At 70.1% G+C, this 213,189-nt stretch carries 186 protein-coding genes and 3 pseudogenes; 94 read left to right on the forward strand and 95 right to left on the reverse strand.

Annotated elements, in window-relative coordinates:
- Positions 1-292: 292 nt before the first annotated feature.
- The 8 genes from ACFQ7C_RS11610 to ACFQ7C_RS11645 form a co-directional block, all read right to left on the reverse strand.
- Entirely contained in the window at positions 293-1,498 is a 1,206-nt protein-coding gene (locus ACFQ7C_RS11610; RefSeq protein WP_378900831.1) for a PLP-dependent aminotransferase family protein, read from the reverse strand.
- 15 nt (positions 1,499-1,513) lie between these two features.
- On the reverse strand, positions 1,514-3,139 hold the full coding sequence (locus ACFQ7C_RS11615; protein WP_378900834.1) for a dipeptide ABC transporter ATP-binding protein: 1,626 nt from the start codon (positions 3,137-3,139) through the stop codon (positions 1,514-1,516).
- A 20-nt stretch (positions 3,140-3,159) separates the two neighbouring features.
- Positions 3,160-4,005, reverse strand: a complete 846-nt coding sequence (locus tag ACFQ7C_RS11620) for an ABC transporter permease (protein ID WP_378900837.1) — start codon at positions 4,003-4,005, stop codon at positions 3,160-3,162.
- Positions 4,002-5,024 carry an ABC transporter permease gene (locus ACFQ7C_RS11625; protein WP_378900840.1) on the reverse strand — a complete coding sequence of 341 codons (1,023 nt, stop codon included), beginning with the start codon at positions 5,022-5,024 and terminating at the stop codon, positions 4,002-4,004. The genes ACFQ7C_RS11620 and ACFQ7C_RS11625 overlap by 4 nt, the downstream gene beginning before the upstream one ends.
- 69 nt (positions 5,025-5,093) lie before the next feature.
- The gene (locus ACFQ7C_RS11630; protein ID WP_378900843.1) at positions 5,094-6,755 is read right to left on the reverse strand and encodes an ABC transporter substrate-binding protein; all 1,662 of its coding nucleotides are present in this window, start codon (positions 6,753-6,755) and stop codon (positions 5,094-5,096) included.
- Between the two features lie 83 nt (positions 6,756-6,838).
- Positions 6,839-8,263, reverse strand: coding sequence for an FAD-binding oxidoreductase (locus tag ACFQ7C_RS11635; RefSeq protein WP_378900846.1), 1,425 nt, complete (start codon positions 8,261-8,263; stop codon positions 6,839-6,841).
- A gap of 700 nt (positions 8,264-8,963) precedes the next feature.
- Positions 8,964-9,413: a hypothetical protein gene (locus ACFQ7C_RS11640; protein ID WP_378900849.1), complete on the reverse strand. Its 450-nt coding sequence runs from the start codon at positions 9,411-9,413 to the stop codon at positions 8,964-8,966.
- Between the two features lie 100 nt (positions 9,414-9,513).
- Positions 9,514-10,047 carry a hypothetical protein gene (locus ACFQ7C_RS11645; protein ID WP_378900852.1) on the reverse strand — a complete coding sequence of 178 codons (534 nt, stop codon included), beginning with the start codon at positions 10,045-10,047 and terminating at the stop codon, positions 9,514-9,516.
- A gap of 449 nt (positions 10,048-10,496) precedes the next feature.
- On the opposite strand from ACFQ7C_RS11645, the gene ACFQ7C_RS11650 reads away from it, so the two are divergent.
- From ACFQ7C_RS11650 to ACFQ7C_RS11670, 5 genes are all read left to right on the forward strand, one after another.
- Positions 10,497-12,305 (forward strand): protein kinase, encoded by a 1,809-nt coding sequence (locus ACFQ7C_RS11650; protein ID WP_378900855.1) that lies wholly within the window; start codon positions 10,497-10,499, stop codon positions 12,303-12,305.
- Between the two features lie 52 nt (positions 12,306-12,357).
- The gene (locus ACFQ7C_RS11655) at positions 12,358-14,028 is read left to right on the forward strand and encodes an alkaline phosphatase D family protein (protein ID WP_378900858.1); all 1,671 of its coding nucleotides are present in this window, start codon (positions 12,358-12,360) and stop codon (positions 14,026-14,028) included.
- A gap of 132 nt (positions 14,029-14,160) precedes the next feature.
- Positions 14,161-14,607: a VOC family protein gene (locus ACFQ7C_RS11660; protein ID WP_378900861.1), complete on the forward strand. Its 447-nt coding sequence runs from the start codon at positions 14,161-14,163 to the stop codon at positions 14,605-14,607.
- Positions 14,608-14,823: 216 nt separating this feature from the next.
- Positions 14,824-15,201 carry a hypothetical protein gene (locus ACFQ7C_RS11665; RefSeq protein ID WP_378900864.1) on the forward strand — a complete coding sequence of 126 codons (378 nt, stop codon included), beginning with the start codon at positions 14,824-14,826 and terminating at the stop codon, positions 15,199-15,201.
- A gap of 553 nt (positions 15,202-15,754) precedes the next feature.
- Positions 15,755-16,315 (forward strand): GNAT family N-acetyltransferase, encoded by a 561-nt coding sequence (locus tag ACFQ7C_RS11670; RefSeq protein ID WP_378900867.1) that lies wholly within the window; start codon positions 15,755-15,757, stop codon positions 16,313-16,315.
- A 148-nt stretch (positions 16,316-16,463) separates the two neighbouring features.
- On the opposite strand, the gene ACFQ7C_RS11675 is transcribed toward ACFQ7C_RS11670, so the two are convergent.
- Together ACFQ7C_RS11675 and ACFQ7C_RS11680 are read right to left on the reverse strand one after the other, a co-directional pair.
- The gene (locus tag ACFQ7C_RS11675; protein ID WP_378900870.1) at positions 16,464-16,940 is read right to left on the reverse strand and encodes a CinA family protein; all 477 of its coding nucleotides are present in this window, start codon (positions 16,938-16,940) and stop codon (positions 16,464-16,466) included.
- A 3-nt stretch (positions 16,941-16,943) separates the two neighbouring features.
- Positions 16,944-17,468 carry a DUF6766 family protein gene (locus tag ACFQ7C_RS11680; RefSeq protein WP_378900873.1) on the reverse strand — a complete coding sequence of 175 codons (525 nt, stop codon included), beginning with the start codon at positions 17,466-17,468 and terminating at the stop codon, positions 16,944-16,946.
- 199 nt (positions 17,469-17,667) lie between these two features.
- On the opposite strand from ACFQ7C_RS11680, the gene ACFQ7C_RS11685 reads away from it, so the two are divergent.
- Positions 17,668-18,012, forward strand: coding sequence for a hypothetical protein (locus tag ACFQ7C_RS11685; RefSeq protein WP_378900876.1), 345 nt, complete (start codon positions 17,668-17,670; stop codon positions 18,010-18,012).
- 14 nt (positions 18,013-18,026) lie between these two features.
- On the opposite strand, the gene ACFQ7C_RS11690 is transcribed toward ACFQ7C_RS11685, so the two are convergent.
- Positions 18,027-18,470, reverse strand: a complete 444-nt coding sequence (locus ACFQ7C_RS11690; RefSeq protein WP_378900879.1) for a MarR family winged helix-turn-helix transcriptional regulator — start codon at positions 18,468-18,470, stop codon at positions 18,027-18,029.
- A 329-nt stretch (positions 18,471-18,799) separates the two neighbouring features.
- Here ACFQ7C_RS11690 and ACFQ7C_RS11695 point away from each other — a divergent pair, with 329 nt between their 5' ends.
- Entirely contained in the window at positions 18,800-19,147 is a 348-nt protein-coding gene (locus tag ACFQ7C_RS11695; protein ID WP_378900882.1) for an ATP-dependent DNA ligase, read from the forward strand.
- Positions 19,148-19,279: 132 nt separating this feature from the next.
- Here the strand turns inward: ACFQ7C_RS11695 and ACFQ7C_RS11700 are convergent, their stop codons facing one another.
- The 4 genes from ACFQ7C_RS11700 to ACFQ7C_RS11715 form a co-directional block, all read right to left on the reverse strand.
- On the reverse strand, positions 19,280-19,591 hold the full coding sequence (locus tag ACFQ7C_RS11700; protein ID WP_378900885.1) for a hypothetical protein: 312 nt from the start codon (positions 19,589-19,591) through the stop codon (positions 19,280-19,282).
- The gene (locus ACFQ7C_RS11705; RefSeq protein WP_378900888.1) at positions 19,585-19,767 is read right to left on the reverse strand and encodes a hypothetical protein; all 183 of its coding nucleotides are present in this window, start codon (positions 19,765-19,767) and stop codon (positions 19,585-19,587) included. The genes ACFQ7C_RS11700 and ACFQ7C_RS11705 overlap by 7 nt, the downstream gene beginning before the upstream one ends.
- A gap of 77 nt (positions 19,768-19,844) precedes the next feature.
- Positions 19,845-20,243 (reverse strand): hypothetical protein, encoded by a 399-nt coding sequence (locus ACFQ7C_RS11710; protein WP_378900891.1) that lies wholly within the window; start codon positions 20,241-20,243, stop codon positions 19,845-19,847.
- 567 nt (positions 20,244-20,810) lie between these two features.
- Positions 20,811-21,233, reverse strand: a complete 423-nt coding sequence (locus ACFQ7C_RS11715; protein WP_378901319.1) for an Hsp20/alpha crystallin family protein — start codon at positions 21,231-21,233, stop codon at positions 20,811-20,813.
- 94 nt (positions 21,234-21,327) lie between these two features.
- On the opposite strand from ACFQ7C_RS11715, the gene ACFQ7C_RS11720 reads away from it, so the two are divergent.
- Both ACFQ7C_RS11720 and ACFQ7C_RS11725 read left to right on the forward strand, forming a co-directional pair.
- Entirely contained in the window at positions 21,328-21,681 is a 354-nt protein-coding gene (locus tag ACFQ7C_RS11720; RefSeq protein WP_378900894.1) for a MerR family transcriptional regulator, read from the forward strand.
- A 288-nt stretch (positions 21,682-21,969) separates the two neighbouring features.
- Positions 21,970-23,058, forward strand: a complete 1,089-nt coding sequence (locus tag ACFQ7C_RS11725) for a YihY/virulence factor BrkB family protein (protein WP_378900897.1) — start codon at positions 21,970-21,972, stop codon at positions 23,056-23,058.
- A gap of 586 nt (positions 23,059-23,644) precedes the next feature.
- Here the strand turns inward: ACFQ7C_RS11725 and ACFQ7C_RS11730 are convergent.
- Entirely contained in the window at positions 23,645-24,217 is a 573-nt protein-coding gene (locus ACFQ7C_RS11730) for a YdeI family protein (protein ID WP_378900900.1), read from the reverse strand.
- A gap of 184 nt (positions 24,218-24,401) precedes the next feature.
- Entirely contained in the window at positions 24,402-24,656 is a 255-nt protein-coding gene (locus ACFQ7C_RS11735; RefSeq protein ID WP_378900904.1) for a helix-turn-helix domain-containing protein, read from the reverse strand.
- Between the two features lie 69 nt (positions 24,657-24,725).
- Here ACFQ7C_RS11735 and map point away from each other — a divergent pair, with 69 nt between their 5' ends.
- Entirely contained in the window at positions 24,726-25,502 is a 777-nt protein-coding gene (map, locus tag ACFQ7C_RS11740) for a type I methionyl aminopeptidase (RefSeq protein ID WP_378900907.1), read from the forward strand.
- A gap of 378 nt (positions 25,503-25,880) precedes the next feature.
- Positions 25,881-26,339 (forward strand): SRPBCC family protein, encoded by a 459-nt coding sequence (locus ACFQ7C_RS11745; RefSeq protein WP_378900910.1) that lies wholly within the window; start codon positions 25,881-25,883, stop codon positions 26,337-26,339.
- 114 nt (positions 26,340-26,453) lie between these two features.
- On the opposite strand, the gene ACFQ7C_RS11750 is transcribed toward ACFQ7C_RS11745, so the two are convergent.
- The 3 genes from ACFQ7C_RS11750 to ACFQ7C_RS11760 form a co-directional block, all read right to left on the reverse strand.
- The gene (locus ACFQ7C_RS11750) at positions 26,454-27,308 is read right to left on the reverse strand and encodes a phosphotransferase (RefSeq protein WP_378900913.1); all 855 of its coding nucleotides are present in this window, start codon (positions 27,306-27,308) and stop codon (positions 26,454-26,456) included.
- Positions 27,309-27,334: 26 nt separating this feature from the next.
- Positions 27,335-28,354, reverse strand: coding sequence for a PASTA domain-containing protein (locus tag ACFQ7C_RS11755; protein ID WP_378900916.1), 1,020 nt, complete (start codon positions 28,352-28,354; stop codon positions 27,335-27,337).
- A gap of 140 nt (positions 28,355-28,494) precedes the next feature.
- The gene (locus ACFQ7C_RS11760; protein ID WP_378900919.1) at positions 28,495-29,820 is read right to left on the reverse strand and encodes a protein kinase; all 1,326 of its coding nucleotides are present in this window, start codon (positions 29,818-29,820) and stop codon (positions 28,495-28,497) included.
- A 238-nt stretch (positions 29,821-30,058) separates the two neighbouring features.
- Between ACFQ7C_RS11760 and ACFQ7C_RS11765 the strand changes: the two genes are divergently transcribed.
- The gene (locus tag ACFQ7C_RS11765; RefSeq protein WP_378900922.1) at positions 30,059-30,739 is read left to right on the forward strand and encodes a hypothetical protein; all 681 of its coding nucleotides are present in this window, start codon (positions 30,059-30,061) and stop codon (positions 30,737-30,739) included.
- 83 nt (positions 30,740-30,822) lie between these two features.
- Here ACFQ7C_RS11765 and ACFQ7C_RS11770 read toward each other — a convergent pair whose 3' ends face one another.
- Both ACFQ7C_RS11770 and ACFQ7C_RS11775 read right to left on the reverse strand, forming a co-directional pair.
- Positions 30,823-32,028 carry a serine hydrolase domain-containing protein gene (locus ACFQ7C_RS11770; RefSeq protein WP_378900925.1) on the reverse strand — a complete coding sequence of 402 codons (1,206 nt, stop codon included), beginning with the start codon at positions 32,026-32,028 and terminating at the stop codon, positions 30,823-30,825.
- A 65-nt stretch (positions 32,029-32,093) separates the two neighbouring features.
- Positions 32,094-32,657: a helix-turn-helix domain-containing protein gene (locus ACFQ7C_RS11775; RefSeq protein WP_378900928.1), complete on the reverse strand. Its 564-nt coding sequence runs from the start codon at positions 32,655-32,657 to the stop codon at positions 32,094-32,096.
- A gap of 25 nt (positions 32,658-32,682) precedes the next feature.
- On the opposite strand from ACFQ7C_RS11775, the gene ACFQ7C_RS11780 reads away from it, so the two are divergent.
- On the forward strand, positions 32,683-33,621 hold the full coding sequence (locus ACFQ7C_RS11780; protein ID WP_378900931.1) for a DMT family transporter: 939 nt from the start codon (positions 32,683-32,685) through the stop codon (positions 33,619-33,621).
- Positions 33,622-33,660: 39 nt separating this feature from the next.
- Here the strand turns inward: ACFQ7C_RS11780 and aztD are convergent, their stop codons facing one another.
- Genes aztD through aztB form a run of 4 tightly spaced genes read right to left on the reverse strand, consistent with a single transcriptional unit; the run spans position 33,661 to position 37,952 of the window.
- The gene (gene aztD / locus ACFQ7C_RS11785; RefSeq protein WP_378900934.1) at positions 33,661-34,872 is read right to left on the reverse strand and encodes a zinc metallochaperone AztD; all 1,212 of its coding nucleotides are present in this window, start codon (positions 34,870-34,872) and stop codon (positions 33,661-33,663) included.
- A 28-nt stretch (positions 34,873-34,900) separates the two neighbouring features.
- Positions 34,901-35,824: a zinc ABC transporter substrate-binding protein AztC gene (gene aztC / locus ACFQ7C_RS11790; protein WP_378900937.1), complete on the reverse strand. Its 924-nt coding sequence runs from the start codon at positions 35,822-35,824 to the stop codon at positions 34,901-34,903.
- On the reverse strand, positions 35,821-37,113 hold the full coding sequence (locus ACFQ7C_RS11795; protein ID WP_378900940.1) for an ABC transporter: 1,293 nt from the start codon (positions 37,111-37,113) through the stop codon (positions 35,821-35,823). Before ACFQ7C_RS11795 ends, aztC begins: the two co-directional genes overlap by 4 nt.
- Positions 37,110-37,952, reverse strand: coding sequence for a zinc ABC transporter permease AztB (aztB, locus tag ACFQ7C_RS11800; RefSeq protein ID WP_378900943.1), 843 nt, complete (start codon positions 37,950-37,952; stop codon positions 37,110-37,112). The genes ACFQ7C_RS11795 and aztB overlap by 4 nt, the downstream gene beginning before the upstream one ends.
- A 56-nt stretch (positions 37,953-38,008) precedes the next feature.
- Between aztB and aztA the strand changes: the two genes are divergently transcribed.
- On the forward strand, positions 38,009-38,698 hold the full coding sequence (aztA, locus tag ACFQ7C_RS11805) for a zinc ABC transporter ATP-binding protein AztA (protein WP_378900946.1): 690 nt from the start codon (positions 38,009-38,011) through the stop codon (positions 38,696-38,698).
- Here the strand turns inward: aztA and ACFQ7C_RS11810 are convergent.
- Both ACFQ7C_RS11810 and ACFQ7C_RS11815 read right to left on the reverse strand, forming a co-directional pair.
- Positions 38,688-39,731 carry a zinc-binding dehydrogenase gene (locus ACFQ7C_RS11810; RefSeq protein ID WP_378900949.1) on the reverse strand — a complete coding sequence of 348 codons (1,044 nt, stop codon included), beginning with the start codon at positions 39,729-39,731 and terminating at the stop codon, positions 38,688-38,690. The genes aztA and ACFQ7C_RS11810 overlap by 11 nt on opposite strands.
- Before the next feature lie 24 nt (positions 39,732-39,755).
- Positions 39,756-40,988: an MFS transporter gene (locus tag ACFQ7C_RS11815; protein WP_378900952.1), complete on the reverse strand. Its 1,233-nt coding sequence runs from the start codon at positions 40,986-40,988 to the stop codon at positions 39,756-39,758.
- A 141-nt stretch (positions 40,989-41,129) separates the two neighbouring features.
- On the opposite strand from ACFQ7C_RS11815, the gene ACFQ7C_RS11820 reads away from it, so the two are divergent.
- Both ACFQ7C_RS11820 and ACFQ7C_RS11825 read left to right on the forward strand, forming a co-directional pair.
- A complete protein-coding gene (locus ACFQ7C_RS11820) occupies positions 41,130-42,038 on the forward strand; it encodes a helix-turn-helix transcriptional regulator (RefSeq protein ID WP_378900955.1) in 909 nt (302 codons plus the stop codon).
- A 115-nt stretch (positions 42,039-42,153) separates the two neighbouring features.
- A complete protein-coding gene (locus ACFQ7C_RS11825; protein WP_378900958.1) occupies positions 42,154-42,864 on the forward strand; it encodes a lysophospholipid acyltransferase family protein in 711 nt (236 codons plus the stop codon).
- 57 nt (positions 42,865-42,921) lie between these two features.
- On the opposite strand, the gene ACFQ7C_RS11830 is transcribed toward ACFQ7C_RS11825, so the two are convergent.
- The 4 genes from ACFQ7C_RS11830 to ACFQ7C_RS11845 all read right to left on the reverse strand — a co-directional run bounded on the left by ACFQ7C_RS11830 (position 42,922) and on the right by ACFQ7C_RS11845 (position 46,934).
- Positions 42,922-43,227, reverse strand: a complete 306-nt coding sequence (locus ACFQ7C_RS11830; RefSeq protein WP_378900961.1) for a hypothetical protein — start codon at positions 43,225-43,227, stop codon at positions 42,922-42,924.
- 88 nt (positions 43,228-43,315) lie between these two features.
- Positions 43,316-43,705 (reverse strand): nuclear transport factor 2 family protein, encoded by a 390-nt coding sequence (locus ACFQ7C_RS11835; protein ID WP_378900964.1) that lies wholly within the window; start codon positions 43,703-43,705, stop codon positions 43,316-43,318.
- Positions 43,706-43,777: 72 nt separating this feature from the next.
- Positions 43,778-44,446: a hypothetical protein gene (locus ACFQ7C_RS11840; protein ID WP_378900967.1), complete on the reverse strand. Its 669-nt coding sequence runs from the start codon at positions 44,444-44,446 to the stop codon at positions 43,778-43,780.
- Between the two features lie 76 nt (positions 44,447-44,522).
- Positions 44,523-46,934 (reverse strand): LuxR C-terminal-related transcriptional regulator, encoded by a 2,412-nt coding sequence (locus ACFQ7C_RS11845; RefSeq protein ID WP_378900970.1) that lies wholly within the window; start codon positions 46,932-46,934, stop codon positions 44,523-44,525.
- A 263-nt stretch (positions 46,935-47,197) separates the two neighbouring features.
- On the opposite strand from ACFQ7C_RS11845, the gene ACFQ7C_RS11850 reads away from it, so the two are divergent.
- Positions 47,198-47,368, forward strand: a complete 171-nt coding sequence (locus tag ACFQ7C_RS11850) for a hypothetical protein (RefSeq protein WP_378900972.1) — start codon at positions 47,198-47,200, stop codon at positions 47,366-47,368.
- Here the strand turns inward: ACFQ7C_RS11850 and ACFQ7C_RS11855 are convergent.
- Positions 47,334-48,923: a glycosyltransferase gene (locus ACFQ7C_RS11855; protein ID WP_378900974.1), complete on the reverse strand. Its 1,590-nt coding sequence runs from the start codon at positions 48,921-48,923 to the stop codon at positions 47,334-47,336. The genes ACFQ7C_RS11850 and ACFQ7C_RS11855 overlap by 35 nt on opposite strands.
- Before the next feature lie 109 nt (positions 48,924-49,032).
- On the opposite strand from ACFQ7C_RS11855, the gene ACFQ7C_RS11860 reads away from it, so the two are divergent.
- The 3 genes from ACFQ7C_RS11860 (at position 49,033) to ACFQ7C_RS11870 (ending at position 53,093) form a co-directional block, all read left to right on the forward strand.
- Entirely contained in the window at positions 49,033-49,887 is an 855-nt protein-coding gene (locus tag ACFQ7C_RS11860) for an ABC transporter ATP-binding protein (protein ID WP_378901322.1), read from the forward strand.
- Between the two features lie 72 nt (positions 49,888-49,959).
- Positions 49,960-50,988, forward strand: a complete 1,029-nt coding sequence (locus ACFQ7C_RS11865) for an ABC transporter substrate-binding protein (RefSeq protein ID WP_378900976.1) — start codon at positions 49,960-49,962, stop codon at positions 50,986-50,988.
- An 11-nt stretch (positions 50,989-50,999) separates the two neighbouring features.
- Positions 51,000-53,093 carry an iron ABC transporter permease gene (locus ACFQ7C_RS11870; protein ID WP_378900979.1) on the forward strand — a complete coding sequence of 698 codons (2,094 nt, stop codon included), beginning with the start codon at positions 51,000-51,002 and terminating at the stop codon, positions 53,091-53,093.
- A 32-nt stretch (positions 53,094-53,125) separates the two neighbouring features.
- On the opposite strand, the gene ACFQ7C_RS11875 is transcribed toward ACFQ7C_RS11870, so the two are convergent.
- The gene (locus tag ACFQ7C_RS11875) at positions 53,126-53,632 is read right to left on the reverse strand and encodes a MarR family winged helix-turn-helix transcriptional regulator (protein ID WP_378900982.1); all 507 of its coding nucleotides are present in this window, start codon (positions 53,630-53,632) and stop codon (positions 53,126-53,128) included.
- 135 nt (positions 53,633-53,767) lie between these two features.
- Between ACFQ7C_RS11875 and ACFQ7C_RS11880 the strand changes: the two genes are divergently transcribed.
- The 5 genes from ACFQ7C_RS11880 (at position 53,768) to ACFQ7C_RS11900 (ending at position 57,893) form a co-directional block, all read left to right on the forward strand.
- Positions 53,768-54,559, forward strand: coding sequence for an SDR family NAD(P)-dependent oxidoreductase (locus tag ACFQ7C_RS11880; protein ID WP_378900985.1), 792 nt, complete (start codon positions 53,768-53,770; stop codon positions 54,557-54,559).
- 59 nt (positions 54,560-54,618) lie between these two features.
- Positions 54,619-55,044, forward strand: coding sequence for a nitroreductase/quinone reductase family protein (locus ACFQ7C_RS11885; protein WP_378900988.1), 426 nt, complete (start codon positions 54,619-54,621; stop codon positions 55,042-55,044).
- Positions 55,041-55,799: an SDR family NAD(P)-dependent oxidoreductase gene (locus ACFQ7C_RS11890; protein WP_378900991.1), complete on the forward strand. Its 759-nt coding sequence runs from the start codon at positions 55,041-55,043 to the stop codon at positions 55,797-55,799. The genes ACFQ7C_RS11885 and ACFQ7C_RS11890 overlap by 4 nt, the downstream gene beginning before the upstream one ends.
- A gap of 175 nt (positions 55,800-55,974) precedes the next feature.
- The gene (locus ACFQ7C_RS11895) at positions 55,975-56,910 is read left to right on the forward strand and encodes a CPBP family intramembrane glutamic endopeptidase (protein ID WP_378900994.1); all 936 of its coding nucleotides are present in this window, start codon (positions 55,975-55,977) and stop codon (positions 56,908-56,910) included.
- Positions 56,907-57,893 carry a CPBP family intramembrane glutamic endopeptidase gene (locus ACFQ7C_RS11900; protein ID WP_378900997.1) on the forward strand — a complete coding sequence of 329 codons (987 nt, stop codon included), beginning with the start codon at positions 56,907-56,909 and terminating at the stop codon, positions 57,891-57,893. The genes ACFQ7C_RS11895 and ACFQ7C_RS11900 overlap by 4 nt, the downstream gene beginning before the upstream one ends.
- A gap of 67 nt (positions 57,894-57,960) precedes the next feature.
- On the opposite strand, the gene ACFQ7C_RS11905 is transcribed toward ACFQ7C_RS11900, so the two are convergent.
- Positions 57,961-58,671, reverse strand: a complete 711-nt coding sequence (locus tag ACFQ7C_RS11905; RefSeq protein ID WP_378901000.1) for a TIGR00266 family protein — start codon at positions 58,669-58,671, stop codon at positions 57,961-57,963.
- 61 nt (positions 58,672-58,732) lie between these two features.
- Positions 58,733-59,575, reverse strand: a pseudogene (locus tag ACFQ7C_RS11910) (CorA family divalent cation transporter); the annotation flags it as partial.
- Positions 59,576-59,621: 46 nt separating this feature from the next.
- Here ACFQ7C_RS11910 and ACFQ7C_RS11915 point away from each other — a divergent pair.
- The 7 genes from ACFQ7C_RS11915 to ACFQ7C_RS11945 all read left to right on the forward strand — a co-directional run bounded on the left by ACFQ7C_RS11915 (position 59,622) and on the right by ACFQ7C_RS11945 (position 66,772).
- Positions 59,622-60,629: a substrate-binding domain-containing protein gene (locus tag ACFQ7C_RS11915; protein ID WP_378901004.1), complete on the forward strand. Its 1,008-nt coding sequence runs from the start codon at positions 59,622-59,624 to the stop codon at positions 60,627-60,629.
- Positions 60,630-60,755: 126 nt separating this feature from the next.
- Entirely contained in the window at positions 60,756-62,063 is a 1,308-nt protein-coding gene (locus ACFQ7C_RS11920; protein WP_378901007.1) for an ABC transporter substrate-binding protein, read from the forward strand.
- 66 nt (positions 62,064-62,129) lie between these two features.
- On the forward strand, positions 62,130-63,044 hold the full coding sequence (locus ACFQ7C_RS11925) for a carbohydrate ABC transporter permease (protein ID WP_378901010.1): 915 nt from the start codon (positions 62,130-62,132) through the stop codon (positions 63,042-63,044).
- Complete coding sequence (locus tag ACFQ7C_RS11930; RefSeq protein WP_378901013.1) at positions 63,041-63,961, forward strand: carbohydrate ABC transporter permease; 921 nt, start codon at positions 63,041-63,043, stop codon at positions 63,959-63,961. The genes ACFQ7C_RS11925 and ACFQ7C_RS11930 overlap by 4 nt, the downstream gene beginning before the upstream one ends.
- On the forward strand, positions 63,958-64,896 hold the full coding sequence (locus tag ACFQ7C_RS11935) for a dihydrodipicolinate synthase family protein (protein ID WP_378901016.1): 939 nt from the start codon (positions 63,958-63,960) through the stop codon (positions 64,894-64,896). The genes ACFQ7C_RS11930 and ACFQ7C_RS11935 overlap by 4 nt, the downstream gene beginning before the upstream one ends.
- A gap of 20 nt (positions 64,897-64,916) precedes the next feature.
- Positions 64,917-65,819, forward strand: coding sequence for a dihydrodipicolinate synthase family protein (locus ACFQ7C_RS11940; protein WP_378901019.1), 903 nt, complete (start codon positions 64,917-64,919; stop codon positions 65,817-65,819).
- Positions 65,816-66,772: an aldo/keto reductase gene (locus tag ACFQ7C_RS11945; protein ID WP_378901022.1), complete on the forward strand. Its 957-nt coding sequence runs from the start codon at positions 65,816-65,818 to the stop codon at positions 66,770-66,772. The genes ACFQ7C_RS11940 and ACFQ7C_RS11945 overlap by 4 nt, the downstream gene beginning before the upstream one ends.
- A gap of 182 nt (positions 66,773-66,954) precedes the next feature.
- Here the strand turns inward: ACFQ7C_RS11945 and ACFQ7C_RS11950 are convergent, their stop codons facing one another.
- From ACFQ7C_RS11950 to ACFQ7C_RS11980, 7 genes are all read right to left on the reverse strand, one after another.
- On the reverse strand, positions 66,955-67,965 hold the full coding sequence (locus ACFQ7C_RS11950) for a HoxN/HupN/NixA family nickel/cobalt transporter (RefSeq protein ID WP_378901025.1): 1,011 nt from the start codon (positions 67,963-67,965) through the stop codon (positions 66,955-66,957).
- A 73-nt stretch (positions 67,966-68,038) separates the two neighbouring features.
- A complete protein-coding gene (locus ACFQ7C_RS11955; protein ID WP_378901028.1) occupies positions 68,039-68,770 on the reverse strand; it encodes an urease accessory protein UreD in 732 nt (243 codons plus the stop codon).
- Between the two features lie 4 nt (positions 68,771-68,774).
- Positions 68,775-69,566, reverse strand: a complete 792-nt coding sequence (gene ureG / locus ACFQ7C_RS11960; protein ID WP_378901031.1) for an urease accessory protein UreG — start codon at positions 69,564-69,566, stop codon at positions 68,775-68,777.
- Entirely contained in the window at positions 69,559-70,233 is a 675-nt protein-coding gene (locus tag ACFQ7C_RS11965; RefSeq protein WP_378901034.1) for an urease accessory protein UreF, read from the reverse strand. Before ACFQ7C_RS11965 ends, ureG begins: the two co-directional genes overlap by 8 nt.
- Complete coding sequence (locus ACFQ7C_RS11970; protein ID WP_378901037.1) at positions 70,233-71,936, reverse strand: urease subunit alpha; 1,704 nt, start codon at positions 71,934-71,936, stop codon at positions 70,233-70,235. Before ACFQ7C_RS11970 ends, ACFQ7C_RS11965 begins: the two co-directional genes overlap by 1 nt.
- On the reverse strand, positions 71,936-72,268 hold the full coding sequence (gene ureB / locus ACFQ7C_RS11975; RefSeq protein ID WP_378901040.1) for an urease subunit beta: 333 nt from the start codon (positions 72,266-72,268) through the stop codon (positions 71,936-71,938). The genes ACFQ7C_RS11970 and ureB overlap by 1 nt, the downstream gene beginning before the upstream one ends.
- A 9-nt stretch (positions 72,269-72,277) precedes the next feature.
- The gene (locus ACFQ7C_RS11980; RefSeq protein ID WP_378901043.1) at positions 72,278-72,580 is read right to left on the reverse strand and encodes an urease subunit gamma; all 303 of its coding nucleotides are present in this window, start codon (positions 72,578-72,580) and stop codon (positions 72,278-72,280) included.
- Positions 72,581-72,854: 274 nt separating this feature from the next.
- On the opposite strand from ACFQ7C_RS11980, the gene urtA reads away from it, so the two are divergent.
- The 8 genes from urtA (at position 72,855) to ACFQ7C_RS12020 (ending at position 80,705) form a co-directional block, all read left to right on the forward strand.
- Positions 72,855-74,156 carry an urea ABC transporter substrate-binding protein gene (gene urtA / locus ACFQ7C_RS11985; RefSeq protein ID WP_378901046.1) on the forward strand — a complete coding sequence of 434 codons (1,302 nt, stop codon included), beginning with the start codon at positions 72,855-72,857 and terminating at the stop codon, positions 74,154-74,156.
- Positions 74,157-74,260: 104 nt separating this feature from the next.
- Positions 74,261-75,145: an urea ABC transporter permease subunit UrtB gene (gene urtB / locus ACFQ7C_RS11990; RefSeq protein WP_378901049.1), complete on the forward strand. Its 885-nt coding sequence runs from the start codon at positions 74,261-74,263 to the stop codon at positions 75,143-75,145.
- The gene (gene urtC / locus ACFQ7C_RS11995; RefSeq protein ID WP_378901052.1) at positions 75,142-76,278 is read left to right on the forward strand and encodes an urea ABC transporter permease subunit UrtC; all 1,137 of its coding nucleotides are present in this window, start codon (positions 75,142-75,144) and stop codon (positions 76,276-76,278) included. The genes urtB and urtC overlap by 4 nt, the downstream gene beginning before the upstream one ends.
- Entirely contained in the window at positions 76,275-77,096 is an 822-nt protein-coding gene (locus ACFQ7C_RS12000; RefSeq protein WP_378901056.1) for an ABC transporter ATP-binding protein, read from the forward strand. Before urtC ends, ACFQ7C_RS12000 begins: the two co-directional genes overlap by 4 nt.
- Entirely contained in the window at positions 77,096-77,776 is a 681-nt protein-coding gene (urtE, locus tag ACFQ7C_RS12005; protein ID WP_378901059.1) for an urea ABC transporter ATP-binding subunit UrtE, read from the forward strand. Before ACFQ7C_RS12000 ends, urtE begins: the two co-directional genes overlap by 1 nt.
- Positions 77,777-77,836: 60 nt before the next feature.
- Positions 77,837-79,555, forward strand: a complete 1,719-nt coding sequence (locus tag ACFQ7C_RS12010; protein WP_378901062.1) for a purine-cytosine permease family protein — start codon at positions 77,837-77,839, stop codon at positions 79,553-79,555.
- The gene (locus ACFQ7C_RS12015) at positions 79,555-80,118 is read left to right on the forward strand and encodes a TetR family transcriptional regulator (protein ID WP_378901065.1); all 564 of its coding nucleotides are present in this window, start codon (positions 79,555-79,557) and stop codon (positions 80,116-80,118) included. The genes ACFQ7C_RS12010 and ACFQ7C_RS12015 overlap by 1 nt, the downstream gene beginning before the upstream one ends.
- Positions 80,118-80,705 (forward strand): helix-turn-helix domain-containing protein, encoded by a 588-nt coding sequence (locus tag ACFQ7C_RS12020; protein ID WP_378901068.1) that lies wholly within the window; start codon positions 80,118-80,120, stop codon positions 80,703-80,705. Before ACFQ7C_RS12015 ends, ACFQ7C_RS12020 begins: the two co-directional genes overlap by 1 nt.
- Positions 80,706-80,779: 74 nt before the next feature.
- Here the strand turns inward: ACFQ7C_RS12020 and ACFQ7C_RS12025 are convergent, their stop codons facing one another.
- Together ACFQ7C_RS12025 and ACFQ7C_RS12030 are read right to left on the reverse strand one after the other, a co-directional pair.
- The gene (locus tag ACFQ7C_RS12025; protein ID WP_378901071.1) at positions 80,780-81,232 is read right to left on the reverse strand and encodes a nucleoside deaminase; all 453 of its coding nucleotides are present in this window, start codon (positions 81,230-81,232) and stop codon (positions 80,780-80,782) included.
- Between the two features lie 66 nt (positions 81,233-81,298).
- Entirely contained in the window at positions 81,299-82,027 is a 729-nt protein-coding gene (locus ACFQ7C_RS12030; RefSeq protein WP_378901074.1) for a FadR/GntR family transcriptional regulator, read from the reverse strand.
- 268 nt (positions 82,028-82,295) lie between these two features.
- Between ACFQ7C_RS12030 and ACFQ7C_RS12035 the strand changes: the two genes are divergently transcribed.
- The 8 genes from ACFQ7C_RS12035 to ACFQ7C_RS12070 are packed head-to-tail and all read left to right on the forward strand — an operon-like array spanning position 82,296 to position 90,639.
- On the forward strand, positions 82,296-83,213 hold the full coding sequence (locus tag ACFQ7C_RS12035; protein ID WP_378901076.1) for an ABC transporter permease: 918 nt from the start codon (positions 82,296-82,298) through the stop codon (positions 83,211-83,213).
- The gene (locus ACFQ7C_RS12040) at positions 83,210-84,106 is read left to right on the forward strand and encodes an ABC transporter permease (RefSeq protein WP_378901079.1); all 897 of its coding nucleotides are present in this window, start codon (positions 83,210-83,212) and stop codon (positions 84,104-84,106) included. Before ACFQ7C_RS12035 ends, ACFQ7C_RS12040 begins: the two co-directional genes overlap by 4 nt.
- On the forward strand, positions 84,103-85,158 hold the full coding sequence (locus tag ACFQ7C_RS12045) for an ABC transporter ATP-binding protein (protein ID WP_378901081.1): 1,056 nt from the start codon (positions 84,103-84,105) through the stop codon (positions 85,156-85,158). The genes ACFQ7C_RS12040 and ACFQ7C_RS12045 overlap by 4 nt, the downstream gene beginning before the upstream one ends.
- The gene (locus ACFQ7C_RS12050; RefSeq protein ID WP_378901083.1) at positions 85,155-86,006 is read left to right on the forward strand and encodes an ATP-binding cassette domain-containing protein; all 852 of its coding nucleotides are present in this window, start codon (positions 85,155-85,157) and stop codon (positions 86,004-86,006) included. Before ACFQ7C_RS12045 ends, ACFQ7C_RS12050 begins: the two co-directional genes overlap by 4 nt.
- Positions 86,007-86,062: 56 nt before the next feature.
- A complete protein-coding gene (locus ACFQ7C_RS12055; RefSeq protein ID WP_378901085.1) occupies positions 86,063-87,589 on the forward strand; it encodes an ABC transporter substrate-binding protein in 1,527 nt (508 codons plus the stop codon).
- Positions 87,590-87,642: 53 nt separating this feature from the next.
- On the forward strand, positions 87,643-88,374 hold the full coding sequence (locus tag ACFQ7C_RS12060; protein WP_378901087.1) for a cysteine hydrolase family protein: 732 nt from the start codon (positions 87,643-87,645) through the stop codon (positions 88,372-88,374).
- Between the two features lie 29 nt (positions 88,375-88,403).
- Positions 88,404-89,123, forward strand: a complete 720-nt coding sequence (locus ACFQ7C_RS12065; RefSeq protein WP_378901089.1) for a cysteine hydrolase family protein — start codon at positions 88,404-88,406, stop codon at positions 89,121-89,123.
- Between the two features lie 58 nt (positions 89,124-89,181).
- Positions 89,182-90,639: an MFS transporter gene (locus ACFQ7C_RS12070; protein WP_378901092.1), complete on the forward strand. Its 1,458-nt coding sequence runs from the start codon at positions 89,182-89,184 to the stop codon at positions 90,637-90,639.
- A 94-nt stretch (positions 90,640-90,733) separates the two neighbouring features.
- Here the strand turns inward: ACFQ7C_RS12070 and ppk2 are convergent, their stop codons facing one another.
- Positions 90,734-91,639, reverse strand: a complete 906-nt coding sequence (gene ppk2, locus ACFQ7C_RS12075; protein ID WP_378901325.1) for a polyphosphate kinase 2 — start codon at positions 91,637-91,639, stop codon at positions 90,734-90,736.
- 231 nt (positions 91,640-91,870) lie between these two features.
- Here ppk2 and ACFQ7C_RS12080 point away from each other — a divergent pair, with 231 nt between their 5' ends.
- The 4 genes from ACFQ7C_RS12080 (at position 91,871) to ACFQ7C_RS12095 (ending at position 94,981) form a co-directional block, all read left to right on the forward strand.
- On the forward strand, positions 91,871-92,365 hold the full coding sequence (locus ACFQ7C_RS12080) for a hypothetical protein (protein WP_378901094.1): 495 nt from the start codon (positions 91,871-91,873) through the stop codon (positions 92,363-92,365).
- A gap of 52 nt (positions 92,366-92,417) precedes the next feature.
- Entirely contained in the window at positions 92,418-92,969 is a 552-nt protein-coding gene (locus ACFQ7C_RS12085; RefSeq protein ID WP_378901097.1) for an AAA family ATPase, read from the forward strand.
- A gap of 515 nt (positions 92,970-93,484) precedes the next feature.
- Positions 93,485-93,688 carry a cold-shock protein gene (locus ACFQ7C_RS12090; protein ID WP_159849084.1) on the forward strand — a complete coding sequence of 68 codons (204 nt, stop codon included), beginning with the start codon at positions 93,485-93,487 and terminating at the stop codon, positions 93,686-93,688.
- A gap of 186 nt (positions 93,689-93,874) precedes the next feature.
- Positions 93,875-94,981, forward strand: a complete 1,107-nt coding sequence (locus ACFQ7C_RS12095) for a fatty acid desaturase family protein (protein ID WP_378901327.1) — start codon at positions 93,875-93,877, stop codon at positions 94,979-94,981.
- Here the strand turns inward: ACFQ7C_RS12095 and ACFQ7C_RS12100 are convergent.
- The 3 genes from ACFQ7C_RS12100 to ACFQ7C_RS12110 all read right to left on the reverse strand — a co-directional run bounded on the left by ACFQ7C_RS12100 (position 94,966) and on the right by ACFQ7C_RS12110 (position 97,177).
- Positions 94,966-96,108 carry an RNA polymerase sigma factor gene (locus ACFQ7C_RS12100; protein ID WP_378901099.1) on the reverse strand — a complete coding sequence of 381 codons (1,143 nt, stop codon included), beginning with the start codon at positions 96,106-96,108 and terminating at the stop codon, positions 94,966-94,968. The two genes, ACFQ7C_RS12095 and ACFQ7C_RS12100, sit on opposite strands and share 16 nt — an antisense overlap.
- A gap of 62 nt (positions 96,109-96,170) precedes the next feature.
- Entirely contained in the window at positions 96,171-96,578 is a 408-nt protein-coding gene (locus ACFQ7C_RS12105) for a YciI family protein (RefSeq protein ID WP_378901101.1), read from the reverse strand.
- Positions 96,579-96,718: 140 nt separating this feature from the next.
- A complete protein-coding gene (locus ACFQ7C_RS12110; RefSeq protein WP_378901103.1) occupies positions 96,719-97,177 on the reverse strand; it encodes a cyclophilin-like fold protein in 459 nt (152 codons plus the stop codon).
- 100 nt (positions 97,178-97,277) lie between these two features.
- On the opposite strand from ACFQ7C_RS12110, the gene ACFQ7C_RS12115 reads away from it, so the two are divergent.
- From ACFQ7C_RS12115 to ACFQ7C_RS12125, 3 genes are all read left to right on the forward strand, one after another.
- The gene (locus tag ACFQ7C_RS12115; protein ID WP_378901106.1) at positions 97,278-98,201 is read left to right on the forward strand and encodes a helix-turn-helix transcriptional regulator; all 924 of its coding nucleotides are present in this window, start codon (positions 97,278-97,280) and stop codon (positions 98,199-98,201) included.
- Positions 98,198-99,007: an LLM class F420-dependent oxidoreductase gene (locus tag ACFQ7C_RS12120; RefSeq protein ID WP_378901108.1), complete on the forward strand. Its 810-nt coding sequence runs from the start codon at positions 98,198-98,200 to the stop codon at positions 99,005-99,007. Before ACFQ7C_RS12115 ends, ACFQ7C_RS12120 begins: the two co-directional genes overlap by 4 nt.
- A 263-nt stretch (positions 99,008-99,270) precedes the next feature.
- Entirely contained in the window at positions 99,271-99,684 is a 414-nt protein-coding gene (locus ACFQ7C_RS12125; RefSeq protein ID WP_378901110.1) for a hypothetical protein, read from the forward strand.
- Positions 99,685-99,745: 61 nt separating this feature from the next.
- Here the strand turns inward: ACFQ7C_RS12125 and ACFQ7C_RS12130 are convergent, their stop codons facing one another.
- Together ACFQ7C_RS12130 and ACFQ7C_RS12135 are read right to left on the reverse strand one after the other, a co-directional pair.
- Positions 99,746-100,960: an MFS transporter gene (locus ACFQ7C_RS12130; RefSeq protein ID WP_378901329.1), complete on the reverse strand. Its 1,215-nt coding sequence runs from the start codon at positions 100,958-100,960 to the stop codon at positions 99,746-99,748.
- A gap of 183 nt (positions 100,961-101,143) precedes the next feature.
- Positions 101,144-101,452 (reverse strand): CU044_2847 family protein, encoded by a 309-nt coding sequence (locus tag ACFQ7C_RS12135; RefSeq protein WP_378901112.1) that lies wholly within the window; start codon positions 101,450-101,452, stop codon positions 101,144-101,146.
- A 279-nt stretch (positions 101,453-101,731) separates the two neighbouring features.
- Here ACFQ7C_RS12135 and ACFQ7C_RS12140 point away from each other — a divergent pair, with 279 nt between their 5' ends.
- On the forward strand, positions 101,732-103,411 hold the full coding sequence (locus ACFQ7C_RS12140; protein WP_378901114.1) for a hypothetical protein: 1,680 nt from the start codon (positions 101,732-101,734) through the stop codon (positions 103,409-103,411).
- Positions 103,412-103,423: 12 nt separating this feature from the next.
- On the opposite strand, the gene ACFQ7C_RS12145 is transcribed toward ACFQ7C_RS12140, so the two are convergent.
- The 7 genes from ACFQ7C_RS12145 to ACFQ7C_RS12175 all read right to left on the reverse strand — a co-directional run bounded on the left by ACFQ7C_RS12145 (position 103,424) and on the right by ACFQ7C_RS12175 (position 109,184).
- Positions 103,424-105,127: a hypothetical protein gene (locus ACFQ7C_RS12145; protein WP_378901117.1), complete on the reverse strand. Its 1,704-nt coding sequence runs from the start codon at positions 105,125-105,127 to the stop codon at positions 103,424-103,426.
- A gap of 182 nt (positions 105,128-105,309) precedes the next feature.
- Complete coding sequence (locus tag ACFQ7C_RS12150) at positions 105,310-105,798, reverse strand: adenosine-specific kinase (RefSeq protein ID WP_378901120.1); 489 nt, start codon at positions 105,796-105,798, stop codon at positions 105,310-105,312.
- Between the two features lie 86 nt (positions 105,799-105,884).
- Positions 105,885-106,556: a VOC family protein gene (locus ACFQ7C_RS12155; protein WP_378901122.1), complete on the reverse strand. Its 672-nt coding sequence runs from the start codon at positions 106,554-106,556 to the stop codon at positions 105,885-105,887.
- Between the two features lie 21 nt (positions 106,557-106,577).
- Positions 106,578-107,054: a hypothetical protein gene (locus tag ACFQ7C_RS12160; protein ID WP_378901125.1), complete on the reverse strand. Its 477-nt coding sequence runs from the start codon at positions 107,052-107,054 to the stop codon at positions 106,578-106,580.
- A 145-nt stretch (positions 107,055-107,199) separates the two neighbouring features.
- A complete protein-coding gene (locus ACFQ7C_RS12165; RefSeq protein WP_378901127.1) occupies positions 107,200-107,751 on the reverse strand; it encodes a hypothetical protein in 552 nt (183 codons plus the stop codon).
- Positions 107,748-107,951, reverse strand: a complete 204-nt coding sequence (locus ACFQ7C_RS12170) for a DUF6578 domain-containing protein (protein ID WP_378901129.1) — start codon at positions 107,949-107,951, stop codon at positions 107,748-107,750. The genes ACFQ7C_RS12165 and ACFQ7C_RS12170 overlap by 4 nt, the downstream gene beginning before the upstream one ends.
- Positions 107,952-108,032: 81 nt before the next feature.
- Positions 108,033-109,184 carry a hypothetical protein gene (locus tag ACFQ7C_RS12175; protein ID WP_378901131.1) on the reverse strand — a complete coding sequence of 384 codons (1,152 nt, stop codon included), beginning with the start codon at positions 109,182-109,184 and terminating at the stop codon, positions 108,033-108,035.
- Positions 109,185-109,299: 115 nt separating this feature from the next.
- Between ACFQ7C_RS12175 and ACFQ7C_RS12180 the strand changes: the two genes are divergently transcribed.
- On the forward strand, positions 109,300-110,022 hold the full coding sequence (locus tag ACFQ7C_RS12180) for a hypothetical protein (protein WP_378901133.1): 723 nt from the start codon (positions 109,300-109,302) through the stop codon (positions 110,020-110,022).
- Positions 110,023-110,028: 6 nt separating this feature from the next.
- Here ACFQ7C_RS12180 and ACFQ7C_RS12185 read toward each other — a convergent pair whose 3' ends face one another.
- Positions 110,029-110,832 (reverse strand): MBL fold metallo-hydrolase, encoded by an 804-nt coding sequence (locus ACFQ7C_RS12185; RefSeq protein ID WP_378901135.1) that lies wholly within the window; start codon positions 110,830-110,832, stop codon positions 110,029-110,031.
- Positions 110,833-110,997: 165 nt separating this feature from the next.
- On the opposite strand from ACFQ7C_RS12185, the gene ACFQ7C_RS12190 reads away from it, so the two are divergent.
- Positions 110,998-111,810 (forward strand): hypothetical protein, encoded by an 813-nt coding sequence (locus tag ACFQ7C_RS12190; protein WP_378901138.1) that lies wholly within the window; start codon positions 110,998-111,000, stop codon positions 111,808-111,810.
- A gap of 35 nt (positions 111,811-111,845) precedes the next feature.
- On the opposite strand, the gene ACFQ7C_RS12195 is transcribed toward ACFQ7C_RS12190, so the two are convergent.
- The 3 genes and pseudogenes from ACFQ7C_RS12195 to ACFQ7C_RS12205 form a co-directional block, all read right to left on the reverse strand.
- Positions 111,846-112,931: a DUF998 domain-containing protein gene (locus tag ACFQ7C_RS12195; protein ID WP_378901141.1), complete on the reverse strand. Its 1,086-nt coding sequence runs from the start codon at positions 112,929-112,931 to the stop codon at positions 111,846-111,848.
- 91 nt (positions 112,932-113,022) lie between these two features.
- Positions 113,023-113,652 (reverse strand): antibiotic biosynthesis monooxygenase, encoded by a 630-nt coding sequence (locus ACFQ7C_RS12200; protein ID WP_378901143.1) that lies wholly within the window; start codon positions 113,650-113,652, stop codon positions 113,023-113,025.
- Positions 113,653-113,789: 137 nt separating this feature from the next.
- Positions 113,790-114,545, reverse strand: a pseudogene (locus ACFQ7C_RS12205) (hypothetical protein); the annotation flags it as partial.
- A 263-nt stretch (positions 114,546-114,808) separates the two neighbouring features.
- Between ACFQ7C_RS12205 and ACFQ7C_RS12210 the strand changes: the two are divergent.
- Entirely contained in the window at positions 114,809-116,425 is a 1,617-nt protein-coding gene (locus ACFQ7C_RS12210) for a DEAD/DEAH box helicase (RefSeq protein WP_378901146.1), read from the forward strand.
- Between the two features lie 151 nt (positions 116,426-116,576).
- Here ACFQ7C_RS12210 and ACFQ7C_RS12215 read toward each other — a convergent pair whose 3' ends face one another.
- On the reverse strand, positions 116,577-117,854 hold the full coding sequence (locus ACFQ7C_RS12215) for a glycosyltransferase (RefSeq protein ID WP_378901148.1): 1,278 nt from the start codon (positions 117,852-117,854) through the stop codon (positions 116,577-116,579).
- A 200-nt stretch (positions 117,855-118,054) separates the two neighbouring features.
- On the opposite strand from ACFQ7C_RS12215, the gene ACFQ7C_RS12220 reads away from it, so the two are divergent.
- Positions 118,055-119,866, forward strand: a complete 1,812-nt coding sequence (locus tag ACFQ7C_RS12220) for a glycosyl hydrolase family 18 protein (RefSeq protein ID WP_378901150.1) — start codon at positions 118,055-118,057, stop codon at positions 119,864-119,866.
- Positions 119,867-120,212: 346 nt separating this feature from the next.
- Here ACFQ7C_RS12220 and ACFQ7C_RS12225 read toward each other — a convergent pair whose 3' ends face one another.
- A complete protein-coding gene (locus ACFQ7C_RS12225; protein WP_378901152.1) occupies positions 120,213-120,875 on the reverse strand; it encodes a TetR/AcrR family transcriptional regulator in 663 nt (220 codons plus the stop codon).
- 71 nt (positions 120,876-120,946) lie between these two features.
- Here ACFQ7C_RS12225 and ACFQ7C_RS12230 point away from each other — a divergent pair, with 71 nt between their 5' ends.
- A complete protein-coding gene (locus ACFQ7C_RS12230) occupies positions 120,947-121,888 on the forward strand; it encodes an alpha/beta hydrolase family protein (protein WP_378901154.1) in 942 nt (313 codons plus the stop codon).
- A 162-nt stretch (positions 121,889-122,050) separates the two neighbouring features.
- Here ACFQ7C_RS12230 and ACFQ7C_RS12235 read toward each other — a convergent pair whose 3' ends face one another.
- Positions 122,051-123,175, reverse strand: coding sequence for an Rv2578c family radical SAM protein (locus tag ACFQ7C_RS12235; RefSeq protein ID WP_378901156.1), 1,125 nt, complete (start codon positions 123,173-123,175; stop codon positions 122,051-122,053).
- Between the two features lie 120 nt (positions 123,176-123,295).
- Here ACFQ7C_RS12235 and ACFQ7C_RS12240 point away from each other — a divergent pair, with 120 nt between their 5' ends.
- Both ACFQ7C_RS12240 and ACFQ7C_RS12245 read left to right on the forward strand, forming a co-directional pair.
- Complete coding sequence (locus tag ACFQ7C_RS12240; protein ID WP_378901159.1) at positions 123,296-124,618, forward strand: M15 family metallopeptidase; 1,323 nt, start codon at positions 123,296-123,298, stop codon at positions 124,616-124,618.
- A gap of 144 nt (positions 124,619-124,762) precedes the next feature.
- On the forward strand, positions 124,763-125,926 hold the full coding sequence (locus ACFQ7C_RS12245) for an acyl-CoA dehydrogenase family protein (protein ID WP_378901161.1): 1,164 nt from the start codon (positions 124,763-124,765) through the stop codon (positions 125,924-125,926).
- Between the two features lie 295 nt (positions 125,927-126,221).
- On the opposite strand, the gene ACFQ7C_RS12250 is transcribed toward ACFQ7C_RS12245, so the two are convergent.
- From ACFQ7C_RS12250 to ACFQ7C_RS12270, 5 genes are all read right to left on the reverse strand, one after another.
- Complete coding sequence (locus ACFQ7C_RS12250; protein WP_378901163.1) at positions 126,222-126,845, reverse strand: ECF transporter S component; 624 nt, start codon at positions 126,843-126,845, stop codon at positions 126,222-126,224.
- Complete coding sequence (locus ACFQ7C_RS12255) at positions 126,842-127,714, reverse strand: siderophore-interacting protein (protein ID WP_378901165.1); 873 nt, start codon at positions 127,712-127,714, stop codon at positions 126,842-126,844. Before ACFQ7C_RS12255 ends, ACFQ7C_RS12250 begins: the two co-directional genes overlap by 4 nt.
- Before the next feature lie 39 nt (positions 127,715-127,753).
- The gene (locus ACFQ7C_RS12260) at positions 127,754-128,602 is read right to left on the reverse strand and encodes an energy-coupling factor transporter transmembrane component T (protein ID WP_378901167.1); all 849 of its coding nucleotides are present in this window, start codon (positions 128,600-128,602) and stop codon (positions 127,754-127,756) included.
- On the reverse strand, positions 128,599-130,521 hold the full coding sequence (locus tag ACFQ7C_RS12265; protein WP_378901170.1) for an ABC transporter ATP-binding protein: 1,923 nt from the start codon (positions 130,519-130,521) through the stop codon (positions 128,599-128,601). The genes ACFQ7C_RS12260 and ACFQ7C_RS12265 overlap by 4 nt, the downstream gene beginning before the upstream one ends.
- A gap of 81 nt (positions 130,522-130,602) precedes the next feature.
- On the reverse strand, positions 130,603-131,154 hold the full coding sequence (locus ACFQ7C_RS12270; protein WP_378901172.1) for an ECF transporter S component: 552 nt from the start codon (positions 131,152-131,154) through the stop codon (positions 130,603-130,605).
- Between the two features lie 139 nt (positions 131,155-131,293).
- Here ACFQ7C_RS12270 and ACFQ7C_RS12275 point away from each other — a divergent pair, with 139 nt between their 5' ends.
- The gene (locus ACFQ7C_RS12275; RefSeq protein WP_378901175.1) at positions 131,294-134,314 is read left to right on the forward strand and encodes a S8 family serine peptidase; all 3,021 of its coding nucleotides are present in this window, start codon (positions 131,294-131,296) and stop codon (positions 134,312-134,314) included.
- A 113-nt stretch (positions 134,315-134,427) separates the two neighbouring features.
- Here the strand turns inward: ACFQ7C_RS12275 and ACFQ7C_RS12280 are convergent, their stop codons facing one another.
- Positions 134,428-135,417, reverse strand: coding sequence for a pirin family protein (locus tag ACFQ7C_RS12280; RefSeq protein ID WP_378901178.1), 990 nt, complete (start codon positions 135,415-135,417; stop codon positions 134,428-134,430).
- 13 nt (positions 135,418-135,430) lie between these two features.
- Positions 135,431-135,751, reverse strand: a complete 321-nt coding sequence (locus ACFQ7C_RS12285; protein WP_378901181.1) for a GNAT family N-acetyltransferase — start codon at positions 135,749-135,751, stop codon at positions 135,431-135,433.
- Positions 135,752-135,955: 204 nt separating this feature from the next.
- Here ACFQ7C_RS12285 and ACFQ7C_RS12290 point away from each other — a divergent pair, with 204 nt between their 5' ends.
- The 3 genes from ACFQ7C_RS12290 to ACFQ7C_RS12300 all read left to right on the forward strand — a co-directional run bounded on the left by ACFQ7C_RS12290 (position 135,956) and on the right by ACFQ7C_RS12300 (position 141,202).
- A complete protein-coding gene (locus ACFQ7C_RS12290) occupies positions 135,956-136,831 on the forward strand; it encodes an SGNH/GDSL hydrolase family protein (RefSeq protein ID WP_378901183.1) in 876 nt (291 codons plus the stop codon).
- Positions 136,832-136,960: 129 nt separating this feature from the next.
- Positions 136,961-139,519, forward strand: a complete 2,559-nt coding sequence (locus ACFQ7C_RS12295; protein ID WP_378901185.1) for a DEAD/DEAH box helicase — start codon at positions 136,961-136,963, stop codon at positions 139,517-139,519.
- Between the two features lie 246 nt (positions 139,520-139,765).
- The gene (locus ACFQ7C_RS12300) at positions 139,766-141,202 is read left to right on the forward strand and encodes a hypothetical protein (protein WP_378901188.1); all 1,437 of its coding nucleotides are present in this window, start codon (positions 139,766-139,768) and stop codon (positions 141,200-141,202) included.
- Between the two features lie 181 nt (positions 141,203-141,383).
- Here the strand turns inward: ACFQ7C_RS12300 and ACFQ7C_RS12305 are convergent, their stop codons facing one another.
- Entirely contained in the window at positions 141,384-142,295 is a 912-nt protein-coding gene (locus tag ACFQ7C_RS12305; protein ID WP_378901190.1) for an SDR family oxidoreductase, read from the reverse strand.
- Positions 142,296-142,415: 120 nt separating this feature from the next.
- Between ACFQ7C_RS12305 and ACFQ7C_RS12310 the strand changes: the two genes are divergently transcribed.
- Positions 142,416-142,952, forward strand: coding sequence for a DUF1697 domain-containing protein (locus ACFQ7C_RS12310; protein WP_378901193.1), 537 nt, complete (start codon positions 142,416-142,418; stop codon positions 142,950-142,952).
- 217 nt (positions 142,953-143,169) lie between these two features.
- Positions 143,170-145,158 (forward strand): DNA helicase RecQ, encoded by a 1,989-nt coding sequence (recQ, locus tag ACFQ7C_RS12315; RefSeq protein WP_378901196.1) that lies wholly within the window; start codon positions 143,170-143,172, stop codon positions 145,156-145,158.
- Positions 145,159-145,306: 148 nt separating this feature from the next.
- Here the strand turns inward: recQ and ACFQ7C_RS12320 are convergent, their stop codons facing one another.
- A complete protein-coding gene (locus ACFQ7C_RS12320) occupies positions 145,307-146,581 on the reverse strand; it encodes a TetR/AcrR family transcriptional regulator (RefSeq protein WP_378901199.1) in 1,275 nt (424 codons plus the stop codon).
- A gap of 158 nt (positions 146,582-146,739) precedes the next feature.
- Between ACFQ7C_RS12320 and ACFQ7C_RS12325 the strand changes: the two genes are divergently transcribed.
- Together ACFQ7C_RS12325 and ACFQ7C_RS12330 are read left to right on the forward strand one after the other, a co-directional pair.
- Positions 146,740-148,041, forward strand: coding sequence for an MFS transporter (locus tag ACFQ7C_RS12325; protein WP_378901202.1), 1,302 nt, complete (start codon positions 146,740-146,742; stop codon positions 148,039-148,041).
- Positions 148,041-149,837 carry a glycoside hydrolase family 3 protein gene (locus tag ACFQ7C_RS12330; protein ID WP_378901205.1) on the forward strand — a complete coding sequence of 599 codons (1,797 nt, stop codon included), beginning with the start codon at positions 148,041-148,043 and terminating at the stop codon, positions 149,835-149,837. The genes ACFQ7C_RS12325 and ACFQ7C_RS12330 overlap by 1 nt, the downstream gene beginning before the upstream one ends.
- A 148-nt stretch (positions 149,838-149,985) precedes the next feature.
- On the opposite strand, the gene ACFQ7C_RS12335 is transcribed toward ACFQ7C_RS12330, so the two are convergent.
- Both ACFQ7C_RS12335 and ACFQ7C_RS12340 read right to left on the reverse strand, forming a co-directional pair.
- On the reverse strand, positions 149,986-150,879 hold the full coding sequence (locus tag ACFQ7C_RS12335; protein WP_378901207.1) for a universal stress protein: 894 nt from the start codon (positions 150,877-150,879) through the stop codon (positions 149,986-149,988).
- The gene (locus tag ACFQ7C_RS12340) at positions 150,876-152,354 is read right to left on the reverse strand and encodes an APC family permease (protein WP_378901209.1); all 1,479 of its coding nucleotides are present in this window, start codon (positions 152,352-152,354) and stop codon (positions 150,876-150,878) included. The genes ACFQ7C_RS12335 and ACFQ7C_RS12340 overlap by 4 nt, the downstream gene beginning before the upstream one ends.
- Positions 152,355-152,579: 225 nt before the next feature.
- Here ACFQ7C_RS12340 and ACFQ7C_RS12345 point away from each other — a divergent pair, with 225 nt between their 5' ends.
- On the forward strand, positions 152,580-154,277 hold the full coding sequence (locus tag ACFQ7C_RS12345; protein WP_378901212.1) for a formate--tetrahydrofolate ligase: 1,698 nt from the start codon (positions 152,580-152,582) through the stop codon (positions 154,275-154,277).
- A gap of 21 nt (positions 154,278-154,298) precedes the next feature.
- On the opposite strand, the gene ACFQ7C_RS12350 is transcribed toward ACFQ7C_RS12345, so the two are convergent.
- Both ACFQ7C_RS12350 and ACFQ7C_RS12355 read right to left on the reverse strand, forming a co-directional pair.
- Entirely contained in the window at positions 154,299-155,573 is a 1,275-nt protein-coding gene (locus tag ACFQ7C_RS12350) for a GNAT family N-acetyltransferase (RefSeq protein ID WP_378901215.1), read from the reverse strand.
- On the reverse strand, positions 155,573-155,929 hold the full coding sequence (locus ACFQ7C_RS12355; RefSeq protein WP_378901218.1) for a VOC family protein: 357 nt from the start codon (positions 155,927-155,929) through the stop codon (positions 155,573-155,575). The genes ACFQ7C_RS12350 and ACFQ7C_RS12355 overlap by 1 nt, the downstream gene beginning before the upstream one ends.
- 220 nt (positions 155,930-156,149) lie before the next feature.
- On the opposite strand from ACFQ7C_RS12355, the gene ACFQ7C_RS12360 reads away from it, so the two are divergent.
- Positions 156,150-158,255 carry an acyl-CoA dehydrogenase gene (locus ACFQ7C_RS12360; RefSeq protein ID WP_378901221.1) on the forward strand — a complete coding sequence of 702 codons (2,106 nt, stop codon included), beginning with the start codon at positions 156,150-156,152 and terminating at the stop codon, positions 158,253-158,255.
- An 18-nt stretch (positions 158,256-158,273) separates the two neighbouring features.
- On the opposite strand, the gene ACFQ7C_RS12365 is transcribed toward ACFQ7C_RS12360, so the two are convergent.
- Positions 158,274-158,681 (reverse strand): glucose-6-phosphate dehydrogenase, encoded by a 408-nt coding sequence (locus tag ACFQ7C_RS12365; protein WP_378901224.1) that lies wholly within the window; start codon positions 158,679-158,681, stop codon positions 158,274-158,276.
- 130 nt (positions 158,682-158,811) lie between these two features.
- Entirely contained in the window at positions 158,812-160,770 is a 1,959-nt protein-coding gene (locus ACFQ7C_RS12370; protein ID WP_378901227.1) for a hypothetical protein, read from the reverse strand.
- Between the two features lie 206 nt (positions 160,771-160,976).
- On the opposite strand from ACFQ7C_RS12370, the gene ACFQ7C_RS12375 reads away from it, so the two are divergent.
- The 12 genes from ACFQ7C_RS12375 (at position 160,977) to ACFQ7C_RS12430 (ending at position 183,299) form a co-directional block, all read left to right on the forward strand.
- A complete protein-coding gene (locus ACFQ7C_RS12375) occupies positions 160,977-161,549 on the forward strand; it encodes a DNA-3-methyladenine glycosylase I (RefSeq protein WP_378901230.1) in 573 nt (190 codons plus the stop codon).
- A 40-nt stretch (positions 161,550-161,589) separates the two neighbouring features.
- Complete coding sequence (locus ACFQ7C_RS12380) at positions 161,590-163,836, forward strand: LLM class flavin-dependent oxidoreductase (protein WP_378901332.1); 2,247 nt, start codon at positions 161,590-161,592, stop codon at positions 163,834-163,836.
- A 127-nt stretch (positions 163,837-163,963) separates the two neighbouring features.
- Entirely contained in the window at positions 163,964-166,312 is a 2,349-nt protein-coding gene (locus ACFQ7C_RS12385) for an ATP-binding cassette domain-containing protein (protein WP_378901233.1), read from the forward strand.
- A gap of 216 nt (positions 166,313-166,528) precedes the next feature.
- On the forward strand, positions 166,529-172,600 hold the full coding sequence (locus tag ACFQ7C_RS12390) for an Ig-like domain-containing protein (protein ID WP_378901236.1): 6,072 nt from the start codon (positions 166,529-166,531) through the stop codon (positions 172,598-172,600).
- 47 nt (positions 172,601-172,647) lie between these two features.
- Positions 172,648-173,619 (forward strand): AAA family ATPase, encoded by a 972-nt coding sequence (locus ACFQ7C_RS12395; RefSeq protein WP_378901239.1) that lies wholly within the window; start codon positions 172,648-172,650, stop codon positions 173,617-173,619.
- The gene (locus ACFQ7C_RS12400) at positions 173,619-174,881 is read left to right on the forward strand and encodes a DUF58 domain-containing protein (RefSeq protein WP_378901242.1); all 1,263 of its coding nucleotides are present in this window, start codon (positions 173,619-173,621) and stop codon (positions 174,879-174,881) included. Before ACFQ7C_RS12395 ends, ACFQ7C_RS12400 begins: the two co-directional genes overlap by 1 nt.
- Positions 174,878-177,391: a transglutaminase family protein gene (locus tag ACFQ7C_RS12405; RefSeq protein WP_378901245.1), complete on the forward strand. Its 2,514-nt coding sequence runs from the start codon at positions 174,878-174,880 to the stop codon at positions 177,389-177,391. The genes ACFQ7C_RS12400 and ACFQ7C_RS12405 overlap by 4 nt, the downstream gene beginning before the upstream one ends.
- On the forward strand, positions 177,388-178,638 hold the full coding sequence (locus ACFQ7C_RS12410) for an RDD family protein (RefSeq protein ID WP_378901248.1): 1,251 nt from the start codon (positions 177,388-177,390) through the stop codon (positions 178,636-178,638). Before ACFQ7C_RS12405 ends, ACFQ7C_RS12410 begins: the two co-directional genes overlap by 4 nt.
- Complete coding sequence (locus ACFQ7C_RS12415; protein WP_378901251.1) at positions 178,635-179,495, forward strand: PP2C family protein-serine/threonine phosphatase; 861 nt, start codon at positions 178,635-178,637, stop codon at positions 179,493-179,495. Before ACFQ7C_RS12410 ends, ACFQ7C_RS12415 begins: the two co-directional genes overlap by 4 nt.
- Positions 179,495-180,925, forward strand: a complete 1,431-nt coding sequence (locus tag ACFQ7C_RS12420) for an FHA domain-containing protein (protein WP_378901253.1) — start codon at positions 179,495-179,497, stop codon at positions 180,923-180,925. The genes ACFQ7C_RS12415 and ACFQ7C_RS12420 overlap by 1 nt, the downstream gene beginning before the upstream one ends.
- Positions 180,922-182,550, forward strand: a complete 1,629-nt coding sequence (locus tag ACFQ7C_RS12425) for a serine/threonine-protein kinase (RefSeq protein ID WP_378901256.1) — start codon at positions 180,922-180,924, stop codon at positions 182,548-182,550. Before ACFQ7C_RS12420 ends, ACFQ7C_RS12425 begins: the two co-directional genes overlap by 4 nt.
- A complete protein-coding gene (locus ACFQ7C_RS12430; RefSeq protein ID WP_378901259.1) occupies positions 182,538-183,299 on the forward strand; it encodes a hypothetical protein in 762 nt (253 codons plus the stop codon). Before ACFQ7C_RS12425 ends, ACFQ7C_RS12430 begins: the two co-directional genes overlap by 13 nt.
- 12 nt (positions 183,300-183,311) lie before the next feature.
- On the opposite strand, the gene ACFQ7C_RS12435 is transcribed toward ACFQ7C_RS12430, so the two are convergent.
- The 3 genes from ACFQ7C_RS12435 to ACFQ7C_RS12445 all read right to left on the reverse strand — a co-directional run bounded on the left by ACFQ7C_RS12435 (position 183,312) and on the right by ACFQ7C_RS12445 (position 186,742).
- Positions 183,312-183,803 carry a recombinase family protein gene (locus ACFQ7C_RS12435; RefSeq protein ID WP_378901262.1) on the reverse strand — a complete coding sequence of 164 codons (492 nt, stop codon included), beginning with the start codon at positions 183,801-183,803 and terminating at the stop codon, positions 183,312-183,314.
- Positions 183,804-183,892: 89 nt separating this feature from the next.
- Positions 183,893-185,662, reverse strand: coding sequence for a cation:proton antiporter (locus tag ACFQ7C_RS12440; RefSeq protein ID WP_378901266.1), 1,770 nt, complete (start codon positions 185,660-185,662; stop codon positions 183,893-183,895).
- A gap of 57 nt (positions 185,663-185,719) precedes the next feature.
- Positions 185,720-186,742 carry a malate dehydrogenase gene (locus tag ACFQ7C_RS12445; RefSeq protein WP_378901269.1) on the reverse strand — a complete coding sequence of 341 codons (1,023 nt, stop codon included), beginning with the start codon at positions 186,740-186,742 and terminating at the stop codon, positions 185,720-185,722.
- 94 nt (positions 186,743-186,836) lie between these two features.
- Between ACFQ7C_RS12445 and ACFQ7C_RS12450 the strand changes: the two genes are divergently transcribed.
- The 3 genes and pseudogenes from ACFQ7C_RS12450 to ACFQ7C_RS12460 all read left to right on the forward strand — a co-directional run bounded on the left by ACFQ7C_RS12450 (position 186,837) and on the right by ACFQ7C_RS12460 (position 191,053).
- The gene (locus ACFQ7C_RS12450; RefSeq protein ID WP_378901272.1) at positions 186,837-187,706 is read left to right on the forward strand and encodes a neutral zinc metallopeptidase; all 870 of its coding nucleotides are present in this window, start codon (positions 186,837-186,839) and stop codon (positions 187,704-187,706) included.
- Positions 187,703-188,671 (forward strand): annotated as a pseudogene (gene pip / locus ACFQ7C_RS12455) (prolyl aminopeptidase); the annotation flags it as partial. The gene ACFQ7C_RS12450 and the pseudogene pip, both read left to right, overlap by 4 nt.
- A gap of 807 nt (positions 188,672-189,478) precedes the next feature.
- Positions 189,479-191,053 (forward strand): DEAD/DEAH box helicase, encoded by a 1,575-nt coding sequence (locus ACFQ7C_RS12460; RefSeq protein ID WP_378901275.1) that lies wholly within the window; start codon positions 189,479-189,481, stop codon positions 191,051-191,053.
- A 176-nt stretch (positions 191,054-191,229) separates the two neighbouring features.
- Here ACFQ7C_RS12460 and ACFQ7C_RS12465 read toward each other — a convergent pair whose 3' ends face one another.
- From ACFQ7C_RS12465 to ACFQ7C_RS12495, 7 genes are all read right to left on the reverse strand, one after another.
- Entirely contained in the window at positions 191,230-192,888 is a 1,659-nt protein-coding gene (locus ACFQ7C_RS12465) for a GMC family oxidoreductase (RefSeq protein WP_378901278.1), read from the reverse strand.
- Positions 192,885-194,654 (reverse strand): aldehyde dehydrogenase family protein, encoded by a 1,770-nt coding sequence (locus tag ACFQ7C_RS12470; protein WP_378901281.1) that lies wholly within the window; start codon positions 194,652-194,654, stop codon positions 192,885-192,887. The genes ACFQ7C_RS12465 and ACFQ7C_RS12470 overlap by 4 nt, the downstream gene beginning before the upstream one ends.
- A 227-nt stretch (positions 194,655-194,881) precedes the next feature.
- Positions 194,882-196,360, reverse strand: a complete 1,479-nt coding sequence (locus ACFQ7C_RS12475; protein WP_378901284.1) for an MFS transporter — start codon at positions 196,358-196,360, stop codon at positions 194,882-194,884.
- Positions 196,361-196,491: 131 nt separating this feature from the next.
- Positions 196,492-197,757: a kynureninase gene (locus ACFQ7C_RS12480; RefSeq protein WP_378901287.1), complete on the reverse strand. Its 1,266-nt coding sequence runs from the start codon at positions 197,755-197,757 to the stop codon at positions 196,492-196,494.
- The gene (locus tag ACFQ7C_RS12485) at positions 197,744-198,724 is read right to left on the reverse strand and encodes a hypothetical protein (protein ID WP_378901290.1); all 981 of its coding nucleotides are present in this window, start codon (positions 198,722-198,724) and stop codon (positions 197,744-197,746) included. The genes ACFQ7C_RS12480 and ACFQ7C_RS12485 overlap by 14 nt, the downstream gene beginning before the upstream one ends.
- Entirely contained in the window at positions 198,724-199,572 is an 849-nt protein-coding gene (kynA, locus tag ACFQ7C_RS12490; protein WP_378901293.1) for a tryptophan 2,3-dioxygenase, read from the reverse strand. Before kynA ends, ACFQ7C_RS12485 begins: the two co-directional genes overlap by 1 nt.
- 108 nt (positions 199,573-199,680) lie before the next feature.
- A complete protein-coding gene (locus tag ACFQ7C_RS12495; protein WP_378901335.1) occupies positions 199,681-199,914 on the reverse strand; it encodes a glutaredoxin domain-containing protein in 234 nt (77 codons plus the stop codon).
- 174 nt (positions 199,915-200,088) lie between these two features.
- On the opposite strand from ACFQ7C_RS12495, the gene ACFQ7C_RS12500 reads away from it, so the two are divergent.
- From ACFQ7C_RS12500 to ACFQ7C_RS12525, 6 genes are all read left to right on the forward strand, one after another.
- A complete protein-coding gene (locus ACFQ7C_RS12500) occupies positions 200,089-201,237 on the forward strand; it encodes a glycosyltransferase (RefSeq protein WP_378901297.1) in 1,149 nt (382 codons plus the stop codon).
- A 212-nt stretch (positions 201,238-201,449) separates the two neighbouring features.
- Positions 201,450-202,157 carry a hypothetical protein gene (locus ACFQ7C_RS12505; RefSeq protein WP_378901300.1) on the forward strand — a complete coding sequence of 236 codons (708 nt, stop codon included), beginning with the start codon at positions 201,450-201,452 and terminating at the stop codon, positions 202,155-202,157.
- A 65-nt stretch (positions 202,158-202,222) separates the two neighbouring features.
- Positions 202,223-205,870: a fibrinogen-like YCDxxxxGGGW domain-containing protein gene (locus tag ACFQ7C_RS12510; RefSeq protein WP_378901303.1), complete on the forward strand. Its 3,648-nt coding sequence runs from the start codon at positions 202,223-202,225 to the stop codon at positions 205,868-205,870.
- Complete coding sequence (locus ACFQ7C_RS12515) at positions 205,870-206,571, forward strand: CDP-alcohol phosphatidyltransferase family protein (protein WP_378901338.1); 702 nt, start codon at positions 205,870-205,872, stop codon at positions 206,569-206,571. The genes ACFQ7C_RS12510 and ACFQ7C_RS12515 overlap by 1 nt, the downstream gene beginning before the upstream one ends.
- Positions 206,568-207,911: an O-antigen ligase domain-containing protein gene (locus tag ACFQ7C_RS12520; RefSeq protein WP_378901305.1), complete on the forward strand. Its 1,344-nt coding sequence runs from the start codon at positions 206,568-206,570 to the stop codon at positions 207,909-207,911. The genes ACFQ7C_RS12515 and ACFQ7C_RS12520 overlap by 4 nt, the downstream gene beginning before the upstream one ends.
- On the forward strand, positions 207,901-209,409 hold the full coding sequence (locus ACFQ7C_RS12525; RefSeq protein WP_378901307.1) for a lipopolysaccharide biosynthesis protein: 1,509 nt from the start codon (positions 207,901-207,903) through the stop codon (positions 209,407-209,409). The genes ACFQ7C_RS12520 and ACFQ7C_RS12525 overlap by 11 nt, the downstream gene beginning before the upstream one ends.
- Here ACFQ7C_RS12525 and ACFQ7C_RS12530 read toward each other — a convergent pair.
- The 5 genes from ACFQ7C_RS12530 to ACFQ7C_RS12550 are packed head-to-tail and all read right to left on the reverse strand — an operon-like array spanning position 209,363 to position 212,741.
- Entirely contained in the window at positions 209,363-209,983 is a 621-nt protein-coding gene (locus tag ACFQ7C_RS12530) for a glycosyltransferase (protein WP_378901309.1), read from the reverse strand. The genes ACFQ7C_RS12525 and ACFQ7C_RS12530 overlap by 47 nt on opposite strands.
- The gene (locus tag ACFQ7C_RS12535) at positions 209,980-210,900 is read right to left on the reverse strand and encodes an alpha-1,2-fucosyltransferase (RefSeq protein WP_378901311.1); all 921 of its coding nucleotides are present in this window, start codon (positions 210,898-210,900) and stop codon (positions 209,980-209,982) included. The genes ACFQ7C_RS12530 and ACFQ7C_RS12535 overlap by 4 nt, the downstream gene beginning before the upstream one ends.
- Positions 210,897-211,346: a UDP-N-acetylglucosamine--LPS N-acetylglucosamine transferase gene (locus ACFQ7C_RS12540; protein WP_378901313.1), complete on the reverse strand. Its 450-nt coding sequence runs from the start codon at positions 211,344-211,346 to the stop codon at positions 210,897-210,899. The genes ACFQ7C_RS12535 and ACFQ7C_RS12540 overlap by 4 nt, the downstream gene beginning before the upstream one ends.
- A 1-nt stretch (position 211,347) precedes the next feature.
- On the reverse strand, positions 211,348-212,304 hold the full coding sequence (locus ACFQ7C_RS12545) for a glycosyltransferase family 2 protein (protein ID WP_378901315.1): 957 nt from the start codon (positions 212,302-212,304) through the stop codon (positions 211,348-211,350).
- Positions 212,301-212,741 carry an adenylyltransferase/cytidyltransferase family protein gene (locus ACFQ7C_RS12550; RefSeq protein WP_378901317.1) on the reverse strand — a complete coding sequence of 147 codons (441 nt, stop codon included), beginning with the start codon at positions 212,739-212,741 and terminating at the stop codon, positions 212,301-212,303. Before ACFQ7C_RS12550 ends, ACFQ7C_RS12545 begins: the two co-directional genes overlap by 4 nt.
- Positions 212,742-213,189 lie beyond the last annotated feature (448 nt).

Genomic DNA, 213,189 nt, shown 5'->3' on the forward strand with positions numbered 1-213,189 from the left:
CGTTCCAGACGCTCGTCGAGAACGGCATCGAGGCGGGCACCCAGAAGGAGGGCTCGATCGAGGGCCTCTTCGACCTGCGCCTGCTCAACGAACAGTTCGAGGCCGACGGCGCCGACACCGTCTCGGCAGCAGGGCTCGGCGAGGACTGAACATGAGCACCGCACCCGCCTCCGCCTAGCGAGGCTCGGGCCTGATACGCCCACACGAGAGGGAACGGCATGCCCGCCGTTCCCTCTCGTGTGTCATTCGGCTCGCATCCGCATCCACCAGTTCGAGCTCAGCTAGCCAAACGTCAGCCGCGCTGCCGCTGCAGCGCACGACCGAGCCGAGCGGCCGCTTCGGCGAGGCGATCCTCGCCGGTGTCGCCGAAGGCGAGACGCAGGTGCCGCGCGGCATCCGTTCCGGGTCCGGAGGGGAAGAACGAGCCGCGCTGGTACTCCACGCCCTCGGCGCTCGCGTCGTCGGCGAGCCGATCGGGGTCGATGTCCGCGTCGCGCAGGCGCGGCCAGAGGAACAGGCCGCCTTCCGGCACCGCGACGTCGAACGCACCGGGCGCTTCCCGTTCCATCGCCTCGGCCAGCGTCCGCGCACGGGAGGCATAGAGCGCGCGCGCCCGGTCGAGGGTCGCGTCGAACAGTGCGGGGTCGCGAGTCAGCAGGTCGGCGACGACGGCCTGTACGAAGGTCGACGAGTGCGAGTCCTGGCGGCTGCGCAGCGCGATGACGTCGGGCGCGAGCCGCTCGGGCAGAACCAGCCAGCCCAGGCGCAGTCCGGGCCCGAGGGTCTTGGTGAAGGTGTTGACGTGGATGACGTGCTCGGAGTAGTTGAACGGCTCCTCCTCGGGCGCCGCGCCGGCGAAGCGTAGCTCGCGGTAGGGGTTGTCGGCGAACACGACGAACCCGTAGTGCTCCGCGAGCCGGACCAGCTCGCGCCGGCCATCGAGCGGCAGGGATCCCTGCGTCGGGTTGTGGAAGTCCGGGACGGTGTAGAGCGCGGCCGGCCGCGCACCGTCCTGCAGGAGCCCGCCGAGCTCGTCGACGTCGATGCCGTTCGCGCCCACCCGCACCGGAAGCGTGCGTGCCGCTGAAAGCTCGAGACCACGCAGGAAGAGCGGGAAGATCGGGTTGTCGACGGCGACGAGATCGCCGCGTTCGACGGTCGTCTGGATGGCGAGAGCGAGTCCATGGAAGCCGCCGTTCGTGACCACGATGCGCGAGACCGGCACGCCCTCGCGTGCCGCGATCCACTCCCGCAGTGCCGGAATGCCTTCGGTGCGGGAGTACTGCAGTGCCGGCAGGCCCGGCTGCGCGAGCACGCGAGCGGTCGCCTCGGCCAGTTCGCGCGCGGGCAGGACCGACGGATCGGGAATGCCGCCGAGCAGCTCGATCGCGTCGGCGCGGCGCTCGCGCAGCGTCTGGTCGCCGAAGCCCTTCGGATCGGTGAGCGCCGCTACCAGGGTGGTGCGTCGGTCGAGGGTGGGTAGTGTGTCGAGGGTCATCACGGACTCCAGTTCTCAGGCGGTGCGGGCGAGTTCGGTGGGGATGTGCGATCCGGGGCGCGGGATCGCCGACAGGAGCGACTTCGTGTAGTCGTCCTGCGGATCGGAGAAGACGCTGTCGACGGGGCCGCTCTCGACGACCCTGCCGCTGCGCAGCACGGAGACGGAGTCGGCGACCTGCCGGACGAGCGCGAGGTCGTGCGACACGAACAGGTAGGTGAGCCCGCGTTGGGCTTGGAGCGTCAGCAGCACCTCGATGATGTCGGCCTGCACGCTCACGTCGAGCGCGCTCGTGGGCTCGTCGAGCACGATGACGTCGGGCTCGAGCACGAGCGCCCGCGCGATCGCGACGCGCTGTCGCTGACCGCCCGACAGCTCGGCGGGCCGGCGACGGGCATGGGCGGGCGTGAGGCCGACAGCCGCCAGGGTCTCGGCCACGCGGGCCGCGCGCTCGCGGCGCGCGCCGACCCGGTACCGTTCGAGCGGCTCGCGCACGATGGCGCCGACGCGCCACGAGGGGTCGAGCGACGTGAAGGGGTTCTGGTAAACGAGCTGCAGATGACGCCGGATGCTGCGCACCGCGTCCGCGCTGCGGCCGACGACCGTTTCGCCGTCGACGAGGAGGGTGCCGGCATCCGGATGCTCGAGACCGAGGAGCGTCCGCAGCGCCGTCGTCTTGCCCGATCCCGATTCGCCGACGAGGGCATGGGTCGTCCCGGCAGGGACGGAGAACGACACGTCGTCGAGCGCCTTCACGCCGCTACCGTCAGCGGAGAAGGTCTTCGTGAGACCCGACACCTCGATCCGCAACGGCGCGCCGACGACGGGCAGCCGGTCCGCTCGCAGTGCGGCGTAGCGCTCGGGGTTGAGCGCCGGCGCATCCGCCTGCAGTCGAACCGTGTAGTCCGATCCAGGCTGGGCGAACACGTCTGCGGTGGTCCCGGCATCCTGTACTCGTCCGTCCTTCAGGACCACGATGCGATCGGTGCGCTCACCGGCGATCGCGAGGTCGTGCGTGATGAGCAGCAGGCCGATGCCGCGCTCGATCTGCAGCTGGGTCAGGAGGTCGAGGATGCGCTTCTGGATCGTGACGTCGAGCGCGCTCGTGGGCTCGTCGGCCACGATGAGCGAGGGCGCTGGAATCAGTGCCAGGCCGATGAGCACGCGCTGGAGCATGCCGCCCGACAGCTGGTGCGGGTACGAGTCGTAGACGCGCTGCGGGTCGGAGAGCCCGACCTTCTGGAATGTGTCGAGGATGAGCAGGCGCCGGGCCTTCGCGTCGCGCGGCTCGATGAGCGCGGCGGCTTCGTGGGCCTGCGCGCCGATGCGACGGACGGGGTTGAGTGCGTTCGCGGGATCCTGCGGGACGAAGCCGATCTGCCGGCCGCGCAGCGGGCGGAACCGCCGCTCCGGCAGAGACAGCGTCTCGGTGCCCTGGAACTGCACGCGTCCCCGCGCGCGAGCGCCGTCGGGCAGCAGGCGCAGGATCGAGCGGGCGATCGTTGATTTGCCCGATCCGGACTCGCCGATGAGCGCGAGGCTCTCGCCGCGGGCGAGGCTGAAGCCCGCGTCGAAGACGACCGGGGTCGATCCGTACGAGACCGACAGGCCGTCGACGCGGAGGAGGTCGGAGGAGGTCATGAGGATCCTTCTGTCTTCGGTCAGGAGGTCTTGCGCAGCCAGCGGCTGATGCGGTTGATGGAGAGCACCGTCGCGACGGTGACGAGCGCGGGGTAGAGCACGAGCCACGGGGCACGCGGGTAGTCCTTGCCGGACGAGATGAGCAGTCCCCAGTCCGATGCGGGCGGCGGGTCGCCGTAGCCGAGGAAGGCGAGCCCGGCGATGACGAGGATCGACAGGCCGAACTGCAGCACGGCGAGGGTGAGCACCGAGCGCGACGCGTTCGGCAGCACGTGCCGGAAGAGGATGTGGCCGCGCGAGCCGCCTTGGAGCGCGGATGCCTCGACGAAGACCGCACGCCTGGTCTTGATGACCTCCGACCGCATGACGCGGGCGAACACGGCGACCGCCGAGACGCCGGTCGCGATCGCGGCGTTGATGGTCTGGAAACCCAGCGCGCTGACGATGACGACGGCGAGGAGGAAGCTGGGGATGGCGAGCAGCACGTCGACGACGCGTGCGAGCGCGATGTCCGTCCATCCGGCGAAGAAGCCGGCGACCAGCCCGATCGCGCCACCGACGACGACTCCGATCCCGACCGCGACGAGCGCGCTCAGCACGGAGGACTGGGTGCCGAACACGACGCGCGCGAACTGATCGCGGCCCAGCTGGTCGGTGCCGAAGAGGTGCTCGAGGCTCGGCGGCAGGAACTTGTCGGCCGGAACGCCGATCGCGGGGTCGTACGAGGTGAACAGCGCGGGGACGCTCGCCCAGGCGAGCACGACGGCGAGGGCGATGAATGATGCGACGACGGTGGGCGGCACGACCGCGGCGAAGGCGCGGCCGGCGGTGAGGGGGCGTCGGATCGTGAGGGCGGCGCCGGTCATATGACGCTCACCTCCTCCTGGAGCGGGGTCCGGATCGGCTGCTCGGCGACGGGCGACGCGTCGCGCGAGCGGAGGGTCCGCTCGAGGCTCACGCGCGGGTCGAGCAGGGGGTAGGCGAGGTCGGCGATGAGGTTCACGACCACGAAGACGACGGCCGCGAGCGAGACGACCGCCTGCAGCACCGGCAGATCCTGGCTGGCGACGGCGCGCTGCACGAGCGTGCCGATACCGGTGCGGCCGAAGATCGTCTCGGTGATGAGCGAGCCGCCGAGCAGCTCGCCGACGATGAGCGCCAGGACGGTGATCGTCGGCAGCGCCGAGGGTTTGACGAGGTGCCGCGCGAACAGCCGGGTGCGGCGCAGGCCCTGTGAACGGGCGACGGCGACGTACTCCTGGCGTGACTCGTGATCGAGGTTGGCGATGAGCACCTCGGCGAGCTGGGCCGACACGGGGATGCCTAGGGCGATCGCTGCGAAGAACGTGGACCAGGGACTCTCGGCGTCGATGATGCGGAAAAGTCCGAGGCCGAACGCGAAAACCTGGATGAGCAGCAGGCCGATGACGAAGTTAGGCACGGACAGGAACAGCGATGGCAGCGCGCGCAGGAGGCCCTGCCCGTACTTCGCGGGCAGCACCTGGGTGCCCCACGCGATGAGGGCGGCCAGGATGACCGCCACGACCAGCGCCGTCGACGCGAGGATGAGCGTGGACGGCAGCGCCTCGGCGATGAGCTGGCCCACCGGGAGGTTGGAGCGCAACGAGATGCCGAAGTCACCGGTGAGGAACCGCGTCAGCGAGGTCCACAGCTGAGTCAGCAGCGGCTCGTCGAGCCCGTAGTAGGCGATGATGCGGTCGATGTCTTCCTGCGTGAACCCGTTGTCGGGGTTCTTCAGGGTGCTGGACACCGGATCGCCGGGGAGCACACTGATCACGAAGAACGTGAAGACATAGGCGAGCAGCACCACGACGATCGCCTGCGCCGTGCGCGAGAGCGCGAAACGCGCGTAGGGGGATTTCATCTCGGCATCCTCGGGATCGGGACCGGATGTCGGGGCGCCGCGTTCGCGGAGGAGCGGCGCCCCGACGGGTCAGCGGTCGAGCCAGGCGGTGAAGTAGTTCGCGTAGGCGAGGCCGTTGTAGGTGACGTCCTTCACCTCGGAGGATTGGACGTAGACGCGCTGCACGATCTGGGTGATCGGCGCGAAGTAGCCCTTCTCGAGGACGTACTGCTGCAGCTCGTCGAACACTGGCTCACGAGACTCGCGGTCGGTCGCAGAGGAGAGCTGGGCGGCGAGGTCGTTCAGGGTCTCGTCGCTGGTGCCGACCTTGAACCAGTCCTCATCGCCAGGGTTGCTCGCCGTCAGCACCCCGGGGATGGTCCCGATGTCGACGAAGCTGCGCGTGATCTCCGTGGCCTGCAGGGTCTTGTTGCCGATCACCTTCTCGCCGTAGGTCACCACGTCGTACGCCTCGATGTCGACCTTGAAGCCGATCTCGGCGAGCTGCTGCGCGACGAGCTCGTCGATCGCCTTGGAGGTGGCGAGATACGGGTTCGGGTAGAGCGTCAGCGCGAGCTGCTGCCCATCCTTCTCCCGGACGCCGTCGGCGCCTTCCACCCAGCCGGCATCGTCCAGCAGCTGCTGGGCGGCGTCGGCGTCGTACGCGAACGCGTCGGTGTGGTCGGTGGCCTCCGGCACGTTGCTCTGCACGAACGACTCGGCGGCGAACCAGTCCTCGGTGTAAACGGTGGACAGAATCTCATCGCGGTCGATGCCGTGCGTGAACGCCTGGCGCACCGCCTCCTCGCCGAACGGTGCTGCCGTCGTATTGAGGGCATAGCCGTTGACGAAGCCGAGGTAGCGCGGCACCGCGACCTCGAAGCCCTCCGCCTTCAGCGCGTCGAGCTCCTGCGGCGACGCGTTGTACGCGACATCCGCCTGCCCCGACTGCACCGAGCCCGTGCGCAACGTCGGCTCGGCCACGATCTTGTACGTGATCGAGTCGAGGTAGGCCGGGCCCTCGTGCTCCAGAGCCTCAGGACCCCAGTCGTAGTCGTCGCGCTTGGTCAGGACGACGCTGTCGCCCTCTTTCCACGACTCGACCACGAACGGACCGCTGCCGATGTCGTTCGACAGATCCGCCTGCTCTTCCGCCGGAAGCGCCAGCGACTCGGGCGAGATCAGGATCGAGCCGTGATAGGCGAGCGTCGGGATGAAGCTCAGCGTCGCCTTCGAGAACGTCACCTTCACCGTCGTGTCGCCGACGGCCTCCGCGCCGACGTAGTTCGCCGACGGGAACAGCCCGATGCGGGCGATGCCCTTGTCGGGGTCGCCCTTCGCCCAGATGTCAATGTTCGCGACGACGGCCGCGGCGTCGACCGGGGTTCCGTCGGAGAAGGTGACGCCGTCCTTGAGGTGGATCGTGAACTCCGTCGCCGCGTCGTTCTGCTCCCAGCTCTCGGCGACCCACGGGCTGAGTTCACCGTCACCGTCGACGTAGATGAGCTTGTCGGTCAGATGCCCCCAGACGTGACCCTGGTAGCTCGAGATCGAGCTGGAGTTGGGAATCCAGGTGGCGCCGAGCGAGTCGATGAGGAAGGTGAGGTCGCCGCCCTCCTTTGGCTCGCCCGAGCCGGAGCTCGCCTGCGGGGCGGTGCCGCTGGCGCAGCCGGCGACGAGGGCGATGGTCGCCAATGCCGTGGTGGCGGCGAGGGCGGCTCGCCGCAGCGGGTGTCGGGTACGGGTGGTCATGGTGTTTCCTTGCGGTGTGTGAGGGGGTGAGGTTCGGCGTGGGTGCTGCCGCCGATGGTCCGGGACCGGTGAGGCCCCGAGGTTCAAAGGGCCTTGCCCGGGTTGAGCAGTTCGAACGGATCGAAGGCAGCCTTCACGGCGAGCTGCGCCTCGAGGCTGCGAGGCGAGAGCTCCAGCGCCGCGAGCTCGCGCTTGACCGTGCCGATGCCGTGCTCGCCGCTCACCGTCCCGCCGAGCGACAGCGCGAGGCGCGCGAGCTCGTCGGACGCGTCATGGAGCTCAGCCGGCGGGACGAGCGGGTCTGCGCCGTCGGGGATCGGCCTGGTGATGACGGGATGGAGGTTGCCGTCCCCCGCGTGCGCGACGGCGCCGATTTCGACCCCGAAACGCTGTTCGAGTTCCGGGAGCGCGGCGTACACGTCGGGGATGCGCGATTTGGGCACGGCGATGTCACCGCCGGCGAACCACGAGCGCTCGTCCAAGCCGCGCCCGCCCCGACGGAGTGCCCACAGCGCCTCGCCCGCAGCATCCCTCTCCTGGGTGACCCTCCCACCGACCGCCTCGAGGGCGTCGCGAAGGTCGGCGAACTGCTCGTCGATCCCGTAGCCGTCGAGCTCGATGAGCAGGAGCGAACCGCCACGGATGCTGAGATCTGTGCCGCGGTGCTGATCGATGTTGGCGAGCGTGCGGCCGTCGAGGAACTCGATGACGGCCGGGCGCACCGAGCTGCGCGTGATGGCGGAAAGTGCGGATGCCCCGGCCGCGGTCGTGTCGAAGAACGCCGACACCGTTCGACGGGCGACCGGGAGGGGGCGCACCCGGACGGTCGCACGGACGACGATGCCGAGCACTCCCTCCGAGCCGACGAACAGCGAGACGAGGTCGAAACCGGTGACACCCTTGATCGACCGGTGGCCGATCGTGATGAGCTCGCCGTCGGCGAGCACCACGTCGAGAGCGAGCACCGACTCGCGCGTCACGCCGTACTTCGCGCAGCGCAGACCCCCGGCGTTGGTGGCGACGTTGCCGCCGATCGTCGAGATCTCGTAGCTTGCGGGGTCGGGCGCATAGAACAGGCCCCACGCCGCGAGATGTTCGTTGAGCGCGGCGTTCAGCACCCCCGGTTCGACGACGGCGACCTCGTCGAGCGGGGCGACCTCGACGATGCGGTCGAGCCGCTCCGTCGAGAGGACGAGCTGGGCAGCGGTGGCCGAGGCTCCGCCAGAGAGACCCGTGCCGGCGCCGCGCGGCACGATCGTCACGCCGTGGCGGGCGGCGGCGCGGACGACCTCCTGGACCTCCTCGGTGGTGGCCGGGAGCGCGACGGCGGGACCGGATGCCGCGTCCCCGCGCGCCCGCCGCGTGGCAGCGTCGTCGAGGTAGGCGATCGTCTGGACGGACGGGGCGAGCACCGCGATGTGCGGGAAGCTCGCCGCGAGGTCGTCGATCACGTCGGCCAGCGCGCTGATGCGGGTGGTGGGTTCGCTGACGGGAGCCGTAGCAGCCATTGGGGGGCCTTTCGCAGGGAATCTCGAAGCGGAGCAGGTACCCCTCCGCGGCTTCCCCAGACCGTAGGAAACTCCCCGCGGTCGTGCGCTGCCACGTGTCACCCGGCGTCCGAGTGAGTCACGGCTCGTCGCACAGCGTCACGCGACGACATCTTCTTGGACTCGGTTCAGCTAAGCCGCGGGCCGCCCTCTGCGAGATCAGCGGGCGCGAGAGCGGCACCGTCTGCACGCACACGAAGCGCCGAGGCCGGCCGCGCGACGGCGCAGCTGCAACCAGATCCCAGCGCAGGCTCGGGCCGATCGCCCGCCGATGGCCCGCTTCCGTGCTTGACCCGCATGGGGATCGAAGCTGCACTTGCCTGCTGGCATGCTGGTCGGATGGACGTCGACGGATCGCACCCATTCCGGCGTCGAGCACCGACACCGCCGCATTCGCCCGCTGAGGGCTCCGGTGGCGGGGAGGAACCTAGGGTGGACGCATGAGTGAGCGTCCCGCAGACCCCATGGCCTGCCCGACGTGCGGCGACCGCTTGTCGTTCGAGATTCTCGACGACGAGAAGTTCCTTGTCGTCTGGTCCTGTGTTAACTGTGGCCTCGTCCGCACGACCGAACCCGCGTAACCCGGGTTCCCTCATCTGACACAGCCCGGCATCCACCTCACCCGGGCAATGCCTGCATGGGGACCCGGCGGTGGCGCCGATCAGCCCCGCCGGCGTCGGCCCGGGCGCGCGTCCTGCCGTGTCGTGTGCCGCCACGGCCCTACACTCCACAGCGCCCACGCGATAAGGATCGGCTGAAGGAACAGCCGGATGAATCGGGCGCGATCCGTGCGCAGCAGCGGCGCCGGGCGCCCGGTGCGCCAGTGGTGAACGTTCCCCGGGAAGACCGCGACGAAGAAGGCCGCCGTCAGTGCCCCGACGGTGCGGCGCTCACGCGGAAGCGCCATTAGAGCACCGCCGAGCATGATCTCGACAACCCCTGACGTCACGACAATCGCGTCCTTATCGAGTCCGGTCGCGCGGGGCGCCCAGTCGGGGACTGCGATCTGGAAGCCTCGCCGTGCCCAGAACAGGTGGGACAGCCCCATGTAGGCGAGGAATCCGCCGAGAAGCGTCCGAGTGCCGACTCGCGCAATTGCCCTCAACGTCATCGCGCCAGTCTGGCAGGCCTCCCGCGCTCCAGGCGGGATCGAGTTGCACGTGACCGCCCGGGACGCTCCTTGAGCGCGCACCGCCCGCATGCCGGTGGCCTTAGTCGGAGGGTGCGGCCTGGGTGGCCTGCCCGGTCGACGCGGCTTGGGCCTCGCCCGCGTCGTGGAGGTGCAGAGCCTGGGTCATCCCGAGCGCTCGCGAGATCCGCTGTTCGTCCGGTTCGAGGTCGCCCGCGCTCAGCGGCACGATCTGGGGGCGGTCGACACGACGCCGCGTGCCGTCGGTGCGCAGGAATCCTTCTCCGGAGGCGAGGAGATTCTGCACCCACGACGCCTCGGCGCCGTACACGAGGGCGATGCGCCAGCCATCACCCTCGGCGCGCGCTCCGACCGGGGTCTCGTAGCGCCGGCCGGTGCGGCGCCCGACGTGCTCGATGACCGAGAATTGCTCGCCCGCACCGCCCGCCGTGCGCAGCACCTCGGGGTTGATGACGTCGCGCTGGAACCGGACGAACGCCTGGAACAGGCGGCCGCGGCGGCCGCGCACGGCGAGGATGCCCACCGCGAGCGTCGCCGCCGTCGCGACGATCGCAACCACCAGCAGGGCTCCCAGGGATCTGAGCATGGTCTTCATCACGTCTCCCGCTGCGACTCGTCAGGTCGGACGGTCCGTAGGCCGGGCTCCGACGTCGGCTTACCACCATTCGTCCGCGGCCACGGTACTCGGTCTCGCCCCGGCCACGCCAGGAACCCCCGGGGAGTCGCGACACGCGGGCGCCCGATGGTCCTCGCGCCGGATACTGACTCTCGGGCTCGAACGTACGGGCGATGATCCGCTCGACGGCCGCCGGCTGGCGACGGACAGCGATGAGCGCACGCAGGGCGAGATCCACCGTTTCGCGATTGGAGGTCGTGCCGGCGAGTGCCTTCGCCTGGCGCAGCTCGTTCGGGTCGCGACGCCCGCGTGGGCATCCATTGACGTGAGCGGTGCAGCGGCCCACATTGTGGCCTCGGGTGCAAGCCCCTCGGACATTCGTGGCGGCGGCGTAGCCTTCGCGGGAGGTTCTGAGGGGCGGCACACCCATGAGTACTCCTTCCGCCCTTGTCGCCGACCGCTATCGGCTCGTGAAGCTGCTGGGTGCGGGCGGGATGGGGGTCGTCTGGCAGGCGTGGGACACACGCCTTCGGCGGTCCGTCGCGCTCAAGATGCTGCGCACGCAACCGGAGCTCACCGACGCCGAGCGCCACGTCGCCACCGAGAGGGCGATGCGTGAGGCGCGGATCACGGCAGGCCTCCACCACCTCCACGCGGTCACCGTCTTCGATGTCGTGGAGCACGATGGTCAGCCCTGCATCGTGATGCAGCTGATCGAGTCCACGCCGCTATCGGAGCTGCTGCGCGAACACGGCACTTTCACTGCGGCCGAGGCGGCGCGCATCGGCGCGCAGGTCGCGTCGGCCCTCGCGGCCGCGCACGAGCTCAAGATCGTTCACCGGGACGTGAAGCCCGGGAACATCCTGATCGGGGCCGATGGTTCGGCGTTGATCAGCGACTTCGGCATCTCGCACGCACTCGGGGACACCACCATCACCGCTACCGGGATGATCCATGGCACACCGGCCTATCTCGCACCAGAAGTGGCACGCGGCCTCCCGACGAGCTTCGCCTCGGACGTCTTCTCGCTCGGGTCGACGCTGTACGCGGTAGTCGAGGGCGCCCCACCGTTCGGCACCGACAAGAACGCGATCGCCCTGCTCCATCGAGTCGCGCGAGGTGGCTACGCTACCCCGAAGCACGCCGGGCCGCTGGCACCGCTGCTGCGGAAGATGCTCGCGTCGCACCCGAAGCGGCGTCCGACGATGGCTTCGGTCGCTGACGCGCTGGCGTCCCTGTCGATCCCGAACTCTGGCCCGATCGCCGACCCCGGGCTTGTCGCGCTCGGGTTCGGGCCTGACACCGCCGACGCGTCGGTCGAAGTCGACGCCCCGGGCGTGCCGCTGACGCCGCGCGACCCCCCGCTGACCCGCCCCATCGACGCCTCGGGCGTCGAGACCGAGCCGCTCGCGAGCACACCGCCTGCCATCCCGGCCGAGCCGGCGCAGGACGACGCTCCGGCGCCCGAGGTGGCGAAGGACACCGGACCGCGGACCGCGAGCCTCCCCACGGGAGAGACCATCTCCGTGGATCAGCCCGCCCGCTACGAGGCGCCGACAGCAGAGACGGAACCGTTGGGCCGAGCTGCATCCGCCGGCACGGTTGCAGCCGCGTCCGCGACGCTGCCTGCCTGGGTCACCCACGAACCGCCCGCGGAAGCACCTGCTGGCCGGCCGCGTCGCCGTCGGGAGATCGTCGCGGCGGTGCTGGTCGTCGTGGTCACGGTCGCCGTCGGTGTCACGCTCCTGCTCAACTCATTGCGAGCGGATCCCCGTCAAGACGCCGTGCCGACACCCGTTGAGACGCCGACGATGAGCCCCGCCGAAGAGACCCCGGTGCCCCGGCCCGCCGCTCCCTCACCCGATCCGACACCGTCGCGCGCCGATCCCACCCCGACGGCGACCTCGGTGACACCCGAGCAGCGCGTGGTCGCAGCCATCTCCGACTACTACGCGATGATGCCAGGGCGCCGCGAGGAGGCGTGGCCCCTCATGACAGCCGACTACCAGGAGAACCACGCCGGTGGGCGCAGCGGTTACGAGAGCTTCTGGTCGACGATCTCTGACGTCGCGGTGACGGATGCTGCCGCCACAGGCCCGGACAGCGGTCAGGCGACGCTCACTTACCGCTTCGTGGGCGGCCGAGTCGTCCAAGAAGTGACGGCCTACCGATTCCAGGACGAGGGCGGAGTCCTCAAGATCGCCGCGACAGAGGTTCTGAGCAGCCGGCAACTCTGACAGGACTGCCGGCTCTCTGGTCGCTGAGGCGCGATCGGGGTACAACGGGTTCATGGGATCCCCGCTGCTGTTGGGGCCGATGCTGCGCTACGTCGATGAGACGTCGGCCAGCATCTGGGTGGAGACGCGAGCCGACTGCGTGGTGAGCGTCCACAGCGAAGGACGATCGTGGCAGGCCCGCAGCTTCGCGGTGCACGACCACCATTTCGCCCTCGTTGAGGTTGAGGGGCTCGAGCCGGGGAGCGTCTCGCCATACGTGGTCGAGATCGACGGGACCTCTGTCTGGCCGGACCCAGCCTCTGAGTATCCGGCATCGGTGATCGCCACGCGCGCGCCCGGCCGACGGTCGCGACTCGCCTACGGGTCCTGCCGCACCAGCGTCAACCACGACCGGTCAGGCAACCGAACCCATGGTGTCGACTCCTTGCGCGCCTTCGCGCTCGCGGTGGCCGACGGCCGCGAGGCCCGACCGGATCTGCTGCTCTTCCTCGGCGATCAGGTGTACGCGGATTCGACCACGAAGGAGATGCAGGCATTCATCCGCGCCCGCCGCGACATCCACGAGGAACCGGGCAAGGAGCTCAAAGACTTCGAAGAATATGCCCACCTCTACCAGCTGGCATGGTCGGACGAGGCGAATCGGTGGCTGCTCTCCTGTGTGCCCAGCGCGATGATCTTCGATGACCACGACATCCGCGACGACTGGAACGCCTCGCTCGATTGGAAGAGGAAGATGGAAGCCACCACCTGGTGGCACGAACGCATCGTCGCCGGCTTGGCGTCGTACTGGGTATACCAGCACCTCGGCAACCTGTCTCCCCGCGAACGTGCGGCTGACGAGATATGGCAGCAGCTCAGTGGGCGCCACGACAATGCTTCCCGCGACCTCACCGCCGCGCTGGACGAGTTCGCCGACCGCTGCGACCAGGACCCGAACAGCTGCCGCTGGAGTTACTCCCGAGACCTGGATGAAACCCGACTGATCGTCCTCGACTCGCGCGTCGCCAGAGATCTCTCTCCCTCGGCACGGGGGTTGCTGAACGATCGAGAGCTCACGTGGTTCGACAGCCACCTGCAGGGCGGATTCCGCCACGTTCTGATCGCCACCTCGCTCCCATTCCTCTTGCCGCTCGGTTTGCACCATGTCGAGGCATGGGATGAGGCGATCGCGCAGGGCGCATGGGGTCGGCTGGCCGCGTGGGTCGGCGAGCGACTGCGGCGGGCCTTCGACCTGGAGCACTGGGCCGCGTTCCAGAACAGTTTCCAGGCGGTTGCCGCGATGGCCACGGACCTGGCAGACGGCGCCCGCGGACCGTCGCCCCTGACAGTGACCTTCCTCTCCGGTGATGTGCACTTCTCGTACTTGGCCGAGGTCGAGCGCCAGAACGGCAGCCGGATCGTGCAGGCAGTCTGCTCACCCATGCGAAACCCGTTGCCCCGGTTCCTGCGCTGGTTCTCCGTGGTGATGTCGTACGGCGCAGCGACGCCGCTGGGCGCCGCTGCCGCGCACTCTGCGAAAGTTGCCGACCCGCCTTTCCGATGGAAGACCGTGAAGGGTCCATGGTTCGACAACAACCTCGCGCTCTTGCAGGACGGACCCGATGGGCTCACCATGACATGGCACACCGGTGTGGTCGAGGATGGCGATGAACTGCATCCTCGCCTCGAAGTGGTGGCATCCATCACCGTGCCGGCGAAGCGAGACTCCGCAGTGTCATCCTGACGGCCGAGGCGGAAGCCGACGGCATCCGGCCACCGATGTCGGTTGAGATCCTCGACAACAGCCCCGGCAACGAGCTGCGAGCTTTCACCGATCCGGACACCATCTGTCCGGGAGCACCGCTACCTTCTCACCATGGCAACGACAGAGACTCCGGCGTTCCTCTACGCACAGATCCCGTACCGGAATGCACCCGCCGCCCTCCGATGGCTCGAGCGCGCATTCGGGCTGACGACCATCGCTGAATGGCCCGACGATGAGGGCGGCATCCAGCATGCCGAAATGCGGCGCGGCGACGCCGTCTTCACCGTTTTCTCCGATCGAGCGGGCTACGACCGTGCGCAACCACGCGGCGAATCGGTCGGGCTCGGCCTGGTGTTCGCCCTGGGCTCTCCGGCCGAGGTTGACGACATCTTCCGGTCTGCCGTCGCCGGCGGCGCAGAGGTCGTCTTCGAACCCACCGACACGGAGTGGGGGAATTACCGGTGCCGCGTCCGGGATCTCGAGGGCTACGAGTGGACTTTCGGGACGTACAAGCCGGGTGAGCCGCAGGAGTGGACTGGCGACGACGAGGTCGACTAAGGGGCGTCGCGCCTCGACCGAACCCTGCGCTACCGCACGAACTGGTACCGAATCTCGACTGCGCGTCGCAAGTCGGCGCGAGCCTGCTCAGCACCGGGGAGTGGGCGCCGATCCCCGGTGCCAGGCGACTCGATGCAGACTGCAGCGAAACCCTGCGTGGCGGCGCTCCGCGCCCGGGCGGCGAGGCGGGGACGCGTACGCGGATATCGTTTCGCCATGCCCTCGGTCACGGATTGGATTTCAAGCATCGGCTCGCTCGTCGGAGCGCTCACCGGCGTTGGCGCGTTGATCATCGCTTGGCTCAGCTACCGGAAATCCACCCGGGCTCTCGCCGCGGATGCTCAGACCCGCGCAGCGGTGAGCTCCACGGTGGAAGCGGTGGAAGCGGTCGGTCGCGCAGGCAGGTTTGACGCGATGCTCGACGCTGCCCTGAGGCGTCGAGCTGACGCGGAGAGTCATGAACCCGTCGTCGAAGACGGATCCATGATCAGCCGGGAGAGACCCGACAGGGAGGAGAAGCAGGACGCCTACGAGGCAGCATTGCGAGACGCTCGTCGAGCGCTTGGTCTGCCGGCGAACGGCGACGCGAGCTGACCTGTCCGGAGCGGCCGTGCACGCTCTCGGCGAATGCGGAGCTCGCGCAATCGTGAGCGCTGGTGCCCGAAGCGCGTGCCTGGGTGACTAAGCTGACTCCGCGCAACCTGGTCCCATGATCAGGCCGGCGCTCGAACAAGGCGGTCACTTTTCTGCCACGGATTCTGCGTGGCCCTCGACGGGCATCATCGAGGGGAAGACGCGCTGCTCTTCCCCGCTGCCTAAGCGTGCCCCGCCCGATTTTTTCGCGCGGGGCTTCGTCATGTCTGTGGGTCAAGCCTGCGGCGACCGTCATCGCGCGCTTGGTCCGGCCTCGATGGTCCGCACCACCCGCGCGTTCGCCCGCTCCAGCCAATCGCCAGCTGCATGTTGAAATCCGCCGGTGAGGTGGAGTTACGCCCGGGCATGAACGAACTCTGCATCACCCGTTGACCGGCTTCGCATCCCTCACCACGCCAGCTGCACGGCTTGTCAAGGGCCAGTGTCCTGAAGCCCCGACGTGCTTCGATAAGCCCCCGAAGAGCTGCGGCTGTAAGACGAATGGGTGGTCACGATGGCTGGCGACACCGAGGCAGGGAGAAGCGAGCATCACGCCGATGCATCGATACGAACCGTGGATGGCGTAATGGTTCGCCCGATCCGGCCCGAGGATGCCGGCGAGGTGCTCACGGTACAGCGAGCAGCGTTTGTGCAGGAAGCCCTGACCTACAACGACCCTCAGATGCCTGTGTTCACTCAGACGAAGGAGGAGCTGGAAGCTGAGCTCCACGACAATCTTGGGTTTGTCGCCGAGAGGGGCCAGCGCATCGTCGGTGCGATCAGGGCGGTCTCCGACAGGGATCTGCTCCTCATCGGGCGCATCGCGATCGCGCCGGATCAGCAGGGCGAGGGTATCGGCGGCATGCTGCTGGACGCCGTTGAGGGGCGTGGCTGGTCGGTCGGATGCCGAGAAGCTGAGCTCTTCACCGGATCGCACAGCGACGCGAACGTGCGCCTGTACGAGCGAGCGGGCTACCGCGAACGCGAGCGGGTCGGCCAGGGCGACGGGACCGCGCAGATCTTCATGCGCAAGCAGCTCCGCGCCGACCCGGCATCGACGTCAACGGAGGCCTAGCTCTCTTCGCACCCCGGAGAGCGCGGGAGGATGACGATCGTCGTGCCCCCCGGGTCCTCATCGCAGCCGGGCACCACGTTCCTCCCACCCGTGGTGCGGTCAAGAGCACGCAGAGGCAAGCCCTCTACCTGATGTCGACGGGGCCTGGTCACGCCTCAGCGTTCGCCATTCCGTCGACGATCTCGGCAAGAAGCGTGAGGCTCGCGTCCACCGCTTGCCTCAGCACCTCTTCCGGGCCTCCGTCGAGGTTGAGGAGGTGGGACCCGTCAGCGTCGGCGGTCGCCCAGCCGAGGTGGACGGTGCCCGGTTCATGTCCGTCCTCGGGGTCGGGTCCTCCCACTCCGGTGGTGGAAACGGTGATGTCGGTGCCGAGAAGTTCTCGTGCGCCGCGGGCGAGCTGGCGGGCACACTCCGGCGAGCATGGATCTTGGTCGACTGGGACGCCGAGCAGGTCTGCCTTCACCTCCATGCGGTACGCGACGATGCCACCGCAGAACCAGTCCTTCGCGTTCTCGCCCTTGCCCACGGTGGCCGCGAGCAGACCTGAGGTGAGCGACTCGGCGACGCCGATCTTCAAACCGTGCTCCTGGGCCAGTCGGGCAGCCCGCTCGAGAGACGTCGTCATCGGCTACTCCGCTTCCTCTGATGACACGTGGTGTGGCAGGCCGACGGGTTTGGATTCGCTCGAGCCGCGTTGTCGCAGGTAGATCGCGAACGCGACCATCGCGCCGACGGTTAGGAACTCGGACTGCCAGTTCCGCAGCGTCCGATTCCAGAAGTCGGGCGAGACGACGTATTCCGCCCACGTGATGGGCGGGGCGTCGTGCATCGCGTTGTCCTCGTTGGTCACGACGACGCCGCCCAGCGATTGCGCGAACCATGACAGGAGGAAGATCGTTCCCATCACGATCAGCAGCGGGTTCGAGTAGATCCACTGTCGAGCGCCACCGGCCCGGGCCCAGGCGGGAGAGTCGGCGCGCGCGTGGGCGCCGACGAACTGGCTCTCGTGGCGCAGGAAGCCGCGCACGATCACCGCCCCGTCAACGGTGTCGCGATCATCACCGTCAGTCCGACGATGACGATCCCCAATCCACACCCAGAACATCACACGCATGCCCGCAGTTGCGGTGCGCGCGCTCGTCTTCTCGCTCATGCGGCAAACCCTAGCGATCCGCTTCCCCGAACCCGGAGGGGCTTGTGAGCCGCGCACATCCGCCCTAGGGCTCCGTGCAGGACCGGCACCGCTGCAGGCGGGGGCGGTAGGTGACTGTGTTTCGCCGAGGACGGGTTGCCAGACGTGGGTCGGTGGCGCGGATAATGGCGGTGTCGCGGTTTCGTCGGAGGGGGCGGTGATGGCGTTTCGAAGTCGGAGCACGTTGCAGTCGTGGCTCGACGAGTTCGCCCTGCTGGGCTATGAGTTCGGTGGCGACGCGCGCGTACTGCAGCAAGACGGCGCTGAGGGCGCCGACACCGGGCTCGTGGTGGTCGAGCTTGCGGACGCGGCGACGGTGATCACCATCCAGCCCGAGACGCGGAACGCGGTGCGCTGGATGGTCACGGTCGAAGCGCGCGAGGCGGCGGTGACCGTGACTGCGCCCGCATTGCTCAACCTGGCGGCCGCGCTATCCGTGGTGGCAGCGCTGTGCGCGTTCTTGCAGGCGAAGTCGCTGGCATACGCGGGCGTTGACGTCGCCTGAGCGTCGAGCACCCCTCAGACGGATGCTGCCGAGGCGGCCTCCGTGAATCCGTCCAGGGCAGCGGCGAACTGTCGGATGTCGTCGGGGTCGCTGGCTGTGGCGGCGAGGTGGAAGGCGTCGTCGAACCGGGTGAGAGCGGACCAGGGCGCCGCGCCGAAGTCGACGGTCGCGGTGATGCGGTTGACGCGCCGGTCCGTCGGGTCGACGTCGCGGCGCACCGCCCCGCGTTCGATGAGCCGATCGATCAGTGTGGTGACGCCGGCGGAGGTAATGCCGAGGAAGCTGGAGAGGGTGCCGGGTCGGGTGCCGGGGTGCTCCACAACGAATAGCAGGGCGCGCGCGTCAACCTCATTGATGCGCAGTTCGCGTCGGGCTTGGTTCAGCGCGGCGGTGCGTGCATGCACATAGCGCAGCATCGCGCCGGTCAGCGATGAGTCATCCCAGCTCGTCCGTTCCACGCCACCTCCCGCAGCAAGCCGCCCCCACCCGGTCACGATACCAGAAAGTTAGCATCACTGACTTTTAGATTATTTATCTAAATTTGCGAGATAACGGGTAGGCTTGCAACTGTCCCGGCTCGCGGCGTGCACATCGGTGCGTCTCGACGGGGCGTTGATCGGAGGTGAGCGATGGGTGTTCTTCGCATTGCGGTTCGTCCTCGAGTCCGAGCAGACCGTGGATCTCGATCCCGTCGTCCTGATGCGGGGCTCGCCGCGCAGGCAAAGTCGGCGCGCGAGCTCACCGTTCGCCTGGATCCGGCGTCGCCCGAGCTCGTGGGAGGTTTGTGATGGGTAGGTTCATTTACGAGAACGCCGTCAAGGTTGACTTCGACGACCGGGTCCTCGCGCACCTGCAGCTCGTGATGGTCAACAAGCTGCGGCGCCGGGAGCCGTTTCATTTCACGTGGAGGGATGACGCGAGCATCGGCGACGGGCGCACCACTGTCTGGGTGCATGCGACCGCGAACCTGGTCTTCAAGTTTCACGGATCCCGGCAGCCCGAGATCAACCCCGCCTGGCTCGAAGCGCTCGCGTACACCGCCAACTCGCCCAACGGTCTCTATCTCGTCCCGGAGCCGGCCCACCCGGTGACCGCCCGCGAGACCAGCGACGAACTGAGTCCTGCCGCGACCTGAGTCCTCCTGACCTCATCAGGGCCCAGAGTCACTCCCCAATAATCCGGGCGGGTCCCTTCCGGCTCGTCGGGCTCCTCGCAGGACAGGTGATGTGCCCGACAGGCTCCGACGCGCGAGGAAGCAGCCGTGTGGTCAACGGGGGCGTCGGTTCCCCGGCGGGAGATGCGGGATGGGCACCGGTCTTGTCCGCCGCGAGTTGGAGCTGCGGCGTTGTCTTAAGGCGTCGATCACGGCGCTGGCAGACGCGAAGTAGGTGGGCAGACCGGTCGGGACGAGCCAGAGAACGTCCACGCCGCTCGCAACCCGGTCGGTGACGCATGCGACGACGTGCGCCGGATCCGTGGCAGGAATGCCGTGGTTGCGGATGATCCACGTCGCCGCATCCACCTTGTGCAGTTCGAGCTCCGAGGTGCTGGGGCCGAGCGAAGGATCGAGAATCACCATTCTTCGATCACGCCTTCGCTGATCATCTCGGCCCGCAGAGCGTCCTCGAAGTCATCCGCTTCGTCGCGCAGATCGAACCGAACCGATCCTCGCGCGCGGAGTGGCTGTGGCGTTGTATCCATCTGTGTTGCCTCCACGCTGTTGCAGCGATCCGATTCTGGCTGCTGGATGAACACCCGGCGCGGGGGTTGACATTCGGGCGAGCTGCGCCCAGGGCGTCTACGCCATCACGGCGCCGGTGGTCTGCTCGGAGTCATTGGCCGTGGATGAACTTCTCGGCATGCTCGACGGCCTTGCGGAACGAGTCGTTGCGCAGGGAGCTCGCGGCATCGTCGGCGACCGCTCTTCCCGGCGTCTCGGTGTACCCCGTCAACCCGGGCGGCCGGAGCACCCAGATGCCTCCGTATGGGGGCAGGTAGAACACGGCGAACGAACGTGCCGACTGGTCGTCCTCCCAGACCGGGACCACGGCGACGGCGGCGCCGGTGTCCACGTTGATCCACTGTGCACGTGGTCGGGGCTGGTCGGCGTCGTACACTGCCGGGTCCAGGAATGGGGCGGTGCCTTCTCCGAATCGCTGCTCGAACCGTTCGTGGAACACGGGGAAGAACGCGTAGTCGTACCGACGCCACCCACTCGGATTCGCTTCCACTTTCAACCTCCTTCCGCAGTTGCACCGGCTTGTGCGCCAGGATCAGGCTCTCGTAGGGGCTCGGTGCGGGGCGAGGTGGGGGATGGGCACCGGCTTGGTGCGCTGCGGGGTGGTGTTCAGGTCTGTGAGCACGTCGTTCGCTGTTGCGTACCTGGTGGGCCGGGCGACGTCTCGCATCCACGCCACTTCGCACTGGTTGGTATCGACTTCCCAGATCCGGGCCACGGTGGCGGGGGCGTCCTGCGTTGGGCGTTGCATATCGACGATGGCCCATTCGCCGGGGGCGACTGTCCTGAGTTCGAATCGGCTGCGGTTCCTGGTCATGGTGCTCTCCATCAGCATCGTTCGTGGTGCCGGGCGTCACGGTCGTCTCATGAGATCAGCGACGTCCGGCGTGCGTACCGATCTCGGAGGAGGGCGGCGCCCCGGCCCGCCTGTATCCGGGCACCGTAGGGGTGCAGGCGCTGCGCACGCTCATGCGGCGGCGGCCAACAAGGAACGGCGCGGGCGAGGCGCGCCGCCACCTCACGAGATCGGCGTGCTGACTGAAAGGCGCGGGTGCGGATGTCAGGCGTTGATGGCCTGCAGGTCGTCCGCAGTGCTGATCGTGATCTTGCGCGGTTTCGCGTGCTCGGCGACCGGGATCCGCAACGTCAGCACCCCGCCCTGGTAGCCGGCGGTGATGTGGTCCGTGTCGAGGCTGTCGCCTAGGAACAGTTGCCGGCTGAAGATGCCACGCGGTCGTTCGGCGGCGATCAGCGCCGCTTCGCTGGCGCGGGGTGGTCGCACGGCCTTGACGGTGACGATGTTGTGCTCGACGTCCAGGTCGATCGAGTCGGGGTCGACGCCGGGCAAGTCGAACTCCACCTGGAAGGTGTCGCCATCCCGCCAGGCATCCATCGGCATGACGGATGGGTGGGCGAGGGTGCCGTCGAACATCTGTTGGGTGAGCCGGTCCAGTTCGCGGAACGGGTCTGTGCGCATCAGCATCGTGTCCACCTCCATGTTCTGTTGATGCTCCGAACCAGCACAGCTCCACGAGGATCTGTGCCCTGCGCTATAGATTTGTTGTAGCACTGGTGACATGATCGTGCAAGAGGGAATTTCCGTGCAGGCGGATGTGGGGAGTAACGCGATGGCGGGGAGCGGCGTGGATGACGCGCGCGGCGTGTACGGCATCTCGGTGGCCGCCGAGTTGGTGGGCATGGGGGTCCAGAACCTCCGTGCGTATGAGGCGCGTGGCCTGCTCGAGCCAGGGCGCACAGAGGGCGGCACCCGCCGCTACAGCGCCAACGATCTGACCCGGCTACGCCGGATCAGCGAACTCCTCGCGGCCGGATTGAACCTCGCCGGCATTGCGATGGTGCTGCACCTGGAGGACGAGAACACCCAGCTTCGCGAGGCGCACGCCGGGCTCATCGCTGCTGAACACCCTTGACACCCCACCGAGTTTGAGACGAGGTCGAACGACTCCACGGACGTATGCCGTGTCGTCGGTGCTGTCGCCGGCTCGGTCACTACCGCGAGACTCACCGCACACGAAAAGCGATGCAGGGCCGATCCGCGGCCGAGCGCCGGCGATCCGGGGAGGAATGTGCCGTGGCGACAGGAACGAGCTGCGCTGAGGCATCGGTCTGTCAATCCCCCTGTGCGACAGCCGTCCGCGCGCGCAGGATCGTGCTCTCGTCACCCTCGCCGGGCCGGACCCCGAACCCGTGGAGAAGCAATGAGCACGATCGACCAGCGGCACGACAAGCACACCGACGGGACGCCCGACCCCGAGCATCCCGCGAAGCCGGATCGGCTGCGCGAGATCGAGAAGCGCTCGTGGAAGTACGTGTTCCGCAACACGATCCGCGAGTTCTCAGACGACGAGTGCACAGACATCGCCGCCGCCCTGACGTACTACGCGATGCTGTCGCTCTTCCCCGCGCTCATCGCGGTGTTCTCGATCTTGGGCGTCGTCGGCGAGGGCGAGAAGGCCGCGAACGCGATCGCGGGGATGATCCAGAACTTCGCCCCGGACGCGGCGGATGCCCTCAGGGACCCGCTCACCGACATGGCCACATCGCCCGCAGCGGGCTTCGCGCTGATCTCGGGCATCGTTCTCGCGATCTGGGCGGCGTCCGGCTACGTCGGCGCGTTCAGCCGCGCGATGAACCGGATCTACGAGATCCGTGAGGGGCGGCCATTCTGGAAGCTCAAGCCCGCGCAGCTGCTCGTCACCGTCGTGGGCATCGTGCTGATCACGATCGCGACCATCATCCTGGTCGTCTCCGGACCCGTCGCGAGATCGGTCGGCGAGGCGCTGGGACTCGGCGAGGCAGCGACGACCGTCTGGTCGATCGCGAAGTGGCCCGTGCTCGCGGTCATCGTCGTCGTGATGGTGGCGATCCTGTACTACGCGGCGCCCAACGCGAAACAGCCGAAGTTCCGGTGGATCAGCCTCGGCTCGCTGCTGGCGATCCTCGTGCTCGTCGTCGCGACGGTCGCCTTCGGCTTCTACGTCACGAACTTCTCGAACTATGACAAGACGTACGGATCGCTCGCCGGAGTGGTGGTCTTCCTGCTGTGGCTGTGGATCGCGAATCTCGCGCTGCTGTTCGGCGCCGAGTTCGACGCCGAGCTCGAACGCGGACGTCAGGTGCAAGGCGGTATCGTCGCGGAGGAAGAGATCCAGTTGCCGCCCCGCGACGACCGCAACGTCAAGAAGAAGGAGAAGAAGGAGGCGGAATCGGTCAGGGAGGGTCGCGCTATCCGCGAGGAAAACACCGACGAGAACGCTCCGCGCCACCCTGGCGGCACCACCAGCTGACCGGGAGCACCTTGATCTCGTGACCGCGTTCAGCCGTAGTTGTCCCGGACGCGATCCTGCGCGTTGGGAGCTTGCCCGCGGCCGTCCCAAGCTATCGGTGGCCGACGCTCCCGGCCCCCACGGCTCGTGGTCGACAGTCACCGGGAACGACGTGAACGGTCCGAGGGAGCCCGGATAGTACAGTCCGGCCGCCGAGGTCATCGTCACGCCTGCCGGGACCAGGAGCGATCCGTAGGCCGGGTATCTGGTCGGGAAGGCCGTATATCCGATCGAGCTGGAGTTCGCGAGATTGACCGTGACGTCCGACTTCATGTCTGCGGGTACCGTCGCGTCGAACAAGAACGCACACTTCTGCTGGGCTTCGATCCACACGAACTCGGCTTCGGGGCCCCATAGCCCCTTCTCGCACAAAGTGGCGTACAGGCGGGTGCCACGCAAGAGCGCGGGTTCAGGGACTTCCGGGCTGGCACGGGTTCAACCGACGCTGTCCAGACAGCACGCCACCGCTGCACTCGCGCGCAGTCGCCCTATGAGGATCCGAATCGAGTGCGGATGGGCTCCGCGCTCTCGTACCGCCGAGCGCGACTCAGTGGATCGTCTCGCCCCGCTCGAGCATGGCGACGTACTGGGCGACGCGGGCCGCGCGGGTCTCCGGCCGCTTCAGGCTGCTCACGCGGAACGTCATCGCGAAGCGGTTCTGCGCCGACTGCGCGGCGAACGCGGCGGCGATCGCCGGGTCGGCGTCGAGTGCCGCCTGAAGCTCGGGCGGGATGTCTCCGTCGCGCTGACGGTAGGCGGCATCCCATCGCCCATCTGCCTTCGCGCGGTCGATCTCGCGAAGGCCGGCCGGCCGCATCCGGCCCTCCTCGATCAGGCGGGCTGCATGCTCGATGTTGACCTTCGACCACACCCCGCGCGGCCGGCGCGGCGTGAAGACCTGCATGAAGTAGTCGGCGTCCAGCGATTGCTTCTGCCCGTCGATCCAGCCGAAGCACAGCGCGGCGTCCAACGCCTCGGCGTATGTGATCCCCGGCTTGTGCGACGCCACCTTGCGGACGCGCAGCCTCACTCCGTCGGGATCGGGATCGGACTCGAGCCAGCGCTCCCATTCCTCGACGGTGTCCACGTGCAACTCGGGCTTGGCAGAGGCGGCGACCATCCTCGAACGCTAGACCCTTGCGCCGACACGTTCCTCATCGGGGTACGGTCCGACCGGGGATCGCGACGACCGGCGCCTCGATGGTGTCGACGCGTGAGCGAACCGGCATCGTGATCGCGGCAAGGGCGTGAAAGCCCACGTCGTCCGGGCCCCTCGCAAGCGCTGCCTCCCAGCCCTCGACGCTCTACGCCACGGTGGACGCTTCGACCTCGGCCCACAACCGGTCGAGCGAGAGGCCGACCGCGTCGGCGATGGCGGCGACCGTCTGGAATGAGGGCGTTGCGATGCGTCCCGACTCGACCTTGCGCAGCGTCTCCGGCGACACCCCCGCGACCAGCGCCACCTCGAGCATGGTGCGCCGGCCGCGCGCATCGCGCAGCACCGCGCCGAGCCGGCGGCCGCGGTCGAGGTCCGCAGCGCTGAGAGGAAGCCGCACCATCACATGGCCGATACTAATACCGGGATTCTTTGACCGGTATAGTTATCCCGACACTCGAAGGAGACCGCCATGATCGAGATCCTGAGTCCGGCTCAGGTCGACCAGGCCCGCGTAACGGGCGCGCTCGTCGCCGACATCCTGCAGACGATGAGGTCGCGCGCCACCGTCGGCACGAACCTGCTCGAGATCGACGCATGGGCGAAGGAGATGATCCTCGGTGCGGGAGCCGTCTCGTGCTACGTCGACTACGCCCCCTCCTTCGGCAACGGACCCTTCGGTCACTACATCTGCACCGCCGTCAACGACGCGGTGCTGCACGGTAAGCCGCACGACTACGCACTCGCGGACGGAGACCTCCTCACGCTCGACCTCGCCGTGCTGACGGGAGGCATCGCCGCAGATGCCGCCGTCAGCTTCATCGTGGGCGAGCAGCAGCGTCCGGAAGACCTCGCGATGATCGAAACGACCGAGCGCGCGCTCGCCGCAGGCATCGCCGCTGCCCGGCCCGGCGCAAAGATCGGCGACCTCTCGCGCGCCATCGGCACGGTGCTCAAGGCCGATGGATATCTCGTCAACACCGAGTTCGGCGGACACGGTATCGGCACCACGATGCACGGCGATCCGCACGTTCCCAACACTGGCCGCCCCGGACGCGGCTACCAGCTCCGCCCCGGACTGCTCCTCGCCCTCGAGCCGTGGATCATGGCCGACACCGACAAGCTCGTCGTCGACCAAGACGGCTGGACACTCCGCAGCCTGACCGGCAGCCGCACCGCTCACACCGAGCACACGATCGCGATCACCGAGAGCGGCGCCGAGATCCTCACCCTCCCGACTTCCCTCTGACCCGCTGGCGCCATCGCCCGCGAGCCCTTACGTGACCGACCCGCCCGAGGCCCGGCCGAGGTGCGCTCGTGGGGCGCTTGCGGGGCTAGGACAGGGTGGGGCCGGCGACCTCGAGCGTGAGCAGTGTCACGACGACGAACTGCAGTCCGGTGAAGACGAGGTCCTCGATCCAGTCGGCGATCTTCGGCGATCGCTCGATCATGATCCATGGGCACGTTCCTCACGTACTCGCGTGGAGCGGGCCCACGGCTTTGCTCAAGGTGGCGGGTCAAGACCTGCGCTGGAAGCATCGCCGGACGCTGCCTGCAGAGGAATCGGCACTACAACGAAGAAGGCGGTGCACTCTACAATCGGCCTCAAGCGGAGAATGGGGATCACATGTCCGCCACTGCGCCCGACGGCGTCGCGTCGACGACCCGGACCGTGTTCAGTCGCTCGACCCGCATCATCCGGCACATCGACGCCGACGTCGCCACGGTGTGGCGACTGCTGAGCACTGCCGCGGAGTTCCGGAGGTGGAACTCGACGATCGTCTCGCTGGATGGTGAGATCGCTCTCGGCTTGCAGATCAAGCTCGTCTCGACACTCCTCCCCAACCGCACCTTCCTGCTGCGGGTCACGGAGTTCGAGCCGAACGCGCGCTTGACGTTCGCCGATGCGATGTCCACCCGCACGTACTCTCTCAGCGGCGACGCCGGCGGCACGCGAGTGGAGGTCGTCGAGCGCATCGGCAGTCCCTTCTTGCCGTTCTTCGCTCGGATGATCCCGCCGTTCGACGAGAACTTCGAGCAGTTCACTGCCGACCTGAAGAAGGCAGCGGAAGCCGCCGCGTCCTAGTAGGGGACACCGCCCTGCCACGCAGCTGCGCCAACTGGCGCTGCATCTCCACGGTCATCGCCACACCCATCGCTGTGAGCTCGTAGCTGAGGACGCCGTCGTTGTAGGTGAACATCAGGCGAGCGCGCGGTTCAGGTCGTCGCGTGCTTCGTTGAACCAGGCGACTCGCCGCCGGATGACATCGCCGACGCCTTGGTCCCACATGCGTGCCCAGCCGCCACCGAGGGTTTCTGCGGCCCACTTCATGGTGGCGTACGAGCCGGTGAAGCGAAGCTGAGCCGCCTCCAAGAGGCGACCGACGTCGAACCGATCGCGACCATACGCGTCGTACATCGCCCTGAGCCGCAACCCCGGGTCTCGCCCTGCCTGGTCAGGCTCGAGGTCCTCGTCGGCACACAGCGGCACCCAGTGCGTCGCGGTGTTCACAAAGTCGATGGAGCGAGTGGTGTGATCGCAGAGATCGAAGTCGATGACGCCCCACGCGACCCCGTCGCGAAACACGGTGTTCTGGGGAGTGAGGTCACGGTGCGCGAAGATCAGTGGTTCGCCGGCCGGGAAAACGGGGGTGGGCCAGCGACGCTCCACAGGCGGGGGCGGGGGAGTGAACGACTCGGACGCATCGTGGAGTCGTCGCAGCAGGCGAGCCACGCCGGGGAGGACGTCATCGCCGATCGCCCATTCATCGACCGGAGAGCCCGCGACGGTGCCGTCCAGGAAGGTGAGGACGTCGCGTCCGTTGTCGTCGCGGCCGAGCCAGCGCGGCGCGCCGTCGAAGCCGACGGATTCGAGGTGGAGCAGGTAAGCCTCGACCGTGTCGCTCGTCGGCTGGTGTGGGCGGCGGACGGTGTCGCCGATCCGGACGACGCCCTCCGTCACGTCCCCGCGCGGGAGTTCGATTTCGGGTCCCCCCGGAAACGCAGACATTTCCCCATCCTCGTTCTGGTACAGACGCGGCGGGGTCGTCGACACGCTGCCACTGGCATGCGCACGCGGTCCTATCGGTTGACGCTGACCTTCGCGACTTCGTCCAGGGAATCGATCACGTCCTGGGGGTTTACGTCGGCGTCGCATTGGATTTGAAGCAGGTACGCGTTGCTCATGGTGGACGTCGCGTAATCAAGGTTGCGGAAGACGCGTGCCGTCAGGAGGTATGAGCTCTGGTCATCGCTCCAGAGGAGGGTTCGGGTTGCCACGTCGCCTTGACTGGTGGGTTCGTCGAGCCCGCCGCTGAGCGCGAAGCGACCGTCGAAGGCGTACTCGGCCATCTCTTCTTCGGTCGCGCCGGACATGTCAGCGAGGAATTCGTCGGTGGCGGCCAAGTCGTCTTCGGCGGTCGTGTCGAAGGTCTGCTGCCAGTACTGCGCTGTGCACGTGCCATCCGAGTTCACGAACACCACTTCGCCTTCCCCGGCGTCGGGGCTCGACGTCCAGGACGCGTCGTCCCCGCCCAACGAGAACTGCCAGCCGACCATTGCGAGCGGGTCCAGGGCGGCACCGTCCGCAAAGCCGAGTGAGTCCCGCGCGGGTTCGGCCGTCTGCGCGACAGTCGCGGATACCTCCGTCCCGACCGTCACCTCGCGGCCCTCGGACAGCGTCTGTGTCGCGACGGTCGCGTCTTCGTCGGCGTCCTCCGGGACGACCAACGTCAGGCCGATCTCTTCGAGCTCCGAGCGCGCCTCAGCAACCGTCATGCCGACCAGATCGGGTACCACGACCAGATCGGCATCGAGTGCGCTGCTCGAGGGCGCCGACACGGCCTGCACTGCAGACCCCGAACTCATGGTGATGGCCACGGCCACGATCGCTGCGACCAGCACGACGCCGCCGGCAAGAGACCCGCCGATGATCCAGCCGACCTTGGAGCGATCCTTCGCACCGACATCAGCCGCGACGGCCTGCGTATGCTCGGACACCGGCGCAGCATCCGAAGCGCCCACGTCGCCACCCCCGAGGCGTGCGTCTACGTCGGAGCCGGTATTCGGCTCTTCGACACTCTCCGGATCGTTATCAGACATAGCGCCATCCCCCAAGAAGCACCCGTCCAAAAGGAAATCCCTCTGTACCGAGAATGATGCACCCGGCTCGAGTTGGATGCAATGGTGTATCGAACCGCGGGTGTCTCCCAGCGACTCCCGCGATGGTCCCGGTGTAGGGATCAGTCGTCTTCGTCCTCCCGCTGCTCCTTCTTGAGCCGCTTCTCCTCCTCCTGGGCCTGCTTGCGCTGCTCCTGCTCGAGTCGCTTCTGCTCCTGCTCGGCCTGCTTGCGCTCCTGCTCGGTCAGATCCGAGTCGTCGCCGGCGCCGCCGGTTCCGGTGTTCACCTCGGCGGGCGGGGCGTCGGACGGGTCTGGCGCTGCCGGGGTTGTCACCACGGGTGCCGGCGCTGGTTGCGGCTGATTGAGCGCCGCGATCCCGACGACCGCTCCGACGACGACGGCAATGGTCGCGAGCACGCCCGTAAGTGTGGCCACGACGCGCCTGCGCCCGACGCCCTGCCCGGCTGCGGTTGCGTCCGACGCGAGTGCCGCCGCGGTGGGCCGGCCGGGCTCGGCCGTGATGACGCCACCAACCGGAGCTATCAATGTCGGCCCGGTGAACGGGACAGTGGCCCCCGTCGTCGCGACAGGCGAGTCGGCGGCGGGAGTGCGCTGTGCGAGGTTGCCGGTCGCAGCCGCGACCTCGGCGGCGGTCGGTCGCTGCGAAGGGTTGGGATGCAGCATCCGTGTCAAGAGATCGATCCAGGGCTCATCCAGGGAGGCGGGGATCTCGGGTCGACTCTCCAGGCGAGCCACCGCGGCGGCCATGCCGCCGCCCTGCGGGTGGACCCTCTCGCCGGTGAGCGCCTCGAGGAACACGAGACCCAGCGAGTAGATGTCGGCCGCGGGTGTGGGCGAGTCACCGCGGAGCTGCTCGGGGGCAAGGTAAGCCATCGTTCCGATCACCAGCCCCGGCGAGGTGATCCGCGATGTGTCGAGCAAGTAGGCGATGCCGAAGTCGGCGAGCTTCGCGCGCGGGCGCGCGCCCGGGATCTGCGGGGGACTCAGCAGCACGTTGGAGGGTTTGATGTCGCGGTGCACGACACCGGCCTTATGAACGACGTGCAGGGCCTCGGCGAGCTCGGCCCCGAGGTGGCCGACGATGTCGGGTGGCAGGGGTCCGCCCGAGGCCAGGCGAGAACCGAGAGTCGGGCCGTCGACGAACTCCATTGCGAGGTACTCGGGCTGCCCGGGCACGAGGCGGGCATCGAAGAGGGTCACGAGCGACGGGTGGTTCAGCGAAGCGAGCACCGTCATCTCGCCGCGCGCGCGCTCCGACGAAGCGCCGTCGATGCCGGGCCGGATGAGCTTGATCGCCACCGTGCGGCCGAGCAGCACGTCCTCCGCGCGGTAGACGCGGGCCATGCCACCTTCGCCGACGCAGTCGCCCAGGCGATAGCGGCCGTCGAGCAGCGGCGCCGTGTCGTCGGCGTTCGCATCTGTCATGGGTTCCTCCTCGCCGCGGACCGAGCCCGCGACAGCCCCTACGACGGTAGCCGCTGCGTACGCGCCGCGGCGGGCCCTTGACGGTTCTGCGCAGCCGTGGGAGGCGGCTCGTGAGCGAACAGCAACCCTACGGGTCGGTACAACACCGATCGCCGCAGAGACTGCCCACGGACGTCCGACAGGACCCCTTGAATCACCGCCACGGCAGGCGCACAGTGTAGGAGAGAGGGAGGTCCCCATGCGCGACTGGAGGGCTCAGCCGGATGTCATGCCGATCCTCTCCCCGGGTCGGCACCGTTCGCCACGGCGCGGGGCCTGCTTCATGGAGTTCGCGTCGTACCTCGCGGGAGAGCGTTGGAGCGACCATCCCGCGTGTACGCACGGCACCCTCGCGCATCTCGCGCGGATGGTGAACGACCGCACGGGCGAAGCTGGCCGCGCCCGGCTCACGCCGCTCATCCCGTCGGTCGTCGGCCTGACGAGCGACGACCCGATGCTCGACATCCTGCTCGCCCTGCGAGCTGCCAGCGCCGCCCTGCCTATCGCCGCTGAGGAGCGCCAGCGTTCACAGGCCGTGGGGGTGCACGTCGCCGTCAGGGCGCTCGGGGAGCGCGACGCGCTCACCGCGGAGTTCCGCGAACTGGCGGAGGCTGCCCTTCGCGCCGCCCCCGCCGCCGATGCCTGGGCCATCCAGTTCATCGAGAAAGTCGGTCCCGGGCGCCCGAGCATGTCCGTGCGGCAGTGCCGCGATATCGTGACGGGCGCCGTCGATGGAATCGCGCGGGCATGCGGCGGGGACCCCGACGGACGACTCGTCGCCCTCCTCACCGCCGCCGTGTCGGACACGGCGCGCTTCGTGGGGGCGACGCGTGAGACAGCGGATGTCCGCACCGAGGCGAGAGTCCCCGTCACCGCCTAGCGGATAGAGGCGGGCTGTGCGATCTGGCGCGGACGTGGACGTGCCGGACGTTGGGCGGTCGCGTGGGCAGTGGTCGCGTCGTCCTAGTCGATCCACACTGCCGCGAGGTCCTCCAGGACGGTCGGAAGGTGCAGTCCGTCGTGATTGCAGGAGATCGCGATCGTGGTGTGCCGGTCGTCGCTGACGCCGAAGTTCGTTTCGTGCCCGGCGCCGGCTCCGTCATGCACCAGGGTGCCATCTTCGGCGACGAGCAGCCCGGGGCCGTAGCTCCACCCGTCCCCGACGGGCACGCCATCGCTCAATGCGTCGTCGAGGGTGTCGTCGCTCACAAGTGACGGGGCCCGAAGCTGGTCGCCCCAGCGCGCGAGCTCCGACGGTGTCATCGTGACGAATCCCGGCCCGACAACGTCCCACACGAACGGCTCAGCGACCAGGAAGCCCTCGCCGACGGCCTCATAGCCGATCGGGTCGGATGGGGTCTGCGGTCCGATCCTCGCCTCCAGCTCCAACGGGGTGAAGACGTTGGCCTGCATCCACTCGTCGAACTCGACACCGGTGACCTCGGCGATGATGTCGGCGAGCAGCGTGTAGTTCGTGTTCGAGTAGGACCAGGTGCCGGGCGTGCCGGGCTGAGCATTCGGGCTCGTCCGCACGAATTCCAGGATGTCGCCGTTGTTCAGTGGCGGCGGCCCGAAGTCGCTCAACGGCACCTCCAGGAACTCCGCGATCCCGGAGGTGTGATGCATGAGGTCGTTGAGGGTCAGATCCTCCGTCCACGGCGGCAACCCGTCCAGGTGATCCGCGGGCGAATCCTCCACCGACAGCGCCCCCTGCTCGGCGAGCATCAGCACGGCCATGGCGGTGAACTGCTTCCCGACCGAGGCGATGTGGATCGGTGTCGAGGTCTCGAGCGGCGCACCGGTGTCGACGTCGGCCAGACCCCGCGCTTGCGCCCACACGACATCCCCGTCGATCGCGACAGCGGCGGAGCATCCCGGCTCATCGTCGGGGACCACCGCCTCCAAGACCTCGGCGCTCGCAGACCGCTTCTGATCCAGCGGGTCCGGCGTGCACCCGGACAACACGAGTGCCAGCGCGACCGGGGTGATGAGCCAGGATCTTCCCCACACGCCGGAAGCAACCATCCGGCGTGCCTGACGTGGCGAGCCGATCACCCAGCCCGCGTCCGGCGCACTCATGCCGGGCCGACCGACACGGACACCCAGAACATGCGACCATCGTGGCCCCACACGCAAGGGCTGTCTACGCACTGCGCCGGTCAGGTCCAAGGGGACCGAGGCATGCTCGATGCGCTCGGACGCCGGGACGCCGAACAAACTCAGGTGCGCTCCGGTCAGCTCACCACGACACGCGTGAACTGGACCGGACCGTCGCCGCCGTTGACGTACGCATACGTCTGCGCGCTGGAGTAGATGGCGTGACCGCCGACGGTCAGCTCGGACGTGCCGTCTTCGCGCTCGATGTGAAGTGTTCCCTCGGTGACCAGGAGCAGCTCGTGCCAGCCGACCGGATCCGGGTCGGCGTCGTACCGGTCACCCACGCCCAGGGTCCATGTCCACAGCTGGGCCTCGCTCGTAGCGGGCGCGGACCCCAGCAGGGTTCCGACGCTGTCGGGGGTGGCGCCACGCCAGACGACCTCATCGATCGCCTCCCTGGCTGCTGTCGATGCCGCAACGAGATCGACGAACGTCGCCCCGAGAGCGGCCGCGATGTGGTCCAGCGCCGACAGGCTGACGTTCGCTTCGCCGGCCTCCAGGTTGATGATCGTGCGCCTGCTCACACCGGATGCCGCTGCGAGGGAAGCTTGGCTGAGACCGCCCGCCGTGCGCAGCCGCCGCACGTTCGCGGCGACATGCGCCAGCACACCGGTCGGCGGATCATCGGGTTTGATGTGCATGATTCTGCACTATACAATGTGCAACATGCTGCACGCTCTCCGACGCATCCGCCTGAGTCGCGCCGAATGGGCGCTCATCGGCGTGACCGCCATCTGGGGTGCGACGTTCCTGATCGTGCACGTCTCGCTCGAATACACCGGCCCGTGGTTCTTCGTGGGCATGCGGTTCCTCGCGGCCGGGCTGATCAGTGCCCTCGTTTTCCACCGCGTGCTGCGCGGAATGCGCTGGCGCGAGCTCGCCGCCGGATCAGCGATCGGCGTCACCATCTACCTCGGCTACGGCCTTCAGACCGTCGGGCTGGAAACGATCGACAGCAGCACGTCCGCGTTCATCACTGCCCTGTACGTGCCGCTCGTGCCCTTGCTGCAATGGGCGGTCTTCCGCAAGGCACCCACCAAGATGGCGCTGGTCGGCATCGCCCTCGCCTTCGGCGGCCTGATCCTCCTCGCAGACCCCGGCAGCGTCGGGCTGAACTGGGGAACCGGTGAGACGCTCACCCTGGTCAGCACGCTCCCCATCGCTGCCGAGATCGTCCTCATCGGACTGTTCGCGGGCCGCGTCGACGTCGCGCGCGTGACCGTGGTCCAACTCCTCGTCGCCGGCATCCTCGCCTTCCTCACCATGCCCGTCGTCGGCGAATCCGCTCCCGCGTTCTCCTGGGTGTGGCTGGCAGCCGCCATTGCGCTCGGTGGGGCGAGCTGCCTCATCCAGCTCACGATGAACTGGGCGCAACGCACCGTCAGCCCCACCCGCGCCACCATCATCTACGCCGGCGAACCGGTGTGGGCCGGCATCATCGGACGCCTCGCCGGCGACAGGCTCCCACCCATCGCCCTCCTCGGCGCAGCACTCATCGTCGCCGGCTCGCTCGTCAGCGAGCTCCGCCCCCGCCGCGGAGCGCAAGGCGCCGACGACGACCCCGCGGACCGCGCCCCACAGGCCGAACCCCAAGGCGCGCGCTGACCGTGAGGGGGCGGACCTTCGGCCCGCCCCCGCTCGTGATCAACCGGCGGCTGCCGCGAGTTCGTTCGGCGTGACGTCGAGGGTCGTCGAGGTCAGCACCTCGCCCGTCGTGAGGTCGACGGCGTGGATCGCGTCCGCAGCGGGCTCGGTCACATAGGCGATGTCGCCCACGACGACGATCGCGGGGTGCGCGTCCTGCCACTCGGCCGGGCCCTCCCAGGCATCGATCACGGGGTACGCGTCGGTGATCTCGCCCGCGGCGGGGTCGAAGACGTGGATGGATCCGTCGCTCGAGAGGATGTACGCGAGGTCCTCGGGCCCGCGGGCGATGTCGCGGAACGTGTACTCGACGCCCTCGGGAAGATCGACGACCTCGAGCGTGCCGGTCTCGGTGTCGATCACGGTGACCGCACCGAGGAGGTAACCCTCAGCATCCGGATCGTTCTTGTAGTCGCCGACGACGAGCGGGCTCGTTTCGCTCACGTACGCGTTGCCCATGCGGCCGTAGGGCTGGTCGGGCGCGTCGAGCTTGAGGATCTCGCCGTCGCGGTAGAGCAGGGCGCCGTCCTCGCAGCCGAAGACGACTGCCTCGTCGGCCGCGGTCCCCTCGCCGTGCACACCCGGGCAGGCGTCGCTGGTCGCGATCACCGCTCCCGCTGCGTCGGTCGCAGAGATGCCGGTGCGGCCGTCGGCGTTGCCGACCGTCGTCAGGAAGGTGCCGTCCTCGAGCACGACCGAGACGCCGTGGTGGGCCTCGACGCCGGGCACCGTCTCGGTCTCGGGCAGCTCGCCGTCGCCGGTGAGGAGGGCGCCGGTGTCGAAGATGGTGGTGTCGCTCGTGCCGTCGGCGTAGAGGATCGTCTTGCCGCCGTGGCGGACCACGTGACCCGGAGTGTCGGCCGCGAAGATCAGCTCAGTGAGCTCGGGCTCGTCGGCGCTCCCCGCGGCGGTGTCGAGCACCTGGAAGCCTTCGCTCATCGTGACCATCACGTGGCGGCCGTCGCCGGCCGGGTTGAGGCGGGTGAAAGCCTCCGAGTCGAGGTCGGCGACCGGCTCGAGGGTCTCGCCGTCGAGTACGAGGATGCCGCCCTCGTACGCGACCGCGATCCGGGGGCCGGCGAGGGTGGCCGCCGGCGTCTCGGCACCGTCGTCGACCGAGGCGGCCGGGGTGGATGAACAGGCCGCGAGAGTCGCGACAGCGCCGGTGGCGACGGCGATCAGGCCGGCGCGCCGCAGCGTGCGTGTGCGCATGGGGTGTTCCTCTTTCTGGGAGTGGGGCTCATTGCGAGAGCCCGGTGGCGATGCGCTGCGTGTTCTCGCGCATCATGGTCAGGTAGTCCTCCGCGCCGCCGCCGGAGGCGGTGAGCGACTCGGTGTACAGCTCGATCACCTCGACGCGCAGGTCGGCCTCCTCGGCGAGCACGCGCATCAGCCGGTCCGGGGACGACGACTCGGCGAACACGGCCGGCACGGCGTGCTCTTCGATCGCCGACACGAGGTCGGCGAGATCGGACGCACTGGGCGCGGCCAAGGTCGTGCCGCCGGGGATCGCGGCTCCCACGATGCGGAAGCCGAACCGCTCGGCGAGATAGCCGAAGACGTGATGGTTGGTGACCAGTGCACGGCGCTCCGCGGGAATCGCCTCGAACGCCGTCGTCATGTCGTCGTCGAGGCGCTCGAGCTGCGCGAGATAGGCATCGACGTGTGCGTCGATGTCGGCCGGATCCACGCCCGGCAGTCCGGACAGCTGCGGGGCCAGCGCCTCGACGACATCGACCATGCGGGCGGGGTCGGTCCAGAAGTGCGGGTCGGGGGTGCCGGCTGCGTCGCCGCTGGCGTAGGCGAGCGCCTCGATCGACTCGCCCGCGACGAAGCTCTCCACACCTCCGGCGACGGCGGCGTCGAGGTGCTGCTGCAGACCTTCTTCCAGGCCGAGGCCGTTCGACACGAGGAGGTCTGCGGTGCGCAGGCGCGCAGCATCCCGTGCCGAGATCTCGAACGAATGCGGATCGGCATCCGGCCGCATCAGCGTCATCACCTCGACGTCGTCGCCGACGAGCTCGTCCACGACGTCACCGAGGATGTTCGTCGACACCACGACGAGCGGGCGATCGTCGCCTTCCGGCGCGCACGCCGAGAGGACGGATGCTGCCACCCCGGCCGCCAGCAGCGCGGCGAGCACTGCGGGGCGCCGGCGGCTCATCGGCCGGTCTCCGCGAACAGGGCAGGCGATGTCGGCGTCGCGAACGTCCGTGAGATGCGGGCGGCGTCGGCGAAGTCGATCTCGTACAGGACGCGCTCGGCCGGAGCGTTGAGGTATGCCCGCTGCTGGTCGGCGATGAGTGTCGGGGTGCCGGCATCCGTCGCCAGCGACTCTGCGACCAGCGGCTCGGTCTGCGACAGCAGCGCCCCGGTCGCGCCGTCGATCACGAGCACCCGCCCGTCCGCGCCCAGCGCGAGCACGTGCTGGGCCTCATCGTCGATCGCGGTCGCCTGCACGATCGGCCGGTCGACGGGGAGCAGCGTCCACGTGCGCTCGCGGGTGTCGAGCAGCCAGATCGCGTGGTCTCCCGCCGGCGCGGCGACCGTCGGGCGGCCGTCGCGCCCCGCGAACGCGGTGGCGCGCGGAGCCGTGGTGCCCGCGGGGTAGGGAATCCGCTCGATCTCCACGGCACCGTCGACGACGGTCGCCAGCAGAGCGCCGTCGGCGCACCCGATGACCGCGCCGACGCGCGTCGTGACGGTGCCCTGCGCAGAGGCGCACTGGGCAGTGGCGCCGGGTTGCGGCATCCCATCCTCGTCAAGCACCGAGACGGATGCTGCGACCCCGTGCTCCGGCTGCGTCACGAGCGCATACGAGCCGATCGGCACCACCATGCCGTCGTGCGGGTCGACCTCCAGGCGGAATCGCTCGACGAGTTCGCCCTCGGACATCGCCGCGGTGTCGAGGAGCACCGCCTCGCCGCTCCCGGCGAAGAACACTCCGGTGCTCCCGGTCGTGGACGACGACGTCGTCGCCACAGCGGCCGCCCCTCGTCCCGGGACCTCGCCGAGCATCGCCGGCTCGGCGAGGTAGTAGTGGAAGTGGTCGACGTGGTCCCACGTCCATCGGCCGCTGTCGATGACCGAGATTCCTCCGCCGGCATCGGCGAAGACGTAGCGCCCGTCACTGCTCGCACGCGATGCCGCCGGCACGTTCCCGAGCTTCGCTTCGGACTCGTCGAGCAGGTCGAGCAGGCGCACGGCGCCATCCGGGTCGATGGTCACGAGGGCGAGCGGAGGCTCACTCAGCTCGGCCGCGCCGTCGACGGCTCCGTGACCGCCGGATGCCTCGCCCGTGGCGGGTGGCTCGGTCTCGGCGCCCGCGCAGCCGACGAGCGTGAGTGCGGCGAGCGTGAGCAGTGCGGTGAGCGTGGAAGAGCGGGGGAGCACGGGGTGGTCGTTCCTTCGGGTGGTGGAGGCGGGTGCGGCGGCAGATCCGGACAGCGTCATGCGTACGTCGCCTGCGCGGAGCTCTTGCGAGCGCGAGCGGCGTGCGCCGCCCACGAGGCCGCCGCGAGGAGCACGGCGGTGAGGGCGATCGAGGCGCCGGCGGCGGTGCCCGCGTGCCACGACAGCAGCAGGCCCAGCACGACGGCGCCGACGCCGAAGACACAGGCAAGGGCCATCGCGGAAGGCAGCCGGCGGGTCCAGTGGCCCGCGGCGACCGCCGGCGCGATGAGCAGGCCCACCACGAGCAGCGAGCCCACGGCCTGATACGACGCGACGACCGCGAGTGTGACCAGGCCCACCAGCACCGCCTGGGCGAGTCTCGGTCTGAGCCCCAGCACCGCCGCCACCCTGGCGTCGATCGCGAGGGTCACCAGCGAGCGATGCGCGACCGCAGCGACCGCGAGGCCGATCACGGTCGCCCAGGCGACCAGGACCAGATCCTCGGTCGAGATCGCGAGGATGTCGCCGAAGAGGATGGCCGTCGCATCCGTCGCGAAGCTTCCCGAGTGCGAGATGACGATCACGCCGGCGGCGAGCATGGCCGCGAACAGCAGGCCGATGCTGGTGTCGTAGGAAAGCCGGCCACGACGCTGCAGCGCCCCGATCCCGAGGGTCATCAGCGTCGCGCTGACGCCGGCGCCGAGCAGCACGGGCACTCCGAGCACCGTCGCCAGGGCGACACCCGGGAGCATTCCGTGGCCGAGCGCCTCGCCGAGGAACGCCATGCCGCGGGCGACGACCCAGGTGCCGACCACACCGCAGAGCACCGCCACCAGCGTGCCGCCGAGGAGTGCGCGCTGCACGAACTCCGGGGCGAGCGGATCGGTGAGAAAGGTCACGAGCAGCGACCGTAGCGTTAATGAGAACGATTCTCAAAATCGATTAGGCTGGGGCCGTGTCCTTCGAAACCCCGCCCACCGCCGCCCTGTCGCTGCGCGGAGTGCGCGTGGACTACGCCGGCGCGCCGGCCCTGCGCGGCGTCGACTTCGACGCGGAAGCAGGAGAGCTCACGGTGATCGCCGGACCGAACGGCGCCGGCAAATCCACCCTGCTCGAGGTGCTCGCGGGGACGATCGCCCCGTGCGCAGGGAGCGTCGCGGTCCGGGCGGGGTCGCGAGCGTTCGTGCCGCAGCGCGCGTCCATCTCGCAGACCCTGCCCGTCACCGTGCGCGACGTCGTCACCGTGGGAGCGTGGGGTCGGGTGAAACCATGGCGCCGACTCGACCGCACGTGCCGAGACGCGGTGGATGCCGCACTCGATCGTCTCGACCTCACCCCCTTGCAACGAGCGCCGTTTCGAGAGCTGTCCGGAGGCCAGCAGCAGCGGGCCCTCCTCGCTCAGGGGCTCGCACGCGGTGCCGACACGCTGCTGCTGGACGAACCCACGACCGCGCTGGACGCGGGCAGCGCGAAGCGGATCCTCGCAGAGATGCGAGCGGAGGCGGATCGCGGCGCGGCTGTGGTGTGTGTGAGCCACGATCAAGCCGTGATCGACGCCGCGGACCGTCTCGTGCGCCTCGAAGCGGGCCGGATCGGCCTCATGTCGGCCCAGCGCGTCGCTCGCGGGGTCGCGGCTACGGGGTGATGAGGACCTTGAGGGTCTTGCGGTCGTCCATGTCCTGGTAGCCGGCAGGGACCCCGTCGAGGTCGGTGGTCGCGTCGAACACCTTGCCGGGCTCGATCGTCCCGTCGAGGATGTCGGGCATGAGCTCGTCGATGTAGGCGCGGACGGGGGCAGGCCCGCCGGCGAGGCGGATGTTGTGGCGGAACAGGCTGCCGAACCCGATCGGGGCGTCTTCGTACTGGGGCACGCCGACGCGGCTGATCACGCCGCCGCGGCGGACGACGCCGACCGCCTGCTGGTACGCGGCCATGTACCCGACGGCTTCGAGCACGACGTGGGTGCCGTGTCCGCCGGTGAGGTCGCGGACCTGGGCGATGCCCTCTTCGCCGCGGGCGGAGACCACGTCGGTGGCTCCGAACTCGCGGCCGAGGTCGGTGCGGGCTTTGTGGCGACCCATCAGGATGATCTGCTCGGCGCCGAGTCGTCGTGCCGACAGCACGCCGAGCAGTCCGACGGCGCCGTCACCGATGACCGTGACGGAAGTGCCCGCCGTGACGCCGCCGGCGACGGCGGCGTGGTAGCCGGTGCCGAACACGTCCGACAGGGTGAGCAGGGAAGGGATGAGCGCCGAGTCGGCCGCGACGGGCAGCTTGACGAGCGTGCCGTCGGCGAGCGGAACACGGACGGCTTCGGCCTGGCCGCCTTCGTCGGGGATGCCGTCCCAGAAGCCTGCCTCGTGGTGGAGGCAGGAGGTCTGCAGGTTCTCCCGGCAGATCTCGCAGACGTTGTCGGAGACCGCGAACGGCGAGACGACGAGGTCGCCTTTGCGCACGGTGACGACGTCGCCCCCGACCGCTTCCACGACGCCGATGAACTCGTGGCCCATCCGTGCGGGGCCGGCCGAGGCATCCATTGAGTGATAGGGGTGGAGGTCGGAGCCGCAGATGCAGGAGGCGGTGATCCGCACGAGCGCGTCGGTGGGGTTCTTGATCCGGGAGTCTGGAACGTTCTCGATCCGGACGTCGCCGGGACCGTACATGAGGGTGGCACGCATGATGGGTTTCCTTTTCGGTGGGGTTCAGACGCGCTCAGGGCTGCGGTGGCGCAGCACGGCGAGCACGACGGTGGGAATGAGGGTGAGCGCCACGATGCACGCTCCGAAGATCGAGGGCCCGTGCAGGCCGAGCGGGGTGGACAAGGCGGCGCCGGCGATGGCGGTTCCGATCGCGGTACCGGCGTTGAAGGCGGAGACGGCGAGCGCGGAGGCGAGCGTCGCCGCAGGGCCGGCGGAGCCGACGACGAGGTGTATGAGCACCCCGTTGGCGCTCAGCCCGAACAGGCCGAGCAGCACGACCAGGCCGATCATGAGGAGCGGCGCACCGGTGGTGACGCTGAGCGCCGCGAGGATGGCTGTGGTCACGGCGGGCGTGAGGACGGTGATGAGGCCGGGGTGGCGGTCGCCGTAGCGCCCTCCCAGAACGGTGCCGATGAACGACCCGATCCCGAACCCGGTGAGAACGAGCGGGACGAAGCCCGCGTCGACACCGCCCTGATCGGTGAGGATCGGCGCGATGTAGGAGTAGGCAGCCAGCACTCCGCCGGTCGTCGTGACGCACGCCAGGAGTGCCAGCCAAAGCCGGCCCGATCGGAGTCCGCCCAGTTCACGCCGCAGCGATGTCGGGGTCTGGGCCGGGTGGTCGGCGGGAACGAGGCGGGCGACGAGCACCGTCGCGATGATCGCGGCGACGGCCAGGAACCAGAAAGTGCTGCGCCAGCCGCCCGCCTGAGCGATGAACGCGCCGATGGGCACGCCGAGGACGGTGGCCAGCGCACCGCCGGCGGTCACGACGCCGAGGGCGCGAGCGCCCGCGCTCGCACCCGCCGCACGGGTCGCCACCACGGCCGAGACCGCCCAGAACGCACCCGTCGCGACGGCGGTGACGAATCGGGCACCGAGCAGGATCGCGAAGTCGGAGCTGAGGGCGACGGCGACATGACCTGCGGCGAAGATCAGCATCGCGGTGATCAGGGTCAGACGCTTCGACATCCGCATCGTGAGCAGCGCCATCACCGGGGCGCCGACGATCATCCCCGCCGCGAACACGGTGATGAGGCTCCCCGCTTGAGCGAGTGAGATCTGCAGATCCTCGGCGACCTCGGGAAGGATGCCGGCAACCACGAACTCGGTGGTCAGCATCAGGAACGTGCCCAGCGCGAGCACGTACACGACAAGCGGCAGCCGCGTCCGCGACGAGCCGGTCGCCGCGGCGGACTCGGACGCGCGGACGGCCTCGATGCTGTCGATGGTCATCGGTGCGACTCCTTCGGACGCCGCGGATCTCGCGGCGACGTCATCCATCACATCCCGTCTTGCGGGTGCGCGGGAGGTCGGGCTTATAGGGGTACAGGCAGCACCCCCTCAGCCGCAGCACCCCGGGGTTACCGTGGGGACATGGAGAGTCCGAGCAACCGCGATGACATCCGGGACTTCCTCGTCAGCCGGCGTGGACGCATCGCCCCGGAGCAGGTCGGCCTGCCCGCCGGCAGCCGTCGACGGGTGCCAGGGCTCCGCCGTGAGGAAGTCGCCGTGCTCTCCGGTGTGAGCACGGAGTGGTACACCCGACTGGAAAAGGGCCACATCACGGGCGTCTCGGAAGAGGTCCTCGCGGCCGTTGCGCGTGCTCTCGAGCTCAACGACGACGAACGCGACTACCTCTTCGACCTCGCCAAGGCCGCGCGTCCCCCTGTGCGACGCCCGCCGCGCCCCAAGGATGGTGCTCTCGATGGTCCGGTCCGCTGGCTGATCGATTCCGTCACCCTGTCGGCTGTGTTCCTCCGCAACGGCCGGCTCGACGTGCTGGCGACCAACGCGCTCGCCCGCGCGCTCCACGCCCCGATGTTCGACAGCCCCACCACCATCGGCGACCGGGCGAACTTCGCCCGCTTCCACTTCCTCGACCCCGCCGCTCGCGACTTCTTCGTCGACTGGGAAGGCGGCGCATCCGCCACGGTGGCCCTGCTGCGTGCGGAAGCCGGACGCGAACCTGACGACCGAGCGCTGCGGGAGCTCATCGGAGAGCTCTCCACTCGCAGCCATGACTTCACCCGCCTGTGGTCCTCCCACGACGTGCGCAGTCGCCACGAAGGCCTCAAGCGCCTGAAGCACCCGGTCGTCGGGAGCATCGAACTCACGTATCAATCAGCCGAGCTCGCGAACCCGAACCGCGCGGCGCGGACCCTCAACCTCTACACCGCTGAACCAGGAACCCCACACGAAGACAGGGTCAAGCTCCTCGCCAGCTGGGCCGCGACGAACACCCCCAGCGACGCCAGGCGCCTCGCCGAAGATCTCCCCGATTAGCCTCACGACCGCAGCGGCGCGGACGGGTTGCGCTTGTCGAACGGCGGGCTCGTGGGGCGACCTCGCTCGCAGCTCTCGAGGGATCGAACGGCACGATGACGGATAGGGTGGCGAGGTGATCGCGCCTGCGCCGCCGAGCCCCGCCCCTGCACCGCGGCCCGGCGCCATCTACTTCCTCGGGCGGGTGGTCCTGCGCCCGTTGTTCTGGCTCATGTATCGCCCGCGCATCGTCGGTCGAGGGAACGTGCCCGAGCGTGGGCCGGTCCTGCTGGCGAGCAACCACCTGGCGTCGCTCGACACGGTCATCATCCCGACATCCGCGGCCCGCCCTGTGCAGTTCCTCATCAAGTCGTCGTACTTCACGGGCTCCGGGATGCTCGGCCGCGTCAAGCGCTGGTTCTTCACATCCATCGGCGGTGTCCCGGTGTACCGCGCGACCGGTCGCGATGCGCGCGCCGCCCTCGACGCCGGCAGCAGCATCCTGCGGGCCGGGAGCGTGTTCGCGGTGTTCCCCGAGGGAAGCCGCTCGCGCGACGGGAAGCTGCACGAGGGTCACGGTGGCGCGGCGTGGATGGCGCGCGACACGGGCGCCGCGGTCGTGCCTGTCGGGCTGATCGGGACCGGCACCGCCAAGCCGCTGAGCCATCTGCTGCCGGGCAGGCCGCGCCTCGAGGTGCACTTCGGCGAGCCGCTCGACCTCGCCGACCTCGAGGGCATGCCGGACGGCAAGGCTCGCCGCGAGATCACCGAGCGCATGATGGCCGCCATCGCACGCCTGAGCGGACAGGAACGCTCCGGGAACGTGAACGCGACGTCGCGCGACTGAGCGGCTTCGAGAGCAGCCCCACGGACGCGCCGATCCCGGTGATGGCCGGTCGTGTGTCTAGGGTTCGGCCTGCTGGTCTTCCTCCGGTTCGAACGTGGATTGCTCGCCGGTGTGGCCGGCGGCGACGCCGTCCGGGTCGTCGGGGATGGTGCCGTCCTGGCCGAGTCCGCCTTGCTTGGGCACGCCCTGATCGCTCTGACCGATGCGCGCGGGACTCACGTACGAGTCGGCGCTGTCGTTCAGGTCGTCCGCGGTGTCGTGGCCGATGCCTGTCGGATCGTTCACCGACTTCTCGACATCCGGGCCTTCGAAGCTGCCGTCGTCTTCATCTCGAGATTCGAAGGGAGGGTTCTGATTCGTCATGGCGGGCCTCCTGCCTTTCCCCACAGCATCGGTGTCCCGCACCGCGGAGGGGCAGGGGCTTGACGCCGCCGCACCGACCGTGAGCCGGCTACGCAGATTGCTCCTGCGCCGCGATGCGCGGCCCTGCGTGGCCGGCCAGACACTGCCATCGGTCGCCCGAGCGCACCCACGTCTGGGTCAGGGGCATCCGGAATGTGCTGCGTCCGGCATCCGTGGTGACGTCATCGGTGACGGTGCCGCGCAGCACGGCGGTGTCACCGACGACGATGACCCTGACATCCGTCAGCACCTGAGAATGCCAACGCGTCGGCCCGTCGAGATTGGCATCCAGGTAGCTGTCGCGGTCGAAGTGCTCCCCGGTGTGCGACGTCCACGCGAATTCGGGGTGCAGCAGCAACCTCAGCGCGGACTCGTCGCCGGTTGCCAGCGCGACGGCACGATGCTCCGCGGCCGCGCGAACCTCATCTTCGACAGTCACCCTTGCATTGTCGCGGACCATCGGGATGCTCCGCAGACGAGCCCGCTCAGGGGATGCCGTTGAGCCCGCCCCCTAGGAGGTCGTCTGCGTGATGCTCATCCGGCATCCGCCCTCTGTCGTCGCCCAGATCTCCCATTCGGTCACGTCGGCGCCCTCCGTCGCACGAAGCGTGAGGTGTTCGTCTCCGCTCCCGTTCAGCAGCACGCTGTGTACGGCGATGCCGGTCATCGCGACGTGGTCGATGGAGCCCGTCGAGGCTCGTTCGATCCACAGGTCGGCCGATACGCCCAGGCTGTTGGCGGTGAATTGGACGTAGTAGGCGTTCTGGCAGCCGGCCGTCAGGTAGCCGGCGGGCGTGTCCTCACCGACCTGCTGCCCGGCGACGACGGTGTGGATCTTCGGCCGCGGGGCGTCAGTGCCCGCAGGTCCCTGCGGTCCTGGAGGGCCCTGCGGCCCCGGCGTCCCTGCTGCGCCGTCCGCGCCCGGCGCTCCCTGGGCGCCGGTGGGTCCGACCTGATTCCACGTCAAGGGCTTCTCGAGCAGGAGCTTCGGCCCGCTCGTGAGGCATTGGGCGAGCTTCCCGGTCCGGCTCTGATCGAGCACGCGGACGACGCCCGTCGCCGCGTTGACACACGCCCTGATCTCGCCACCATCCGAGGCCGTCGCCGAGCTGATCCCGATTCCGGCCGACACCAGCACGACCGCGGCCGCCGTCGCCGTCCATCTCCACCACTTCGTCATTTCGGCATCCCTTCGTCGAACTCTCCGCCGGGCCGACGGTATTGAGCGCGGGCAGGGTGCGCATCGGGCAAATGCCCTATGAGACCTCGTCGGGCGGATCGAGCAGACCGCGCCGGAAGGCGAGTGCGGTCGCCTCGGCCCGGCCACGGACGTCGAGCTTTCGGTAGATCGCCATCGAGTGGTGCATGACCGTCTTGACCGAGAGCCCGAGGCGCGCCGCGATCTCCTTGTTCGTCTGCCCCGACGCGAGGAGTGCCAGCACCTGCCTCTCGCGGGGCGTGAGGGGGTCGGAGTTCTCGACAGCCGCGCTCGACGGGCCGGATGCGTGGCCCCGCAGCCAGCCCATCGCTTCGATCGCGGCGTCGCCGATCGACAGCGTCTGCCCGGCGCCGATGAGCCGCGAAGACAGGGCGCTTCCGAGCCGGGCGACGACGGTCGCCTCCGCTCGCTCGAGGGCGACACCGTGGCGCGGTGCCATCGCACGCAGGATTCGGGCCCGGTCCGCCCGCACGGCGCCCAGCATTCGAGCCGCGAACCGGAAGTCCCCGAGCCCGGTGGCGATCACGACCGCGAGTGTGAGCGAGATCTCGGACTCCAGCCACCATCCGCGCTTGCTGTCCTGCGCGAGGCGCGCGGCGCACCACCGCGCCGCCTCGCGGTAGTCCCCGGCGTCGAGAGAGGCGCTCGCCAGTGCTGCGAGGACGAATCCCTCCTGCGCGATGTCGCCGGTCGCCCGCGCGAGTTCGAGCACACTCTCCAGGGGTGGAAGGGGGACGGCGTCCGGCACCGTGCCGGGCGGGAGGGTGTGGAGGATGACCGCCGCGCCGACGATCGTGTAGGAGTCGTGGAGGCGCTGACCGTGCTCGAGCACGTCCAGGGCCAGAGCGGAGGCCCGTTCGATGTCACCCACGGCATGCGCCGCGGCGGCGAGCCACACTTCGAATCGGCCGGTCCAGACCTGCTCCGGCAGCTTGCGAGCCCGTGCGACACCGGCTTCGGCCCGGAGCGTCGCCTCGACGAGCTCGCCCGCGACGGTGGCGATCATGATCCCCAGGAATGCGGCGCGAATCGACAGCAGCGGCCATCCGCCGGCCCGGATGAGATCTGCTGCCCGTCGGTAGCGTTCGCCGGTGATCTCTGTCAGTCCCATGCCGTCCGGCGACATCGCGAGGAGGTACGCGCTCCACAGCAGCACCCGCGCCCGCGTTTCGGCGTCGAGCTGGTCGACGACACCCGACACGATGATCCGCTCCAGCAACTCGCTGACGACCGTCTGCTCGGCGAAGCCCGACAGCACATCCGCGCAGTCGGTGAGCCACCCCGCGGCGAGCGGCGCGTTTTCCTCGATGAGACGTCTCGCCTCGTTCACGAGGTCACGACGCATCACCTGCGCCACGATCAGCGCCTGCGACGGCACTGTCGACTCCGACGACGCGGCCGCGGCGCGAAGGGCATCGGAGAGCAGCACCCGACGCTGCTCTTCGTCGTCGGGGTTCGGCGTCCAGGACTCGCGCACGTACGCCCGCACGATGGGCAGCACATCGAACACCTGCTGGTCCGCGACGCCCGAGCGGGGCTCGATGAGCCTCAGGTCGACGAGTTGTTCGAGATCGTCGAGGGTATCGGCCACTCGACCGCCGCCGACCGCTACGGCGGTGTCGAACGGAAACGGGCCGGAGAAGCCGGACAGCCGGTCGAGAAGTCGGCGCTCGCGAGTCGACAGCTGCGCGCAGGTGGATGAGAGAGCATCCCGGATGCTGAGGCGCGATGCTCCTGCACGGGCTGTGAGCAGATCGAGACCGATGCCGCCCTGATCGCCGTGCATCTCACGGACCAGCTGATCCACGGGGAGAAGGCGTACGCGCGCGGCGATGAGTTCGATCGCGAGAGGGAGGCCCCCGACGAGTCGGCAGATCTCGGCGATGTCATGCGCGTTGAACGGATCGAGCCGGAAGTGCGGGTCGACGAGCGACGCACGGGCGGCGAAGAGGCGCACGCTCGGGCTCGCGACGATCTCTTCGAACGCGGCACCGTCGCCCGGCACGCCGAGCGGGCGAAGGGTGATCAGCGCGGCGGGCCGTTCCGGCGGGACCGCCCGCGCGACGATGAGCGCCAGCCGTGGGCATGCGCCGAACAGGGAGTCGACAGCATCCGTGTCGAGAGCGAGTTCGTCGGAGTGGTCCACCGAGAGGACGACGCGACGGTCGCGGACACGCGCCGCGATCGCCTCGACACCCGTCCGAGAAGTGGACCGGCTCCTGCCCAGACCGAGGCGCCGTGCTGCTTCGTCGAGCACGCCGCTCCCACCGGGTGCGCCGGCGAGATCGACGTCCCACACCTCGACGCCCGGCGGTGGGGCGGCGGCGAAGGCCGACAGCATCGCCGTCTTCCCCACGCCGGAGCGTCCTGACACGCCGATGAAACGGATGCCGCGGCCCACCTCGCGCGCGAGCTCGGCCAGCTCATCCTGCCTGCCGAGCAGTGTCACGCCGTCCCCCGTTCTCGCGCGAGACCACGGCCCCCGCGCCGACGGGCCCGCCTCCCGCTCACCCCAGGCTTGGAGGTGGAGCCCGATGCGCTTCAGCCTAGGTGAGGACGGCGCGGAGCGGGACCGTTCGGATGGGCCGCGGCACGGCTGCCGTGCTCGGTCGGACCGCGGCGCACTTGCGGATCGGCTGGGGCGGGCGGAGCGTGCGTTGAGGCCGTTGGCGGCGTCGCGTATGGCTGCGTGGTCGCCGTACTATCCGAGGTATGACCGACGCCGTTTTCAAGCCGGGGGACGATGTGCTGACGACGAACGCGCGCGGCACCGTCATCGATATGCGCGCAACTCCTTCCGGGAAGTGGGTTTTCGGAGTCGAGGATGCCGACGGAGGGGTGAGTTACTTCACCAGCCGGGCACTGCGCCCTGCGAACGGCTGACACCCCGTCGCGCAGCCGGCCGGCGCCGCCCTTCTGCTGCGGTCCGAGCGAGCAGCGCCGCTGCCCGCAGTGCGAACGCGGGTGCTCTTCGCAGGTGAGGCCAGCGCCGTAGCAGCGTGCGCGCGGCGGGGGTGCGTCGGAGCGCTCGCCGGAGGAGTGCGAGCTCGAAGGCATTCGCCCACTGGGCGCAGACGGCTTCGTCTGTGAAGTCGCGCGTCGCGGCGATCGCTCGTGCACGCAGACGTCGACGACGCCATTCCGGCTGGTCGACGACCTCGGCGATCGCGTCGGCGAGACCGTCCACATCACCCGCCTCGATGAGGTAGCCGTTGCGTCGGTGACGGATGATGTCCGCGGGACCATAGTCGATGTCGTAGGCGATCGGGACGCACCCTGCGGCCATCGCCTCGACGAGTGCCAGCGGAAACCCTTCGGAGTGGGCCGTGAAGAGCGCGAAGGATGCCTGACCGAGCCGTTCGCGAGCGCGTGGGACGTGGCCGTGCAGTCGGACGTTCGGGTCGTCGCGGGCACTGCGGGCGAGCGCGGTGCGGCTCTCCCCGTCGCCGTACACGTCGAGAGTGATCGGAGTGGTGCGTGCGACGTTCGCATCGCGCACGGCGGCGATGGCATGGGAGACGCGCTTGCGTCGGGTGAGGGCTGCGACGACGACGCCGCTCGTGGCCGCCCGCGCGGTCTGCGACGGCGGGGGACGATCGCCGTCGTGCGGATTGGAGACGACGGCGACGAACGGTGAGGGGCTGAGGTCGCGGCGCATGTCACGCGCCTGGGACCGACTCAAGACGGCGACGACGTCGAAACGATGTGCGCGTTCGAGCGCCGCCCTGCGCGACGCCTTCACCTGACCGGCGGCGTCGCGGTGCGATCCGTGAACGAGGTGCGCGGTGACGACGTGTCGTCGTCGATACTGCGCCATGAACCCCGCGACGGTCTTGCTGTCGACGATGAAGTAGCTGGACTGGCCGGCGGTGAGCGCGTCGAGCCAGTCGGCGTAGAGGTCCCAGATCCGCCGCCAGGAACGCACCGGACGCCCCTGCCTGTCGTGGAGCACGAGTCGCCGCCCACCGGGCTCGCCTCGCCGTGGCACCTCGCGCCGGTCGGTCAGCAGCAGCGAGCCGTCCTGGCGGAGGTGGTCGACCTGCAGCACGCGCCCCTGGGCGTCTTGTCGAAGACGGGACATCACGTCGCCGCCGCGCAGCCGCACTGCGCCGTCGGAGTCCGCGGGGAGAGCGGGATCCGCGGTCGGGAACTCTGGGTGGCCGTTCACGGCAGGCAGTTCGTGGTCGCGCAGCCAGTCGTAGAGATTGAGGATCCGGATGCCGCCACTCAGCGCGCCGTCGGCACGCAGGCGCTCCACCAACTCCGGGTAGTCGGGTCGCGCGTCGAACGTGAGCACGTCGACGGGGGTCGCGCACACTCGGTCGAACGCGCGGGACCGTCGGAGCATCGCCTCGGTCATTCCGCCGAAGTCGTCGGGAATCGACCAGGTCACGGCGAAGTGCCGCCCCACCGGAAGACGCGACGTGCTCGGTGCCACTCGTTCATTGTGGTGCGGCGACCATCGGGCGTCATCAGGGTTGACAGAGGCCGCGTCACGTCACGATCTTGGAGCCTGGCGCCGAGATAGCTTAGGCTTCCCTAACGTGATCACGGATGGCGGGCCCGCAGGGCCGACGGACGAGTTGCACGGCGACTCGCTGGCTCTCAGCTACGGTCGCACCCGGGTGGTCCACGAGGTGTCGCTCCATCTGCGACCCGGCATCGTGACGGCCCTGATCGGTCCCAACGGCAGCGGCAAGTCGACGGCCCTGCGGGCCCTCGCGCGCCTGCACCGGATCGACACCGGGTCGGTGCACATCGACGGCGCCGACGGGCGTCGGGACGCAGCATCCCTCTCCGCCAAGGCCTTCGCCCGAACGGTCGCGATGCTCTCGCAGTCGCGCCCTCATCCGTCGGGTCTGGAGGTGCGCGATGTCGTCGCGTACGGCCGCCACCCTCACCGCGGCCGTTTCTCGGGTGCCACCGACGCCGACCGTGAGGCCATCGATCGCGCGCTCGGCCTGACCGGGCTCGCGGCGATGGAGCATCGGCCCGTCGACCAGCTCTCGGGCGGGGAGCTGCAGCGTGTGTGGCTGGCGACCGCGCTGGCGCAGAGCACGGGCATCCTGCTGCTCGACGAACCCACCAACCACCTCGACCTGCGCTACCAGATCGAGACCCTCGACCTGGTGTGTGATCTCGCCGACCGGGGCACCGCCGTCGGTGTGGTGCTGCACGACCTCGACCACGCAGCATCCGTCGCCGACGAAGTCGTGCTCATGTGCCGCGGCCGCGTGCATGCCACGGGCGCACCCCACAACGTGCTCACGGCCGAGAACCTCACCGAGGTGTACGGCTTCCGCATCGAGACGGCGGTGGATGACGCGACCGGCCGTGTGCGCGTGATCCCGCGCGGTCGTCACCACGAGCGCCCTCGCCGCAGCGCGGCCGTCCCCGCCTGACGCGCGCGCCGCCGCGCCGGCCGCCGACGCCCTCTGTACCCCCTCCCATCCGACAGTTCTGGAGCCTGCCCCATGACCAAGCCCATCGCCGCCATCGCCGTTCTCGGCGCCCTCGCCCTCGCGCTGACCGCGTGCGGCACCACCGAGGTCCCCGCCTCGGCGGACACCGAGACCACGGTGTCGAGCAGTGCCGGCTGCGCCGACGACGCCACCACGACGTCGACGGACCCTGTCGAGCTCACCGACGCGTTCGGGCGCACGGTCACCCTCGATGAGCCGGCCGCGAAGGTCGCGGTGCTCGAGTGGCAGCAGATCGAGGACGTGCTGTCGCTGTGCCTCACGCCGGTGGCGGTGGCGGACGCCGACGGCTACCGCACGTGGGACACCGCCGAGGAGCTGCCGGCGAGCGTCGAGAGCGTCGGCACGCGCCAGGAGCCGAACCTCGACGCACTGTTCGCGACCGAGCCCGACCTGGTCATCGTCGAGGCGTACACCCGCGACGACGCGATCATCTCGCAGCTGGAGGAGTACGGCGTGCCCGTGCTCGCGACCCTCGGTGCGAACGCCGAGGACCCGATCGGGCAGATGCTCGACACCTTCGACCTGATCGCCGAGGCGACCGGCCGCACCGAGCGCGCCGGCGTCGTGAAGGACGAGTTCGAGCAGCACCTCGCCGACGCGAAGGCGGAGGTCGCCGGTGCCGCGCCCGCGGTGACCGACTTCGTCTACTTCGACGGCTGGGTCGACGGCGGCAACGTGTCGCTGCGTCCGTTCGGCCAGGGCTCGCTCGTCGGCGAGCTCGGCGAGGAGCTCGGTCTCACCAACGCCTGGACCGGCGAGGTGGACCCGGCCTACGGCCTCGGCCAGACCGACATCGAGGGCATGACCACGATCGGCGACGCCAACCTGTTCTACACCGGCACGGTCGACCCCGACTCCGAGAGCTTCGTCGACGCCGCGGCGGAGAACCCCGCGTGGGCCTCGATCCCGGCCGTCGCGGAAGACCGCATCGCCGCGTTCCCCGGTGGCATCTGGACCTTCGGCGGCCCCCGCTCGGCCGAGCAGATCATCGACGCGTACGTCGCCGCGATCACCCAGTGAGCGGTCGGTCGTTGAGCGAGCGCGCCACTCGCTCGTCGCGTGAAGCGGCGGGCGGGACGGATGCTGCGCACCCGGCGCTCGCACCGGGTGCGGGTCCGTCGCGCGGCGCTCGCTCAACGACCGGCGCCGCCGTCGGCGTCCTGCTCGCGCTCCTGGTCGCCCTGGTGCTGGCCGCGGGCTGGCATCTGACCCAGGGGACGAGCGGCGCCGTGTTCGCCGACGCCGACGTGCTGTGGGGATCCCGCGTGCCCCGGCTCGCCGCCGGCGTCGCGGTGGGGATCGCCCTGGGCGTGGCGGGCATCTTGATGCAGTCCCTGTCGCGCAATGCGCTGGCCTCGCCCGACACGCTCGGCGTCACCGCCGGCTCGTACCTGGCGGTCACCGCGGTCGCGGCCTTCGGGATCGCGGTGCCCATCTGGGCCTCGGGATTCGTCGCCTTCGCCGGTGGCCTCGCTGCCGCGGCTCTCGTACTCGGCCTGGCCGGGGGAGCGGGCACCTCGACCACGCGTCTCGTCCTCGCCGGATCGGCGCTCGCTCTCGCATTCCAGGCCGGCACGTCGGCGCTCCTCGTGCTGTTCTCGGAGGAGACGAAGGGTCTGCTCGCGTGGGGCAGCGGCAGCCTGTCGCAGCTCGGGCTCGAGAGCTTCCTGCGTGCGGCGCCCGTGGTCGTCGTCGCGGTCGTGCTCGCCCTCGTCCTGTCGCGCCGCCTCGACGTGCTCGCACTCGGCGACGACACCGCCTCGTCGCTCGGCGTGCCGATCCGGTCGACGCGGATCAGCGGCATCCTTCTCGCGGTCCTTCTCACCGCCACGGCCGTGACGCTCGCCGGACCCATCGGCTTCGTGGGCCTGTGCGCACCCGTGCTCGCCCGGCTGCTGGCGCGCGTGGTGCCGGCGCTCGGCCGCCACCTCCTGCTGATCCCGCTCTCGGGGCTCATCGGCGCGATCGTCGTGATCCTCGCCGACGCGCTGCTGCGCGCCCTCATCGGCCCCGAGGATGCCATCGCCGTGCCGACGGGGGTCGCGACGACCGTCTTCGGCGCGATCGTGCTGGTGGTGATGGCCCGCCGCCTCCGCGACTCCGGGCCCACCCGCCGCCCGCCCACCATCCGCATCGGCGTGCGCAGCGGCCGCCGGTTCGTCGTCGTGGTGGTCGTCGCCGCGATCGCGCTCGGCGCGATCGTGCTCGCTGGGATGCTGTTGGGCAGCACACGGCTCCTGACGGGAGACATCCTGCTCTGGCTGCAGGATGCTGCGCCCCCGCGCATCGCGTTCGCGCTCGACGAGCGCGCGCCACGGGTGATCGCCGCCGTGGTCGCCGGAGCGGCGCTCGGCCTGGCAGGAAGCGTCACGCAGGCGGTGAGCCGCAACCCGCTGGCCGACCCCAGCCTGCTGGGCATCACGGGCGGTGCGGGGCTCGGCGCCGTGCTGGTCGTGACGAGTGCGACGGCGACCACGTTCGGGATGCTGGTCGCCGCTGTGATCGGCGGGCTCCTCGCCTTCGCGCTCGTGTATGGACTGGCCTGGCGCGGCGGGCTCAGCGCGGACCGGTTCATCCTCATCGGGATCGGCGTCTCGTACGGCGCCGTCGCCCTGACGACCTTCGTGCTGCTGCGCGCGAACCCGTGGGACACCCCGAAGATCTACACGTGGCTGTCGGGCACGACGTACGGCCGCATCTGGGAGCAGGTGATCCCGCTCGCGATCGTGCTCGTCATCGCGCTGCCGTTCGTGTTCGCGCATCGGCGCGACCTCGACATCCTCGCGATCGACGAGGACACGCCGCGGCTCGTCGGCATCCGCCTCGAGCGGACCCGCCTGCTGCTGCTCGTCGCGGCGGCCGTGCTCGCGGCCCTCAGTGTCGTCGCGGTGGGGGTCATCGGCTTCGTCGGACTCGTCGCACCGCACGCCGCGCGGGCGCTCGTGGGCGCGAAGCACAGTCGCGTGATCCCGGTGGCCGTGCTGCTGGGCGCGGTGCTCGTGGGTGCGGCCGACACCCTCGGCCGCACGGTGATCGCGCCGGCACAGCTCCCGGCGGGGCTCGTCGTGGCGCTCATCGGCGCACCGTACTTCGTCTGGCTGCTCTGGCGCTCGCGCGACGCCTGAGCGCGAGGAACGGGCGACCGAGAGCCGCACTCCTACGGCGATGACGTGTGGCGGCTGCCCGGACTCCACGTCGCTGCGGGATCGATGGCCTCTGCGATGCGCCTGCTGATCGTGCCGAGCTGGCGTATCTGCTGTTCGGTGAGCGGTTCGAAGACGAGCCGCTCGACGAGCGCGTGGTGGGCCGGAGTCGACCGTGCGACGGCGTCATGTCCGGCGTCGGTCAGCACGGCCAGGGTGACGCGTCCGTCGGTCGGGTCGACCTCGCGGCGGACCCATCCCTTCTTCTCCAGTCGGGAGATGGCGCGCGACAGCCGTGAGAGCGTGCTGCTCGCGTAGCCGGCAAGCGTGCTCATGCGCAGTGTGCGCTCGGGCGCGGTGTCCAGCGCGAACAGCAGACCGTGCTCGAAGTGTGTGAGCCCGCTGTCGCGCTGCAACTGGGCGTCGAGGGCCGCCGGAAGACGTTCGAGCAGGGTCGCGACCGATGCCCACACCTCGAGATGGGTCGCGCTCAAGCCTGACGGCTCGGAGGACTGGGGCATGCCACGAGGCTATGCCACGGCCGTCGACGGCTTCCGTGCCACGCCGACAAACTTGCTCGGGCAAGCGAATCTGCACTAGATTTACTTGCCTAGGAAAGTGAATCGACTGCGTGGAGCAGTGGTGAGGAGAGTCGGATGGAACTGCAGCTGCACGGCAAGGCGGCATTCGTGAGCGGATCGACCCAGGGGATCGGGTTCGCCATCGCGTCGAGCCTGGCCGCCGAAGGGGCGAGAGTGATCGTGAACGGGCGGTCGGCGGATGGTGTCGACGCGGCCGTGGCGAAGCTGAGGGCCCAATACCCGGACGCCGACCACAACGGCCTGATCGCGGACTTCGCTGTGCCCGGCGAAGTGGGCCGCCTGCTCGAGGAACTCGGCGAGGTGGACATCCTCGTGAACAACGTCGGGCTCTTCGGGCTCGCCGAGTTCGAGTCCGTCTCCGACGACGAGTGGGCGCGCTATCTCGACGTCAACGTGATGAGCGGCGTGCGCCTCTCGCGTCACCTGCTGGGCGGCATGCTGCAGCGCGGGTGGGGGCGCGTGCTGTTCATCAGCAGCGAGTCCGGCGTGAACGTGCCGGCGGACATGGTGCACTACGGCGTGACCAAGGCGGCGATGATCGCGCTCGGCAACGGGCTCGCCAAGCTCACCCGCGGCACGGGCGTGACGGTCAACACGGTGCTGGGCGGCCCCACCTACTCGGATGGCGTCGCAGCGACGATCGAGTCGATCGCCGGGTCGCAGTCCGCTCCGGTCGACGCAGTCAAGGCGGCGATCATCGGCCAGAACAGCACGACGCTGCTCGAGCGGTTCATCGACCCGTCCGAGATCGCGAATCTCGCGACCTATCTCGCCAGTCCGCTCGCGTCGGCCACCAACGGGGCTGCGGTCCGCGCCGACGGCGGCGTGCTCACCGCGATGCTGTGACGGAAAGGCAGGCACGCGGCATCCGTCCGGAAAATGAACACCCACCTGCAGTGATGGCCATGAAGACGCAGATCGCACGAGCCCTCGCCATCACGCCCGACTCCAGCGCCCGCGAACGCACCATCGACATCACCACCATCGGCGCGAAGACCGGCAGATCGCGGCGCATCGAGGTGTGGTTCTACCGAGTCGACGGTGAGATCTACCTGACGACCTCGCCCGCGCGACGCAGCTGGTACGCCAACCTGCTTCGCCACCCGGACTTCACGTTCCATCTCAAGCACGGCATGCGTGTCGACCTCGACGCCCGCGCAACCCCTGTGCGCGCTCTCGAGGCCCGCGCGCACGTCCTCGCCGCGATCATCGACGACCTCAACCAGCCCCGCAATCCCGCGGGCATCCCGCAGCCCGTCGAGCCCCTCGACGAGTGGATCGCGGGGAGCCCGCTCATGCACGTCACCTTCCCGAACGGAGAGAACACATGACCGGACAGGCCACCGCCGTCGTCACCGGCGTCAACCGGGGCCTCGGGCAGAGCATCGCGCTCGCCCTCGGCCGAAGCGGTCACCGGATCATCGCGGCCCACCGGCCCAGCAGTGACGCCACCGAGACCGTGAGCCTGTTGCAGGCCGAGAACATCCCCGTCCTCCCGTGGGCTGTCGATGTGACGGATGCCGAGGGCCACCGCGATGCGGTTGCCTCGCTGCGCGTGCGGCTCGAAGCGGAATGGGGCGTCGACCGCCTCGACGTCCTGGTCAACAACGCCGGGATCGGAGCCTTCGCGCCGGTCGACGACGTCACGCCTGAGGTGTTCGACGCGCTGTTCACGACCAACCTGCGGGGGACGTTCTTCTTCACTCAAGCGATGCTGCCTCTCCTCGAAGGCGGAGGCCACGTCATCAACATCAGCACATCACTCACCCGCCACGTCAGCCCAGCGACCGCGGTTTACGCCGCGTCGAAGTCAGCCGTCGAGACGCTCTCCCGCAGCCTCGCGGCCGAACTGGGGCCTCGCGGCATCCGTGTGAACTCCGTCGCTCCCGGACCGACCGCCACCGACTTCAACGGCGGAGCCATGCGCGACGACACCGCACTGCGCGCTGAGCTGGCGGCGCACATCGCGCTCGGACGCGTCGGACACGCCGAAGAGATCGGCGATGCCGTAGCCTCCCTCGCCTCCCACGCGATGCGATGGGTCACGGGTGAGCGACTCGAAGTATCCGGAGGGTCCTTCCTCTGAGCACGCGCCCTGGGATCGAGCCGGCGTTCGCAACGGCTCCCGGCCGCACCGCTCGCGTGTCGACCGCGCGTTCGCCGGATGGCGAACGCATCGACCGAGTGTGTTCTCGCCCGTGCGATAGCGTGAGCGGACCAGCACCCCTCCCGCCTGTTGCTCGCCCCACACGAGGAGACCGATGTCTGTCCGCACCACCCCCTTCGTTCAGGATGCCGCGACCGGGAAACGGGTGACACCGTGGTGGCTCGCCTACATCCTGGTCTTCCTCGTCCTCATCCTCGGCGTCCAGGCCGGCGTGCTGGCGGTGTTCTCCCAGACGTGGCCGGTGGAGCGCGGCACGCCGGAGGCGCAGCTGCAGGAGATGATCGGGTTCGCTGCGGCGGGCCTGGTCCTCGTGCTGTGGGTGGTGCTGTTCGAGCGCCGCAAGGTCCGCACCCTCGGATTCCGTCGCCCCGGGCGCGGGCTCGTCATCCTCGTGGTGGGCTTCGTCGCGGGGTTCGCGCTGCTGTCGATCCCGACGCTGTTCCTGTGGGCGACCGGCGCGTACGTGCAGGTGGATCCGCCCGCAGGGTCGACCGCGGGGTCGACGGCGGTGTCGTTGCTGATCCTGCTGGCGCTGACGTTCGTGGTGCAGGGTGGCGTGGAGGAGCTCCTCACCCGGGGCTTCCTGCTGCAGAACGGGGGACTGAAGTTCCCGGGTTGGCTCGCTGTGCTTCTGCCTGCGCTGCTGTTCACGCTGATCCATGGGGTGCTGCTGCATCCGCTGCCGTTCGCGATGATCTTCCTGTTCGCGCTGATGGCGTCCTTCCTGGTGCTGCGCACCGGGGCGCTGTGGCTGGTGATCGGCATCCACGCCGGCTGGAACTTCACGATGGGCAACATCTACGGGGTCCCCGTGTCGGCTCTGCCGCCCCTGACCACCTCAGCGATCTTCCTGGAGCCCGCCGCCGACGCGCCGGACTGGCTCACCGGCGGTGACTTCGGCACTGAGGCCAGCCTTCCGGCCGTCATCGTGCTGCTCATCGCCGCCGCGATCGCGTTCGTCGTCTATCGACGCTGGGATGCCCGCCGATCGGCCGAGGTCCCCGCGATCCCGGTGGCGGACGTCGCATGACGGTCCCGCACTCCGCCACCGCCGCGCCTCGCACGGGGTCGATTCGCGACACTCCGTTCGTCCAGGACGCCGCCACCGGCAAGCGTGTCACCCGCTGGTGGATCGCGTACCCTCTAGTCCTCCTGGGGATGATCTTCATCGTCCAGTTCGGGATCATGGGCGTGTTCGAGCTCACCCTGCACCCCGAGCCCGGTTCTCCTGAGGCGCAATGGCTCGAGATACCCGCGGGCCTGATCCCGACCGCGCTCATCATCCTGTGGGTCGTGCTCTTCGAACGCCGGCACATCAAGACCATGGGCTTCCGTCGTCCCGGCCGGGGGTTGCTGGTGCTCCTGCTGGGCATTCCGATCGGCGCGCTGATGATCTCCGTGCCGATCCTGCTCCTCTGGGCGACCGGCAACTACCGGCTCATCGACCCACCGGCCGGAACGATGGGCGGATCGACCGCGGCGCTCCTCGTGCTCGTCCTCGTGCTGACGCACGTCGTGCAGGGCGGCAACGAGGAAGTCCTGATCCGCAGCTTCCTGATGCAGAACTCGGCGCTGCAGATGCCCGGATGGCTCGCGATCGTGCTGCCCGCCCTGCTGTTCACGCTGATGCACGGGGTGCTCACCAAGCCTCTCGGCTTCACGACGATCATGATGTACGCGATCTTCGCGGCGTTCATCGTGCTGTGGCAGAACTCGCTGTGGCTGATCATCGGCATCCACGGCGGCTGGAACTGGGCCGAAGGCAACGTGTGGGGCGTGCAGGTCGACGGCATCAACGTGCAGAAGACCGGGCTCATCTTCCTCGAACCCACCGAGGGTGCGCCGGATTGGGTCACCGGTGGAGGCTTCGGGCCCGAAGGCGGAGTCGTGGGCGCGATCTCACTCATCATCTTCGCGGGCATCGCCTACCTGCTCTACCGCCGCGGCCGCCGTCGCACCGCCGGCGCGGCGCCCGCAACCTCGCCCCCGGCCGGCGCCGTGCGCGAGTCCTGACCGCGAGCCGCAGCATCCGTCTCATCGCCACACGACTGACGGGGACGAATACTCCGGCCGCGCCGCGTCAGCTGTTGCTCGACGACGACTTGTCGGGCAGGTACGGCTCGATCGCGGCGGCCAGCTTGGCCGGAGTCATCGACTGCAGCCAGACATGCCCGGGGCCGTGCAGCTGGGCGAGGAACATCGAGTCGCCGAACAGCTTGTTCTTGATGCCCTTGATGCTCGCGAACTCCAGCTGCATGTTCGCGCGGAACAGCGCCAGGTGTCCGGGGTGGATCAGCAGCGACTGCCCCGCCTGCAGCTCGTACTCGACGATCTCGCCAGCCAGCTGCACCCACGCCGTGCCGGTGCCGGCGAGCTTCTGGAACACCACGCCGGCGCCACCGAAGATGCCCGCGCCCAGCTTCTTCTGGAGGCCTACAGACACCTCGACGTCCGGGGTGCTCGCCATGTACGAACCCGACTGAACCATGTACTCGTCGTCGGCGTCGATCGCCAGCTCTCGGATCGTCCCCGGCAGCTGCGCCGCGAACGCGACGAAGCCGCCGGAAGCGGACGCGGTGTACTGGGTGAGGAACAGCTGCCCCCCACCGACCATCCGCTTCAGTCCGCTCATGAAGCCGCCCTGGCCACCCGTCCCGAACCCGGTCGACGTCTCGATGTCGAACCCTGGCGTCAGCCACGACACGTCGCCGCCCTCCGCGATGATCCGCTCACCTCCGCCGAGGGTGATCTCGAGCACGGGCATGGTCGTACCGGCGATCTTCGTCTCCATGCCGCCAACGTAACCGGACCCGGGCGCCGCTGCCCGGCGGACGCGCGACAGGAACCGCTCGTCAGAGCCACCGCCGGCGTTTGAACAGCCTGTAGATGATCAGGTCGATGGTGACGATGCCGAGCCCGATGACGATCCAGCCGAACTGCCACTGCACGAGGGGGATGTTCTCGAAGTTCATCCCGTACAGCCCTGCGATGAGGGTGGGAACGGCGAGGAGCGCGGCGAAGGCGGAGATGGTCCGCATGTCCTGGTTCTGCCGGGCGGCCACGTTGTTCTCATGGCTCGAGAGGATCGCATCCAGGCCCTTGCTCTGGTTGTTGATCAGTGCGGCCGTGCCGGCTGCGTCGTCGAGCAGGTCATGCAGGTAGGGGAGGATCTGCTCCTTGCCGACGGTGCCGGTCTCCAGATGCCGCGTGCTCTCGTGCAGGGCCGCGGCGATGCTCGAGACGGCGCGGTCGACGCGGCCGATGTTCTTGCGGATCCGATAGATGCGGTGATGGTCTTCTCGTCCTTCTTCGCTGAACACCTGTTCCTCGAGCTCCTCGAGCGCGGTCTCGATGTCCGCTGCCGCCTTCGCGTACCCGTCCACGATCTGCGCCATGATCTGGTACGCCGCGGGCAGCGTGTCGGCGAGCGCGCCCTCCGGAGCATCGAGGAGCAGCTTCGGCAGGTCGGGCAGTTCCGCGCCGTTCCCGCGCTGTACGGTGAGCAGCCAGCCCTCGCCGATGTACAGGTAGGTCTCGCCGAGCCGCAGCGACTGGTCAGGCATGCGCAGCACGTTCCACAGCATGACGAACAGATGCTGGTCGAACTTCTGAGCCTTCGGCTGCTGCCGGCGCGAGACGACATCGGCCGCTGCGGTGGGATGGATGCCGAGCACATCGCGCGCGGCGCGTACCGCGTCCTCGTCGGGAGGTCGGGCGAGTTACCGCTAATCTGGCGGCATCATGTCCCGCGCCCGGCCCGATCGTCCCGCGACCATCTACGACGTCGCGAAGGCCGCGGGCGTCTCGCACCAGACGGTGTCGAAAGTGCTGCGCGGGCTCGGCGGGATGCGCGACGAGACACGGGAGCGTGTCGAGGAGGAGATCCGGCGCCTCAACTACCGGCCGAACGTCGGGGCGCGTGCGCTCGCCCGCTCCCAGCGGCGACGCATCGGCGTCGTCGGCTATGAGACGTTCGAATCGAGCACCAGCAAGGTGCTGCGAGGGATCTCCGAGGTCGCGGAGGGCGCCGGCTACGTCCTGGACATCGTCACCGTGGATCCGTTGGGTGCAGTGGACGAGATCGCCACCGCGCTCGAGCAGATCAACGGCACGGACGTCGCGGGCGTGCTGGCGACCTCCCCGACGAGAAACGTCCGCGAGGCCCTCGAGCGCATCCGCTTCCGGATGCCCGTGTTCCTCGACGTCAACGGCGACATGGAATCGGACTCCGCGGGTGCGCACCGCAGCATCTCGGCCGGGATGGTGATGGACCACCTCGCCGATCTCGGGCATGAGCGCGTCGCGTTCGTCGGGGGCCCACGTGGCTGGGACTCGGCCACGTCGCGCGAGGCGGTGTACGTGGAGCGCATGGCTGCTCGATCGGTCGACGCACGCATCGTCGGACACGGCGACTGGTCCGCAGCATCCGGATACGAGGTCGTCAAGGACGCGGATCTGGGGGATTCCACCGCCGTCTTCGTGGCCAACGACCGGATGGCGCTCGGTGTGCTCCGCGCCTTGAGTGAGCGCGGCCTGCGCGTTCCGGAGGATCTCAGCGTGGTCGGGATCGACGACATCCCCGAGGCCGCGTACTTCTCCCCGCCGCTGTCGACGGTGCACATCGACTTCACGCAGGCGGGTCACGTCGCCGCGAAGAGTCTGCTGACGCTCATCGAGCGTCCGGGTGACTCGATGCCGGTGTACCCGCGCAGCCGGCTCATCGCGCGCGCGTCGGCCATCCCCGCCTGATTCGCGAGCGCCGCTTGCGCTGAGCACGCATCGCGGCTAGGTTTACCGGTAATCCAATTTAGGTGAGCGGTAAACCAGCCGGTCCGCCGCTCCGCCGCTCCTTCATTCACGACAAGGAAGTTGACAATGAACAGCACTGCGTTCCGCCTCGTCGGAGGCGCGCTCGCCGCCGTCCTCGCCGCGGCAACCCTCGCCGGCTGCGCCGCCGGCGCGTCGGACACCGCGGAGGCCGAGGGGCCGATCGTCCTGAGGTACTGGTCGTGGGCGCCCAACATCGGCAAGATCGTGGATGTCTGGAACGAGACCCACCCCGACGTGCAGGTCGAGGTCAACACCTCCGTCGGCGCTGCGGACATCGTGGCCAAGCTGGCGGCGGCGAAGGAGGCGGGGAGTCTTCCCGACGTCTCCAACACGACGTACGAGAATCTGCCGAACCTGATCGTCAACGGGATCGCGTCCGACATCACCGACGCGTTCGGCGAATACGAGGACCAGATCGCGCCGGCGGCGTGGAACCTCACGACGTTCGACGACAAGAACTACGCCGTTCCTCAGGGCACCGGTCCCCAGTTCCTCTTCTACCGGGCAGACATCTTCGAGTCGCTGGGGCTCGAGGCGCCGACGACGTGGGACGAGTACGCCGAGGCGGCGCGCACGATCCACGCGGCCGACCCGTCGAAGTATCTGGCGACTTTCCCCGCCAACGACGCACAGCTGTTCGCGGCGCTGAGCGCCCAGGCCGGCGCCGAATGGTGGTCGCAGGAGGACGGGTCGTGGAGCGTCGGCATCGACAGCGAGCCGAGCCAGAAGGTCGCCGACTACTGGCAGGGCCTGGTCGACGAGGGCGTCGTGACGACCCTCAAGACGTGGACCCCCGAGTGGCAGGCCGCTCTCGCTGACGGCACGCTCGCCAGCTGGCTGAGCGCCGTGTGGGCGCCGCCGCTCATCCTGCAGAACGCGCCTGACACGGAGGGCAAGTGGGCCGCCGTCCAGATCCCGCAGTGGAACGAGGGCGACTCGGTCTCGGCAGCCCTCGGCGGCTCGGCGACGGTCGTGACGACGGGCTCGAAGCACGCGAAGGAGGCCCAGGAGTTCGCGATCTGGCTCAACAACTCCGAGGAGGCGCTCACGGCCTACATCGAGAACGCGAGCATCTGGCCCGCCAACCTCGCGGGCCGCGAACTGCCCGGCCTGAAGGACACCGTCCCCGCGGCCCTCGTGCCCTCGCAGACCGACTACTGGGATGTCGCCGCGAAGACCGATGAGGAGGCCGTGCCGGTCACGTGGGGACCGAACGTCGCCACCGCGTACAGCACCTTCGGCGACGCCTTCGGGACCGCCATCAGCTCGGACGGATCGTTCTCCGACGCCCTCACGACGGTCCAGAAGGCGGTCGTCGCCGACATGGAGAAGCTCGGCTTCACGGTCGACTGACTCTCCGCCCGCACACCCTGATCCGACGGGTGGGCCCGGTCAGCGGGCCCACCCGAAAGGAAGACCATGACTCTCCTCCGCACCACCCGCCTCCGGCCCACCGTCGCGCCCTGGCTCTTCCTGGCACCGGCCATCGTCCTGTCGGCCGGGCTCCTCTTCGCCCCGCTCGTCTACACGGTCGTCTTGAGCGTCCAGGGACGCCGGGTTCCGGCATCCGGAATCGGCGTCGCCACCGACGTCTTCGTCGGCTTCGACAACTACCTCCGCACCCTGACGAACCCCGCGCTGCTCGCGTCGTTCGGACGGATGCTCATCCTCGCCCTCATCGCGGTTCCGCTCACGATGGGCTTCGCGCTGCTCTTCGCGCTGCTGCTCGACCATCTCGCGAGCCGCTTCACGCGGTTCTCGCGCATCTCGATCTTCGTCCCCTACGCCGTGCCGGGTGTCATCGCGGCGCTCATGTGGGGCTTCATGTACCTGCCGGGCGTCAGCCCCGTCGGTGAGCTCTTCGCCGCATTCGGGCTCCCTGTGCCCGATCCGCTCGATGGCGCGTCCGCCTACTGGGCCGTCGCCAACGTCTGCATCTGGGGTGCGATCGGCTTCAACATGGTCATCCTCTATACGTCGCTGCGCGGGCTGCCGCAGGAGATCTACGACTCGGCGCGCCTCGACGGCTGCAGCGAGGCGCAGCTCGCGCTGCGGATCAAGCTGCCGCTCATCCTCCCGGGCGTGATCCTCACCGGCCTGTTCACCGTCATCGGTGCGCTCCAGATCTTCAGCGAGCCGAACATGATGATGACCCTGACGAACTCCATCACGTCGGACTGGGTGCCGATGATGCTCGTCTACCGCGACGCGTTCGTCACCAACGATCTCTACGGAGCATCCGCCACGGCCATCGTCATCACCGTCGTCACCATGGTCGCGAGCCTGGGCCTGCTGCGGCTGCTGCGCACCCGCGCCTTCGGAGGAGAGTCATGAGCGCCTCGACCGCCACCCGCCGCACCACCGTCGCACCGAACCGGCCGGACTCCGTCCCTGCCGGGGACCCCCGACCGCGCACGCCGAAGGGCGGGTTCTGGCCCACCCTGACGCTGCTCGTCGGCGCCGCCTACTCGCTCTTCCCCGTGTACTGGCTGGTCGCCGCGTCGACCAAGAGCGCGGGCGAGCTCTTCACGACCTCGACGCTCGTGCCGAGCTTCACGGGCGGCTTCTTCGAGAACCTCGGCGAGCTGCTGGCGTTCGGCGACGGCGCGTTCCTCGTGTGGAGCGGCAACAGCATCCTGTTCTCGGTGGGCGGCGGGCTCGCCGCGACCGCCGTCGCGGCGGCCGCGGGCTACGGGCTCGCGAAGTACGACTTCCGCGGCAAGAACCTCGTCTTCACGTTCCTGCTCATCGGCGTGCTCATCCCCGGTGTCGTGCTCGCGATCCCGCAGTACCTGCTCCTGGCGAAGATCGGCATCGCCGGCACCTACTGGTCGGTGCTGCTGCCGTTCGCGATCAGCCCGTTCTCGATCTACCTCGCCCGCATCTACGCCGGTGCGGCGGTGCCCAGCGAGCTGCTCGAGGCCGGCCGGCTCGACGGCGCGAGCGAGTGGCGTCTCTTCCGCTCGATCGCGCTGCCCGCCATGGTGCCCGGGCTGATCACGATCTTCCTGCTGCAGTTCGTCGCGATCTGGAACAACTTCCTGCTGCCGTTCATCATGCTGAGCCGCGAAGAGACCTTCCCCCTCACCGTCGGGTTCTACTCGATGATGAACCAGGGCAGCGACCAGCTGAACGTGTACAACCTGGTGATCATCGGCTGCCTCCTCGCGATCATCCCGCTCATCCTGCTGTTCCTCTTCCTCCAGCGCTACTGGCGCCTGGACCTCGTGAGCGGATCGCTGAAGGGATGACGCACCGACTGCCCGACGGGGGCTGGCCCGTCATGCTCACCCCCTACCGCGAGGACCTGTCGATCGACCTCGACGGCGTCGACGAGTACACCGACTGGCTCATCGAGCTCGGCGCGGCGGGACTGTTCACCGTCTCGCTCTCGAGCGAGATGTACGACCTCAGCAGCGACGAGCAGCTCATACTCGCCCGACACGTGCGAGGGCGTGCCGCGGGTCGTGTGCCGGTCGTCGCCTCGGCGACCGTGCGCGGCGACTGGCGTGCGCAGGCCGACCGGGTCGCCGAGGTCGCGGCGACAGGGGTGGACGCCGTCGTGCTGATCTCGTCGCTCGTCACGCCGCCCGACGCGACGGATTCCGCCTGGATCGACACGGTCGAGCGGATCCTTGACGCCGTCCCGGGTGTCGACTTCGGCGTGTACGAGTGCCCGCTGCCGTACAAGCGCCTGCTGCCGGTGCAGACCGTCCGCTGGCTGGCCCAGACCGGCAGGTTCACGTTCTACAAGGACACGAGCCACTCGCTCGCGACGATGACCGAGCGGCTGAACGTCATCGGCGACACCCGCATGCGTCTGTACAACGCGGCGATCGCCTCGCTGGTGGCGTCGATGCAGGCGGGCGCCGCGGGACTCTCGGGCTACGCGGCGAACGTCTACCCCGACCTCGTCTCGTGGGTGTGTCGCCACGCGAACGACACCGACCAGACCGACGTGCTGCGCGTCCAGCGCGTCCTGACGATGGTGGAGCACAGCATCAACCTGCGCTATCCGACTTCGGCCAAGTTCCTGTTGGATGCCTCGTCCCGCCTGCACTGGCGCGCTCGAAGCCGCTGGAAGCCCGAGTCGATCGGCGACCACGAAGGCGAGCCTCTCCGCCAGATCGCACAGCTCGTGCAGGAGCTCGACCTCGGACGAGCCGACCTGCACGCCACCCGATGAACACTGAAACCGGAGACAGCGTGACCGAAACCCCGGGCGTGTGGCCCGTCGTCCTGACCCCGTTCACCGAGACCGACGAGGTCGACGACGTGGCGCTCGCCGGCTACGTCGACTGGCTCATCGACCACGGCGCCGACGGGCTGTTCGCGGTCGCGCTCTCGGGCGAGATGTACCAGCTCGATCCCGCCGAGCGCGTGGAGGTCGCCCGCTGCGTGGCGCAGCGCGCCGCCGGACGGGTGCCGGTCGCAGCATCCGTCGTGGGCGGTCAGAGCCTCGGCGAGATCGTCGCCGAGGCGAACGACCTGGCCGCCGCCGGGGTCGACATCGTCGTGCTCATCGCGTCGGCGGTGCTCGCGCCCGATGACGACGAGGCGCGGATGGTCGCACTCGCGCAGGCGCTCGCGGCCGACCTCCCCGACGTCGCCCTGGGGATCTACGAGTGCCCGATCCCGTATCACCGCGTGCTGTCGGAGGACGTGGTCGCGGCGCTGGCCCGCACCGAGAGGTTCGTGTTCTTCAAGGAGACGAGCCACGACGTGTCGCGCATGGCGACGCGCGTCGCCGACGCGAAGGGCACTCCGCTCCGGGTCTTCAACGCCGGCATCGAGAATTACGCGGAGTCGCTCCAGGTCGGCGTCGCGGGCCTGTCCGGCTGGGTGGTCAACGTGGCGCCCGACCTCGTCGCACGGCTCGGCGAGCTCGCCGCCGCAGAGGGCGTCACGCCCCGGGTGCAGGGGCTGCAGCAGCTGCTCGTCGACATCGAGCAGCGGATGGGGCCGACGTATCCCGGCTCCGCGAAGGCGCTCGTGGCGCGGCGCACCGGCTTGGCGTGGTCGTCGCGATCGCGGTGGCGTGCTGCGCACGTCGACGAGGCGCTGGTGCGCGAACTCGCCGACGCGATCGCGCGCGAGGCCGCCCGGTGAGGTACACGACGCTGGGGGCCAGCCGGCTCGAGGTGTCGCGGCTGTGCCTGGGCACCATGAACTTCGGTCGCCACGCCGACACGGATGCCTCGCACTCGGTCCTCGATGCGGCCCACGAGATGGGCATCAACTACATCGACACCGCGAATCGGTACGGCACGGCAGATCGCCCGCACGCCTCCGAGGAGATCATCGGCGAGTGGTTCGCGAAAGGCGGCGGACGCCGCGAGCGCACCGTGTTGGCCACCAAGGTGTTCGAGCAGACCGATCCCTGGCCCAACAACGGCGGCCTCTCGGCACTCAACATCCGCCGCGCGTGCGACGCGTCGCTGAAGCGCCTCAAGACGGATCGCATCGACGTCTACCAGATGCACCACGTCGATCGGCTGGCGCCGTGGGACGAGATCTGGGAGGCGTTCGAGACGCTGCGCGCTCAGGGGAAGATCCTCTATGCGGGCTCGTCCAACTTCGCCGGGTGGCATCTCGCCCTCGCGCAGGCGTCCGCGCAGGACCACCGGTGGCGCCTCATCAGCGAGCAGTCGGTGTACAGCCTCGCCCGCCGCGACATCGAGCGCGAGGTCCTTCCGGCAGCGCGGGCGCTCGGAATCGGCATCGTGCCGTGGAGCCCCCTGGCGGGTGGACTGCTCGCCGGCCGCGGAGACGGCGTGCGGCGAACGGATGCCGCGACCCTCGCCGCGTCCGAGAAGCACCGTGCGTCGCTGGAAGGCACGCAGCGGCTGGCCGCGGAGCTCGAGGTCGAGCCGGCGGCACTGGCACTCGCGTGGCTGCTGGCGCAGGAGGGGGTGGTGGCGCCGATCGTCGGGCCGCGAACGGCGGACCAGCTCCGCGCCTTCGCTGGGGTTCCCGACCTCGATCTCGACGACGAGGCGCAGGCCCGGCTCGACGCGCTGTGGACGGGCCCGGGCGTCGCACCCGAAGCGTACGCCTGGTGATGTCCTGACCCCTGGAGTTGCGATCCGCTCGGATCGGCGACCTTCTCGAAGACCTGCACGTCGACCTGCTCGGCACGCAGCCCCTGCCGGGCATCCATGCTCTCATCGTCCGCCGGGGGGCGATACCGGGAAAGACCGACCTTCAACGCTCTCGCGAGCCACGTCGGGTCGGCCGCAGCGGCTCAGGGCGTGGCGGTGCGCTGCAAGCGGGCGAACGTCCAGCTGGCGAGCCATGCGACGAGGAGCGCACCGACGATGATCAGTCCGAACGAATCGAGGTCGGTCGAGGCGATGACCTGCACCGGTGCCCACCGGACTCCCGCTGAATCGACGAGGACGCCGCACAAGCCGACCGTCCCCACGATGAAAGCGACGGCGACCGAGAGGGTGAGGAGCACGGCGTTGTAGCGGGTCCGGCGCTCCGGACGGTCGGCTGACCAGCGGTAGAGCCTCGCGGTGACGATGCTGTTGATCCCGTCGCACGCCACCATTCCCGCGGTGAACAGCAGCGGCAGGACCATCGCCGCGTACCAGGGCATCACGATGCCCGCTCCGCCGGCGATGAGGAGCAGCGCGATTGTGGATGCGGTGTCGAATCCAAGGCCGAACAGGAGGCCGACGACGAACATCTTCCATGGAGCGTCGAGCGACGCCGAGGTGCGTGCGATGATCAGCGAGATGGGACCGCCCGGCAGCGGAGCCGCCAGATGGGCGGGAGTCTCCCCGCGTGCGCGACGGAGGATGCGGAGGAGGATGACGAGGTTCGCGGCCGCCATGGCGAGCAGGAACACGCTCGACACAGTCGGGCCCCACACTCCGGTGAAGATCGCCCAGGGAGAGTCATCCGTCCCGATCTGCGAGGTCAAGGCGCCCACACCGGCCGTCACGAGACCCACGGCGACCAGCACCACCGTGGAGTGGCCCAGCGCGAACCACAGGCCGACGCTCGAGGGATCCCTTCCGTCGTCGATCAGCTTGCGGGTCGTGTTGTCGATGGCGGCGATGTGGTCGGCGTCGAAGGCGTGTCGCATGCCGAGCACGAAGGCGGTGATGGCGAGTCCGATCCCGAAGGTGGAGCTGCCCGCCTGATAGTCGCCGGGCGCCACCACGATCGCGAACAGGGCCCAGCTGGTGATCAGCAGGGCGCCGGCGACGACCAGCACGCGGCGCGCGGGCGACGTGATGCGGTTCATGGATGCTCCGTCCTCAGGGGATCCGACGGGCTCCGGCCTCGCGCGCCGAGCCGCTCGTGGTTGGTTCGCCCGCTCAGGCGACATGTGCCGGCTCCAGGTGGGGTCTGGTGGCCACGGTGAGACTGCCGCTGAGTGGGCTGTCGTGGGCGGCGTCGCCGAGATAGCGGAGCACGGTGCCCGCGCGTTCGAGGTCGAGGCGGGTCGTGCCGCGGACGTCGGAGACGGCTACGTCGTCGCCGACCGCGATCAGGCTGTCGACGACGCGCGTCGGCCCGAGGATGCCGGGCACGCGTGCATCCCCCCGAGCCTCGAGGGTCTCGCGCAGAATCGGACCGATCGCATCCCGGATGTCGGTGTCGGCGGTGAGCCGCCCGCCGCGTTCGCCGACGCGGCCGAGCACGAGGGTCTCGCGCAGCATCGCCGACGAACCGCGGGCGAGCGTCATGGTCAGCGACCGCGTGAGGGAACCGGCATCCGTGATCACCGTCGGAAGACCGTCCCACGCAAGGTGTGCGCGGGCCGCCAGGTCGACGCGAGCGTGCCACTGCGACGCGGCGCCGGCCTCGCCTGGACGGCCGTACACGACCAGGCCGCCGATGTCGACGAGGCTGAGAGTGCAGTCCTCGCCGACGCGGATCCGAATGCGCACGTCGTCGCCCGGCAGGAGCATCGCGCGCCCCGCGACCAGCGCCACCTCGACGGATCTCCCGTGCCGGCGCACCAGGCGCGGCACGACGAGCTCGCCCGTGAGGGTGCACGACACACCTTCTCCGCGCGGGGAGATGTCGACGACGGAGGGGTTCACGGGTTCACGGGTGCACGTGATCGGCGTGGCTGTGCGAGGGCGCACCGGCCTCGCCGACGGAGTGCGCGTGCGGTGCTTCGCCGTCCTCGTGCGTGTGGAGGAAGCCGTTGCCGTCCTCATCCGCGTGGAAGTGGGGTGCCATCGGGCCCGGGTCCTGCGGGATGTGCGAGCCCGCTCGGTGCGCGGCCAGCATCGTGAGCACCCACGCGCGCAGCGCGACCACCGAGGGCGCGTCGGTGCGCGACAGGGCGAGCACGGGCCGGTCGTCGCGGGCGGCGGTGGCATCGGCGACCATCTGCGGGACGTCCACCCCGACATACGGCGCCAGGTCGGTCTTGTTCACGACCAGCAGATCCGCACGGCCGATGCCGGGTCCGCCCTTGCGGGCGACGTCGCCGCCGCCGGCGACGTCGAGCACGAAGATCTGCGCGTCGACCAGGGCGGGCGAGAACGTGGCGGTCAGGTTGTCGCCGCCCGACTCGATCACCACCATGTCGAGCGGGGCGAACGCGCGCTCGAGGTCCTCGGCGGCGAGCAGGTTGGCGGTGACGTCGTCGCGGATGGCCGTGTGGGGGCACGCGCCGGTCTCGACGGCGACGATGCGCTCGGGCTCGAGCACGCCCGCCGACCGGAGGAAGCGGGCATCCTCATCGGTGTAGATGTCGTTGGTGATGACGCCGATGCGGATCTCGTCTGCCAGCGCGCGGCAGATCGTCGCGATGAGCGACGACTTGCCGGTGCCGACGGGTCCGGCGACGCCGAGGCGCAGGGCGCGGGATGCGGTGGATTCAGGCACGGAAGAGCCTCCTGGTGGATCGTGCGTGGGCCTCGGCCCAGGCTTCGGACTGTGGTGCGGTGAGTGCGGGGATGTCTGCGGGGTCGGTGATCGCGGCGATCTCGGCCAGCCGGCCTTCGACCGTGCTGCACAGCTCGACGACGAGCGACACGAGCTCGAGCGGGTCGCGCGGCTCCAGCTTGAGCACTGCGGCGGCGGCGGCCTGCATGTCTTCGTAGACGACGAGCCTGGCCAGCTCCAGCGGAGGCACGTCGAGCCCGGCAGCGATGACGCCGAGCACGCACGGACGTGGCGGCGGAGTCGGGCGCTCTCGCCATGCGGCGACGACCTCGTCGCCCGGAAGCAGCGCGCCGCCCACGCGCAGGTACCCTCGCGCGAGCACCCGCGCGGCGTCCCGCTGGGCACGGCTCGGCGTCCGGGCCGCCCATGCGGCCTCGACGGCGTCGAGGTCGCCGCCCGTGATGCGGGCGTGCCGCGCGGCCACGGCGGTGCCCGCCTCGACGAGGGTGGTGGTCGAAGCCCTGCCGTGCAGGAGCGCGCCCAGGTGGGCAGCATCCACCCCCGCCGTCACCGCAGGCTCGACGCCCGCCGAGTGCGCGTGACCGCCCGAAGGCAGCCGCGCGTCGGCGAGCAGCAGAGCCGCGGTGGAGGAAGCGAGGGCCGGCATCAGAACAGCTGGTAGAGCTGGGCGAGCGGCAGCCGCGCGGCCGGTGCGGGCTCGACGCGGTCGCCGTCGATCGAGATGTCGAACGTGTCGGGACGGATGTCGATGCGGGGGAGGGTGTCGTTGTTGCGCATGTCGGCCTTGCCGACCTCGCGCGTCGAGCGCAGCGGCAGCAGACGGCGGGTGAGTCCCAGCCGGTCCTCGAGTCCGGCGTCCAGCGCCGCGGGCGCGACGAACGAGACCGAGAGCGAACCGCCGATCGCGTCCGCGAACGAGGGGCGCATCAGCACCGGCTGCGGCGTCGGGATCGACGCGTTGGGATCCCCGAGGGCCCCCCACACCAGCCCGCCGCCCTTCACGACGACGCTCGGGCGGAACCCGAAGAAGCGCGGGTCCCACAGCACCAGGTCGGCGAGCTTCCCGACCTCGACCGAGCCGACCTCGCCGTCGATCCCGTGTGCGATCGCCGGGTTGACGGTGTACTTCGCGACGTATCGGCGGGCGCGTTCGTTGTCGGCGGGGAGACTCCCCCCGAGCGAACCGCGGCGGGCCTTCATGACGTGTGCGACCTGCCAGGTGCGCGTGATCACCTCGCCGATGCGGCCCATCGCCTGGGCGTCGGACGACGTGATCGAGATCGCGCCCATGTCGTGGAGGATGTCCTCCGCGGCGATCGTCGTCGCGCGGATGCGGGATTCCGCGAACGCGAGGTCCTCCGGCACCCCGGGATTGAGGTGGTGGCACACCATGAGCATGTCGAGGTGTTCGGCCACCGTGTTCACCGTGTGGGGCAGCGTCGGGTTGGTCGACCCCGGGATGACGTACGGCAGGCTCGCGATCGAGAGGATGTCGGGGGCGTGGCCCCCGCCGGCGCCCTCGACGTGGAAGGCATGGATGCTGCGTCCCGCCATCGCCGCGATGCTCGACTCGACGAACCCTGCCTCGTTGAGGGAGTCGCTGTGCAGGGCGACCTGCAGCCCCCACTCCTCGGCGGCGCGAAGGCTGGCATCGATCGCCGCGGGCGTGGACCCCCAATCCTCGTGGACCTTGTACCCGGCCGCGCCCGCCAGCGCCTGCTCTTCGAACGCCGCTGCCGACACCGTGTTGCCCTTGCCGAGCAGCAGCACGTTCACCGGCAGACGGTCCAGGGAGCGGTGCATCTGCTCGAGGTGCCACGCACCGGGGGTGACCGTCGTCGCCTTCGAACCCTCGGACGGGCCGGTGCCGCCGCCGACGACGGTCGTGATGCCGGACGCCAGTGCCTCGTGGATCTGCGAGGGGGAGAGGAGGTGCACGTGCGAGTCGATGGCACCGGCGGTGAGGATCTTCCCCTCACCGGAGATCACATCGGTGGAAGGGCCGATGACCAGGCGCGGGTCGACCCCATCGGCGATGTCGGGGTTGCCGGCGCGCCCGATGCCCACGATGCGGCCGTCACGGATGCCGACGTCCGCGCGGACGACGCCCCACCAGTCGAGGATGACCGCGTTCGTGATCACCGAGTCGAGGGCTCCGTCGGCGCGTGAGACCGTGCTCTGCGCCATCGACTCGCGGATCGACTTCCCGCCGCCGAAGACCGCCTCCTCGCCCCCTGCCGTGAGATCGTCCTCGAGTTCGATCCACAGGTCGGTATCGCCGAGCCGGATCTGGTCGCCCGTCGTCGGGCCGTAGATCCGTGCGTATCGCTCCCGGTCGATGCGCACCATCAGCCGGCCTCCGTCGTTCTGATCTGGATACCGGGTACACGTCGACGCCCGCGCAACGAGACCGCGGCGACCCGCTTCGACACTCCGGGCTCGAACCTCTCGGACGTGCCCGAGGGGATGTCCAGGCGGAAGCCGGCGGCCACGGAGCGATCGAACTCGAGCGCCGCATTCACGTCGGGCAGATGGATGTGCGAGCCGATCTGCACCGGCCGGTCGCCCGTGTTGAGGATCACGAGCTCGAGTCGCTCGTCGTCGGCGCGGTCCGCGTTGAGCTCGATCCATCCGGGTCGCACCCGGATGGCGCCGGGTCCGGAAGCAGAACCTGATGCCATGGCAGCTCCTCAGTCGATCGGGTGGTGGAGGGTGACGAGCTTGCGTCCGTCGGGGAACGTCGCCTCGACCTGCACATCGACGAGCATGTCGGCGACGCCGTCCATGACGTCGTCGCGGCTCAGCACCGCGCGTCCTTCGGTCATCAGCTGAGCCACCTCCGCGCCGTCGCGGGCGCGCTCGATGACCCAGGTCGACAGCAGCGCGACCGCCTCCGGATGGTTCAGCTTGACGCCGCGCTCCCTGCGGTCGCGCGCCACCATGCCGGCCACGGCGAGCAGCAGCTTCTCCGTGTCTGCAGGCGACAGGTGCATGAGTGCTCCCTCCTCGTCAATGGATGTCAGAAGTCTGCCACCGCGCGAGAGCAGTGATGTTCTTCCGCGCGCGCGTGGCTTGCCTGAAACCGCGGAAAATCAACGCAAATCACGACAACCGCGGATGCACTGTTTACATGCTCGATACGTTCGAGCAATGGCAATGTAATGCCGCGGCTCCATCGTGGGACCACCTGCAGCGCCCGTGCGCTCGGTTCGCACCCACCGCATCACACCCGAAACGCACCGCCTCACCCTTGAAACGGAGCACAGCATGATCACCACCCACAGGAACCGCCTCCGGGCGATCCTGGCCGCGGGCGCACTCGTCACGAGCGCCGCCCTGGTCCTCTCCGGCTGCGGCAGCCGCGCCGGGGATGCCGCCCCGACCGCTTCGGCTGCGGCCGCCGAGAGCTGCGTCGACACGTCCGGCGACACCATCAAGCTCGGCTTCCTCAACTCCCTCACCGGCGGCATGGCGATCTCCGAGAAGACGGTGTCCAACGTCCTGCACATGGCCGCGGACGAGATCAACGCCGACGGCGGCATCCTCGGCAAGCAGATCGAGTACATCCAGGAGGACGGCGCCACGGACTGGCCGACCTTCGCGGAGAAGACCGAGAAGCTCCTCACCCAGGACTGCGTCGCGGCGATCTTCGGCGGCTGGACCTCGTCGTCCCGTAAGGCGGTCAAGCCGGTCGTCGAAGAGCACAACGGCCTGTTCTTCTACCCTGTGCAGTACGAGGGCCTCGAGTCGTCGCCCAACATCTACTACACCGGCGCCACGACCAACCAGCAGATCATCCCCGCGATGGACTTCCTCGCCTCGCAGGGCGTCGAGACCCTCTTCCTCGCGGGCTCCGACTACGTGTTCCCGCGCACCGCGAACGCGATCATCAAGCTCTACGCGGAGGAGCTCGGCATCGAGATCGTCGGCGAGGAGTACGTGCCGCTCGACAAGGACGACTGGACCACGCAGGTGGCGAAGATCGCCGCAGCGAAGCCGGACTTCATCTTCAACACCATCAACGGCTCGTCGAACGTCGGTTTCGTCAAGGCGTACTACGACGCCGGCCTCACTCCCGAGACGACCCCGATCATCTCGGTGTCGATCGCCGAGGAGGAGGCCCCCGCGATGGGCCACGAGGTCACCGGCAACTACGCCTCGTGGAACTACTTCCAGTCGCTCGACACCCCGAACAACCCGGCGTTCATCGAGGCCTGGAAGGCGTACCCCGGCTCGAGCGGTGTGACCAGCGACCCGATGGAGGCCGCGTACATCTCTCTGTACCTCTACAAGGCCCTCGTCGAGGCAGCGGGGTCCTTCGACGTCGACGCGATCAACGCCGCAGCGACCGAGAACGACATCACCGTCGATGCGCCGGAGGGTGTCGTCACGCTCGACGGCGAGAACCACCACATCTCCAAGCCCGGGCACATCGGCAAGATCAACGCCGAGAACCAGTTCGACATCGTCTGGGCGTCCGACGAGTTCATCGAGCCCGACCCGTACCTCGAGGAGTACGACTGGTTCCCCGAGGACGTCCGCAAGTCCCTCGTGGCTGCCGCCGGCTGATCTCGCAACGGATGCTGAGGCCCCGTGCCGCTCGCACGGCACGGGGCCTCAGCATCCAGCCCCCTCTCACCAGACCGCAATCGCACAGAAGGGAGTGACCGCACATGGATGCACTCATACCACCGCTGCTCAACGGCAGCGCCGTGGGTGCGCTGCTGCTGCTGGCAGCCCTCGGGCTCACGCTCATCTTCGGTCAGATGGGGGTGATCAACATGGCGCTCGGCGAGTTCATCATGGTCGGCGCCTTCGTCACCTATCTGACCCAGCTGGTCGTGCCCTCCAGCGACATCTCGATCCCGCTCGCGCTCCCCGCCGCCTTCCTCGTGGCCGGGCTCCTGGGGCTCCTGCTCGAGGTGAGCATCATCCAGTGGATGTACCGCCGGCCGCTCGACACCCTGCTCGCCACGGTCGGCGTCTCGCTGATCCTGCAGCAGGTCGCCCTGCAGATCTTCCCTGCCCAGGGCGTCCCGGTCGAGAATCCGGGGTGGCTGCAGGGTCAGATCGACATCTTCGGGTACGCGTGGCCCCTCCGCCAGGCGTTCACGATCGCGCTCGCGGGAGTGTGCGTCGCCGCGCTCGCCGCCTGGCTCAAGTACACCTCCTTCGGTCGCCGCATCCGTGCGACCGTGCAGAATCGCGACCTCGCCGAGACGGTCGGGGTGCGCACACGCAACGTCGACCGCATCACCTTCTTCGTCGGATCGGGTCTGGCCGGCGTGGCGGGAGTCGCGGCGTCTCTCATCGGCGGCACGAACTCCCAGATGGGAGTGCAGTACATCATCCCGGCCTTTCTGGTCGTGGTGGCCGGCGGGATCGGGCAGATCAAGGGCACCGTCATCGCTGCGTGGGTGATCGGCGTCGCCATGGCGTTCTTCGCCGACTGGACGAGCGGGAGCCTCGCACAGGTGCTCGCCTTCGTCCTCGTCGTGGTCTTCCTGCAGCTCCGCCCGCAAGGGCTCTTCACCGTCCGCACCAGGGGGTTGGCATGACCGAGCTGACGAAGATCGAACTCGCGAGCCCCGACCTGGCGAAGCCCGCGGCACGGAACCTCAACCCGTGGCTCTCGCTCATCGGCATCGCGGTGTTCGCAGTGCTTCTTCTGGTCGTCGCCCCTTCCGTGCTGTCGATGCACTGGATCAGCAATCTGGGCAAGTACTGCGCCTGGGCGATCGTCGCGGTGGGCATCGGGCTGGCGTGGGGGCGAGGCGGAATGCTCGTCATGGGGCAGGGCGTGTTCTTCGCGCTCGGCGCCTACTCGATGGCGATGCACATGACGCTCGAGACGGCCGGGCCCGATGCGACGCCGACCTTCATGATCCTGTACGACCCGCTGGCTGCCGTCCCCGCGTTCTGGGAGCCGTTCCGCAGCGAGTGGTTCACCGTGCTGGCCATCGTGCTGCTGCCCGTGATCGTGGCAGGGGTTCTCGGGTTCGCGCTGTTCAAGCGCCGCGTGAAAGGCGCGTACTTCGCGATCCTGACGCAGGCGCTCGCGGTCGCACTCGCCGTCCTGGTCAGTTCGACGATCCGCGAGACCGGCGGCGACACGGGACTCAGCGACTTCAAGTACTTCTTCGGCTACGTCCTGAACGACGACGCGAACAAGCTCATGATCTACATGATCACGGTGGCCCTGCTCATCGTGTGCATGCTCGTGGCCTGGCAGCTCTACCGCAGCCGCTTCGGCGAGCTCCTGCTCGCGACCCGCGACGCCGAGGATCGCGTGCGCTTCCTCGGCTACGACCCGGCGAACATCAAGCTGGTGGCGTTCGTCATCGCCGCCGTGATGGCCAGCATCGGCGGCGCGATGTTCGTGCCCCTCGTCGGCATCATCACGCCGCAGGAGATCGGCGCCTCCGCCTCGATCCTGTTCATCGCCGGTGTGGCGCTCGGCGGCCGCGCCTCGCTCTTCGGCCCGGTGCTGGGGGCGATGGCGATCGGCTGGGGCCAGTCGAGTCTCGCGTCGAGCTGGCCCGAAGGCTGGATCTACATCCTCGGTCTGCTGTTCATCCTGGTGACGCTGTTCCTCCCGAACGGGCTCGCCTCGCTCTTCGGCAGGATGTGGGGCGCGGTGCGGGCTCGGGCCGGCGGGCGGACCAAGGCAGACAAGGGGCTCGCAGCATGAGCGGGATCGAAACGACGCCTCCCGTCGCGGACGCCGGCGAGCCGCTGACTCCTGACGCCGAGACATCCGTGAAGGTGTCGAACCTCTCCGTGCGCTTCGACGAGTTCACGGCGGTGGATGACGTGAGCCTGCTGATGCTCAAGGGGCAGGTGCACTTCCTGATCGGGCCGAACGGCGCCGGCAAGACAACGCTCGTCGACGCGCTGACCGGGCTCGTCCCGGCCACGGGCACGGCGATGTACGACGGCATGAATCTGCTGTCGACGAAGACGAACAAGATCATCCGGGCGGGCGTGGGGCGAACGTTCCAGACCGCGACCGTCTTCGACGAGCTCTCGGTGCTGCAGAACCTCGACATCGCCGGTGGAGTCCATCGCAAGGCGTGGCGGCTGCCGCTCACGAGGCGCGGCGTGCCGTCGTATGTCGAGGACGCCCTCGAGACCATCGGGCTCACCGCGCAGCGAGACAAGCCGGCCGGCACCCTCGCGCACGGCCAGAAGCAGTGGCTCGAGATCGGCATGCTGCTCGTGCAGGACGCGAAGGTGATGTTCCTCGACGAGCCCGTCGCCGGCATGAACGCCGACGAGCGGGACGAGACCGGGCAGCTCCTGCGCCGCATCGGCGACGAGCGCACGATCATCGTCATCGAGCACGACATGGACTTCGTCCGCAGCTACGCCGAATGGGTCACCGTCATGCACATGGGAAAGCTCCTGACGGCGGGGACGGTCGAGCAGGTGCAGGCCGACAAGCGGGTCCAGGAGGTCTACCTCGGGTCCGCGGCGGATGCCGCCGTCGAAGGGAAGGGCGACCACTGATGCTCGAGATCAAGGGTGTCACCGCGGGATACGGGCGCACCAAGGTGCTCCACGACGTCACCGTCGAGATCCCGACCGGGCAGGCGGTGTCGGTCATGGGCCACAACGGCGCCGGCAAGACGACGCTGCTCCGCGTGGCCACGGGGCTGATTCCCGTGATGAGCGGCCAGGTGCTGCTCGACGGCGAGGACGTGACACGGATGCCTCCCTCCCGGCGGGTTCAGCGCGGTCTGGGCTATGTCCCCCAGGGGCAGCAGTCGTTCCCGCAGATGACGACGCTCGAGAATCTGCAGCTGGTGGCGAAGCGGCAGTCGGACATCGACGAGGTGTTCGACCTCTTCCCCGTCCTCAAGGAGCTGCTGGGGCGGCGCGCCGGCCTGCTGTCGGGCGGACAGCGCCAGCAGCTCGCGATCGCCCGCACCCTGCTGACGAAGCCGAGGCTCCTCGTGCTCGACGAGCCCACGGAGGGCATCCAGCCGAACATCGTCGCCGACATCGAGCGCGTCATCATCGACCTCACCCGCCGTGGCGACCTCTCGGTGCTGCTCGTCGAGCAGCACGTCGGTTTCGCGCTGCGGTCCACGAACACGTTCTACGTGCTGCAGTCCGGCCGGATCAGGATCACCGGCGAGGGAGGGGCCGGCGCCGTCGACGCGGTGCGCGACGCGATGGCGATCTGAATCAGATCGATTCCCCGCTGCAACGCGCACGAAACACCCTCGCGGCAGAATCCAGACATCGTGGATGTCCTGGAGGTGAGCGTGGTTGCGCCGGGCGTGAGGGCCGGCGTGCGAGGCGGGGATGCGCGCGCTGCGGCCGAGGACAGCCTGGAGGATTATGCCTTCCGGTACGTGCCGCGCTCGTTCCGGCGCTGGAGCGCCTTGTCCGTCGGCGGCACCGCGCTGGGATCGATCGCCTTCCTCGCCGACTTCTCGATCGGCGCGAGCGTCGGACTCGAGCACGGCACGACGAACGCCGTGCTCGGCATCCTTCTCGCCTCCGTCATCATCTTCCTGGTCGGATTCCCCGTCGCGTACTACGCGGCGCGGTACAACCTGGACCTCGATCTCATCGCCCGCGGCTCGGGCTTCGGCTACCACGGCTCGATCATCACGACCGTGGTCTTCGCCGGCTTCACATGCATCTTCTTCGCGCTCGAGGGCGCGATCATGGCCCAGGGCCTGGAGGTCGCGGTGGGGATCCCGCTGCCCGTCGGGTACGTGATCTCCACGGTGGTCGTGATCCCGATCGTGATCTACGGCATGCGGGCGCTCGAACGGCTGCAGTTCTGGACCACCCCGCTCTGGCTCGCGCTCGCGCTGCTTCCGCTCATCTGGGTCGTGTTCACCCAGCCCGACGCGGTGACCGAGTTCATCGGGTTCACCGGCGCCTCCGACGGCACCGTGAGCTTCAGCGCCATCGTCGCGAGCGCAGCGGTGTGCTTCGCCTTGACCCCGCAGCTCGCCGAGCAGATCGACTACATCCGCGTGATGCCGCCCCGCACCGCCGTGAACTCGCGGTCGTGGTGGGCCGCGTTCGTCTTCAGCGGTCCTGGCTGGGTGATCTTCAGCGGGACCAAGCAGGTGATCGGGCTCTTCCTCGCGGTCTACCTCGTGACGAAGGTGGATCCGACGATCGCGGACCGTGCTGTCGAGCCGGTGAAGCAGTTCCTCGGAATGTACCGATCGCTTCTGCCGGACTGGACCGCCCTCGCGCTCGCTCTCCTGCTCATCGTGATCGCTCAGGTCAAGATCAACGTGACGAACGCCTACTCCGGCTCACTCGCCTGGTCGAACGTGTACACACGCGTGAAGAAGCGCTACCCGGGCCGGACCGTCTTCGTGCTCTTCAATCTCGCGATCGCGCTCTCGCTCATGCTGATGGACGTGTTCAGTCTCATCTCGTTCGTCCTGAGTCTCTACGCGAACGTCGTCATGGCATGGTTCGTGACGATCTCCGCCGACATCGTGATCAACAAGCACCTGCTGCGGCTCTCCCCGCTCTTCCCGGAGTTCCGCCGCGGAATGCTCCACAACTGGAATCCCGTGGGCCCCGTCTCCGTGGGCCTGGCCTCCCTGCTCTCGTTGCTGTGCTTCGCCGGCGCGTTCGGTCCGGCGATGCAGCCTTTCTCCGTACTCGTTGCCATCGGCGTCGCCGTCGTCGTCACCCCGCTCATGGCGGTCGTGACCCGCGGCCGGTACTACCTCCGCCGCACATCGGACGGCATCCCGACGCCGATCCTCGACAGCGACGGCAATCCGTCCGGCGAGCGGCTGCGCTGCCACGTCACCGGCTACACCTTCGAGCGGCCGGATATGCTGGCCTCGGCCGAGACAGGTCCGCGAGGCGAGCTGCAGTTCGTCTCGTCCCTGGCACTGACGCTCGACGACTCCGACCGATACGTCCTCCCGGCGGAGCCGGCGACGCCCCATCGAGACGGGCGGGGAAGGATGCTGTGATGGACGAGGTCGTCGACACCCCGTCTGCGATCCTCGCGAGCGCCGCCCTGCTGCTGCGACAGCGCACCTTCGAGGATGTCTCCTACCTCGAGCTCGCCGAGGCGGCGGCCGTGTCGGAGCGCACGATCTACCGTCGCTTCCCGACGAGGTCGCACCTCCTCGAGGCACTGGCACGCTGGATCGAGGCCGAGCACTTCCCGGTCCCGGAGTTCCGCACGGCGACCGAGTTCCGTGAGGCGGTGCGCGCGCGCTTCCGCGCCTACGACGCCGAACCGGCCTTCGCCTTCGTCGCAGCCCGCGGCGGTGCACTGTCCCCGACCGGGGACGAATCCGTCGCGCCGATCACCGAGGCGATCGTGGCGATGATCGACGCCACGGCGCCCACCCTGAATCGCCGCGACGCGCGGCGTGCCGCAGCATCCCTCCGCTACTTCGCCTCACCGATGTTCTGGGCGCGGATGCGGACCGGATTCGACATGAGCGCCGAAGAGACGTTCCAGGTGTTCGATCTCGCCGTGCGCCGGGTGCTCCCCGCGGCGACCGAGGCGAATCGGGCCGCGTAGTGCCCACGCCCGTGCCCGCACCGGAGGTCTCGGGGACGCAGGCCGCGATCCTCGCCGCCTACGCCGAGCTGATCGAGGAGGTCGGTACCGATGATGTGTCGTTCCGCCTGATCGCGCTGCGCGCGGGCGTCGGGGAGCGCACGGTCTTCCGCTACTACCCGACCCGCGTCGACCTCCTTCTGGCGACGTCGGCGTGGATCGAGCGGACCATCTTCACGCGCGCGGAGTCGGACTCGATCTTCGACGTGCCGATCGCGATCCGCGAGGCGATGGAGGCGTATGACCGCCGTCCCGAGCTGGCGCACGTGGTCGCCGAGACCGCGATGCGGGGCGTGAACGGCGCGGACCCCGTTCCCCTCCGCGCCGAGTTCGATGGGATGCTGCGCCGCGAGGTGCCATCTCTGGGCGACGACGATCGCCGGGCCGTCGTGGCGGCGCTCTGCCACCTCGACTCCTCCGCGACCTGGGTGACGATGCGGCGGGAGCTGGGGATGAGCGGTCGCGACATCGCCGACGCCGCGACCTGGGCCGCCGAAGCGATCCTGGACCCGATCCGCGATCTCGGCGGCGCGAACGGCGCGGCGTAGGCGGACGGCTGCCGCGGGGCCATCGATCAGGGGTGCGACCTGCGCTCGGCGGGTCACACCCCTGACGCGCGTTGCTACTTCTTCCAGGCGGAGCGGAGTCCCTCGAGGTACTCGATCGACTCGGCGTCGTCGATGCGGTGCACCTCGTGGCCGAGCTCTTCCAGGGAGGCGGCGCCGCCCGTGCCGGTGGCAGCGCCGATGATGACGCGCGAGATGCCGAACTGGCGGATCAGGCCGGAGCAGTACCAGCAGGGCTCGGCCGTGGTCACCATCGTGGTGCCGGCGTAGGACTCGCGGTACGCAGCATCCGAGAAGGCCTGCGTCTCGGCGTGTGCGGAGACGTCTCCGAGCTGGGCGAACCGATTGCGCCCGCGCCCGAGGATCTCGCCGTCGGGGCCGACGAGCACCGAGCCGATGGGCTGGCCGCCTTCGTCCTTTCCGGCGCGGGCCTCCTCCAGCGCGATGTCCATCCAGGCCCGGGCGGTCTCAGGGGTGATCTCGACGATGTCGGTGGCGGTGTCGGTCATGGTGGTGCGTCCTTTCTTGGGGGATTCCCGATGGGGGCGGTGACCGACGACGGTGTCGGGTGGGGTTCAGTGCGAGGCGTCGTCGTACGCGGGATCGGTGATGTCGCGGACTCGGCGAAGGTGCTCGAGCGTGACCGCAGCGGCGAGGTCGGCGTCGCCGCTGCGCACCGCCTCGAGGATCCGCGCGTGGTCGCTGTTGGCGGCATCCCACGTTCCCGGCTTGGGCTGCAGCATGTTCGGACGTGAGATGGCGAGGACCGGCGCGAGCATCAGCTCCATCACCGCGTTGCCCGTTGCGCTGAGCAGCCGCAGGTGGAACTCGTGGCTGTGCTCGCCGCGAGACCAGCCCGTATGGTCGTCGCGTTCGGCATCGACGATCGCCTGGAGGTCTGCGAGATCCTGCTCGCTGCGCCGGAGCGCAGCCTGCCGCGCGCACGGGACCTCGAGCATGATGCGGGCCTCGGCGAGATCGGCGGCGGAGATGGAATCACTGCTCACCAGCAGTCCGAGGCGGGACTCGAGATAGTCGCTGACGTCCTCGGGCGCGACCTGGGCGACGAAGGTGCCCCCGTTGACGCCTCGTTCGGTGCGGACGAGGCCGGCGGAGCTCAGCATCCGCAGGGCCTCTCGCACCGTGTTGCGGGAGACGCCGAACGCGGCGCCGAGCGAGGACTCGACGGGGAGGCGCTCCCCAGGTGCGAGGGATCCGTTCAGGATCAGAAGCTTCAACTGCCCCGCGACCTGATCGTAGGCAGGTCTGATTCGGGCGACGTCGATGTCGGCGTCGAGCGGCATGCGGTCTCCTTCCCCCAGGTCGGCTCTCAGAACGATAGCCGTCGTCAGGAGCGAGGGCAAGGCAAATGTCCAATGTTTTTGGGTTCTCATGCAGCTGCGGGAAATCGCGGGTCTTGAAACGTCTTCGAGCGCCGGAGTTTACAAACGCGAAACCACCGACCGCGATGGTCTCGGTAAGAATCGAGCCACGACGCAATACGTCCAATGTTTTCACCCGGCTCGATGGGGAGCTGATCCGCAGAGATCCGACCCACTGAGAGGAGAGGCGATGCCGACCTACATCGCCCGCAAGATCGGCCAGGCGATCGTGACGGTGTTCGCCGTCCTGACCATCGGGTTCTTCCTCGGCAGGCTCTCGGGGAAGCCGGGCGCGCTGATCCTTCCCGAAGGAGCCACCCAGCAGGAGATCGACGCGTTCAACGCAGCCCTGGGCTTCGACAAGCCGCTCTGGCAGCAGTACCTGGACTTCCTCGCGGGGCTGTTCACCGGCACCGTGGGCGACTCCTACCGTCAGAAGGTCCCGGCGCTCGACCTCCTGATCGACCGGGTGCCTGCGACGTTCCAGCTGGCGATCACCTCCTTCGCCATCGGGCTCGGCGCTGCGATGCTCGTGGCCCTTCTGATCTTCGTCACCCGGTGGAACTGGCTGCGGCTGGCACTGCTGTGGCTCGGCTCGCTGCGCCAGGCGATCCCCGACTTCCTGTTCGGAGTCCTGCTCGCCTTCGTCTTCTCGGTACTCCTGGGCTGGTTGCCGTCCTTGGGGAACCAGGGTCCGCAGAGTCTCGTGCTGCCGGTGGCTTGCCTGGCGACAGCTCAGTTCGCGCTGTACCTGCGGCTGATCGGATCCGCGCTCGGCGAGCAGCAGGGCATGGACTACGTGCGGGCCAGCTATGCCAAAGGCCAGTCGCATCGCGCCGTGGTGGTGGCCCAGATGACCCCGAATGCCCTCGTGCCCGTGCTGACGATCGCGGGCCTCAACCTCGGCGGCCTGCTCGGCGGCACCGTCATCGTCGAAGCCGTCTTCGCGTGGCCGGGGATGGGCCAGGTGCTGCTGCAGGCGGTGAACGGCCGCGACTTCCCGGTGGTGCTCGCGGGACTCGCCGTCGTGGCGGTGTTCTTCGTCCTGGTGAATCTGATCGTCGACCTGATCACCGCGTCCATCGACCCGAGAGTGAGACTCGCATGACCGTCGCCGTCTCCCGCTTCGCAGTGCCGGCGCTCGGCCGGCGCAGGCGCCAACGCGCGCTTCGACCGAGCGGAACGGTCCCGATGTACATCGGCATCGCGCTCCTGTCTTCGATCGTCCTCCTCATCGTGGTCGTCCCGTTCCTGCCGATCTACGACCCCTTCGAACAGGATCTGGTCGACGCGATGATGCCTCCTTTCGTTGATGCCGACCACCCGCTCGGCACCGACTCGCTGGGACGCGACGTGCTCAGCCGGCTGTCCCTCGCCGGCTTGGTGTCGGTCGGCATCGCCGTCACGGTCGTCGTCATCAACTTCGTCATCGGCGTCACTCTGGGACTCATCGCCGGCTACCGCGGTGGCCTGCTGGACTCGGGGATCGGCGCACTGTCCGACGTGCAGCTCGCGATGCCGGTGGTCATCCTCCTCATCGCCCTGTCGGCGGTGTTCGGTCCGAGCACCCAGCTGATGGTCATCACGCTGGGGCTCACCTACTGGGTCGGATACGCCCGCGTCGCACGCGCATTGGCGATGGGGCTGCGCGACCGTGACTTCGTGGTCTCGCCGCTCACGCAGGGCGGGTCGCACGGACGCACCGTGTTCACCCATGTGCTTCCGCAGGTGCTGCCGCAGATGGCCGTCATCGCGTCGTTCGACATCGCGGTCATCGTCGGGATCGAGTCCTCGCTGGACTACCTCGGACTCGGCGTGCAGCCGCCCGTGCCGAGCTGGGGCGCCATGATCACCGAAGGCCAGAAGTACCTGCAGATCAACCCGTGGCTCGTCATCCTCCCGGGTCTGGCGCTCTTCGTCCTCGTCGCCGGCATGCAGTTCCTGAGCCAGCGCTTCACGACCGAATCGGTCGCCCCCGCTCGGAAGGGAGTGCGCCGATGAGCGCCGACCAGACGCCCGTCCTCGAGGTGGAGAACCTCGTGGTCGAGGCCGACACCGCGTACGGACCCATCGCCCTCGTGGACGACGTCAGCTTCTCGGTCGCTCCGGGGGAGGTGCTGAGCCTGGTGGGGGAGTCGGGATCGGGAAAGTCCATCACGATGCTCGCTGTGATGGGGCTGCTCCCGCCCGGCACCCGGGTCGCCTCCGGACGGATCAGGTTCCAAGGCGCGGACCTTCTCGACCTGGACGAGCGCTCGCTGAACGACTTGCGCGGCGGGAGCCTCGCGATGGTCTTCCAAGACCCGATGACCACGCTGAACCCGGTCCGTCGCGTCGGATCTCAGCTCGCCGAAGGGGTCCGCCTCCACGATCGCTCGATCGGGCGAGCGGGTGCGCGGCGCCGGGTGGTCGAGCTGCTCGAGAGCGTCGGCATCCCGGATGCGGCCGCCAAGGCGCGGGACTATCCGCACCAGTGGTCGGGCGGCATGCGACAGCGAGCGCTGATCGCCGGCGCGATGGCGCACGATCCGGCGCTGCTCATCGCCGACGAACCCACGACGGCGCTCGACGTCACGATCCAGGCCCAGGTCATGCGGGTGCTCGCCGCGTCCCGCGCGGCGTCGGGTTCGGCGATGATCCTCATCACCCACGACCTCGGGCTCGTCGCCCAGGTCGCCGACCGTGTCGCGGTCATGTACAGCGGTCGCATCGTCGAGACCCATGATGTGTACCGCATCTTCGACGGGCCGCAGCATCCGTACACCGCCGGCCTGCTCGCGAGCGTGCTCAGCCTCGAGACCGCCGGGGGTGCGGCGTACGCGATTCCCGGCCAGCCGCCCACTCCTGCCGGCCGCGGGGCAGGCTGCCCGTTCCAGCCGCGATGCGAGATCGGACGTGATCGCGACGAGTGCGGAACCCGGCCCCACCTGATCGGCGCCGAGGGCGGGTCGCTCGCCTGCCATTTCCCCCTCGTCGACGGTTCGCTGCCCGTCGGCGCACCGATACCCACCATCGCGCCCGCAGTGCTCGCCTCGGAGGTGAAGGCGTCATGACCGCCCTGCTCGAACGCCGACGACTGCGCCGCATGTCCTCCGAGTCCGAGGCGATCGCGGACCGACCGCTCGCCCTCGAGGTCATCGACGTGCACAAGCACTTCCGCAAGCGAGTCGGCTTCACGACCGAGACCTTCCAGGCCGTCGCAGGGGTGTCCCTCGCGGTCGAGCCCGGCGAGACGGTGGGGCTCGTGGGTGAGTCGGGATGCGGCAAGTCCACGCTCGTGCGCACGATCCTCGGTCTCCACGAGCCCACTTCCGGGACGGTCCGCGTGATGGGCGCCGACGTGAACGCGTGGGGCAGCCGCGAGCGAGCCAAGGCCCGTTCGAACGCGCAGGTCGTCTTCCAGGACCCCTACTCCTCACTGGACCCGCGCATGTCGGCGAAGAACATCGTGGCGGAGCCGCTGCGCCTGCACCGCCGGTACTCGGAGGCGCGCGTCAAGGAGCTGTTCGACTGGGTCGGGTTGCCCTGGGAGTACGCGCCCCGCAAGGCGGCCGCGTTCTCGGGCGGGCAGCGCCAGCGCATCGGCATCGCGCGTGCGCTCGCCCTGCGGCCTCGCCTCGTGATCCTCGACGAGCCCGTCTCCGCGCTGGACGTGTCGATCCAGGCGCAGATCATCAACCTCCTGGCGGAGCTCCAGCGCGAGCTCGGCGTCTCATATCTGTTCGTCGCGCACGACCTGTCGGTCGTCCGGCACGTGTCGCACCGCGTCGCGGTCATGCGGCGCGGCCGGATCGTCGAACAAGGACCCACCGAGGAGATCTTCCTGGCACCCCAGGACGACTACACGCGCACGCTGCTGTCCGCGATCCCGACCCCCGACCCACGACGTCGGCCGAGCTGACGAGCTCGATGCACCACCCGCTCCCTGCATCACGCCTCCACCCGAAAAGGATTCACATGTCCCGCAATCGCACCAGGTGGGCGCTCGGCGCCCTGTCTTCGATCGCAGCCGTCGCGCTGCTCACCGCATGCGCCGGAACACCCTCGCCCGGCAGCAGCAGCGAGTCCGCCACCTCGGTCACCGTGGCCATCACCCAGGACCCTGAGAACCTCAACCCCGTCGTCGGCGGGTCCTTCGGCGCGCTGAGCCTCGAGTTCAACCTGTTCGACCAGCTCGCCGAGATCAACACCGACGGAAGCGTCGGGCCCCGCGCCGCGTCCGAGTGGACCTCCAACGACGACTTCACCGTCTGGGACTTCACACTGCGCGACGACATCGTCTTCCACGACGGGTCCACGATGACCGCCGCCGACGTGGTCTTCTCCTTCGAGGAGGTGCTCGCCGACCCCGACAGCAACCGCAAACTGTGGCTGACCGACATGACGTCCGTCGAGGCGGTCGACGACACGCACGTGCGCTTCACCCTTTCCAGTCCGTTCTCCGAGTGGCCGCGCCAGACGACGCTCATCTCGATCGTCCCCCAGGCCGCTTACGAGGAGCTCGGAGCCGACGGCTTCAACGAGCAGCCCGTCGGCTCGGGGCCGTTCCAGTTCGTGAGCTGGCAGCGCGGGCAGTCCGTCGTCGTCGAGAAGTTCGACGACTACTTCGCGGGCGCGCCCGCCCTCGACACGGTCGAGTTCGTGCCGGTCCCCGCCGACGACGCCCGGGTCACCGGCGTGCAGTCGGGGACGGTCGACATCGCCTCGATCCCCACAGCCCAGATCCCCGCGGTCGAGGCCACCGGCGGTGCGGAGGTGCGTGAGATCCCCAGCCACCAGGTCGTGTACCTCGGCTTCAACACCGAGAGCGGGCCGCTCGCCGACGCCGCCCTGCGCACTGCCTTCCTCCAGGCGATCGACCGCGAGGCGATCGTGGACACGATCCTGGACGGCCGCGCCGAGCCGAACAGCCAACTCGTCGCCCCGACGGTGGTGGGCTTCTCCGACACTCTCGAGCCGGTCGAGTACGACCCTGCCGCGGCCGAGGCGGCTCTCCAAGCGGCGGGATACGCCGGCGAGGAGATCCCGTTCCAGTACGCGCTCGACGGGGTGATCCCGCTCGGCGCGGAACTGGCGCAGGCGATCGCCGGCCAGCTCAGCGAGGTCGGAGTCAACGTGAAGCTCGAGGGAACCGACAACGCCAGCTACGACATCATCAACCGCGAGCACGGTCTGACGGGCCTGTTCCTCGGCCAGTTCTCGCCGTCGATCCTCGACGCCGGCCTTCCGTTGCGGTTCCTCTTCTCTGCCGAGGCGACCAACTACTTCGACGACGCCGAGATCGAGCAGCTCGTGGTGGATCAGAAGGCGGTGGCGGATGCTGCGCGGCTGGAGGTCATCTCGCAGATCTGGGAGATCAACCAGGAGAACGGCTACGTCGCGCCCCTGTACACGCCGACCGCCGCCTATGGAGTGAACCCTGCGGTGGTCTGGGAGCCCCGCCCCGATGGCCTCTTCATCATGAAGGACGCCGAAATCCAGTGATCCACGCAGGGGGCGGCGGACGACCCGCCGCCCCTGCACCGAAAGGACAGACCATGCCACGCAAGACCTTCCAGGGATGGCTCGACGGCGAGTATTCGTCGCCCGTCGAGGTCGCAGCATCCGATGTCGCCCTCATCGTGGTCGACATGCAGAACGCCTTCCTGCGCGAGGAGTACTCGCTCGGCATCGCCGAGACGCAGGAGCCCTTCGCTGCGGCGATCCCCGGCACCGCGAACCTGATCGCGGCCGCCCGCCTGGCCGGGGTGCCCATCATCTACACGCGGTACGCATACCTGCCGGGCAATGAGGACCAGCTGAGCCCCGCCGGGCGGCTCGAGGGGACGCCGCTCGTACCCCGCCTCGTGGAGGGAACGGTCGATATCGAGATCATCGACGAGCTCGCCCCCGAGCCCGGGGACATCGTCCTCGACAAGTCGCGCCCCAGCGCCTTCTACGGCACTCGGCTCGAGCCGTTCCTCACGGCGAAGGGGATCCGCAGCGTCGTCATCTGCGGCGTGACCACCAACATCTGCGTCGAGACGACGGCCCGCGACGCGAGCCAGAAGGGCTACAACACCTTCGTCGTCGAGGACGCCGTCGGCGAGGCCGAGCTCAGCCGTCACTGGCACGCGCTCTACACCATCGAGTTCCTGTTCGGCACGGTGTGCACCGTCGCCGACGTGCAGCGCTCGTGGGGCGCGCCGGTCACGGGCGTGCCCGGGTACCCGCTCAAACGCGGCGAGAACGTCACGAACCTCGCCTGGCTCGAAAGGACCGCCTCGTGAGCGGCGAACCCATGGAGAGGAAGCGGCACTTGAAGACCTTCGACACCTGGATGAACGGCACCGACGGCGAACCCGTCGACGTCGCGGCGAAGGATGTCGCGCTCATCGTCATCGACATGCAGCGCGGTTTCATCGAGGAGGAGTACTCGTTGGGCATCGCGCCCACCCAGGAGCCGTTCGCGATGGCGGTGCCGGGCTGCGTGGCGCTGGTGGAGTCGGCACGTGAGGCCGGCGTGCCGGTCATCTTCACGCGTGCCACGAACCTCTATGACCACGCGGACGCCCTGCCTCGGCGAGGACGCGCGCTCGCGAAGCCGGAGACGGCGCGGCGCATGGGCGAGCACAGCAAGGACGTCGAGATCATCGACGAACTGACTCCGCTTCCCACCGAGTACGTCGTGGACAAGTCGCGGCCCGGCGCCATCTACGGCACACGGCTGGAACCGCTCCTGGTCGGGCTCGGCATCCGCAGCGTGGTGATCTGCGGCGTGACGACGAACATCTGCGTCGAGACGACCGCGCGCGAAGCGCACGCGCGGGGCTACGACACTTACGTTGTCGCCGATGCGACCGGCGAGGCCGAGCCGAGCCGCTACTGGCACGCGCTGTACTCGATCGAGTTCCTGTTCGGGACGGTCGCGATGGTCGAGGACGTGCAGCGTTCCTGGGGCACCGAGGCGACGGGTGTTCCCGGCTTCCCGCTCCAGCGCCCTGGTGTCGGTTCGGCGGCGTTGACGGCCGTCGTCTGAGGTGGCGATCCTCAGAACCCGGGGGCCGGGTCGTCGCGAGGCGACCCGGCCCCCGGCCGTGAAGCCCGGCCGCCGCGACACGCGGCGGCTGCGGGTGCAGATCGGCGTCCTCATGCTCGTTCAGTTCGTGGGCATGATGAGCGGCACGATCATCGCGACGGCGCTCCCCGGCATCACTCGGGAGATCGACGGGACGACGCTCCACTACACCTGGATGTTCGTCACCACGGCACTGGCGTCCACGGTGACGACGCCGCTCTGGGGCCGGCTCGGCGACGTGTTCGACGCCAAGACAGTCCTCCAGTGGTCGCTCGGCTTCTACACGGCCGGCGCGCTGCTGTGCGGCCTCGCGCCCACCGCGGACCTGCTCATCGCCGCACGGGTCATCCAGGGCGTCGGAATCGGCGGCCACATCGCACTGACGCAGACCCTCGCGGCGCGCCTGGTCGTACCTCGCGCCCGCGCGCAGGTGAATGGCGTGATGGGGCTGTCGCAGATCGTCGCCACCATCAGCGGACCGGTCGTCGGTGCGCTGCTCGTCGGAATCCCGGGCATCGGCTGGCGGCTGTGCTTCCTCATCGGTGTGCCCGTGGCGCTGGTGGCCGCCGTCATCGTCCAGATCGTCATGCCGAAGGCGCTCGCCGTCGTGAAGGGATCCGTCGACTACGTCGGCGCTGCTCTGCTCGTCATCGGCCTGACCGGATTGCTCGGGTGGATCTCGTTCGTCGGGAAGCAGCTCGCGCCCCTGTCGTTCGCATCCATCGCGCTCGTCGTGGCGTCCGCGGGCGTGCTCGCCGCCGCGGCCGCCTGGGAGTGGCGGGCGAAGGAGCCGATCATCCCGCTGCGAGCACTCGCCGGGCGAGCGTCGGCGCTGGCTGCCCTCGCCAGCTGCGCCGTCGGCGTCTCGATGTTCGGCGGCACGATCTTCGTGACCCAGTATCTCCAGCTGGGCCGAGGCGCATCCGCACTCGCGGCCGGCGTGCTCCTCATGCCGATGGCCGTCGCGACCTTCATAGCGGCGGTGCTCGTCGGCCGGATGAGCACCCGGAGCGGCCGGCTGCGGCGTTACCTCCTCCTGGGCACGGGCCTGCTGGTCGCCGGGAACGCCGGGCTCATCCCGCTCACGACGACCACGCCGTTGTGGTGGGTCGTCGCCGCGACCTGCGCCGTCGGGGCGGGCCTCGGCATGACGGTGACCAACCTGATCCTCGTCGCGCAGAATGCCACGCGTCTGCGAGATGTCGGCGCGGTGAGCGGCGCCATCATCTTCTGCCGCACGTTCGGATCGACGGCCGGCCTCGCCGTCTTCGGTGCGATCGTCGCCGCGTACGTGCCGAGCCAAGCGGCGGTGAACGTCGCGGCCGCGCCCGGCCTCTACTCGCAGGCCGCGTCAACGGTGTTCCTCGTCGCGACCGCCGTCTCGGCCATCGCCGCGACCGCCGTCGCGTGTCTCCCGCGGATCGGGCTCCGGTCGACCGCCGACCTCGAGCCGTATCGACCTGTCGATCAGGCTTAGTGCCAGCCGCGCGCGACAGGCCGATCAGGGTCGCGGCCCAGGTGCGGTGGATCATCGGCAGCGGTGACGGTTAGCGCGAAGCCGGGCCCGGGCCTTACTCGTCCGCGGTCTCGCGGATGCCGCGCATCACCAGCAGTGGGTCGGGGCGACCGATGACGGCGTCGTCGCGGCCGTCGTAGTCGAATTGGCGCAGGAAGAACCGCATCGCGTTCAGGCGGGCGCGCTTCTTGTCGTTGGAGCGCACGATGATCCACGGGCCGTGCTTCTTGTCGGTACGGCGGAACATCTCCTCCTTGGCCTTCGTGTAGTCCTCCCACCGGTCCAACGAGGCGAGGTCCATCGGCGACAGCTTCCAACGCCTGACCGGGTCGAGCTGGCGGATCGCGAACCGGGTGCGCTGCTCGGTGCGCGACACCGAGAACCAGAACTTCGTGACATGGATGCCGGAGTCCACCAGCATCCGTTCGAAATGGGGTGCCTGCACCATGAACTGCTCGTACTCGTCGTCGGTGCAGAACCCCATCACCCGTTCCACGCCGGCCCGGTTGTACCAGGACCGGTCGAACATCACGATCTCGCCCGCGGTCGGCAGGTGCTGCACGTACCGCTGGAAGTACCACTGCCCGCGCTCCCGCTCGGTGGGGGCGCTGAGCGCGACCACGCGGGCGGTGCGCGGGTTGAGGTGTTCGGTGAATCGCTTGATGGTGCCGCCCTTGCCCGCGGCATCCCGGCCCTCGAACAGGATGATCGCGCGTCTGCCGTTGTCTTCGAGCCAGTACTGGAACTTCAGCAGCTCGATCTGCAGCCGATACTTCTCGAACTCGTACGCGTCGCGGTCCATCAACTCGGCGTGAGGGTAGCCCTCCTGCCAGGTGTAGACGGGGTTCCCGTGCGGGTCGATCAGATCCGGATCCGCAGTGTGCCCGTCCCGCACCGAATAGCCCTGCTGCCGCAGATGCTCGATGTACTCCCGCAGACCTTCCACCGGCACGTCATCCATCACGGTCGGCTCCTCCCACGACGGCAATGGGGCCGCCGTCATGGACGCATTATCCTCGGCGCAGGTGACGTGTGTGGATCTCGAAGGCCGCCTCGTCCGCCTGGGCGGCCGAACCCGATGGCGGGCGCGCGCTGGAATCGTCCGCAGCAGGTCTCCCCGGCCTCACCGCGGTGCCCATCGACGGCGAGAGGCGGCGAGCGTAATCTGGCGCTCATCGGGTCGGGAGGAATCGTGAAGAGGCGTCACGCTCAACCCGCGATCACCTCGGACGAGCAGATCGCGCGATACGCGTATGTTCTGGGTAACGTGCCGGCGAGCGTCGCCGACAGGGCGTACGCGGCCGCCTTCTCCCGCCTTACGGCGGCGCAGCGCGAGGAGGTCGTCGGCCAGCTGAGTGCGGAGCTGCCGGACGCGCCGAAGGAGGCAGCATCCGTCGATCCCGCGGCGTTCGCCACGTTGATGCGCGACCTGCTGGCCCGCGACGCGCTGGTGCGGATCCGCGACGGCGCGGTGGTGGCCGCGGCGTTCGTCACGAGCCCCCCGATCGTCGCGTACTTCACGACCGGCGCGGGGTCGGTGAACGTGGACCATCAGCCGCCGTGGGTCCATCAGCTGGCCGGGCACGAGACGGCCCCCGTCGACGGAGGCAGGACGCACCACCGCCACGGCGTGCCCGGCGTCGTCAGCTACGACCACCCGAACTCGGGCGACTCGCGCGAGTGGTGAGCGGGAGCGCGCGCGGGTGCGTGCGTCTCGCTCGATGCTCTATGGTCGCGACATGCGGATCGTCGTTTCGGGGACTCATGCGAGCGGGAAGAGCACGCTCGTCTCCGACTTCGCGTTCCGCTACCCGGAGTTCGCCGTGCTGCCCGATCCGTTCGATCTCGTGGATGAGACGTGGGACACCCCGGACGCCTCGCTCTTCGCAAGGCAGCTTCGGCTCTCGGCCGACAGGCTGGATCCGGAGCAGTCCCCGGAGAACCTCATCGCCGACCGCGGCCCCATCGACTTCCTGGCATACCTGATGGCCCTCGACGAGCTGACGGGTGCGCCCGGCTCGCGCGAACTCCTGAAGCGATCGACGGAGATCACGCGGGAAGCGATGCAGCAGATCGACCTGCTGGTCGTGCTGCCACTCAACGCGATCGATCGGATCGAGCCCGACATCGACGAGCATTCAGCGCTCAGAGAGGGGATGAACGAGGCGCTCCTCGACCTCATCGACGATCCCGACGTGACCGGCGTAGGTCCAGAGGTCGTCGAGATCACCGGCGATCGGAGTCGGCGACTGGCCGCCCTCGAGGCTCTGATCATCGGATCGGCCCGGTGACGACCGCGCTTCCGGTCGCCGGCCAGAGCCGCGTCGTCATTGTCGACGTGCGAAGGATGCTAAACTCTAGGGTTCCCTGACCGGGGACCCGTGTCCTTTCCTCTGCCTCATCGTGGAGAAGCAGATCTCGGACACCTCATCCTTTTCATCAGCGGCTTCTGCACGCCGCCCGTCGCGAGAGCTCGTCGCTCCGCGCAGAGCAGAACGAACACACGATCATGCACACCCTCACACAGGCGCTCGCTTGGCGACAGGCAGACGACGACGTCTATGTCGCGACGCGCGCCGACGAATACGCTGGCTTCATCGACATGACGCCGCGCGGTTTCCGCGCGCACGGACCCCGTGGTGAAGACCTGGGGCTCCACGCGACGCCGGATGACGCGCGCGCGGCGGTCGCAGCATCCATATCCTCACCGATGTCGGCACCGGCACCGGTCCACATCCGTCCGCACCGCATTCGTCGGCGCGGCACCCCCGGTCGCTCCGGCGGCCCGAAGAATAGGAAAGACACGATGGCCACTGGCACCGTGAAATGGTTCAACTCCGAGAAGGGCTACGGCTTCATCGCACCCGATGACGGCTCGGCCGATCTCTTCGCACACTTCAGCGCGATCGCAGGCAGCGGTTTCAAGGAGCTCCGCGAAGACCAGAAGGTGGAGTTCGACGCCGAGCAGGGCCCCAAGGGCATGCAGGCGGCGAACATCCGCCCGCTCTGACGCTCCCGCGTTCACAGCGCCCGTCCCGGCTCCGGCCTGGGCGGGCGCTGCTGTTCACCTGGGCATCACCCAGGAATCAGGAGGTATTCCCTGCGGCTCATGTGGACCCACGTAGCCTGAGGGCAGCGATGGGCAACCGCCTCTGGCTTTCAACGGCCGAACGGTCCCCATCGGAACTGGTGCATCATCTCTTCCAGCACTCTCGAGTCTCGGCTCGGTCCCGTCCGTCAGACGTACGCCGGCACCGCAGAATTCCCGCCGATCGCCCGCGCGTACACCGAGGTCTCGCAGGTCGTCCGCGAGACCGGTCTCCTCCGCCGTGCCGAGTGGTTCTATGCCCTCGTCGGGGTCGGCCTTCTCCTGGGCTTCGGCGGTGTGGTCACCGGCTTCGTCCTGCTCGGCCAGACCTGGTACCAGCTGCTGATGGCCGGTGCCCTCGGAATCCTGTTCACGCAGGTCGCGTTCCTCGCGCACGAGGCCGCGCACAAGCAGATCCTCGCTTCGGGCCCCGCGAACGACCGGCTCGCCCGCTTCCTCGCCGCCGGCATCGTGGGCATCAGCCTCTCCTGGTGGAACAACAAGCACAACCGCCACCACGCGAACCCCAACCGGGTGGGCAAGGATCCCGACATCGAGATCGACACGATCTCATTTCTCGAGACGGATGCCGCGTCCGCAGGTCGATGGCGCGCTCTGGTGACGCGCAAGCAGGGGTGGCTGTTCTTCCCGCTGCTCACGCTCGAAGGCCTGAACCTGCACGCGCACGCGTTCCGGCACCTGTTCTCGCGCGACGGTGCCAAGGACCGCTGGATCGAAATCGCGCTCATCACCGCGCGTTTCGCGGTGATCTGGACGCCGGTGTTCCTCTTCCTTCCGCTGGGGATGGCGTTCGCGTTCCTCGGCGTGCAGCTGGCGGTCTTCGGCGTCTACATGGGCGCCTCGTTCGCGCCGAACCACAAGGGCATGGCGATCATCGCCGAGGACGCGAAGCTCGACTTCTTCAGCAAGCAGGTGCGCACCTCCCGCAACATCAGCGGCGGCTGGTGGGCGACCATGCTCATGGGCGGGCTCAACTACCAGATCGAGCACCACCTGTTCCCCAACATGCCGCGCCCGCACCTGGCACGCGCCCGCGAGATCGTGATCGACCAGTGCCGGGCCCGCGGCGTGCCCTACACCGAGACGACGCTGTGGCGCTCGTATGGCATCGTGATCGCCTACCTCAACCGTGTCGGTCTGGCCGCGCGTGATCCCTTCGACTGCCCCGTCGTCGGAACCTACCGCCGCGCCTGACGAAGACGCTCCGCCTGGCGCAGGAGATGCTGCTGCTCGAGGGTGCTGGTCGCGCGGCGCGCGGCCTCCGCGTATTCGGCGGTGGCAGCATCCGTCTCGCCGGCCCGTTCGTGGAGGTACGCGAGCGCGGCGTGGTACCGCGGCACATCCTCGCCGACGGGGTCGAGGGCCGCGAGCCCCGCGCGCGGGCCGTCAGCCTCGCCGATCGCGACCGCACGGTTCAGCCGGATGACGGGGGAGTCGCCGAAGGCCAGCAGCTCGTCGTACCACTCCACGATCTGCACCCAGTCGGTCTCGGCGGCGGTCGGCGCGTCCGCGTGCAGCGCCGCGATCGCCGCCTGGGCCTGGTACTGCCCCAGCCGATCCCGTGCCAGCGCAGACTGCAGGACGGCGACGCCTTCGGCGATCGCGTCCACCTCCCACAGCGTGCGGTCCTGCTCGGCGAGTGGGACGAGCCGTCCGCCGATCACTCGCGCCGGCTGCCTCGCATGGTGCAGCAGCATGAGCGCGAGCAGCCCGGCGACCTCGGGCTCGTCGGTGAGCGCAGCGAGCTGCCGCGTCACGCGGATCGCCTCGGCGGCGATGTCGATCGCGCCCGAGTAGCCCTCGTTGAACACGAGATAGAGCACGCGCATCACACGGGACAGGTCGCCCGGCTGGTCGAGCGGAATGCCGGCGAGCCGCTGCTTGGCGCGACTGATGCGCTGAGCCATCGTCGCCTCCGGCACGAGGAAGGCATCCGCGATCTGCCGCGTCGTCAGGCCGGCGACGGCACGCAACGTGAGCGCGATCGCCGACGTCGGGGTCAGGACCGGATGCGTGCACAGGAAGTAGAGCCCGAGCGTGTCGTCACGGTGCGGCACAGGGCCGGGTTCGGGCTCGCGCGCGAGCCGCTCCTCGCGTGCGACGCGCGCGGAATCGCTGCGCACCTGATCGAGGAACGCACGCCACGCGACGGTGACGAGCCACGCACGGATGTCGCGCACTCCGTCGGCGACCGGTCGCTCGAGTCCGCGCACCAGGGCGGTCTGCACGGCATCCTCGGCCGACGCGAAATCTGCGCCGCGCCGGACGAGGATGCCGACGACCTCCGGGATCGCGCGGCGCAGGGCCGCAGCCGGGCCCACGCGCCCCGAGGCTCCGGATGACGCGCCAGCGGCATCTGAAGGGGGCGTGGGGACCGTCTCCGTCATCCGGCGTCCGCAGGTGGCGCGCTCATCACCTCACGCAGCTCCAGCCACTCCCCGAGAGGCGTTCCTCCCGCCCAGGGCGCAGCCGACAGCTCGGAGGCGAGGTCGACCGCCCGCTGGTACGAGTCGACCTCGATCATCATCCAGCCGGCGATGAGGTCCTTCGTCTCGGCGAACGGGCCGTCGACGACGGGCGGGCGTCCCTCGCCGTCGAAGCGGACCCACGCGCCGCCCATCGAGAGTCCCTCAGAGGAGACCAGTTCCCCCGACGCGATGAGCCGTTCCTCCATGTCCGCCATGTACTGGACGTGCGCCGCCCACTCGTCCGGCGTGAGCTGATCCATCGGGACGGAGTTCACCGAGGGACGACCGCCCCGGTAGTGCTTGAGCATCAGGTACTTGGCCATGAGAGCCTCCTGTTCGGTGCGGCCCATTCTGGCCGCTTCACAGGAGGAGACGGAACCGACTCGGCGATCTCTACATCGGCGGGTGAAACGGATCAGTCCTCGATGAGGCATCCGGTTCCGCAGGCAGTTGCTGCCGATCCTCATTCCTTCCTGCCCGAGGCGTCGGCGAGCACGATCTCGACCGGGCAGTCCCGCCGGCAGCTCGCGAGATCGTCCAGTCCGTCCTCCACGTGGCCGAGGAGGACGAGGCCGCTCTCCGGAACGGCGGTGCCGCTGGTCAGGAAGACAACGACGCTCTGCTCCGCGGTGACGTAGGCGGCGTCCCCGGCGCGGTACCTGCTCAACGGTGCGCCGACATCGACGGGGAGCGGAGCAGTCAACGGTGCGAACACCGCCGTGCCCATCCGATCGTGGAACGTCAGCGTGAGCCGAAGCCGTGGGGCGAGCTCGGCGTGAGTGGAGTCGAGTGAGATGGTCGCCTGAGCAGGCGGTGGCATGCTGCTGTGGGCGAGAGTCGGGGTCGTCAGCAGCAGGAAGGCGGCGACGATCGTGTTCAGGGCTCGTTGCGGCGCGAGGTGGAGCAGGTGACGCGGTGGCATGATCTCAGCAAACGGGTGGCCGGGCGCGGGCGGGAGTCCCTGAGGTGACGTGCCCTGGCAGGGCATCCCGGTGCGGCGGCCGCCGACCTAGCCTGTGACCATGGACAACCGTTCCGAGGTGCGCGACTTCCTGATGTCGCGACGCGCGCGAGTGGAACCCGAGGACGTCGGCTTCGCCCGCGGCGTGGACCGCCGCGTGCCAGGCCTGCGTCGCGGTGAGGCCGCCGCGCTGGCGGGCGTGAGCGTCGAGTACTACGCCCGCCTCGAGCGGGGAGGGATCGCCGGCGCCTCCGAGGCGGTTCTGGACGGGGTCGCGAAGGCTCTACAGATGGACGACGCCGAGCGCGAGTACCTGTATCGCCTCGCGCACCAGGCCGCCGGTGCGACCACCGCCGGCCGCAGAGCAGCGAAGCCGGCGCCGGTGTGGCGGCCGTCGCCGAGCATCCAGTGGTTCCTCGACTCGATGCAGTCCGCTGTGGCGATGGTCGGCAACGGTCGCACGGATCTGCTGGCGTGGAACCGGGTCGGCGGCGCGCTGATGGATGAGATGCTCACGACCGCGACGACCACGCCCCCGAACTTCGCGCGGTTCATCTTCCTCGAACCCGTCGCTCGGCGGTTCTACCCGGACTGGGAGGCCATCGCCGGCATCAACGTCGCGCAGCTGCGCACCGAAGCGGGACGCGACCCGCACAGCAAGCCGCTGCACGACCTCGTCGGAGAGCTCTCGACGCGCAGCGACCACTTCCGCGCGCTCTGGGCTCGCCACGACGTGTGGGAGCACCAGACCGGCGTGAAGCGATTCCACCATCACGCGGTGGGCGACCTGACCCTCCACTTCAACGGTCTGGACCTGGTCGGGAATGCGGGCGTGCAACTCACGGTGCTGACCGCCGAGCCCGGCTCGCCCGACCACGATGCGCTGCAGCTTCTCGGCGGCTGGGCCTCATCGTCCGCGCCGGCGGGGCAGCGCCCCGACCGGTCCGCCCCCGAACCGAACAGGAAGGCGCGCGAAACGCCATGACGACCCGACGACCGGTGCGCATCGCCGTGCAGCTGCAACCGCAGCACGCGACGTACGAGACGATTCGCGACAGGGCCGCTGAGCTGGAGGAGCTCGGCGTGGACATCCTCTTCAACTGGGATCACTTCTTCCCGCTCAACGGTGACCCCGACGGGGCGCATTTCGAGTCCTGGACGATGCTCGCCGCGCTGGCTGAGCAGACCCGCCGCGTGGAACTGGGTGCACTGGTCAACTGCAACAGCTACCGCAACCCGAACCTGCAGGCCGACATGGCCCGGACCATCGACCGCATCAGCGCCCACGCGACCGGTCAGGGCCGCTTCATCTTCGGGACCGGCTCGGGCTGGTTCGAGCGCGACTACGACGAGTACGCGTACGAGTTCGGCACCGTCGGGCGGCGTCTGGACGCACTTGCGCGCGATCTGCCGGTCATCGAGAGCCGCTGGGCGAAGCTCAACCCGCCGCCCACGCGGAAGATCCCCATCCTCATCGGCGGTGCCGGCGAGCAGAAGACGCTGCGCATCGTCGCGACGCACGCCGACATCTGGCACAGCTACAGCGACATCCCGACTCTGGAACGAAAGCTCGCCGTCCTCGCGGCGCACGCGCGCGACATCGACCGCGACGTCTCCGAGATCGAGATCTCAGCAGGCGTCCTCGATTCGATCGCCCACCGATCCTTCGACGACGCCGACCAGCTGCACTCGATGGGGACAACACTCTTCACGGTCGGCCTCTCCGGTCCGGACTACGACCTCACGGTGGTGCCGGACTGGCTCGCCTGGCGAGACCAGAAGAACGGGTGATAGTCGCAGAGGCACAAGGACGCGGCGATGACGGTGACGGAGATCCTGGGATGGGCAGGCACGCTCACGGCGATCATCCTCGGCCTCCCGCAACTCCTCCGACGGCACGCACGCGAAACGTCGAGGGACTCTCCCTTCCTGCGTGGCAAGCGTTCCTCGCCGTCAACCTGGGGTGGACCGCGCACGGCATCGCGATCAGTCAGCCCCCGCAGGTCATAGCGAGCGCGCTCTCGCTCCTGTCGACGGTGCCCATCCTGTACCTGATGTCGAGGCGGCTGAAGCGGAACCTCCTGCTGACACTCGCGCCCGGGCTCGGGCTGGCCGCTCTCATGATCCTCATCGACCAGCTGTTCGGCTCAGGCGCCTACGGGGCGGTCGCCATCATCCCCGCAGTCCTCGCCAACGCCGGTCAGAGCGTCGCCCTCGTCCGTGACAGACACGTCGGCGGCGTGTCCGTCGTCTTCCTCATCTTCGCCGTCGTCAACCAGGTGATCTGGCTCGCATGGGCTGTCCTCGTGCCCGACACCGGCACCATCATCGCCGCGACGACGACGGGCGCCATCGCCCTCTTCAACCTTGTCTGGTACTTCGCCCGCATCCTCGGGCTGCCGCCGCGACTTCCGCGCAGGGAGCGCAAGGGCACGCCGCTTCTTCCCGTCGACGACGAACTCGATTGAACTCCCGCATCATCATGGTCCCGCGACGCGCGGGCGCGACGGCGCCGTGGGCTGGCGGCGCTCACGCATCCGTCTCGGCGGTGACTTCGCGAGCGGAATCTGCCGGGGTGTGCTGCCCCCTGCTCAACAGGACGAAGGGGATCGCGACCGCTGAGATCACGCCGCTCCAGACCAGCGAGGCGCCGTAGCCCCCGACATCCGCCACCCGCCCCAGCACAGGCTGGATCACGACGCCGCCGCCGGAACCCATGAGCGAGTCGAAGGAGAGCACTGTGGCGCGCTGCTTCGACGGGATCATGTCGTTGAGATAGGCGCGATGCACGGGGTCATCGATCGCCGAGGCGATGCCCCAGAGCGCGACGAGCACGACCGCGACCCAGAAGTTGCGCACCAGTCCGACCCCGATCAGCACCAGCGCACTGGTGGCCGTCGCCAGCAGGATCGACGAGGTGCGGCGGTGGAAGAGCTTGCGCACCCACGGGGCGAGCGCACCGCCGAGAATCGCCGTGCCCGACACCAACGCGGCCGCGAGGCCGGCGACGGTGTACGCCTCCTCGTCGCCCCACAACTCCAGCAGGTACGGCTGCAGCGCGTAGAACACGTAGATGCCGACGCCGGCGGTGAACGGGCTCGCGAGCATCAACCAGCGCACCGGCGGATCACCGAGGCCGTACCGGACCGACGCCCGCAGGACGGTGCGCGTCGCGCGCAGCGGGCTCTCGCTCCGGTCCGGGACGAAGCCCAGGTCGCGCATCAGCAGCGCCGCGACGAGGAACATCACCAGCAGGATGGCGCCCCGGATCAGGAAGGGCACGCCGAGGTTCGTCGCCTGTGCGATGACGCCGCCGAGCACCGATCCCGACAGCATCGCGATGCCGCCGACGATCTGGGCTCGGCCGAACACCGTCTCGAGGCTGCCTTTGTACGCGGTCGCCTTCAACGCATCGACGAGCCATGCGTCCACCGCGCCCGAGAAGAACGTGAAGCCGAGACCGAGCAGCACCGAGACGACCGCCCACGCCCAGAACGGCGATTGCCAGACCCACAGCATCCAGTACATGATCGTCGTCACCGCCAGCGTCACCGTGCCGAGCAGGTACGACGCTCGACGACCGACCGTGTCGGCGACGACGCCCGTCGGGATCTCGAAGATCAGCATCCCGGCGCTGAAGAAGGCGTTCGCGGCGAAGGCTTCCAGATTGGAGAGGCCGGCGTCGAGCAGGAACAGCGTGTTGACGCCCCAGATGAGCGACGCAGCGAGCGTGTTGCCGAGCATCAGCGTGTAATACGTGCCTTGCACCCTGCGCGGACTGGGCAGGGAAACCGCGGCATTGGGCCTGGAGATGGCGACACCGCCTCTTTCCGCCGGAAATCGGTCGACACCGCGACCGTATCCCTCATGCGTGCAGCCGTCCACGGGTACGGTGCTCAGCGTCGTCGCGGCGCATCCCGCTTCGTGTCAGTTCTTGCGGGTGGCTCGAACCGTCACCTCGAGGGAGGCTTCACCACCGACGCTCGACACCAGCACCCCGGCCTCGGCTGTCACCTTGATGCCGAACCCGATCGAGACCTCCGAGATCTGCCAGTCCACGGAGTCACTCGATGTCGTCGCTGCGCCGACGGCGAGCGAGATCCCTTGCTCGATCGCCGATTCGATGGTGGCGCGTGCGTCGGCGAGGCGCTCCCAGGACCGATCCACCGCCGACAGCGGACGACCGGCCACGGGAAGTGTGACGACTTCGACGAGCACATCGTTGGCATCTGCCATGGAGACCTCCTCCGCTCGGCCACAGGATAGGCGAGTCTTGCGCGGCGTGGGAACCGGCGATGTGATGTCCGTACGGATCGTGCCTTCGTCGTGCACGGGGAGTGACCGGCTGAGCAGGGAGTGTTCATGCGCAGAGTCGAGGCAGTACTCCTGACGGTGATGTCTCAAGATCCATCGGTCGTCGCCGAAAGCGGCGGAGCGATCTCGCCTGTTCAGCCGGTGGTAGCCAAGTCCAAGGGCGGATTCTGGGCCGGACCGACCTGCGATCGAGTCGCGGTCGTGGACCTTCCGCAACCGAGCGGCGCGCCCGCCACGCCGGTCGAGCTCTCCCGTCGCGGAAGCCACTACCGGGGCGTGGGGCTCTACGACGTACCGACCCCGACCATCCCGGCTGCGATGCGCGCAGCGTGGGTACGCGGCGAAACCATCCCACTTCAGGAGATCGACCAGTCCACCGGCGGTCTCGGCTTCGTCAAGGTGAGCGCGTTCGGCACGGTCATCCGGGCCATCGCGCTCGTCGAGGATCCCGTCGTCTTGGGAAAGCCGGTCAAGTGGGCGTTCGGCGACGGGCCGATTCTGGTCGTCGCAGATGCCGGCCGACTCGAGAACGCCTTCTATGACCGGGAGTCGAGAAGCCTGCAGTTCTTCTCGTACGAGCGACCGGGAGCGCCGCGGCGGTACTACACCGCGCTTTCGCAAGACATCGTCACCCACGAGACCGGCCACGCTCTTCTCGACGGCATCGCCCCCGACCTCTGCGATGCGGGATTCCCCGAGAGCCTGGCGATCCATGAGTCCGTCGCCGACCTCACGGCGGTGATGGTGAGTCTGCGGAGCAGAGATCCTTTCCAGCACAGGCCCGAGCCGGCCGCAGCGCTCGAGTCGGCTCTTGCCTCGAGCCGCTACTCCCGGGTCGCGGAGGAGTTCGGGCGCTCCCGGGGTGACGTCGACGCACTCCGTGACGCGAGCAACAGGCGGTCTCTGGACAGTCGGGTGCGCGCGCAGGCGCGCGTCGTCGATCGCCTGTCGCCGCACTCGCTGAGTCAGGTGCTGACGGGCGCCGTCTTCTCCGTGCTGCAGCGGAGTCTCGCGACGACGTTGAGCGAGCTCGAGGAGGCGGGCTCGAATCCACACATCGGCATCGGCGGTTCGGCTGCCCAGGGAGACCCCTTCCGCATTGCCGGCCTGTATGCGATCAATCGCCTCGGATCGTTGATCTACAAGGGGATGGACTGGCTCCCGCCCGGCGAGGCGACCATGGCCGATGCCGTCCGCGCGATGCTCGCCGCCGACGAATTCCACCATCCCGATCTGCCCGCCGAGCGCATCGCACTCATCGACGAATGCGCCCGGCGGCGCATCGCGACCCGCGCGCAGCTTCACGGCGGCACGCGGCACGCCGTCGTACGCGGCTCCGAGGGCGACCGCGAGGCGCTTCTCACCGACCCCGACCGTGCGCTGCAGTTCGTGTGGGACCACCGGGAGAAGTGGGGGATTCCCGAGGTCCCCCTCGAGGTGACCTCGATCGAGTCGGTGCGGCTGCAGAAGCCGCTGCTGCAGCGGCGTCACGTCGCGGAGATCGTGTCGCTCGACTTCGCGTACCCGGAACCGTCCACCCACGAGAAGGTCAACATCATCAAGGTCGCGTGGTGGGACCGCCACCCGATCAGATTGCCACGCGCGCGAGCCAGGCACTCCGAATACAAGTCGGGCACGTCGATCGCGATCGACACACAGGGACGTCTACGAGCGCTGCTTCACACGACGCGCGATGCCCGGTTCGTTTCGGATCGACAGGACTTCCTACGACAGCTGGTTGAGAGCTCGATCCTGCTCGACCCGGACGACGTGCCCGGTGACGGGCAGGGCGCCCGCCACGTCCACACGGACCTCGACCACCGCGATCTCCGAATCATGGGCGCTCTCCGAGCTCTTCATGGTGCGGGCATGGGCGAGTGACCACGCCCTGGGCTAACCGCAATTGGGGCGGCAGCCGCGCTGTGTGACGGCGTCGATGAGCACCGTGCCGATGTCGGTCGGCTGCAGCGCCTGATACGCCGCGCCGTCGGTGGCGGCCGCGATCTGCTCGAGGGCGGCCTGGTCGGTGTCGGGGCCGTAGCCGATCGCGATGACGGCGACGGGCTTCGCCGGATCGCGCAGCGTCTCGAGCTCGGCGAGCAGCGCCGGCAGGTCCAGGCCTTCGTCGTCCTCGTTGACGCCGTCCGTGTTGAGCAAGACCAGGTGGACCTGACCCGGTACGTACGTCTCGCGCATGAACTTCACGGCCGCGAGCACACTGTCGTACAGTCCCGTTCCGCCGCCGACCAGGCTGTCGAGCCCGTTCGCCGTGTCGATCGTGCGCTGCTTGTGGGCCGCATCACCCAGAGGCCCGAAGGGGACGATCTCCTGCCAGTCCTGTCCGCCGATCCGCCGGCTCGAGAACACCCAGGTGGCGAGCGACGAATCGGCCGACAGGGAGTTGACGGCGCGGACCGCTGCCTGTTCGAAGAGGTCGATGCGCCGCATGTCGGCGGTGGCCGGCTGGAGCATCGAGCCCGAGACGTCGTTGAGCGACAGCATCCGTGACGGCGCAGTGAGCACCTGCCAGGTGCGCAGCACCTCCGCCTGGTTGGTGCTGTCGGTGGGCGCCGGGGTCGCGGAGTCTCCGCCGGCGATCTCGAGGGTCGACTCCAGCGGGTTCCCTGCCGCGTCGCGCAACCCGTAGTCGGCGAGGTGGTCTCCGCCGGCTGCCACGGCGGCGGAGAGCGCCTCCACGGTGGCAAGCGTGTCGGCCGAGGCGTCTGCGAGCGTGACGAGGGGGACACTCACCGCGGGCTTCACGTCCGCCGGGTAGATCGGCATAAGGCGTGTTGTGGCATCCTCGGCCTGCGCCAGCACCGCCTGCTCCGTGGTCACGGCGATCGTCGGCGTCGTCGCAGCGGATGCCGCGGCCAGCGCATCGGCGGCGGTCGGCACGACGCCCGTGTCGAGGCCGAGCACGAGCGCGGTGAACGTTCGCGCGTCTCCGCCGACCGCGGTCTGGAGGGCGAGCAGCGCCGCGGAGCTCGCGGCGACCGTCGCCGGATCCGGCAGCACGGCGGCGACGGAGCGTCCTGCGAGGCTTGCGAACGCGGCCCCTTCCGCGGTGAGCGCAGCCGCCGTGGGCTCCGTCGCCGCGAAGACGACGGGGCTGCTGGCCACGGTTCCCCTGACCACCAGGTCCGCGGCGTCCACGCCGGCGAGCTCGGCTTGACCGGTCGCTCTCGAGGGCCACATCGCGGAGTCGGGCACCCAGACGTCGAAGCCCGGCTCCGATCCTGCCGCGAGCGCCGCGGCCGTGACCGCGCTGTCCTCGGCACGGACCGTCACGGCGGGGCAGTCCGAACGGGATTCCGTCAGGTCTGCGGCGATCGCCTTCAGCGCTCCCGCGACCGCCGGATCCGCAGTGATGCGGAGGTCCGACGGCAGGCATCCGTCCGACACCGCCGGCTCCTGGTCCGGTTCACCGGGGGTTCCGCGGAGGAAGAAGACGCCGGCCACCACGGCGAGCGCGACAACGAGGGCGATGATGACGCCCAGAAGGATCAGCGAACGCCTTCGCTGCTGCGCGGCGCGCGCGGCCGCGCGCGTGGGGGCATCGCCACTGGTGGGCGTGCTCGGCTGCACTCGAACCACATGCACTCCGATGGACGGCGGGCGGGCGGCCCGCGTACGGGGTACGACGTCGTTCCCGAGAAATACGGCATCGTACGTTGGGGGGATACTCCTGTGGAGTATAGGCGAACGCGTCGCGCGAGCAACTGGCGACGGGTTGGCTCAGACCGACGCGCCGAGGGCGCGATCGGCGCAATCGCCCGTCAGAGCTTGTAGCCAATCGCGCGGAGGAGGTCCTTGCGGTCCGCGACGTCCTGCTCGGTCTCGACGCCGACTGGCGGCTCGCCGTCGATCACGCCAGCGATCCCCCGGCCGGCACCGGTGACGGCGACGAGGACCTGCAGTGGGTTCGCCGTGGCGCAGTAGATGGAGCACACCTCCGGCACCGCCTTGATCTGGTTGAGCACGTTCACGGGGAACCCGTCCCGCAGCATGATGACGAAGCAGTGTCCGGCAGCCACGGCCGACGCGGCCGTGACCGCGAGGTCGACGAGCGAATCATCGTTGCCGGTGCGCCTGACCAGCCGAGCACCGGATGCCTCGCAGAACGCCACGCCGAACTTCAAGGGGCCGCCGATCCCGGCGAGCGCCTCGTGCAGGTCTTCGACGGTCTTGATGAAGTGGGATTGGCCGAGGATGACGTTAACGTCGTCCGGCTTCTCGAGCGGGACGACCTCGATGTCGACAGTCACGGCAGGCCTCCTTCGACGCCGCCAGGATAGCCCTGCGCGATGGGCGGCGCACCGGGTGGGGACGCTCCGTCGTGCGCCTCGCCTCGTCAGTCGTAGGTGTCGGTCCAGGACGCGATGTCGACGCCGTGGTTGTCGGGTGACGCGAGCGACCACCACGCGGGGGCATGCGAGTCATCGGCGAGTCTGCCTCCGGCGGCGAGTGCGGCATCCACGCGCGCTTGCGCCTGGTCGGCCGGGACGAAGACGTCGAAGTGCGTCCGACCCCTTGCCGGCGAGTCTCCGGTGATCGGGTTGAAGGCGAGTTGCGGTCCGCAGCGCAGCGGGTCGACAGCGTCCGTGTCGCCGAAGTCGTCATAGCCGAGAGCTGCGGTGAAGAACGGCCGCACGTCGGCCTCGGAGTGCTGGGCGACATAGATGCCGATCGACTGCGCGCGCGAGGGATCGGGGGTGAGACCCTGCTCGGCGGCCGCCCGTGACACGGTGGCCGCGAACTCGGTGGCGGCCGCGGGGATGCCCTCGGGCTCGCGGTACGGGACGCGGACGACGACTGCCTCGGGACGAAGGTCGATATCGGGCAGGATGCTGAATCTCGCGGCAGCGGCGACGATCGGGGCGATGAGACCCGCCGCGTGGGAGATGGAGGTCGCGGTGAAGACCGCCTGAGGCCCGGTGCCGGTGACGCGCCAGTCGGTGACGCCGGGTGCTCGGTGGAATTCGGCCGGGGAGATCCAGGCTGATGCTGTCGTTGCCTCACTCATTCGGACTCCTCACGTTGCGTCCTAGTCACCAGCGATGGCGATGGTCTCAGGCAGGGTGTCGCCGCTGTCCAGCGCGACGCGACGGAACTCGTCGCCGTCGCGCTCGTAGAGGCCGGCGACGGCGCCGGTGATGAAGTAATCCGACGCCGCGTCACCGGAGAGCATCGACGGGGTGAGGAACAGCATGTACTCCTCACCGAGCGTCAGGACCGGTCCCGTGTCCTGTCGCACCTCGACGACATCGCCGACCGCGACCGTGGCGTGCGTCGCATCGAGATTCGCCGCCAACTGAGGATTGGCGGGAACGTTGGTCACGTCGACGCTCGACACCGTCGTCTCTGGGCCACCGTGCTGCTCCGTCGCAGGGTCGCCGCGCTGCTCCGTCACTGTGCCGACCACGATGACCGAGCTGTCCGCGGCCAGGGCGTCAAGGCTCTCGTAAAGCGTGGCGCGACTCCCCGATGAGGAGGTCGTACACGCGGTGAGCGCCGCGATCATCACCACGATCAGCGTCATTCCACCGACGCTTCGTGTGGACCCCTTCATCCCCACCGCCTCGTTGCTCGTCGCGGACCTGCGTCCGCATTGGCGTCAGCCTATCCAGCCGATGCCCGGCCTGAGCTGGGGTTCGAGCGTGAAGTCGTCAGTTCACCGTCATCACTGAGTGCTCGTTGGTCGCGGTGTCGCACGTCGTGATCCGCCAAGCCGGCGTCCCGTCGTCCATGACACGGGCCATCTCGATGATCAGCGGACTCGGCCACTGCTCGCCGGAGAGTCGAGCCGCTGCGGTGGCGCTCGTGCCGAGCACCCGTTGTTCCGGCTCTGTCAGCTGTGTCTCCTGGGTGGCCACCACTCGCATCGTCCTGACGTCGACGATCGACTCTTTGCCGTAGCTCGGGTCGTCGACGCGCTCGCCGAGCAGGTCCTCCTTGGTGTCGACGCTCCGCAGTCGCCACACCCACGCGGAATCGACGTACTCGAGGCGGAGGCCGACGATGGTCCCGCCGATCGCGGGCGACTCGCCGGGCAGCGCCTCGAGGAAGTCCGTGGGCCACGAGAACTCCGCCGGCATGCACGTGCCAGGGTAGTTCTCCCCGACCGCGTCGGGCGGGTCAGGAACGGTGGAGCACGCCGAGACGGCCAGCGTCGCGGCCAGGATCAGCGCACCTGCGCAGAGGCGTGGTGGTGCGTTCATCGCTCATCTTCGACGTCGACGAGCCAGCCGGCGAAGTGCGACTCGACCGCGCCCACCGTCGCGGCGAGCGTCGGACCGAGCAATTCCGTCAGGGACGAGCCAGGCATGCGGCTCTGGACGCCGAAGTCGACCTCGTCGCCAACAGCGAACGGGTTTCCGCAGCACGCCCACTCCCAGTCGGTCAGCCACACGCGAGTCATGCCGCCCACGCTACCGACCGTCGGATCCGAGCGAGGTCTGCCGGGGTGCCGTCGGCGGGGTACTGATCGCTGCCGGAGACGCTAGGTGGCAGCATCCGTCTTCGCCGCCGCGGAGTCGGCGCGCTCGGCGGCGGCCAGGGTGCGCGTGAACAGCAGCAGCCACCCGACCACGAGGCCCGCGCAGACCATCTCGTGGGTGGCGAGCGTGTAGTACCCGATCCAGAACAGGCTCGCGGAGAAGAAGATGCCCGCCGCCACCGCGAGGGCGAGCACGATCATCGGCCAGCGCAGGCACGGCAGCACCCACCGGAGGCCGAGCAGGAACGCTCCGAAGACGACGGCCATCCCGATGGCGAAGATGTTGTGGCCCAGCTGGCTGAAAGTGACCGGCACCAGCGCCGCGCCGATGAAACAGGCCGCGAGGGTGAGGAACACGAAGTAGACGGTGAGCGCACTCATCCGGGTCACCCGGGGCTCGGTGCGCGCCCAGGCCTGCAGACTCGCCAGCAGGTACATCGCGAGCAGCGCCGTCACGCCGCCCGCCAGGATCAGCGTCGCGTTGAAGACCGCAGCGGTGACGCCGCCGCGGCCGCCGAGCTCGCTGAAGTTGAGCCGGTACCACTCGTCGTCCTGTGTCGTGGCGACACTGACCGTGAACCCGGTCGCCACCACGGCGAACAGCAGCAGCACGAGGCGGGTCGCGGTGACATGCGCGGCCAGCGTGAAGGCGGTGTAGCCGCAGCCGCCGGCCACCAAGGCGACGATCATGGTCGCCGTCATCGTGTCGACCGCGGCTCCGGGCCAGATCAGCGACGCGGCGTGGAACAGCACCCACTGGACCATTCCGAACACCGCCGCCAGCGACATCGTGAGCGCTGCCGTCATCCACGCCCGTCGAGAGTGCGTGACGCCGTTCAGCCACGCCTGCCGCGGATCGCGCGCCGCGAGCCGGTAGCTCACGAACGCCGCGGCGAGCGTGACGGATGCTGCGACCACGATGCCGGCCGCGCCGACCGACGCGCCTTCCCACACGGGTGCCGCGCGGCCCCAGAACCCGAGTGATCCTCCGGCGAGTCCGACCCCGAAGGCCAGGGTGGCCACGACGATCGCCCGCGCCTCGGTGCGCACGGCGAAGCGTCGCGCTTCGACCACCCCGTCGCGATGCAGCCGTCTCTCGACCCGCACCGCGGCAGCTTCGAGGCGTGCTCCCTGCGACCACGCGCCGCGTGCCATGGCATGATTGTCCACCCATCGCGGCGCGAGCGGGGGCTCTCGGCGGGCGAGCCCGAGGGGGCTGCCCGCGGGGATGCCTGGTGCAGCCCGGGAGGCGCCGGAGTACGTTGAGGCTGTGGATGGATCGCCCTCCGCACCGGATGTGACACCCGAGTCGCCCGAGCTCACGGAAGGACGCTCGCGCCCGACAGGCACCGCACGCGAGCTGGACGCGCTGCGCGCTCGCGCGTACGGCCCGGAGGCGGACATCGAGGCCGACCCGGTGGCGATGGCCCGGCTGATCGAGCTGGAGGCGGCTCACCTCAGCGCCGTGGCTGCCACACGAGCCGCCGTCGGCGCGGCCCCGACCGCGGCATCGTCTGCGGACCCGACGACCGCCCCGGCGCCGCCGCGCATCTTCCACCGGCGCCTGTGGGCCGTCGCGGGCGCGGTGGTCCTCCTCGGGGTCGCCGTCGCCACCGCATGGAATCTCGCACCGTATCCCGATGCGACGCTGCAGAAGATCGACGCCGAAGCGGACAGCGACATCATCCGCGTGCTGAGCGCGCAGGGGAGAGGACCGGATGCGGCCACGCTCCGCCAGTTCGAGCCGTACCACGGCGTGGGCGTGTGGTCCGTCGAGAACAGCGCGGGAAAGGTCTGCTTCGTCGTGTGGGACCTCGCCGCGAGCGGCAGGTTCTCCATCAAGTGCGCCCCACCCGGCAGAGAGGTCGCTCTGACGCTGAGCGTGGTGTCGGAAGGGGATGACTTCGGACGGTGGCTGCCGGACGGGAGCAGCGTCGACTTCCGTTTCGGCGAGGACACGGTGGACGTCTTCGTGCGACCACCGGAGGACTGAGCGCCGTCAGCCGCGCTCGGCGAGCGACTGCACCTGCCACTCGTGCACGTCGACGAGCCAGTACAGCGGTCCGGACGGGTCGAGCCGGGGGTCGTCGGGGGCGCGGCCATCGCGCAGCGCCTCGACATACGCGCGGTCCTGCGTGATGCGGCGGCGGGCCTGGCCGGCTCCGCCGACGGAGCCGTGGCCGGGGACGACGGCGACGACGCCGTCGGCGACGCTCTCGAAGAGGTCGAGCGCGGCCAGATAGTCGCCGATCGGGTCGTCGGCCTGGAGGTCGAGGAACGGCATCAGGATGTCGGAGAGCATGTCACCCGCGACCAGCACCCCGCTGTCCTCGACCAGCAGTGCGGCGTGTCCGGGTGCGTGGGCGCGGTGCTGGAGGATCCGGACGGCGGGACCGTCCCAGGGGATCCGTGTCGTTCCCTCGGGCAGGCCGGTGATCAGGCCGAGCAGCTCCATCGGGATCTCGTCGGCGTACTCGGGTGGCAGCCCCTCCGCGATCTGGCCCTGCCAGTCCGGGCTCGCCAGCACCTCGTGGATGGTGGCGGCGCCGACAGCCGTCCCGTAGCGGGGCGCGTCCCCGAGGCTGGGATGCCAGAGCACGTGGTCCCAGTCCGGATGCGTCGAGAAGGCCGCCACGACCGGGCGGCCGAGTTCGCGCAGATCGTGCGCGAGGTCCGCCATCTCGGATCCGGTGATGCCCGGGTCGATCAGGAGCACGCCGTCGCGCCCCTGCACGACCGTCGCCTGGGTCTGGATGAACTCGCTCTCGTGGGCGAGAACGCCCTCGGCGACGTGCTGCAGCATGGGGTGCCCTCCGCAGGTGTGGTGTGCGACCGCTCGGGGGCGACGCTAGTACCGGACAGCGCAGGCGATCCAGCCCAGGGTGTGCATACGAGCTCGAGCCGGGACCGGAAAGCCCCACGACCGGGTGTTTCCGCGTTCGCATGGACGCATGAGACGATGCACGAGATGGATGCTGCGACCCTCGACGAACTGCACACGCTGCGCGCTCGCGCCTACGGCCCCTCCGCCGACATCGACGAGGATCCCGCAGCGCTGGAGCGACTCCGTGAACTGGAGGCCCGTCGTGCCGCAGCGGCGACGGCGACGCCGGTGGAACCGCCCCTCGTCGCCGAACCCGCGGTCGCGCCCGAGCGGCAGGGCGCCGCGGTGACGGTCGTCGTCGCGCCCGAAGCCTCCGACGCGCAGCCGGAGGCCGAAGAGGCGAGCACCTCCGATGAGCCCGACGAGCCTCGCGCACGTCGCAGGAGGCGCGGGCTGTCGAGCAGCACGTGGGCGCTCTGGGCGCTCTCGGTGGTGGCGGCCGCGGCGCTCGCGGCCGGGTTGACCTATTCGGCCACGGCCATCTCGCCGATCTCGGCCTCCAGCGGCGCGACGCAGATCGACACGCTCGACCCGTACCCGCTCGCGGATGTCCCCGCCGGGTGGTTCGGCGCCGGGCCCAGCTCGCTCGCGTTCGACTACTTCGGGTTGACCCTGTTCGAGACGTCAGGCGGCTACGGAGCGCTCGGCACCGACTGCTTCAGCCTCGTGGCGACCGAGGAGCTGCCCGAGCCCGACGCGGACGCGAACTCGTGGTCGATGTCGGGGATCATGCTGACGGGATGCGCCGTGGGATCGTTCCCCGCGACCATCCAGCTCGCCGTCGACAGCAGCGCCCCGCAGCAGCTGCGCGACCGCTTCCCCGCCGACAGCGCCCTGCAGTTCGTTTTCGACGGCGACCGCGTCGGCGTCTACCTCGACAGCGGCGCCGCCGACTGATCACGGATGCTGCGGGCCGCAGCATCCGTCTCCCCTCAGTCCTTGCGGCCGGCGACGCCGAGGAACCGGATGAACACGGCGATCCAGCCGAATATCAGCGCGAACACGATGATCTCGAACGCCGTGAGCGAGAAGTAGCCGACCGCGGGGATGAAGAGGACGACCGAGGCGATCATCGCCGCGAGGAACGCCCACGACGCGACGAAGTAGGTGCGCGGCATGCCGCGGAAGAACCGCGGCCCGCCGATGAGCAGCACCAGGTACATCACGGCCATGCCGGAGGCCGACAGGTTGTGGGCCGGCATGTTCACGTCGACGGGGAAGATCCCCACGCACGCCAGCATGATGCCCATGATGACGAAGAGCACCGGGACCGTCCGCACCGCCCGCGGGTTCTGGAGGACGCCCGCCTCGGCGAGCTCACGCATGTCGTTGGCCACATAGACGGCGAAGGTCGTCACGAGGAGGCCTGCCGCGATCAGGGTGCCGTTGAAGACCCAGCTCGACAGGTCGTCCTCGAAGGTTCCGAGGTGGCTGAAGTGGATCGTCCACCACTTCGCGTCGGGCGTGGTCACCATGGCGGTGAGCGTGCCGATCGCGATGAACGTGAGCAGCAGCGACGACATCCGCTGCGTCGTCATCGCCGACACCGACAGGTAGACGAACCATGTCGTGAGGCCGAGCGTGACCGACATCAGCACGACGGCCCAGAAGGTCACGATCGGCAGGCCGATGAAGCCCATCGCCAGCACGCGGTAGAGCGCGTACACCGCGACGAACGCGAGGGCCGTGTGCACGATGACGACCGAGATCGTGTTGACGATGAACTTCCACGACGGCAGCGACTGCCGCCACTCCTGGCCGGGCCGGCCGCGGGCGCGCCAGTACTCGAGCGTCGACGCGACGGCGGCGACCACCGCGGCGCCGCAGGCGGCCCAGACCGAGAACGAGTCGGCGACGCCGGCCAGCTGCAGATCCGGGGCGAAGATGCCCACCAGCAGGCCGTAGATCGCACCGAGGATGCCGGCGGCGAACGCGGCGTAGACCGCCTCGGATTCGGCCCGGCGACCGGGCGTCGGGGGCGCGGCGTCCGGCAGCGGTGTGGTGTTCACAGTGCTCACGAGGTCAGAGTACGACCGCGCCGGAACTGCCGGGGTGATCAGCGCATCAAGATTCGGTGACGGTCCCCCTGCCCCGGGCCGCGGCCACGCGTCAGGCGCCGCGCTGGAGCCAGGGACGCAGCATCCGTGTCACCCACGGAAGCACCGCGTACGTCATGACGGGGGTGAGCAGCGCGGTCGAGAGGAGCACGCGAGCGATCAGCGGCCACTCCGCGAAACCCGGGACGAAGCCGAGAAGCCACGACGCGAGAAGGTTCGTGGGGAAGAAGCCGAGCCAGATCGTGACGGCCTGCTTCCATCGCGGCGGGGCGGCCGGGATGGGCTGCTGGACCGGGCCGGTGACCGGTGAAGTCGCGTGACCCGGATGCCGCGACTCGACGTGCGTAGCGAACGGGGCGTCGAACCACCCTTCGATGCCGGTGCGTCGCTCGACCCTGACCTCGCTTGCGAAAGCACGGCCGGAGTCGAGCCACCACGACCGCTGCGGCGAGTCCTCCCAGGCTTCGAGGGTCGGGATGTCGCGGAAGCGGTAGAGCATGTACCAGAGGTCGCTGCCTTCGCCCGCGCGGACCCAGCCGGAGCCGAGGAACCCCGCGAAGCCCGCGGCGAGATCGGTGCCGGCCTGCATCCAGCTCGTGGCTTCGACGGTGCGAGAGGGATCGATGCGTCGTTCGATCGCGACGGTGATGGGGTGGGCCACGGGTTCTGCCATGCCATCCATTCTGCGGACAGCGGCTTCGTCGTGCTCTCCGGGGCGGGCGAAGCCGCCGCCGCGGCGAAGGCCAGGGCTCGCGGCAGCGACAGCAGCCAGATCCCCATCGTCACGAACGCGACGAACTCGAACAGCGCGAGCGTGATCAAGCCCGCGGTCAGCACGATCATCCCGGTCATCAGGAGCGCGACGCAGAGCACGGTGGCCCGCCGGAATCGGCGGCTGCGACCGGGAATCGCAAGTCCCGTCGCGACCGTCGACACGAACGACAAGCCCAGTGCGGTGGCGATGAGGTCGTGCCCGACCGGACTCACCGGGATCGGGACCAGCCCGACCGCGGTGAGGAAGAGGCCGGCCGACACGATCGATCCACGGAACGCACGTGACGCGCGACGACGGATGCCGCTGGGCAGCGCCACCGCGATCAGCACGCCGTAGACCGCGAGGAAGAAGCCGGAGAAGATCGTGATGCTGTTGAAGGTCCGGCCCGAGAAGTCGGAGTGCGTGCCCAGCTGGGAGAAGTGCAGCTGCCACCAGGTCGTGTCGTGCGTGGAGAGGATCGCGACGGCGACCCCGACCGGGAGCGAGAGCACGGCGAGCCGTCCGATGCGGTGGGCGATGTGGCCGGCGTCGGGGGCGCGGCGTGCGGAGCGTGCGGGTTCGGAGGTGGTGGTCGTCACCGCGGTGGTGGTGGCGGTGGTGACGGGCGCCGCGACGGCCGTGGTGGTGGTCGCGGAGAGACCCGCTGCGTCAGTGGTGGTGCTGGTCGCGGCGTGCACGAGCGGGCGCGCCGTGGTGGGATCGGGGTCGACGCAGGTGAGCGTCGACGCGCTGGCGGCCCCCGTCGCGCGCGCGGGTGCGACGGTTACGGGTGGAGCGTCGGAAAGGGTCGTGGGAGGCATTCGACTCACGATCGGTTCTGTGCGGCGTGCCCGAAGCCGGACATCCCCCCAAAAGACCCCCGGTCCGGGGCCCGTTGGTCAAGACGGCAAATCCCCAGTTCAGCGGCGAACCGCTCCTTCAAACAGTAGCCCGCAGAGCCGAGAAAGCGCTGGCCGGAGCCCAACCGCGAAATGGGTGCCCGGGTACGCTGGACACGCCGGTCCACGCGCCGCGCCGCGTGGACGGCGTGCGGGTCCCGCTGACCCGCACCTGGAGGAGCCGGATGCCCAAGAACAAGAAGCCCGGCGGTGGCCGCGCGGCGAAGAACTTCGACCCGCGCTACAACCCGAAGTACCGCGCCGCGAGCGACGCTCGGGACGGGCAGGATGCCAAGCGCCGCCCGGGGGAGTCGTCGGCGGGCAAGCCGGGCAGCCGCAGCGCAGGGCATCGCGGGTTTCGTGCCGAATCCGGCGCCGCCGCGGCCCCGAAGCGCCGTTGGAGCGAGCAGGAGCGCGCAGGCCGGGACGAGGCGCGGGCGATCCGCACGCACTCGCGTGACGACCGCGCGCGGCCGGGGCGCGATCGCGACGAGCGCCGGGATTCCGGGCGAGAGGGTGCGCCGCGCCGGGATGCCGGGCCGCGCCGGGATGCCGGGCCGCGCCGGCAGGAGCCGGCTCGGCGCGACGTCGTGCACGAGCGGCTCGACGCCGACGCCGTGGCGCCTGCCGCGGTGGGGGGTGCGACGTTCGCCGATCTCGGCCTGGGTCAGAACATCGTCAAGACGGTCGCGGAGCTGGGGGCGCAGCATCCGTTCCCCATCCAGGCCGCGACGATCCCCGCGATCCTCGACGGGCGCGATGTGCTCGCGCGCGGCCGCACCGGGTCGGGCAAGACCATCGCGTTCGGCGCACCGCTCGTCGAGAGCGTGCTGCGCTCCCAGGCGGGGCAGAAGCGCGAGTTCGGCCGGCCGCCGCGGGCGCTGATCCTCGCGCCGACGCGTGAGCTCGCGCTGCAGATCGACGCGACGATCCAGCCGATCGCCCGCAGCGTCGGCCTCTTCACGACGCAGATCTACGGCGGCGTGCCCAAGGCGCGCCAGCTCGGGGCGCTGAAGAAGGGCATCGACATCGTCATCGGCACGCCGGGGCGCGTCGAAGACCTCGTCGAGTCGCGCGCGCTCGACCTCTCGCAGGTGCGCATCGCCGTGCTCGACGAGGCCGACCACATGTGCGAGCTGGGCTTTCTCGAGCCGGTGCAGCGCATCATGCGCCGCACGCCCCGCGACGCGCAGCGCCTGCTGTTCTCTGCGACGCTCGACGGCGAGGTGTCGTCGCTGGTGGGCGAGTTCCTGAGCGAGCCGGCGGTGTACGAGGTCGCGGGCGAGACCCAGCGCACGGGAACGATCGACCACCGCGTTCTCGTCGTCGACCATCGCGACAAGCGCGACATCCTGCGCACCCTCGTCGACCGTGCGGGGAAGACGCTGGTGTTCACGCGCACCCGTGCGTTCGCCGAGATGCTCGCCGAGCAGTTCGACGAGGTCGGCATCCGCGCCCTCGCGCTGCACGGCGACCTGGACCAGGCCCGCCGTACGCGCAACCTCGAGAAGCTCACGTCGGGTCGCATCGACGTGCTGGTGGCGACGGATGTCGCGGCCCGCGGCATCCACGTCGACGACATCGATCTCGTCGTCCAGGCAGACGCGCCCGACGAGTACAAGACGTACCTGCACCGCTCCGGCCGCACCGGCCGCGCCGGGCGTGCGGGCACGGTCGTGACGCTCGTGACGCGCGCACGTCGCGAGCGCCTCGCGGACCTGCTCGAGCGCGCCGACATCGAGGCGCCGTTCGACGAGGTGCGCCCCGGCGACGACCTGCTGGAGGAGCTCGCCGGGCGCTGACATCGCGTCGTTCACCGTCGCGTGAGGGGTGTCGGCGTTACGGGCAATATCGCCATTGAGACATCGTGTCGCAACCGCGGGAGGGCGCGCCAGGGGGGTCGTGGGCGGCGGCGGGGTGCAGCATCCGTTCGCTGCATTGCCGGCGCGGAGGTCAGGGGACGGCGAGCTGTTCGATGAGCTCGGCCGCGCGCGGCGCCCCGCCGAGTGACGCGAGCTGAGCCGAGACGCGGGCCGCAGCATCCCGATATCCGGAGCCGGACATCACCCGGTCGACGCCCGTTGCGACCTTCGCCGCGCTGGGCGTGCCGCTCTTGAGGTTCACGCCCGCGCCCGCCCACGCGACGAGCGAGGCGATCTCGGGCTTGTCCAGGTCGCCGCCCGCGATCACGAGGGGGATGCCGTGGCTGAGCGCGGCGAGTGTCCCTCCCCACCCGCCATTCGTGATCATGACGTCGACGCGGGGGAGCAGCTGCTCGTATGGCAGGAAGCCGGCCACCCGCACGTTGCCGGGCACGGTGAAGGGCAGGGTGTCGTTGCCGGGGACCCCCGTCGCCGCCACCACCAGCACATCCCGATCGGCCAGAGCCTCGATCGCCGGTCGCAGCAGATCGGACGGATCGATGTTCTGCGTGCCCTGCGTGACGTGCACGACGGTGCGTCCCTCGAGATCGCCCCACCACGAGGGCAGACGATCGCCGTCGGCGGCGGGGGATGCGGCGAGGCTGATCCGCCCGACGAAGTGGACCCAGTCGGGCCGGTCGGTGCGGCCGTAGTCGAGCGCCGGGCATCCGCCCACCGTCACGAGCTGCGTCGAGAAGACCGACTCGCCGAAGGGCCTGCGTGACGGCGGGAGCCCGACCTCCGCACGCGCGCGGGCCAGGGGCTTCGTGATCTGTCCGGTCATCAGCGGGACCACCGCGCGCAGGAGTGCGTCGCGCACGCGCGTGACCGGGTTCCGTCCTGGGACGATGCCCATTCCGGTGGGCGGGCCTTGGGGGCCCATCATGTTGAGCGGGAGCACGGCCGCCGTCGCCCACGGGACGCCGGTGTGTTCGGCGAAGAACGCGCTGCCGACCGACATCTCGTCGGCGGCGAGCACGTCCCAGGGCTCGCGCTCCCACTCTGCGGTGAGGTCGGCGAACTGGCCCGGGGCGGTCCCGATGAAGAGGTCCGCCACGTTGACGAGCAGCTGAGAGATGCCCTTCTTGCCGATCAGACGCGGAAACGTCACGGTGAGGTCGTTCTCGTCGAAGTCGCGCGCGTGCGACCACGGCACGAAGCGGGCGCCGGATGCCTCGACCCCCCGCTCGAACGCTCGGCCGGTGTAGAACCGCACGTCGTGGCCGCGCGCGCTGAGCGCCTCGGCGACGGCCCGCACCGGTGACACATGCCCGGTGAAGGGCATTGCCGACAGCAGGAAGCGCGCCATTCCGACATCGTGGCGCAGCGCCGGAGGAGTGCGCCAGAGGGGCGCGCCCCGCTGGACCTGCGACTTCGTGGCGGCGATGCGCGATTCCCGGTCTTCCCGAGCCGCGGCGTTTGATGCCAGAATGGTCACCCGGGTATTTGTTAGGACGCTTACCTAATTCCTGATCGGATGCCTCCCCCCTCACAACCGAAGGAGCTTGTGTGTCGAAACATCCCCTGCCGGCGCTCGCCGCCGCCATCACCGGAGCACTGGCGGTCGGCCTGCTCGCCGCGCCGGCTGCCGCTGCCGCGCCGGCCGCGGTCGCATCGTCCGCCGTCGCCGCGCGCGAGGACGCCAGCCCGACGACGACCATCAACGCCTATCGCAACGTCGGCTACTACGGGCAGTGGCGGGCGACCGGCGAGGCGCAGGCCACGCTGAAGCGCGTGTTCGTCGACGGTGGCGCCGGCGCGAACCTCACGCACCTCAACTACTCGTTCGGCAACGTCGCCGGAGACCAGGCTGCCCTCGACGCGGCCCGCGCGGCCGGCGTGCAGGGCCTGGACGGCGTCGAGCCGTACACGTGCTTCATCTCCGACACCGCCGCCACCGGACCCGGTCAGACCGACACCGCAGGCGACGCCGACAGCGACTTCGTGCACGCGTTCACCGCCGCGCAGTCGGTGCTCGGCATCGCCGATGCGAAGAAGCAGAAGCTCGCCGGCAACTTCAACCAGCTCGCACAGCTCAAGCGGCTGTACCCCGACCTCAAGGTCAACGTGTCGCTCGGCGGCTGGTCGTGGTCGAAGTCGTTCTCGAAGGCCGTCGCGACGCCTGAACTGCGGTCGGCGCTCGCCGAGTCGTGCATCGACCTCTACATCCGCGGCAACCTCCCCGTGATCGGCGGGCGGGGCGGCGCGGCCGCGGCCGCGGGCGTGTTCGACGGCTTCGACCTCGACTGGGAGTGGCCGGGCGCGCCCGACTGGGCGCAGGAGGTCGGCAACAGCGTCGACCCTGTGAACGACAAGGCGAACTTCCTCGCGTTCGTGAAGGAGCTTCGTGCGCAGCTGAACGCCGTCGAGGCCGAGACCGGCGAGGAGTACGAGATCTCGGCGTTCTTGCCGGCGGGGCCGACCCAGATCGCCGCAGGCGGCTGGAACGATCCCGAGCTCTTCGAGTACCTCGACTTCGCCAACCTCCAGGGCTACGACCTCTGGGGCTCGTGGACCGCCGAGACCGGCCATCAGGGCAACGTCTACGGAGACCCCGCCCACAACTGGGGCCTCGGGCTCGACACCGTCGTCGCGTCGTATGTGAACGCAGGTGTCGATCCGGCGCAGCTCAACCTCGGCCTCGCCGCCTACGGGCAGGGATGGACGGATGCCGAACCCCAGCCGTGGACCCTCTCCGGCGGCGGCATCACCCAGATCACGTGGGACCAGCTGAAGGCGCGCGACCTCGAGATCCACCACGAGTACACCGCCGACGGCCGCTTCAACGCGACGTGGGGCTACGACGCCGCGGCGCGCCAGTTCTGGTCGTTCGACGACGAGGTGGCGGTGGCCGAGAAGGCCGCGTGGGCGATCTCGAAGGGCCTGGGCGGCGTCGACTTCTGGGAGGTCGGCAACGACGTGGCGGGCGACCTCTCGGCCGCCTCGGCCCAGGTGCTGCGCGCGGCGACTCCGGGCCCGGTCGCGGGCGCGGAGGGCACCCAGTGCGCGACGACTCCGGATGCTGCGGCCCGGCCGTGGAATGCGCAGACCACGTACCGCGGGGGCGAGCTCGTGTTCCTCGACGGGCGTGTGTTCCAGGCGCAGTGGTACGCCAAGGGCGACCAGCCCGGCGCGTCGGTGCGCGGGCCCTGGAGCACTCTCACCGCGTGCGGTGTGAACCCCGGCACGGTGCAGGACTGGTACGCAGACACGATCTACGACAAGGGCGACCAGGTCGTCTACGGCGGCGTGACCTACACCGCCCAGTGGTGGAGCCGCAACGACGTGCCCGGAGCCAAGCACGGCCCCTGGAAGCGCTGAGTCCTCGCCGCGCAGCGGGCGTCCCCACGGGGCGCCCGCTGTCGCGCTCGTGCTCGGGCTCTGGGGTTCGGGTGGGATTTCGTCGAGGTGGCCCGTTGTGCCGGTTCGGGGTCCGGTGGCGACCATTGGGGCCGACTCCGGCGGCCCCGGGGGCCCAGAGGGCGTGTCCTTCGTCGAGGTGGCCCGTTGTGCCGGTTCGGGGTCTGGTGGCGACCATTGGGGCCGACTCTGGCGGCCCCGGGGGCCCAGAGGGCGTGTCCTTCGTCGAGGTGGCCCGTAGTGCCGGTTCGGGGTGGTGGTGGCGACCAGAGGGGCCACCTTCGCCCGGGCGGGGTCGGCTCCGGGATCAGGCGGCGGGGGCGGCGCCGATGGTGGCGACGAGTTCGGGGTCGCCGCCGAGCGAGATGAGGCGCGCGCGGAGCGCGGTCTCGGCCCGACGGTACGGCTCCTCGCTCGTGTGAAGCAGTGAGCGGGTGTTCGCCGCCTCGAGGAATGACACCATCTCGAACGTGAGCTGGCGCGCGTCGTCGAGCAGCGGCAGCTCGCCGGCGGCCATCGCGTACTCGATGCTCACGGTGAGGTAGTCCTCCCACTCGCTCGAGGCGGCGACGATCGCGTCGCGGACGACGCCGGGCTTCGCGTCGAACTCCACGGATGTCGCGGCGAAGAAGCATCCGCCACGGAACACGCGATCACGTGAATAGGCGAGCCAGTCGCCCAGCAGCGTGCACACACGGACCAAACCGCGCGACGTGCGCGCGCGGGCAGGTGCCACGACGCGATCGATGAACACCTCCCGGGCCGAGGCCACGACGGCGAGCTGCAGCTGCTCCTTCGAGCCGAACAGCGTGGCTATGCCGCTCTTGCTGTGCCCCGAGGCATCCGCCAGTCGCCCGATGGTGAGGCCCTCGAGGCCGTCCACCGTCGCGGTGTCGACGGCGTGCGAGAGTACGGCGCGCCGCGACTCGTCGCCTCGGAGGCGGCGGCGGTCGATGGGGGCTTGTGTCACACCCTCAGGTTACCGTACGATCGTTCGTATTCATAAGTACGACCGTTCGTATTTATCTGATCGGAGTCTCCATGGATCTCGCACTCGCCGCCGCCGGCACGTCCGTTCGCGCCGCGGCCGCTCTCTCGCCCCGGTGGGGAGCCGCCGTGGCGATGCCTCTCTTCGGCTACGTCGCGAAGCCGCGACCCGTGCGCGCCGACGACGAGCCCACGATGTCGCGCGCTCGCCGGCACACGGTGCGCATCGCAGGCATCGACCGCCGCGGCGTGGATGTCGACACCTACGAGTGGGGTGCCGGCCCGCGGACCGTCGTCGTCTCGCACGGGTGGCACGGGCGCGCGAGCCAGTTCTCGGTGCTGGTCCGCGAACTCGTCGCCGAGGGGTATCGCGTCGTGTCGTTCGACGCGCCCGCCCACGGCGGGTCGGGCGGTCGACGCACCTACCTCGTCGACTGGCTCGACGTCTTCGCCGCACTGCAGGAGCGCCACGGCGCGTTCGAGGCGATGATCGGCCACTCGTTCGGCGGGCTCGCGACCCTCGTCGGCGTCGCCGGCGGTATCGACGCCGCACGCGCCGTGACGATCGCCGCTCCCGCCGACGCCGACCTGCTGCTGAGCCAGTTCCAGGCCATGCTCCGGTACCCCGACGGGGTGGCGGCGAGCATGCGCGAGCTCTTCGCGACGCGATACTTCCCGGGGGAGCCCGACCCGTTCGCCTGGCTGTCGAGCGTTCGGCGTCCGCTTCCGGCCGGAGTTCCGCTCCTCGTCGCCCACGATCACGGCGACCGGGTGGTTCCGTTCGGCGAAGCCGGGCGGATCGTGGCCGCGAACCGAGGGGCGGAGCAGCTTGCGACGAAGGGGCTCGGGCACAACCGCATCCTCACCGACGACGCCGTGCTCGACGCCGTGCTCGATCACGTCCGCACCCCGCTCTCGGTGAGTGCGAGCGCCCTGACCCCCGAGGTCGCGCCGGCCGCGGTCGAGGAACTCGACCCGGTCTCGGTCGCGGCATAGCGCCCCGCACGTGCACAGAATCGGAGGTCTTCACGGACGCGCCGGGTTGCGGCATCCGTTCTCGGCGTGGCGCTCGGAACCTCCGATCCTGTGCGCGCGGCGGTCGACCCCCGCGATCGCCGGACGACGAGCGGCGGCTCCCGGTGAGGCGGCCCGGCCGGCTCAGAAGAGGCGAGCGGATGCCTCGGCGCCCGGCAGCGGGCGACCCGGAGTCGTCCGCATCGAGGCCGCGGCGCGTCCTCGGGACGTCACGATGATCGGCGGCGCGCTGCGCGCGTCGGCGCGGTCGGCCAGGCCCGCCACGGGTCCGCCGCGAGGATGCTCCTCCTCGGCCCGTCCGTCGAGGCCGTGGACGCGAAGCAGCGGACGCACCCTTTTCGCGAGCCAGGCGCGATAGGCCTTCGGTGCGTTCGCCGTCGCGCCCGGATACAGCCCCCGGTACGACGACACGAGTTCGGGGTGCCGCTCGGCGAGCCACTGCAGGAACCACTGCTTCGCTCCCGGCCGGAGATGCAGTGCGCCGTAGACGACCCTCACCGCGCCGGCCTCCTTGATGCGGCTGAGCGCGTGGTCGATCGCCGCGATCGAATCGGTGAGGTGCGGGATGATCGGCATCAGGAAGACCGTGACGCGGAAGCCCGCCTCGGTCGCCGCCCGCACCGTCTCGAGGCGCGCTGTCGCGTTGGGCGTGCCGGGCTCGATGAGGTGCTGGAGCTCGTCGTCGAACACCGCGATCGACATCGCGAGCGTCACGTGCACCTCGGCCGCGGCATCCCTCAGCAGCGGCAGATCCCGCCGCAGCAGCGTGCCCTTCGTGAGGATCGAGAACGGCGTGCCCGACTCCGTGAGCGCCGACACGATGCCCGGCATCAGCTTGTAGCGCCCCTCCGCGCGCTGATACGGGTCGGTGTTCGTGCCGAGCATGACCGGCTCGTGCTGCCAGCTGCCTCGCCGCAGCTCCTTCTGGAGCACCTCGGCGACGTTCACCTTCACCACGACTTGCGTGTCGAAGTCCCGCCCGGCGTCGAGCTCGAGGTACTCGTGCGTCCCCCGGGCGAAACAGTACACGCACGCATGGCTGCAGCCTCGGTAAGGGTTCACGGTCCAGTCGAACGGCATCGCCGACGCGCTCGGCACGTGGTTGAGGGCGGACTTGCAGAGCACCTCGTGGAACGTCACACCCGCGAACTCGGGGGTGGTCACCGAGCGCACCAGACCGTTCAGCTGTTCGAGGCCGGGCAGGGCCGCAGCATCCGCCACGCCCAGTTCCTGACCCTGCCACCGCATGTCTCCATGAGAACAAAGGTTCGAACTTAAGTCAAGGCGCCGCGTGCGCTCGATAGAACATCGGCAGACGGATGCCGCATTCCTGGCCAAAACCGGCGGTCTCGGGTCAGAATGGCAGACGTGACGGAGCCTGGCGGGCTCGCTACCCCCCGAGCCGCCCCCGAGACTCGTCGTGCCGCCCGAGCGATGCGCGAGGAGGTCGACCGGCGTGCCCGCGCGGCGGGAGCCACCGCCGTGCCGACGTTCGACGATGTCGTGTCGTTCGAGCTGCCGAGCGACGACTTCGTGCCGGGCTCGATCTCGGCGGGCGCGCCCTCGACTCTGCCGCTCGACTTGCGCCCGTCCGGCTCCGCGCGAGAGCGTGCGGCCTCGACACCGCACCCGGTTCCCGAGGCGCGGGTGCGCGGACGCCGGCGAGCCGTGCGCTCGCCCCGCCCCGTGGTCGGCGAGCGCCGCGCCGCGCGAGCCGCCGAACTGCTCGACATCGACGACGGCGCGCAGCCCACGCGCCACGCGCGGCCTCGCCGGCTGACCAGACGCCTGATCGTGGTCGCGGGGCTCGCCACCGGCGCCGCGCTGCTGCTCGGCTCGGCGGCGATGACCGCGATGATGCTGCCGACGGCGCCGGAGGCCCGCGCCGGCGCCGCGCTGGCGATGACGGTGCAGCCGCCCGAGATCGAGCAGCTTCCCGTCCCGCAGGTGGAGGAGTCCCCGCCGGCGGCCGACATCTGCGCGCTTCCCGACGTCACCGCCGCCGTGCAGCGCGGCGACGACGAAGCGGCGATCGTCGCGGCCGGTGGCGGCGAGGCCTTCCGCGACGCCGTCGTCGACGGGCGCGCTCCGTGCGTGGACCTCTCCGACTCGGCCCGCATCTGGACCGTCATCGACAAGATCCGTCCGGCCAGCCCGATCGACTACCGCCCCAGTGCGCTCGTGCTCCCCGACGGGGTGCGCAACATCGAGGGCGGCGCACTGCGGTCGGATGCGGCATCCGCTCTCGCCTCTCTCGTCACGGCCGCGCGCAACGCGGGAGTCGGCGAGATCGCGCTCGAGAGCGGGTTCCGCTCGTACCAGACGCAGCAGGCGACGTACGGGCGCCACTTCTCCGAGCGGGGCGAGGGCGCCGACCAGGTGAGCGCGCGGCCCGGCTACAGCGAGCACCAGCTGGGGCTCGGCGCCGATGTCGTCGCGTGCGCCGGCGCGTGCGGCACCCTCGACCAGCTCGCGGCGACGCCTCAGGGCGAGTGGGTCGCTGCGCACGCGTGGGAGCACGGCTGGATCGTCCGCTACGTCGACGGGGCGACGCCGGTGACCGGCTATCTCCCCGAGCCGTGGCACCTGCGCTACATCGGACCGGAGCTCGCCAAGGCCTATCACGATGGCGGCTGGACCTCCCTCGAGGAGTTCTTCGCCCTCGACCCGGCTCCCGACTACGCCGGCTGAGACGCGCCGCCGCAGTACCCTGCGATTCACGGATGCGGCGGCTCACAGCATCCGTGAGGCTTGAAACTGAGTACCATTGGCAGTGAGATGCAATGCCACCGGGGGTGCATCTCCACAGACTCGAGGACGAGAGGAAGGCGCACCATGGAGCGCGAGATCTACGACGAGGACCACGAGGCGTTCCGCGACGTCGTCAAGGAGTTCGTCAAGCGCTACGCGTCGGACGAGAAGCGCAAGCAGTGGGATGCCGCCGGCGAGATCGACCGTGCGACCATGCTGGCCGCGGGCGAGGCCGGCATCATCGGCCTGTCGGTGCCCGAGGAGTTCGGCGGCGCGGGCATGCTGCAGGACTACCGCTTCCGCTCGATCGTGCTGGAGGAGACGATCGGCGCCGGCCTCGGCTCGCTCGCCGGCGCCCTCGGCATCCAGGACGACCTCGCCGTGCCGTACATCGTGCACATGGGCACGCAGGAGCAGAAGGAGAAGTGGCTCCCCGGCATGGCGACCGGCGAGATCCTCGGCGCCCTCGCGATGACCGAGCCGGGCGCGGGCAGCGACCTGCGCGGCATCAAGACCACCGCCAAGCGCGTCGAAGGCGGCTACATCGTCAACGGCGCCAAGACCTTCATCTCGTCGGGCAAGACCGCCGACATGGTCGTGACGTTCGTGAAGACCGGCGAGGGCAACCGTCCCGACGCGTTCAGCCTGCTGATCCTCGAGGACGGCATGCAGGGCTTCGACCACGGCAAGAAGCTCGAGAAGATGGGCTTCCACGGCTGGGACACCGCCGAGCTGTCGTTCACCGACGTCTTCGTGCCGGAGGAGAACCTCATCGGCGGCAAGGAGGGCCTCGGCTTCATCCAGCTCATGATGAACCTGCCGCTCGAGCGCCTGTCGATCGGCGTCGCCGCGGCGGCCGCCGGCGAGGCCGCGTTCGTCTGGACCCGCGACTACGTGCTCAGCCGTGAGGCGTTCGGCGAGCGCATCGCCGACTTCCAGAACACCCGCTTCAAGCTCGCCGACATGGCCACCACGGTCGACGTGATGTGGGCCTACGTCGACCGCGCGATGCTGCTCTACAAGGACCAGAAGCTCACCGCCGAAGAGGCCGCGAAGGTCAAGTTCTGGACGACCGACCGCGAGGCCGAGCTCCTCGACGTCGGCGTGCAGCTGCACGGCGGCTACGGCTACATCACCGAGTACCCGATCGCCCGCGCGTATCTCGACGCCCGTGTGCACCGCATCTACGGCGGCACCAACGAGATCATGCGCGACCTCGTGTCGCGCCAGATCGTCGGCAAGCGCTGACGCTTTCTGACTGACGGATGCCGCGACTCGGCGCCTTCTCGGAGGCCCGGGTCGCGGCATCCGTCGTCCGTCTCGCCTCCAGGCCGCTCGCTCCCAGCCCGCGAGTTCCCAAGCATGCTCGGCTGTCGCAAAATGCTGGTCCTGTCGGCACTTTGTGACAGGTGAGCAGGGGCGCCCTGGGCTCGGCTGTCACGAAGTGCTGGTCCTGTCGGCAACTTGTGACAGGTGAGCCGGCTGGGAGGCCGGGGGAGTCGGGCGCCGGGGGAGTCGGGCTGGGCTGGGGAGAGAAGGGGGGTCAGTGCTGACCGGCGGGACCCGCGCCGCGCCCGAGGCCGCGGGTGGCCAGGCCGCGGCGGCGCGCGAGCTTCGCGACGCCGGCCTTGCGGAGGCGGTCGCCCACCAGGATGCCGAGTGCGACTCCCGCGACGCAGCTCGCGATCGTGAGGGCGAAGAACGCGATGAGCGCCCACGGCTCCATCGCCCACAGGTTGAACGAGGCGGCAGCGAGCACGGGGTAGATCGCGCCGACGAAGACGGCGCCGGCGTAGTACTGCCACGTCCGCCACGACCGATACAGGGTGACGAGGAAGGCCAGCTCTGCGAAGAAGGCCCACCAGATCGCCGCTCCGAGGAACGGGAACACGACGAGCCCCGAGATGACGCCGACGAGGATGCCGGCCAACGGCCGCTCGAGGAGGCGCAGCGCGACCGTCGCGGGCAGCAGCCAGAGCCCGGCGATCGCGACCGAGACGAACGGCACGGTGGCGAACAGCACGGTGGAGACCCAGCCGGCGCCCCACAGCATCACGCCGCCCGCGACGCCGATCGCGGCGCACGTCAGCAGGTACGCGGTGGTCACGCGGCCGCGGGTGGAGCGCACCGGCGCGGACGCGGCAGCCTTGCCGTCGGCGCCGCTCACGAGTGGGCCTCCGCCGTCGCGCGCTGGGACTTCGGGGCGGGCGACGCCGCGCCGACGCGCCAGTAGCCGCAGAAGCTCACCTGGTCCTTCGAGACGCCGCGCTCGCCGACCAGATGGCGGCGACCCTCGGTCGCGAGTGCCTGCTCGCCGACGATGTACGCGTGGATCGCAGCATCCGGAATCGTGCACTCGCGGAGAGCCTGCAACGCCAGGGTTCCGGGCTTCACGTCGTGGTCGCGCACGATCCAGCGCACCGTGACGCCCGCGGGGTGCGGGAAGTCGAGGGCATCGTCAGCCGAGGGCACCTCGACGATCGCGAGCCCTGTCGCGTGCGACGGCAGAGCGGCGCAGATGCCGGCGATCGCGGGCAGGCCGGTCTCGTCGGAGACGAGCAGCACGCGGTCCGTGCCGCGGTCGGGGTTGAAGGTGAGACCCTCGTCGATGACCACGACGCTCTCGCCCGCCCGGCACGACTCTGCCCAGCGCGAGGCCGGACCCGCCGTACCCTCGGCCGCGGAGCCGTGCAGCACGAAGTCGACGTCGATCTCGGCGCCTGCCGTCGCGGTCGCCGGGCGGAACGCGCGAACGGTGTAGTTGCGCATCACCGGCCGCACGCCGTCGGGGATGCGGAGGTACTTGAGGTACCCCAACATCTTGTTCGCCTTCGCGGGCAGGCGCTCCAGCCCCTCGTCGCCGCCGAGGGGCAGGAACAGCCGGAACCACTGGTCGTAGCCCATCGCATGGAAGCGCTCGATCTCGCCGCCGCCGAGCGTCACGCGCATCCAGTGCGGCGACAGGCGCTCGGTGCGCAGCACCGTGAGGTGCACGAGACCCTGCGTCTCGGGCTTGACCAGTCGGGGGTGAGCCATGTCGGTGCTCCTTGTCGGGCGGGCGAGGGGGTCGAGGACTCAGAGGCCCCACGGGAAGAGGACGGCGAACAGCGCGGCGGACACGAGCCAGAACGCGAGCACGAACGCGGTGTCGCGCCCGCGCCACGGCACGAGGTACCGCTCGGTGCGGTCGGCGTGGGCGCCGAACGCGCGGGCGTCCATCGCGAGGGCGACGCGCTCTGCGTGGCGGATGGCGCCCGCCATGAGCGGCACGACGTACCCGAACCAGCGGGCGATCGCGGCGAACGGTCCGCGCCCGCCGTGGGCGCCGCGCACGCGGTGCGCCTGGCGGATGACGTCGAGCTCGTGCCCGAACCGCGGCACGAAGCGGAACGCCGCCAGCGCCGTGTAGCCGATGCGGTACGGCACCCGCAGCTGCTGCACGGCCGCGCGCACGAGGTCGGGGCCGGTCGTCGAGAGTCCGGCGATGAGGGTGAGGGCGAGGATCGCGGCGAGGCGCAGGCCGGTGGCGAAGCCCACCTCGAGGGCGCCGCCGTACATCGTCCAGCCGCCGATCTGCCACACCACGACCGATTGGTCGACCCGCGATGCGTCGGTCCACAGCGCGAATCCGAAGCCGATCACGAGCGCGCTGATCGGCAGCGCCAGGAACAGGATCGCCGCCAGACGCCGCGTGAACGACACCCCCACCAGCAGCACGGCGTACGCGAGCGCGAGGAACGCCGCCGGGGTCGCAGCATCCCGCACGAACACCAGCAGCACCATCGCCGGCAGCGGCGCGGCGAGCTTCGCGAGCGGGTTCATGCCGTACAGGAAGCGGACAGCGGATGCCTCGACCCGCCGCGCGTACGGATCGAAGGTCGAGTGCGCAGCCGTCGCCGCGGTGAGCGGGCCGGTGTCGGTCACGCGGCACCTCCCGTCGCGTGCGGGGCCGCGGTTCCTGTTCGCAATTCAGGATCGTTGAGGCGCAGAGGGTCGATCGGGGTGGGTTCGGACGCATCCATCCTGAATTGCGAACGCGACGTGGGCGCAGGTGCGTGGGCGTCCGGGAGGTCGGCGAGGCGGGCGATGCGGGAGAGCTCGGGGTGGTTCCGGACGCCCTGCAGGGCGCGGCGCAGGGGCGGCGGGCGCAGGCCCGCTCGGGCGATGAGCGCGTCGTCGGCGAAGAGGTCGGCGGTCGGACCCTCGGCGAGCACGCGGCCGTCGGCGAGTACGACGGTGCGGTCGGCGTAGTCGGTCACGAGCTGCATGTCGTGGGTGACGACGACGATGGTGGTGCCCTCGGCGTTGAGCTCCGACAGGAGGGAGAGCAGCTCGTCGGCGCGGGCACGGTCCTGACCGAAGGTCGGCTCGTCGAGCACGAGCACCGGGGCGCCGGCCACGAGGGCCGTGCCCACCGAGAGGCGGCGCTTCTGGCCGCCCGAGAGGAGGAACGGGTGGCTGTCGGCCTTGGCCGAGAGGCCGAAGCGCTCGAGGAGGGCCTCCGTGCGCACGCGGACCTCCTCGTCGGAGAGGTGCTGTCGCCGCAGGCCGTGCGCGATCTCGTCGAACACGGTGTGCGCGATGAACTGGTGCTCGGGGTTCTGGAAGACGAACCCGATCCGCGAACTCAGAGTGCGCGCGTCGGCGCGGCCGACGTCGAGGCCGTCGACGTGGACGGTGCCCTTGGGCGGGGAGACCACGCCGGCGAGGGCCTGGATGAGGCTCGTCTTGCCCGCCCCGTTCGCCCCGACGACGGCGACGAAGGCCCCACGGGGAACGTCGAGGTCGACGTCATGGAGCACATCCGTCCGGCTGCGGCGGAGCGTGAGGCCCCGCACAGTGATGAGCGGGTCGGGGTCCGTCGCTCCGGCATTCCTGTCGCGAGACCACCCCTTCTCGCCCAGACCACCCGTGGCGGACGATCTGTCCGGGGTGGACTCGGCGAGCAGGGGTGGTCTGGGCGAAGAGGAAGCGGGCGCGGGCTCGGCGTCGAGAGCAGCACGGAGCTCGTCGGGCGTCAGCGGCAGGGGGTCGAGCCGGAAGCCGGCGCGGCGCAGGCGCAGGGCGGCGAGCGTCGACACGGGAAGCCACACCCCCATCGCGTGCAGGTCTTCGGCGCGGCCGCGCAGCACGTCGTCCACCGAGCCGTCGGCGGCGAGGAATCCGTCGTGGTCGAGGACGACGACCCGGTCGACGAAGCCCACGGCGGCGTCGAGGTTGTGCTCGACGAGAAGGATGGCGCGGTCGCCGGCCGCGACGAGCTCGGCGAGGGCGGCGTAGACCTCCTCGATCCCGGCGGGGTCGAGGTTCGCGGTCGGCTCGTCGAGCACCAGCAGCGGTGACCCCATCGCGAGCGCGCACGCGATCGCGAGCCGCTGGCGTCCGCCGCCGGACAGGCGGTCGGGGTTGTCCCTGCGCCGCTCCCACAGGCCCACCCGGCGGAGAGCCTCTTCGGCGCGGGCGAGCACCTCGGCCACCGGCATCCGCAGGTTCTCCGGTCCGAAGGCCACCTCGTCGAGGAGTGTGCCGGTCACGAGCTGTGCGTCGGGGTCCTGGAAGACCATGCCGACGCGCGTGCTGAGCTCGGCGACCGGCGTCGACTGCGTGTCGAGACCGTCGACCTCGACCGACCCCGCCACGGTCGCCGGCACGGCCTGTGGCAGCAGCCCGTTGAGCGCGAGGGTCAGCGTCGACTTGCCCGACCCGCTCGGGCCCAGCAGCAAGACGACTTCGCCGGGCGCGACATCGAACGACACGGATGCCGGAGCCGGCGTGGTCTCGCCGTCGTGGGTGATGCCGAGCTCGGACACACGCAGCAGCGGCACCGCAGGGGACACGGCCATCCGATCGTCGAAGGAAACTTAGCCTTCCCTAACTTACCGGCCCACCCGTCGGCCGCGAAACGGCCCGAGCGAACGAGCGCGTCAGCGCTGACTGCGCCGGGCGACCCCTGCGCGGCGGAGTGCGGAGCCGATCGCCAGGCCGACGGCGGTCCATGCGACCGGGCCGATGATGAACAATGCGACGTAGACGATCTGGCCCCACAGCGGGAAGCGGGTCACGTCGGCAGCGAACCAGATCGCGGCGGCGATGACGGCGCCCACGATCACCGCGGAGAGGAAGAACCGCCAGGGTTCCCAGCGCTTGTAGCGCGAGGCCGCGGCGATGAGCTCCTGCAGACCGCCGATGAGGAGGGCGGTGCCGATGTAGCGGCCGATCCACAGCGGCACGACCGCGCTCGCCACGAGTGCGGCAACCATGTGCGTGATGAGTGCGACCCACGGTCGGCGCAGCAGCTCCTGCGCGACGACGCCGGGCAGCACATGCACGCCGAGCACGAGTCCGTAGAGGATCGGCGCACCTGCCGAGACGAAGCCGCTGATCGCTCCGGCACCCGCCTGCAGCACGCCGGTCGCGACGCCGATGGCGGCGCAGGTGAGCAGAACGCTCGTCGAGATCCGGGTGCGATGAGCCACCTGCCCAGAGTACTGGGATGCGGTGGCGCGATTCTCACTGAGCTCTCATTAACTGAGATTCACCTGGCAGTTACGTTTGAGTTCGCTGCGCCCCGACGAAGTGGCGCAGCGACTCCCCACAAATCAATGGAGGCCACATATGGGTCGATCCTCCGTCAGAGCAGCCGCGGTCGTCACACTCGCCGCACTGTTCACGGGCTCCGCCACCGCCAGTTTCGGCGCCGTCCCGGAGGAGGTGAACACCCCGACCCCCATCAATGCCGAAGACGGCCGCTACATCGTCCTTCTGAAGGAGGCGCCCCTCGCCACCTACGACGGCGGCACCAGCGGCATCCAGCGCACCAAGCCCGCCAAAGGCACGCAGCTGGACGCCGGCTCCGCGAACTCGAAGAGGTACCTCGCGCACCTCAAGAAGCAGCAGGCGGAGGTCGCGGCCGAGGCGGGCGTCACGCCCACGCAGTCGTACGGCGTCACGGTCAACGGCTTCAGTGCGTCGCTGACGGCGAAGCAGGTCGCCCAGCTCAGCAGCGACAAGGGCGTGCTCGGAGTCTTCCCCGACGAGATCTACCACCCGACCGCTGCGGTTCCCTCGACCGAGTTCCTGGGTCTCGGCTCGAACACGACCGGCACGGGCGGCATCTGGGATGCCGTCGGCGGCGTGAGCGAGGCCGGCAAGGGCACTGTGGTCGGCGTGATCGACACCGGCATCGCGCCGGAGAATCCGTCGTTCGCAGGCGAGCAGCTGAAGAAGACCGGCGCACCCGGTGTTCCCTACACCGTGAACGGCGACACGATCGTCTTCGACAAGGCCGACGGCGGCCAGTTCAAGAGCCCGATCACGATCGCGCAGAGCTGGGACAAGCGCCACTACAACACCAAGCTCATCGGAGCGCAGTACTTCTCCGAGGGCGCGGCCGCGGCGGGCTTCGACTTCAGCTACGACTTCCTGTCGCCCCGTGACGGCGACGGCCACGGCTCGCACACCGCGAGCACGGCCGCAGGCAACTTCGGCGTGGACGCGTCGGTCGAGGGCATCGGCTTCGGCAAGATCTCGGGTGTCGCACCGGCCGCCAAGGTCGCGGCGTACAAGGCCTGCTACGTCGGGCCCGACGACCTCGTCACGACCGACGACATCTGCGCCGGCAGCGACCTGATCGCGGCGATCGACAAGGCCGTCGCCGACGGGGTCGACGTGATCAACTACTCGATCGGCGGCGGCTCGGCCTCCACCGTCCTGAGTGCCGACGACTACTCGTTCCTCGGCGCAGCCGCGGCGGGCGTCTTCGTCGCGGTGAGCGCGGGCAACGACGGTCCCGGCGCCTCGACCGCCGACCACGGATCGCCGTGGTACACGACGGTCGCAGCATCCACCATCCCGACGTACGAGGGCACGGTGAAGCTGCCGAACGGGTTCCAGGCGGCCGGCGCCTCGGTGACAGTGCCGTTCGGCAAGGAGCTGACGGGGGCGGTCGTGTACTCGGGCGACATCGCGAAGCCGGGCGCAGATCCGGCTCAGGCGGCGCTGTGCATGCTCGGCACGCTGGACGCCTCGAAGGCGGCGGGCAAGACCGTGGTCTGCGACCGCGGCACGAACGCCCGCGTCGAGAAGTCGCAGGAGGTCAAGGCGGCCGGAGGCACGGCGATGATCCTCGTCAACGTGACGGCGGGCTCGCTCGACAACGACTTCCACTCGGTGCCGACGGTGCACATCGACGCGCAGCACCGCGCGGCGCTCCTCGAGTACGTCCGCGCGGCGGGCGCGGGTGCGACGGCGACGCTCGTGGGCGACAACGTCACCGGCAAGGTGACGCCGACCCCGCAGATCGCCGGCTTCTCGAGCCGCGGCCCCGTCCTCGCCGACGGCAGCGACGTCATCAAGCCGGACGTCTCGGCCCCCGGCGTCGGAATCCTCGCGGCGACGCACAACGGCCCGAAGGAGAAGGCCACGTTCGGCTTCAAGTCGGGCACGTCGATGTCGTCGCCGCAGGTGGCGGGCCTCGGCGCGCTCTACCTCGGCGAGGACCCGCTGGCATCGCCGGCGAAGATCAAGTCCGCGCTCATGACGACCGCGTACAACCTGGTCGACGCCAACGGCCAGCAGGTCGCCGACACGTTCGCGCAGGGTGCGGGCCACGTCGACCCGAAGCGGTACTTCACCCCGGGCCTCGTGTACGACAACGGCATCCTCGACTGGGCCGCGTACCTCGAAGGCGCGCTCGGGCAGGACTACTTCACCGATGTCGACCCGATCGACCCGAGCGACCTGAACATCGCCTCGATCGGCATCGGCGCCCTCGCCGGAACGCAGACGATCACCCGCACGGTGACGGCCACCACGGCCGGCACCTACACGGCGTCGGTGAACGTCCCCGGCATCGATGCAGTGGTGACTCCGTCGACCCTGGAGCTCGCGAAGGGCGAGTCGCGGTCGTTCACGGTGACGTTCACGACGGCCGGCGCGTCGCTCGAGAAGTGGGCGACCGGGTTCCTCACGTGGACGGGCGGCGGGACGACCGTGCGCTCGCCCATCGCGGTATACCCGGTCAGCGCCGACGCGCCGCCCGGGGTCTCCGCCACCGGCGCCGAGGGCGACCTCGACATCACGGTGACGCCGGGCTTCAGCGGACAGCTGCCGCTGACGGTGCTCGGCCTCGCGAAGGCGGACGTGCTCATCGACGGCACCGAGAAGACGGGTGAGGCGAACGGCGGCACCACCAACGTGCTGATGCAGGTCCCGGCCGGCATCGACGTGGCGAAGTTCGCGTTGAACTCGTCGGTCGACACCTCGGGCACCGACCTCGACCTCACGGTCTACCGCGTGGTGAGCCCGACCGACCTGCGCTACTACCAGCGCTGGTCGTCGGCCACCGAGTCCGCGGACGAGGCCGTGCAGATCACTCAGCCGACCGCCGGGTGGTACGTGGTCTCGGCCGACGTGTACGCGTTCACCGGTCCGTTCACCTGGACCGCCACGAGCGCGCTCGTCGGACCCGGCGGTGTCGGCTCGCTCACGGCGACGCCGAGCACGCTGGCCGCGCAGCAGGGCCAGGCTGCGACGTACAACCTGTCGTGGTCGGGTCTCGAGCAGGGCAGCTACCTGGGCGTCGTCCGCTACGGCGACTCGCAGGTGCGCACGGTCGTCTCGGTCGACGTGCCGTAACCCTCCGCACACGAGGGGGCGCTCGGGTTCAGGCTCGGGCGCCCCCGGCGTTTGGATGAACGGATGCTGCGGGCCGCAGCATCCGTCCATCCCAGACGCGTGCGGGGACGGCGTTACAGGCGGCGCCGGCGCCGCGTGAGGCGCACGGCGGGCATCGGCGGAGCGGGGATGCGCTCGTCGCCGTGGTCGATGACGTGGCCGAAGCGGTCGGAGCCCGACTCCCAGGCCTCGCGGGCGTCGACGATCTCTTCGTGGGTGCGGCCGACGAAGTTCCACCACATGACGACGTCGTCCTCGAAGGGCTCGCCGCCCAGGAGGAACAGCGTCGCGCCTGCCGGGCTCGAGATCACGACATCGTCGCGATGCGTGCCGAGGTAGAGGAGGTGCGCCGCGTCGACGACGACGTCTTCGCCGACAGCCGGTGTCCCCACGGCAGCCGCGCCGTACACCGCCACGAGCGCATGCTCCCAGGCCGGGTCGAGCGGCACGGTCACGGTCGCACCCGCCGGGATCCGCAGCTCCGCGCCGACGATCGGCGTGTAGACCGTTGCCGGCGATGCCACGCCGCCGAGCTCGCCGAGCACCACCGTCGCCGATCCGGCCGCACCCGCGACCGGCGCCAGCTCCAGCTCCGGCAGCACCGCGTGCTGCTCGAACGCCGGTCCGCCGTGCCGTCGCGACTCGGGCAGGGCGACCCAGAGCTGCAGCGCGTCGAGGGGCGCGGCATCCTCTCCGACCGAGTACTCGGAGTGGGCGATGCCTGCGCCGCTCGTCATGAGGTTGAGCGCACCACGGCGTACGAAGACATCGCTGCCCACGGAGTCGCGGTGCCGCACGTCGCCGAGGTACGGCCACGTCACGGTCTGCAGGCCGATGTGGGGGTGGGGTTCGACGCGCATGCGCGTCTCCTGCGGTCCGAATCGATCGAGGAAGCACCAGGCGCCGACGAGCGGCAGCTCGCGCTGCGGCAGCGCGCGGTGCACCGACATCGCGCGCACACCGCCGAGCGGCACCTCGCGTGCCTCGAGCAGCAGGGTGCGCGGCCCGGCGCATTCGACCGAGGACTCGGTGGCGACGGCGTCGTCGGCGTCCAGTCGGGTCATGTCGCCGCTCCGATCACTCCGGGTGCGGCTGGTCGGGCCACTCGACCGTGAGCCCGGGCACGTCGTGCGTCCGCAGGTACTTCGCCACCACGGGGCAGTGCGGCACGACCGTCTCGCCCCGGCGCGCGGCATCCGCCATCGCCTCCGAGACGACGATCTGCGCGAGCCCCCGGCCGCGGAAGGCCGGGTCGACCTCGGTGTGCGGAAAATGCAGGCGGCCGCGGGGATCGATGCGGAAAACGGTGAAGCCCGCGAGCACGTCGTCGACGTGCACCTCGTAGCGGCGGTCCTCGTCGTTGCGGGTCACGATCGTCTGCGCTTGCGTCTCGGTCACGTCAGTCCTTCCGTCGTCCTTCTCAACGTACGTGTCCGTGGCGCGATTCCGCCACCGCGGGTGCACGAGGGCCCCCTGGCGGCGCTGATCCCACGGGTCTATCGTCGGCATCGTCCGCGATGTCTGTGCGGGGCGAGGAGCACGGCGATGCAGTCGCGGGCCGATTCGGGGGAATCGATCCGGCCAGGGATTCAAAGGGGAATCATGAAACGACGCATTCTCGCCGCATTCGCGGCGCTCGCTCTGGGGGTCGTCGCCGTCTTCGGCACGTCGTCGGCCGCCGTCGCCGCGCATACGCCCGGAGCGACGTACGTCGCCCTCGGCGACTCCGAGGCCGCCGGCAGCGGCAACATGCCGTATGTCGACACCAGCTCGTGCAAGCAGTCCAAGAAGGCGTACCCCAAGGTGCTCAGCGCCGCGTTGGGCGTGTCCGTCGTGTCGGCGGCGTGCGCGGGTGCGACCACACAGGATGTCGCGGTGCAGGCCGGCGCTCTCCACGCAGCGGGTGCGCTCGGCTCAGCCACGCAGCTCGTGACCATCACCGCCGGCGTGAACGACATCGAGTGGCAGAAGGTGCTCGCGCTGTGCAGCGATCCGAACCTGGCCGCCGAGTGCGCAGCGGCGAAGGCCGCTGCGATCGCCGAGATCCCGACCATAGCTCCCGCGATCGCCCAGCTGATCGGTTTCGTCCGCTCGCTGGCGCCGAACGCGTACATCGTCGTGACCGGGTATCCCCTGCTGTTCGGCGACGTCACCGGCACCTGCAACGCCGGCAGTTCGCAGAGCGGGCCGGTCAAGCTCCCGGCACAGCTCGTGGCCGAGGTGAACCAGGGAGTGTCCGGCATCAACGCCTTCATCGCCGGCGGCGTCGCGGCATACATGGCCGCGGTGCCCGCTGATATCGGCGTCGAGTACGTCGACGTCAGCGTGGCGTTCGACGGCCACGGCCTCTGCGACACCGGCGACCGCTGGATCTTCGGCTTCTCCGCCGGAGAGCCGAACATCGACCGCGGCTTCCACGCGAACGCCGCCGGCCAGCAGGCCTGGGCCGCGACCATCCAGGCGGCGCTCGTCGGCTAGCACGTTCTGGGGGACGGATGCTGCGGGGTCGCAGCATCCGTCTCCACTCTGCTCGTCTGTCGCGTAGCGCCGCCTGCGTCGGCACTTCGCGGCGGGGGAGCGGATGCTGCGACCTGGCAGACTCGGACGGTGACGCTTCTCGAGACCATCGCGACCGCGGCCGAGGCCTCGGGGGCGCCCACGGGGGCGCCCGACGCGGATGCGCTGTACGACGCGTTCGTCGAGTGGGCGGGCGATCAGGGCTTCGCGCTGTATCCCGCGCAGGACGAGGCGGTCATCGAGATCGTGTCGGGCTCGCACGTGATCCTGTCGACGCCGACGGGCACGGGCAAGTCGCTGGTCGCGGTCGCGGCCCACGCGGCGGCCATCGCCCGCGGTGGTCGCACGTACTACACCGCGCCGATCAAGGCGCTCGTGAGCGAGAAGTTCTTCGCGCTCGTCGACATCTTCGGCGCCGCGAACGTCGGCATGGTGACGGGCGACTCGTCGGTGAACCCGGATGCCCCGATCGTGTGCTGCACCGCGGAGATCCTGGCGAACCTGGCTCTGCGCCAGGGCCCCGACGCCGCGGTCGACCAGGTCGTGATGGACGAGTTCCACTACTACGGCGACCCGGATCGCGGGTGGGCGTGGCAGGTGCCGCTGCTGCTCCTGCCGCGCGCGCAGTTCGTGCTGATGTCGGCGACGCTCGGCGACGTCACCACCATCGCCGAAGACCTCGAGCGCCGCACCGGCCGCACGGTCTCGCGCATCACGGGCGTCGAGCGGCCGGTCCCCCTGCACTTCTCGTACGCGCGCACGCCCGTGCACGAGACCGTCGAGGAGCTGCTGCAGACCGGCGAGGCGCCGGTGTACATCGTGCACTTCTCGCAGGCGGCCGCGATGGAGCGGGCGCAGGCGCTGTCGTCGATCCGGATCGTGAGTCGTGAGCAGCGGGATGCGATCGCCGAGGCGATCGGCGGCTTCCGCTTCACGACGGCGTTCGGCCGCACGCTGTCGCGGTACGTGCGCGCGGGCATCGGCGTGCACCACGCCGGCATGCTGCCCCGCTACCGGCGGCTGGTCGAGACGCTCGCGCAGCGCGGGCTGCTGCGGGTCATCTGCGGCACCGACACCCTGGGCGTCGGCATCAACGTGCCGATCCGCACCGTGCTCATCACGGCGCTGTCGAAGTTCGACGGCACGAAGATGCGGCAGCTCACGGCGCGAGAGTTCCATCAGGTCGCCGGTCGCGCCGGACGCGCGGGCTTCGACACCGCGGGGACCGTCGTCGTGATGGCGCCGGAGTGGGAGATCGAGAACGAGGCCGCCTTGCGGAAGGCCGGCGACGATCCCGCCAAGCGCAAGAAGATCGTGCGCAAGAAGGCGCCGACGGGGGTCGTCAACTGGGGTCTCGGATCGTTCGAGCGCCTCGTCGAAGCGGAGCCCGAGCCCCTCGTGCCCCAGTTGCAGCTCACCGCTGCGATGCTCATCAACGTCATCGCGCGCGGCGGCGACGTGTTCTCCAACGTGCGGTCGCTGGTGTTCGACAACCACGAGCCGCGGGCCCGGCGCTACGAGCTCGCGCGACGCGCGATCGCGATCTTCCGCACCCTGCTGGCGGCCGACGTCGTCGAGATCGACCGCACGTCGGACGGGACGGATGACTCGGTGCCCAGCATCCGTCTCACCGTCGATCTGCAGCCGAACTTCGCGCTCAACCAGCCGCTCTCGCCGTTCGCGCTCGCCGCGATCGAGCTGCTCGACCCGGACGACACGGCGGGCGCCGCGGGGACCGGGCACTACGCGCTCGACGTCGTGAGCGTGATCGAGGCGACGCTCGACGACCCTCGGCCGATCCTGTCGCAACAGGAGTTCAAGGCGCGCGGCGAGGCCGTCGCGGCCATGAAGGCCGACGGCATCGAGTACGACGAGCGCATGGCGCTGCTGGAGGAGGTCACGTACCCGAAGCCGCTCGAGGAGCTCCTCGAGCAGTCGTACGAGGTCTTCGCGTCGAGCCAGCCGTGGATCCGCGACTTCGAGCTGTCGCCGAAGTCGGTCGTGCGCGACATGTTCGAGCGCGCGCTGTCGTTCTCGGAGCTCATCTCGCTGTACCAGCTCGCGCGCAGCGAGGGCCTCGTGCTGCGCTACCTCTCCGACGCGTACCGGGCGGTCCGCCAGACCGTGCCCGCCGAGGCGCAGACCGACGACCTGCACGACCTGGTCGCGTGGCTCGGCGAGGTCGTGCGGCAGGTCGACTCGAGCCTCGTCGACGAATGGGAGGCGCTCGTCAACCCGGTCGACGACCCGTCGGCGCCGGTGGTGCCGCCCGCCCCGCCGTCGGTGCTGACGAACCGGCGCGCGTTCGGCGTGCTGGTGCGCAACGAGCTGTTCCGGCGCGTGCAGCTGGCCGCGCTGCAGCGCGACGAAGAGCTCGTCGAACTCGACCCCGACGTCGACTGGCCGGCCGCCCTCGACGCCTACTTCGACGACCACGACGAGATCCTGACGGGCGGTGCGGCCCGGTCGCCACGCCTCGTGACCGTGGACGAGACGGATGCTGCGGCGTCGGGGCTCTGGCGCGTCGAGCAGACGATCGACGACCCGGCGGGCGACCACGACTGGCGCATCCGCGGCGTCGTCGACCTCGAGGCCTCGGAGGAGGCCGGCACGGCCGTGGTGCGGGTGACCGAGGTCGTGCGCCTGTAGCCGAGCGGCTCGGTTGTGCCCATCGCACAACGAAACTCAGTGTCGGGGCATCTGAAACTGGGTTCCTTCGACCACGACCGTGTGCGACACGCGCGCCGTCCATACACTGCACTCGCGACAGCAGGCCGGACCTCGCCGAAGGAGGCGGAGTCCGACACCCTGCCGCTGTGTCGCCGCGCGGCCGGATCACCGGTCGTCGACGTCCACCCGCGCCTACCCCCCAGGCGCTGAACCGGAGTGCTCTCAATGACGAGAACAGAAACCCACACCCACGGCGTCGGCATGCGTGTCGCCGTCATCGTCCTCAGCGTGGCCCTCGCGGCCATGATCCTGCTCTACTTCGTCACGACGTCGCAGATCGCGAGCGGATCGACGAAGCTCGCAGACGGCGCCGGCCAGGCGCACGAGGGCTCGACCGAGCTCGCCGCGGGCGCGTCCGAGCTCGCGGCGGGCGCCGATGACCTCGCCGCCGGCGCGTCGGATCTCGACGACGGCGCGGCATCCGCCAGTGCGGGCGCCGCGCGCCTCGCGAACGGCGCCTCGTCGGCGGACGCGGGCGCGCAGTCGCTCGCGGCGGGAGCGGCGAGCCTGCAGGCGGGCGCGCAGTCGCTCGCGAGCGGGGTCGGCACGCTCGGGACGGGAACCCGCTCGGCCGCCGCCGGGGCCACGAGCCTCGCGGCCGGGACGAGCCAGGCCGCGGACGGCGCGGCGAGGCTCGCGGCGGGTGCCCAGACGCTCGCAGCCGGCGTCGGTGCGGCGCACAAGATCTCGGGCGACCTGCTGGCGGGAGCGACGGAGATGCGTGACAAGATCGCCCCCAAGGTCACCGACGAGGTGCGGGCACTGGCAGCGGGCCAGGCGCAGATCCAGGGGGCTGCGGCAGGCGCCCCGGTGAACTCTCAGAAGCTCGCGGACGCGCTCGCGGCGCTCACGGCGGCGAACGCCACCGACGCCCAGCTGACGCAGCTCAGCATTCTCGCGAGTGGGCTCGACGCGCAGGTGGACGGCATCGCGAAGGCCGCAGGGGCGGCTCCGCTGCTGGCGGCCGGCGTCATCGACGCGTCCGGCGGCGCGCAGCGGCTCGCCGGTGGCCTGAACGCGCTCGTCAACGGCGACCAGGCGAAGGGCTGGCCGGGAACCGCGGGGCTCGCCGACCCCGCGAAGGGGGCACCCTTCCTCGCCGCGAGCGCCCAGTCTCTGAGCGCCGGCACGACGCAGGTGCGGGATGGCGCGGCCTCGCTCGCGGCCGGCACCCAGTCCCTCGTGAGCGGTGTCGCGAGGCTCAGCGTCGGGTCGCAGAACCTCAGCGGTGGAGCCATGTCGCTCTCGGAGGGCGCCGCCACGCTCGCGGCCGGGACGGACGCGCTCTCGTCCGGTGCGGCGGACCTGTCGACGGGCGCGACCGCTCTCTCCGACGGGGCAGGCACGCTGGCCGCGGGTTCGCAGCAGCTCGCGGACGGCAGCGACACGCTCGCCGCGGGCGCGACGGCGCTCGCCGACGGCAGCGGTCAGGTCGCCGACGGCTCCGACACGCTGGCGGCCGCGACCGCGGCGACGACTCCGAACGTCCTGCCCTGGATGCTGGGGCTCGCGCTCGCCGGACTCATCGCGCTCGGGTTCTGGATCGGCCATCGCGTGAACCACCGCGCCCGGTCCGCCGGCGCCGAGGCCGCGCTGGCCTGAGCAGGACGGACGGTGTGAGACGGGAGACGGATGCCGCTGCATCCGTCTCCCGTCCCGCCCGAGTTCGCCCGTGCTACGACTCCGCCTGGCCCGGCCGGTCGGCGCCGCCGGGTGGCGGAAGTGCTGGGGCGACGGTGGTCGCACGGGCCGACGAGGCGGAGTTGTGGCACCGCGAGGGCGCTCAGCCGAGTCCGAGCCCGCCGTCGGTCGACAGCACCTGGCCCACCACCCACGCGCCGTCGGGGGTCGCGAGCCAGCCGATGAGCCGCGCCGGATCGGCGGGCTCGCCGTAGCGGCCGAACGGGGTCGACCGCATCCATGCCTCGACCTCGTCGAGGGGCCGGTCGGTCGTCTCGGGGTCGAGGTAGCCGGTGTTGACGGGGCCCGGATCGATCGTGTTGAGGACGATGCCGAGGTCGAGCAGCTCGGCCGCCACCGTCTTCGTGACGCCCGCGAGCGCCGCCTTGCTGGCGGCGTACGCGACCTCGCCGCGCATCGGCCCATGGATCTGCCCGCTCGTCATCCAGAACACGCGTCCGGTCGGCTCGGCGAACGGACCCCGCCGCTCGACGCGCTCCCCGGGGCGTGCCCCGGGTTCGAGGGCACCCGCGTGCCCTGCCGCGAACTCCCGCGTCAGCAGGAGCGTCGAGCGGGTGTTGGTCTGCCAGAACGCGTCGAGCCGCTCGGCCGTCATGTCGAGGATCGACCCGTCGTCGCCCGACTGCGCGTGGTTGCACACCAGGATGTCGAGCCGCCCGGTCAGCGCCCGTGCGGCCTCGATGACGAGGGGGACGGATGCCGCGTCCCGCAGGTCCGCGCCGATGTCGCCGAGCTGCGCGCTCGGGGCGAGCTCCGCGCGCACACCGTCGCGCACGGCATCGAGGTCGTCGCCGCCCCACGGCAGGTGCGTGTCGTGCGGGCGGTAGTGGTGGAGGAAGACGTCGGCGCCGAGGCGCGCGAACTGCGTGGCGATGGCGAAGCCGATGCCCCGCCGGCGTGAGACGCCGGTGACGAGGGCGGTCCGGCCCGCGAGCGGAAGGGACGACGAGGACGGGAACATGCGATGCCTTTCGAGGACGCTGCGGCGCAGCATCCGTGATTCTGTCCGCGGGGACCGCGGCGGAGAGGGTGGTGACGGAGACGGGTCACAGGCATTGCATGACGGCGACGCTACCGCATGCGGCGGGGAGGAGGCATCCGGGATGATGGCGTCATGCCGACCTACGTGGCGTTCCTCCGGGCGATCAACCTCGGCGCGAACCGGAAGTTCCCGAAGGCCGATATCGTGCGCGTGGTCGAGGGCGTCGGATTCACGGGCGTCGCGACCCACATCAACACGGGCAACGTGCGCTTCACGACGCCGCTGCGCTCGCGGGCGAAGATCGAGAAGGCTCTCGAGGACGCGTTCGCCGAGGACCGCGGGTTCGATGTGCCGACGATCGTGTTCACGACCGCCGAGCTGAAGGCGATCGCCGCCGAGGCGGCGGCTCTGAGTGAGAAGCACCCGGGGCTCGAGCGCCACTACGTCTACCTGCTCAAGGACGCGCCCTCGCAGGCCGTCGCCGAGCGCGTCGCGGGCACGGCGACGGAGGCCGGCCGGATGGTCGTCCGCGGACGCGCGGCGCACGCGCTGCTCGGGCCGGGGTACCAGGCCGGCAACGTCGATCCGCTCAACGCCGCGAAGCTGCTCGGAATCGCGACGAACCGCAACCTCAACGTCATCGTGACCATCGCCGACAAGTGGTGCTGAGCTCTCGGCGTCGTGGTCTCACCCGCTCTCAGTTGAGGACCAGGACTCGAGCGCGGACCTGGCCACGGCGTGCCCGCTCCTCCTCTCGGCCCTGATCCTCAGTCGAGGATGCCGGGAGGCTCCTCCACAGAAGCCGGGGAGGTCGGTTCGCCGCAGGTTGTGCCAGGCGCCGGTGGACCGGGGGAGGGCGTCGGATGTCGCGGCTACCCTGGGACGGGTGACGATCCCCCAGGGCGACCCGTACGCCGACCTCGCGTGGGAGCCCGAGCTCGCGCCCCCGCCCGACGACTCGTGGGCCCCTCCGGAGGACGGCTGGATGCCGCCGCCCGATCCTCATGCGGGCGGCTCGACGTCGATCGACCCGTTCGCGGGTGCCGGTCCGCGTCGCGACTTCACCGGCGCCGACGCGGTCACGGTGCTGCGCGAGGTCTACGGCTACGACGCCCTCCGCGGGGAACAGGGCGCGATCGTCGAGCACGTCATCGCGGGCGGTGACGCCGTCGTGCTGATGCCCACCGGCGGCGGCAAGAGCGTCTGCTACCAGGTGCCCGCGCTCGTGCGCCCGGGCACAGGCCTCGTCGTGAGTCCTCTCATCGCCCTCATGCACGACCAGGTGGACGCGCTCGTCGCCAACGGCGTGCGGGCCGCGTACCTCAACTCCACCCAGGCGCCGCCCGAGCGCGCGGCCGTCGAGCGCGCGTACCTCGCCGGCGAGCTCGACCTCCTCTACGTCGCCCCCGAGCGGCTCAACACCGAGGCGACGCTGCGGTTCCTCGCGCGCGGAGCGCTCAGCGTCATCGCGATCGACGAGGCGCACTGCGTGTCGCAGTGGGGCCACGACTTCCGGCCCGACTACCTCGCGCTGGGAGCCCTCGCCGAGCGCTTCCCCGGGGTGCCGCGCCTGGCGCTCACCGCGACGGCGACGCCCGCGACCCATCGCGAGATGACGGAGCGGCTGCAGCTGCCTCAGGCCCGCCACTTCGTGTCGAGCTTCGACAGGCCCAACATCCAGTACCGCATCGAGGCCAAGTCCGACCCGCGGCGCCAGCTCGTGGCGTTCATCCGCTCGCAGGGGTCCGGTGCGGCGGGAATCGTCTACGCGCTGAGTCGCAAATCGGTGGAGCAGACGGCCGAGTTCCTCTCCGCGCAGGGCGTCGACGCCCTCCCGTATCACGCGGGCCTCCCCGCCGAGACGCGTGCCGCGAACCAGTCCCGGTTCCTCCGCGAAGACGGGGTCGTCATGGTCGCGACGATCGCGTTCGGCATGGGCATCGACAAGCCCGACGTGCGCTTCGTCGCCCACATCGATCTGCCGAAGTCCGTCGAGGGGTACTACCAGGAGACCGGTCGCGCGGGCCGCGACGGCGAGGCATCGGTCGCGTGGATGGCGTACGGCCTCGGCGACGTGGTGCAGCAGCGCCGCATGATCGACCAGTCGCCCGGCGACCGTGCGTTCAAGACCCGGCTGGGCCAGCACCTCGACGCCATGCTGGGTCTGTGCGAGACGGTCGGATGCCGCCGCCAGAACCTGCTCGCCTACTTCGGCGAGGCCTCCGCCCCGTGCGGCAACTGCGACACCTGCCTCGAGGCGCCCGATACGTGGGACGGACTCGTGCCGGCGCAGAAGCTGCTGTCGACGATCGTGCGTCTGCAGCGTGAGCGCGGCCAGGCGTTCGGCGCGGGTCACCTCGTCGACATCCTGCGCGGAGCCTCCACCGACCGCATCCGCCAGCAGGGCCACGACCAGCTCTCGACCTACGGGCTCGGCACCGACCTCAGCGACCAGGACTGGCGCAGCGTGATCCGGCAGCTGCTGGCCCGCGGCATCCTGGTCGCCCGCGGAGAGTACGGCACGCTCGCACTCGGCGAGTCCGCGGCAGGTGTGCTGCGGGGCGAGACCCCGGTGCCGCTGCGCCGCGACGTGATGGGCCGATCGGGCGGCGTCGCGCGCGTGCGCAAGACCACCGCACCCGAGACCCTCGACCCCGCGAACGCCGGCCTCTTCGAGGCACTCCGCGCCTGGCGCGCCGGCGTCGCGAAGGAGCTCGGCGTGCCCGCCTACATCGTGTTCGGCGACGCGACGCTGCGCGCCCTCGCCGAGCGCCGCCCCGAGAGCCTCGCAGACCTCGACGGCGTCTCGGGCATCGGCGCCAAGAAGCGCGAGGCCTACGGCGAGGCCGTGCTCGCGGTGGTCGCCGCCGCCTGAGCGCGCTCGCGATCGCCGCCGCCCGACGGGGTCCGTCAGCCGTGAAGCCCGATCACATCGGGTGCTCTCGCCGAGAACACCCGTTCTGCGCGCACACGACGTGTCGCCTCGGTGACAGCACGCGATGTGAACATCGCCGAGGCGGCGCCTACCCCGACCGGGGCAGCACGTCGTCGAGGTGCGCCGCCAGCTGGACGGCCACGTCGACCGAGGAGCGGTCGTAGAGCCACTGGTACTGCAGACCGTCCCAGAGAGCCGTGAGCCACAGCGCCTCGAACTCGGGGTCGCGGTGCGAGGGGAGGTCGCCGTCCTCCTGGGCGGCGCGGAAGAGCGCGGCGAAGTGATCCACCACGCCGCGGAAGCGCTGCGCGAAGTAGGCGTGCGCGGGGTGGTCCGCGGGGACGGCCTCGCACGACAGCACGGCGTAGACCTCGATGAGGCCCGGCGCCGTGGCCGCGTTGACCGTCGCGCCGCGGGGGAGGCCGAGCAGCTCGTCGGCGGCGCGGTCGGCGGGCACATAGTCCATCCGCGACTCGATCTGCTGGTCGCGGTGGCTCAGGACCGCTCTCAGCAGGTCCTCCTTCGAGCCGACGTGGTGCAGCAGCGTCGACTTCGAGACCCCGACGCGCTCGGCGATGTCGCGCAGGCTCGTGTCGCCGTACCCGTCCTCGGCGAAGAGCGCCGTGGCACCGTCGACGATGAGCGCGCGGCGCTCGCGGCCTACGCGATAACCGGAGGGCGCAGCATCCGGCTCCGCGAACGAGGGCATGGGCGGCACCGGCACCGCCGTCGACGCAGGAGGGGGATCGTCCGCGTCGCGCCAGCCGACCGGCAGCATCAGCGACTCCTCGTAGGTCTCGAGCGCCTCGGCGATGTCGACCCGCTCGGGCAGGTACTGGGCCAGCAGCTGCAGGCCGTCCCACGCGGCGGCGATGCGCACGGCCTCGCCGGCCGCGTCGCGGTCGGCCGAGACGGTGTTCTGGGCGATGGCCTCGTCGATGGCGTCGGCCGACAGCTCCCGAAGGCGCGCATACCGGTCGCGCATGATCTCGTGCGCAGGGTGGCGAGGAGTGGATGCCTCGCCCGTGAGCGCGGCGAACAGGGCGAGGTAGCCCGGCACGGTCTCGTTGCGGCGGGCGAGCTCGCTGTAGGCGAGGGTGCCGGGGTCCTCGGCGGCCAGGCGGTCGAGCAGCTCGTACTCGTTGTCGCGCTCGAACAGCTCGACCACCGCGGCGAGCAGCTCGCCCTTGGTGGCGAAGTGACGCAGCAGCCCGGGGTGGCTGATGCCGGCCGCCGCCGCGATGTCTCGCAGCGAGGTGGCGCGATACCCACGGGTCACGAAAGCGTCGTGCGCCGCGGCGACGATCGCCGCACGCGTCTGCTCGGTGCGGGCGGAGCGCGCGGCTGCGGGCGGGGCTGGCATCACCTGAAATCCGCCTCTCCGCGCTCGTCGCGCACCTACTCTATCCTCACCGATTACCACTCGGTCGAATTTCAGTTACCAAACGGTCGAGTTTGATGTAGCCTCGTGCATCGACGCGCTTCATGGATGAGCGGCGTCGCACCCGAGAAAGGACTCCGATGACAGAGCTGTCACCCGCCGCAACGGCTGCCGCGGCCGGCACCACCGGCTTCAAGGCGCCCGGCACGACCCCCGCGAAGACTCCGCGCGGCTACACGCCGGGTCTCGCCGCGGTGAACTTCGGCGTCTACCTGGCGCTGCTCACGCCGGTGCTCGTGTCGATGGCGTTCAAGGTCGAGCACATCTCGGCGGAGGGGACCGCCACCTCGAACCTCGGTCTCATCATGGGCGTCGGCGCGCTGTTCGCGCTCATCGCCAACCCGCTCGCGGGCCGCCTCTCCGACCGCACGACCTCGCGCTTCGGCATGCGCCGCCCGTGGATCCTCGGCGGCACCCTCGTCGGCCTCGGCGGGTTCGCGCTCATCGGCGTCGCGCAGTCGGTGTGGGTCGTCCTCATCGCGTGGTGCCTCGTGCAGACGGCGATGAACGCCGTCCTCGCCGCGGCCAACGCCACGCTCCCCGACCAGGTCCCCGTGAGCGGCCGCGGCAAGGTGTCGGGCATCGTCGGGCTCACCACGCCCCTCGGAATCCTCGCCGGCTCGTTCCTCGTCAACTTCCTGTCGGACGACTTCGCCCGCTTCGTCGTGCCGGCCGCCATCGCCACCGTGCTCGCGGTGCTGTTCGTCCTCGTGCTGAAGGACCGCCGCCTCGACCACAAGCCCGCCCAGAGGTTCACGATCGGCCAGTTCTTCGGCTCGTTCGTCTTCAACCCGGCCAAGCACCCGGACTTCGGCTGGACCTGGCTCACCAAGTTCCTCGTGATGTTCGGCTACGCGGGCATCGCGACGTTCCTGCCCTTCTACCTCACCGAGAAGTTCGGCCTCGACGAGCAGTCCGCGATCACCACCATCCTCATCGCCAACCTCGCGTCGATGGTCGCGATGGCGATCTCCGGACCTCTCGGCGGTGTGCTCTCCGACAAGATCGGCAAGCGCCGCCCCTTCGTCGCGATCGCCGGCGTCGTCATGGTCGTCGGCCTGGTGACCCTCGCGTTCGCGCCGAGCGTCGCCGTCGTCCTCGTCGCGCAGGCGATCATCGGCTTCGGCGCCGGCTCGTTCATGTCGGTCGACCTGGCCCTCGCGACCGAGGTGCTGCCCGACCCCGACGACACCGCCAAGGACCTGGGCGTGCTCAACATCGCGAACGCGCTGCCGCAGTCGATCGCGCCTGCGATCGCCCCCGGCATCATCGCGTTCGGCGCCACCACCGCACTCGGCGGCTACACCGTGTACTACCTCTTCGGCGCGCTCGTCGCCCTCGCCGGCGCCGTGCTCGTCTACCGCATCAAGGGAGTGAAGTGATGACAGACACCACGACGATCGACACGGATGCTGCGACCCCAGCGCCATCCGCCCGGCCCTGGCTCGACGCGAGCCTGCCCGTCGACGAGCGCGTCGAGCTGCTCCTCGCCGCGATGACGGTGGAGGAGAAGGCGGGACTCTTCTTCCAGACGATGATCGTCATGGGGGAGGGCGGCGAGCTTTCCGAGGGCGACCCCGCCTTCGGCATCCCGTCCAACCGCGAGTACGTGGCCGGCCGCCATATGAACCACTTCAACCTCCTGGGTGTCGCACCCAAGGCCAGTGACATCGCGGCCTGGCACAACAAGCTGCAGGAGCTCGCGGCATCCACTCGCCTCGGCATCCCGGTGTCGATCTCGACCGATCCCCGTCACTCCTTCAGCGACAACCCGGGCGCCGCGATGTTCGCCGGCCCATTCTCGCAGTGGCCGGAGCCGCTCGGCCTCGCGGCGACGCGTGACGCGGAGCTCGTCGAGCGGTTCGGCGACATCGCCCGCCAGGAGTACACGGCCGTCGGCATCCGCGTGGCGCTGCACCCGCAGGTCGACCTCGCGACCGAGTCGCGCTGGGCGCGCCAGCTGCAGACCTTCGGCGAGGACGCCGACCTCGCAGGCGAGCTGGGGGCGGCTTACGTGCGCGGGTTCCAGGGTGAGTCCTTCGGTCCGGGCTCGGTGAGCACCATGACCAAGCACTTCCCCGGCGGCGGCCCGCAGAAGGACGGCGAGGACCCGCACTTCGACTACGGCCGTGAGCAGGTCTACCCCGGCGGGCAGTTCGAGCTGCACCTCGAGCCGTTCGAGGCGATCTTCGCCGCCGGCGGTCGCCAGATCATGCCGTACTACGGCATGCCGGTCGGCACCGAGTACGAGGAGGTCGGCTTCGGCTTCAACAAGGGCGTGCTCACGGGCCTGCTGCGCGAGCGGTTCGGCTTCGATGGCATCGTCTGCACCGACTGGGGCCTGGTGACGGACCAGCCGATCATGGGCACGGACTTCGCCGCCCGCGCCTGGGGCGTCGAGCACCTCACCCCCGCCGAGCGCATGGTGAAGATCCTCGACGCCGGTGCCGACCAGTTCGGCGGGGAGCACGACCCGTCGCTGCTCCTCGGCCTCGTGCGCGACGGTCTCGTGAGTGAGGAGCGCCTCGACGTGTCGGCGCGGCGCCTCTTGCGCGAGAAGTTCGAGCTGGGCCTGTTCGAGAACCCGTACGTCGATGTGGAGGCGGCCGACGCGATCGTCGGCTCGGCGGAGTTCCGCGCCGCAGGCGAGGCCGCACAGCGTGCCTCGATCGCGGTGCTGTCGAACGCCGGTGCACTTCCGCTGCGCCGCAGCCTGAAGCTCTACGTCGAGGGCATCGCACCCGAGGCGGCCGCGCGCTACGGCGAGGTCGTCGAGACGCCGGAAGAAGCGGATGCTGCGATCCTGCGCCTGCAGGCACCGTACGAGCAGCGCGCCTCGATGTTCGAGAACTTCTTCCACGCGGGGTCGCTGGACTTCCCCGAGGACGTCGTCGCCCACGTGCGCTCGGTGGCCGCGGTGGTGCCGACCGTCGTGGACGTGTTCCTCGACCGTCCCGCGATCCTCGGCCCGATCGTCGAGGCCGCGAATGCGGTCACGGCGAACTGGGGGGCGAACCCGGAGGCGCTGCTCGACGTGCTGACGGGCGGTGCGCCCGCCACGGGCAGGCTGCCGTTCGACGTGCCGAGCTCGATGGCGGCTGTCGAGACCTCGCGCCCCGACGTGCCGTTCGACACCGCCGACCCGCTGTTCCGGTTCGGCCACGGCCTCTCACTCTGACGCACTGATCGACGGATGCTGCGCCGCGACCTCGAGGCACAGCATCCGTCGTCGTGTCTCCGCCGCACAGAATCAGAGACGCTGCCCGACATGCGGGCTCGGGATGCGCGATCGGCGCGCCGCGGAAAGCCTCCGATTCTGTGCGGGATTACTCCGCGACGCCGGGCACGACCACGACGGGCACGGGGGCGTTGCGAAGGATCTTCGAGGCGCTGGAGCCCAGGAACACCTGGGCCAGGCGGTGCGTCGACGACGACCCCACGACCATGACATCGCCCTCGGTCCAGCCCACCGAGGACACCGCGGCAGCCCAGTCGCCGGCCGCGGCGATGCCGTACTCGAGCTCGTCATCCGAGAACCCCAGCGTCTTCAGATGCGCCGCCGCCTCCTGCTGTGCGGCGGCGGCCTGCACGGCCCACAGCTCGATGACCTGGGTCTGCGCGTGGCTGATGTCGGTGGTGACGGGACGGCGCGACGGGTTCACGAGGAATGTGACCAGGCGCATCCGTGCCGACGCGATCCGGCTGAACTCCGCCACGCGGTTCAGCAGCGACCAGCTGGCGTCGTCGTCGCGGAAGCCGACGGTCACCCTGGTGACGGGGCTCGTCGTGCGGTAGCTGCGCGGGGCGATCGCCACGGGCAGGGGCGAGGAGTGGACGAGCCGGTCGGTCTTCGAGGTGAGGCGCACCCGCCCGGGCTCCGCCTCCTCGGCCGACCCCACCACGATCATCCGCGCGTCTCGCGCCAGAGCCTGCTCGATGAGGGCCGCCGGAGCGGACCTCCCCGCGACCCACACCGCCTCGGCGGAGATGCCGGGATGATGGGCGAAGTCCGCGAGGGCGAGCTCCGCGCTCAGCCTGCCCTCGCTCGCGGCCCAGTCCTCGTACTCGCGGTCCACGCCCCCCGCGAGCGGCGTGCCCCATCCCTGCGGGACCACCGACACCGCGACCACGGGCTCGGGGTGCGAACGGGCGAACTGGACAGCGAGCTCGATGGCGCTGCGATCGTCGTTGCGCGGTCCGTAGCCGACGAGGTAGGTCACGTCTCCTCCTCGGGATGGATCGGCTCGGCGATCTGCTCCGGCGAGGTGTAGTCGTTGAGGGTCGCGTGCCGGCGTCCGTAGAACCAGTAGTAGAGCAGCACGATCGCGATCCAGCTGCCGAAGATCACCCACGTGACGGCCGCGAGACCCGACAGGATGTAGACGCAGGCGGCGATGGTGAGGATCGGCACCACCGGGTACAGCGGAACCCGGAAGGGGCGCTCGAGGTCGGGCTTCGTGCGTCGCAGCACGATGACGGCGAGTGCGACGACGCTGAACGCGACGAGAGTGCCGATCGAGACGGTGTCCCACAGGTAGTCCGACGGGACGAACCCGGCGATGAGCGCGACGATGGCCGAGACGACGATCGTGTTGTAGATAGGCGTCATCGTCTTGGCGTTGACCTTGAGGAACTTCCGCGGCACGAGCCCATCCCGCGAGATCGAGAACAGGATGCGGGTCTGGCCGTACAGCGTCACCAGCGTCACCGAGAAGATCGAGACGACCGCGCCCGCCGCGAGGATCGTTCCCCAGATCGGGTTGCCGGTGATGTTCTCCAGGATCTGGGCGAGGCCGGCTTCACCGGCCTCCTCGGTCGAGAAGAACTCCACCGGCTCGGCCGCCAGTCCCGCGACGGCGACCAGGATGTACACCGTCGAGACGATGATGAGGGCGCCGATGATCGCGCGGGGGAGCGCCTTCTGCGGATTCCGTACCTCCTCGCCCGCCGTCGCGACAGCGTCGAGGCCGATGAACGAGAAGAAGATCGTCGCCGCGGCGGCACTGATGCCGGCGGCGCCGAAGGCGAAGAAATCCTCGAAGTGGTCGGCGTTGAACGCGGTGAAGCCGAGGACGATGAAGAGCACCAGCACGCCCAGCTTGATGAGGACCATGATCGTGTTGACCGTGGCGGACTCGGCGACGCCGCGGATGAGCAGCAGGCAGCACAGGCCGACGAGCACGACCGCGGGCAGGTTGATGATGCCGCCGGTCGCAGCGCCATCGGATCCGGGGATGAACGACACCGACAGGGCATCCGGCAGCCGGAACCCGAGGGTGTTCTCCAGCAGCTCATTGAAGTAGCCGCTCCAGCCGACGGCGACCGCCGAGACGGCGACACCGTACTCCAGCAGCACGCAGCCGGCGATGATCACCGCCCAGATCTCGCCCAGAGCGTGGTAAGTGTACGAGTACGTCGAGCCGCTCACGGGGATCGCCGAGGCGAGCTCGGCGTAGCACAGCGCCGAGAGCCCGGCGCAGATCGCGGCGACGATGAACGAGATGATCACCGCAGGCCCCGCCTCGGGGATCGACTCGCTCAGGACGAAGAAGATACCGGTGCCGACGGTCGCGCCGACGCCGAACATCATCAGCTGGAAGGTCCCGATGTTCCGGGCGAGCTCCTCGCCCTTGTGGTGCTTCTGCTGGATGACGATGGGCTTGCGTCGAAAGAGCTGCTCGCCGAGTGCGGCCATGTCGGACTCCCCACGGGTGGCCGGGCCACGGCGCCCGGGTGCCCCCCAGTCTCGTGGGGGAGTGGCATCCGGTACAGGCCCCATCCTCATGGTGATGTCTGAGATCACAGACGGTGCCGGAAGATGCAGGCGGCGTCGTGCCTCTCGGTGCGCGTCCGCGACGCGTGAGCCCCGCCCGCATAGGCTGACAGAGGCGGGCGACGAGGCCCGCGACCAGGAGCGAGCGTGGCCACGAGCAACATCGAGATCGCACAGCAGGCCGAACTCTGGCCGATCACCCGGATCGCCGAGGCGCTCGGCATCCCCGACGACGAGCTCGAGCCGTACGGCCGGTTCAAGGCGAAGGTGTCGCTCCGGCACCTGCGCACCCTGCGTGACAGGCCGCGCGGGCGGCTCGTGCTGATGACCGCGGTCTCGCCGACGCCCGCGGGCGAGGGCAAGACGACGACCACCGTCGGCCTCGGCGACGGGCTCAGCCGCATCGGCGAGCGGGCCATGATCTGCCTGCGCGAGCCGGCGCTCGGCCCGGTGTTCGGCATGAAGGGCGGCGCCGCCGGCGGCGGGTACGCGCAGGTCGTCCCTATGGAGGACATCAACCTCCACTTCACCGGCGACTTCTCGGCGATCGCGATCGCGACGAACCTTCTCGCCGCGCTCATCGACAACCACGTGCACCACGGCAACGCGCTCGGCATCGACGTTCGCCGTGTGACCTGGCGTCGCGTGCTCGACGTCAACGACCGGGCTCTGCGCGACGCGGTCGTCGGGCTCGGCGGTCCATCGAACGGCTACCCGAGGGAGGACGGCTTCGACATCGTCGTCGCGAGCGAGGTGATGGCGATCTTCTGCCTCGCGACCGACCTCGCCGACCTCAAGGAGCGCCTCGGCGAGATCGTCGTCGCCTACACCCGCGACCGCACGCCCATCCGCGCCCGCGACCTGCAGGCGCACGGTGCGATGGCCGCGATCCTGCGCGACGCGCTCGCCCCGAACCTCGTGCAGACCCTCGAGCACACCCCCGCCTTCGTGCACGGCGGGCCGTTCGCGAACATCGCGCACGGCTGCAACTCCTACCTCGCGACCGACTCGGCGCTGCGGATGGCCGACTACGTCGTCACCGAGGCCGGCTTCGGGGCCGACCTCGGGGCCGAGAAGTTCGTCGATATCCTGTGCCGGACCACCGGCCTGCGCCCCGACGTCGCCGTGGTCGTGGCCACGGTGCGCGCCATGAAGTACCACGGGGGAGTGGAGGTCGCCGACCTCCCTCAGGAGAACGTCGCCGCGCTCGAACGCGGCACCGTCAATCTCGTGCGCCATCTGAAGAACCTGCGCGAGATCTGGGGCATCCCGGCGGTGGTCGCGATCAACCATCGCGCGGAGGACACGGATGCCGAGACCGCGGCGCTCGTCGCTGCTGCCGAGGCCGTCGGAGTCACGGCCGTCGTCGCGAAGCACTTCGCAGACGGCGGCGCCGGTGCCGAGGAGCTCGCGCGCGCGGTCGTGCGGCTCTGCGATGAGCACGCCGCGGAGCCGGAGGACGAAGCATCCGCTCTCCGGTTCACCTACCCGGACGACGCGACGCTGTGGCACAAGATGAATGCGATCGCGACGCGCGTCTACGGGGCGACGGAGATCACCGCGTCGACCGCCGTCCGCGCCCAGATCAAGCGGCTCCAGGACGAGGGCTACGGCGGCTACCCGGTGTGCGTCGCGAAGACGCAGTACTCGTTCTCGACCGACCCGAAGCTGCGTGGGGCGCCGCGGCACCATGCCGTCGACATCCGGGAGGTGCGCCTCGCGGCCGGGGCGCGCTTCGTCGTGATGATCTGCGGCGACATCATGACGATGCCGGGGCTGCCCGCGGTGCCCGCCGCGAACGCGATCGACGTCGACGACGACGGGCGCATCGTCGGCCTCTTCTGAGACGGATGCTGCCGCCCGCTCTCAGGCCGGCGGGAACGTCCGCACCCGCTCGACGCGCAGGGTGTGGGGGAGCGCGGCGAGGTCGCGGGCGCCGTCGGCGCGCGGGAGCTCATAGATGTCCAGCATCAGCTGCACCGGGTAGTCGATCGTCTGCCGCACGGTCTTCACCCAGCGGTGGTCGATGAAGAACCGCACGGCGTCGGGCGTCCACTCGACGGCGTAGTCGTGCATCTCGGTGAGGTCGCCGGCCACACGGACCTTCTCGAAGTCGTCGCGCAGGCGGGGATCGTGCTGTCGCTTCACGCCGACGCCGACCCAGCCGCCCTCGTCGTCCAGTCCGCTGCCGAAGATCTCGGCGATGCACAGTTCGCCGCTCTGCTCGGGAGCCTCCTCGAAGCCGATCGGCCAGAACGCGACCATCGCGTCGGGATGGCGCACGGCGGCCATCCGCACCTCGATCACGCCGAACCGCGGCAGATGGAGGCGGCGCTCGGGCTGCGCTTCGCGCACGACCAGCCCGTCACGGAACCGGTGCTGGCCCATCGGGCTGCCCGACTCTGCCGAGAACTGGCCGGTCTGCAGGTGCGAGACCCGGTTGTCGCCGTCGAACTCGGGGGACCACGGCGCCGTCTCGGCGCCGATGAACAGCTCGAGGGCGTCGGGCGCGATCGAGTAGCGCGCGGCGGTGCGCTCGCGCGACGACCAGTGCGGGAGGTAGTGCGGCCACCACACCTTCTCGTCGAGCACCCCCTCGCCGAACCGCTCGTCGAGGTCGGGCGCGCGGCCGTCGAGGTCGAGCGGCGACATGTCGAGCACCCAGACGTTGAACGAGAGCTCGGAGCCCCGCCACGGCTCGGTACCCGATCCGCGGTGCTCGAAGCCGACGGCTCGGCACAGGGCGTTCGAGGCCGGATTGTCGACACCCGGGTAGGCGACGAGAAGGTCGCGGTCGCCCCGCGCGGCGACCTCGCGGATCAGCAGCCGCAGCGCCTCGCGCGCGAGGCCGTGGCCCTGCCACTCGGGGAAGACGTTCCACCCGGTCTCCCACGCGGGCGTGCCGTCGTGGTCGACCTGCCAGTACCCGATGCCGCCGACCGGTGTGCCGTCCAGCTCGATGCGGTACATGGCCGCGTCACCCGTGCGCATCAGGCGCAGGTAGCGCTCCTGACGCTCGTCGAGCTGCGCCGCGGTCTCCGGTCCGCCCAGGTGCGCGGTCATCTCCGGTGTGTTCGCGCGCTCGAGGAGCGGGAGGTCGTCGGGCCCCCACGGCGCGAGGGTCACCGTCGCGTCGGTCATCAGCGGTCGGTGACGAGGATGGTGTTCCCGTCGGGGTCTGTCGCGGTGAAGAACAGGCAGCGGTCGGGGTCGCCGAGCTCGTCGCCGGGACGCGCTCCGAGCCGGGCGAGCCGCTCGTGCACCGACCCGAGGTCATCGACGCGGAAGTTGCACGTCGCCCATGGCAGGCCGGGTTCGACATGGATGCCGCTCGTCGCGCCCATCAGCGTCACCTGGCCGTGCGAACCGGCCAGCACGCTGGAGGAGTCGGTCGCCTCGACGATGTCGAGGCCGAAGGCGTCCGCGTACCACTGCGCGCTCGCGCGCGGATCGTGCACCGGGATGAACGCCGTCGTGATGGCTGTCGGCGGGGTCATGCCCTGAGCCTAGGCCCCGCCGTGGACGTTCGCGCGACGCCGTCGGAACGGTTCCCTCGCGATGTCACCCGGCCGTCCGCCTGTGCGTCTCGCACAACGCATCCGTCACCCGTCTCGCTCCACGATTGTGGACATCCGCCAGACGCTTTGAGCGGAGGTTGTGGGAGTCCTACGGTCGAAGGGAACTCGACCCTTTCCGTCGCACCGAGAGGTCATGCACATGGCTGACGCCGCCGTCCGCACCAAGAAGCCCGCCGTCCACAAGAACACGCCCGCCGGCGGAGCCCCCACCGCACCGCACAGCGCGGCCGAGGCATCCGAGCCCCGCATCGACATCGCCGCGGTCACCGACCTGCTGCTCGGCACGTGGGCCGAGACGCGCCGCGAGGCGCGCGAGATGATCAAGGACCCCGCCTTCTGGCGCATCGAGGGGCAGCCGATGCCCGAGCACCGCGAGCGCGTGCTGACCCAGCTGCACCTGCTCGTCGAGCACGGCGGCTCGCGCCGCGCCTTCCCTCACGAGTACGGGGGGCTGAACGACAACGGCGCCAACCTCGCCGGATTCCAGGAGCTCGTGCTCGCCGACCCCAGCCTGCAGATCAAGTCGGGTGTGCAGTGGGGTCTGTTCGGCTCGGCCATCTTCCAGCTCGGCACCGAGAAGCACCACGAGGCGTGGCTTCCCGGGGTCATCGACCTGAGCCTGCCGGGCGCGTTCGCGATGACCGAGACCGGACACGGATCGGACGTCGCGGCGATCGGCACCACCGCGACCTACGACCCCGAGACCGAGGAGTTCGTGATCCACACGCCGTTCCGCGGCGCGTACAAGGACTATCTCGGCAACGCGGCGCTCCACGGCAAGGCCGCGACCGTGTTCGCGCAGCTCATCACGGGCGGCGTCAACTACGGCGTGCACTGCTTCTTCGTGCCGATCCGCGACGACGAGGGGAACATGTTCCCCGGCATCATCAGCGAGGACGACGGCGTCAAGGGCGGCCTCAACGGCATCGACAACGGCCGCCTCGCGTTCGACCTGGTGCGTGTGCCGCGCTTCAACCTGCTCGACCGCTATGGCCAGGTCGCCGCCGACGGCTCCTACACCTCCGACATCCCGACGCCCGGTCGCCGCTTCTTCACCATGCTCGGCGCACTGGTACAGGGCCGCGTGTCGCTCGACGGCGCCGCGACCACCGGCACGGCGCTCGCCCTCCACATCGCGCTCACCTACGCGAACCAGCGCCGCCAGTTCGACTCGGGCGCCGGCACCGAAGAGGTCGTGCTGCTCGACTACGGCAAGCACCAGCGCCGTCTGCTGCCGCTCCTCGCGCAGAACTACGCCCAGTTCTTCAGCCACGACGAGCTGCTCAAGAAGTTCGATGCCGTCTTCTCAGGCCGCACCGACACCGCCGAGGAGCGCGAAGACCTCGAGACCCTCGCCGCGGCGCTCAAGCCGCTGTCGACCTGGAACGCCCTCTCGACGATCCAGGAGGCCCGCGAGGCCTGCGGCGGCTCCGGCTTCCTCGCCGAGAACCGCATGGTCGGCCTGCACCAGGACCTCGACGTGTACGTCACCTTCGAGGGCGATAACAATGTCCTCCTCCAGCTGGTCGGCAAGCGACTCCTGTCGGATTACGCCACGCAGTTCAAGGGGAAGGATGCTGCCGCCCTCGCCCGCTTCGCCGTCGGGCAGACCGCGGGCAAGGTGTTCCACGGCGCGGGTCTGCGCCAGCTCGGTCAGGCCGTCGCCGACTTCGGCTCGACCGCCCGCTCCATCGAGCTCGGCCTGCGCACCGACCAGCAGCACGAGCTGCTCGCCGGCCGCGTGCACCAGATGGTCGCCGATGTCGCCGCCGCGCTGCGGCCGGCTTCCAAGCTGTCGCCGGCCGAGGCCGCCGTGCTGTTCAACAGCCACCAGGCCGAGCTCATCGAGGCGGCTCGCGCCCACGGCGAGCTGCTGCAGTGGGAGGCCTTCACCGACGGCGTGAACCGCATCTCGGACGAGGGCACGAAGCAGGTGCTCACGTGGCTGCGCGATCTCTTCGGCCTGCACCTGATCGAGAAGCACCTCGCGTGGTACCTCATCAACGGCCGGCTCTCGACGCAGCGTGCGGCATCCGTCTCCCGCTACATCGACCGCCTCGCCGCACGGCTGCGTCCGCATGCGCAGGATCTCGTCGACGCCTACGGCTTCGCGCCCGAGCACGTCCGCGCGCCCATCGCGTCGGGTGCCGAGCGCGAGCGCCAGGACGAGGCCCGCGAGTACTACCGCGCGCTCGCCGTGTCGGGCGAGGCCCCGGTGTCGGAGAAGTCGCTCAAGAAGAAGTGACGGCGTGGCCGGCGGGTGTCAGGAAGCGGTCCAGCCGCACATCCCGCACTCGCCGGTCGCCGACACCTCGACGAAGCAGTTCGGGCACATCGCGCGGACGCGCTCGGGGACGACCGGCTTGGCGACACGGCGCTCGGCGGCGGCTCGAGGAGACGACGACTTCGCGCGCGCGGTCGGCGCGGCCGCCGCGGGCTGAGGGACGATCGCCGCTGCGGGCACGTGGTACGCGCAGTAGAAGCGGACGTAGCCGTCGTGGTTCTTGGGGTGCCGGTGCTTGTACGCCCACAGCTCGGTGCGGGGCAGCAGTTCGGAGTCAGGGCCGCACGTGAAGCAGCGCGTCGGCTCGCCCGGGACCACGTCTGCGAGGAGCACGGGGTTCTCGAACGGGACCGAGTCCCGCCAATCCGCCGACGCGACGATCTTCATGGTCCCTGCCTCCCAGCTGCCCGGGCGCGAACAGCCCGACATTCCAAGGTAAGCGACGGACGCGGCATCCGGGAATCCGGCAGGTGACGGAACCGCGACGGTCGGCTTCCGACATGGCTCGGCGGCGGAGCTACAACACGCTGAACCGCACCTCGGCCGGCCTCACCAGGTGGGACTTGCTGAAGCCCCACAGCTTGTCCCAGTACTCCGCGGCGAACTTCGCGGTCTCGGTGCTCCCCTCGACGAGATGCCCGTACTCCATGAGCCCCGCGGGATACATCGACAGGTACGCGTTGTCGGATCCGACGTAGTAGTACTCGTCGTCGATGATCCACACCTTGCTGTGATTGCTCGCCTTCGTGCCGTCGCTCCACGCGTTGCGGTCCGGGCCGTAGTAGAGCGGTGCGATCGACAGCATCCGGTTCATTTCGGCGATCACCGGACTGCACTCGTTAGCCGTCGGGATCCGGCTCACCGGGAGGGGGAGCCGGTATTGCGGAGCCGTCAGACCGGCGGCGGCCCACGTGGCGTAGTCCTCGCGGACCGGATCGAGCGGCGGCCGGTAGAGGTCGGGCATCTTCGAGAGCACGGCGAGGCTGGCGAAGATGTCGGCGACGGTCTGCGCGTTGCCGTCGTACCCGTAGACGCCACCGTCGTTGCTGACCACGATCTGCACCTGTACGCCTGCCTCCATCGCGCGCAGCAGTGCCCACATCGTGTAGAAGTCGAACCACCCGACGCCCAGCTGTTCGAAGTACAGGGTCTGCTGAGCCATCCGGATGGAGCTCTTCGCGCTGCAGATCGCCATGAGCCGGGCGCTGACACTCGCATTGGTGGTGATCGAGAACGTGTCGACGGTCAGGTACCCGAGGCGCCCGAGCGCGAGCACGCTCGTCGATCCGGTCGCCGCCGGCGCGCCCGGGCCGTTCGGTACCGGGGGAATCGTTCCTCTCTTCGTCCAGGTGCCGCGATGGAGCACGCCGTAGGTTCCGACCCTGCTCCACAAGGTGTCGCAGAAGCCATGGGCGGTGGCGGCGGCCGGGCCGTCGAGCATGAGCGACACGTCGTGCACGGGATGGGGTCCGAGATACTCCTCCCACAGGTTGTGCCCGCCCGCGAGTACGCGCACGCCGTCGGCCGCGATGATCTTGGAGTGGTTCCACGAGGTCAGGGCGTCGAGATTCGTGTAGCCCGCGACGATGTCGAACGGGAGGATGCGGCCGGCCAGCCCCGCCATCTTGAGCGTGGCGTCGACCCAGTCCATGACCGCTGAGGTCAGGCTGCTGATCTTGATCGGGACGCCTACCAGGATCCGCACGCGCGGTGAGCGCTTCGAGGCGACGAGCATCTGCAGGCCGTTCGCGATCGCCTGCTGGAACGCACCCGACGGCAGGGTGGGCACCGAACGGGCGTTGTTCCACAGCAGGGTGATGTCGAGCCGCTGCTGGGCGGTCACGACGGTGTTCTGGATGGTCGTGAGCAGATCGGCCGCGCCCGGGGAAGGATTCGGCGCCGACGGACCGAGTCCCCACAGGCGAGGCGTGTCGACGATGGTGACCGTGTTGTGCTCGGCGAGCTGATACGTCACTCCGTGGTAGGTCGTGTCGTGGTCGTTCAGCACGTCGACGATCGTCTCGAGCAGCGGCATGCGCCCGGGAGGGTAGGCGAAGAAGACGACGTTGCCGGGACCGTAGCCACCACTGCCGTCCTCGTTCGTGTCGTACAGGTATCGATCCCCGTACTTCCCCTTCTTCTGCGGGGTGATCCTGTGCTGGTAGATAGGGGTGCTGTCGGGCGCCAGCTGGGCGAACACGTGGAACTTGGCGACGCCCGCGCTCCACGAATCGTGCGCTTCGGGCCGCAAGTCGTAGATGTACCGCCGGGGTCCGTCGGCGAAGTGCTCGTAGACGGGCACGGTACCGGGCTCTGCGATGGGATGCGCCCAGAACGCGACCGTCCCCTGAGCCCAGCCGCTGTGGCCGGCCTGGGCGAAGTCGTAATAGGTGCGGTCGGGGGTGGCGAAGTGCCGGTAGACGGGCACGGGGAAATGGGGCTCGATGGGAGGGGGGATGCGTACAGGCTGGGACATGGCGACCTCCTTGATCCGAGCGGGGCCCGCATGCCTTCGTCCCGCCGTGCGCCGTGCACTCCGGTCAGTGTTCGACGCTCGTCTCGCCGGGGCATCGGGCAAATGCCCTATCTCCGCGAATCAACCAGGCTGATCGCGAGTCGGCGGATGCGATCGCTCGGGACGGTTCGCGGCCCGACGTCGGCGGGGCGTCCTAGGCTGGCGCGGTGAGCACCGACGTCCGCCTCGGCGCCGACGGCCGCGCGCGCTGCGCGTGGGTCGGCGACGATCTCGAGTACGCCCGCTACCACGACGAGGAGTGGGGTGTGCCGCTGCACGGCGACCGTGCGCTCTTCGAGAAGATGAGCCTCGAGGGGTTCCAGGCCGGGCTGTCGTGGATCACGATCCTGCGTAAGCGCCCGCGGTTCCGCGAAGTCTTCGCGGGTTTCGAGCCCGAGGCCGTGGCGGCGTTCGGCGAAGCCGACGTCGCACGGCTGATGACCGATGCCGGCATCATCCGCAATCGCGCCAAGATCGAGGCCACGATCTCCAACGCGCGCCTGGTGCTCGACCTCGAGCCCGGCGAGCTCGACGCCTTCATGTGGTCGTTCGCGCCGAGGGACCACCGGCGACCCGCGACGTTCGCCGAGGTGCCGGCGATCACCGCCGAGGCCGAGGCGATGAGCAAGGCGCTGCGCAAGCGCGGGTTCCGCTTCGTCGGCCCGACGACGATGTACGCGCTCATGCAGTCCGCCGGCATGGTCGACGACCACGTCGACGGATGCTGGCGCGTCGGCTGAGTCCGGAGGAACAACGAACGCGCCCCATGCGTTCGAATGGATCGTGGACTACGGACACCCGCTCGAATTCGGCGCATTCATCACCCCCTCAGCCGCGAGCCCCGAGGCCCCGGTGCTGCTGTCGCAGGTGGCCGAGGCATCCGGTCTCGATCTCGTCACCTTCCAGGACCACCCGTACCAGCCCGCGTTCCTCGACACGTGGACCCTCATGTCGTTCGTGGCCGCGCGCACCGAGACCATCCGCATCGCGCCCAACGTGCTGAACGTGCCGCTGCGCCCGCCCGCCGTCGTGGCGCGCGCCGCGGCGAGCATCGATCTGCTCTCGGGCGGCCGCTTCGACCTGGGGCTGGGCGCGGGCGGCTTCTGGGACGCCATCGAGGCGATGGGCGGCACGCGGCTCACGCCGGGGCAGGCCGTGACGGCTCTGGAGGAGGCGATCGACCTCATCCGCGAGCTGTGGCGCACAGACGAGCGCCGGGGCTTGTTCACCGACGGGAGGTTCCACCGGGTGCACGGTGCGAAGCGCGGGCCGCGGCCGGCGCACGACATCCCGATCCACATCGGCGCGTACAAGCCACGCATGCTCGCGCTGACCGGCCGCAAGGGCGACGGCTGGCTGCCGTCGCTCGGCTACATGCAGCCCGGCGACCTCGCCAAGGGCAACGCGGCGATCGACGAGGCGGCGCAGTCCGTCGGCCGCGACCCGCGCGAGATCCGGCGCCTGCTCAACATCGGGCAGCTCGCCGCCGATCCCCGCGAGTTCGCCGACCGCCTCGCGCGCCTCGCGCTCGAGGACGGGATCGGCACCTTCATCATCGCGGCCGACGACCCGAACCTGCTCCAGCGCTTCGGTGAGGACGTCGCCCCCGCTGTGCGCGAGCTCGTGGGCGCCGAGCGCGGTCGGCGAGGCACGGCCGCAGCATCCGTCCGTTCCGCAGCCGCGCTCGCCGCACGCCGTGACGGCATCGCGTACGACGACGTGCCGGCCGGCCTGCGCGCGATCGAGCCCGGCGACTTCGACTACGGCGACGTGCGCGCCACCTACATGCGCGGCGGACGCCCGGGCATCGTGCTGCAGCCCGACTCGCCGCAGCAGGTGTCCGAGGCGCTCGCGTTCGCACGGCGGCATCCCGAGCTTCCCCTCGCGGTGCGCAGCGGCGGTCACGGCATCAGCGGCCGCAGCACCAACGACGGCGGGATCGTGATCGACCTCCGCCGCCTCGACGAGATCGAGGTGCTCGACGTCGATCGCCGGCTCGTGCGCATCGGACCAGGCGCCCGCTGGGCGCAGGTGGCGGCGGCGCTCGGCGAGCACGGCTGGGCGCTGACGTCGGGCGACTACGGCGGCGTCGGCGTCGGCGGGCTGGCGACCGCGGGCGGCATCGGGCTGCTCGCCCGCGAGCACGGCCTCACCATCGACCACCTGCGCGCCGCCGAGGTGGTGCTCGCCGACGGCTCCATCGTGCGGACCGATGCTTCGACCCACCCCGACCTCTTCTGGGCGATCCGCGGGGCCGGCGCCAACGTCGGCATCGTCACGGCGTTCGAGTTCGAGGTCGACGAGGTGGGCCAGGTGGGCTACGCGCAGCTCGCGTTCCAGGTCGACGACGTGGCGGAGTTCCTCGAGGGGTACGGCCGCATCGTCGAGTCTTCGCCCCGCGACCTGACGCTGTTCCTCCTGACGGGCGGACCCCGCCCGGGCCAGCCGCAGGTCATCCAGCTCTACGGCATCGTCGACTCCGACGACCCCGACACGATCATCGCCCGCCTGCAGCCGTTCGCCGAGCTCGCGCCGCTGGTGCAGCAGTCCGTGCAGCTCACGACGTACGCGCAGATCATGGCGAACGCCGACCTCGGCCCGCAGCACGGCGCGGGCGAGCCCCACTCCCGCTCGGGGCTGATCGAGCACGTCACGCCCGCCTTCGCGAAGGCGGTGGAACGGATGCTGCAGTCCGGCGCGGTTCCGTTCTTCCAGCTCCGGGCGGTCGGCGGGGCGGTGGCCGACGTCGCCGAGGACGCGACCGCGTACACGCACCGCTCGGCGAACTTCTCCGTCGCCGCGCTCGGGTCGAACCCGGACCGGCTCGACGCCCAGTGGCGCACGCTGGCCGACCACGTCGACGGCATGTACCTGAGCTTCGACTCCTCCGAGCGGCCGGAGCGGATCGCCGAGGCGTTCCCTCCGGCGACCCTGGAGCGGCTCCGCCGGGTGAAGGCGACCTATGACCCGACGTGCGTGTTCCGCGACAACTTCGCGATCGAGCCTGCGGCGGCCGACGCGGCCTGAGGCGCAGCATCCGTCCCGCCATGGCCTTCTTGGCGAAGCGCAGGATGGCGGGGCAGGTGCGAACGAACAGCGGATCGAGCAGGATTCAGGAAGCGCGGTGTCCGGGTTGCCCGGCATACTCGTGCGCATGGCATCCGAGTCCCACATCGCTGATTCGCACGAAGTCATCCGCGTCGTCGGCGCCCGCGAGAACAACCTCAAGGACGTCTCGGTCGACATCCCGAAGCGGCGCCTGACGGTCTTCACCGGCGTCAGCGGGTCGGGCAAGTCGTCGCTGGTGTTCGGCACGATCGCGAACGAGTCGCAGCGCCTCATCAATGAGACGTACCCGACGTTCGTGCAGCAGTTCATGGGGCAGCTGAGCCGGCCCGAGGTCGACGCACTCGAGAACGTGAGTCCCGCGATCATCGTCGACCAGGAGCGCATGGGCGCCAACGCCCGCTCGACGGTGGGCACCGCCACCGACGCGCACGCGATGCTCCGCCTGCTGTTCAGCCGCATCGGGGTGCCGCACGTCGGATCGCCGCAGGCGTTCTCGTTCAACATCCCTTCGGTGTCGGGTGCCGGCGCCATCACCCTCGAGAAGGGCGGCAAGCAGGTCAAGGAGCGCCGGTCGTTCGAGATCACCGGCGGAATGTGCCCGCGGTGCGAGGGCCTGGGCGAGGTGAGCGACGTCGACCTCGACGAGCTCTATGACAAGTCGAAGTCGCTCGCCGACGGCGCGCTCACCGTGCCGGGCTACAACGTCGACGGCTGGATGGTGAAGGGATTCACGGAATCGGGTTTCGTCGACCCGGCCAAGCCGATCCAGGACTACACCGACCAGGAACGCGCCGACTTCCTCTACAAGGAGCCGACGAAGGTCAAGATCAACGGCATCAACATGACCTATGAGGGTCTCGTGCCGAAGATCACGAAGTCCTTCCTCCAGAAGGACCGCGACTCCCTCCAGCCGCACATCCGCGCCTTCGTCGATCGGGCCGTCAAGTTCATGCCCTGCCCCGACTGCGGCGGCACGCGGCTCAACGAGGGCGCGCGGTCGTCGAAGATCAACGGCATCAGCATCGCGGATGCTGCGGCCATGCAGATCACGGACCTCGCCGAGTGGCTGGCCACCGTCGACGACCCGTCCGTGGCTCCGCTGATGGTGGGGCTGCGCCAGACGATCGCCTCCTTCATCGACATCGGGCTCGGGTACCTGTCGCTCGATCGCGCATCGGGCACGCTCTCGGGCGGCGAGGCGCAGCGCACCAAGATGATCCGGCACCTCGGTTCGGCGCTCACCGACATCAGCTACGTCTTCGACGAGCCCACCGCAGGACTGCACCCGCACGACATCCAGCGTATGAACCGGCTGCTCAAGCTGCTGCGCGACAAGGGCAACACCGTGCTCGTGGTCGAGCACAAGCCCGAGGTCATCGAGATCGCCGACCACGTCGTCGACCTCGGCCCCGGCGCCGGCCGCGCCGGCGGCGAGGTGCAGTACGAGGGGGACGTCGAGGGCCTGCGCACCTCCGGTACGATCACCGGGCGCCACCTCGGCGACAGGGCCCGGATCAAGGATTCGACGCGCGCCGCGAAGGGCGCGCTCGAGATCCGGGGGGCGACCCAGCACAACCTCAAAGAGGTCGATGTCGACGTGCCGCTCGGCATCCTCACCGTCGTCACCGGCGTCGCGGGATCGGGCAAGTCCTCGCTCATCCACGGCAACGTGCCGGGCTTCGACGACGTGGTCGTCGTCGACCAGTCGCCGATCAAGGGCAACCGGCGCTCGAGCCCGGCGACCTACACCGGCATCCTCGACACGATCCGCTCCGCCTTCGCGAAGGCCAACGGCGTGAAGCCCGCGCTCTTCAGCGCGAACTCCGAAGGCGCGTGCCCGGCGTGCCGCGGCCTGGGCGTCATCATCACGAACCTCGGCTTCACGCAGACCGTCGAGACGCTGTGCGAGCTGTGCGAGGGGTCGGGCTTCAGCGACGAGGTGCTCGAGTACACCCTCGACGGCAAGAACATCGCCGAGGTGCTCGCGATGTCGGCGTCCGAGGCATCCGTCTTCTTCTCCAAGGGCCCGGCGCACACGACCCTGATGCGCATGATCGACGTCGGCCTCGGCTACATCACGCTCGGCCAGGCGCTCAACACCCTGTCCGGCGGCGAGCGGCAGCGCCTCAAGCTGGCGATCTCGATGGCGAAGAAGGGCGCGATCTACGTGCTCGACGAGCCGACCACGGGCCTGCACCTCGCCGACGTCGAGAACATGCTCGGGATGCTGGACCGCCTGGTCGAAGCCGGCAACAGCGTGATCGTGATCGAGCACCACCAGGCCGTGATGGCGCATGCCGACTGGATCATCGACATCGGCCCGGGCGCCGGTCACGACGGCGGCTCGATCGTGTTCGAAGGCACGCCGGCCGATCTCGTCGCCGGCGCCGAGACGCTCACGGCCCAGCATCTGCGGGAGTACGTCGGCGCGTGACAGCGGTCGGGCGCGCCGGATGGGTGAATGTCCCCATCGAACCGCTCTGATCAGGCCGATTACGATCGCTCCCGTTGGCATGACCCGTCCCATCGCATTCCCATCGCCGGGTTAGGCTGAACTGTTCCCCCAGGTCTTCTGTGAGCGCCCGACGCCCCACGTCGGGTCCCGACGCCACGTAGAGACGCACGACACCCCGGAGGAGGCCGAGGTTCGATGAGGTCTTTCGCATGGCTGCGATCGCGCCCGCGCGCGCTCGCCTCGGCAGGCGCGGTCACGGCCGCAGCCGTCACGATCACGACGCTCGCGTTCGTCTACCAGGGCGTGCCGACGACCGAGGTCGACCTCCACGACGGCGGCGTGTGGGTGACGAAGCAGTCGAGTCTGCTCGTCGGGCACTTCAACCACGAGTCGCAGGTGCTCGACGGGGGCCTTCGCACCACCAGCGACGACTACGACATCCTCCAGTCGGGCAGCACCGTCCTCCTCGTCGACGACGCCGGCTCCTCGGTGAGCGTGATCGATCCGGCGATGGTCGCACTCTCGGGCGCGGCCGGCGTGCCGGGCGACGCCGACGTGGCGCTCGGCGGCGAGACGGTCGCGATCCTCGACCGTGCCTCCGGCGACCTGTGGGTCGTCCCGAGTGCGAGCGTCGGCTCGTTCCAGATCGAGGGCACCGACCCGACCATCAACGTCGGAAAGGCCGCGGATGTCGCCGTCGGCCTCGACGGCAACGTCTACGCGGCGTCGGCTGAGAGCGCTGAGCTCGTCACGGTCCGAATGGGTGCCGACGGAACCCCGGAGGAGCCCGCCCGCAGCGGACTGCCCGGCCTCGGTGGCCAGGCCGAGCTGTCGGTCACGGCGGTCGGCGACAAGCCCGTCGTGCTCGACACCGCCACGGGCACCGTGATCGTCGACGGCCGCGCGACCGAGATCGACGGCGGACGCAGTGCCGTCCTGCAGCAGCCGTCCGCAGCATCCGATTCCGTCTCGCTCTCCACGGCGTCGGCGTTCGTCCGGGTGCCGTTCGACGGCTCGGAGCCGACGACGGTGAAGGCCGGCGCAGAGGGCGCGCCCGCCGCGCCGGTGTGGCTCGAGGGCTGCGGCTACGCCGCGTGGACGGGCTCGGGCAGGTTCGTGCGGGACTGCGCCGGCGATGCCGACGATCTCGCGGTCGACATCGACGGCATCGAGCCGACGTCGCTGCTGAAGTTCCGCGTCAACCGCGACGTGGTCGTGCTCAACGATGTCGTCGGCGGCGCCACGTGGATGGCCGTCGACGAGCTGCAGCGCGTCGACAACTGGGACGAGATCACGCCTCCGGAAGGCGAGACCGAGGACGACGAGCAGACCACGGAGGAGACGACCGAGACGGTCCTCCCCGAGCGCTCCGAGATCAACACACCGCCCGACGCGAACGACGACGACCTCGGGGTGCGCCCGGGCCGCACGACGATCCTCTCGATCCTCGACAACGACAGCGACCCCGACGGCGACGTGCTGACGACCCGCGTGGTCGACGGGGGGCCCTCGGTCGGCGAGATCCAGTCGATCGACAACGGGCGGTCGCTGCAGATCGCCGTCCCCGAAGACGCCGAGGGCTCGACCTCCTTCACCTACGAGGTCTCCGACGGCCGCGGCGGCACGGACACCGCGCGCGTCTCGCTCGCGGTGCACGGATGGGACGTGAACTCGCCGCCCACGCAGAACCGTGTGACGACTGTCGCGGTCGAGGCCGGCGGCACCATCACCTACAACGTGCTGCCGGACTGGATCGACCCTGACGGCGACGACGTCTTCCTCGGCACCGTCACGCCCGCCGCGGGCGACGAGGCCGACTTCACGTCGGATGGCCGCATCACCTATCGCGCGGTCGGCGGCACGCAGGGCCGCAAGGACGTCGAGATCACCGTCTCGGACGGGTCCGACGTGACCGTCGGCACCGTGCGGTTCGACGTGCGCCCGGTCGGCTCCATCGACCCCGTGACCAACGCCGACTACATCGCCGTGCGCACCGGACAGACGGCCACCGTCGCCCCGCTCGCGAACGACGTCGGCGCGGGGCGCGAGCCGCTGCGCCTCGCGCGGGTCGACCCGGTGACGGGCGCCGACATCGTGCCCGACTACTCGAACAAGACCTTCACGTTCCGCTCCGCGACGCCCGGCACCTATTACGTGCAGTACATGGTGGCGGCGGGAGCGGCGGGCATCCCCGGCATCGTGCGCGTCGACGTGCTCCCCGAGGGCGAGACCGACCTGCCGCCCGTCGCCGTGCGTGACGTCGCGCTCCTGCCGAGCGGCGGCGAGGTGCTCGTCAATGTGCTCACCAACGACTCCGACCCGGCCGGCGGCATCCTCGTCGTGCAGTCGGTGACGGTCGAGCCCAACTCGGGCATCGCGGTCGCCGTGCTCAACCATGAGACCCTCCGCATCAGCGACCAGGCGGCGCTGACGGAGCAGGTGCGGGTCTCGTACCGCATCTCGAACGGCTCGCAGTCGGCCGAGGGCGACGTCATCGTCATCCCGATCCCGGCGCCGGCGCAGCTGCGGCCGCCGGTCGCGAACGACGACCAGGTGGTGGTGCGTGCCGGTGACGTCGTGACGATCCCGGTGCTCGACAACGACTACCACCCGAACGGCGACGCGATCCATGTCGCACCCGACCTCATCCCGCCGCTGGTCGAGCCCGAGGACGGCGAGATCTTCGTCTCGCAGGACACGGTGCGCTTCCGCGCCTCCGACGAGCCGGGCACCGTCTACGCCACGTATGAGGCCGTCGATACCACGGGTCAGAAGGACGCGGGGTACATCACCATCCAGGTGCTGCCGGTGAATGCCGACACGAACGCCGCCCCGCGGCCGCGCGACCTCACGGCCCGGGTGCTGGCAGGCAGCCGCGTGCGCATCGCGGTGCCGCTGGACGGCATCGACTCCGACGGCGACTCGGTCGAGCTCGTCGGGCTCGCGTCCTCGCCCGGCAAGGGACGGATCTCGGAGACCGGGGCCGACCACTTCGTCTACGAGGCGTTCGACGACACCGCGGGTGTCGACACCTTCTCCTATCGCGTGCGCGACCGCCTCGGCGCGGAGGCGACCGCGACCATCCGCGTCGGAATCGCGCCGGCCGAGGGCGTGAACCAGGCGCCGTACGCGGTCAAGGACTCCGTGATCATGCGACCCGGCCGCTCGGTCGCCGTGCCGGTGCTCGCGAACGACTCGGACCCCGACGGGGACGAGTTCGGCATCGTCAAGAACGGCCTGATCCTGCCCGACGTCGCAGGTCTCACGGCGAAGGTCGACGGCAACCGCGTCGTCGTGACCTCGCCGTCCCGGCCCGTCGAGACATCGCTGCAGTACACGATCCGCGACGCGCGCGGCGCCGAGGCGAAGGCCGTGCTGCAGATCACGGTGGCCGAGGACGTGCCGCTGCAGAAGCCCATCGCCCGTGACGACTACGTCCGCGCCGCCGACGTCGAGGACGGCGTCGTCGACCTCGAGGTGCTCGCCAACGACGAGGACCCCGACGGCACCGTCGACGACCTCGAGCTGACGGTGGCGGACGCGGCCTCGCGCGTGCTCGCCGACGGCAAGGTGCGGATCACCCTCGGCGACGCCGACCGGCTCGTCACCTATACGATCACCGACCGCGACGGGAACGCGGCATCCGCCTTCATCCACGTCCCGTCGCTGTCGTCCCTTCCACCCACCCTCGTGTCGACCGAGCCGGTCGAGGTCAAGAGCGGTGAGACGGTCGAGCTGGCGCTGTCGAAGTACGTGCGAGCGGCGGGCGGTGGGAAGGTCGTCATCACCGAGGCCGCGAAGGTCACCGCCGCCCACAACGACGGCTCGTCGCTCATCAAAGACCAGACGACGCTCGTGTACACGTCGGCCGCGGGCTACTTCGGACCCGACGCGATCACCTTCGAGGTCACCGACGGCACCGGCCCCGACGACCCCGAGGGCCGCAAGGCGACGCTGACGCTGCCGATCACCGTGCTCCCGCCCGAGAACCAGCAGCCGACGTTCGTGAACGGACAGATGGATGTCGCGCCCGGCGAGGACGCGACGACCCTCGATCTCGGTGGCCTGACGACCGACCCCGATCCCGAGGACGCAGGCCGCATCGCGTACCAGATCGTCGGTGGCTCGCCGGAAGGGATGACCGCCACCATCGACGGCGACGAGCTGCAGGTCAGCGCGGCGGCCGAGACCAAGAAGGGCACCGCGGCGACGATCCGCCTGCGGATCGACGACGGCACCACCGAGCCGATCGAGGGTGCGGTGAACGTGCGGGTGATCGCGTCGACGCGTGAGCTCCCGACGGCCAACGACGACATCGTGCCGGAGGCGCACCAGGGCAAGACGGTCACCGTGCCCGTGCTGAACAACGACGTGAATCCCTTCCCGGACAAGCCGCTGAAGGTCACCACCGCCCTCACGGAGACGGGCCAGGGCGACGTCCGTGTGGCGGGCGACCAGGTCGAGGTCACGCCGGACGCGAAGTTCTTCGGCACGATGGTGGTCCGCTACCGCGTGCAGGACGCCACGGGCGACCCCGACCGCGAGGTCGAGGGCCGCATCCGCCTGACCGTGCAGGGCAAGCCCGATGCGCCGGGCACCCCCATCGTCTCGAGCGTGCAGGACCGCACCGTCGTGATGTCGTGGACGCCGCCGGCGAACAACGGCGCCGAGATCGAGCGCTACCTCGTGACCTCGACCGCGGGCAACTACGAGAAGGTGTGCCTCGCGACCACGTGCACGCTCGACGGGCTGACGAACAACGTCGAGTACAACTTCACGGTCGTGGCCGAGAACCGCGTCGGTCCCTCCGACCCGTCGGCGCCGTCCGAGACCGCGCGTCCCGACGCGCGGCCCGACACTCCGGCCGCACCGTCCCTCGTCTTCGGCGACCGCAGCCTCACCGTGTCGTGGGTGACGCCCACGACGCCAGGCTCGCCGGTTGAGAAGTACACGCTCGAGATCTCACCCGCCCCCGCGTCGGGGCTCGGACAGAAGACCGAGGTCACCGGCAACTCCCTCGTGTGGGACGGCCTGCAGAACGGCGTCGCGTACCAGGTGCGTGTGCAGGCGCACAACCGCGCGCCCGATCCGTCGAGCTTCAGTCCCTGGTCGGTGAGCGAGATCCCGGCCCGCGCGCCCGAGCCACCTGCGGCGCCGTCGGTCAACCGACTGGACCCCGTGGGCAACCAGGCGCAGCTTGAAGTGGTGTGGGGCGCGCCCGCCGACAACGGCGACGCGATCTCGGGCTACGAGGTGCAGGTGATGCAGGGCTCGTCCGTGGTGAACACGATCACCGGCATCCCGGGAACCCAGACCAGCCAAGCAATCAACGTCGCCACGTCGACCAGCGACTACACGTTCCGCGTGCGGGCCTCGAACAAGGCGGGCTGGGGCAACTGGGGCGCGCCGTCAGCGCCGCGCCGTGCGTTCGGCGTGCCAGGTGCTCCCACGGGCGTGAGCGCGTCGACTCCGAGCGGCGACAGCACGATCCACGTCGCGTACACCGCGGCTTCGGGCAACGGCGCGAGCGCCGGCGAGCTGAAGTACGAGTACTCCCTCAACGGCGGCGGTTGGCAGGCCCTCGCCGGGAACAACGTCATCGGCGGGGTCAGCAACGGCACGGACTACACGGTCCGCCTGCGCGCCTACACCGCGATGGACGGCGTCCGCTACAACGGCGACCCGTCGGCGGCGTCGAACTCGGTGAAGCCGTACGGGCCGGTGAACAACCCCACAGTGCGGGCGACGGCGAGCGGACGATCGATCACGTACTCGTGGAGCCCGCCCTCGACCAACGGCCGAGCGATCACCCAGATGCAGATCCGCATCGACGGCGGCGGCTGGCAGAACGTGGCCAACAACGGCTCGACGTCGGCCAACTACGGCTACAGCGAGACGCACCGGATCGATGCGCGCGCACAGGATGCTGCCGGCCAGTGGAGCGCGGTCGTGTCGGACTCGGCACGGACGGTGGATGCCCCGAAGCCGCGCGCGTGGACCAGCAAGGGCTCGAGCGCCCAGGGCATGCCCGGCTGCACCAGCCAGTACTGCGCATACATGGTGCTGAACGTCGAGAACTGGGTCGCCGGCAACTACACGCTCAACTGCAACGACACCGAGGGCCGGTGGGGCAACCGCACCTTCTGGGTGCCCGAGAACGGCAGCGTGCAGCTGGGCTGCTACACGGGCTACCGCGGCTACACGAGCTGGGTCAGCTACAGCGGACCAGGCGGCACAGGCAACGCCGAGTCGATCGTCTGGTACTAGCCCGGCGCGCGCACGCACACGACAGCAACGAGAGAACGAGAACACTCATGACGATGACCCCCGAACAGGCGGCCTGGTTCCAGGGCACCTTCGCGCGTCTGGTCGACAACGTCGACCAGGCCCTCATGGGAAAGCGCGAAGTCGTGGGGCTGGTGCTCTCCGCGATGCTCGCCGAAGGGCACGTGCTGCTGGAGGATGCCCCGGGCACCGGCAAGACGAGCCTCGCCAAGGCCCTCGCGGCCACCGTGCAGGGCACGAGCAGCCGCATCCAGTTCACGCCCGACCTGCTCCCGTCGGACGTGACCGGCGTGACCATCTACGACCAGACCTCGCATCGCTTCGAGTTCCACCGCGGTCCGGTCTTCGCGTCGATCGTCCTCGCGGACGAGATCAACCGTGCCTCGCCGAAGACGCAGTCCGCCCTCCTCGAGGTGATGGAGGAGTCCCGCGTGACCGTCGACGGCGTCGCGCACGAGGTCGGCCGTCCGTTCCTCGTGATGGCGACGCAGAACCCCATCGAGCAGGCGGGCACGTACAAGCTCCCCGAGGCTCAGCTCGACCGCTTCCTCGTGAAGACGTCGATCGGCTACCCCGACCTCGCCGTGGCCGAGCGCATCCTCGCCGGCGCGGCAGACCGCAACCCGTCGGCGCACCTGCCCGCGATCATCACGACGGGCGCGGTCGCCGACATGGCCGACCTCGCCGGCACCGTCCACGTCGACCCCGCCGTGCTGCGCTACACCGCGCAGCTCGCCGAGGCGACGCGCAACGATCCGGCCACGCGCCTGGGCGTCTCGGTCCGCGGCTCGCTCGCGATGATCCGCGTCGCCAAGGTCTACGCCGCGGCGCAGGGCCGCCACTTCGTGCTGCCCGACGACGTGAAGTCGCTCGTGGCACCGGTGTGGACGCACCGCCTCGTGCTCGACCCCGAGGCCGAGTTCGCCGGCACGTCGGCCGAGGCCGTCATCGCGCGCGTCCTCGAGTCGGTGGCCGCACCGCAGGCGAGGTCCGCGGCCTGATGACGACGGAGGCACTCGGGCAGGCGGCTCCCTCGGAGGACCGTCGCGCCTGGTACGGGCAGCTGGTGCTCGGCGCGCTGCGGCGCGCCGGCGTCGTGCTCGGCCGCGTGTTCGGGGTCGTGCGCCCCGTCGCCTGGGTGCTGATCGCCGCCGCGCTCGCACTGTGGATCGCCGGCCGGTCGCTCGGCTGGTGGGAGCTCGCTGTGGCGGCGAGCACCATCACCGTCGTGCTCGCGCTCTGCCTGCTGTTCCTCATCGGCCGCACCGCGTACGACGTGTCGCTGGACCTCAACCGCACCCGCGTCGTCGTGGGGGAGCGCGCGGTGGGGGCGCTGACCCTCTCCAACGCGGGCTCGCGCGCCATCCTCCCCTCGCGCGTGCTGCTGCCGGTGGGAAGCGGGCGCGGCGTCTTCGACGTGCACCGGCTCGCGGCCGGCGAGTCCGCCGAGGAGCTCTTCGCGATCCCTACGTCGCGTCGCGCGGTCGTCAAGGTCGGCCCGGTGAGCGTCGTGCGCGGCGACCCGCTGGGTCTCTTCGAGCGCGTGCATCGCCGTGACGAGCCCGTCGACCTGTTCGTGCACCCGCGCACCGTGCTCTTCGACGGCCAGTCGCTCGGGTTCCTGCGCGACCTCGAGGGCCTCCCCGCCACCGACCTGTCGCCCGACGACGTCTCGTTCCACGCACTGCGCGAGTACCAGCCCGGCGACGACCTGCGCCACGTGCACTGGAAGTCGACCGCGCGCACCGGCCGCATGATGGTGCGGCAGTACGAGGAGACGCGCCGCTCGCACTTCGTGATCGGCCTGTCGACGAGCCCCGCCGATTACCGCGACGACGACGAGTTCGAACTCGCGATCTCGGCCGCCGGTTCGCTGGGCCTTCGTGCCCTGCGCGACTCGCAGCGCGTCGAGGTGCGCGTCCAGGAGCGCGCCCTGCCGTCGGGCACGGGCAAGCAGTTCCTCGACTCCCTCTCCGCCCTCGGCCACTCGAAGCCGAAGGCGGGCTCGGTCGTCGAGCTCGCCGGCGTCGTCGCCGCGACGCTTCCGCTCGCGAGCGTCGTCGTGCTGGTGTGCGGCAGCAAGGTCGACGCCAACGACCTGCGCACGGCGTGCAGCCGCCTGCCGTTCGGCGCCCGCGTGCTCGCGGTCGTCGCGTCGCCGGGCGACACGGCGCCGTCGCTCCGACGGATCGGGGAAGCGGATGTCGTGACCCTCGGCGCTCTCGACCAGCTCCCGAACGCCCTCCGGAAGGTGCTCGCATGAGCGCCCCCGTCACGCCCCTCCCGACGCGCGCCGAAGCGCCCGCGACGCCGCGGGCGGCAGCATCCCGGCCCCCACGTGCCGATGCCCTGCCGACCCGCCGCTGGATCCTCGACCTCACCGCCGTCGGGCTGCTGCTGCTCATCCCGGTCGTCGGCTTCTGGCCGACGTTCGATGGCGCCGGCTACCTCGTCGCCGCCCTCGGCGGGCTGGTGCTCGGCATGGGGCTGGGTGTCCTCGGCCGGCTCTTCCGCTGGGGCATCCTGCTCCTGACCGCCGCCACGGTCGTCGTCTACTTCCTTCTCGGGGGCGCCCTCGCGCTGCCGCACACCACGGTCGCGGGCGTCGTGCCGACGATCGAGACGCTGCGTCAGCTCGCGCTCGGCGCGGTCATGTCGTGGAAGCAGCTCCTCACCACCATCGCCCCCGTGGCGACCGGCGACGGTCACCTCATCGTGCCGTTCATCCTGTCGCTGGTGGCGGCGGTGCTGACGACGTCGCTCGCCCTGCGGCTGCGCGGCGCAGCGTGGGCGGTGCTCCCCGCCGCCGCGTTCCTCGCGATCGAGATCGCGCTGGGCACGTCCGAGCCGTTCGTGCCGGTGGTGCAGGGCGTCGTGTTCGGACTCGTGGCCGTGGTGTGGCTGGCGCTGCGCCAGGCGTGGCAGCCGCAGGCGGCCGCGATCTCGGTGGGCGAAGGGTCGGCGCGTTCCGGTGCCGGCGTGCGGCGCGTGCTGATGGGCGCCGCCGTCGTCGCGATCGCCGCGGTGGTCGGCGTCGCCACGAGCGGGTTCGCGGCACCGTCGTCGCCGCGGTACGTGCTGCGCGACGTCGTCATCCCGCCGTTCGACATCCGCGAATTCGCGAGCCCGCTGCAGTCGTTCCGCGCCTACGTGCGCGACCACCCGGAGGAACCGCTCTTCACGGTCACCGGTCTGCCCGAGGGCGCCCGCGTGCGGCTGGCCACGATGGACGCGTACAACGGCACCGTGTACAACGTCTCGGATGACGGCAGCGGATCGTCGAGCGCCTTCGCGCCCGCGCGCACCAACATGTCGTCCGACGCCGAGGGCACGCCCGCGACGGTTCACGTCGAGATCGGCGAGCTCGAGAGCGTATGGATGCCGGACGCCGGCGCTGTCCGGAGCGTCACGTTCGACGGCGCCCGCGCCGACGACCTCCGCCGCACCGCGCACTACAACGAGGCGACCGAGACCGGCGTCGTCACCCTCGGCCTCGAGAAGGGCGACGAGTACACGCTCGACGCCGTGATCCCCGAGGTGCCGAGCGACGAGGCGCTCGCCGACCAGGCGTTCGCGCCGCTCAAGATGCCCAAGCAGGTCGGTGTGCCCGAGACCCTCGCCGACATCGCGTCGAAGACGGTCGCCGAGGCCGAGACGCCCGTCGAGCAGGTGCGCGCGCTGCAGCAGATGCTGTCGGAGGGCGGCTTCTTCAGCCACGGCCTCGCCGGTCAGCCGCTGTCGCGCGCCGGACACGGCGCCGAGCGCATCGCGACGCTGCTCGGCTCCGAGCAGATGGTCGGCGACGACGAGCAGTATGCGACGGCGATGGCGCTGCTCGCGGGGCAGGTCGGCATCCCGGCGCGGGTCGTCATGGGCTTCTACCCCGACGAGGACGCCGCCGGCGAACCCGTGTACACCGCGACGGGCGAGACGGTCCACGCATGGGTCGAGGTCGCCTTCGACGGCGCCGGATGGGTGCCGTTCGACCCGACCCCGCCCGAGGATCAGGTCCCGAGCGACCAGACGACGAAGCCGAAGGCCGACCCCAAGCCCCAGGTGCTGCAGCCTCCGCCCCCGCCGGCGGAGCCCGTCGACCTGCCGCCGACCGTCGCCGACGACCGTGGCTCGGAGGACGAGAACGCGTTCGACGCCGGACTGCTGTGGACGATCATCTCGATCGGCGTGGGCCTGCTGGGCCTCCTCGCCGTGCTGCTCGCCCCGTTCATCGTGATCGGCGCCCTGAAGGCCACCCGGCGTCGCAAGCGCCGTGAGTCCGAGCGCGCGTCGGACCGCATCAGCGGCGGCTGGGACGAGCTCGTCGACCGCGCCTCCGACTTCGGCGCGCCGGTGCGCCCGGGCGCGACGCGTCAGGAGGACGCCGGGGTGCTCACCGCGGCGTTCGCCGAGCCGCGCGTCGCGACCCTCGCCTCGCGCGCCGACCTCGAGGTCTTCGGTCCGACGGACCCGTCGCCCGACGACATCGAGGCCTTCTGGGCGCAGGTTGACGAGATCGTCGGCGGCATGGGGAAGGGACGCTCCGTGTGGCAGCGTCTCGGCGCGAGGCTCAGCATCCGTACGCTTCTCGAAGGCACGCGGTTCGCACTCCCCGCACGCCCGGCACGCTCGGCGCCGCCCGCGCGAACGACTCAACCCGCGGCGGCCGCTCTGCACGACCCCGCGATGCCGAAGAACCCGACCCGGCGCTCGCGCCGCGGCAGCAAGACCCCGAGCGCACCCGAGCGCTCCGCCCACCCCCCACAGGAGAACGCATGACCCCGAGCCCGCCAGGCGCCGCCCCCGCGGCGACCATCGGACGCCGTGTGGGGGCGTTCGCGATCGACATCGGCGTCGCCTGGGCGATCGGCGCCGTGCTGGTCGGGACCGTGGTCGGCATCATCCTCGGCGTCGGCCCGTCGTGGGAGCGCGACGGCCTGGCGGCCATGATCCTGCTGAGCTACCTCGGCATCGGCGCCCTGCTGTTCGCCTGGTGGCTCGTCTACTCCGCGATGCAGGGCAGCCGCGGCGGCTCGATCGGGCAGCGACTGCTCGGGCTGCGCCTGCACGACGCCTCGTCGGCCGCCCCGATCGGCTTCTGGCGCGCGATCCTGCGCAACCTCGTGTTCAGCCTCGCCGCGTCGATCGTGGTCGGCTACTTCACCCCGCTCTTCGACCCGAGCGGCCGCCGGCAGGGCTGGCACGACATGGCATCGCGCGCGGTCGTGGTCGATATCCGGAACACGGATGCTGCCACCCCGGCGCGTGCGGCAACGGCCACCGCGAACCCGTATCCGACCCCGTCGACGGGTGCCGCATCGCTGCCGTCCGCCCCGCCGCTGCCGTCCCCCGCCCCGGTGCCGCCGGCCGGCTTCATGCCCGCGGCCGCGGCGGCTCAGCCGACCACGCGTGCGGCCGCCCCGGCGCCGACCGGCGTGATCGCCGACATCCCGTGGATCACGCACGAGCCTCCGGCTCCCGTCACGCGCGCGCCGCAGCCGGCCCAGCATTTCCCGAGCGTCACGATGCCCTTCCCGGCAGCGACGACGACCGAGCCGTTCGGCGCCACCCTCACCGCGACCGCCGCCCCGGCCGTGGCCCCCGCAGCCACGGCGGTGGCAGCATCCGCCGAAGAAGAGGACGTCGAGTCCACGCGCATCGTCGTCCCCCCGCCCGCGCAGCGGGCCGCGCTGTACGACGGCGCACCGGTGATCGCGGTGCTGACGTGGGACGACGGCACGCGCATGGCCGTGTACGGCCGCACCCTGTACGGACGCAACCCCGCGGCCGTGGAGGGCGCGGTCGCGATCGCGGTGCGCGACGAGACGCTGTCGCTGTCGAAGACGCACTTCGAGGTCGGCGGCGACGCCACGGGAGCGTGGATCGCCGACCGTCACTCGACCAACGGCACGATCCTCGTCCGCGACGGCGGGCGGATTCCGCTCACTGCCGGCGTCCGCACGAACCTGCGCGACGGCGACACGCTCGAGTTCGGCGACCGGCGCGTGACGGTGGGCCTCGCATGATGGCGGGTTCGACGCCGCCGATCGCGGTCGCCTTCGGGGCGGCGACAGACGCCGGTCTCCGCCGGCGCATCAACGAGGACTCGTATCTCGCGGCGTCGCCGCTGTTCCTCGTGGCCGACGGGATGGGCGGCCACAACGCGGGCGAGATCGCCAGCGCGACGGTGATCCAGGAGTTCTCCGCGCTCGCGGGCCGCGAGAGCCTGACGATCGACGACGTGCAGGCGGCCGTCGTCGCCGCGCGCCGCCGTGTCGTGGCGCTCCCCGCCGGGGCGGGCGCCGGCGCCGGCACGACGCTCGCGGGAGTCGTCGTCGCCGACGTCGAGGGCGAGGGCTACTGGCTCGCGATCAACCTGGGCGACTCGCGCACCTACCGCCTCAGCGAGGGGGACTTCGAGCAGGTGAGCGTCGACCACTCGGTCGTGCAGGAGCTCGTCGACAGCGGCCAGCTCGCGGCCGACGCGGCCCAGCGCGACTCCCGCCGCAACGTCATCACGCGGGCGATCGGCGCCGGCAGCGACGCGGAGCCCGACTACTGGCTCATCCCGGCCGAGGACGGCGACCGCATCCTGGTGTGCTCCGATGGTCTCTCCGGCGAGCTCGAGCAGGACGCGATCCACGGCATCCTCCTCGCCGAGGCGGACCCGCAGGCGGCCGCGACACGGCTCGTGCACGAGGCGATGGTGCGCGGCGGCCGCGACAACATCACCGCGATCGTCGTGGACGCGCTCGCCGTGCGCACCCGGACGAGCCGCGCGTGCGAACGCGATACGGTGCCGGTGAGCGCCCCTGCCGTCACCGAGGAGACCGACATCGACGGCGACACGCTGCCGCGCGCGGTCGTGGCGGGAGGATTCTGATGCCCACGCACTACGCCCCGGGAACCACGCCGGTCGCCGTCACCCCGCGCGCATTCGCCGTGCTCGAGTCGGGCGCCTCCGCGGCGCTGCTCACCCGCATCCGCGCGCTGCTCGCCGACGGCCGGGGCCTCGGAGGAGTGATCGAGGCGCTCACCGGCGCGTACGGCGCGTCGCTGACCGCGATCCCCGCGTTCGCGGTGGCCCTCGCGGAGGGCGACGGCGTCCGGGTCGCCGTGCGCGGCGACTTCGCATTCGACGTCGATGCCGCGGCCTCCGAGCGTGTCTCGGGCACCGGTGTGACCACATGGACCGAGCGCGTGATCCCGGGCGCGGTGCGGGTCGCCCTCGCGACCTCCGGGTCCGACGTGCCGGCCGAGTTCGAGATCGCCGACGGCATCGTGCTGGCGAGCAGGATCGAATGGGATGATGCGGCCCCGGGCAAGCCCGCGACCGCCGACGCCGTTCCGGCCGCGACCGCCGACGCCGTCCCGGCCGCGGCCGCACCGGGGCCGCGCCGGCGCGAGGTGCCGATTGCGGCCGCGGAGTCGGAGCCGCCTCCCGTCCCGCCCGCCGTCGCAGAGACAGAGAGCGATGGCGGCGACACCCCGGAGAGGGAACCGGGGCCAGGTGAGCCCGTGCCGGGGCCGGTCCGTGGCCCGTGGTCCTCGCGTGCCGACCTGCCCGAAGCCGCATCCCCGGCTCCCGCCGCCGCGCTCATCGATTCGAGCGCCGTGCTGTCGGTCGCCGACACCGAGACCCTGCTGCCCGTCGACTCGGCGCTGACCCCGCCGGTCGCTCCTCTCGCGCCCGCGACGCCGGGCGAGGAGTTCCCCTCGACGACCGGCTACGACCACCTCTGGGGTGCGACCGTGATCCGCTCCGTCGAGGACGACGCCGTCCGCTCCGAGCGCGAGGGCGAAGAGGCCGCTCTCGCCGCTGCCCCGCCTCCGCCCGCCGGCGACCACGACGGCGCGACGATCTCGCTGGCCCAGGCCCGCGCGCTGCGCGAAGCGGCGGGCGGCGCCGGGGGCGCAGCATCCGTGCCGATCGATTCGGTGCTCGCGCCGCTCGCGCCGCCGCGCCCGCCGGCTCCCGGACGCATCCGCGTGTCGACGGGGCAGGTCCTGCCGCTCGACCGCACGGTCGTGATCGGCCGGCGACCGCGCTCGACGCGGGTGAGCGGCACCGACCTGCCGCACCTCGTGGCCGTCGACAGCCCCCAGCAGGACATCTCGCGGAGCCACGTCGAGCTGCGGGTCGAGGGGGAGAGCATCGTCGCGACTGATCTGCGCACCACGAACGGCACGACCCTGCTGCGCCAGGGCGCAGAGCCGGTCCGACTGCACCCGGGTGAGGGCACGGTCGTCGTCCCCGGTGACGTCCTGGACCTCGGCGACGGCATCACGGTCGCGATCGAGGGGCTGTCGTGAGCGCCAAGCGCGCGCCCATGGCGCCGCCGGATCTTCCCGGCTTCACCTACGTCGACCTGCTCGGCTCGGGCGGCTTCGCCGACGTCTTCCTGTACGAGCAGCAGCTGCCGAAGCGCCGCGTGGCGGTCAAGGTGCTGCTCACCGACCGCATGTCGAGCGGCTCGGTCGAGGAGTTCACCGCCGAGGCCAACGTGATGGCGATGCTGTCGACGCACCCGGCGATCGTCACGATCTACCAGGCGGGCGTCGCGCACGACGGCCGTCCCTACCTCGTGATGGAGTACTGCCCGCGGCCGAACCTTCAGGTGCGGTACCGGCGGGAGCCGTTCTCGATCGCCGAGTCGCTGCGCGTCGGTGTGCAGGTCGCCGCGGCCGTCGAGACCGCCCACCGTGCGGGTGTGCTGCACCGCGACATCAAGCCGGCGAACATCCTCGTCACCGAGTACAACCGGCCGGCGCTCACCGACTTCGGCATCGCGTCCACCACGAACGCGGCCGCCGAGTCGGCGGGCCTGTCGATCCCGTGGTCGCCGCCGGAGTCGTTCGCCGACGTGCCGCGCAGCGACCCGCGCTCGGACGTGTACGCGCTGGGCGCGACCGTCTACACGCTCCTGGCCGGACGCTCGCCGTTCGAGCTGCCCGGGCAGCGCAACGGCGCCGCCGAGCTCATCCACCGCATCGAGTCGCTGGCGCTCCCCGCGCTCGGCCGCGCCGACGTGCCGGTGTCGCTGCAGCGCGTGCTCGAGCGCGCGATGGCCAAGGCGCCCGCCGACCGCTACGAGAGCGCGCTGGCGTTCGCCCGCGCGCTGCAGACGGTGCAGATCGAGCTGTCGCACTCGGTGACGCCCATCGACATCCTCGACGACCACGTCCCCGAAGACATCGAGGAGGACGAGGACGACGGACTCACCCGCGTCCGCGGCGTCGTCAGCATCAACCCCGAGACGACGCCCGCGGCCGGCATGACGCGCCCGTCGGCGGCGACCGCGCCGAGCGCCGCGTCCACCGCGCCGCGCTTCGACCCGGCACCCGTCGAGACCGAGACGGTCGCCCGCCGGGCGCCCGCGCGCCCGCCGTCGGCGTACGAGGAGACGGTCCGGCGCGAGCAGGTCGGCCCGCCGGTGTCGCTCGACGAGACGATCGTCCGCACTCCAGCGTTCGAGCAGGTCGCGCCCGAGCCGGAGACGGATGCTGCCGCCCCGCGTCGCCGCCGCACCGGTCTGTGGATCGGGCTCGGTGCCGCAGCGTTCGTGATCGTCGCGGTCATCGTCGGGGTGTCGCTGCCGGGCATCCTTTCCGGCACGGCCCAGGAGCAGCCCGCGCCCACGGAGTCGTCGAAACCGCAGGACCCACTGTCGTCGGTGGTCCCCGCCGTCGCCGACGTCGCGGGCGCACCGGTCGACGGCGGCGTGAAGTTCACATGGACCAACCCCGATCCGCAGGACGGCGACTTCTATATCGTCGAGGCCGTGTCGCTGAGTGACAGCACCGGAGAGAGCGAGCCGGTCGAGGCGCCCGAGATCGTCGTGCCGGCCGCCGCCACCGGGCAGACCTGCGTCGACGTCACCCTGGTGCGCGCCAACGGCCAACAGCAGCCCGATCCCTCGCGGGGGTGCGCGCCGTGACGCCCGCAGAAACCGACCGGCTCAGGGTCGAGTTCGCCGGCGAGCAGTTCTCCGTCGCGCCCGGCACCGTCTTCACGGTCGGCCGCGAGGGCGACCTCGCAATCGACGACAACCTGTTCCTGCACCGCAACTTCCTGACGATCCAGAGCGTCGAGGGGCTCTGGCTGCTCTCGAACGTCGGCTCGCGCCTGTCGGCGACCGTCACCGACTCGGGCGGGCGCGTGCAGGCCTGGCTCGCACCGGGTGCGCGGCTGCCGCTCGTCTTCGCCGCGACATCCGTCATCTTCAGCGCCGGTCCGACGACCTACGAGCTCACGATCCATGCGGCCGAGCCGACCTTTCGAGAGACGCAGCCGCCCGCCGACGACGACGGTCTCTCGACGATCGGCGAGGTGCCGCTGACCCACAGCCAGCGCGTCATGATCCTCGCGCTCGCCGAGCCCGTGCTGCGGCGCGACGGCACCGGCATGAGCGAGCTGCCGACGTCGGCGCAGGCCGCCGAGCGCCTCGGCTGGACGCTCACCCGCTTCAACCGCAAGCTCGACAACGTCTGTGACAAGCTCGACCGCGCCGGTGTGCCGGGCATGCGCGGCGGCGTGCGCTCGTACGCGACGAACCGCCGCGTGCGGCTCGTCGAGCACGCGGTCGCGGCACGCCTCGTCACACGTGACGACCTTCCGCTGCTGGACGTCGAGCGCGAGAACTCGCTGCGCGGTGAGAGCGGCTCTGGAGACGACGACGCCGGCTGAAGGCCGGGCGCGTCAGCGCCCAGCGTCGTAGAGGTGACGGCCGCCGTGGCTGACGACCTTCACCACGACACCACGGCGGTGCAGCTCCGTGACGGTGCGGGTCTCCTCGTCGATGTCGCGACCGAGCGCGTGCACGTTGGCGACGACGAGCACGTCGCCGCGTCCGAGCGTGCCGAACAGCCGCACGAGGCGGTCCTCCCAGGACTCGAGGGTCTCGGGAGCGGGATGACGGAATCCCTCGATCGGCACGCCGAACCGGGTGAGGTCGTTTCGCTGCTCCACGACGGAGGGCATGTCGTCGCGGGCGATCACGAGCCCGACAAGCCGTGAGCCCGCGGGCTGGGCGAGCCACCAGTTGCGGTTCTGCTGCAGCTCCGTGAAGCACTTGGGGCACTCCGCCGCCTGGTGCGGCAGGTGCAGCGGGGCGGTGTCGGGCGCGACCGAACCCGGAGCCGGAGCCGCGTGCGTGTGTGCGGCGTCCGGCGTCTTCGTCGTCTCGCTCATGTGAGGCCCCCTCGCTCCCGTCCATTGTCCCCCACGCAGGCGCAGTTCCGCGCCGCGGTGTCCCTGCAGGAGCCGCTGCGCGACTTCGCTCAGTCGTCCTCGTCGTCGAGGCGCAGCTCGAGGCTGAGCTGGTCGGCGTCGAGCTCGGCCAGGGCGTGGCGCAGGGCGGGCGTCGAGTACTCGCCCCCCGACGACAGCTCGTTCAGGCGTCCGCGCATCGCCTCGATCATCGCGAGCCGCAGCTCGAGCAGGTCGCGGGTCGGGAGTCCGTCCGCGTCGTCGGGCGGGTCCACCATGCGGCTGCTGACGAGCGAGACGAGGTCCTCGGCGAACTCCGAGCCGTCCCTCCGGCGCAGCGCAGGATCCGACAGCGCGCCGATCGCGGCGTCGCGCAGCTCGTCGTCGAGCGCCGACTGCTCGGCCTTGTCGAGGCTGTCGTCGCCCGTCCGCTCGAGCCGCAGGGCCTTGACCACCCATGGCAGCGTGAAGCCCTGCAGCATGAGGCTGCCCACCGCGACCGCGAATGCGATGAACACCAGCAGGGCGCGGTCGTCGGTGACGTCGCTCGAGATCGTCTGCGCCGCGGCGAGCGTGACCACGCCGCGCATGCCGGCCCACACGATGATCGCGCCGTGCTTCCACCCGAGGGGGGACGCCTGGTAGTAGTCGAGGTCGCTGAGCGCCCGCGACACGCGTGACCGCATCGAGGAGAGCCGCCGCTGCGCGCGCGGATCGTCGAAAGACGCCTCGCGCCGGCCGCGGTACCGCGGATCGGGCACCGCCGAGCCGTCCGCGATCTGGTCGAGCCGCGTGTTCATCGCCTCGAGTCGGGTGCGCTGTCGCCCGCGGGCGCGCCGGCTCTGCAGCCAGACCAGCAGCGACACGTACGCCGCGCGTGCGGCGACGATGATCGCCAGCGCTCCGAGCGCGATTCCGAGGCCGGTGCCGATGCCGTTGTGCTGTTCGACGTTCTGCTCGACGATGTCGCGGAGCTCGAGCCCCATGATGAGGAAGACGGCGCCCTCGAGCACGAGTTCGATGGTGTGCCAGTTGTGCTCGTCGGATCGGCGCTGCTCGGGAGTGAACCACCGCGCCGCGCCCTGGCCGGTCACGATGCCTGCGACCACCGCCGCGACCAGGCCGGATCCGCCGAGCTCCTCGGTGGGGATGTACGCGATGAACGGCACCACGAAGCCGATCGCGGTGTTCGCCGCGGAGTTCTTGATGAGCGACCGCAGCCGCAGGTTGAGCCAGCCCACGATCGCGCCCACGACGGCGGCGACGAGCACGCCCCACGCGAACGCCGGGATGAACCCGAACCCGATGCGGGTGTCGCCGCCGACGCTGGTCGCGAGTCCGACCGCGGCGATCATCGTGCGCAGCAGCACCAGCGCCGTCGCGTCGTTGAGCAGGCTCTCGCCCTCGAGCATGGTCACCACGCGGCGCGACACACCCAGACGCTTGACGATCGAGGTGGCCACAGCATCCGTGGGACTGAGGATCGCCCCGAGCGCCACCGCGATGGCCGGATGGATGCCGGGGATCACGAGCATGAAGAAGAACCCGAGCAGCACCGAGCTGATGATGACGAGCAGGAACGACAGCCCGGCGATGGGGCCGAAGTCGCGGCGGAACTCGATCGCGGGGAGCGAGACCGCCGCCGAGTAGAGCAGCGGCGGCAGCACGCCCACGAGGATGAACTCGGGGTTGATCTCGGGGATCTCGACGAACGGCAGCAGGCTGACGGCCCCGCCGACGAGCACCAGGATCAGGGGTCCGGCGATGCCCAGCTTCGGGGCGACCGCCGTCGCGAGCGCGATGACCACGATCGCGATGATGACGACGATCAGGACTTCCACGACTCAGAGCCTATTGCGGGGCCTTCCGACCCGGCGGCGGTGCACCGCCGAGCGGCGTCAGAGCACGCCGAGAGCCCGGACCGCGTCGCGCTCCGCGACGAGTTCGTCGACGGATGCTGCGACCCTGGCCCGCGCGCGATCGTCGAGGTCGAGACCCTCGACGACGCGATACCCGTGCTCGTGGCCGCGCGAGGTCACGGGGAACGAGCACACGAGCCCCTCGGGCACCCCGTACTCGCCGCGCGAGACGACCGCCGCCGAGGTCATGCCGCGGCGGGTGCCGAGCTGCTCGTCGCGCACGTGGTCGATCGCGGCGTTCGCGGCGGAGGCCACCGACGACGAGCCGCGCACCTCGATGATCTCGGCCCCGCGCTTCGCCACACGCGGGATGAAGACGTCGTCGAGCCACGCCGCCGCTGCGGCCTCGCCGCCGAAACGCTCGGCCAGGGCCTCGAGCACCGGCGTCGCGTCGGGCAGGATCGCGTGCGCGACGTCGGGGAACTGGGTCGCGGAATGGTTGCCCCAGATCACGACGTCGGCGATGTCGCCGGCGGCGACATCGAGCGCCTCGGCGAGCTGTCCGACGGCGCGGTTGTGATCGAGGCGCGTGAGCGCGGTGAAGCGCTCGGAGGGGATGTCGGGGGAAGCGGATGCTGCGGCGATGAGCGCGTTCGTGTTCGCGGGGTTGCCCACCACCACGACGCGCACGGCGTCGTCGGCGACGGCGCCGATCGCCTTGCCCTGCGGCCCGAAGATCCCCGCGTTCGCCGCGAGCAGGTCGCCCCGCTCCATGCCGGCGGTCCGCGGTCGCGCACCCACGAGCATCGCGATGCGGGTGCCGTTGAAGGCCGTCAGGGGGTCGTCGGTGACGTCGACGTCGGCCAGCAGGGGAAACGCGCAGTCCTGCAGCTCGAGCGCCGCTCCCTCGGCCGAGCGCATCCCCTGCGGGATCTCGAGCAGCCTCAGGCGAACCGGACGGTCGGGGCCCAGCATGTCGCCGGCCGCGATGCGGAACATCAGGGCGTAGCCGATCTGGCCTCCGCCGCCGGTGATGGTCACGGTCGTGGGTGCGCTCGCCATGACCCTGAGCCTAGACCGGCGGCATTGTACTCATTCCCGGCGATTCGGGAATGGTTCCTGCTGGCGGTCGGGGTGTCGGGGTACCGTGACTGGCATGACGTTCAACGAGAACGCCAACGTCGGGGGGAACACGGCGCGGCGTCGAGGAGCGGGCGTGGCGGTGGCGGGCGGTGGCATCGCCGGCCTCGGTGCGATCGCGGTGATCCTGTTCCAGCTGTTCACCGGACAGGATCTGTCGAGCATCATGCCCGCGCAGCCCCAGGTCGGGTCCGGTGGCGAGTCCGAGATCGAGCAGTGCCAGACGGGTGCCGACGCGAACCGCGACGACGCGTGCCGTCTCGCAGCCGGCAGCGTGGTGCTCGACAAGTACTGGGCCACGCAGGTCGAGGGATACCGCGCGCCGCAGCTGATCATCGTCGACCAGCAGACCGGCACGGCGTGCGGCACGGCGTCCAATCAGACCGGACCCTTCTACTGCCCGCCCGAGGAGACGGTGTACGTCGATCCGACGTTCTTCGGCCTCCTGCGCCAGCAGTTCGACGCCACGGCCGGCGATCTCGCCCAGCTGTACGTGCTCGCCCACGAGTACGGCCACCACGTGCAGTACATCGCGGGGATCATGGACCGCTACCCGAACAACGGCACGGGCCCCGACAGCAACGGCGTGCGCATGGAGCTGCAGGCCGACTGCTTCGCCGGCGCCTGGGTCGGCGACATGACCCAGCAGGTCGACGAGAACGGCGTACCGTATCTGAAGGAGCCCACGCAGCAGCAGATCGCCGACGCGATCAACGCGGCCGGCGCGGTGGGCGACGATCACATCCAGCAGGAGACCGGGGGCTTCGTGAACCCGGAGTCCTGGACCCACGGCTCGAGCGAGCAGCGCCAGCGCTGGTTCGAGACCGGCTACCAGAACGGTCCTTCCGCGTGCGACAGCTTCGGCGTTCCGGGGGGAAGCCTATGAACGAACACCTCGACGACATCCTCTATCCGCCCATCGAGCCCTACGACACCGGCACGCTCATCGCCGGCGAGGGCAACCGCATCGCGTACGAGCAGAGCGGAAACCCCGAGGGCAAGCCGGTGGTGTTCCTCCACGGCGGTCCAGGCGCCGGGACGTCGCCCTGGCACCGCCGCTTCTTCGACCCCGAGCGGTATCGCATCATCCTGCTCGACCAGCGCGGCTGCGGCCGCTCCACGCCGCACGCCGGTGAGCCCGCCGCCGATCTGCGCCACAACACGACGTGGCACCTCGTCGCCGACATCGAGCTGCTGCGCAAGAACCTCGGCATCGACAGGTGGCAGGTGTTCGGCGGATCATGGGGGAGCGCGCTCGCCCTCGCCTACGCCGAAGCGCATCCCCGGGCGGTCACCGAGATCGTGCTGCGCGGTGTCTTCACCCTCCGCCGCCACGAGCTGGAGTGGTTCTACGAGGGCGGTGCGGCATCCATCGTCCCGGATCTGTGGGAGGACTTCATCGCCCCCATCCCGATCCTCGAGCGCTCGCAGCTCATGCAGGCCTACCACCGCCGGCTCTCCGACCCCGACCCCGCCGTTCACGTGCCGGCTGCTGTCGCCTGGTCGCGCTGGGAGGCCGCGAACCTCACCCTGCTGCCCGACCCCGAGCTCGTCGCCGCGATGACCGAGCCGCACGCGGCCGTCGCGTTCGCCCGCATCGAGAACCACTACTTCCTGCACGGCGGCTGGTTCGAGCCCGGGCAGCTGATCGCGGACGTCGACCGCATCCGCCACATCCCGGCCGTCATCGTCCAGGGCCGTTACGACGTCTGCACCCCCGCCATGACCGCGTGGGATCTGCACCGCGCCTGGCCGGAAGCCGACTTCGTCATGATTCCGGATGCTGCGCACGCCGCGTCCGAGCCGGGCATCGCGTCCGCCCTGCGGGCCGCGACCGACCGCTTCGCCGAGGCGCCCGCAGCGGAGCCGGAGGAGAAGATCGAGGCGGAGCAGTCCGACGAGACCGAGGAGCCGGGGGACCAGTCAGCTGTGCCCGAGCCCGAGCCCCAGCCCGAGCCTGAGGCTGAGCCGGAGCCCGAGGCTGAGCCGGAGCCCGAGGCTGAGGGTGAGGCTGAGCGGGAGCCCGAGCCGGAGGGTGAGGCCCAGGCGGAGCCGGAGCACGAGGCAGAGTCCGAGCCGGAGGCTGAGGCCCAGGCGGAGCCGGAGCACGAGGCAGAGTCCGAGCCGGAGGCTGAGGCCCAGGCGGAGCCGGAGCCCGAGTCCGAGCCGGAGCCGGCGCTCGAGACCGAGCAGGAGCCGGAGCCGGCGCCGGCGCCGGCGCCGGAGGCCGAGTCCGAACCCGACGCCGAGTCCGAGTCGGAGTCGGAGGCCCAGGCCGAGGTGGAGCCCGAGCCGGAGGGTGAGACACCGTCCGAGTCAGGGCCCGAGTCGCAGCTCGAGGCCGGATCCGAGCACCCGATCGACTCCGACGACGAGCCGGGCGCAACCCCGGAGCTCCGCCGCGAGCGCAACGGCAGGCGATCGAACAAGCGCAAGGACACCGCCGACCTCTGACGGGACCGGGAACGCACAGCCGTCCACTGGTAGGGTGGAGAACCTTGCAGCGCTTCGTGCGCTTCTCGCGTCGTAGAACGCTTCCCTCGCCGGCATCCGGACCCCGATCCGAAGAACCGCGCTGACATCTTTCGTACGGCGACCCGCGGGCGAGATACGCCCCGGCCACCGACAGGGCACACGTGTGCCCGGAGAACTCCCCTCATGACCGAAACCACCTTCGGCGCGCTCGGCGTGCCGCAGCCCCTCGTCGACGCGCTCGCCGCGGGCGGCAAGACCACCGCGTTCCCGATCCAGGTCGACACGCTCCCCGACACGCTCGCCGGCCGCGACGTGCTCGGCCGCGGCAAGACCGGCTCGGGCAAGACCCTCGCCTTCTCGATCCCGATGGCCGCGCGCCTCGGCGGCAAGCTCGCCGGCGGGAACCGTCGCAAGGGCCGCCCGCTCGGCCTCGTGCTCGCGCCGACGCGCGAGCTCGCGACCCAGATCGACGCGACCCTCGCCCCGCTCGCGAAGGCGTACGGACTGACGACGACCACCATCTTCGGCGGCGTCAACCAGAACCGCCAGGTGAACGCCCTGAACGCCGGCGTCGACATCGTCGTGGCCTGCCCCGGCCGCCTCGAGGACCTCATGAAGCAGGGCTTCGTGCACCTCGACGCCGTCGAGATCACCGTCATCGACGAGGCCGACCACATGGCCGACCTCGGCTTCCTGCCCGGCGTCACGCGCATCCTGAACGCGACGCCCGCCGGCGGCCAGCGCCTGCTGTTCAGCGCGACCCTCGACAACGGGGTCGACAAGCTGGTCAATCGCTTCCTCCAGAACGAGGTGCTGCACTCCGTCGACGAGGCGCACTCGCCCGTCGCCGCGATGACGCACCACGTCTTCACGCTCGCCGACGCCGACGCCAAGAAGGACGTCGTCAAGGCGCTCGCGTCGGGCATGGGGCGCCGCATCCTGTTCATGCGCACCAAGCACCAGGCCAAGAAGCTCGCGAAGCAGCTGACGGGCCAGGGCATCCCCGCGGTCGACCTGCACGGCAACCTGTCGCAGGCCGCGCGCGACCGCAACCTCGCGGCGTTCTCGTCGGGCGCCGTCAAGGTGCTCGTGGCGACGGATGTCGCGGCCCGCGGCGTGCACGTCGACGACGTCGAGCTCGTCATCCATGTCGATCCGCCGATGGAGCACAAGGCGTACCTGCACCGCTCGGGCCGCACGGCCCGCGCGGGGGCGGAGGGTGCCGTGGTCACGCTCGTGCTCCCCGAGCAGCGGCGCGACGTCTCGCAGCTGCTGCGCAAGGCCGCCATCTCGGTCGAGCCGGTCGCCGTCACGGCGACCTCGCCCGAGGTCGTCGAGCTCGTCGGCCAGGTCGCCCCGTACGTCAAGCCGGTCCCCGTGGCCGAGACGCCGCGCGGCACCAGCCAGGGCGCGAACGCCCAGCGCAAGCGCGCCGCGCGTGAGGCACGCGAGACGGATGCCGCCGCCACCGCCGGCCGCTCCGGCGGCGGCCGTCGCCGTCGTGGCTCGGGCCAGGGCGGTTCTGCCCAGGGTGCCGGCCGTCAGCAGGCCGCGGGCGGCCAGCGTCGCGATGCGGCCACCGCGCACGACAAGGCCTCGCACCAGCGTCACGACCAGAGCGCGGGCCACTCGCGTTCTGCTCAGCCCGCCGGAAACCCCCGCACCGCGGGCCGTCGCGCCTCGTCCGGCGGAACCGGCAAGCTCATGGTCGGCTCGGTCGTCCGCCCCAACGGCACCAACCGCCGCGGCGGCCGCTGACCCGCATCCCGCCTCGTCGGTCTCCATCGTTCGCCTGTCACGATCTGCTGCCTCCCGCGGCACTTCGCGACAGGCGAACGTCGTATCCGGCGGCGATTGCCGGTTCGCCTGTCACGGTGTGTCGCTCGTGGCAGCACTTTGTGACAGGTGGGCAGGGGAAGGGTCGACGAGCGCGGTCAGACGCGGCGGCCGAGCACGAGATCGGCGGCGACCTCGCCGATCACGATCGACGGCGCGTTCGTGTGACCGCGGATCACCGTGGGCATGACGGATGCGTCGGCCACGCGCAGACCGCTGACCCCGCGGACGCGGAGCTCGGGGTCGACGACGGATGCGGCATCCGTCCCCATCCGTGCCGTGCCGACCGGGTGGTAGAGGGTGTGCGAGTAGCGGCGGAGCGAAAGCTCGGCGCGCTCGGCGGGCGTCATGCGCTCGCCCTGTTCGGGCACGACCCACCCGCCCGTCGTGATCGCCCGCAGCGCCTCGGTGCCGAGCAGGCGCTCGCACTCGGCGATCCCGGCACGCAGCGTCGTGGCGTCGATGTCGTCGGCGTCGGAGAGGTACGCGGGGTCGATGAGCGGGGCCACGAACGGGTCCGAGGACGCGAGCCGGATCGTGCCACGGCTGTGCGGGCGCAGCAGGATCGCGGCCACCGTCAGCCCGTGCGCCGGCATCGGGACGAGCCCTTCGCCGACGTACGGTCCGGGCACGAAGATGATCTCGATGTCGGGGAGCCCTTCGGGCACGCCGGCGTCGTTCGCGACCGCCGTGCGCACGAACCCGTACGCCTCCGCCGCGTTGGAGGTCAGCATCCCCTTCCGCGCGGTCAGGTACTTCACGAGCTCGCCGGGCTTCTCGGCGTCGTACAGGGTCCCGCCCCGGGCGGCGGGGGCGAGTCCGGCGACGAGGTGATCCTGCAGGTTCGCGCCGACCTCAGGAGCGTCGACCACCACGTCGATGCCGTGCTCGGCGAGGTGCCCGGCCGGGCCGATGCCGCTCAGCATGAGCAGCTGCGGGGTGTTGACCGCGCCGCCCGACAGGATGACCTCGCGCCGTGCACGGACGCGGCGCGTGATCCCGTCGATCTCGACGTACACCCCCGTCGCACGCGGCTCTGCGGGCTCGGTCGCTGAGCCTGTCGAAGGGGCGAACGTCACGCGCCGCGCGTGCGCCCCGGTCACCACGCGCAGGTTGCGGCGCTTCTTCGCCGGTCGCAGGTACGCGTCGGCTGTGGAGGCGCGGGCGCCGCGGCGCTGACTCACCATCGTCCGCGAGAACCCCTGCCGCGCGGGCAGATTCGGCGGAGTCAACGGATGCCCCGCCTCTTGCGCCGCCGCCAGGAACACCGCCGTATGGGGCCGGGGATCGCGCTGGTGCTCCACCGATTGCGGGCCGTGCGTGCCCTGAGTGGGGTCGGCCGGGTCGGAGGTGCGCTCGACGCGCCGGAAGTAGGGGACCAGGGCGTCCCACGACCAGGCCGGGCCCGCAGCATCCGCCCATTCGTCGTAATCGGCGGCGAAGCCCCGGATCCACATCAGGGCGTTGAGCGACGACGACCCGCCCAGCGTCTTGCCGCGCGGCCAGTAGACGGTGCGGCCCTCGAGCCGCGGCTGCGGCACGGTGTCGTAGTTCCAGTCGTACGCGCCGCGGAACAGCTTCGAGAACGCGGCGGGCACGTGCAGTTCGAGCGCCTTGTCGGGGCCGCCGGCTTCGAGCAGCAGCACCGAGACGTTCGGGTCCTCGCTCAGCCGGGCTGCGAGCGCCGCGCCGGCGGAGCCGGCGCCGACGACGACGTAGTCGGCCTCGAGTCCGTCGTCGCCGAATCCGGCCGTCACGCCTGCAGGGCCTTGGTCAGGGTCTTCACCAGTCCGGGGAGCTTGCGGTCGACGAGGTAGCGCGTGAGTCCGGCACAGACCTCGGCGCCGGTGCGCGCATTCACGAACCACGGCGGCGTCGGCAGGATCGTGAACACGCCCTTGCCCACCGACCTCGGGAAGGGCCGGAACGGCCCGCGCGCGACGGACCGCTCGACGCGGTCGAGCAGCAGCGCGTTGTGCACGACGCCGATGCCGCTCGAGACGTCGGCGAGGGTCGCGCCGGGGAACCCGCCCCATGTGAGCCGTGCGGTCGTGAAGGTGAAAGCCGTCCAGGCGTTGATGGCGACGGCGCCGTAGCGGAGGTCGGCGATCGCCCGCTCGAAGCCGTCGCCGAGCGCCTCCTCCGTCACGGGGTCGATGATGACGTTGGCGCCCAGCGTGCCGGTGAGCTTCTCGTTGGCGTGGGTCACGGCCGCGTCGAGGAACTCCTGGCCGGTGCCGCCGAGCTCTGCGACGCCGAGGATGGGCGCGAAGTACTCGACCGTCTCGACCGGGTCGGCGCCCTCGCCGACCTCGACGATCGCGCGTGTGCGGTCGGCGCTCCAGACGGCATCGGGATACGCGGATGCCGCGGCCTCCAGCCGCTCGTCGCTCCGGGGGTACCACACCGGGCGTTCGGGGGCTGCGGCGAACGCCGTGTGCAGCTCGCGCAGGAACGCTTCGCGCTGCGGCCAGTCGGAGCTCACGATCACGACCTGGCCCGCGATGCAGTTGTGCCCCGAGTTCACGAGGCGCATCGTCGCGACGTGCTGCGCCTGGTACGCGAGGTCGGCCGGCGTCCAGCGGCCCGGGACGACGATGATCGGCGAGACGCCGCCGAGCTCGGCCGTGATCGGCTTCTTCAGCGTCGGTTCTCCGGCTTCGCGTGCGGCCGCGGCATCCGTTCCCGTTCCCCACACGATGGCGTCGAACGTCGCCGCCGAACCGGTGATGTGCACGTGCGCGATGCGCGGGTGCGACGTGAGGTATGCGCCCGTCGCGGAGCCGCCGCGCACGATGCGCACGAAGCCGGGCTCGATCAGCGGGGCGAGGGCGCGCTCGAACACGGGCACGAGGGCGTCCTGCGTCGGGTTGACCTTGAGCAGGGCCACGCGGTTGTGCGCGAACAGTTCGTACAGCACGTCGCCGACCGGGATCGACGTGACGTTGCCGGCGCCGAGCACGAGCCCGACGCCGCCGGATCGGGTCGGGGTCAGCTGCGCGAGCCCGGCCTCGCGGCGCGCTTCGGCGGCCGTCACCCCGGGCTCGAACCACACCTCGCCGGTGAAGCCCGACAGCAGGAAGCTCTCGGTGGCGTTCAGCGGGAAGGCATGAGCGCGGAGCCGGTCGCCCGGAGCGGCGTCGAGGCGGACCCCGTCGAGGGGGCTCCGGCCCTTCGCCAGCGCGTCGAGCGTCTCGCGGAGGGCGTCGAGCAGGCCGAGGATCGACCACGGACCGCCGAGCCACTCCTCGCCGGAATACCGATGCCCCGGCTCCAGGCCCTTCGACATCGTCGCGGTGTCGGCCCACTCCTGCGCGACGGCGCCGACGGCGTCGCGCACGCGACCGAGCAGGCGCGCCCGCTGGTCGAGGGTGAGGGCGACCCAGACCTTCGCGCCCGCCTCGAGCCGATCGATGTCGGCGTCGAGCGCCGCGCGCTCGTCGGAGGGAAGGGCCGCGGAGGCGGACTTCTTCGCGCGCGGCTTCGCGGGGGTCTTCGCCGACGTCGACGAGGTGGGTGCCATGCTGCTCTCCTTCGAACCCGCGTCCCCGGGCCCGAGGGCGGGCGAGTCCGTCACCGGGCATCCTATGTCACCCCGCCCGGCACCCGGTGCCAGCGTTTCTGCGACCCGATGTCACCGTCGTGCACAGCATCGGAGGTCCGGGCCGACACGCCGGGCGGCAGCATCCGTCCGTCCGCGGGTGGGTGAAGATCTCCGATTCCGTGCTCGCGCGGCACGCCGCTCCGCCGTCAGGCGTGGTCGATGTCGGCGCGGCGCAGCGGGTATCGCGCCAGGGTGAGGAGGCTGAGGCCGATCAGCACGGCCGGCGCGAGACTGAAGCTCACGACGATGCCCGTGATCGCGGCATCCGGCTGCTCCACCACCTGCGTGCCCGTCGACGAGACGTACCCCGTCACCGCGAGGATGACGGCGAGCGTCGTCGCGCCGAGCGCGAAGCCCACGGTCTCGCCGGCGGTCCACACGCCGCTGAACGACCCGGCCCGGCCGGGGCCGCGGGTGCGCTCGTCGTGCGAGATGACGTCGGGGAGCATCGCCATCGGCAGCGACTGCATGCCCGCGTAGGCGATGCCGGCGACGCCGACCGGCGCGTAGATCCAGTCGCCGGGCGCCCACAGCATGCCGAGGATCGAGAGCGCCGCGACCGCGAACACGACGCTCGCGATGGTGAACGTGCGCTCCTTGCCGATGCGGCGCGCGACCACGCCCCACGCGGGCGCAGCGAGCAGCGCCGGCGCGATCAGCGCGACGAACAGCAGCTCGACCGCCGCCTGCGAGTGCAGCACCCACGTCGCGACGTACTGGGCGCCCGCGAGCATGAGTCCCGTGGCCAGGGCCTGCAGCACGAAGGTCGACAGCAGCATCCGGAACGCCCGGCTGCGCCTGAGTGCGCCGATCCCCGCCGCGAAGTGCTCCCTGATGCCCGCCGCCGCGGCATCCGTCGTTCCGTCTTTCCGCGAGAGTGCGGCGGGTCGCCGAGATGCCGGTTCGTTCCCTGCCTCTCGTCCATCCGCAGCACTCTCGCGGGGGGATGGGACGGGAACGGATGCTGCGCGCCGGGCGACGCCGGTGGCAACCAGCATCCCGATCCCGATCACCACGCCGCAGACCACGCCCATGACCAGGTACTGGACGAAGGGATCCTCGGACACGCGTCGCAGGGCCGGACCGCCGGCGCCGAACAGCAGGATCGCGAGCGTCAGCACCACGACGCGCCACGTGAGCAGGCGGGTGCGCTCGTCATATCGCGGCGTGAGCTCCGCGGGAAGTGCGATGTACGGCACCTGGAAGAGGCTGAACGCGGTCGCGGTCAGCGTGAACGCGAGGAGCACCCAGATGCCCGCGACCACCGGGCCGAGCGACGGCGGCACCGCGAACGTCAGCGCGAAGAGCACCGGCAGGGCGAGCGCGCCGATCAGCATCAGGCGCCGGCGGCTGCCATGACGGGCGAGATCGCGGTCGGTGAGCGCCCCGATGATCGGGTCGATCACGACGTCCCACACCTTCGCGACCGTGATCACGGCGCCGGCCGCGAGCGCCGCCACCCCGAGCGAGTCGGTCAGGTAGTACGTCAGCACCAGCCCGGGCAGCGTCGCGAAACCGCCGGTGCCCAGCGACCCGGTCGCGTAGCGCGCGATCGTGCCGCGGGTCAGGCGCGCGGAGGAGGTCGATGCCGGAACCCCAGTCGCCGGTGGAGCCTCATTGCTCATCGCGCCAGTGTAGGCGAGTGCTCATCCGCCCTTCGCCCGCGAGGGTACAGCCTGTGGACGAGAGGTGGGGAACGCCCCAGCATCTCGGCGACCAGCTGAACTCTCGCGGGGTGGGGGTGAGGCCAGTCGGGTCAGGACTCCGCGCGCACCGCGGCCTCGACCGCGCGGAGCCCGGCGAGCGTCTCGGCGAACGAGGTCGAGAGCGGCGAGAGGCCGATCCGCAGGCCGCCGGGGTCGCGGTAGTCGGGGATGACGTCCTGGGTCCAGAGGCGGGCGGTGACCGCGCGCATCGCCGGGTGAGAGAGCGTCACATGACCGCCGCGCTCGGCGGGATCGCGTGGCGACGCCACCCTGACCCCGAGCGGGGCGAGGAGCTCGTCGGACACCCGCGCGGCGAATTCGGTGAGCGCGACGGACTTCGCGCGCACCGCCTCGATCCCGACTTGCTCGAGGAGGGCGAGCGTGTCCTGCATCGCGAGCATGCCCACGATCGGCGGCGTGCCCGAAAGGAAGCGCCGCATGCCGTCGGCGGGGCGGTACTCCGGCCCCATCGCGAAGACGTCGGCCGTGCCCATCCACCCCTGGATCGGCTGAGCCAGCCGATCCTGCAACCGCGAGGCCACATACGCGAACGCGGGCGAGCCGGGTCCGCCGTTGAGGTACTTGTACGTGCAGCCGACCGCGAGGTCGAACTCCCACGCGTCGGCCTCGACCGGCACCGAGCCTGCGGAGTGGCACAAGTCCCAGAGCATGAGCGCGCCGGCGTCGTGGGCGATGCGCGTGAGGGTCGCAGCATCCGCCAGATATCCCGATCGGTACGCGACATGCGACAGCAGCACCACCGCCGTCTCGGGGCCGACCACCTCGCTCAACGCCTCCGCCGAGACGCCGCCGGCGAGGTCGACGTCGATCCACCGCACGCGCCCGCCGCGCTCCGTCGCGATGCCCTCGACGAGGTAGCGGTCGGTGGGGAAGTTGTCGCGGTCGACGACGATCTCGACGCGCGCCGGATCCGCGGCGACGGCGGCGTCGAACGCGGCCCTCAGGAGCTTGTACAGCAGCACCGTCGTCGAGTCGCCGATCACGGTCTGGCCGGCCGCGGCACCGATCGCCGCGCGGCCGACGGCGTCGCCGATGTCGAAGGGCAGCTGCATCCACGATTCGTCCCACCCGCGGATGAGGCGTCCGCCCCACTCGTCGCGCGCGAACACCGCGAGCCGCTCGACGCTCGCCCGCAGCGGGCGTCCGAGCGAGTTGCCGTCGAAGTACACCAGCGACGTCTCGGCTCCGACGAACGCGTCACGGTGGGCGCGCAGCGGGTCGCCTGCATCGAGAACGGATGCTGCGTCCTCGAGCCCCTCCGCGATCGCAGCCTCGGCGGGGTCAGTGGTCGTCATGGATGAGCTCCTCGGTGGGGACGACGGTGGCGCCGCCCAGCCACTCGGCGATCTCGTCGAGCCCGGTCGGCGGCGGACCGGGGACGAAGGTGCACACGCCCGAGGGCGGGTCGGCCAGCGGCCACGGATCGGCCAGCGCCGCGATGAGGGCCGCACCGCGGACGCCCGCGCGGTCGAGCGCCGCGACCTCGTCGGGGTTGACGCCCACCGGCTGGTCGCCGTTGCCCAGGTCGGTGCCGTAGAGCACCCGCCCGCCCGCGGCGGCGAACCCGGCGAGATTCACCCGCGCGTGCTCGGCAGCCTCGGGGTCGTCGCGGTGGATCGCGAGAGTCGAGATCCAGACCTGGCGGGCGGCGACCGCGTGCGCGGTGAAGGTGCGTCCGACGAACTCGGTGAACGGCGTGTGGGCGAAGCCGTCGACGCCCGCATCGAGCGCGCGCTGCGGCATACCCTCGCCTTCCGCATGCGCGACGACGGACAGCCCGCGTTCCCGCGCGACCTCGATGACTGCGGCCAGTGCCTCCGCGTCGAGCACGGGCCCCGCGACGCTGTTGAGAGAGGCCTTGATGACGGATGCTCCGAACGACGCCTGCTCGTCGACGGCCGTCGCCGCGCCGCCGGGGACGCCGGGATGGGTCGAGGCATCCGTGATCTCTCGGGCGATCTCGGACGGCGCCCACGGCCGCCCGACCGGGTAGCCACCCGGCGCCGTGAGGAAAGCGCCGGCGTATGCCACGCGCGGAATGCTGTGGTTCTCACGTCTTGCCAGGGCGACCGGATCGCCGCCGAGATCGACGACGCCGGCGATGCCGCCCGCGGCCAGGTTGCTTTCGTCGATGAGGTGCAGGTGCACGTGGTGATCGGTGAACGGGGGCAGCGAGACCCCGTGCTCGCCGGTGATGGCCCGGTGGCAGAGCGCCGCATCGGGGCCGAGGAGTTCGCGCAGCGCGTCGGGATCGTGCGGCATCACAGTTCCGTCCGCACGGCGTACAGCTCGGGGAAGAACGTGAGATCCAGCGCCCGCTGCAGGAACGGCACACCGCTCGAGCCTCCCGTGCCGGTCTTCAGGCCGATGATGCGCTCGACCGTCTTGAGATGGCGGAAGCGCCACAGCTGGAAGTTGTCCTCCAGGTCGACGAGCTCCTCGCACGTCTCGTACGCGGCCCAGTGGGTGTCGGGATCCCGGTAGATCTCGGTGAACACCGGCACGAGCTCCGGCGCGTAGGTCCACGCCTTCGTGACGTCGCGCTCGAGCACCTCGGCGGGGATCGGGTAGCCGGAGCGCGCGAGCAGCCCGAGGAACTCGTCGTACAGGCTCGGCGCCTCGAGCGCGGCCTCGACCAGGCCGTGAGCGGCCGGATCGGACGCGAACACCTTCAGCATCGCCGCGTTCTTGTTGCCCAGGGTGAACTCGACCGCGCGGTACTGCGCGGACTGGAAGCCGCTGGCGTTGCCCAGCACGCCGCGGAACTGGCCGTACTCGGCGGGGGTGAGGGTCGCCAGCACCGACCACTGCTCGGTGAGGGTCTTCTGGATGTGCTTGACGCGCGCGATGCACTTGAGCGCGGGTGCCAGCTGGTCCTCGCGCAGCAGCCGGCAGGCGGCGCCGAGCTCGTGCAGCACGAGCTTCAGCCACAGCTCCGTGGTCTGGTGCTGCACGATGAAGAGCAGCTCGTCGTGGTGCTCGGGGCTGCTGAGCGGCCGCTGGGCGGACAGCAGGGTCGCGAGATCGAGGTAGCCGCCATAGCTCATGCGGTCCTCGAAGTCGGTGACGACCGTTCCCTCGATCGCCCGGGTATTGCGCTCGACGCTCACGCACTCAGCCTAATGACGTGGGTGCCCTCGTCGTCAGGCATGCTGCCTCACGAGGTGGGCTGCGCCCTCGTCAGGCCGGGCCCTGAACCTTCGCGCTCGCTGTCGACCTCAGATGAGGGAGAGCTCGCGCAGCTTCGCCTGCACGTCGGCGTTCGAGGGCTCGACGTGGTGCGAGGCGTCCGGGTACACGACGACGGGGATGTTCGTGCGGCCCGAGATGTCGCGGGCGACGTCCGCCGCGGCGGGGTCGGCGACCAGGTCGACGTAGGTGTACGAGACGCCCAGCTCGTCGAGCTGCTTCTTGGTGCGGATGCAGTCGCGGCACCAGTCGGCGCCGAACATCGTGATGGTGGAGGGGGAGGATGCGGGGGAGGTCACCATTCCATTCTCGGGGATGGATCCTGGGCGGGGGCCGTGCACGGCGGCGGGAGGGCGCCGGTGCGCGGACCGAGGGTCTCCCCTGCGTCCGCTGAACCGGAGGAGACTGTTCACCCGCGCATGGGAGGATAGCCCGCGATGCAGTTGTCGATCGTGGTTCCGACCTACAACGAGGCTCCCAACATCGCGGAGCTCGTCCGGCGTGTCACCGCCGCGCTGCAGAACCGTCTCGACGCCGAGATCGTCTTCGTCGACGACAGCACGGACACCACGCCCGACGTCATCCGCGAGGTGGCGGCATCCGCTTCCCTGCCGATCCGGCTCATCCACCGCGATCGTCCCCTCGGCGGGCTCGGGGGAGCGGTCATGGCGGGTCTGGCGGCGGCCGAGGCAGACGCCTGTCTCGTGATGGACGCCGATCTGCAGCATCCGCCCGAAGAGATCCCCGAGCTCTGGCACCGCTATTCGCGGGGCGACGTCGATGTCGTCATCGCGTCGCGCTATGCCGGTGGCGGCACATCCGGGGGACTCGCCGACCGGACGCGCGTGATGGTGTCGAAGGCGTCCACCGCAGTGACGCGCGCGATGTTCCCCATCCGGCTCAAGGACGTGTCCGACCCGATGACCGGATTCTTCCTCATCGACCGGCGGACGGTCGACGCCGATCAGCTCCGGCCGCGGGGCTTCAAGATCCTGCTCGAGATCCTCGCCCGCCGTCCGATGCGCGTGGCCGAGATCCCGTTCGACTTCGCCGACCGCCACGCCGGCGAGTCGAAGGCGTCGGTGCGGCAGGGCCTGCACTTCCTCACCCAGCTGACCGCGCTCCGTTTCGGCAAGATGTCGCTGTTCGCCGTGATCGGCGGGTTCGGCGCCGTCGTCAACATCGGGATCGTGTGGGCGCTCACCCAGCTGGGCGTCGACTACATCATCGCCGCCATCGTCGCCGCTGAGGCCACGATCATCGGCAACTTCCTGCTGCAGGAGCGCTTCGTCTTCCAGGACATGCGCGAGAGCGCCTCGGGCGTGTGGCTGCGCTTCGCGAAGTCGTTCACGTTCAACAACGCGGAGGCCGTGATCCGCATCCCGATCGTCGCGATGATGGTGTCGACCGGTCATATCTCGGCCGTGCTCGCGACGGCGATCACGCTCGTGGCCGCATTCTTCGTGCGCTTCCTCTTCCACTCGCTGGTCGTGTACGCGCCCCGCAAGGCGGGCGCCGAGGCGAGCCCCGCCCGCCGCTTCGTCGAGGATCTCGACCGCGAGGCGATGCAACCGGGCGAGCTGTAGGCGCGCGGATCATAGCAGGGCGATGACGCCCACCCTTGACGCGCCGTGACAACGGATTAGCATGTTGCATGCGTCCGACACCCGACGGCGCACGAATCCTGGGGTCCGTGAGTCGGTCGACGCACCTACACGGCGGAACCCGAACCCGCCGCTGAGCACTGGGGAGGTGCTCGGATGGTGTCCATTCATGGACCCTTTTGCGCGGTGATGACATGACCGCGCCCAGGACGCAGGACCAGCGCGCCGACGACCGCCCGCGCCGTCGCAGGCTCGTCGCGCTCGCCGGCCTCGTCCTGGTCGCCGCGGCCGTGGCCGTGGCGGTCTACCTGGGCACGCCCCCGTCGGCTCCTGCCCCACCCACGCCGGCGGGGGCGCTCGACGCCGCGGACACGGGCGAGAACCAGCCCCCGCCCGACACGGGCGAGGACCAGCCCTCGACCGAGCCGCTCGGTATCGAGGCGCCGCCGACGGCGCCGCTGAGCCCGAGCCAGGACGACGAGGTCGAACGCGCCGAGGCCACGGCGGACGCGGTGGTGTCGGCGACGAACGAGATCGCCCAGCGCGGCGACGGCTCCGCCGTCGGGCTGGACCAGATCGCGACCGGTTTCGTACTCGGCGAGCTCGAGGCCGCCGCTCAGCAGCAGTACGACCTCGGATACCACCAGGTGGGCGAGGCCGAGGTGACCCAGACCACCGCGTCGGACGTCGACCTCAGTGCCGATCCGCCGACCATGACCCTGACCGTGTGCGTCGATGTTTCAGGCATCGATGTGCTCGACGAGACCGGGAAGTCGCTGAAGGCGTCGCTCTACAACCCCGGCCGGCCTGTGAAGCACGTCTACGGCGCTGTGTTCGAAGACGACGTGTGGAAGCTCGCCACCCACGAAATACCCGATGACCAGGATTGCCCGCTGCCATGAACGAGATCGAGCCCACCCGAGCACACCAATCGTCACGAGCGACCACGCGCAGGCGGCATCGCCTCGTGCTCTCCGCGACGATCGCTGTCGTCGCACTGGTGGGTTCGCTCGCCATGCCGGTACCGGCCACCGCCGCCGATCCGCTGCCGGATGGCAAGACGGAGGCGACGGCCGCGGGATCGTGCTGGGAGGTCAAGCAGAACTATCCCGCGTCATTGAACGGGGTGTACTGGCTCCAGACGCCCGCGTTGGTCTACCCGCAGCAGTTCTACTGCGATCAGGAGTCGGAAGGCGGCGGGTGGGTCCTCATCGCACGAGGGCGCGAGGGCTGGAAGAACTACTACCGAGGGCTCCAGACGCCGGCCGTCCTCGCGGGCACGCCGACAGGGACAGGTGCCTTCAAGGTGGCGCAGCTTCCGTCGGGGACGATCGACGGGCTCCTGAACAAGGGGCGTGTCGACGCGCTGGCCGACGGCGTCCGTGTGCGCCGGGCGACGAACGTCGCGGGAACCACGTGGCAGGAAGCGCGCTTCAAGATGCTGGTCCGCGACCGGTGGGTGTGGACCTTCGACGCCGAGCACCGGTTGGGAACGTGGCGCTTCGGAGCAACGAACGGAAGCGGCGGTCAGACCAACAACTTCGGCAGCAACACAAGCTTCAACCGCATCGACACGAGGGCGAAGCAGACGCACGACTGGCTCGCCGGCTGGGGTTACGGCAACAACGTGACCGGGCAGAACGCCGCCACGTCGTACCTGTGGACGCCCAACAACAACCAGGCCGGGGCGTTCCCCTTCACCCAGCTGTTCCTGAGGCCGACCCTGCGGCTGGCCGACATGAACTTCGGATCGATCCCCGACAGCGGCTCAGCCGCGAGCACGTTGGCGCCGATCCCCGACAGCGACGCGATGCCCACGGTGTGGGGTGTGTCGGGTTCCGGCAACGGAGCGACGGGAGAGCTCAACACCGAGGTGGCGGCATTCGGAGAGATGGCCGGCAAGGTGTACGTCGGCGGCAACTTCCGATACGTGCAGCGCACCGAAGGCGGCTCGGGTCAGGTCGAGCAGCCGTTCGTCGCCGCGTTCGACATCAACACCGGAGAGTGGATCTCCACCTTCCGCCCGGCGCTCAACGGCCAGGTCAAGGCGATCAACGCGCTGCCGGACGGGCGGCTGGCCCTCGGCGGGCAGTTCTCGACCGTCAACGGCGCGCCGCAGCCGGGCATCGCGTTCGTCAACCCGACGACGGGGGCGCTGTCCGGCACGCAGGTGGTCCCGGAGAATCGCACGACCGGCGGCATTCCCTACATCCGCGACCTCGATGTGCAGTCCGGCTTCCTCTACGTCGCGGGTTCCTTCACGCACATGACGCGGGCCGGTTCCGCTTCGAGCGCGAGCACCTGGAACGGCGGTCGCGTGAACCTCACGACCACCACTCCTGACGGCAACTGGAACGCCTTCCTCAACGGCACGACCGTCTCGGTGGACGCGTCCGCGCAGGGCGATCGCGCGTACTACGCCGGCTACTTCCGAATGAAGGAGGCCACGAGGGCGACCAGCGGCACCGCACTGCAGACGACGAGCGGCGCCCCGCTGACCTCTCCCGCCTGGAACCCGATCTTCAGCAGTTCGGGAGTCGACGCGAACGGGAACATCACCGGCAGCGTGTGGCAGCTGGGTGTCGTCGAAGCCGGCGACCAGGTGTGGCTCGGTGGGTCTCAGCACTCGCTCTTCTCCTACAACAGGAACACGTTCGCCGCGACCAGCGGAAGCATCACCAAGGCGGGCGGCGACTTCCAGGCGGTGGCCGCCGGAAACGGCATCGTCTACGGCGGCTGCCACTGCGGTGACTTCGTGTACCAGAACACGTACACGTGGTCGAACGTCGGGACCGGCTGGACCCAGGCCGACAAGATCAGCCTGTTCGGAGCGTGGGACGCGACGACGCGCCAGTACATCTACGACTTCGCGCCGATCGTGACGGCCCGCACCGGATACGGGGTCTGGGGCCTGTTCGTCGATTCCACGGGAACCGTGTGGGCCGGCGGCGACCTCCAGCGGACGATCCGTGCCGGCTTCATCAACCAGTGGTCGGGCGGCTTCGCACGATTCGAACCGCGCGACTCCGCGGCACCGACGAGGCCCGGTGCCATCGGCGTGGAGATCACCGGCGGCGGCACACAGGCGAACCTCGACTGGGGCGCATCCTCCGATCCCGGCGGGGTCACCTACGAGGTGCTCCGGGGCAGCCGCGTGATCGCCTCGACGACCGAGACCGAGATCAGCGTCCCGGCGACCGCCACGCCGACCAAGTACTTCGTCCGCGCGAGGGACGCCGTGGGCAACAGGTCTGCGAGCACGGCCGCGGTGACGGTCCAGACCGCGCCCGACACGTCGACGACGTTCATCGAGAACGGCGCGCAGTGGTCGTACCGGTTCTCGTCCGACCCGCTTCCCTCGAACTGGGCAGCGGTGGGCTTCGACGACTCGTCGTGGGCGGTCGGCAACGCCGTGCTGGCGCGAGGAGTCGCCGGCGCCGCGACGAACATCGACCCGAACGCGCTGTCGCCGCGGCCGCTGAGCGCGCAGTTCCGGCATGAGTTCACCGTGACGGATGCCGCGACCGTCGCCGAAGGCACGGTCACGGTCATCGCGAACGACGGCGTGGTGGTGTATCTGAACGGTGTCGAACTGGGCAGGACCCGGATGCCGGTCGGAACGCTCACGCAGAACTCGTACGCGACCGGCGTCGTCACGCACGCGACGGCGGCGGCAGGCCGGGCGACGTACGTCGTGCCGGCGGGGATGCTCGTCGAGGGCACGAACGTCATCGCGGCGTCCTCGCACGCCAACTACCGCAGCACGCCGGACATGAGCTTCGACCTGTCCTTCGTCGCCGATCGCGGGGCGCCCGTCGCCGCGCCGGGCCCGGTGACGGGTCTCGCGTCGAGCAACGTGACGCAGGACTCGGCCACGCTGTCGTGGTCGGCGCCGGCGACCGGTGGTCCGGTGGCGTCGTACTCGATCAGCCGCGACAACGTCGGAGTCGCCTCCGTACCGGCGTCGCAGCTGACCTGGTCCGACACCGGGCTGACCGCCGACACGACGTACGTCTATCGGGTCGTGGCAGTGGGCGCCGGCGGCTCGTCGTCTGCGGCGACGCTGCAGGTCCACACTCTCGCGCCGCCGGATCCGGGCGAGCCGCCTGTCGTCATCGGCAACGGCGCCTCCTGGTCGTGGCGGTACTCGAACGACCCGCTGCCGGCGGACTGGAACGCGGTGGCGTTCGACGACTCCGCGTGGGCGGTCGGCAACGGAGTGCTCGCCCGAGGTGTCGCCGCCGCGGCGACGAACATCGATCCGAACGCCCTGGCGACGAAGCCGCTGAGCGCGCAGTTCCGGAAGTCGTTCACGGTGGTCGATGCGGCCGGAGTCTTGGACGGGACCGTCACGGTGATCGCGAACGACGGGGTGATCGTGTACCTGAACGGTGTGGAGCTCGGCCGGACCCGAATGCCCGTCGGTGCGGTCACGCAGAACTCCTACGCGACGGGCGTGGTCAGCCACGCGACGGCATCGGCGAGCCGGTCCACCTTCGTCGTGCCGGCCGCCCTGCTCGTGGAAGGCGAGAACGTCATCTCGGCGTCTACGCACGCGAACTACCGGAGCACGCCAGATCTGAGCTTCGACCTGGCCCTGAACATGCCGAGGTGATGGAACGGCTGGCGCGGGGGCACGCGCTCGCCGCACTCGGCTCGGCGCAGAAGCCGGCGGTCGGTGTCCCCGCATATCTCAGATGGGTGAACCGGCCGCTCGGCGGACGCGTCGCAGTCGAGGCGGCCGTCGTCGGCGCGACCCCCAACCAGCTCACGGCGGTCAGCGCGGCGCTGGGCGCCGGCGGCGTGCTCCTGATCGCCCTGGGATCGGGGCCGTGGGCGCCGCCGCTCGCGGCCCTGCTCCTGCTCGCGGGCTACGTCTTCGATTCCGCGGACGGCCAGCTGTCCCGCATCCAGCGGCGCGGCGGACCGGCGGGCGAGTGGCTCGACCACGTGGTCGACGGAGTTCGGTCCCCGCTCGTTCACGTCGCGGTCGCCGTGTATCTGTTCCGGACGGGAGCGTCGCCGGCCCTCATCGCCGTGGCCGCTCTGTTCTCGGTGCTGGTGTCGGCGTGGTTCCTCTCGCAGCTCCTCGCCGAGAAGCTGCTGCCTCGGCCGGCCCGCTCAGCGGAGCAGTCCCCGAGCTTCGCCGATTCCCTCATCAAACAGCCGCAGGATCCCTCGACGACGTACGTCATCATCGGCTTGCTGGCCGTGCCGGTGGCCTTCGGCATCGCCTATTCCGCCCTCTTCGTCTGGCAGCTGCTGGTTTTCGCCGTGTCGCTGCGCCGCAAGTACCGGCAGCTGAGGTCGCTATGACCTCCTTCGTGCCGTCGCCCAGCCGTTCGCTGGTGAGGTCGACCGGTCAGCATCCGGCCGCCGAGACCGACACGTCCGCGCTGCCGGCCTGGCCCGTACTCGTGGTTCTCTGGGGCTACCCCGTCTTCTGGGCGCTGGGTCTGCTCGCTTTCGCACAGATCATCGTCGCGATCCCGATGCTGGCCTACCTGACCTTCCGGCGCAGCTTCACCTTCGTGCCCGGGGTGCTGCCCTGGTTCGGTTTCGCGCTCTGGATGATCCCGGCGGCGCTCATGGTCGATCAGCTGGGACGATTCGTGAGCGTGGGCCTGCGCTTCGGGCAGTTCCTCGCGCTCGCGATCATGATCGTCTACATCGTCAACGCCCGCAGGACGCTTCCGGCGCGTCGGGTGCTGAACGGGCTCACGTTCATCTGGGTGTTCGTCATCGTCGGCGGATATCTGGGGATGCTCTTCCCCGAGTACCGCCTGACGTTGACGGTCGGCCTTCTCCTGCCGGAGGTCGTCACGTCGGATGAGTACGTCAGCGATCTGGTGTTCCCGCCGCTCGCCGAGATCCAGACACCGTGGGGAGCCGAGGAGCCGTTCCAGCGCCCATCCGCCCCGTTCCCCTACGCGAACGGGTGGGGCGCCGGGCTCGCGGTGCTGACACCCATCGCGGTGGCGACCGTGATCGCACACCGGAGCGCTCGAGCGATGTGGTTCCTCGTCGTGTGCCTCGTCGCGATCGTCCCCCCGGCCGTGGTCAGCAGCAATCGCGGCATGTTCGTGGGCCTGGCCGGTGCGGTGCTGTACGTGATGGTGCGGCTCGCACTTCGAGGCAGGTGGATGGCGCTCCTGTGGGTCGCCCTGCTCTCGGCAGCCTCGGCGGCGATCCTCACGCTGTCGGGATTCATGGACGCGATCGTCACCCGCCAGGAGGCAGCCGACACCACGACGGGTCGGGGGAGCCTCTATGTCGAGACGTTCGAGCGCACTCTCGAATCGCCGATCCTCGGCTATGGGACGCCGCGGCCGAGCAGATGGAGCGAGATCTTCATCGGGACGCAGGGGGCGATCTGGAACACGATGTTCTGCTTCGGGTTCGTCGGGCTCGCCCTCTTCGCCCTCATGCTGCTCAGCGGCGCCCTTCGGACCGCCGACGCGCCCAACCTGTCCGCCCTCTGGCTTCACGCCAGCGTCGTGGTCGCGTGCGGCCTGGCGATCTTCTACGGGCTGGACCGTCAGCTGGTCTTCATCGGCCCCGCGCTCGCCGTCATGCTGAGAGAGAAATACCTCGGCGACTCGGAGTATTGGAGGAGCAACCCGGTGCCCTTCGGACGGTCCGGGAATGGAACGTGAACGGCTGGCGCGCAGCGGGCTGGTGAGCCTCCTCGGCTCCGCCTTCGCCGCACTGGCAGCGCTGGGCCTCACCTCGATCGTCGGCAACCTGCTCGGGGCCTCCGGTGCCGGCGTCTTCTTCCAAGCCGTGGGCGTCTTCACGATCCTGACGCTGGTCCTGGGCCTCGGAACCAACAGCGGCATCGTCCGCTTCATCGCGACCGAGCGGGCGTTCGACCGTGTCGGTGCCGAGTGGCGGATCCTGCTGTACGCCGTCATCCCCGTGGCCGCCGTGGCGGCATGCGCCTCGCTGCTGCTGTGGTTCGGTGCCGACCGGCTGGCCGGGTGGCTGGCCGGGCCGGGCGAGCGATCGACCCTTGAGCAGCTCCTGCGAGCCATGAGCCTGTTCGTCCTTCCCGGGGCGCTGCTGGGAGTGTTCCAAGCGGCGGCACGGATGCTGCGCGGCGTGACCGCGTTCACGCTGCTCCAGAGCGTCTGCGTGCCCGCCTCCCGCCTCGTCGTGGTGTCGGTGGTCGCGTGGGGCCTGCTCTCGGCGCCCGCCGCTTTCGAAGCCTGGCTGTGGCCTTTGCCCGTGTGGCTGCTGGTCACCGTCCTCGTCATCGCGACCCCCGTCGTCCGCGACTTCCGCAGACGCGTAGAGTCCCGCGGCGGCGAGCGAGCGACGCCCGTCTCGTTCTGGCGGTTCAATCTGCCGCGCGCTCTCGGCCTGACGCTGGAGGCGGCGCTCGAATGGGCGGACGTCCTCATCGTGGCGGCGCTGACGACGCCCTCGGTCGCCGGCGTCTACGCCGTCGTGACGCGAGTCGTGAAGGCGGGCGGGATCGTCGACAAGTCGATGAGGGTGGCGGTGGCGCCCACCACGTCCGCGCTGCTGGCGCGCAGCGAGCTCGAGGAATCGAGCCGGCTGCACACACGGGTCGTCCGCGTGATGATCCTGCTCAACTGGCCCTTCTTCCTTCTTCTGATCTCCATGGGCGGGTCCGTGCTGCTCGTCTTCGGTCCCGATTTCGTCCAGGGCTGGGGGCCGATGGCGCTCATCGCGGCGTCGATGATGCTCCAGACGGCTTCGGGGATGCTGCAGAGCATCCTCCTCCAGGGCGGCAGGAGCGCGTGGCAGATGTACAACAAGGCCCTCGCCGTCGCCGTGAGCATCGGCGGGAACCTGGCACTCGTACCGGTGCTCGGGATCTGGGGCGCCGCCATCACGTGGGTCGTGGTGGTGATCGTCGACAACCTCCTCGCCGTGTGGCAGGTGCACCGCGGGATGGGCGTCCGGCTCATGCCGCGACGGCTCCTTCTGCCTGCTGCGGTCCCGACGGTCGTGTTCGGTCTGGGCGGCCTCGCCTTCACCTGGTGGGCCGGGGTCGGACTCGCCGTCCTCATCGTCGCCGTCGTCGTCCTGAGTGCGATCTACGCGGTGACGCTGTGGCTCCTTCGCGGTGTACTCGATCTCACGGGACTGTGGCGCCGGGTCCCCGTGATCGGGCGGTACGCGTGACACGACTCGCGGCGATGCCCAGCGCGGAGCGGATCAGCCGGCGCAGCCGATAGCGCCAGGGGAGCTTCCGCACCGGGCGGCTCAGCAGGTCGGCCACGCGCTGGACGCCCGGCGTCGCGATCTCGCCCGCGTGGGGCTGCACGTGCGGTGCCGGCTGCAGGGAGGATGCCAGCAGCGAATCGAGCTCCTCGAACGTGGCCGCGCGCCGGATGAGGCCGAGCTTGGCCATCTCGGCGGTGAAGACCAGCTGGTGGTCGTCGACGACCTCCCCGTCGCCGGGCACCCGAGGTACGACGATCGGGATCACCTTCAGCGACCGCATGTCCATGACGCCGCCCGCCCCGCCCTGCAACACCACGACGTCCGCCTCCGCGCACAGGGCGAGCAGCTCCGAGTACGGCAGCAGGGCGACGTTCTCCGCGCCTTCGACGGGCCTCGACGGTCCATGCTGCACGAGAAGCCGCACCTCAGGGTGATCGTCGTGCCAACGCTGCATCCATTCCGACAGCCGGTCGAACGGCAGGTGATACGTGCCCGCGGAGACGACGACGAAGGGCGCGCCCACGGTGGTCACACCCTGACCCAGCCGTCGGGGATCAGATCCCGGGCGTCGCTGTGGCCACCGGCGAACCACACGACAGGGGCGACGACCGGGCGCGCAGGTGTGCTCGGGTGTCCGAGGTAGCCGCCCCACCAGCTGAAGCTGCTGTTCGCGACGATGCGTGCGGCGCACGTCGCCATCAGTGCGATCTCGCCGCCGTCCGACGCGGCGACACCGCGGCCGCAGATGCGGTCGCCCCGCGCTGCCAGGTTCGCCCGTACCCATTCCGGGTCGTCGCTGAACCACACGCGGTGCGTGTAGCCGAGCTCCGCCATCACGGCGATCGCGCGGTCGTAGTAGCCGCGGTCCAGGACGCCGTGCCGAGCCGCCGCTGCGGGATCGGTCAGGTAGTCTCCCCGCCGGACGTGCACCGCGACCGTGGCCGGGTAGTTGCGGAGCTCGGCGGCGAACCGCACACCGTCGGGGAGGAGCAGCGTCTCGAGATGCGTCAGGATGCTGCCTCTGACCTGATCGGCCACGTCGGCGAAGTAGATGGGCGACTGGAAATACCCGAGAAGATACGAGGTGCCGTCCAGATCGCGGCGGACGTCGGCGTCATAGCCCGATCGGCGCTGCTTGACCAGCCGGAGCCGAGAGCGCTCGCTGATGATGCCGGCCCTCTCGGCCGCGGCCAGCGCCGCACCGCGCAGCGGGTTCAGCATGGACGAGCGCGGGACCAGGCTGCCGAGCGCGTACGGGCGGTCACCGCGGCAGCGGACCCGGTCGAACCACACCGTTCGCCCCTCCGAGGCCAGCTGCTGCGCGAACGCCCACTGGAACAGCTGGTTGCCCAATCCTCCCTGGAGGCTGAGCACGATGTCATCGCGCCGCGTCCCCCAGCGCATCCCCTTCCGGTGGGGGCGCGCCACGTCGGGACGCGGGCTGCTCACAGCACCACTCCCACGTTCCGCGAGCCGGGATAGAACGAGCGCATCTGCTCCCACTGGACCAGGAACTCGTCGGCGAACGGATACGCGAGCCGGCCGCTCAGCCCGGGCGAGGTCACGCGGTCGACCGGCTCGAGATAGACCGTCCTGGCGCCGTAGAGGCGAGCGAGAGCGAAGAAGGGCAACGCGATCGCGGCGCCCGTGGAGAAGACGAGGTCCGGGCGCTCGAGGGCGAGCACGCGGCGAGCGAGACCGAAGTTGCGGACCAGGTTCGGGAGATTCCTCACGGTCGGATAGTGGATCTCGTACACGCGCTCGTCCGTCAGGCGCGAGCGCGCATCCTCGACCGGGAAGGTGGCCCAGCAGCGCTCGTGCTCTCCCCACCAGCTCCGCAGCGCGAGCGCCTGTGTGAGGTGGCCGCCGGAGGAGCACGCGATGAGGATCTTCATCTCAGATCCCCCTGCCGAATCGCTGCGCGATCCGCGTCACCGCCGCCGGAGCGAGGAGCCTCAGCGAGATCGCGGTGGCCAGGTAGGCCTTGATCTGCCGCGGGTCGTGGCTGATCGCCCGTCGGGCCCAGTGACGGGCGTCGCGCCCCTGCTGCGACGAGGCGAGGGCGAACGCGACCTGTGCCTCGATTCGTCCGAGCGCGCCCGGGGTCGTCGCGAAGTCCCCGTGCTTGCGAAGGAGGTACTGCAGGGCCTCCGCGTAGGAGGCCCACTGCCCGAAATAGTAGGACTGGCCGTTCCACAGGACACGCACGAGCGGCTGGTTCACCACCGTCACGGCGCCCAGCGCCGAGGCGCGCAGCAGGATGTCGTAGTCCTCGCCGTAGCTGCGAGGCAGCTCCTCGTCGATGAGTCCGAGGGAACCGAGCAGATCCGAGCGGCGGAACAGCAGGCTGGAGGAGTGGACACCCGGATTGCGATTGCGAAGGAAGTCCTCGTGGGTCAGGTTCTCGCTCGGTGCCAGCCGCACGACGTCCTCGATGCCGTTGTCGACGACCATGGCGGTACCGACGACCACGGCCTGCGGACTCGCGGCGAATCGATCCATCTGCGCGGCGAGCTTGCCCGGCAGCCACACGTCGTCGTCGTCGAGGAACGCGACGTACTCTCCGCGGGCGGCGGAGATCCCGCTGTTGCGGGCGCCGGCGAGCCCCCGTGTCCGCGAGTTCGGGACGCCCCGCAGGGTCCATCCGGTCGGGAGCGCCACCTCGGGGACCTCGACGGAACAGGCGTCGAAGACGACGATCACCTCGCCGGTGACGGGGGCATCCTGGCTGAGGACGCTCTCGACGGCGAGCTTCATCAGCTGGGGGCGATTATGGGTGGGGATGACGACGGAGACCTCCGGGGCGTCCGCACCTCCGTCCGGCACCGCCTGATCCCGTCCCCGCGCGGTCATGCCGGGAGTTGCCGGGCGGCGATCGCCGCATCGAGCGCCGCCCGCAGCGCGGTGCTCGAGGTGTGCACCGTATAGGGGAAGTAGACGACTTCGACGCCCACTGCGCGGAACTCACGCTCCAGACGCCGGCCCTTCGCCGTGCCTCGCCAGTCATCGCCTTTGAAGAAGTGCGTGAATCCGAGCTCGGACCACGCGTCCATCTTGCTCGGCGTCTCCTCGACGTGCACTCGATCGACGTACGTGATCGCCTCGACGATCGCCACGCGCTCGGCGGTGGGGACGAACGGCTCGATCCCCTTCGACAGCTTCAGCATCTCGTCACTCACGACGCCGGCGATCAGGACGTCGCATCGCTCCCTCGCCTGACGAAGGATGTTCAGATGGCCGATGTGAAAGAGGTCGAACGCCCCCGCGGCATAGCCGATTCGCACTGTCATCGATGTCCCCATTCGATGAGTGAAGACCTGGTGGAAGCACCTCTGCGTCCCCAGGTGTCGACGCCTCCCCGACATCGACGGCTTCGCCGGAATTCTACCCGGCGGGCGTCTGGGCCGCGACCCCTGGCGCGTGCGGCTCGGGCCCGGAGGCCAGGCGTGCAAACCGCGTCGCGACGGTCTGGGTGTCCACGTCGATCTCCCGATCTGATCACAATCGCCGGCGACGGGTCAGACGGCCGATCGCGGACGTAGACTACGCGTGACGGGCGAGGGGGCCCGGGGCGATGCCGATTGGGGATCGGGGGACGTTCGTGTCGGATCACTGGACGCTCGAAGACCTGTACACGGGGGTCGTGAAGTCGTGGTGGGTGCTCGCGGCCACCGTGGTCGCGTTCGTCGGGATCGGTGCGGCGGCGTGGGCGATCCTGCCGCAGACGTACACCGCGAC

This window comes from Microbacterium sp. NPDC056569, from assembly GCF_042793475.1.
Classification (GTDB): domain Bacteria; phylum Actinomycetota; class Actinomycetes; order Actinomycetales; family Microbacteriaceae; genus Microbacterium.

Coding starts and splice junctions, on each gene's coding strand:
- ACFQ7C_RS12515 (WP_378901338.1), top strand. CDS start 205,870: ATGGAACGGCTGGCGCGGGGGCACGCGCTCGCCGCACTCGGCTCGGCG.
- ACFQ7C_RS11755 (WP_378900916.1), bottom strand. CDS start 28,354: ATGTCTGATAACGATCCGGAGAGTGTCGAAGAGCCGAATACCGGCTCC.
- ACFQ7C_RS11700 (WP_378900885.1), bottom strand. CDS start 19,591: ATGGTGATTCTCGATCCTTCGCTCGGCCCCAGCACCTCGGAGCTCGAA.
- ACFQ7C_RS12120 (WP_378901108.1), top strand. CDS start 98,198: ATGACGACCCGACGACCGGTGCGCATCGCCGTGCAGCTGCAACCGCAG.
- ACFQ7C_RS12365 (WP_378901224.1), bottom strand. CDS start 158,681: ATGAAGATCGTCGCGTCGGCGGATTGGCGGGACTCGGTCCCGTTCGAG.
- ACFQ7C_RS12350 (WP_378901215.1), bottom strand. CDS start 155,573: ATGACCGACGCGACGGTGACCCTCGCGCCGTGGGGGCCCGACGACCTC.
- ACFQ7C_RS12115 (WP_378901106.1), top strand. CDS start 97,278: ATGGACAACCGTTCCGAGGTGCGCGACTTCCTGATGTCGCGACGCGCG.
- ACFQ7C_RS11725 (WP_378900897.1), top strand. CDS start 21,970: ATGAGCACGATCGACCAGCGGCACGACAAGCACACCGACGGGACGCCC.
- ACFQ7C_RS12475 (WP_378901284.1), bottom strand. CDS start 196,360: ATGAGCAATGAGGCTCCACCGGCGACTGGGGTTCCGGCATCGACCTCC.
- ACFQ7C_RS12000 (WP_378901056.1), top strand. CDS start 76,275: ATGAGCGGGATCGAAACGACGCCTCCCGTCGCGGACGCCGGCGAGCCG.
- aztD (WP_378900934.1), bottom strand. CDS start 34,872: ATGCGCACACGCACGCTGCGGCGCGCCGGCCTGATCGCCGTCGCCACC.
- ACFQ7C_RS12190 (WP_378901138.1), top strand. CDS start 110,998: ATGGATGCTGCGACCCTCGACGAACTGCACACGCTGCGCGCTCGCGCC.
- ACFQ7C_RS11905 (WP_378901000.1), bottom strand. CDS start 58,671: ATGGAGACGAAGATCGCCGGTACGACCATGCCCGTGCTCGAGATCACC.
- ACFQ7C_RS12485 (WP_378901290.1), bottom strand. CDS start 198,724: ATGCCGCACGATCCCGACGCGCTGCGCGAACTCCTCGGCCCCGATGCG.
- ACFQ7C_RS11830 (WP_378900961.1), bottom strand. CDS start 43,227: ATGACGAATCAGAACCCTCCCTTCGAATCTCGAGATGAAGACGACGGC.
- ACFQ7C_RS12405 (WP_378901245.1), top strand. CDS start 174,878: ATGAGCGCCCCCGTCACGCCCCTCCCGACGCGCGCCGAAGCGCCCGCG.
- ACFQ7C_RS12060 (WP_378901087.1), top strand. CDS start 87,643: ATGCCACGCAAGACCTTCCAGGGATGGCTCGACGGCGAGTATTCGTCG.
- ACFQ7C_RS11635 (WP_378900846.1), bottom strand. CDS start 8,263: ATGGCTGCTACGGCTCCCGTCAGCGAACCCACCACCCGCATCAGCGCG.
- ACFQ7C_RS12370 (WP_378901227.1), bottom strand. CDS start 160,770: ATGTCCCAGCCTGTACGCATCCCCCCTCCCATCGAGCCCCATTTCCCC.
- ACFQ7C_RS12540 (WP_378901313.1), bottom strand. CDS start 211,346: ATGAAGATCCTCATCGCGTGCTCCTCCGGCGGCCACCTCACACAGGCG.
- ACFQ7C_RS11775 (WP_378900928.1), bottom strand. CDS start 32,657: ATGCACATCAAACCCGATGATCCGCCGACCGGTGTGCTGGCGCATGTC.
- ACFQ7C_RS11795 (WP_378900940.1), bottom strand. CDS start 37,113: ATGACGCTGTCCGGATCTGCCGCCGCACCCGCCTCCACCACCCGAAGG.
- ACFQ7C_RS12340 (WP_378901209.1), bottom strand. CDS start 152,354: ATGGCCGCACTCGGCGAGCAGCTCTTTCGACGCAAGCCCATCGTCATC.
- ACFQ7C_RS12245 (WP_378901161.1), top strand. CDS start 124,763: ATGGAGCGCGAGATCTACGACGAGGACCACGAGGCGTTCCGCGACGTC.
- ACFQ7C_RS12320 (WP_378901199.1), bottom strand. CDS start 146,581: ATGCCAGCCCCGCCCGCAGCCGCGCGCTCCGCCCGCACCGAGCAGACG.
- ACFQ7C_RS11865 (WP_378900976.1), top strand. CDS start 49,960: ATGACCAAGCCCATCGCCGCCATCGCCGTTCTCGGCGCCCTCGCCCTC.
- ACFQ7C_RS11735 (WP_378900904.1), bottom strand. CDS start 24,656: ATGGTGCGGCTTCCTCTCAGCGCTGCGGACCTCGACCGCGGCCGCCGG.
- ACFQ7C_RS11980 (WP_378901043.1), bottom strand. CDS start 72,580: ATGCACCTGTCGCCTGCAGACACGGAGAAGCTGCTGCTCGCCGTGGCC.
- map (WP_378900907.1), top strand. CDS start 24,726: ATGATCGAGATCCTGAGTCCGGCTCAGGTCGACCAGGCCCGCGTAACG.
- ACFQ7C_RS12395 (WP_378901239.1), top strand. CDS start 172,648: ATGACGATGACCCCCGAACAGGCGGCCTGGTTCCAGGGCACCTTCGCG.
- ACFQ7C_RS11900 (WP_378900997.1), top strand. CDS start 56,907: ATGACGGTCCCGCACTCCGCCACCGCCGCGCCTCGCACGGGGTCGATT.
- ACFQ7C_RS12360 (WP_378901221.1), top strand. CDS start 156,150: ATGGCTGACGCCGCCGTCCGCACCAAGAAGCCCGCCGTCCACAAGAAC.
- ACFQ7C_RS12545 (WP_378901315.1), bottom strand. CDS start 212,304: ATGACCGCGCGGGGACGGGATCAGGCGGTGCCGGACGGAGGTGCGGAC.
- ACFQ7C_RS12420 (WP_378901253.1), top strand. CDS start 179,495: ATGCCCACGCACTACGCCCCGGGAACCACGCCGGTCGCCGTCACCCCG.
- ACFQ7C_RS12135 (WP_378901112.1), bottom strand. CDS start 101,452: ATGGCAGATGCCAACGATGTGCTCGTCGAAGTCGTCACACTTCCCGTG.
- ACFQ7C_RS11930 (WP_378901013.1), top strand. CDS start 63,041: ATGAGCGCCTCGACCGCCACCCGCCGCACCACCGTCGCACCGAACCGG.
- ACFQ7C_RS11915 (WP_378901004.1), top strand. CDS start 59,622: ATGTCCCGCGCCCGGCCCGATCGTCCCGCGACCATCTACGACGTCGCG.
- ACFQ7C_RS12040 (WP_378901079.1), top strand. CDS start 83,210: ATGACCGTCGCCGTCTCCCGCTTCGCAGTGCCGGCGCTCGGCCGGCGC.
- ACFQ7C_RS11645 (WP_378900852.1), bottom strand. CDS start 10,047: ATGAAGACCATGCTCAGATCCCTGGGAGCCCTGCTGGTGGTTGCGATC.
- ACFQ7C_RS12445 (WP_378901269.1), bottom strand. CDS start 186,742: ATGGCGAGCGCACCCACGACCGTGACCATCACCGGCGGCGGAGGCCAG.
- ACFQ7C_RS12130 (WP_378901329.1), bottom strand. CDS start 100,960: ATGCTCGGCAACACGCTCGCTGCGTCGCTCATCTGGGGCGTCAACACG.
- ACFQ7C_RS11630 (WP_378900843.1), bottom strand. CDS start 6,755: ATGACCACCCGTACCCGACACCCGCTGCGGCGAGCCGCCCTCGCCGCC.
- ACFQ7C_RS11685 (WP_378900876.1), top strand. CDS start 17,668: ATGGCGTTTCGAAGTCGGAGCACGTTGCAGTCGTGGCTCGACGAGTTC.
- ACFQ7C_RS12255 (WP_378901165.1), bottom strand. CDS start 127,714: ATGGCTCACCCCCGACTGGTCAAGCCCGAGACGCAGGGTCTCGTGCAC.
- ureB (WP_378901040.1), bottom strand. CDS start 72,268: ATGGCATCAGGTTCTGCTTCCGGACCCGGCGCCATCCGGGTGCGACCC.
- ACFQ7C_RS11935 (WP_378901016.1), top strand. CDS start 63,958: ATGACGCACCGACTGCCCGACGGGGGCTGGCCCGTCATGCTCACCCCC.
- ACFQ7C_RS12155 (WP_378901122.1), bottom strand. CDS start 106,556: ATGAGTGAGGCAACGACAGCATCAGCCTGGATCTCCCCGGCCGAATTC.
- ACFQ7C_RS12325 (WP_378901202.1), top strand. CDS start 146,740: ATGACAGAGCTGTCACCCGCCGCAACGGCTGCCGCGGCCGGCACCACC.
- ACFQ7C_RS12170 (WP_378901129.1), bottom strand. CDS start 107,951: ATGACTCGCGTGTGGCTGACCGACTGGGAGTGGGCGTGCTGCGGAAAC.
- ACFQ7C_RS11880 (WP_378900985.1), top strand. CDS start 53,768: ATGGAACTGCAGCTGCACGGCAAGGCGGCATTCGTGAGCGGATCGACC.
- ACFQ7C_RS11820 (WP_378900955.1), top strand. CDS start 41,130: ATGGAGAGTCCGAGCAACCGCGATGACATCCGGGACTTCCTCGTCAGC.
- ACFQ7C_RS12525 (WP_378901307.1), top strand. CDS start 207,901: ATGGAACGTGAACGGCTGGCGCGCAGCGGGCTGGTGAGCCTCCTCGGC.
- urtE (WP_378901059.1), top strand. CDS start 77,096: ATGCTCGAGATCAAGGGTGTCACCGCGGGATACGGGCGCACCAAGGTG.
- ACFQ7C_RS11640 (WP_378900849.1), bottom strand. CDS start 9,413: ATGACGTTGAGGGCAATTGCGCGAGTCGGCACTCGGACGCTTCTCGGC.
- ACFQ7C_RS12470 (WP_378901281.1), bottom strand. CDS start 194,654: ATGGCACCCACCTCGTCGACGTCGGCGAAGACCCCCGCGAAGCCGCGC.
- ACFQ7C_RS11760 (WP_378900919.1), bottom strand. CDS start 29,820: ATGACAGATGCGAACGCCGACGACACGGCGCCGCTGCTCGACGGCCGC.
- ACFQ7C_RS12050 (WP_378901083.1), top strand. CDS start 85,155: ATGACCGCCCTGCTCGAACGCCGACGACTGCGCCGCATGTCCTCCGAG.
- ACFQ7C_RS11765 (WP_378900922.1), top strand. CDS start 30,059: ATGCGCGACTGGAGGGCTCAGCCGGATGTCATGCCGATCCTCTCCCCG.
- ACFQ7C_RS12435 (WP_378901262.1), bottom strand. CDS start 183,803: ATGAGCGAGACGACGAAGACGCCGGACGCCGCACACACGCACGCGGCT.
- ACFQ7C_RS11780 (WP_378900931.1), top strand. CDS start 32,683: ATGCTGCACGCTCTCCGACGCATCCGCCTGAGTCGCGCCGAATGGGCG.
- urtA (WP_378901046.1), top strand. CDS start 72,855: ATGATCACCACCCACAGGAACCGCCTCCGGGCGATCCTGGCCGCGGGC.
- ACFQ7C_RS12355 (WP_378901218.1), bottom strand. CDS start 155,929: ATGACCCCGCCGACAGCCATCACGACGGCGTTCATCCCGGTGCACGAT.
- ACFQ7C_RS12045 (WP_378901081.1), top strand. CDS start 84,103: ATGAGCGCCGACCAGACGCCCGTCCTCGAGGTGGAGAACCTCGTGGTC.
- ACFQ7C_RS12500 (WP_378901297.1), top strand. CDS start 200,089: ATGCAGTTGTCGATCGTGGTTCCGACCTACAACGAGGCTCCCAACATC.
- ACFQ7C_RS11965 (WP_378901034.1), bottom strand. CDS start 70,233: ATGCCGGCCCTCGCTTCCTCCACCGCGGCTCTGCTGCTCGCCGACGCG.
- ACFQ7C_RS11745 (WP_378900910.1), top strand. CDS start 25,881: ATGTCCGCCACTGCGCCCGACGGCGTCGCGTCGACGACCCGGACCGTG.
- ACFQ7C_RS11730 (WP_378900900.1), bottom strand. CDS start 24,217: ATGGTCGCCGCCTCTGCCAAGCCCGAGTTGCACGTGGACACCGTCGAG.
- ACFQ7C_RS12450 (WP_378901272.1), top strand. CDS start 186,837: ATGACGTTCAACGAGAACGCCAACGTCGGGGGGAACACGGCGCGGCGT.
- ACFQ7C_RS12300 (WP_378901188.1), top strand. CDS start 139,766: ATGACGAGAACAGAAACCCACACCCACGGCGTCGGCATGCGTGTCGCC.
- ACFQ7C_RS12235 (WP_378901156.1), bottom strand. CDS start 123,175: ATGCGGTGGCAGGGTCAGGAACTGGGCGTGGCGGATGCTGCGGCCCTG.
- ACFQ7C_RS12185 (WP_378901135.1), bottom strand. CDS start 110,832: ATGCTGCAGCACGTCGCCGAGGGCGTTCTCGCCCACGAGAGCGAGTTC.
- ACFQ7C_RS12215 (WP_378901148.1), bottom strand. CDS start 117,854: ATGGCGCGCTTCCTGCTGTCGGCAATGCCCTTCACCGGGCATGTGTCA.
- ACFQ7C_RS12015 (WP_378901065.1), top strand. CDS start 79,555: ATGGACGAGGTCGTCGACACCCCGTCTGCGATCCTCGCGAGCGCCGCC.
- ACFQ7C_RS12280 (WP_378901178.1), bottom strand. CDS start 135,417: ATGACCCGACTGGACGCCGACGACGCCGTCGCCACCGAGTCCTCGGTC.
- urtC (WP_378901052.1), top strand. CDS start 75,142: ATGACCGAGCTGACGAAGATCGAACTCGCGAGCCCCGACCTGGCGAAG.
- ACFQ7C_RS12230 (WP_378901154.1), top strand. CDS start 120,947: ATGGATCTCGCACTCGCCGCCGCCGGCACGTCCGTTCGCGCCGCGGCC.
- ACFQ7C_RS11925 (WP_378901010.1), top strand. CDS start 62,130: ATGACTCTCCTCCGCACCACCCGCCTCCGGCCCACCGTCGCGCCCTGG.
- ACFQ7C_RS12025 (WP_378901071.1), bottom strand. CDS start 81,232: ATGACCGACACCGCCACCGACATCGTCGAGATCACCCCTGAGACCGCC.
- ACFQ7C_RS12480 (WP_378901287.1), bottom strand. CDS start 197,757: ATGACGACCACTGACCCCGCCGAGGCTGCGATCGCGGAGGGGCTCGAG.
- ACFQ7C_RS11920 (WP_378901007.1), top strand. CDS start 60,756: ATGAACAGCACTGCGTTCCGCCTCGTCGGAGGCGCGCTCGCCGCCGTC.
- ACFQ7C_RS12400 (WP_378901242.1), top strand. CDS start 173,619: ATGACGACGGAGGCACTCGGGCAGGCGGCTCCCTCGGAGGACCGTCGC.
- ACFQ7C_RS12030 (WP_378901074.1), bottom strand. CDS start 82,027: ATGCCGCTCGACGCCGACATCGACGTCGCCCGAATCAGACCTGCCTAC.
- ACFQ7C_RS12055 (WP_378901085.1), top strand. CDS start 86,063: ATGTCCCGCAATCGCACCAGGTGGGCGCTCGGCGCCCTGTCTTCGATC.
- ACFQ7C_RS12310 (WP_378901193.1), top strand. CDS start 142,416: ATGCCGACCTACGTGGCGTTCCTCCGGGCGATCAACCTCGGCGCGAAC.
- ACFQ7C_RS12520 (WP_378901305.1), top strand. CDS start 206,568: ATGACCTCCTTCGTGCCGTCGCCCAGCCGTTCGCTGGTGAGGTCGACC.
- ACFQ7C_RS12105 (WP_378901101.1), bottom strand. CDS start 96,578: ATGGCCAAGTACCTGATGCTCAAGCACTACCGGGGCGGTCGTCCCTCG.
- ACFQ7C_RS11695 (WP_378900882.1), top strand. CDS start 18,800: ATGGGTAGGTTCATTTACGAGAACGCCGTCAAGGTTGACTTCGACGAC.
- ACFQ7C_RS12415 (WP_378901251.1), top strand. CDS start 178,635: ATGATGGCGGGTTCGACGCCGCCGATCGCGGTCGCCTTCGGGGCGGCG.
- aztC (WP_378900937.1), bottom strand. CDS start 35,824: ATGAGCCGCCGGCGCCCCGCAGTGCTCGCCGCGCTGCTGGCGGCCGGG.
- ACFQ7C_RS12165 (WP_378901127.1), bottom strand. CDS start 107,751: ATGAACGCACCACCACGCCTCTGCGCAGGTGCGCTGATCCTGGCCGCG.
- urtB (WP_378901049.1), top strand. CDS start 74,261: ATGGATGCACTCATACCACCGCTGCTCAACGGCAGCGCCGTGGGTGCG.
- ACFQ7C_RS12290 (WP_378901183.1), top strand. CDS start 135,956: ATGAAACGACGCATTCTCGCCGCATTCGCGGCGCTCGCTCTGGGGGTC.
- ACFQ7C_RS12175 (WP_378901131.1), bottom strand. CDS start 109,184: ATGGCACGCGGCGCGTGGTCGCAGGGAGCACGCCTCGAAGCTGCCGCG.
- ACFQ7C_RS12200 (WP_378901143.1), bottom strand. CDS start 113,652: ATGGATGGCATGGCAGAACCCGTGGCCCACCCCATCACCGTCGCGATC.
- ACFQ7C_RS11610 (WP_378900831.1), bottom strand. CDS start 1,498: ATGACCCTCGACACACTACCCACCCTCGACCGACGCACCACCCTGGTA.
- ACFQ7C_RS12125 (WP_378901110.1), top strand. CDS start 99,271: ATGTCGAGGCGGCTGAAGCGGAACCTCCTGCTGACACTCGCGCCCGGG.
- ppk2 (WP_378901325.1), bottom strand. CDS start 91,639: ATGGATGACGTGCCGGTGGAAGGTCTGCGGGAGTACATCGAGCATCTG.
- ACFQ7C_RS12275 (WP_378901175.1), top strand. CDS start 131,294: ATGGGTCGATCCTCCGTCAGAGCAGCCGCGGTCGTCACACTCGCCGCA.
- ACFQ7C_RS12330 (WP_378901205.1), top strand. CDS start 148,041: ATGACAGACACCACGACGATCGACACGGATGCTGCGACCCCAGCGCCA.
- ACFQ7C_RS11815 (WP_378900952.1), bottom strand. CDS start 40,988: ATGACCATCGACAGCATCGAGGCCGTCCGCGCGTCCGAGTCCGCCGCG.
- ACFQ7C_RS12085 (WP_378901097.1), top strand. CDS start 92,418: ATGCGGATCGTCGTTTCGGGGACTCATGCGAGCGGGAAGAGCACGCTC.
- ACFQ7C_RS11720 (WP_378900894.1), top strand. CDS start 21,328: ATGATCGTGCAAGAGGGAATTTCCGTGCAGGCGGATGTGGGGAGTAAC.
- ACFQ7C_RS12410 (WP_378901248.1), top strand. CDS start 177,388: ATGACCCCGAGCCCGCCAGGCGCCGCCCCCGCGGCGACCATCGGACGC.
- ACFQ7C_RS12495 (WP_378901335.1), bottom strand. CDS start 199,914: ATGTTCGGCGCCGACTGGTGCCGCGACTGCATCCGCACCAAGAAGCAG.
- ACFQ7C_RS11810 (WP_378900949.1), bottom strand. CDS start 39,731: ATGCGTGCCACCCTCATGTACGGTCCCGGCGACGTCCGGATCGAGAAC.
- ACFQ7C_RS12550 (WP_378901317.1), bottom strand. CDS start 212,741: ATGACAGTGCGAATCGGCTATGCCGCGGGGGCGTTCGACCTCTTTCAC.
- ACFQ7C_RS12305 (WP_378901190.1), bottom strand. CDS start 142,295: ATGCTGCGCCGCAGCGTCCTCGAAAGGCATCGCATGTTCCCGTCCTCG.
- ACFQ7C_RS12210 (WP_378901146.1), top strand. CDS start 114,809: ATGCCCAAGAACAAGAAGCCCGGCGGTGGCCGCGCGGCGAAGAACTTC.
- ACFQ7C_RS11680 (WP_378900873.1), bottom strand. CDS start 17,468: ATGAGCGAGAAGACGAGCGCGCGCACCGCAACTGCGGGCATGCGTGTG.
- ACFQ7C_RS11715 (WP_378901319.1), bottom strand. CDS start 21,233: ATGCTGATGCGCACAGACCCGTTCCGCGAACTGGACCGGCTCACCCAA.
- ACFQ7C_RS11675 (WP_378900870.1), bottom strand. CDS start 16,940: ATGACGACGTCTCTCGAGCGGGCTGCCCGACTGGCCCAGGAGCACGGT.
- ACFQ7C_RS11650 (WP_378900855.1), top strand. CDS start 10,497: ATGAGTACTCCTTCCGCCCTTGTCGCCGACCGCTATCGGCTCGTGAAG.
- ACFQ7C_RS12505 (WP_378901300.1), top strand. CDS start 201,450: ATGACCGCGCCCAGGACGCAGGACCAGCGCGCCGACGACCGCCCGCGC.
- ACFQ7C_RS12460 (WP_378901275.1), top strand. CDS start 189,479: ATGACCGAAACCACCTTCGGCGCGCTCGGCGTGCCGCAGCCCCTCGTC.
- ACFQ7C_RS11660 (WP_378900861.1), top strand. CDS start 14,161: ATGGCAACGACAGAGACTCCGGCGTTCCTCTACGCACAGATCCCGTAC.
- ACFQ7C_RS12385 (WP_378901233.1), top strand. CDS start 163,964: ATGGCATCCGAGTCCCACATCGCTGATTCGCACGAAGTCATCCGCGTC.
- ACFQ7C_RS11950 (WP_378901025.1), bottom strand. CDS start 67,965: ATGAACCGCATCACGTCGCCCGCGCGCCGCGTGCTGGTCGTCGCCGGC.
- ACFQ7C_RS11840 (WP_378900967.1), bottom strand. CDS start 44,446: ATGACGAAGTGGTGGAGATGGACGGCGACGGCGGCCGCGGTCGTGCTG.
- ACFQ7C_RS11620 (WP_378900837.1), bottom strand. CDS start 4,005: ATGACCGGCGCCGCCCTCACGATCCGACGCCCCCTCACCGCCGGCCGC.
- ACFQ7C_RS12390 (WP_378901236.1), top strand. CDS start 166,529: ATGAGGTCTTTCGCATGGCTGCGATCGCGCCCGCGCGCGCTCGCCTCG.
- ACFQ7C_RS11970 (WP_378901037.1), bottom strand. CDS start 71,936: ATGGTGCGCATCGACCGGGAGCGATACGCACGGATCTACGGCCCGACG.
- ACFQ7C_RS12090 (WP_159849084.1), top strand. CDS start 93,485: ATGGCCACTGGCACCGTGAAATGGTTCAACTCCGAGAAGGGCTACGGC.
- ACFQ7C_RS11625 (WP_378900840.1), bottom strand. CDS start 5,024: ATGAAATCCCCCTACGCGCGTTTCGCGCTCTCGCGCACGGCGCAGGCG.
- ACFQ7C_RS11665 (WP_378900864.1), top strand. CDS start 14,824: ATGCCCTCGGTCACGGATTGGATTTCAAGCATCGGCTCGCTCGTCGGA.
- ACFQ7C_RS12160 (WP_378901125.1), bottom strand. CDS start 107,054: ATGATCGCGGCGCTCACCGCGTGTACGACCTCCTCATCGGGGAGTCGC.
- ACFQ7C_RS11895 (WP_378900994.1), top strand. CDS start 55,975: ATGTCTGTCCGCACCACCCCCTTCGTTCAGGATGCCGCGACCGGGAAA.
- ACFQ7C_RS11885 (WP_378900988.1), top strand. CDS start 54,619: ATGAAGACGCAGATCGCACGAGCCCTCGCCATCACGCCCGACTCCAGC.
- ACFQ7C_RS12110 (WP_378901103.1), bottom strand. CDS start 97,177: ATGCCACCGCGTCACCTGCTCCACCTCGCGCCGCAACGAGCCCTGAAC.
- ACFQ7C_RS11890 (WP_378900991.1), top strand. CDS start 55,041: ATGACCGGACAGGCCACCGCCGTCGTCACCGGCGTCAACCGGGGCCTC.
- ACFQ7C_RS12265 (WP_378901170.1), bottom strand. CDS start 130,521: ATGGCCGTGTCCCCTGCGGTGCCGCTGCTGCGTGTGTCCGAGCTCGGC.
- ACFQ7C_RS11850 (WP_378900972.1), top strand. CDS start 47,198: ATGACCGACGCCGTTTTCAAGCCGGGGGACGATGTGCTGACGACGAAC.
- ACFQ7C_RS12035 (WP_378901076.1), top strand. CDS start 82,296: ATGCCGACCTACATCGCCCGCAAGATCGGCCAGGCGATCGTGACGGTG.
- ACFQ7C_RS11615 (WP_378900834.1), bottom strand. CDS start 3,139: ATGACCTCCTCCGACCTCCTCCGCGTCGACGGCCTGTCGGTCTCGTAC.
- ACFQ7C_RS11875 (WP_378900982.1), bottom strand. CDS start 53,632: ATGCCCCAGTCCTCCGAGCCGTCAGGCTTGAGCGCGACCCATCTCGAG.
- ACFQ7C_RS11655 (WP_378900858.1), top strand. CDS start 12,358: ATGGGATCCCCGCTGCTGTTGGGGCCGATGCTGCGCTACGTCGATGAG.
- ACFQ7C_RS11670 (WP_378900867.1), top strand. CDS start 15,755: ATGGCTGGCGACACCGAGGCAGGGAGAAGCGAGCATCACGCCGATGCA.